Source organism: Tsuneonella flava (genome assembly GCF_002870965.1).
In the GTDB taxonomy this organism is placed as follows: Bacteria; Pseudomonadota; Alphaproteobacteria; order Sphingomonadales; family Sphingomonadaceae; genus Tsuneonella; species Tsuneonella flava.
Map to the genome: position 1 here is coordinate 279,930 of NZ_PHSO01000005.1, position 230,686 is coordinate 510,615.

Below are 230,686 nucleotides of genomic sequence, written 5' to 3' on the forward strand. Positions count from 1 at the left end.
CGGCTCCACGCGATAGTGGCGGAGAGGGCGTGGCGCGATTCCGGACGTTCTGGCACTGACACCATGAGCGAGCTGCCTGTGCCGATGGTCACTTTGACGATGCCACTTGCTGTCGGATCGTGAGCAAACAAGGCCGCGTGGCTATCGCCGAGGACGGCGTGGACAGGCGTACCTGGCGGCAGAGCGCCGAAGCCGTCGCAGATCGCTCCGAAGCTGGCATCCGATGGCCGGACCTCAGGTAGAATAGCAAGTGGGACGTCGAACACGGCAGCGAGTTCGTTGTCCCACTGAACGGTATCGATGTTGAGGAGTTGCGTGCGCGATGCATTGCTGTGGTCGGTTGCGTGAACCACCCGGCCGGTGAGGTTCCAGATCAGCCAGCTATCGACTGTGCCACATAGGATATCTCCCGCTTCGGCCAGCGCGCGGGTATCGGGCGCGTCATCCAGCATTCCAGCGATCTTAGCGGCAGGGAACAACGGATCGATGCCAAGCCCGCTCCTCTGCGTGATCAGAGGCCCATGTCCTGCTTTGCGTAGCTGTTCACAGTGTTCGGCCGATCGGGCGCACTGCCATGTCACGGCAGGCGCGATCGGGGCTCCGGTGTGGCGGTCCCACAGAACCACAGTTTCGCGCTGGTTCGATATTGCGACCGCAGCGACGGAGGCGTGTGGCGCTGCGTTTAGAACGTCGGCAATCAGATCTCTGACAATTTGCCAGATATCCACTGCGGATTGCTCCACCCATCCGGGACGCGGATAGGACAGCGGAACGCTGCGCGACCGGCTCAGGCATATCTCCCCGTGACCATTGACCAGCAGGACTTTTGTGTTGGTTGTCCCCTGGTCGATGGCCAGTATAACCGGCGCGGAGTTGGCCGACGGAGAGTGGACAGGCGCCGACATTCAGGCCCTTTTGTCCAGCACTTCGCGCGCCGCAGAGGCGATGCCCGCTGCGTTCAGGCCGAATTCGTCCAGCAACCAGGATGCAGAGCCGGTAGGAAGAAACCCCGGAAAGCCGAGAATACGCATCGGGACCGGCGCGGACTCCGCGCAGAATTCCGCAACCGCACCGCCCAGACCACCTTGCTTCAGGCCTTCTTCCACTGTCACGATGGCGCCTGTCGCGGCGGCATCGGCCAGCAGATCTTTGTCGATTGGCGACACTGTTGCCATGTTGATGACGCGCGCGCCAACGCCTTCGTCCTTGAGGGCAGCCGCCGCTTTGAGCGCCCGATGGACCATCGTACCATTGGCGATGATAGCGACATCAGCGCCTTCATGAAGTACTTCACCTTTGCCGATTTCGAACCGGGTACTGGTCCGTTCGAGTGCAGGAACCGGCATACGGCTCAGGCGGATATATACCGGCCCGTCATGGCTGGCTGCGGCGCGGATAGCCTGTTCGGTTTCCCAAGGGTCTGAAGGAACGAGCACCGTCATACCGTCGATGGCGCGCAGCCATGCGATATCTTCGATGCTGTGATGGGTTGCGCCCAGTTCACCATAGGCGACGCCAGAGGAGATGCCGCAAAGCTTCACATTCGCGTGGCTATAGGCGCAGTCCGCCTTGATCTGTTCCATGGCACGGGCCGTGAGGAAGCAGGATGCTCCGCTGACGAAAGGAATCTTGCCGCCATTGGCAAGTCCCGCGCCGACACCAACCATGTTCTGTTCGGCAATGCCCACGTTAATCAGGCGGTTGGGGAAGCGCTCGCGGAACTTACCCAGTTTCGAAGAGCCAACCGAGTCGTTGACGACCGCAACGATCCGATCGTCTGTCACGGCGAGTTCCTCGACCGTGCGAACATAGGCATCGCGGCAATCGAACAATGCCGCGTCTGATTTGGTGTCGGCTCCCATTACGCGATCTCCGCTTCGAGTTCGGCAAGCGCCTGTGCGTATTGTTCCGGGTTGGGAACGCCGTGGTGCCAGCCGGCCTGATTTTCCATGAAGCTGACTCCCTTGCCTTTGCATGTGTCAGCGATGATCACCCGCGGTTTATCGCGCGGTTGTGCAGCAGCGTCGAAGGCGCTGAGCAGTTCGGCATGATCATGCCCGTTCACGCCAACGACTTCCCAGCCGAACGCGCGCCACTTGTCGCCGAGCGGCTCGAGCCCGTTGGTGTCTTCGGTATTGGCGCCTTGCTGCAATCTGTTGCGATCGACGATGACAGTCAGCTTGCCCAGCCCGCGATGGCCCGCGAACATGGCGGCTTCCCACATGCTGCCTTCTTGCAACTCGCCGTCGCCGGTCAGCACGAATGTGCGGAAGTCGGCGTCGTCGATCTGACCGGATACCGCGATGCCCACGCCAACCGGAAAGCCATGGCCGAGCGGGCCGGTGTTGGTTTCAACCCCTGGCAGATAAGTGCGGTTGGGGTGGCCGTTGAGCCGCGATTTCGGCTTGAGGTAGCTTGCCAGTTCCGCTTCCGGGAACAGACCTCGTCCTGCCATGGCGGTATAGAGCGCGCCGGTGCAGTGCCCCTTGGACATGACAAATCTGTCGCGGTCCGGGGCAAGCGGATTGGCGGGATCGAGGCGCAGCACATCGAAATAGAGCGTTGCGAGGATATCGGTGGCTGAAAGATCGCCCCCCGGATGCCCCTGACCTGCATCGACAATCATCTTGAGAAGCCGTCGGCGCATCCAGTTTGCACGCTCGCGCACATGTTTTGCGCGATCTTCGATCGTGCCGGTTGACGTGCCGTTCGAGTCAGGCATAATACATATCATGAATTGCTCTCCTCGCCGCTGGATAGCGAGATAGGAAAGCAGTCGCAAGACATTTACTTTCGAAAATTTTCGTTAATTCCAAAAGGCGTAAAAAATTGACATTAAACGCCAGTCATCATACGAATTTTGCGAGTCCCGCCCGATCTGGGTGGATGGCTTCGTTTTCCGTTGATGAAGGCAGTGCCCAAAGTGTCAAAAATGAGTTTTCGCCCGCTTGCTCAGTCCATTTCGGGGGCTATCGCGCGATGAGCGGGATGGGGTCTCGTTCGAAAATGCTGGGGGAAGCCCGCCGTGCGAGAATGCTCGCCTGGCTGCAGGAAGAAGGCAGCGCGCGGGTCCGTAAGCTGGCTGACGTGTTCGAAGTGTCCGAAGTGACTATCCGGCAGGATCTGGAGACTCTGGAGGCGCAGGGCCATATCGTGCGAGAGCATGGCGGTGCCTTCCTCAAGTCCGTACCGCAACAGGTTCGGTCGATGGCGCTGCAGAATACCGGGCAAATGGAGGCCAAGCGTCAGATCGGCGTTGCAGCAGCGGCGTTGGTCACCGATGGTTCTTCGATCATTCTCGATGCCGGTTCCACTACGACCGAAGTGGCCGCCAGCCTGGCTGGTCGTCGTGACATCACGCTTATTACCAACGCTTTGAATATCGCGCTCATGCTTGGCGGCGAGCCGGGTTTCGATGTTCATATGACCGGTGGCCACTTCAAAGCGCCGACCCTTTCGCTGTCTGGCGAGCGCTCGGCGGAATATCTGCAAGGGCTGTATGTCGATCGTCTGTTTCTGGCCGTCGCTGCAATCGATGTCGCGGCGGGGCTGACGTATCCGGCATTGTCCGACCTGCCAGTGAAGCGGGCCATGATCGAAGCTGCAAGCGAAGTCGTCCTCGTGGCTGATTCGAGCAAGATCGGCGGGCGATCCTTCACTGCGCTGGGCGGGCTCGACCTGATCGATGTGCTGGTGACGGACAAGGGCATTTCCGATGCGGATCGGGCGGTAATCGAGGCTGTCGGCGTGAAGACCATCGTGGCCTGACCGGCGCGGGATCGCGCAATACCGGGGCCATTTGGTCGACAACAATAATTTGGGACGAGGACAGAAGAGTGGGAAATCAGAAATTCGGTGCAGGTATCTGGCACTTCGCCACTTATGTGGATCGCTATGCGACCGACGGATATGGTCCGCCACGCACCTTAATCGAAATGATCGATCTGGCGGGGCAGGTCGATGACCTTTCGGTTGTCGACATTAATTTCCCATTTGCCGATCCTGCGCTGTCGCTGGATGCGATCGATAAGGCGCTCGATCGCAACGAGTTATCGGTAATCGGCATCACGCCAGAGATTTATACGCGCCGGTTCGCGAAAGGTGCCTTCACTAACCCCGATGTGGGAATTCGGCGCCTTGCGAACGAGATGTGCAACGAAGCGGCCGATGTCGTCCGTCACTTCGGCGCCAAATATGTGAAACTGTGGCCGGGGCAGGATGGATGGGATTATCCCTTTCAGGTCGATCACGGTTCGTTGTGGAAAGCGAGCATGGACGGCATCGGCGAGCTTGCCGAACAAAATCCCGACCTGCAGTTCGTGATTGAATACAAGCCACGCGAACCGCGCGTGCACATGAGCTTCGACAGCGTATCCCGCACTCTGTTGGGGATCGAGAAGATTGGCCTGCCCAATGTCGGCATATTGCTCGACTTCGGGCACTCGCTTTACGGCGGGGAAAGCCCTGCGGACGCCGCGCAGCTCGCGATCGATCACGGCCGCCTGTTCGGCATGGACGTAAACGACAATTTCCGCAGCTGGGACGACGATCTGATCGCCGGTTCTGTCCACCCGATCGAGCTGTTCGAATTTTTCTACACCCTGCGTAAGAACAACTGGGAAGGCGTCTGGCAGCTCGATCAGTTCCCCTTCCGCGAAGATAGCGTTGCGGCGGCCAATTCCGCCATCGATTTCCTGAAAGGAGTCGAGCGCGCGCTCGACAAGCTGGATTTCGAAGCGATGCGAGAGGCGCAGTTGCGCCATGACGCGGTGACGGCGCTGGGTCTGGCCCGGCAGGCTTTGTTCTCCAGCTTCTGATGGTGTGTGCGGCGTGATTGTATCGTCTGCCAATGATTTCCGGGAGGCCGCGCGCAGACGCGTGCCGCGGTTCCTGTTCGATTATGCAGATGGCGGCGCATATTCCGAGCAGACACTCCACCACAATGTCGCCGATCTTGCCGATATCGCTCTGCGCCAGAGGGTGCTGAAAGATGTCGCCAGCATCGATTTGAAGACGACGCTGTTCGGGCGACAGATCGATCTGCCGGTGGCGCTAGGGCCGGTCGGTATTGCAGGCATGTTCGCGCGTCGCGGCGAATTGCAGGCTGCGCGTGCAGCGAAGGCTGGCGGTGTCCCGATGTGCCTGTCGACCGTTTCGATTTGCTCGATCGAGGACGTATCGCAACGCGCGGACCCCTTCTGGTTCCAGCTTTACGTGATCCGGGATCGCGATTTCATGAAAGACCTGATCGCCCGCGCAAAGGCTGCCGGTGCAGAGGCGTTGATCTTCACTGTCGACATGCCGGTGCCCGGCGCGCGCTATCGCGATGCCCACTCGGGCATGTCGGGCCCGAATGCGCCGCTGCGTCGCGTTTTGCAGGCCATAGGTAAGCCGATCTGGGCATGGGATGTCGGGCTGTGGGGGCGCCCGCACACATTGGGCAATCTGGCGCCGGTGCTGGGTAAAGATAGCGGCCTGAACGATTACATGGGGTGGCTGGGTCGCAACTTCGATCCATCGATCCAATGGAAGGATCTCGACTGGATCCGGCAGGAATGGGACGGCCCGCTGATTATCAAGGGCATTCTCGACCCCGACGATGCGCGCGAGGCGGCGGCTATCGGGGCGGATGGAATTGTCGTGTCTAATCATGGCGGCCGCCAGCTGGACGGCGTGTGGTCGAGCGCGCGGGCGTTGCCCGAAATTGCCGACGCGGTGGCGGGAAAGCTGACTGTGCTGGCCGATGGTGGCGTGCGGAACGGGCTCGACGTGGTCCGTATGCTGGCACTGGGTGCCGACGGTGTGTTGCTGGGCCGTGCATGGCTGTGGGCTCTCGCGGCTCAGGGAGAGGCAGGCGTGGCCAGATTGTTGCAGCTGATCGCCGCTGAAATGCATGTCGCAATGACGCTGACCGGAGTGAACCGGATCGACGAGATCGATCGGTCGATACTTGCGGAGAACAACCAATGAAATTGCTGGAAGGTAAGACCGTACTGGTCACCGGCGGATCGACCGGGATCGGCAGAGCCGCTGCCATCGGCGCGGCGCGCCATGGTGCAGATGTCGCGATCAATTACGCGTCAAGCGACGACAAGGCGCATAGCTGCGTGGCCGAGATCGAAGCGTTAGGGCAGCGGGCCATTGCGGTGAAGGGCGATGTCGCCGATCCCGCGACATCCGGCGAATTCGTCGCCCGTGCGGTGGCGGTATTCGACCGGGTGGACGTGCTGGTTTCGAATGCTGGAATCTGTCCGTTTCATGCGCTTCTCGATATGCCGGTGGAGACTGTCGATCGCACTTTCCGGGTTAATCTGCATGGCGCCTATTACATGGTGCAGGCGGCGGCTCGCCAGATGGTCGAGCAGGGTGAAGGCGGAGCGATCGTTGCCGTTTCTTCGATCTCGGCGCTGGTGGGGGGCGAGTTTCAGACTCACTACACGCCAACGAAGGCGGGTGTGCACTCGCTGATGCAATCGGCGGCGATCGCGCTCGGCAAACATGGCATTCGCTGCAATTCGGTGCTGCCGGGCACTATCCTTACCGAGATCAACAAGGATGACCTCGCCGACGACGCCAAGCGGGCCTATATGGAAAGTCGCACACCGCTTGGCCGGTTGGGGCAGCCCGAGGATATTGTCGGCCCCATCGTCTTCCTTGCTTCGGATATGGCTGAATACGTTACCGGCGCGGCTCTGCTGGTCGATGGCGGCATGTTCGTGAACCTGCAATGATGCGGCGCGGTTCCATCATCTCTGCGCTGCTGGCGGGATTGCTCTGTGCCCCGGCGGCGCTGGCGAACGAACCTGTCGCGCCGCTCAGCATATCGGACAACCAGCGCTTTCTGGAAGCGGGCGGGAAACCGTTCTTCTGGATGGGGGACACTGCATGGCTTCTGCTTAGTCGCCTTAACCGCGAGGAAACCGAACATTACCTTGCCACACGGCAGGCACAGGGTTTCAAGGTAGTGCAGGTGATGATCCTGCACACGGCGCAAATGGAAAGCCGCAACGGTTCTCCGGCATTGGTCGATGGTGATCCGGGGCGGCCTTACACGACGCCGGGCGCGGACCCCGCCAAGCAGGGCGAATACGATTATTGGGATCACCTCGACTGGGTGGTGGAGCGGGCCGCGGCGCATGGAATCTATCTCGCCCTGGTGCCTGCGTGGGGCGATATCGCCGATCAGCGTGCGCTGAATTTCGAGAATGCTTCGGTTTACGGTCGCTTCCTTGCTCAACGGTATGGTGACAAGCCCAACGTCATCTGGCTGAACGGGGGCGACACGCGCGCCGAGAACCGTACGAAGGTGTGGGAAGAACTGGGCACTACGATCAAGTGTATTGCGCCCGATCAACTGATGACCTTCCACCCGATCGGCCGGACAGCTTCGTCATGGCAGTATCACGAGGCACCCTGGCTGGATTTCAATATGTTCCAGTCAGGTCATCGGTCCTACGCACAGGAAGGGCCGCATGCACGCGCCGAAGATAACTGGCGTTATGTGGCGGAGGACTGGGCCCGTACGCCTATAAAGCCGACGATCGACGGAGAGCCGTCGTATGAGAATATCCCACACGGATTGCACGAAGAGAACCAGCCCCGCTGGCAGGCCGAAGATGCACGACGCTACGCGTGGTGGGCAGTGATGGCAGGCGCGTTCGGTCATACCTATGGTGAGAACAACGTCATGCAAATGTATGTCGTGGGCGCGCCAACGGCCAATTTCGAAGCGGATACGCGCTGGGACAAGGCGTTGCTGGCTCCCGGTGCGCTGCAAATGCATCATCTGCGCGCACTTATTGAAGCTTACCCCATGCTGGAGCGTGTGCCCGATCAGTCGCTTATCGTGAACAATGGCACGCGTTATGATCGTGTTCTGGCCAGCCGGGGCGAACGCTATGCATTTGCATACAGCTATACCGGCGCGCCGTTCACTGTGGCGTTAGGCAGGATTGCCGGGGATATGCTTCGTGCCCGCTGGTACTCGCCGCGCGACGGTGGCTGGCGGGACATCGGAACTATCGACAACAGTGGCACACATCGTTTCGACCCACCGGGCGCAACCGCGCCTGGTAACGACTGGGTACTTGTGCTCGATAACACAGAGGATCCGTCATGACTGTGGCTGCCACCAAAGGACTGCCCAAAATTAAGCACGTACGTGCCTTTACGGTGCGCGGGGGTGGGGCCGATTATCACGATCAGGGCGACGGGCACTGGATCGACGACCATATCGCGACGCCGATGTCGCGTTATCCCGAATACCGCCAGTCGCGGCAGAGCTTTGGCATCAATGTGCTTGGCACTCTGGTGGTCGAACTGGAAGCCGAAGATGGCACCATCGGATTCGCGGTGACCACTGGTGGCGAGCCTGCTTGCTATATTGTTGAGAAACACCTCTCCCGCTTCCTGATCGGTCGCAGTCCCGCCGAATATGAGAAGATCTGGGACCAGATGTACTTCTCCAGTCAGTATTACGGACGCAAAGGGTTGGCGGTAAACGCCATTTCGGGCGTCGATCTGGCGATATGGGATTTGCTGGGCAAGCTGCGCGGCGAACCGGTGTATCACATGCTGGGTGGCGCGGTGCGCGACGAGCTGCAATTTTATGCCACTGGCGCGCGGCCCGATCTGGCCAAAGAGATGGGCTTTATCGGGGGCAAGCTGCCACTGCACCACGGGCCTGTCGAAGGACTGGAGGGGATGGAAAAGAACCTCTCCCTGCTGGCTGACATGCGGTCGAAATGCGGCGACGATTTCTGGCTGATGTACGATTGCTGGATGTCGTTAGATCTCGATTACGCGACGCGGTTGGCGCATCGAGCTTGGGACGAATGCGGCCTCAAGTGGATCGAAGAAGCGCTATCTCCCGACGATTACTGGGGGTACGCGGCGCTGAAGAAGAATGCGCCCAAGGGCCTGCTTGTCACAACCGGCGAGCATGAGGCGACCCGCTGGGGTTTCCGTATGCTGATGGACATGGAATGCTGCGACATTATCCAGCCCGATGTTGGCTGGTGTGGCGGCGTTACCGAACTTATCAAGATCGCCAGTTATGCGGACAGCCGTGGTGTTATGATGATCCCTCACGGATCGTCGGTTTACAGCTATCACTTCGTCATCACGCGCCACAATTCTCCATTTGCCGAATTCCTGATGATGCATCCGGGGCCGACCGAAGTCGTCCCTATGTTCGCACCCCAGCTTCTGGGCGAGCCGGTGCCTGTCAACGGTCGCATCCGCGCCAGCGCGCTCGATCAACCTGGCTTTGGCGTTTCTCTAAATCCTGAGATCGCGCTCCACCGCCCGTATTCCAATTCCTGAATTCGAACGAGGACTTACAATGAAACTTTGCAGATTTGGCGCGCCCGGTGCCGAAAAGCCCGGTCTGGTCGATGCCGATGGAAAAATCCGCGACCTTTCCGCCCACGTTGCCGATATCGGCGCGGAAGTGCTGAGCCCGGAAAGCCTCGCAAAGCTGGCGGCAATCGATCCCGGTTCACTGCCGGTAGTGGACGGCAATCCCCGTTATGGCTCGTGTGTGACCGGCACGCGTCAGTTTGTTGCCATCGGCCTCAACTATGCCGATCACGCGGCGGAATCCAACCTGCCGATCCCGGAAGAGCCCGTGGTGTTCCAGAAATGGGTCAGCTGCATTCAGGGGCCGAACGATCCGGTCACAATTCCGAAAGATTCGGAAAAGACCGATTGGGAAGTGGAACTGGGCATCGTGATCGGATCGCGCGCATCATATGTAAGCGAGAGCGATGCGCTCGATTACGTTGCGGGCTACTGCGTTATAAACGACGTGTCCGAACGCCACTGGCAGACCGAGCGCGGCGCGACATGGGATAAAGGCAAGGGCTTCCCCACTTTTGGCCCGGTCGGTCCCTGGATGGTCACCGCAGACGAGGTGGGCGATCCGCAGCAGCTTTCCATGTGGCTCGACGTCAATGGCAAGCGAGTGCAGGACGGTTCGACCTCCACTATGATTTTCGGTGTTGCCGAGATCGTTTCCTATCTCTCGCAGTTCATGACGCTGGAGCCTGGCGATATCATCACAACCGGGACACCTCCGGGTGTCGGCTTGGGCCAGAAGCCTGAGCCCTGGTATCTGAAAGCTGGCGATGTTGTTGAGCTGGGCATCGAAAATCTTGGCCGTCAGCGGCAGGATTTTGTCGCGTGGCAACCGGCATGAGTGTTTTCGAAGGACGTTTCGCCGGACGCTGCGCCATTGTGACCGGTGGCGCCTCTGGCCTCGGAAAAGCGGTTGCGGCCCGTATGGTTGCCGAAGGTGCGCGTGTGTCGCTGTGGGACCTCAACAGCGATTTGCTGGCTGAGGCACAGCGGGAAACCGGTGCTTGCGACATCAGGGCTCTCGACGTGTCGGATGTTCAACAAGTCTCCGCCGCCGCTGCTGAGAGTGCAGAAGCGCTTGGGAAGATCGACGTGCTCGTGTGTTCCGCAGGCATAACCGGTGCTACCGCGCCGGTTCATGAATTCCCTGTCGATAGCTGGCAGCGCGTGTTTGAAATCAATGTTCACGGCCTTTTCTACTGCAATCGCGCGATCGTGCCATTTATGCTGGATGGCAGTTATGGCCGTATCGTCAATGTGGCGTCGGTCGCTGGCAAGGAAGGCAACCCGAACGCCAGCGCCTATTCCGCGTCGAAAGCCGCAGTCATCGGCCTTACCAAGTCGCTTGGCAAAGAGCTGGCGGGACGGAGTGTCATCGCCAACGCGCTGACACCGGCTACGTTCGAAAGCCCGATCCTGGCGCAGCTTCCGCAAAGCCAGGTGGATTACATGCGATCGAAGATACCGATGGGGCGCCTGGGCGAAGTGGAGGAAAGTGCTGCCATGATCTGTTTCATGGCCAGCGAGGAATGCAGCTTCACCACTGCTTCCACCTTCGACACTTCCGGCGGCCGGACGACATTCTAGCCAACCGGAAAGCACTGGGGAGAGCCATGGCAAAACGTCCACCGCTGGTCGATCCACATGTCCATTTGTGGGATCTGTCGCACATCCGTTATCCGTGGCTTTCGCCGCCATTCGATACCGATAATCCGAATGGCAGTGTGCAGTCGATTGCAGTCGACTATTCGCTCGATTCCTATCTTGAAGATGCGTCCGCATGGGATGTGTGCGGCATCGTTCATATCGATGCCGGCGCTCATCCCGGCGACGCCATTAAAGAGACGCGGTGGCTCCAGCAAATGGCTGACCGTTATGGGAAGCCCAATGCCATCGTCGCCTTCGCGATGCTGGAAGATAAGGGTGTGGAAGCCGTACTCGAAGCGCAGTCGAGCTATGCCAATGTGCGGGGTATCCGACAGATCGTAAGCTGGCATCCCGATCCGGCGCGAAGCTACGGCCCGGAAGATATCACTCTTTGCGAAGAGTGGGAGCGCGGGTTCGGCCTGCTCAATAAATATGGGCTCAGTTTCGATCTGCAGGCCTATCCGGGGCAGATGGACCATCTTGCCGGCCTGATCGGTCGACATCCCGATACGCAGGTGATCCTGAACCACACGGGCATGGCCATCCCCGAGGATGAAGACGGCTGGAACGTATGGCGTAACGGTATGCGCGCATTGGCTGCGCTTCCCAATGTGGCAGCCAAGATTTCCGGCATGGGTTTCACCTGGAACCCGTGGAGCGAGGAGCAGGCGCGCTCCTATGTTCTCGACACGATTGAGATATTTGGCATCGACAGGGCCATGTTTGCCAGCAATTTCCCGACCGACAAGCTGTTCGCTTCTTTCGATAAATATTTCAACGCATACGATTCCATCACATCCGCTTTCAGCGACGATGAACGGGCAGCGCTGTTCGGCGGTAACGCCAATCGTATCTACCGGATGGGGCTGAAGCTGTAGGGATGGGGCCTGTCGATCTTCGTGCCGAACATACTGTCGATCTGCTGGGGACACAGTCGCCTCATCCACGTCTGTCCTGGCGGATGGAGGCAGATCGCGCCGGGGCGTTTCAGGTCAGCTACCGAATTCAGTCGGCCGATAGCAGGGAAGCGCTAAAATCCGGTCCGTTGCTGTGGGATAGTGGCCCTGTACGGTCGGGCAACAGTCTGGATATTCCACATGGCGGCGCGCCGCTTACCACTGGACAGCGGGTCTGGTGGCAGGTCGAAACTTGCGATGATCAGGGGCAGAGCGCCACGTCGGATCCGGCGTGGTTCGAAGCTGGTCTGATGAATCCGGCGGACTGGAAGGCCGACTGGATTGTGGCGGAAGACGATGATGCCGCTGCCGATCGCGCCGCTGGCATTCCATGGCTGTGGAGCGGAGACGCATTGGATCCGAGGCCGCATGGCTTCCGTCTGGAATTCGATGCACCCGCCGATCTGGTGGGCTGCGACGTGCTCGTGTCAGGCAAAGATCATCTGCGCGGGGTTTGGATTAATGGCTGCGCCTGCAAGCCCAACTGGCCATTCGGGTGGGATAGCGATTTGCCATTCTGGGGCGTTCTTGGTGAATATCATGGCCAGATTCGTCCGGGCCGAAATGTCATATGCGCCTTGGTCGAAGCCGACACCGAAGGCTTCTTCCCGGTTGATGGCGGCGCCTTCGCGGCGTTGATCCGCGTGCATCGCGCCGATGGCTCTACCGGCCGGATTCCCGGTGCCGCGTGGCGTGTGATGCCTGATCCACCTCTGGGCTGGTGCCAACCGGATTTCGGCAGTGGCGAGTGGCAAGTTCCGCAGCCCAGCGGATCGTGGGCCCGGGGCTATCCATGTCCGAGTGAACCAGCCATATTGCTTCGGCGCGAATTCGATCTCGATGCGCCTGTCGTTTCAGCTCGCCTGTATGCAACTGCGCTTGGGGCGTACAAAGTCTCCATCAATGGTCGTGCAACGGAAGAAGCTGTCCTTGCACCGGAAATAACGGTGGCATCCGATCACCTGCTATATCAATGCTATGACGTGACCGAGCTGGTGCGGCAGGGTATGAATGCCATTGGTGCGATGATCGGCGATGGCTGGTATGCGTCCCCCTTCGGCTGGCGGATCGAACGGTATGGGTTTGGCCCGCCCCCGCGTCGTTTCTCTGCGGTACTGCATGTCGAGCTAGCCGACGGGCGCAGGCAGACAATAACGACAGGACCGGGGTGGAAGTCTTCGGTTGCGCCGGTCCTGGTATCGGAAATCTATGATGGAGAAATGCGCGACGCGCGGCTCGATCAGCCGGGATGGGACAAGTCGGAGTTCGACGATGCGCGCTGGTCCGACGCGCCTGTAGGTGAAGCGCCAGAGGTGCGGCTGGAGGCGCAGACCGCGCCTGTACTAAGGCGCATGGACAGCCTTCGCCCAATTTCGATTAGCGAGCCTGTGGCCGGGCGCTATGTCCTCGACTTCGGGCAGAATTTTTCGGGCTGGGTGCGCTTGTCGGCCGCCGGGCCAGCAGGAACGCAGATCACCATGCGCTTCGCCGAACTGCTAAATGCCGATGGCACGGTTGATCAGTCGAACCTGCGACTGGCGCGCGCGACGGATCGCTATATTCTGGCAGACGATGGGCAGGAGATATTCGAACCGAGCTTTTCCTACCATGGCTTCCGATATGTCGAGATTGAAGGATATCCCGGCGATTTAACTGCGGACAGTGCCGAAGGCGTGGTGGTTTACAGCGCCTGCCGAGAGACCGGCGCAATGACATTCCATGATGCGCCATTGCTGCAGAAAATCTGGAACAATGCACTCTGGAGCCAGCGGAGCAATTTCTTCTCGGTGCCTACCGATTGCCCGCAGCGAGACGAACGCATGGGGTGGATGGGGGATATTCAGGTGTTCCTCGATGCCGCAGCGTTCAATATGGAGGTCGATCCCTTTATACGGCGCTTTCTGATGGAAGCGCGTGCGGCGCAGCGGGAAGACGGTGCCTATCCGATTGTTGTCCCGCAACCGCAATCGTTCCCCGATGTTGCCACTGCGGGCTGGAGTGAGGCGGGCATTATTCTCCCGTGGCAGCTTTGGCAGCGATATGGCGACACGGCGGTCATCGAAGAGAACTGGGATGCGATGCAGCGCTGGATGGACTATCTGGAGCAGCACAATCCCGATCTGGTCTGGCGTCACAAGCGCGGGCTGGATTTGGGTGACTGGCTCTCGGTCGATGCAATCAAGCCCGATGACGAAACGACGCCCCGCGCTTTATGTGCAACGGCCTATTGGGCCTGGTCTGCCGAACTTATGGCGCAGATGGCCACAGCCTCTGGCCGCGAACATGCTGCGGGGCGTTTTTCATCTTTGCGGGAAGGGATCGGCACTGCGTTCGTTCGTGAATTTGTGGCGGCTGACGGAACGTGCGGGAATGGCAGCCAGACCGGTCAGGTGCTCTCGCTTGCCTTCGGGCTGGTTCCCGATGGCCTTCGTCAGAAGGCGGCCGGAATCCTTTCTGCCGATATTCACCGTCGCGGTATGAAGCTGTCCACCGGGTTTCTTGGCACGCCCTACCTGCTCGACGTTCTGGCCGACGCGGGGCTTTTGAAGGACGTTTCAGGCCTATTGTTGCAGACCGGGTATCCCAGCTGGGGCTATATGCCCACGCAGGGTGCCACTACGGTGTGGGAGCGGTGGAACGGCGACACCGGCGACCTTTCGATGAACAGCTACAACCACTACGCTTTCGGTGCAGTAGTCGGGTTCTTCTATCGTCGGCTGGCTGGGATCGCACCGGCCGCGCCCGGATTCCGGCGAATAGCGGTGCGGCCGCTCTGGTTGCCTGACGTTGGGCGTGTTTCGGCTCGGTACGATTCCGTTATGGGTGTGATCGAGACCACGACGGATGGCGATGCATCTGGCCTCACAGCGCTGTCGTTGACGGTGCCTGCCAATACTGTCGCCGAGGTTCAGTTGCCCGCAGGCGGCTGGTTGATCGATGGCCAGTGTATCGAGGATGATCCGCGCATTTCAGCTCTTGCGACTGCAAACGAATGCACTTCGTTCGAGATTGCAGGCGGCCGCTTCCAATTCACTCGCTGACTGGAGCCCGCAGGCGAGGGAATTGCACCGCTTGCGGCACCGCTGCGCTTGCTTGCTGCCCGCTACGCCAAGCCTTCACATAGAGAATGCCCCGGCTTGCGTTGGCAAGCCGGGGCGCAGTTTTTCGTCCTGGAGGGGACTGATGATTAAAAGCGCAGGCGTACACCTGCGGAAACACGACGGCCGGTCTGGCGATACTCTTTCGTTCTGTCAGGCGACACCGAGTAGAGGAACTCTTTCGCGTTGTTCAGGTTGATGACGTCGGCATACACAGTGAAGTTGTCAGTCAGGTCGTACGAGACACTGGCATCCAACTGGCCATAGGCATCGAAATATTCCGGTTCGCCATTACGACCCGATGCGACTTGCAGGAAGTTGTCACGATATGTGTACGCGAGGCGTGCCTGCAGACCGTTCTTTTCGTAATAGCCGACCAGACTGTACGAGTATTCTGAAAGCCCTTCGAGGCCGAAGTCCACGTTCGCTACCGCGTTCGTATATTCAGCATCGGAGTCGGTATAGTTGAAGCTTGTCTGGACGCCGAAACCGTCGAAGGGGGCTGGCAGCCAGTTGGCAAACGATTGACGGTAGCCGATTTCGAAACCCTTGACCGTCGCACCTTCGCCGTTGTCGGGCACGGTGACCTGGAAGGTTACCTGATCGACAACTTGTGGTGTGGTGACGAGCGTGACGAAGGAATCGATTTTCTTGTAGAATACAGCCCCTGACAGCAGCGAGTTGTTTGCGAAATACCACTCCGCACCCAGTTCGACCTGCTTGGCCCGGAAAGGCTGCAGATCGGGGTTGCCGCGACGGATCGTCTCGTTGCCCGGATTGGTCTGAATCGACTGGCGCGGTGACAGGTCCGACAAAGTCGGGCGTGTCATGACTTTCGATGCGGCCATACGCAGGATGAAGTCGGACGTTACGCCAAGCTTGACGTTGAGCGAAGGCAGCCAGTCTTCATACTCGCCACGAAAGCTCACCGGTATGACGTCGGACAAGACAATGATGTTCTGGCCCTGACCGTTCGGCATGGCGCTCAACACAGTGCGCGATGCGCCGGACGAGGTGTACTTGGTGTTTTCGTAACGCAGGCCCGCATTGACGGTCAGATCCATGCCGCCAAGCTGGGTTCCCCAGTCTGCCATCAGGTAGCCGCCCCATACATCTTCGTCGACTTCGGAAGACGCCGAAGGGGAGAATACGGCGGGATCGAACGTGCGCCCATCTTCCTGAGCATACTGGTTGATCTGGAGGATCAGAGCACGCGGATCGTAATAGAGCCAGTCATGAATAATATCACCGTCATAACCCGAGAAGAAGTCCCGGTCGGTGGGCGAGAAGAACGATTCGGGGAGTGTCCGATCCGATCCGCAATAGGCGCACTGCTGGCCGAAGGGCATTTCAGCTCCAGTGATGGTCTTGGTGCGGTTGTTCTTGAACATGCCGCCAGAGAAGGTCAGCGGGCCTCGGCCCGGATTCCATTCGGCGTCGACTCTGTATTCCAGAATCTCGTCGTCAATGTCGGCGCCGCCACCCCAGATGTAATAGTGCGCGGTTATGCCTTGCGGATTGGTCGCTGCGTTACTGTAATTGGGGCTTGAGAAGCCATAGTCGTAGATTGGACTGCCCGAACGACGATCGTAGTAAAGATCGACGTTTTTGCGACGGATCGTGGTGAAGTCGTTGTTTTCTTTACCGCGGCGCTCGGCCTTGGAATATGATCCGTCGAACCGCATCTGGAACGTGTCGGTCGGTTTCCAGTCGACGTTTACGCCAAACTGATCGGTGGTCACGCTGCGATCGTCGCGCTGGATGATCTGGTCGACGAAGCCACCTTCAATGCGCTGATAGAGTGTTTCGCCGCCCACCTGCACTCCGTTGGCGGTGGTCCCGTTGCCAAGATCGAAATTGTCGACGATGCTACCGCCATCGACCACGTGCTCGACCAGCGTTCCGCCTGAAAAGTCGTAGGCAAGGCCGGTCTGCTGTTCGATGAACCTGGCCTTCGAATGCAGCCCATCGATGGTGACTGTAAAGGTATCGTCCGGGCGCATCTGCACCGAGCCGTTCACGGCCCATCGTTTCAGATCGCGTTCGAAGAAAAACGGCGACAGGTTCGACGGCATATCTACGCCGCTGAATTCCGTCACGCCGGCGCCGGTGCGGCCGAACCAGTAATCCTTTGCTCGCCCGGGAATGTTGTTATTCGCGTCCGCGGCCACCTGAGGCTGTACACTACCGCGCTTCACATGCCCCGCGCCGATCGTGAACTCGTCGTCGCGCGTCTTCTGTTCGGAATAAACCCCTGAAAGGGCGACACCAAAGCTACCTGCATCATTCTTCCAGCTGGCGACGCCCGAAAATTCAGGGTTGAGGGAGTCGCGCATTTCCGACCACATTGCATTCGCGCTGGCGGCAACCATCGAGTTTTCGCGCTGATCCAGCGGATGGAGGGTCTTGACGTCCACAGTAGCGCCAATGGACGAGCCGTTAAGATTGGCCTGCGGCGACTTGTAGACGTCGGCACCCGAGATGATTTCGGAAGGCAGCACGTCGAACGAGAATTCGCGGCCATTGTTGTCGGTCGCCAGTGTGCGGCCATTGACCGTGACGGCGTTGAACTTAGGACCAAAGCCACGAACGGTCACAAAACGGCCCTCGCCGCGGTTCCGCTCGATGGTGACGCCGGCGATACGCTGAAGCGATTCGGCGACGTTCTGGTCGGGCAACTTGCCCAGATCTTCAGCAACGATCGAATCGACCACAGCAACCGAGTTACGCTTGATGTCGATGGAGGCTTGCTGTGAAGCCCGGATGCCGGTCACGATAATCGCGTTGTCCGACACGGCTTCATTCTGATCTTGTGGCAACTGGCTCTCTGCTGCTGCGTCCTGCGCTGCCGCCGGGCTTGCCACGAGCATTGCTGCTGTGCTTGCGGCGCTCAACAAGGTCGAGCGATAGATAATGGTCTTGAACGCCATGATACTCCCTCTCCGAAAATTTGTTTTGGTTTCGATCCTACTGCGTTGAAATGACGCAGGTGTCAAATGACATCATACATATGATGTATAATTTTTCAACGGACTGATCGTATTGGCATCACGCAAAGCGCCGATGCGAACACGAAAATCACCGCAGCCCAGAAGATTGCGCTGTAATCATTCGCGAACAAATTCAATAATATGGCTGCCATAATGGGGCTGAGAATCTGCGGAATGTTCACAGCTGTTGTCAGGATGCCCAAATCTTTGCCTTCGTCGCCCAAAGCGCTTTCGGGCAAAACTTGAGTCATCAACGCCATGTCGATGGACATGAACATTCCGTATCCAACCCCGATGATCGCGGCATATGTCCACATTCCGCCCATATCGGGCGAGATGAGAGGCGAGACCATCGCGCAACCCATGATCAGGCTGCCAAGAATGACGAATGGCTTGCGCCGCTGGAACTTGTCCGACAGCCAGCCAGAGACAAGCGACGACGTGACGAGGCAGACAAGCGTCACCATGGCGAGATTCGCGATAGCGATATTCGATGCCTCATCCGCAAGGCCGATGTAATCGCGAAGGATGTACAGGAGATAGGCGGCCACGGCCTGATATCCCATGTAAATCAGGAAGCGGCTTGCAAAGGCCCACGCAAAATCGGGATGCTTCTTGGGCGAAATCCAGAAGCCCCTGAAGAATTCGCCCCACACAATGGGGCGGCGAGGCATGGCGTCGCTGGCAGGCTCGCGATTGATGGCCACAAACGCAAGGCACGATACCAGAATGGCGCCTGCAAACAGCCCATAGGCTAGCACTCGTTCGCCGGCGAGATAACCGGCAACAACTGTTCCTGCTGTCAATCCGCCAGTCATGCCCGCCCCGACCAGACCGGAAACGGAACCACGGGATTCAGGCGCAAAGCGGTCCGCTATCAGTGTCGTCATTGCCGGTTGCATTGAGTTGTAAGCGATGGCCGCCATCACCCAGAGCACCATCAGCGACCAGAAACTCGTCATCCACGATACGCCGAACAGCGCCAGAGACCCGAACAACGATCCGATGGCGATCCATGGCGAACGTTTGCCCCACCGGCTGCGCGTGCGATCTGACAGCGCGCCGGCAATTGGCGTAGCGAGCGTCGAGAAGATCGATGTCACTGCAAACAGCAGCGCCAGATTGTTGGCCTTGGATCCTTCATCCAGTTCAGCGATCTGATTGGGTAACAACACCCCCAGAACGCCGCTGTAGAGCGCCATCAGCAGGAAGAAGTTCACCATCAAAGAAAGCTGCAGCCTCATGCGCTGCGGGCCCAGCAGGTAGGCGTCAGCCGGGGCCTTTGCGGTTCCCATTTGTCTCTCCCGTTTTATTCTATTTTGCGTGGAGCTTACTTCTGAATATGGCCTGTTGGTGCCAGTTGGAGCCCTGCCTGTCGCGGCCTGCAGTGAGGCCCCTCGGTCGCGGCCCATCCGTCGCCGGCCTTAGGCTCCAACTCGGCCTCATTCACTTCGATACCAAGACCCGGACTATCGCCCAGCCTGATTCCACCGGCTTCGATAGATTGGTCGACGGACAGGCCTGCGGGCCATTTCCAATCCTGCACTTCGATGCCCATCAGATTGGGGATGGCCGCCGCTACGTGTGCCGCGGGATTTGCGTCGTAGCCTACCGGAGAAATCGGCAAATTGCGCGAATGGGCAGCAAGCGCCACGCGCAGAAAGTGGGTGATACCCCAAACACTGCCTGTTTGAACGACATCAAGCGCGCGCGCCTCGAACAGAGGGGCATACTGGTCGAGCCCGGTTAGATTCTCGCCTGAGGCAACTGCAGCGCGGCAAGCCCTTGAAACGCTGGCTAGCCCGGCCGCATCCCAGCGCCGCACAGGCTCCTCGATCCAGGTAAGATCGAGTTGCCCTTCGATTTCGTGAAGATGGCGGATCGCCTGCTTGGCGTTCCAGGCTTCGTTTACGTCCAGCATAAGACCCGGGCGTGAACTGTTTTTCGACATAATGTCACGGACGGTTTTAAGACGTTCGACGTCACGCGCCAGATCTGCGCCGCCCTTGATCTTGGCGGAAGAAAACCCGCGATCGCTCCAGCTTTGGTAGTGTGCCTCGAACTCACTGTCGGAAAGGCCGTGGCACAAACCAGATGCATAACCGGGGATAAATCGGTCCAACGCCCCCAAGGTTCGCCAGAGCGGTTCGTCGGCCATTTTCGCCTTGAGGTCCCATAACGCCATGTCGACTGCGGCAATGGCACCGAAAGTTGCGCCAGCGTGACCGCTTTTGAAGACCTGCGACAGCATCGCATCATAGATCGCAGTTACTGCCCGCGGATCTTTGCCCTCCACGGCGCGGAAAACGCGCGCGATATCGGCATGCTGACCAAGGCCAACGCCTGTCAGTCCACCATCCGTTTCGAGCAGCAGAACGGGAACTTCCGTAATGCCGTCCTGAATGATTCCGTTTACATCGCCAACCGGACGCCCCCAATCGTGAGTGGTGACCAGTGAACGATATCCGGTAACTTTCATGCCTTTCGCACCCCGTAACAAGCCTGACCGACCCCTCTGCTTCGAAACATAGTATGTATTATCTTTTCTAACAAGCAAGCCCTTGACGTGATTTTGCTTGAAGGACAAGCGGAAAGGAATCGTTCCACTTCCCATCGGGGCAAGAATATGACCAAGGAAACTGTCGGAAATCCTCCGCGAGCAAGACGTCGGCCACGGCTGTCCACCGCGGTGGTTGAGGATCTGGTGAACCTGATCGTCGCCGGAACCTATCCGGTCGGCACAGCCTTGCCGCCAGAGAATATGCTTTGCGAGATGTACGAGGTAAGCCGGACGGTTGTGCGTGAAGCGACAACCGCCCTGATTGAGAAGGGCTTAGTCGTGACGCAGCAAGGGCGCGGCACGATCGTTCGTGAAAATCAGGCATGGAACATGCTCGATCCGGTTATCCTGTCCGCTCTGTTCAAGGGTGAGGAGGGCCTGCGATATCTGGACAATCTCTCTCAGGTCCGCGTGCTGCTTGAATCGGAAATGGCGGCCAACGCCGCCCGCGAGGGGACCGATGAACAACGTGAGGAGCTCGCCGGTCAGATCGAAAAGCTGGAGGAACTCGTCACTATTCCCTCGGCCTATGTTCATGAAGACTTGCGCTTTCACGACATCATTATGCGTATGTCGGGTGACCGGCTGAGCAAGGCCATCATCGATGGTATCCAGTCCGAAGCGCTCCGCACTCATGCCTATTCGGGCAAGCTCAGTGTCGAACATGTCAAACTGACTCAGGCGGCCCATCGCAAAGTGTTCGATGCGATCATGGTGCGGGATCCCCAAGCGGCAAGGGACGCTATGCGGGAGCATATCTCCGGTTCGTGGACGAAGCGGCGGACCGATTCGGTTCGTAAAGCTCAGGGCTGATCGCGCAGGTCATAAATGCGTTCCATCTCCACCCAGGTCTGATCAGGGGAAGATGGCAACGGTCTTTGAAATGCGGCCATCATCCGGTCCCACTCGGCAACTTCGGGATTCGCAGCATCACGCTGCTTTTTGACATGGGGGTCAGGTGCGAGTTCGCTATCCTGCTCCATAATCATGAACATACGGTCTGCGATCTGCCATATTTGTAGCGAGATTACTCCATCGGCACGGATCGCGTTACTAACTGCGGCGGGCGGGCCTCCTGGTTCATGCCAGCGGCGATAGGCCGCGATCATTTCGGCATCGTTGTGCAGATCGACTGCGAAGCAGCGTCGCTCAATAGCCATCACACTCTCCTGTTTCCTTCGTCCCTGATTGCGCCAATCGAATTCGTTTGACGAGAGCGATTGACGTGCATGAGCATACTGCCCTAAACATAATACATCTTATGTATGAAGGGCGGGAGAGGATTGTGCCACAGCTTTTCGGCAAGACCATCAGTCGGCGCGAACTGGCCAGTCGGTCCGGTTCGTTTTCGCAGTTCGCGGGCGTGCGCCTTTCGACATTGGGCGATGGAGTCGAGCGAGGCAATCGCCAGCTTGAATTCCGCACCGGCAGTGGTCTTCGGTTCACAGTGCTGGTTGATCGCGCGATGGATATCGCCGAGTGTGATCACAATGGTCGCGCGGTCGGCTGGCACTCACCATCGGGTTTCCGCAATCCCGCGCTTCATGATTACGAAGGCGAAGGGGGGCTTGGCTGGTTCCGGTCGATGTCGGGCCTGCTGATCACGTGCGGGCTCGACCACGTGTTGTTTATGCATGACGATCCCGCCGACCATTACCATTATGGTCCGCGCGAGAAGGTTTCATCCTCTCTGCATGGCCGCGTCGGGACGATACCCGCGCGACTGACGGGCTATGGCGAGGAATGGCATGGCGACGAATGCGTCCTTTGGGCTGAAGGGGTGGTGCAGCAGTCCACCGTTTTCGGAGAAGACCTTCACCTGATCCGTCGGATCGAGGCTGATGTCGGCGGCAATGAGATCAGGCTGCATGATCGTGTGATCAACCATGGTTTTTACCGCACGCCACACATGTATTGCTATCATATCAACGTGAGCCACCCGGTCGTGGCCGAAGGCTCGCGCTATATCGCACCGGTGCGCGATGTCATCTGGGCCGCGCATCAAGCCGACTACCAGCGTCAGAATACCGGCTACCGCCACATACCGGCGCCCATCCCCAATTTCCACGAACAGGTCTGGCAGCACGACATGGCTCCCGACGCCGGTGGGCGGGTCAACGTCGCCATTGTGAACGAGGCGATGGGCTTCGGCTTCGAGGTGGAAACCCTGAAAAGCCAGTTTCCCGCGATGTATGAATGGCAGAACCTCCATGCGGGCCATTATGCGATGGGGATAGAGCCTGCGACTAACCACGTGCTGGGGAAAGACTTCGCGCGCGAACGGGACGAGCTGATCTGGCTCGAGCATGGGGAGGAACGCTGTTACGACAGCGTGTTCCGCATTCTGCCCGATGATAGCGCCGTTCACGATGCGGTTCGCCGGATCGAAGCAGTGTGCCGCCAACCGGACGAAGACTATCCAAAGCCGTCGGGCCACTATCCGCCGATATCTGTCGGAACGGAGGTCGGGGCATGAAAGGGCGAACGGCTCTCTATACCGGCGCGGCAGGCGGCCTCGGTTTCGAAACCACCCTACTGATGATCGAACGTGGGGCGACTGTCGTCGCCGTGGATCGCAATCGCACCAAGCTGGCGGAACTGGAGCAGGCAGCGCGGGATCGCGGGCCAGGGCGGTTGCTGACATCCGATGCCGATATGGGCGACCTCGTCGCATATCGCGCCGTGCTGGAGGGGCTTCTCGCAGAGGTCGGCGGGTTTGATATCGTGATTAACAACGCAGGGATATACCCTGCCAAGCGGTTCGAGGAATTCACTCTGGAGGAGTATCAGGCTGTCCAGCGTGTCAATGTCGATGCTGGCGTGCTGGCTGTGCAGGTGTGCCTTCCCGGCATGAAAGAGCGCGGTTTCGGCAGGATTATCAATATCTCCAGCATCACGGTGTCGGGCGGTTGGGAGAACCTGTCGCCTTATGTGGCGTCCAAGATGGCGCTGATCGGGCTGACACGTGCATGGGCGCGCGAGTTCGGGCCTGCGGGCGTGACGGTCAATGCCATCGCGCCGGGTGCCTTTCCCACCGATGCCGAGAAAATTCATCCCGATCCCGAAGGTTATGAACGCATGGTACTCGATGCCCAGGCGATCAAGCGCCGGGGGCACGCGGGCGACATTGCCAATGCCATCGCATTCTTCACCAGCGACGAGTCCGGCTTCATCACCGGTCAGACGCTGCACGTGAATGGTGGATGGACCATGAATTGATAGTTTGGAAAGCAAACAGATGAAAATTCTCGAAGGAATACGCGTTCTCGATTGCTCCATCGCAATGGCGGGCCCGTTCGCGGCGCAGCGCATGGGTGACATGGGGGCGGATGTTATCAAGGTGGAGCCGACCAGCGGCGAATGGCAGCGCCACGCATCGGCAGGCGGGGCCACGGGCAACAAAATCAATGTCTCGTTCCTATCGCTGAACCGGAACAAGCGTTCGCTGGCGGTCGATCTGAAGGCCCCCGAAGGCAAGGCAATTCTGATCGATATGGTCCGCGAGGCCGACGTATTTCTGCAGAACTACCGCCCCGGTGTGGCGGAGCGGTTGGGAGTGGATTACGAGACGCTTTCCGCGATCAATCCGCGACTGATCTACATTTCGATGTCGGGTTATGGTGAAGACGGGCCATACAGAGATCTGCCGGGGCAGGATCTGTTGCTGCAGGGCATGTCGGGCGCAATGATGTCGACCGGATCGGCGGGAGCGCCTCCTTCTCCTGCCGGGCAATATCTTGTCGACGCAATAGCCGCCTATTCCGCATTCGAGGGCGCGCTGGCCGCTCTGTTCCACCGTGAAAGGACGGGGGAAGGACAATTGGTGCAGGTCAACATGCTCGATGCGATTGCGACGATCCAGATGCAGGAGCTGTCGGTGTTCTCTGTGGGCGGCAAACCGCAGGCGCGATCGGCTGAGCCGCATGCCCATTCGTATATCCGTGCACCATATGGCGTTTTCGCGACGTCTGACGGTTATATCACTGTGGCAATGGCATCGCTGGCCAAGCTGGAACAGTTGTTTGAAGACGAATTCTTTGCCGGGCTGAGCGACGAAACCGATGGCTGGATCAGGCGCGACGAGATTTTCGCAAGGGTGAAAGGGCATCTGCTGAAAAAAAGCAGCGCGGAATGGCTGGCCGAGATGCGCGCGCGCGATATCTGGGCAGGGCCTGTCTATGGTTACGAGGATCTGATCAACGATCCCCAGATTAGGCACAACGGAACCTTCATCGAATACGACCACCCGACAGAGGGGCATCTGAAGGTGCCCGGCTTCCCGATCCGGTTCTCGCGCACGCCATGTGCGGTGAAACGTGGCGCGCCGCTGGTTGGTGAACACAGCCGGGAGGTGATGAGGGAAGCGGGCATGAGCGACGACGCGATCGATGCGCTGATCGAATCCGGTGTGGTGCGGCAGCACGCATGACATCCTCTGTCGATGCGGTCGCGCCTCCTTATCGCGGGCTGACCTGGGACCATCCGCGTGGCTACAATGCTCTGGCGCAGGCGGCGCGCGACGCTGAGGGTTTATCGCTGCAATGGGACCGCCACCCATTAGAGGGGTTCGAATCCCATCCGATTGTCGATTTGTGCGAGAGATACGATCTTGTTGTGCTCGACCATCCGCATGTGGGCGAGGCGGTCGCATCCGATTGCCTTGTTCCGGTCGATACACTTTTCGACGAGAGCGAGCTTGCTGCGTGGCGGAACGCGATCGCAGGGCCTTCGCTAGCCAGCTATCGCTATGCGGGGCGGTACTGGGCTCTGCCGCTGGATGCGGCAACACAAGTCATGGCCTGGCGCAACGGAAGCGTCGACGATGTCCCGGTGACCTGGGCGCAGCTGATTTCTCTGACTGAAACGCGCAAGGTCGCGCTGTCGCTGGCGGGGCCGCATGCCTTGCTGACCTTCCAGTCGATCTGCGCGGCGTTCGGGTTCGACGCGCCTGCCCCGCGCGACAATTTTGTCGACCGCGCTATCGGCAGGGAGGCGTTCGCTGTCATGGCGCCACTAACCGGCAACGCCACACGCGCTGCGGCGGGAATGAACCCGATCGCTATGTTGGAAGCGATGTCTTCGGGCGATGGGCCGGACTTGTGCCCGCTCATTTATGGTTACGTGAATTATGCCACGCGTGGGGTGACATTCGGCAATGCACCTTGCGGTCCGGGCGGGCGTATCGGATCGATTCTGGGTGGGACCGGGATTGGAATATCGCGCCGTTGCCAGGTGACTCCCGCGTTGCTGGATCATATTCGCTGGCTGATGTCCGACAGCGGGCAACGCGGGTTTCTGCCGGCCCATGACGGTCAGCCCGCTTTCCGTTCGGCATGGCGCGATCAGGGCGTGAATGCAGCGACCGGCAACTTCTTCGCTGCAACTTTGCCGACACTGGAACAGGCATCTCTGCGCCCACGCCACAATGGCGCGATCGCATTTCAGACCGCTGCGTCCCGCGTTTTGCGAGAGGCATTGTTGGCGGGTGACGATGTCGAACCGACGCTGGACGCGATCGAGCGGCTGTATCAACAGAACCATCCGGCAGGAGCCGAAACATGACCGATACCCTGATTTTCGACGTGCGCGACCATGTGGCTACGATCACTTTCAACCGGCCTGAAAAGCTGAATGCCCTGACGCCGGAGATGGCGACGGCGCTGATCGATGCCGTGTCGGAATGCAATGACAGCGACGCTGTTCGTTGTGTCGTCGTTACTGGCGCTGGTGAAAAGGCATTTTCTGTTGGCTCGGATATCTCCACGCTCGATAGCTATGCGACGCCGTGGGATTTCCGCAATCGCGATGATTACTGCGATGCCCTGCGCGCCTGTCGCAAGCCGGTGGTCGCTGCGATCAATGGTTACGCGCTAGGCGGGGGGCTGGAAACGGCCATGGCCGCCGATATCCGTATCGCATCGGACAATGCCCGCTTCGCAGCGCCAGAGATCAAGCTGGGCTGGATCGGCGGCGGCGGCATGGCGGCCGGGCTGTCTTATTGCGCGGGATCGTCCAATGCGGCGATGATGGTTCTGACCGGCGATATGATCGATGCGGAGCATGCCAGAAACTGGGGTATCGTAAGCGAGGTGCACGCGCCATCGGCGCTGATGGCGCGCGCGATGGAAGTTGCCGCGACCATAGCAAGTCGCGCACCGATTGCAGCTGAGACTGCCAAGCTGAACTTGCGGGCCGCGCATACTATGCCATGGGACAAGGCAATTGAGTACGAGCGCGATCTGCAGGCGATCTGCTTCGCCACTCAGGATGCGGCGGAAGGTCGCGCGGCCTTTGCCGAACGGCGAGACGCGCAGTTTCGTCGACGATAGGAGAATTCATGGACAAGCCCCGGATCCTGTTGTCCCGGCGCTGGCCCGAATCGGTCGAACAGCGGCTGGCGCAAAGCTATGATGTGACATTGAACGAAGATGACGTGCCGCTCGGGCCCGATGCGCTGGCCGCGGCCATGCGGGAATACGATGCCGTGTGCCCGACCGTGACCGATCAACTGGGGGCCTCCGCAATCGAAGGCGCCGATGTGCGTGCCCGGATTATCGGCAACTTCGGTGCCGGTATCGAACATGTCGATCTGGATGCGGCGCGGCGCGCTGGCATTATAGTCACCAACACGCCCGACGTGCTGACCGATGCCACCGCCGATATCGCGATGACTCTGCTGCTCATGGCGACACGTCGCGCGGGCGAAGGAGAGCGTGAGTTGCGCGCCGGAGAATGGACCGGCTGGCGGCCAACCCATCTGTTGGGCTCTTCGCTGTCGGGCAAAGTTCTGGGGCTGGTCGGTTTCGGCCGGATCGCACGGGCAGTGGCCGACCGCGCGAGGGCATTCGGCATGACCATCGCCTACCATAGCCGCACTCCGAAGCCGGACATGCCCGAAGACAGCTATCACGCGTCGCTGGCCGACCTTCTGGCCATTTCGGATGTTGTGTCCCTGCACGCACCAGGCGGTGCGGAAACCCGCCACATGATCGATGCGGCAATGCTGAAATGCATGAAGCCGAACGCGGTTCTGCTGAATACCGGCAGAGGCACTTTGGTTGACGAAGCGGCGTTGGCCGATGCATTGCGCGACGGCACGATTGCGGCGGCCGGCCTCGACGTTTTCGAAAGCGAGCCCAAGGTGCATCCGGTTCTGGTGAATTTGCCCAATGTGGTGCTTCTGCCCCATCTGGGTTCGGCCACGCTGGAAACACGCGAGGCGATGGGTATGAAAGTTGCCGACAATCTCGACCACTTTTTTGCCGGGCAGGAACCGCTTGACCGCGTTGTCTGATATTGTCGCTCCGGCGATAGAGGGTTGGCTGTCGGACGGTGATCGACCAATCGTCGTGGGCATCTGCGGCGCTCAGGGCAGCGGAAAGTCGACTCTCGCAGGCCAATTGGCGGAACGCCTTGCGCGTGATGGACTGAAGGTCGCCACGCTTTCGCTAGACGATCTCTATCTTGGTACGGAGGCGCGGCGAAAGCTTGCCCGCGATATCCACCCGCTTTTCGTGACACGGGGAGTTCCCGGAACCCACGACGTGGCGCTTGGCATGGCGGTGATCGATGCCATTCGGGCCGGCGAATCGGTTGCGTTGCCGCGGTTCGACAAGGCGAGCGACGAACCGGTTCCCCGGAATTTATGGCCCTTTGTCGATGGCCGAGTCAACGTGCTGCTGTTCGAAGGCTGGTGTGTCGGCGCGACAGAAGTCGCGCGAGACGACTTGGTTATCCCGGTCAATGTACTGGAGGCGGAGGAAGATCCCACAGGGCACTGGCGAACGGCAGTGAACGACTTCCTCGCAGGGCAATATCAGGCTTTGTTCCGCCGAATCGATCGCCTGATCCTTCTGGCAGCACCGGGCTTTGAAGTTGTGCATCAGTGGCGGGTCGAGCAGGAGCGCACGTTGGCCCGGCGCGTGGTGGAAGAAGGGCGCGATGCGGCGCTGATTATGAGCGATGCGGAAATCGCCCGCTTCATCAGTCATTACGAGCGGATTACCCGTTCGATCCTTAAAACCATGCCATCGCGCGCCGATCTTGTCGTCCATCTGGACAAGGATCGCTGTATCATCGGCTGATCCGACAGCAGCCTTGTCTTCCGGTAAAACATAATACATCATACGATGAAAATTGACTGGGAGAAGATCTGTTGCCTGAAGGATTCGCCGAATTCAGCCGTCGTGCCGCGCTTTATGGGTTGGGGGCCGCATTCGCCGCCAGCTCTGTGCCGATCCGGGCCGCTGGCAGCCTGTCCGGTTTTCACGATATTCGCGAATATGGCGCGGTCGGCGATGGGAAGACAATCGATTCCGGCGCTATCAATCGCGCGATAGAAGCGGCCAGCGCCAAGGGCGGCGGCACTATCGTTGTGCCGCCGGGCGAGTATCTGTGCTTTTCCATCCGTTTGAAGAGCCACATCACGCTGGTGCTTATGCCGGGATCGGTGATCGTTGCCGCCGATCCCGACAAACACGCAGGGCAATACGATCTGCCCGAAGGCGTGTTCGAGGAACAACTGGTCGATTACGGCCTCGCTCACTTTCACAACAGCCTGATCTATGGCGACGGAGTGACCGATATCGCTATCGTCGGGCAGGGCATGATCTTTGGTCGCGGGCTGGATCGCGAAGGACCACCGCCGCGCTGGCATGGGATCAAAGGCTGGAAGTCTCCGTCGGAGCTGGGGATGACAGCCGACGAAGCGCGCCGCGCTATCCCGCTGGAAATGAAGTACGAAGGGCGTGGCAACAAGGCAATCGGGCTGACCCGCTGCCGTAATGTCGTGCTCGAAGACTTCAGTATCCTGCAGGGCGGGCATTTTGCCTGTTACGTGCTTGGCTGCACCAATGTGCGGATCGAAGGGCTGACCGTCGATACCGATCGAGATGGCATCGATCTCGATTGCTGCCGCGATGCGAAAGTGGTGAACTGCACCGTCAACGCTCCGAAAGACGACGCTATCGTGCTGAAAAGCAGTTATGCGCTGCAAGAGGCGCGGTTCTGCGAAGATATTCAGATCATCGGCTGCAAAACCAGCGGCTATCTGCTCGGCACCGTGCTGGATGGCACCTATCAGAAATCGCCCTACATGGCGCCGGACAATGTCGGTGTGCTGGGACGCATCAAACTGGGTACGGATTCGGTTGCCGGTTTCCGCAACATTCTGATCGCCGACTGCATGTGCGAGAATTCGCGCGGTATCCAAATGGGCGCGATCGATGGCGGAGTGCTGGAAGACGTGACTGTGCGCGATGTCAGCTTGCGAAATCCTGTGAACCATCCGCTGTTCCTCCGTCTCTCGGCGCGCAATCGCGCACCACGGGGGGCGGGCGTCGCGCGGGTCCGGCGGGTGCGCTTTTCCGATATTCAGGTATCGGGCGCGCGGATGGAATATCCCTGCGGCGTGGTCGGGATTGAAGATGGCATCATCGAAGATGTGAGCCTGAGCGGTGTGCATATTACAGCCGCCGGTGGTGGCAGCGCGGCCGATGCTGCGCGCGCGGTTCCCGAACGCCGTACTTCGAGTCTGGAGCCCAGCTTTATGGGTATTTTGCCAGCTCACGGCCTTTACGCTCGACACGTGCGCAATCTTGGCGTCACCGATATGCGGGTCGAAGTGGAAAGCGCCGATGCGCGCCCGACAATCGCGCTGGAGAATGTGCAGGGCGCTGTGATCGACGACCTTGTTTCGACCAAAGACGCAAAGCGCGCCGTCCGTATTGCCAAGGATTGCCGGAATGTCGCCGTCCGTGACGTATCCGTGCTGGAGAGCGCGACATGAAGCACCTGATTGCCGATTTCGTTGGCCGGATTGCTCTGGCCATTCTCGCAACCATTGCGCTTGCTCAGCCGGTGAGTGCTGCGGAAGGAGTGCCCCTTCACGACGGGTGGCAATTCATCAAAGGCGATCCTGCGGGCGCATCCGCCCAGACTTATGATGACGACGGCTGGAGCAGCGTTACTGTCCCGCATACCTACAATGCCGTGGATTCCGGGATTGGCGGGGCAAAGGCACGTGGAGAGCCCGAAGGAAAATACTATCGTGGACCAGCCTGGTATCGTCTGACATTCGATCACGTGTCCGAAGCTGGCAAGCGCCAGATCCTTCATTTTGGAGGGGCGACGTTAAAGGCCGATGTATGGCTGAACGGGCGCAAGGTCGGCACGCATCGCGGAGGATATGCTGCATTCCGCTTTGACGTCACCGAATACCTGAAGGCAGGGCGGAACATTCTTGCCGTGCGTGTCGACAATTCCAAGAGTTCCGAGATTTCGCCTCTCAACGGTGATTTCAATGTGTTCGGAGGCCTCTATCGCGAGGTTCGCCTGATTGAGGTGCCTGAATTGCATCTCGACAGGATGAACCATGCCGGTCCGGCGATCCGGGGCTGGACCGAATCAATCGGCAAAGGCTCCGCTAGGATCGGTTCGGCCGTGGAACTGGTAAATTCGCGCTCCCGCCCGGCGCAGTTCGAGATCGAAACGCAGATCCTCGATGCCGCTGGCGCGGCAGTGGCCTCTCAGCGCGAGCGTGTGCAGCTTGCTGCAGGTGAGAAGCGCGCGATGTCCGCTTCTTTCACCGTGGAGAACCCGAGGCTGTGGCGGGCCAGGGCAGACCCTTATCTCTACCGGATACGTAGCCGGATCATCGAAGGGGATGCGGTTATCGACAGCCAGGCTGTGCCGCTTGGCATCAGGACGGTTGCTGTCAAAACAGATGGCACCTTTCTGCTCAACGGTGAGCGGTATCCTCTTTATGGCGTGAATATGCAGATGCCGACGCGTTTCGGCCGGGGGCCCATCGTGACCGATGGCGAGATCGACGAGGATATGCGCCTTATCGATGAAATGGGCGCAACCGGTATCCGTCTGGCGCATATGCAGCATCCCCCGCGCGTGTATGATCGGGCGGACGAACTGGGAATGCTGATCCTGACCGAAGTGCCGCTGATCGACGATCACGACCAGTCCGATGCCTTTCGTGAAAACCTCGTCCAGCAAATGAAAGAACTGATCGCGCAGCACACCAACAATCCGTCTGTGGCGCTGTGGGGTATCGGTAACGAAATCCGCGTGTCGGATGCCGCGTCGAACCGGCTTCTGGCAGATCTGAACAAGACCGCGCATACGCTGGACCCATATCGCCCCACTACATACGCCCATTGTTGTCTGGACGATGACGATCCTATCGCGCAGCACAGCGATACGGTGTCGTATAATCGGTACTTTGGCTGGTACTGGACCAAGTCGGAAGACATCGGCCCCTGGGCTGACGAACTCCATGCCAAAATGCCGAACCGGCCGATCGGTGTGAGCGAGTACGGTGCGGGCGGATCGATCCGCCATCAGGAAGATCCGGTTGTGAAGCGCCCGGAATCGAATGGTTACTGGCACCCCGAACAATATCAGACCGATTTCCACATCAAGCACTGGCTGGAGATGAAGAAGCGTCCGTTCCTGTGGTCTACCTTCGTCTGGGTCGCGATCGATTTTCCATCGTTCAAGCGGAACGAAGGGGATCGGCCCGCCATCAACGACAAGGGGCTGATTACAGAGGACCGCACGCCCAAAGATGCCTATTACTGGTATCAGGCCAACTGGGCCGAAAAACCGATGCTGCACATCGCCAGCAGTCGTGACACGCAGAAGCGTACCCGGCAGGTCAAAGCGATGGCTTTTTCCAACCTGCCAGCGATCGAAGTGCGCCTGAACGGTGGCGAATGGACTTCCGTGAATGTGGAAGATCGCATGGCCAAATGGACCGTCGATCTGGCAGATGGCGCCAATCTGGTGGAGGCACGCGCGCGCACCCCGGATGGCAGGCTGCTGACCGACAAGGTCGGCTGGCGGTACGATCTGCGGCCCTGAATTGCCCCTCGCAGACGAGGCCCAAATAAAAAGGGGCGCGCCCGATAAGGACGCGCCCCTTTTTTATGCAGACCGATTAGTTTCGAGGGCCGGCTTCCTCGATCACCTTCAGAGCTTCAGCGGGCCAGTCCGAGTCCGGCACGAGATGGTTGCCCCGCGCATCATTGCCTACGCCCGGCAACCAGCGCCCGCCGGTTTTCAGCGAATTGTGCCAGTTGCCCAGCGCACGATTGTCGGTGGAGATACCCTGATCGTACATCTTCCCGGCGGTATTGATGTTCAGCCACACGCCGTCGGTGTCGACCACATTCTCCGTTACCGTGAAGTGCTTGCTGCCTTCATCGAGATAGATCGCGATCTTGCCGTCGATGTCGAAAATGTGATTGCGGCGTATAATCGCGTTCGGATTGGCCGACAGATTGTAGATCGCACCGCCATCCATATACCATTGCTTCACGCCATGGATGCGATTGCCTTCGACCACGGTATTACGCAGTGTGGTGGGAGTCTGAAACCGCGGATTGTGGACGTAACCCTTCTGATTCTTATCGTAATTGGGGTTGCCGCCTGCGTCGTTGTAACCCCAGCCCCAACCGGTCGCGATCGCATCGTAAGGCGCTCCGCTGATGTCGTTGTGTGCGATTGTCGCTCCGTCGAAATACGTGGAGAGGATCGCGGCATTGTCTTTGTAATCCTGGCTGACCAGATGGATCACATTGTCTTCGATCCGCAGATCGCGATTGATCAGCGCGGGGTCAGATGGGTGATGGGCGTCGGTTCGCACCCCTCCGGCCATAATCGCGCCGCCTGCCAGAACGGCAAAGCGATTGCGCGCAACGCGAATATTCGACGTTGCCAGCCCGACGCCCGTTTCGTGGGCCAGCGGCTCGTTGCCGATGCCCAGCGCTACCTGTCCAAGCTGGCTGAAAGTATTGCCTTCGAACGTGATGTCGCGTGCGGCCGATACCTGAACCGCGCCGGGGATCTGATGCCATTTCAGGCGCATCGATTCGAATTCGACACAGCCCCAGCCGCAGTTCTTCCAGGCATCATCGGGATGAAGAGGCGATATATCGCTCAGGTAGGCACCGCTTTGCTGGTTGGCGTAGCCGGTATCGCGTGACGGGCCGAGCCACGATGTGTGCGAGAAACGCAACCCGCGGAAGGACAGTTTCTCGATCGGGGCATCGGGTGTGCCGCTTATCGACACGAGAACTTCCAGCGTGGGAACGACGACATCGAGATCGGCGATGTTTTCGTCCTGACCGGTGCGTAAATAGAGCTTGCCTTCGTCGGGATGGATTACCCATTGGTGCCAGCGCGAGTGCCATTGTCCCACTTTGCCGATGAATTCCAACGCTCCCCGAAGGAAGAAACGCGACTCTTCGGGGAACAGGGGCTGGCTGGCTGTGTCATAGCCCCAGGTGTTGTTGTCCCATGCTGGCTGCGACATAGTGAAGCGCGCGCCATCGATCGATTCCACTGGGGAATAACGGTCGGTAAAGATGCCGGTCGCCTCTGCCTCTACCCGAGCAGGGTGGGCGATGTCGGCAAGCCAGGCATATTTCGGATTGGTCACTTCGAAGCCGGTTGCGCTGAATTTCAGGTCTTCCAGCGCGATCTCCACAAACGGGCTTTCCCCCCGTGTGCCGTTGATCCAGATTTGCCGCGTATCCAGCCCTTTGGGTGTATCTGCGACATAAATGTGGCGCTCCTTGTCATATGGGCGAAATCCGGTGACGGTTATGCCGGACGTGATCGTCGGATGCGCGCCATCTGCCGCGCGCCATTCGACGGAGTGCCCTTTCTGTCCGCCATCCGCCTGGCGGAAGATCAGCGGCTTCGTCAGCCGGTAAGTGCCATCCGCGAGGATCACAGTCACATCGCTGGAAGCATTTTTAGCGCGAACCAGTTCCTGAGCCTTCTCAAGCGACTTTACAGGCTTCGCCTCCGTCCCCGGGTTGCGGTCATTACCTGTGGGCGAAAGATGGATCGTTGCTTGGGCCATTGCAGAGGTGGCACACAACAGCCCCGCCGCGAATGGGATGGTTCGAACGGCCTTGCCGATCATGGGGTTCTCTCCTTGTTATTATATTGCGGCGCAGGTCAGTTGACCCAGCCACCGTCGATGACATTCACCGTGCCGGTGGTAAACGCGCTTTCATCCGACGCGAGATAGACCGCCAGTGCAGCCAGTTCCCCGACCCGGCCAAAGCGGCCCATCGCCTGTCGGGCAGTGAATTCGGCATAAGCCTTCTCAAAATCGCCGGTGTCGTGAAGGCGCTGGATAAGCGAGGGTGTTTCGACTGTTCCGGGGCAGATCGCATTGCAGCGAATGCCTTTGGTGACGTAGTCGATTGCGACCGACTTGGTCAGCCCGATCACTGCCGCTTTCGTGGCCCCATAGGCGAAGCGATTGTTCACCGCTTTGATGCTGGAGCAGACGGAAGACATGTTGATGATCGACCCGCCGCCAAGCGCGAGCATGTTAGGCAGAACCGCGCGGATCATGCGGTATTGGGCGGTGACATTGAGGCTGTATGAGAAGTCCCATGCGTCTTCCTCGCAGTCGAGGATCGTGCCGGCGTGGACGTAGCCAGCGCAATTGTAGAGTACGTTGATCTCGGGGAGGTCGGCTGCGATTGCCTTCACCGCGTCTGGGTCGGTGACGTCGAGTTGGCGGCATTCCGCGCCTTCCAGTCCATCGAGGGCGTCGGCGCGGACATCGGTTGCGATGACGCGCGCGCCCTCGCGCACGAAGGCTTCGGCGGTGGCGCGGCCGATGCCCTGTCCGGCAGCTGTGATCAGGGCAACCTTGCCTTCAAGACGCGACATGCAATTCTCTCCCAAGTGGTGTGGTACGGTATCTTCGCTAAACTTCAGCATAGACATGCCAGATGCGAATTCATATGATGTCGTATGTTTAAAGCAGGTGCAAGCGGAGACTGTTCCCTCGACAGACGATCTGCAATCGGCCTGATGGCGGCTCTTGCGGCCTGTCCGGCGGCGGCGGCGCGGGCGATGGCCACTGGCGTGGTGGAGGATATTCGCAATCACGGCGCGCGCGGCAATGGCTATGTTATCGACAGCGGCGCGATCAATGCCGCCATCGCGGCGGCGGCGAAGAGGGGCGGCGGCGTAGTCAGCGTTCCGCCGGGGCGGTATCTCAGTTTCTCGATCCGCTTGCTCGACAATGTCACGCTCGCGCTGTCCGAAGGGGCGGTGATCGAAGCGGCGGACCCCAGCGCATATGGGCAGAACTACGACCCGCCGGAAAACTATCTGGAGCAGCAGTTTCAGGATTTCGGCATTACCCATGTGCACAACAGCCTGATCTATGCCGATGGCGCGGCCAATATCGCCATCGTCGGGCGCGGCCTGATCTATGGCGCGGGGCTGGACCGTGCTGGCCCCGGCGACCACTGGTGGAAACGCGATAGCTGGCAATCGGCAAAGGCGCTGGGCATCAGCCCCAAAGAGCTGATGCTGCGTAACAAGCATGAGGCGGATCAGGTCGGGCGGGCCAACAAGACCATCGGCCTGATGAACTGCACCGGAGTGCAATTGCAGGATTTCACGATCCTGCAGGGCGGCCATTTCGGGATCATCGCCCACGGTTGCACCAATATGGCGATCGACGGCGTCGTGGTGGATACTGACCGCGACGGGATCGACATCGACTGCTGCCGCGATGTGCGCGTCACCAATTGCACGGTCAATGCACCGAAAGACGACGCCATCGTGCTGAAAAGCAGCTATGCACTGGGCCGCGCCGTTATTTGCGAGGATATCCAGATTCGCGGCTGCAAGACCAGCGGATATCAGATGGGATCGCTGCTCGACGGCACTTATCGCAAATCCGGCTATGGCTCGCCCGACGGGATAGGCGTTCTCGGGCGGATCAAGCTGGGCACGGAAACGACCGGTGGCTTCCGCAATATACAGATCAGCGATTGCATCTGTACCAATTCGCGCGGAATTCTGATGGGGATCGTCGATGGCGGCATCATGGAAGATGTGACTGTGTCCGGCGTCACTATCCGCGATCCGGTCAATCACCCGCTGTTCGTGCATCACGGCGCGCGGATGCGTGCGCCCAAAGGTTCCCCGGTACAGGGCATTCGCCGGGTCCGGTTCGAAGATTGCCAGATATCGGGCGCGGATGCGCGCTATCCATGCGGAGTAGAAGGCATCGCGGATTCGCCGGTCGAAGATGTGACTTTCGCCGGGATTACGATGAGCGCGCGTGGGGGCGGCACACCCGAAGATGCCGCGCGGGAACCCGAATACCGGCGCGAGACGAGCCTTGAAGTCAGCTATCTCAAGACATTGCCCGCGCAAGGTGTCTGGGCGCGCCACGCGCGGCGACTGATCGTGCAGGACTGTCGCTTTACGACCGAAAACACCGATGCGCGCCCGGCGGTTGCCTTGCGCCATGTCGAAGGCGCGATCATCAGGAACGTTCTTTCGTCCGCTGCGGGGAAAGAGGCGGTGTCGCGTAAGGACAGCCGCAACATTACCGTCGAACATATGGAAAGGCTGGCGTGATGGGCCCGCAGGATCTGGGATTTGGCGCCGCATCGATCGGTAACCTTTTCCGGCCCATGGCCGACGAAGATGCGCGCGCGGTGGTGCACCGCGCCTGGCAGGCGGGTATCCGCTATTACGACACAGCGCCGCATTATGGTTTCGGACTGAGTGAGAAGCGGCTGGGCGCTGCTTTGTCGGAACTGGACCCCGAAGGGACCGCGGTTCTTTCCACTAAAGTCGGGCGGCGGCTCGATCCGCGGCCGGATGCCGATCTGGCCTCTTTGCGACAGGCGTTCGTGTCGCCGGAGCCGTTCGAAAGCGTTTTCGACTATAGCTACGACGCGGTTATGCGATCGTATGAGGAAAGTCTGGCGCGGCTGCAACGCGCGCGGATCGATATCCTCTATGCTCACGATATCGGGGCGTTTGCTCACGGGGCCGATCACCCGCGCCTGTTCGCTGAATTCATGGAAGGCGGCTATCGGGCGATGCGCGAACTGCGCGACGCCGGGGATGTTTCCCAGATCGGCATCGGTGTGAACGAAATCGCTGTCTGCGAAGAGATGATCCACGCAGGCGATATCGATATTATCATGCTGGCCGGGCGGTACACTTTGCTGGAACAGGAACCGGCGGACAGCTTGCTGCCGCTATGCGCCAGCAAAGGGGTGAAGCTGGTCGTGGCCGGTCCGTATAATTCGGGCATTCTGGCCAAGGGGGTTCGCGGCGGGGGAACGCCGCCCAATTTCAATTATGAACCGGCGCCCCCGGCGATTGTGGAACGGGTAGGCCGGATAGAAGATATCTGCGAAGCGCACGGTATCCCGCTGATCGCGGCAGCGCTGCAATTTCCGCTGATGCACCCACAGGTTTCAACCGTGGTGCCGGGCATGGCGTCGGTTGGTCAGGTCGATGCGGCAATCGATCTGATGGCCATCGCGATCCCCGACGCGCTGTGGGCAGATCTCGCGGATCAGGGGTTGCTGTAAAGCAGACTTAGGCAGGCAGGCTGAACGCCGTCCGCTGCGGAGAAGGAGAGGCACAATCGTGAACATCAGTCGCAGGTCGGTTTTCACCAATGCTGTGGCGCTGGGGGCGGCGGGCTTTGTCCAGCCTGCGTTTGCGAAAGTGCGCGGGCGGGCCGAAGTCGAACAGTGGGGCCTCTACGAAATTGCGCTGAACGGTCCGGCAGGGGGCAACCCTTTCCGCGATACGCAGTTATCGACCGTTTTCGAAGGTGCCGGACGGACAATCGAAGTGCCGGGCTTCTACGATGGGGAGGGCGTGTATCGCGTGCGTTTCAGCCCACCTGAAACGGGCGTGTGGCGATGGAAGAGCCGCAGCAACGCACCGTCTCTGTCCGGGCTGACCGGCGAATGCATCGTCACTGCGCCGACGCCTGGCAATCACGGCCCGGTGGTGATCAGCGACGACGGGTTTCACTTCGTCCATGCCGATGGCACCCCTTTCCGCCAGATCGGCACGACCAGCTATTCGTGGGCGCTGCAATCGGCGGAAAAATGCCGGCAAACGCTAGCGACGCTGGCCGGGGCGCCGTTCAACAAGATGCGGATGCTGGTTTTTCCCAATGTCGCATCGGTGGCCACCGATCCGTTCGTGCGGACAGGAGCGGGGCCAAAAGACTGGGATGCGACCCGTTTCGATCCGGCCTATTTCCGGCGGTTCGAAGACAAGATCCGGCAGTTGGGCGATCTGGGCATTCAGGCCGATGTCATTCTTTACCAGCCTTACGATCCCGTGCGCGGGTATTCCGACATGTCGCGCAGCGATGACGAAGCCTATGTCCGCTATGTCGCCGCGCGTTTCGGGGCGTTCCGCAATGTCTGGTGGTCGATGGCGAACGAGTTCGACCTGATCGAATCGAAATCCGACGAGGATTGGGACCATCTGTTTCGCGTACTTGTCGATGCCGACCCGCACGACCGGTTGCGATCGATCCACAACATCCGCCGGTATTACGACCATCGAAAGCCGTGGATCACCCATGCCAGCATCCAGAATGGCGCAGCAGTGGACGATAGCATCCGCGCTGAACTTCACCGTGCGTTCGCGCTGAAACCGGTCATCTTCGACGAAGTGGTTTACGAAGGCGATATCGACAAGCGCTGGGGCAACCTGTCGGCTGAAAAAATGGTTGAACGGTTCTGGCATGGCCTGATCGGCGGCACTTATGTTGGCCACAGCGAAACATATGCGGCCAGTGGCAACCCCGATCATTCGTGGCTGGGGCAGGGCGGCACCTTGCAAGGGAAAAGCGCGCCGCGCCTCGCATTCCTGAAACGCATCATGGAGGAAGGGCCCGCCCCCGGCATCGACCCGGTCCAGCCGTGGTGGGGCTATCATGTCGCTGGCAGGGAGGGCGAATATTACCTCGTCTATTTCGGTGACACGCGCCCGGCGGAATGGACCGTCGCTGTGCCTGCGCGCGAAGACAGCGCCGCCGGTACATACAAGGCGGATATTATCGACACCTGGAACATGACCGTGACCGAAGTCGACGGCGTTATCGAACTGTCGCGCGGGAACGAGTATGAACTTCACGCGCCGATAATCGGCGCGATTGCCTTGCCGCAGCGGCCCTATCAGGCGATCAGGCTGCGTCGGATTGGCGGCAACGGCAATCCCTGATGCCGTGAAGGGGGCATCGGCGGAGATCGACCGTGCCCATTGGCGTGAAGTAATGGCCGTGGATGTGGCGTCGGTGTCCGGAGTGGGCAGGTGCGCTGCCGGGCATTATTCCCGGCCACGCGGCACCTTGCCCACTCGCTATACCTTCGGCCCAGTAATTAGGTCCTGAGCCTAGTCGGTCACAGTGAAGGTGACCGGCGTGCTGGCCTTTGCGCCAGATGAAGGGGCGATCCAGAGCTGGAATTCGCCCGGCTCCCACCCATGCGACATATCCGCGCGGGTGAAGGCCAGATCGGCGGGGCGAAGGGTGAAGCTGACGCTGCGGCTTTCGCCCGGCTTGAGCATGATTTTCTCGAAGCCCTTCAGTTCCTGCACCGGACGGGTGACCGAACCGACGAGGTCGCGAACATAGAGCTGTACCACTTCCTCGCCCGCTCGCTTGCCGGTGTTAGTGATCGTTGCGCTGGCGGTGATAGCGCCCTTGGGGCCCATCGAAGGCGCCGACAGCGTTACCGGTGAATAGGAGAAGCTGGTGTAGCTCAACCCGTAACCGAAACGGTACAGCGGGGTGTTGGGCGTGTTCAGGTAGCGGGATACATATTTCGCCCCCGGCTCTCCCAATTCGATCGGACGACCGGTGTTCTTCTGATCGTAGTAGAGCGGAACCTGCCCGACTGTGCGCGGGAAAGTGACCGGCAGTTTGCCCGATGGGTTGTAATCGCCGAACAGGACATCGGCGACTGCCTTGCCGGCCATCGTTCCGGGATACCACGCCTCCAGAATGGCTGCGACGTGCTGATCTGCCCAGCCGACTGTGTTCGGGCGCCCGCTCATCAGCAGCAGGATCACCGGCTTGCCGGTCGCGACAAGCTGTTCGAGCAGGGCCTGCTGATTGCCCGGCAGATCGAGCGAGGTGCGGCTGGCCGCTTCGCCGGTCATATCCCATCTCTCGCCCATGGCGGCGATAATCACGTCGGATTTGCTGGCCAGAGCCAGTGCTTCGGCAAAACCATCGGTCTTGCCTGCGTCCGCGAAGTCGTAGCTGGCGCCTTTGGCATATGCCACCGTGGTGCCCTTGGGTGCGCGTTCCTTAAGGCCCTGAAGCACAGTAATCGGCCGGGTCTGGCGGTCACCCGCGGCGGACCAGCTGCCGATCATATCGGTCTTGCTGTCGCCCAGTGGCCCGATCAGCGCGATCGATTTGGCCGACGCCGCCAGTGGCAGTGCATTGTTTTCATTCTTCAGCAGAACCATCGATTTGCGCGCGACATCGCGCGCAGCCTCCAGAAATTCCGGCTTGTAAAGCGTCGCCTTCTCGCGTGCTTCGTTGGAATAGCGATAGGGGTCGTCGAACAGGCCGAGGCGGTATTTCATTTCCAGCACCCGGCGCACAGCGCGGTCGACAGTCGCCTGACTGACGCGGCCTTCTTCCACCGATTTGGCAAGGTTTTCCATGAACACGGCACCTTGCATGTCCATATCGACCCCGGCGTTGATCGCCTGTTCGCCTGCCTGCGCGAGATCCTTCGAATAGCCGTGCGGGACCATCTCGTTGATCGAGGTGTAGTCGGTCACCACGAACCCGTCGAAGCCCCATTTGTCGCGCAGCACGTCGGTCAGCAGATATTTGCTGCCGCTGGCCGGGATGCCATCGTATTCGTTGAACGATGTCATAATCGTCGCGACACCGGCATCCACCGTTGCCTTGAACGGCGGGAGGTAGACATCGCGCAGCGTGCGTTCGGAAATGTCGACGGTATTGTAATCGCGCCCCGCCTGCGCCGCGCCATAGGCGGCGTAATGCTTGGTCGTTGCCAGCACCGTATCGGTCGCGGCAAGATCCTTGCCCTGATAGCCGTGGACGCGTGCCACGGCGACTTTGCTGCCGAGGTAGACGTCCTCGCCCGCCCCTTCCGAAATGCGGCCCCAGCGCGGATCGCGCGAAACATCGACCATTGGCGAGAAGGTCCAGTGAATGCCCTCCGCCGAAGCTTCCTCGGCAGAGACGCGCGCCGATTTTTCCACTGCCGCCATATCCCAGCTGGCCGCTTCGCCCAGCGAGATCGGGAAAATCGTGCGGTGCCCGTGGATCACGTCATACCCGAACAGCAGGGGAATTTTCAGGCGTGTGCCCTCGATAGCGGCCTGCTGCAGTTCGCGGGTATATTTGGCGGTGTAGGCATTGAAGATCGCGCCGACCCGACCGGCGGCGATATCCTGCTTGTAGCTGTCGCGCATCGTCGGGCCGGTCGATTCCCAGTCGCTGGTGAGCAGCGTGAGCTGTCCGATTTTTTCCTGCAGCGTCATCTGCCCGATCAGGTTGTCGATGAACGCGTTCATCTTCGGATCGTTGTGCGCCCAGGCAGGTGTGGCCTTTTCGACCGGAACGGTGGTCTCCGCAGCGACGGCAGCCGCATTTTCACTGGCCTTGACTGGTTGCGGCGTATCGGCCCGCGCACTGGCACAGCTTGCCATTGTCAGTGAAATTGCACTTGCCATCAATGTCTTGCCGAAACGGCTCATTCGTCCCTCCCATATCGGCCCCGGCAGAAAAGCGGCGGCCATCGATTTCCCGGATGTTCGGATTCGCTCTTGTCGAGCATGGCTATACAGACAATATGAAACCGGTTACAAGCCACATGCCAAATTTGATTCGGGCAGGCAATTTCGATTCGAACAGCCGGGGAAGAAGTCGGCGTTCATTAGCGGTCGCGGCAATGCGCCGGGCCATCAGGGGAGGAGTTTGATGAAGGTGTCTCACCTAAACGCGCGTTCGTTTACCGTCCGTAAGCTTGCCACCGCGCTTGCGCTTGGCGCTGCCGGGGGCGCTATGGCTGTCGGTCTGGCAGTTCCGGCCCACGCACAGCAGGTGAATGCTTCGTTGCGCGGCCATGTGTCGGGCGCAACGCAAGTCACGGTCATCGAAACCAACACCGGTTTCCGCCGCACCGTGACAGTGGATGGAGCGGGCAATTATAACTTCGCCTCGCTGCCCGCAGGGACCTACTATCTCGAATTCACCACCGAGAACGGTGTGCGCCGGACGGACAATTTTGTGCTGTCGGTGGCGCAGGACGCTGTCCTCGATCTGGACGATCTCGCTACTGCCGAAACGCAGCCTGTGGCCGAGGGGCAGGATGATAACGCCATCATCGTGACCGGTTCGCGCATCCGCACGCTGGAAGGCGGCGCAGTGGGCGCAAACATCACCCCGCGTGAAATCGAGCAGTTGCCCCAGAACAACCGCAACTTCCTGGCTTTTGCAGACCTTGCCCCGGGTGTGGAAGTGGCCAACCCCAATGGCCAGTCGCGCATTCAGGGCGGTGCCCAGAACAGCCGCTCGGTCAACGTGTTTATCGATGGCGTCGGTCAGAAAGACTATGTCCTCAAGAACGGCATCACCGGTCAGGATTCGTCCGAAGGCAACCCGTTCCCGCAGCTCGCCATTGGCGAATACCGGGTCATCAGCTCCAACTACAAGGCTGAGTTCGATCAGGTCAGCTCGGTGGCGATCACCGCGGCGACGAAATCGGGTACTAACGAGTTCCACGGCGAAGCGTTTATCGATTACACCGATCAAAGCCTGCGCGATTCGACTCCGACTGAGCTGAAGTCGGGCGCAAAAGCTCCCTCTACGGACTATCAGTTCGGCGGCGCCATTGGTGGCCCGATCATAAAAGATGTCGCGCACTTTTTCTTCACTTACGAAGGGAAGCGTCGCGAATTGCCGCGCGAAATTTATCCGGGCGGTGACTTCGATGTGTCGTTCTTCCCGGCGGAATACCAGAGCGAATTCGGGCCGACGAACGCGACCTTCAACGAAGATCTCTATTTCGGTAAGATCGACGTATCGCCAACGTCGCGCGACCTGATCGAAGTGTCGGGCAAATACCGCAAGGAAAGTGGTGAGTTCCTGAGCAATGGCAGCAATGCACGTTCAACCATCAGTTCGCAGGATGTGCAGGAGAAGCGCGGCCTGCTTCGGTGGGAGCATACGGCGGACAGCTTCATCAACGATCTGAAGCTGACATATGAAGATGTGAAATGGGCGCCGACTCCGCTCGTTTTCGACAACGCCTATCGTTTCGACTATGCCGGGCCCAACCCATCCGATCCTTTGAATACAACTTGGCGATCTGACAACATTCTGCGGATTGGCGGCGGTTCGAATTACCAGGACAAAGGCCAGGAAGGCTTCGGCATTCAGAACGATTTCACATGGGTCGGGCTGGAAAATCACACCATCAAAATGGGTGTGAAAGCGAAATGGGTGAAATTGCACACCATGACGCGCAACGGATTCAATCCGTTGTATTTCTATAACGTGGCGTACAACCCCAATGGCGGAACTTTCAATGATACGATCCCGTATCGGGTCCAGTTCGGCTATGACTCCGGCACCGGAAGTCCGGCGGTTGAATCGAAGAACTTCCAGCTGGGCCTGTATATTCAGGACGATTGGGACGTTACCGACCGTTTGACGCTCAATCTCGGTGTGCGGTGGGACTATGAAGAGACGCCCGCCTATCTCGACTTCGTCACCCCCGCCGATGCGGTGGCGGCGGTATCGCCCGAAAATTATCCGAACCTTGTCGGCGCCGATTACAATATCAACGATTTTATCTCGAACGGTAAAAACCGGCACCCGTTCAAGGGTGCGTTCCAGCCGCGCATCGGGTTCTCCTATGCAATCGACGACGCGCACCGTTTCGTGCTGTTCGGTGGCTATGGCCGGTCGTACGATCGCAATCAGTTCGAGTTCCTCCAGCAGGAAATCAGCGTCGGTTCGTACACCACGCGCACGTTCAACTTCCAGACGGGCGATCCGAACAACACCTGTGCTGCCAGCCCGACTTGTGTGCCGTTCGATCCGATCTACCTGACTGAAGAAGGCCGCGCACAATTGATAGCCAACGCCGGTGCGGGCGGCGGGCGCGAACTGCGCTTCATCAACAATGATTTGAAGGTGCCGTATTCGGACCAGTTCAGCCTGGGGCTGCGCGGCCAGTTGGCGCCGCTGTTCACCGCAGAGGTCGGCTATACCCACATCTCCAGCCGCGATGGCTTCGCCTATCTGCTTGGCAATCGCCGTGAGGACGGCAGCTTCTTCCCTCCGGCACCTGCTAAGCCTGCCACTCCCTGGGGATACGCCCCCCCAGGATACGGGAACATTATTATCGGTACCAACGGTCTCGCCACCAATGCCGACAGTGGGTACCTGAAGCTGGTCAAGAACTACACGCAGGCTTCGCCTTGGAGCTTCAGTGGAACCTACACCTACACACTGGCTGAGGAGAACCGGAACTTCGGAGAAACCTTCGCGCTCGATTATCCGTCGCTCGCCGATTATCCGTGGACCCGTTCAAGCGGGGTTCGCAAGCACCGTCTGGTGCTGGCCGGATCGGTCGATTTGCCGATCGGCGCGGCGCTGTCGGGTAAGTTCGTGATTGCTTCGCCGCCATACGTTAAGAGCTTCGTCGACACTGGCGGCGCCAATCCGTCGCGTGATGTCGTTTCGAACGAAGCGCACGGCAATGGCGATCGCTGGGGCTTCCGCCAGATGGATGTCGCGGTGACGAAGTACATTGCGTTCCCCTTCATCAACGATCAGTCGCGGTTGCGCTTGCGGATGGATATCATCAACCTGTTCAACGATCGCAACTACACCAACTATTTCACCAATCCGAATGATCCGCGTTACCTGCAGATCAACGGAGTCGGCACGGGAAGTAACCCCCCGCGTACGTTCAAATTCTCGGTCGGTTTCGAATTCTAGGACTGGTGAAAGGGCGCGCGGTCGATCCCTCTGACCGCGCGCCTGATTTTTATTGTCGTGAAAGAGATTAAGGTGACAACGCCATGAAGCCTGCCGCCTTCGCTACGCTTGCCTGTGCCATCTTGCTGGCCTCGTGCGCTACCATTCCCGCCCCCTCGCCTGCTCCGGTTGAACCGGCGCAGGCATCGCCACAGGCGGTGGAGGCATTTTCGGAAGAGCTGACGCAGCGCACTTTCCGCTATTTCTGGGATACCACGGATACCGAACGCTGCCTCGCGCCCGATCGGTGGCCGAGCCGCACGTTTTCGTCGATTGCTGCGACGGGATTTGCGCTGACCGCTTATGGGATCGGCGCCGAGCGCGGATATGTCACGCGTGAGCAGGCGGCCGAGCGTACGCGCGACTGTCTGGCGTTTTACTGGAATGCCCCGCAAGGGCCGGAGGCTTCGGGCAAGACAGGCTACAAAGGCTTCTTCTACCACTTCCTGCGCTATGACGATGGCACACGGTACAAGACCAACGAACTGTCGACTGTCGATACGACGCTGTTTCTGGGCGGTGCGCTGTTCGCGCAAAGCTATTACGACCGCGACAACCCGGTAGAGGCGGAAATTCGCGATCTGGCGGAAAAGATCTATCGCCGGGTCGAATGGGACTGGGCGCAGCGCAACACCACCGGCACGCAGGCGATCAACCTGCCCGATTCCCACGGCATCACGATGGGGTGGAAGCCCGAGGATGGCTGGGAGCGGGCCGACTGGATCGGCTACAATGAAGGTATGCTGGTCTATGTTCTGGCACTCGGTTCCCCGACACACCCGGTCGGCAGGGATGCGTGGGATCAGGGCTGGGCGAAGAAGCTAAATGACGACTGGGGCACGTTCTACGGATACGAACACCTCCAGTTCGAACCGATGTTCGGCCACCAATACAGCCACGTGTGGGTCGATTTTCGCGGCATTCAGGACGACTTTATGCGCGGGAAAGGCAGCGACTATTTCCGCAACAGCCGCCTCGCCACGTTGAGCCAGCGGGCATATGGCGCGGATAATCCCAACGACTGGAAGGATTACAGCGGCGATATCTGGGGCTGGACCGCGTCGGATGGCCCGAAATACTCGCGCGGCGAATATTCGGTGAATGGTAAGCCGCGCGATTTCCTGACCTATTCGGCGCGCGGCGTCAGCGCGATCCGGGTGATCGACGATGGCACAATCGTTCCGACAGCGGCAGGCGGGTCAGTCGCCTTTGCCCCTGAAGTCGCCATTCCGGCGCTGATGGCGATGAAGGACAAGTACGGGGATCGGCTGTACACCCGCTATGGGTTCAAGGACGCGATCAATCCCAGCTTCACCTTCGTCGAAGCTGGTTCCACCACCGGGCAGACCGATCCGAAACTGGGCTGGGTAGCCAACGATTATCTCGGTATCGATCAGGGTCCGATCCTGGCGATGATGGAAAACCATCGCAGTGGTCTGGTCTGGAAAACCATGCGGAAAAATCCGCATATCCGTCGCGGTCTGGAGCGGTTGGGGTTCAAGGGCGGCTGGTTGGACAAGCCGGCGGATTGAGCCTGTCTGGCTGTGGCAGAGCTGCTGGCCGGGCCAGTGCCCTGTCAGTCGCTCTGCCGCCGATCCTGAGATCGGCGACGACCGGATAGTGATCGGACGGCAGACGCCCTGCCCAGTGCTGTGTAATCACTGCATAACGCAGCACCCGGACAGTAGGCGACACGAGGATATGGTCGATCGCTTCGGCGTCGCCTGCATCGATATGGAAACCGGTGAATGTCCCCGGCGGCCCGTATGGAGCGCTTTCGCTAGCATTGCGTGAATCGCGCAAACGCACCGTGTTCGCGCCTGTCAGGATAGCCATCGGCGCGCTGGATAGTCCGGCGTTGAAATCGCCCATCACCAGTGTTGGCATATTGGCGTATCCGACCTGCGCGACCCAGTCCGCGATCATATGGGCGCTACGGTCGCGGGCAATGGTGCCGACATGGTCGAAGTGCGTGTTGAGCACGCGGATGCGCTGTCCGCTCCGCCGGTCGCGCAGCACGGCCCATGTCGCGACGCGGGGATAGGCCGCGTCCCACCCTTTACCGGGCGCTGTGGGTGTGGGGGAGAGCCAGAACGAGCCCGTATCGATGGCCTCAAACCGGTCGCGCCGCCAGCCGAGCGGAGAGAACTCCCCGGCATCCACTCCATCGTCGCGGCCCACGCCGATCAATGTGTAGTCTGGCAGAGCGGTTTGCAGGCCGTGTTTCTGATGCAGCAGGACCTCCTGCATTCCGATAATGTCGGGGGCCTCACGCCGGATCACCGCCGCCACCATGTCCGAACGGTGAGGCCAGGCATTGGCCCCGTCCGATGCAAGGTCCAGACGGATGTTATAGGTCATCGCCCGGATTTCGCCGGGCGCACCAGTGTCGCCGTGCGGTGTGGTGACGCAAGCCGCCAGCAATGTGGCGAAAGCAAGCGTGAGGACACCGCGCAGCACGCCCGCAGCCCCTTATTTGACAGGGACGTTCAGGCGGTGTGACAGCAACCACAGATAGAGCGCGGGGTCGGCATAGGCAGGATCCCATGCATTGTGACCCAGATCCGGGTAAATCGTCAGTCGCGAGATGCGCCCGCCGCAAGCGCGGATCGCGCGCGACATGGCAAAGCTGCCTTCCGGCGACACCACATCGTCGCGATCCCCGTGGAATGCCCAGACGGGCAGGTTCCGCAGCGCGCAGGCGGTGGTCGTATCGCCGCGCCCGGCAACCGGAGCAATCGCCGCGAAGCGGTTCGGCTCTGCCGCGGCCCAGCGCCAGGTGGCGTGTCCGCCCCGGCTCAAACCGGTCAGATAAATGCGGCTGCGATCGATCGGCAGAGTGGCAACGATGCGATCCACGATATGGTCGAGCTTGGCGATATCCCAATCCTGTTCCGCAGGCAGCAGAGGCGAGACGAGGATGAATGGGAAATTGGGGTCGGCATCGGCCACTTTGGGTGGGCCGTGGACTTTGACCCGCGCGATATCGTCTCCGCGCTCCCCCGATCCGTGCAGGAAGATTAACAGTGGGAATGTCTGGCCGGTGTCCTTCGCCGCTGCGGGTGTGGCCCCGGCGGGGAGGAATAACTGATACGGATACCCATCCGCCTCGATCGCCGGTTGCGGATGCTGGCCGACCGCCAGCGGCTCGGCAGCACGCGATTGCGGAGTGACACATGCCGACAGCAGGACGGCTGAGACGCAGGCGAGCAGTATTTTGGGGATGGCGATGTTCATTACAAATCCTCTCCTGAACGGCCAATGTAATCGGTTACATAAATCGACACAAGCCGTTGTATCCGGCACTTCGCATTCGCATCGGGCTAACCCGATGCGCCTGTGGTGGACGCACGAACGGCGAGTGTGGGGGAAATGGTTATCCCGGCATCCGCGCCCAGCGCTTCCCCGCTCAGCAGACGCAACAGCATCATTGCGGCGGACGATCCCAGGCGGGTGATATCCGAATGCACGGTTGTCAGCTGGGGCGATATGTAACGCGCCAGTGGAATATCGTCGAACCCGGCCACCAGTACATCGTGCCCAACGCGCACTCCCGCGCGAGTCAACTCAGCCATCAGGTCGACCGCCATCATGTCGTTCGCGGCGAACACCGCGTCGAATTCAAAGTCGCGATTGAGCAACAATTGCGCGGCATTGCGCCCGGCATCTTCGCGGAAGTTGCCGGGCAAAATGATCGGATGGGTATCGCCCAGTCGCTCGCGCAGGATGTCGCGATATCCCTGCATCCGCTCGCTCGCGTCGCGGTTGCTGGCAGGGCCGGAAATATGCACGATCTTGCGCGCGCCCCGATCGATCAGGTGTTCGGTAACCATCCGCGCCCCGGAATAGTTATCGACCGATACGAACGGGATATCGCCGTTTTGTGGCTGAGCGTTGAGCAGAACGGTGGGGATTTGCCAGGTGGCTGCATCCCCCAGCGATTCCGCCCGCGAATTGGGCGGCATCACCAGCAAACCGTCGACCCGGCCGCGCATCGATTTGATAGCCAGCACGGTTTCTTCCGTGCTGCCATGCATGTTGCCCAGCAGCAGGTGCTTGCCCGCGCCATGCACTGCCATATCGATGCCGCGGATCATCTCGGAAAAGAACTCTCCGAACAGATCGGGCAGGATCACACCGATGGCATCGGTCTTGCGCCGCGTCAGGCTGCGGGCACCGCTGTGCGGGACATAGTTGAGCTCTGCCGCGGCGGCTTCGATCTTGGCGCGTGTTTCGGCGGTCACGATCGACAGACCGTTAAGCGCCCGCGATGCCGTCGCTACCGATACTCCGGCGGCTTTCGCCACCTCTCTGATTGTTACCATGCCCCAGCCATTTCCGACTTGTAACTGAAATGGGTGTCAAATCCACCCATGCTGCGAATGAAGATCATGCTGTGGCCTTGCCCTGTATCGTCCCCAAAAGAACGCATGCGATGGCGCACAGACCGGCCAGTATCATGAACAGCGTCCCGAACCCGAACAATGGCACCAGCGCCAGCGTCAGCCAGGGCATAATGAGCGAAGGTACAGTGTTGGTGAGGTTGAAGAGGCCGAGGTCCCGGCCCCGCGTCTGCGGTCGCGGCAGGATGCGGAGCGTTTGCCCGGAATGAAGCGCAAGAAACACCCCTGCCGACAGTCCGAAAATGACATATCCGATCGCTCCGCCTGTCGGTGTGGTCGACAGCGCAATGGTCAGCATTCCGCAAGCGGCAATGCCCGAAAGAATAACCAGCGGCATGAACGGTTTCCCTGCACGATCCGACCACTGACCGACCGCCATCGCCAGCGGGACAGCAGCGAACAGCACGACAGTGAACAGGCGGGCAGTGAAGCTCTCGGTCAGCGTGTGGTCCAGCGAAATAAACCACATAAGCAGGAAGGCGAACATGGTTGCTTCACCGATCTGTATCAACAAACGAGACAGCCACATCCGGCGCACGGCGTGTCCGGTGATCAGGGGAGGCAAAGTGCCCGATGCCGTATCGGCAGCAACAGGGGTAACCAATGCCGGGATTGCGACCGGTCGGCCAAAGGCAAGCAGTGGAACGATCAATAGCGCGGTTATGGCAGCAATCAGCGTTGCGCGCATTCCCGCATCGGCAAAACCGGGGATTGTCACCAGCGCTCCGACCAGCGCGCCAACGGCGGGTGAGAGCGCCAGCATTCCGCCCAACATCCCCTTCTGTTCGTCCGGGATATGATCCCCTGCCATCGCCATCAGCGGGTTGAGCATCATGTTCAGTCCAATCTGCCATACGACGATCATCGCCAGCAACGTCGGCACATTTTCGGCAAAGCGCATCGAAAGTAGCAGCACGCTCGACAAAATCAGGCCACCGACAATCCATCCCTGGCGCGAACCGGTCAGGTCGCTCAGCCAGCCTACGACGATATTCGATATGCTGGCCGCTACTGCACCGGTAAAAGCGCAATAGGACAGGACGCGAACCCCTTCTGCCCCCCACTGTGCGTTGACTTGCAGAGGCAGTAGGATCGAAAGAAACGGTGCATAGGAAGTCGCACCGCCGGCAGCGGCCAGAGCATAGAGCACGAGGAATCGCGTCGATTGTGCGCCACGGCCGCGAGGGGGCCGATCGTCGTGAAGGCCGTTCACAGATGCGCCGCTTTCGCAGTTAGCACACCGGGTCGGTGCGGCCTTCGCTGCCTGTCCATCCCTATACTCTCCCCGCCTGAGCCTCAGGCCACGCCTGAAAATGTAACCGGTTGCATGATCCCGGTAAGTCCGCCACTATCCCATGCCAGAGGGAGCCTGAAAAGACGATGTTCGCAGTAAATTCAACCGGTCGCCTGCCGCACCGATATCTGACGGTTCTCGCTGTGGCACTGGCCATGTTGATGCTGGCCCGCCCGGCTATGCTGCGCGCGGCAGACGGTCCATCTTATCGGGAATGCTCCCCTAACGGGCGCCTGTGTTTCGTGCTTTCTACACGGGAACAAGTGCCGGTCTATGCGGTGACGCGCGATGGCAAGCCGGTGATCGATCCATCAAGCCTCGGTTTCATGCTGCGTGGTGCGGGCAAATGGCAGCATGGCATGACTCTGGGCGAGCCGGTCCGTTCCAGCAACTCCGAACGGTGGGAACAGCCGTGGGGGGAAAGCCGCTTCGTAGTCGATCGGCACAACGAAATGCGTGTGCCGATTACCGAGCAGGGCAAAACCCGGCGAACGATCGATCTGGTCGTGCGGGTGTTCGACAATGGCGTGGGCTTCCGCTTTGTATTCCCGCAGCAAAGCCAGTTGAGCGATGTGCGGATCGATGAAGAGCTGACAGAATTCAATCTGGCCGGGAAAGCCGACGCTTGGTGGATTCCCGGCGGGGAGGCAAACCGCTACGAATATCTGTATAATCACACCCCTGCCGATCAGGTGGGCACGGCACATACGCCGATTACCTTTCGCCGCGACGACGGGCTGCATATTGCCATCCACGAAGCGGCCTTGTCGGATTACAGCGCGTTCTGGCTGCAAAGGATCGACGGGCAGCGGTTCCGCACGCGGCTGGCCCCGTCTTCGCAGCCGTGGAAGGTGCGCCGCACCGCCCCGTTCAACACGCCCTGGCGTACGATCCTGATCGCAGGCGATGCGCCCGGCCTCTATGCCGCAGCGGACATTATCCTGAACCTCAACGAACCCAACCGGCTGGGCGATGTCAGTTGGGTGAAGCCGCACAAATACGTCGGCATCTGGTGGGCCATGCACCTCGATAAATGGAGCTGGAACGCCGGGCCGAAGCACGGTGCGACGACCGAACATGCGATGCGCTACATCGATTTTGCCGCTGCCCACGGCTTCAAGTCGGTGCTGGTCGAAGGCTGGAACGAAGGATGGTGGAGCGATAGCGGGCGCAATTTCAAATTCGCCACGGCCTATCCCGATTTCGACATGGATCGCGTGTCGGCCTGCGCCCGCAGCAAGGGTGTGGAGATCATGGGGCATCATGAAACGGCAGGCAATGCAGGGCTGTACGAACGCAATCTGGAACAGGCGCTTGCCTATTACGAGCGGCATGGGATTCATGCGGTAAAGACCGGCTATGTTGCCGATGCCGGGGGCGTGCTGCGCGAAGATCCCGACGGCACGGAACAGTGGGAATGGCACGATGGGCAATACATGGCCCGCCATCACGAGGACGTGGCGATTGCGGCAGCCCGCCATCACATAGCGATCAACGCGCACGAACCGATCAAGGACACCGGGATGCGCCGGACATATCCCAACCTTGTCAGCCGCGAAGGTGCGCGGGGCACGGAGTATAACGCGTGGGGCGATCCGCCGAACCCGCCCAGCCATGAACCGACTCTGTTGTTCACCCGGATGCTGTCGGGCCCGTTCGACCTGACCCCCGGTATCGTCAGCCTCGAAGGGCGCGACAGTCGGCCGATCCCCAACACGCTGGCCCGGCAACTGGCAGACTATGTCGCGATCTACTCCCCGATTCAGATGGCGGCCGATCTGCCAGAAAATTACGCCAGACACCCCGATGCACTGGCGTTCATCGAACGGGTTCCGGTCGATTGGGAACAGACGAAAGTGTTGCAGGGGGCCATCGGTGAATATGCGGTTGTTGCGCGCCAGCGGCGCGGAGACCGCGACTGGTGGATCGGCGGGATCACCGACGATGCTGCGCGCACTGTCTCGCTCGATCTCTCATTCCTCGCGCCGGGGCGCTATCGTGCAGAGATCTGGCGCGACGGTTCGGATGGCGGGATCGACGGTGATCGCTTCGCGATGATAAGGGAAAAGCGGACCGTATCGTCGGCAGATGTTCTCGATCTGACGATGAAGAGCGGGGGCGGCTTTGCGTTGTCACTCACTCCGCTCGGACGCAGCAAGAAGTAGTCTTCAGCCCGACTCTGATCTCGGTTGAGCGTAATTGGCGCAGGCGGCGGATATCAGACCATTCGCCAACTGGACCTTGTAGCATTATCGGGCAATCATGCCGGGATGGGAGATGAAAGCGCCGAAGTGCGGGATGTGCTCGCGTTCCTGCAATCGACAGAGCCCTTCGCTTCGCTCGACGACGACCATCGTCGGGTAGTCGAGAAGGGGATTGAGGTTGCTTACTTCCGGCGCGGCACGGTCATTACGGATGCAGGGGATGCGAACGACCGGCTTTCGCTGATTCGCTCTGGCGCGGTCGAACTGATGCTGGGCGGCACACAGCTTTCCGCCCGATTGGGGGAGCGCGACTGTTTCGGCTATCCCTCGCTCATCCGGCGCGGCCCGGCGCAGAACACCGCGACTGCGATAGAGGACTGCCTGCTTTATCGCCTGCCGGGCGCGACATTTCATGTGCTGCGCGAGCGGTGTGCGGATTTCCGCAAGTTCTTCGACATCGACGAATCGGCTCGCCTCCGCCGGGCAGTTGCGCGGATGGAAGGGGATGGGCCGGTGGCGGGGGACGAAAGCGGTCTGGCGATCTATGCGACAATCGGCAGTTTTCTGTCAGGCCGCCCCGCCGTATCGGGCGACCCTGCGTTGTCGGTTGGGGAAGCCGCGGCGCTGATGGCGCGCGAGGATGTTTCGACTCTGCCGCTGTGTGAAGACGGGCGCCTGCTCGGAATCGTGACCGACAAGGACTTGCGGCGGCGAGTGCTGGCGGTCCAGCTCGATCTGGCGACACCTGTTCGTGCGATTATGACCCCCGATCCGATTACTATCGGCCTGAACGATACAGCGATGACTGCACTGCTCGAAATGACGCGGCGGCATATTCATCACTTGCCGGTGATCGATGCATCGGGCGCGCTGGTGGCGGTGATTTCCGCCAGCGACGTGCTCGGCCAGCTGGGGGCGCATTCGCTCCGCATTCCGGCGGAGATCGAGCGATCTGCCAGCGCTCAGGAACTGGCGACGGCGACTGCCCGGCTGCCCGATGCCGTCTCTGCACTGGTATCGGCGGGCGTCGATGCCAGCCATGTGACGCACTATGCCAGCGCCATCGGCGGGTCTGCCCATTGCCGTTTGCTCGAACTGGCACAGACAGAACTGGGCCCGCCGCCGGTGCCGTTCGCACTGGTGTGTTTCGGCTCGCTCGCCCGATATGAACAGGGGTTGGGTTCGGACCAGGATAATGGCTTCGTGCTGGGCGAAGGGTATGACGAGGCCCGGCACAACAGTTATTTCGCAGCGCTGGCCAAACGGCTGAGCGATGGGCTGGCAGCCGCAGGATATGCCTACTGCAAGGGCGATATCATGGCCACTAACCCCGATTGCCGACGCGATCTGGCAGGGTGGCAATCCCGGTTTGGCCACTGGATCGCCACGCCCGATCCGCAGGCAGTGCTCGACAGCGCAATCTTCTTCGACATGCGTCCGCTGGCGGGAGAAGAGGAGCTGGTTAAGCAGTTGCGCGAAGGCGTGTTCGCGCAGGCGCGCGATAATCGGATATTCCTGTCGTTTATGGCGCGGGCGGCGGCTTCTACGGCAGTGCCACTGGGGTTCTTCCGCAATTTCCTGTTGCATCATGATGCGGATGAAGGCGACGTGCTTGATCTTAAGCGACAGGCGATCGCGCCAATCGTCGATATTGCCCGATGCCATGCTCTTGCCCGAGCGATCCCCGCGACCGGGACACTGGAGCGACTGGATGCGGCCGCCGCGGCGGGCGGCCTCCACCCCGAAGCTGCGCGCGATCTTGCGGCCGGGTTCGAATTCCTGTGCGATGTGCGCTTCCGCCATCAGGCAGGGCAGCGGGCGCGCGGCGAGCCTCTTTCGAACTTGTTGCCTCCGCGCGAATTGTCGCGGTTCGATCGCGAACACTTGCGCGATGCGTTCCGCCTGATCCGCGCTCAGCTCGACAAATTGCGGAGCGATTTCGCCGGTGGCCTGACCTGACATGGCACCGCTGTGGTTCGCCGATCCGCGTCGAAGGTTCGAACGGGCGTTTGCCAGAGCTGCATCGCAGGCCCCGGCAGGGCCGCTGGCAGACTATTATGCCGCAGGGTCGCCCAGGCTCTACACTGCGTTCAGCGATGCCGAACTGGTGTGCGTCGATCTGGAAACCGATGGCCTGACCCCGCAGCGCGATGCTATTCTGGAAGCGGGGACGGTGCCTCTGGTACAGGGGCGATTGCAGGTTGGAGAGGCGAAGCGCACCCGATTTCGCCCGATACAGGCATTGTCGCCTGCCAGTGTGGCGATCCACGGGATCACCGATGATGCCGCGGCTGAGGCGCTGAGAGAGGATGACGCGCTCGCGCAATTGCTCCCTCTCCTTGCCAGACGAGTGCTGGTGGCCCATTTCGCGCAGATCGAGGCGGAGTTTCTCGACCGGGCCTGTCGCCGTGTATTTGGCGGACCATTTGTCGCTCCATTCGTTTGCACGATGCAATTGCAGCAACGCTGGTTCGGCGGAAAGCCGGGCGAGATCGTGCGTCTGGGGGCGCTGCGCGCGCGTTACGGGTTGCCGCATTATGCAGCGCATGATGGGGTTGGCGATGCGCTGGCGTGCGGCGAATTGTTGCTGGCGCAAGTTGCCCATAAGTCCGGTTCGCCGCCTTCGCTGGCCGAATTGTTGCGGCGATAATCGGGATCGCCCGGCAGCCTTCAACCTGTCGCAACATTAGACCAAAGTCGCGCTACCAAACGAACAATCGTGCCCTAGGCTGCAAGCTGATCGTGGGAAAGCCACGGCAGAAATAACAGCTTAAGGGGGAGGACGCTCATGTCCGACGACGAATCCAAGGTCGCACCCGCCGATAATGGCGCGGCGGGTGCATACTGGCGGGAAAATATCCGCCTGCTCGTATTACTGATGGCTATCTGGTTTCTGGTGTCGTTTGGCGCCGGGATCCTGTTCCGTCCGTTCCTCGATCAGTTCCACATTGGCGGTTTCCCGCTGGGTTTCTGGTTCGCGCAACAGGGTTCGATCTACGTCTTCATGGCGCTGGTCTTCTTCTACACGTGGAAGATGAAACGGATCGAACGCAAATACGATCTCGACGATTGAGGAGGGGCGCATGTCTACGCAAGCACTGATCTATCTCTTCGTCGGGCTCAGTTTCGCGCTGTATATCGGCATCGCCATCTGGACGCGGGCCGGTTCGACCAAGGAATTCTATGTCGCCGGTGGCGGTGTCCACCCGATTGCAAACGGTATGGCGACTGCCGCCGACTGGATGAGCGCGGCTAGCTTCATTTCGATGGCCGGGTTGATCGCCTTCATGGGCTATGACGGTTCGGTCTATCTGATGGGCTGGACCGGCGGATATGTGATGCTGGCGCTGTTGCTGGCGCCCTATCTGCGAAAATTCGGCCAGTTCACTGTGCCCGATTTCATCGGCACCCGCTATTATTCCAAAGTTGCCCGGACAGTGGCGGTTATCTGTCTGATTTTCATCAGCTTCACATATATCGCCGGGCAGATGCGCGGCGTTGGTATCGTGTTCAGCCGGTTTCTCGATGTCGATATCGAACTGGGTGTTATCATCGGGATGTGCATCGTCTTCTTCTACGCCGTGCTCGGCGGGATGAAGGGGATCACCTATACGCAGGTGGCGCAATACTGTGTGCTGATCTTTGCCTACATGGTTCCGGCGATCTTCATTTCGATCCTCATCACCGGCAATCCGGTGCCGCAACTCGGCCTCGGTTCGATGGTGAACGACGGTTCGGGGATGTATGTCCTGCAGAAGCTGGACCAGTCGCTGCAGCTGATGGGCTTCGGCCCCTACACCGATGGCAGCAAGTCGATGATCGACGTCTTCTGCATTACGGCCGCGCTGATGGTCGGCACAGCCGGCCTGCCGCATGTGATCGTGCGTTTCTTCACTGTGCCCAAGGCATCGGACGCGCGCAAATCGGCAGGGTGGGCGCTGGTTTTCATCGCGCTGCTTTACACCACGGCCCCGGCTGTGGCGGCATTTGCGCGGCTGAACTTCAACAGCGAAGTCAACAACACCAGCTACGAACAGGCCCCCGGCTGGTTCAAGAACTGGGAGAAGAACGGCCTGATCGCGTGGGTCGACAAGAACGCCGATGGCAAGATGGAAATCGAGAAGGGCGATCCGTTCAAAGGCGCACCCGAGTTCGCGGATGGCACCGGCCCGAATGGACAGCGTCTGCTGACCAATGAAATCGACAGCGAAAACGGCAACGAAGTCTATGTCGATAAAGACATCATGGTCCTCGCCAACCCGGAAATCGCCAAGCTTCCCGGCTGGGTGATTGCACTGGTGGCGGCGGGCGGTCTGGCTGCGGCACTGTCCACTGCGGCGGGGCTGTTGCTGGTGATTTCCACCGCTGTGGCACACGATTTGCTGAAGAAGACCTTCAAACCCGATATTTCGGAAAAGGGTGAACTGCTGGCTGCACGTGTGGCGGCGACAGCGGCGATTGTCGTCGCGGGCGTTCTCGGCATCTATCCTCCGGGATGGGTGGCGCAGGTGGTTGCCTTTGCGTTCGGGCTGGCAGCGGCTTCGCTGTTCCCGGCGATCTTCATGGGGATTTTCACCAAGGGGATGAACAAGGAAGGCGCGATCGCCGGGATGCTCACCGGCCTGGTGTTCACATTCAGCTACATCGCATATTTCAAGCTGATGAATCCCGATGCCAATGTGGCTGAAAACTGGCTGCTGGGCATTTCACCGGAAGGGATCGGTGTAATCGGCATGGTGCTCAACTTCGCGGTCGCGCTGGTCGTGGCGAAGATGACCGCTCCACCGCCTGCGGAAATCGATGCGCTGGTCGAATCGATCCGTGTTCCGCGCGGCGCAGGGGATGCACACGCTCACTGATTTGGCGAAGCTTCGGGTTACACCGGGCAGGTATTGGCGGGGGCGGCAGGAAACTGTCGCCCCCGTTGCCCTTTCCCGCTAGGCTGTTTGCCGAAGGGAGAGGGGCTGCACAGCCGATGATGGGGTGGTACGTTCCGGTTATCGTCGCCGCGCTCTATGCGGCAACGCTGTTCTGGCTGGCCCATGCCGCCGACTGGCCATCGCTGTCGCGCTTCGCGGATCGCCACACCCGCTTTGTGTTCGGGCTGGCGCTGGCGGTATATTGCACGAGCTGGACATTCTTCGGCGCAGTCGGCACTGCGGTGTCTGCGGGGCTGCAATTCCTGCCGATTTATCTCGGCCCGATCATTATGTTCGCGCTGTTTCCCCGCTTCGTAGAGCGGGTGTTGCAAGTGGGCAAAGCGCAACATTCGACGTCGATCGCGGATTTTCTGTCGGCACGATACGGCAAAAGCAGTTGGGTCGCTGCATTGGTGACGATGACTGCGCTGTTCGGGGCAGTGCCCTACATGGCGTTGCAGTTGAAATCGGTCAGCCAGACGCTCGCCGCATTGTCGCCGGGTATCGATGCTTATCTCTCTGACGGGGGAACCGGACTGGCCGTTGCTGGCAGCATGGCAGCATTCGCGGTGCTGTTCGGCACCGAGCGGCTCGACCTGACACAACACAACCGCGGGATGGTGCTGGCAATCGCGATGGAAGCGGTTGTTAAATTCATCGCCATCGCAGCGGTAGCGATTTTCGCGATCGCCATGCTCGCGGGTAACGTTTCCGCTGGGGCAATTGCCGATGCGGCAAACCAGCAGTTCTCTCTCTCTCAGATCGACAGCCGGTTTATCGTACTGACATTCCTGGGGGCGATGGCGGTTCTGTGCCTTCCCCGACAGTTTCATATGCTGGTGGTGGAGGCGCGGGCGGACCGGATGCAGGGCGCGATGCGCTGGCTGTTTCCGACATATCTGGCGCTGATTTGCCTTGCAGTCGTGCCGGTGGTGCTCGCCGGGCGGATGCTGATGGATCATACAGCCAGCGCCGACATGCTGATGATCGATCTGCCGCTTGCTTTCGACGCGCACACGCTGGGACTGCTGGCATTTATCGGCGGGTTTTCGGCATCGACCGGGATGGTCGTCGTCACCAGCATTGCCCTGTCGGGCATGGTGACCAACGATCTGATCGTGCCGACATTTTTCGGGGATCGGCTGCGTCAGCCCGGCGATGTCCGCGATATTGGCAGCAAGCTGATCCCGATCCGCCGGGCGTCGATTATCGTACTGCTGGCGACTGCCTGGCTCTACGGCCGTGCAGCGAACGATGCCACGCTGGCCGGATTGGGGGAGATTGCATTTGCCGGTGCGGCGCAATTCGCGCCCGGTTTGTTGCTGGGGTTTTTCTGGCGCGGAGCCAACAAGACCGGGATGATCGCCGGACTGGCCGGTGGGTGTATCGCCTGGCTGTTATTGCTGGCACTGCCGGTGTTCGGGCCGGAACTGGTATCGATCCGCATAACCGACGATCCTCTGGTGTCCGGCACGGTTATCAGTCTGACGATCAACCTGCTGTTGTTTGTGGTGTTCTCGCTCGCCGGGGAAGATAGTCTGGTCGACCGGGTGCAGGCGATGGCGTTTATTGAACGCGATGGAGCAAGCGCCTCACCCGATCTGATCGATACCCGCGCGCAAGTGGCCGATTTCCGCCTGCTGCTGAGCCAGTTTCTGGGCGAGCGGCAGGCACGCGAAGCACTCAATGCGCTGCGACTGGAAACCGGGCGCCCCTATCGCGACACCGACCGTGCCGACGGGGCTTTGGCGGACAAGAGCGAGCGGCTGATCAGTGCGATCCTGGGCGCATCGTCGGCCAAGGCGCTGATACAGTCGACCATCGAAGGCGATCCCGTCGCTCTGGAGCGGGTAGTGGCGATGTTCGACGAAACGTCGCAGCGGTTGCAGTTCGGTGCAGGGCTGTTGCAGATCGCCATCGAGAACATCGATCAGGGCATATCGGTGGTCGATGACGAATTGCGACTGGTGGCGTGGAATACACGCTATGTCGAGATGTTCCACTACCCTGCCGATCTGGTGGAGCCGGGCAGGCCGATTGCCGATCTGTTGCGGTATAACATGCGCGTTCTGGGGTTCGATCCGTCTTCCATCGAAGGGGAGATCGCCAAGCGACTGGCGCATCTGCGCGCTGGCAAGCGGCATAGCACAGAGCGTGTGCTGCCCGACGGACGGGTATTACGCGTGCTGGGCAATGCCGCGCCGAGCGGCGGCTATGTCACGACCTACACCGACATCACTGCCGACCGCGTGGCGGAGCAGGCGCTGGAAGCCAAAGTGTACGAGCGGACACAGCAGTTGGTCGAAGCCAATACCGCGCTGGAGGCAGCGACGCGTTCGAAAACCCGCTTTCTGGCGGCGGCCAGCCACGATCTGGTGCAGCCGATGAACGCTGCACGGCTGTTCGCAGGGGCATTGGCGGAACGGATGGATCACGGTGAAGCGCAGGCGCGTGACCGGCAGCTGCTGGAACAGATCGACCGTTCGATCCTGACTGCCGACCGATTGTTGCGGGCGTTGCTCGACATCTCGCGGCTCGATGGTGGCAGTGTTACGCTCAAGCGCACGCGGTTTTCGCTCGATCGGGCGTTTGCCGATGTCGCCAGTGAATTCGAAGTGCAATCGCGCGCCAAAGGGCTCGATCTGCGGGTCATCCCTTCCGGCCTGTGGCTGGAGACCGACCGCGGACTGTTCATTTCGGTGCTGCAGAACCTCGTTACCAATGCGCTGCGCTATACCGACAGCGGCAAAGTGCTGGTGGGTGCGCTGCGGCGCGGGCGCAAAGTGGAAATTGTCGTTGCGGACACCGGGCCGGGTATCGATCCGGCGGACCGGCATCGCATCTTCGATGAATTCACCCGGCTGCACCCGGATCGCGATGGCGATGGGCTGGGGCTTGGCCTTGCCATCGTGCAGCGGATTGCCACGATGTTGGGCACGGTGGTGCAGCTTAACAGTATGCCTGGGCGTGGCAGCCGCTTTTCCTTCCGTATCGACCGGACCGAGCCTGCTCAGCCCGAAGCGCAGCCAGTGGAGATACCCCCTGCTTCATCTGCGCGCGCGGGTGTGCCAGTGCTGTGTATCGACAACGATCCCGCAAGCCGAGAGGCGATGGCCGCGTTGCTGGGAAAGTGGGGCTTCACGGTTGTTGCTGTGAACCATCCCGACGATGTCGATCCGGCTTTTCGCCCGGCATTGCTCGTGCTCGATTATCGCCTCGACGACGGGCTGACCGGCGATGTGGCGAGCGAGATTCTGGCGGCCCGCTGGGGCGAATTGCCACCGGCGATCCTGCTGACCGCGGAAGAAACGGAGGAAACCGAGCAGGCCGCTGCCCGCATCGGCGCCCAGCGTATGATCAAGCCTGCCAGCCCGGCAACATTGCGGGCGCTGGTCAATTCACTGGTGCGGTAGAGGCTGGCAGGCGAAAGCGCACCTCACCTCACCTCACCTCACCTCACCTCACCTCAAAATTCGACACACGATGCCCCCGCCCTTCGTCATCGCGAGGAGCCGTCAGGCGACGGATTGCTTCACTCCGTTCGCAATGATGACAGGGAGGTGAGCTCCGCAAGGTCGCGGCGATGGCGGGCTATACCGCCCCGGAGGTGTCGAGGTGTTTTGCCAGTAACGTCGCTTGCGTTCGGTTGGTTACACCCAGACGGCGGAAAATCGCGGTGATGTGCGCTTTCACAGTCGCTTCGCTGATGTCCATTGCATAGGCGATCTGTTTGTTGAGCAGACCTTGCGCCACGAACTGCAGAATGCGGGTTTGCGCCGGGGTCAGCGAGGCGAGGCGGACGATGGCGTCATCACTGTCGCTTTCATCTGCCACTTCGGGGAAGCTGAGATCGCCGCTCTGCACCAGTGCGAGCGCGCCCGTCATCTCTTCCAGCGATGCCGTTTTGGGGATGAAGCCCGATGCCCCCAGTTCACGTGCGCCGGAGATTACCCGCGGATCGTCACTGGCGGAAATCACCACTACCGGCACCGCCGGATGGCTCTTCCGCAGATCGAGCAACGGGCCCAGTCCGGCGCTGTCGGCCATATGCAGGTCGAGCGTGACCAGTTCCACCTGCCCGTCCATCACGGCGCGCTGGGCAGAGGCAGCATCGGATACTTCCACGATATCGTGATCGGGCCAGACCCGCTCGACCGAAGCGCGGATCGCTGCGCGCATCAGCGGATGATCGTCTGTAATGATGATCCGCCGGGCCATCGGATCAGCGATTCATGCGCCCTTCGATCAGCCCGTCGACAAGGCTGGGATCGGCCAGAGTGGAGGTATCGCCCAGCGAACCATAGTCGTTTTCTGCGATTTTCCGCAGGATGCGGCGCATGATCTTGCCGCTGCGGGTTTTCGGCAGGGCAGGGGTGAAATGGAGATGGTCGGGCGTTGCAATCGGGCCGATTTCCTTGCGGACCCACTGGCGCAGTTCGGCGGTCAGTTCGTCGCTTGCCTCTTCGTCTGCATTCAGGGTGACATAGCAGTAGATGCCCTGCCCCTTGATGTCGTGCGGGTAACCCACCACCGCTGCTTCGGAAACGAGGGCGTGCAGCACCAGCGCGCTTTCCACTTCGGCGGTGCCCATGCGGTGGCCCGATACGTTGATGACATCGTCCACCCGGCCGGTGATCCAGTAATAGCCGTCTTCATCGCGGCGGCAGCCGTCACCGGTGAAATACTTGCCGCGATAGGTAGTGAAGTAGGTCTGGATAAAGCGTTCGTGATCGCCATAGACAGTGCGGGCCTGACCCGGCCAGCTACGGGTGATGCACAGGTTGCCTTCGGTCGCGCCGCCGATAGTCTCGTCGGCCAGCACTTCGCCATCGTTATCGACCAGTTGCGGGCATATGCCGAAGAACGGCTTGCCTGCGCTGCCCGGCTTCATATCGTGCGCGCCGGGCAGAGTGGTAATCATGATGCCGCCGGTTTCGGTCTGCCACCAGGTATCGACAATCGGGATCGCGCCTTTGCCGACCTGTTCGTGATACCAGCGCCACGCCTCCGGGTTGATCGGTTCGCCCACACTGCCAAGCAGGCGCAGACTGGAAAGATCGTGCTTCTGCACATAGCTTTCCCCTTCGCGCATCAACGCACGGATCGCAGTCGGCGCGGTGTAGAACACGTTGACCTTGTGCTTGTCGATCACCTGCCAGAACCGGTCGTGGTCGGGATAGTTGGGCACCCCTTCGAACATCAGCGCGGTCGCACCGTTCTGCAGCGGTCCATAGACGATGTAGCTGTGCCCGGTGACCCAGCCGATATCGGCGGTGCACCAGAATACCTCGCCCGGACGATAGTCGAAGACATAGCGGAAGGTGGTTTCCGTCCACACGGCATAGCCGCCGGTGGTGTGGACCACGCCCTTGGGCTTGCCGGTGGAGCCTGAGGTATAGAGGATGAACAGCGGATCTTCCGCATTCATCGGCTCGCACGGGCAATCGCTGTTCACGCCATCCGACAGGTCGTGATACCAGTGATCGCGCCCTTCGGTCATGGCGACATTGCCGCCGGTGTGGCGGAACACCAGCACCCCCTTCACCGGCGCTTTCTCGCAAGCGATATCGACATTGGCCTTGAGCGGGATCGACTTCGATCCGCGCAGCCCTTCGTCAGCGGTCACGATCCAGTCGCTTTCGCAATCTTCCACCCGGCCCGCGATGGCATCGGGGCTGAACCCGCCGAACACGACGGAGTGAATGGCGCCGATCCGGGCACAGGCGAGCATGGCCATCGCCCCTTCGGGGATCATCGGCATGTAGATCGTGACCCGATCCCCCTTGGCGATGCCCAGTTTCTTGAACGTATTGGCCATTTTCGCCACGTCACGCTGCAATTCGGCATAGGTGATCGTGCGGACGGGGCTGTCGGGGCTATCGGGTTCGAAAATCAGTGCGGTGCGGTCGCCGTGACCGGCATCGACATGGCGGTCCACTGCGTTGTGGCAGATGTTGAGCACGCCATCTTCGAACCATTTGATATTGACCGGATCGAACGACCAGCCGGAGATTTTCGTGGGTCCTTTCACCCAATCGAGGCGAGCGGCCTGTTCGGCCCAGAAACCATCGGGATCGTCGACGGAGCGGGCATACATCGCCTGATAATCCGCCAGTGTGCAGTTCGTGCCTTGCGCCGCCGCAGCGGGCCGGGCCACTACGTCTTCGTGCGTCATCACGTCTGCCGCCATTGTCCAACTCCCGTTTTCATCTTCTTGATCGCGTTTCCCGATTCGCTGATCGGGGACGGTCGGCAATAGTATCGTATGTTACCCGCTCAGGCCTTACGACCATCGTAGTATAGACGATTTGCCGATAGAAACACCCCTGCGGGAATGCGAATTCTCCTCGCCGAAAATCATAATGGTGTGGGAGAAGTCCAGTGAAATATCGAACGACGCGAAAGGCGACGGTGCGACTGGCAGTATGCCTGATGACGGCAAGTGCACTGGTGCCTGTCAGTGTTCGGGCGAAGACCGGCGAGTCTGTCGAACAACGGCTCGACAGGCTGGAAGCGATGATCGTTTCACTGCAGCAACAGATGAACACAGGGCAAGCGCCCAGCGCGCAGCAGGCCGAAGCGGTCAGCCAGTTACGTTCTGCCGTCGAAGCAACGCGGGCGCAGAGTCAGCAACTGGCGGCGCAGCAGGCCGAAACCGAAGCCCGTGTCGCGCAAGTCGAAAAAACGAACTCTGCCGATGGATTTTCGGTGGGCGACACGCGAGTCACGCTGGGCGGTTATATCAAGCTGGATGGCAAAACGATCCGCACCAGCGGCGGGCAGATGGCCAACGGTTCGGTCGGGCGCGACTTCCTCTTGCCGGGCCTGATCCCGGTCGGTGGCGCTGCGTCGGGCTGGGATACCGATTTCCACGCCCGGCAAAGCCGGATTATCGTGAAAACCAGCACGCCGGTGGGCGATAAGTCGGTCGGGACGCACCTCGAACTCGATTTCATGACGACCAGCGGCGGCGATCAGCGGGTGTCGAACAGTTACTCGCCCAGAATGCGGCAGGCGTTCATCACCTATGACGGGTGGCTGTTCGGGCAGACATGGTCGACGTTCCAGAATGTCTCCGCTCTGCCCGATACGCTCGATTTTGTCGGGACCATGCCGGGTACGGTGTTCGTGCGCCAGCCGATGATCCGCTACAAATCGAAAGATGGCCTGTCGGTCGCAGTCGAAAATCCTGAAACCACGCTGACCAGTGCCACCGGCGCGCGTATTCAGCCGGGCGACGATAAGCTGCCCGATTTCGTGCTGCGCTACGACAAATCGGGCTTTGCGATTGCCGGGATCGTGCGCCAGTTGAGCGCGTCCGACGCGATTCTGCCGAGCAGCGACAGCGCGGTGGCCTATGGCGTCAGCGTTTCGGGCGTGGTGCCGTTTGGTGGCAAGGATGACCTGCGTTTCATGGCCACGGCGGGCAAGGGGCTGGGGCGCTATCTCGGCGCGAACATCGTCAACGACGCGGCAATCGATGCGTCGGGCAAGCTCGATCCGATTGCGACCTATTCCGGCTTTGCCGCCTATCGCCATTTCTGGGGGCCGAAACTGCGTTCGACCATCGCAGGCAGTTACTTCAAGGCGGATAATCCCGTGCTGTTGACCGGTAATACCCCTACCGATGAAGTGTGGAATGCGCTGGCTAACATCATCTATTCGCCGGTGCCCAAGCTCGATCTCGGGATTGAATACATGTACGCCAACCGAAAGAACGAAGCAGGGTTGGACGGGAATCTTCAGCAAGTGCAGGTTTCCGCCAAATATGCATTCTAACGGTCGCATTATCGCATGAATTACCGGGCGGCCCCATTGTGCGGGCCGCCCGGCCATTTGGAGAGGATACGATGACTTTCGCCGAAATCGCTGCCCGGGCAGAGAATGATCCTGACGCGTTCTGGATGGATGCAGCGCGCGGGCTCGACTGGGCGAAGTTTCCGCAAACTCCGCATGACCGGGATAGCGATGTCTGGTTCCCCGATGGCGAAATCAACACCTGCTACAACGCGGTCGACCGCCATGTCGCGGCGGGGCGGGGGGATGCCGTGGCGCTGATATACGAAAGCCCGGTTACGGGTGCCGCCGCGACATATACTTATGCCGAGCTTCAGGAGCGTGTCGCGCGCACCGCAGGAATGCTGGTGGCCGAAGGGGTCGAACGCGGCGACCGCGTGGTGATCTATATGCCGATGATCCCCGAAGCGGTGTTCGCCATGCTCGCCTGTGCCCGGATCGGCGCAGTGCATTCGGTGGTGTTCGGTGGGTTCGCTGCCCCCGAACTGGCCAAGCGGATCGACGATTGTCAGCCGAAACTGGTGCTGAGCGCATCGTGCGGGTTCGAACCGGGGCGCACGATTGCGTACAAACCTCTGCTCGACAATGCGTTGAACCGGGCGGTACACAAGCCGGCGGCGACTATCGTGTTTCAGCGCGAACAGCTTGCCGCCGATCTGATGCCGGGGCGCGATCGCGACTGGGCCAGTGCCTATGCAGCGGCGGAACCGGTCGATTGCGTGACCGTGAAGTCGAGCGATCCGCTCTATATCCTCTACACTTCGGGCACGACTGGCACACCCAAGGGTGTGGTGCGCGACAACGGCGGGCATGCCACTGTGCTGCACTGGTCGATGGGCGCGATTTATGGAGTGGATACTGGCGATGTGTATTGGGCGGCATCGGATATCGGCTGGGTCGTTGGGCACAGCTATATCGTCTATGGCTCGCTGCTGAAGGGCTGCGCTACAGTGTTGTTCGAAGGCAAGCCCGTCGGCACGCCCGATGCAGGCATTCTCTGGCGCCTGGTGGACAAGCATAATGTGAAAGTGCTGTTCACGGCCCCTACCGCGATCCGTGCAATCCGTCGTGCCGATCCCGAGGGAGAGTTTATCGACGCAGCATCGCTCGACAGTTTGAAGGCGCTGTTTCTCGCCGGAGAGCGGGCCGACCCCGACACACTGCTGTGGATCGCGGACAAGCTGGGCAAACCGGTGATCGATCACTGGTGGCAGACCGAGCTGGGCTGGCCCGCGATCGCCACCTGTTACGGCCTGGGCCAGACACATATCCGCGCGGGCAGCGCGGGCCATGCCGTGCCGGGATATCGCTTCAAAGTGAAAGATGCCGCCGGACAAGACATGCCCGCCGGTGCCGTGGGCACTTTGCTGATCGAACAGCCTTTGCCGCCCGGTGCCTTCCGCACTTTATGGAACAACCCCGAACGCTTCGCAGCCGGGTTCATCGATTATCCGGGCCACTATACCACCGGGGATGCCGGGAAAATCGATGAAGACGGGTTCATCCATATCATGGGGCGGACCGACGATATCATCAATGTTGCCGGGCATCGCCTGTCGACCGGGCAGATGGAAGAAGTGGTCGCCAACCACCCGCAAGTCGTCGAATGTGCGGTGGTCGGCGCGGCGGACGAACTGAAAGGGGAAATGGCGGTGGCTTTCGTAGTGACGAAGCCCGAATTTTCCGATCACGAGGAAGCGAAGCACGAAATCGTCACCTCGATCCGGGGAGATATCGGGCCGATTGCCGCGCCACGTGCGGTCTATTTCGTCGATGGTTTGCCTAAGACGCGTTCGGGCAAGATCCTCCGCAATTTGCTGCGCGATATCGTCAACGGTGCCGACGTGGTCGTACCGCAGACGATCGAAGACCCGGCGGTGATCGCCCATGTTCAGGAGCGTGCGGCAGGCTGATCGTCGGTTCGCCGCCGGTGCAGCGGAAAGGGGAGGCGCGGCGGCGATAAATCCCCTATGCGCGCCCGATGGAGCGATACGATGCAATTGTGCTGGGGGCCGGGGCTGCCGGGCTGATGTGCGCGGCGGAAGCCGGGTTGCGCGGACGGCGGGTGCTGGTGATCGACCATGCGGAGCGGGCGGGGAAGAAAATCCTTATCTCCGGCGGCGGGCGCTGCAATTTCACCAATATCGGCACTGTGCCCGAACGGTTCCTGTCGGCCAATCCGCATTTCGCGCGTTCGGCGCTCAGCCGTTATACCCCCACCGACTTCCTCGCGCTGGTAGAGAAGTACGGCATCGCGTGGCATGAAAAGACGCTGGGGCAACTGTTCTGCGCCGGGTCCGCGAAACAGATCGTCGCTATGTTGCTGGACGAAGTGGCGCGCGGTGGCGGCACAGTGGTGTGCGGGCATGGCGTCACCGATGTCTCTCACGCCGACGGGCAATTTACTGTCGCCACCACGCAAGGCCGCTTCAGCGCGCCTGCACTGGTGATCGCCACCGGCGGACCGTCGATCCCCAGGATGGGCGCGACCGGTTTCGCTTATGATCTGGCGCGCCAGTTCGGGCTGAAAGTGGTGGAACCGCGCCCTGCACTGGTGCCGTTGACGCTGGGGGGCCACGATGTCCTGTTCCGCGAACTGTCTGGCGTATCGGCGGAAGTTGTCGCCAGCGCGGGCGGCGCGTCGTTTCGCGAGGCCGCGCTGTTCACCCATCGCGGCCTGTCCGGCCCGGCTATACTGCAAGTGTCGTCATATTGGCGCCATGGCGCCCCTGTTGCGGTCGATTTTCTGCCCGACCGCAGTGCGGAATGGCTGCTCGACGCCAAGCGAGCCAGTCCGCAGGCCACGCTGCGCGCTTTGCTGCGTGACGTCATGCCTGATCGGCTGGCGAATGTGCTGGCGGATCGGATCGGGCAAAGTGGAGCGTGTGTGCCGAACGATCCGCTGGGCCGGATTGCCGATACCACGCTGCGCGATGCCGGGGCGCAGCTGGCGGCATGGCGGTTTCATCCGAATGGCACCGAAGGCTTCGCTAAGGCGGAGGTGACCGCAGGCGGGATAAGTACCGCTGAACTTTCATCGAAAACAATGGAAGCCAAACGCGTTCCAGGTCTGTATATAGTAGGTGAAGCCGTCGACGTGACCGGCTGGCTGGGTGGTTATAACTTCCAATGGGCGTGGTCCAGTGGATGGGCCGCTGCACAAGCTATCTGACCTTTTCTTCTTGCCCTGTCGCCGTCGCGACATGGCTGACCATTCGTGAGTTTCATGCCTTTTTCCAATCTCCCCCCCGTCCTTGCAGAGGCGATTGCCGCGCGCGGCTATGCCGCACCCACCGCCGTGCAGGCCGCTGTCCTTGCCCCCGATGCCGCCGGGCGCGACCTGATCGTTTCCGCGCAGACCGGTTCGGGCAAGACCGTGGCGTTTGGCCTCGCCTTCGCGGAAAACCTGCTCGATTCGGAAGGCAGGATGCCGCACACCGAATCTCCGCTGGCACTGATCATCGCGCCGACGCGTGAACTGGCCTTGCAGGTCAGCCGCGAGCTGGCCTGGCTCTATGCCGGTGCAGGCGGGCGAATCGCAACGTGTGTCGGCGGGATGGATGCATCGAAAGAACGCCGCAATCTGCGCGGCGGTGCACAGATCGTTGTCGGGACGCCGGGCCGCCTGCGCGACCATCTGGAGCGTGGCGCGCTCGACCTGTCGGCCTTGCGCGTCGCGGTGCTCGATGAAGCGGACGAGATGCTCGATATGGGCTTCCGCGACGATCTGGAAGAAATCCTCGACGCCACGCCGCAAGGGCGCCGCACGATGCTGTTTTCCGCTACGATGCCGCGCCCGATCGTGGCGCTGGCCACCCGTTACCAGAACGATGCCCTGCGTATTTCGACTGTGGGTGACGAACGGGGCCACGGCGATATCGCCTATCAGGCGGTCACTGTCTCACCCGCCGAAATCGAAGCGGCGGTGGTCAATCTGCTGCGTTTTCACGAGGCGGAAACAGCGATCCTGTTCTGCGCCACGCGCGACAACGTCCGCCGTCTGCACGCCATGTTGCAGGAACGCGGCTTTGCTGTCGTTGCTTTGTCGGGCGAACATTCGCAGTCCGAACGCAATCAGGCGTTGCAGGCATTGCGCGACCGCCGCGCACGGGTTTGCGTGGCGACCGACGTGGCCGCGCGCGGGATCGACCTGCCGACGCTGAGCCTGGTGATCCATGTCGAGATTCCCCGCGATGCGGAAACGCTGCAACACCGTTCGGGCCGCACTGGGCGTGCGGGCAAGAAAGGGACTGCGGTTATCGTGGTCCCTTATCCACGCCGTCGCCGGGTGGAATCGATGCTGCGCGGAGCGAAGATCGAAGCCGAGTGGATCGATGCGCCGACCAAGGCCGCGATTCAGGAACAGGACCGCGAGCGTTTGCTCGGTGCGCTGCTCCAGCCGGTTGAGTTCGAAGAGGAAGACCGCGCGCTGGCGCAGCGGCTGATGGCGGAAAAGTCGCCGGAAGATATCGCCGCCGCACTGGTGCGCGCCCATCGTGCGGCAATGCCTGCGCCCGAAGATCTGACCGAGAACACCCCCGAAGCGCGCAAAACGGCGCAGCAGGAACGCCATCGGCCCGGTTTCGAAGATACCGTGTGGTTCAGCATGGCTATCGGGCGGCGGCATAATGCCGATCCGCGCTGGATTCTGCCGCTGCTGTGCCGCCGTGGGCATATCACCCGCAACGAAATCGGCGCGATCCGTATCGGCGGGAATGAAACCCATTTTCAGATACCGCGCGCGATCGCCAGCCGCTTTACCGATGCGGTCGAACGCACTGCACAAGGTGACGACGATCAGGCTGCGATTCTGATCGAACCATCCGAAGGCCCGCGCGAAGCGGCGCGCGACAATCGCGCAGGCAGGCGCGAGTTTGGCGGCAAGCCGTCCCGTCACGGTGGCAAGGGCCCGCGCCGCGCCAACGATGGCGACCGCGCCTTTGGCAAGGGGCCGCATAAGCCTGGTGGCAAATTTGCTGGCAAGAAACCCGGCAAAGGACCGGGCGGGAAAGGTTCAGGGCCAAAAGCTTCAGGGCCAAACGGTGGCGGATCGAAAACGTTCGGCCCCAAAGGCGGCAAGCCGAAGGGGCACGCGCCGAAAGGCTGATCGCGCCGCCTGCGCCGTTCTGCAGTGAAACTATCGCTTCCCCTGTCGCCCATGCCCTGTCCAACAGGGATGGGCGGCGGTGGGGCGCGGCCACTTTCAGCGGCTATCGCAAACGAAAGCGGATCAATCGAACCCGGATTCGAGGAACCGGATCGCGCATCCTGCCAGCAGCGCGGTGCCGCGGGGCAGAGCGGCTTCGTCCACCATCATGCGCGGCGAATGGATCGAACAGGCGCTGCGCCAGTCGTCGTCTCCCTCTGCCGCCACGCCGAGGAAGAACATCGCGCCAGGCACCTGTTCCAGTACGTAAGAGAAATCTTCCGCACCCATAATCGGCGCGGGCAGCGAAACCCACTCGCCTGCGCCGAACAGTTCGCCCGTCACAGCCTGCCCCAGAGCCACTGCACGCGGATCGCACAGAGTGACGGGGAAGCCGGGCGTCACCGTCACTTCGGCGGTCAGGCCATATCCCTTCGCAATCGCTTCGGCGGTTTCTGCCAGCAGGGCATGCGCTTTTTCGCGGTGATGCGGCGACAGAGTGCGGATCGTTCCGCGCAGGGCCACTTCGTCTGCGATCACGTTATGCGCGGTGCCCGCGTGGATCATCGACACGGTAACGACCACCGCATCGGCGGCATTGAACCGCCGTGTGACCATCGCCTGCAACGCTGTCACGATGGCGCAGGCACCGGGAACCGGATCGTGCGTGTCGTGGGGCATGGAGGCATGGCCGCCACTGCCCTTCACCACGATATCGAACTGGTCCGCCGCCGCCATCAGCGCCCCGGCGCGCCCCGCCACTGCGCCGTGGCGGGCATTGGGCATGACATGCAGCGCGAAGGCCGCTTCGGGTAGCGGATCGATCAGGCCATCGTTCAGCATATGGCGCGCGCCGTGGAACCCTTCCTCCCCCGGCTGGAACATGAACTGGATTTCGCCCGACAGTTCTTGCGCCCGCGCCGCCAGCAGTTCCGCCGCGCCCGCCAGCATGGCGGTGTGGGTATCGTGCCCGCAGGCATGCATCCGCCCCGGGACTGCGGAGGCAAAGTCCAGCCCGGTCTGTTCGTCCATCGGCAGCGCATCCATATCGCCGCGCAACAGCACCCGGCGCCCCGGCTGGCCGCATTTCAGCGTGGCCACGGCCCCGGTCGTGCGCCCGCCTTCGCGCCATTCGAGCGGCAGATGCGCCAGCGCGGTGCGCACTTTCGCCAGTGTTTTGGGCGTTTCCAGACCCAGTTCGGGTTCGGCATGGATCTGGCGGCGCAAGGTCACAATCCGGTCGGAAAGCGCGCGGGCGGCATCGAGTAAGTCGGGATGAAGCATGATTCTCGAAGCTTACGCTGTGCAGGCGGTGTGGAAAAGGGGCGTGAGGGCGCTTGTCGCCCATTCCCGCGCAGGTTAACGCAAATTCGAGAGGACGCACCCAGCCGCAAGGTCCGCCGATGAATGCGCCGTTGATATCCCCGTCTATCCTGTCTGCCGATTTCGCGTGCCTTGGCGAAGAGGTGCGCGCAATCGACGCCGCCGGTTGCGACTGGATCCATATCGATGTGATGGATGGGCACTTCGTCCCCAACCTCACGATCGGGCCGGGCGTGGTGAAGGCGCTGCGCCCCCACACCGATAAGCCGTTCGATGTGCACCTGATGGTCAGCCCGGTGGACAACTGGCTGGAAAGCTTTGCCGATGCCGGGGCGGATATCATCACTGTCCACCCGGAGGCGGGGCCGCACATCCACCGCACAGTGCAGGCGATCCGCGCTCTGGGCAAGAAAGCCGGTGTCAGCCTGAACCCCGCGACGCCTGCCAAGATGCTCGATTACCTGATCGACGAAATCGATCTGGTGCTGGTGATGAGCGTTAATCCCGGCTTCGGTGGGCAGAGCTTCATTTCCAGCCAGCTTCGCAAGATCGAAGCGATCCGCAAGATGATCGACAAGACCGGGCGCGATATTCATCTGGAAGTCGATGGCGGTGTCGATCCGACAACAGCGCGGCAGTGCGTCGATGCCGGTGCCGATGTGCTGGTGGCCGGATCGGCCACTTTCCGCGGCGGGCCTGAACGATACGCCGCCAATATCGCGGCGCTGAAAGGTCTGGCAGAGGTTCCTGCCTGATGAGCGATGCGACGTTGGTGGAGCTTCGCGGAACGACCTCTGGCAGCGACAGTGCTATGCCGTTGAGCGACGCGCCCGAACCCACCGCCGTTACCGCGACCGAACAGCCCGCCGAAGTGATCGAACCGGCGCGGGCACTGGTTCTGGCCGACTTTGCCCCGCCTTCGCTGGGGCCGGGCGAGCGGCTGATGCGGATGGCCTATGGGCTGGGCGTATCCGGCTCCACTTTGCTCTCGCCGTTCCGCAAACCGGCCCGCCCCCGCTTGCTGGCCACTGTAGAGCCGCCGCTGGAAGGTGACCGGGCGGCGGGCATGGCGCTGCGGGCAGGGCATTTCCTGATCTATGGCGTTAAGGCGCCGATTGCACAGGTCGATTTCGGCCCGACCGCGCGCCTGACGCCGCCATTCGAGCAATGCGTCCACGGTTTCACCTGGCTGAGCGATCTGGCGGCGGCGGCCCCGCGCGAACAGAGCGCTGCGACTGCAGAACGCATCCTGCGCGCATGGCTCGATGCCAATCCCGTGCCGGGCAAGGGCGCGGCGTGGTATGTCGAACATGCCGGTGCGCGGCTGCTCAACTGGTTCGTCTATGCGCCGTTTATCCTGTCGGGCGACGATTCCGCATTCCGCAACCGCATACTGGCGGCGATGGGGGACACGGCCCGCTGGCTCGATCGGAACGCGGCGCGCGCGCCCGACCGGCTGGCGCAGGTTGCCGGCTGGTCCGCAGTCGTCGCGGCAGGCCTGCTGTTGCCCGAAGGCAAACCGCGCCGCCTGTTCGGGGAAGCGGGCCTGTTGCGTGCGCTGGGCGAACTGGTGGCGGAAGATGGCGGCGTGCTCAGCCGCAGCCCGCTGGCGCAAATGCAGGCAATCGCTCTGCTGACGACGCTGCGCGCCTGTTATGAAGCGGTGAAGTGCGATCCCCCTTCTGCGCTGGAAGCGATGCAGGCCCTGCTGGTGCCGCCGTTGCTGGCGCTGACCCATTCGGATGGCGGGCTGGGATCGTGGCAGGGCAGCGGTGCGGTTTCGGCGGATCGCCTGTCCGCGCTGGTGCTCGCCAGTCGTGTGCGGACGCGGCCGCTCAAGAACGTGCGGCAATGGGGCTATCAGCGGGTCGCCGGCGGCAAGTCGGTGCTGATCTACGATGCCGCACCGCCCCCGCTCGCGCGCCATGCGCGCACCGGCTGTGCATCGACACTGGCGTTCGAATTTTCTGCCAGCGGACAACGGATCGTGGTCAACTGCGGCGGTGCGGCGTTCGCGGGCGGGCAGGTGCCCGTGCGGATCGAACAGGGGCTGCGCGCCACCGCCGCGCATTCCACGCTGACGCTCGACGATGCGAATTCCACGGCGGTCCTGCTGAACGGCAAGCTCGGCTCTGGCGTCGCGGAAGTGGAGGTGGACCGCCGCCAACTGACGCTGGAAAACGGCAAGGCGACCCGCGTCGAAGCGAGCCACAATGGCTATGCCGCGCGTTTCGGCCTCGATCACTGCCGCATTCTGATTATGCGCGACGATGGCAACGAATTGCGCGGGGAAGACCTGCTGTTGCCGGTGGGCAAGAAGGGCAAGCGCGGCAAAATCGGCTATGCCATCCGGTTCCACATCGGGCCGGGCATCGAACTGGCGCTGAGCGAAGATGGCAAGGGCGCCGGGCTGGCATTGCGCGATGGCACCTATTGGCAGTTCCGGCTCGGTCAGGTAGCGGACGACGCGAAACTGGCGATAGAGGAAAGCCTGTGGGTCGATGGCCAGGGCCGCCCGCAACCGATCCAGCAACTCGTATTGCAAGGGCTGACTTCTCGCGGCGGGGGATCGTTCTCCTGGCTGCTCAAAAAAATGGGATGAAATTCAGGTGACTGACGTAACGATTAAACGGGCACTGTTGTCGGTGTCCGACAAAGCCGGATTGGACGATCTGGGCGCGAAACTGGCGAAGGCCGGGGTCGATCTGGTGTCCACCGGCGGTACGGCGAAGGCCCTGCGCGATAGCGGGCTGGACGTGCGCGATGTGTCCGATGTCACCGGTTTTCCCGAAATGATGGATGGCCGGGTGAAAACCCTGCACCCGATGGTCCACGGCGGCCTGCTGGCGGTGCGCGACGATGCCGATCACGCGGCGGCGATGGAAACCCACGGGATCGGCGCGATCGATCTGGTGGTGGTCAACCTTTATCCGTTCGAAAGCACCGTCGCGCGCGGCGCGGATCGCGACACCGTGATCGAAAATATCGACATCGGCGGGCCGAGCATGGTGCGTTCGGCAGCCAAGAACCATCGCTATGTCACGATCGTCACCGATCCGGCCGACTATCCCGAACTGCTGGAAGAACTGGCGAATAAGAACGGCGCGACTACGCTGGAATTCCGCAAGCGCATGGCGGCCAAGGCATTTGCCACCACTGCCGCCTATGACGCAGCGATCAGCCAGTGGTTCGCCTATACCGATCAGCAGCAGAAATTCCCGCCGCAGGTCAGCATGACCCGCGTGCTGTCGGGTACGCTGCGTTATGGCGAAAACCCGCATCAGGATGCGGCGCTGTATCTGCCGCGCGGCCCGCACACCAACGGCCTGCCGCAAGCGCAGCAGGTGCAGGGCAAGGAACTGAGTTACAATAACTACAACGATGCCAACGCAGCGTTCGAACTGGCCGCCGAATTTGGCGGGCAGGAACCGGCGGTGGTGATCGTGAAGCACGCCAACCCGTGCGGCGTGGCGCAGCGCAGCACTTTGCTGGAGGCGTGGAACGATGCGCTGGCGTGCGACAGCGTTTCGGCATTCGGCGGGATCGTTGCCACCAATGTCCCGCTCGATGGGCCGACGGCAGAGGCGATCTGCGAAATCTTTACGGAAGTCGTTGTCGCGCCGGGAGCGGACGATGCTGCGAAGGCGGCGTTCGCCCGCAAGAAGAACCTGCGCCTGTTGCTGACCGATGGCCTGCCCGATCCGCGCCGCGCGGGGCAGACACTGGCGATCATCGCCGGGGGCATTCTGGTGCAGGATCGTGACAACGGCGCGATCACGGCAGACGATCTGAAAGTCGTGACCGACCGCGCACCGACCGAGCAGGAACTGAAAGACTGTCTGTTCGCATGGACCGTGGCGCGGCACGTGAAATCGAACGCCATTGTCTATGCCAAGGATGGCGCCACTGCCGGGATCGGCGCGGGCCAGATGAACCGCCGCGATTCGTCGCGCATCGCTGCGATGAAAGCGGCTGAGGCAGCGGAGAAATACGGCTGGGCCTCCCCCCGTACAGTGGGCAGTGCCGTCGCATCCGATGCGTTCTTCCCCTTTGCCGATGGCCTGCTGGCCGCTGCCGAAGCCGGGGCGACTGCCGTGATCCAGCCGGGTGGTTCGATCCGCGACGAAGAAGTGATCGCCGCCGCGAACGAAGCCGGTCTGGCGATGGTCTTCACCGGAATGCGCCACTTCCGCCACTAGAGAGGTGGGCGTGACGTTCACCGCATAATTGGTCGCCGCCGCTGCTCGTGACTGCGAGGAGCGGCGACGACGCGGTGGAGGAAGCTGGACCCCGGCTCTGCGTCCACAATGACGCAGGGAGGTGAGCGCGAGAACGGCCCGCGAACACGCCGCCACCTCACCTGAACCGGGCACAACCCGTGCATTAAGCATCTTGCAAGCAGAGCGGGTGTACCTATCTGAGCACCCCATACGAAAAGAAGTGAATTACCCATGCGCCTGTTCAAGTCCGACCTCTATCGCAATTTCGCCATCGGTTTCGCGATCGGCGCTGTGATCGTGGCGGTGAATGCAGGTGCGGACCCGTGGACCAATGCCGTGCCGCAAGCTCATGCAGAGCCGGTTGCGGTGACTGCCGCGGCGGAGTGATCCGGCCTGCGCTTCTCGCAGTAATCGCCAGCTTTGCGCTGACATCGTGTCAGCAACCTGCCGTCGCCGGAGAAGCGACTTTCGATGCCCCCGCCGCTCAGCGGATTGCCAGTGAAAAGCCGGGCCTGAAAACCGCGGTGTTCGTCGGCGGCTGCTTCTGGGGTGTGGAGGCGGTTTTCAGCCATATGAAAGGTGTGACCAGCGCTGTCTCCGGCTATCACGGGGGCAGCAGGGCCAATGCCACTTATGCGCGCGTGACCCGCGGCAACACCGGCCATGCCGAAGCGGTGCGGGTAACGTACGATCCATCCCGTGTGCGCTACGATCAATTGCTGCGGGTGTTCTTTTCCGTGGTGGCCGACCCGACGCTGAAAAACCGGCAAGGCCCTGATTCGGGCACTCAGTACCGCGCTGCGCTGGTGCCGCTGAATGCCGAATAGCGGGCGGTTGCCGCCGCCTATCTCAAGCAGATGGGTGCATCGGGCGTATGGAAACGGCCCATCGTTGCGCGGATCGAAGGGTACAAGGCGTTTTACCCGGCGGAGACATATCATCAGGATTTCGCGCTGCGGAACCCCGACAACGGATATATCCGCGCGTGGGACGCCCCCAAGGTCGCGGCGTTGAAGGCGCAGTATCCCGCGCTCTACAAGGCGGGCTTCACCCGTAACTGACTGGTGTGTCGTGGGGACCGTGCGCCACTATCTGGCGCTCCGGCCCGTAGCGCACTAGATAGGTTTCATGGCAGGCCATAAACACCATTCGCACGAAGAACACAGCGGCACCGATCTGGTCGATGCCGCGCGCGATGCACTGGTCGCATCGGGGGAACAGTGGACCGACTTGCGCGCCGAGGTGTTCGGCGAACTGGCGAATTATGCCTCGCCCGCGTCGGCCTACGACATTGCCGATGGCGTGTCGGCCCGGCGGGGCAAGCGAATCGCGCCCAATTCGGTCTATCGCATTCTCGACCTGTTCGTGGCCCGCAATCTGGCCATGCGGGTGGAAAGCAGCAACGCCTACCTCGCCAATCCGCACCCCGGTTGCCTGCACGACTGCATCTTTCTGGTCTGCGATGAATGCGGGGAGGCGACCCATATCGACGACGATGCCGTCAGCCGCACTGTTCGCGCGCTGGCCGAAGCGGCGAATTTTCTGCCCGATCGCCCGGTGATCGAAATCCGCGGTCTGTGCGCGGCGTGTCGGCCCAAGGGGTAAGGCGCGCGGGTTTTCTGTAAGCTGGACTCTGCCTCCTCCCTCCCCTCGTCATTGCGAGGAGCCGCAGGCGACGTGGCAATCCATGGCTGGAACCTCTCCGCCCATCACATCGGTTGCGACGGGCGGAAACGTCAGGCGATGGATTGCTTCACTCCATTCGCAATGACGAGTGGGAGAGGTATGGCCACCCCCAAACCATCACCCCGGACCCGATCCGGGGCCCGGCTTCTTCCGCTTCCCCGCACCAAATCTCAGAGCGGCTTGCCCATGCGGATCAGCGGGACGCGGTCCTCCACTCGCTCGATCGGTTCGTAACCCGCCACGCGGTACAGTGGTTCGCCCGATAGTGTGGCCATCAGTTCCACCCGCGTGAAACCGGCGCGGCGCGCTTCGTCTTCGCATTGGGACAACACCGCCTTGCCTACACCGCGGCGGGCGAAAGCCGGGTCGGTGTACATTGCCCGGATGCGCGCCGCTTCGCTGGCGGGATCGAGCAGGCGCGGTTCGCGCAGATGGGTGCTGTGGTCGCCGCCATAGAGCGTGGCGCGTTTGCTCCACCCGCCGCATCCGGCGATTGCGCCGTCGAGTTCCGCGATCCAGTACGTGCGGTCTTTCACCAGTTGCCGGTCCAGCCCCATGACCTGCCGACTTGCTTCGATCTGCGCGGGATCGAGAAAGCCCTGCTGCAAATGGGTGATTGCGCGATCCATCAGGGCGTCGAGTGCGGGCAGGTCGCTTTCGGTCGCGACACGCATTACGGGAGTGTTCATTCGCGCCGCATAACATTCAACCTATGCGAATCGACACGGATTTATTGTTCGGCTAAGCGCAACAAATGGTTGAACGCCCTGAAACCCCGCTTCTCGATACTGTCGCTACGCCAGAAGACCTCCGCAAGCTCAAGCCTGAGCAGTTGCGCCAGTTAGCGGACGAGCTGCGCTCCGAGATGATCAGCACTGTCGGCAGTACCGGCGGCCACCTGGGTTCGGGGCTGGGCGTGGTCGAACTGACCACTGCGATCCATTACGTGTTTAATACCCCGGCCGACCGGCTGATCTGGGATGTCGGCCATCAGGCCTATCCCCACAAGATCCTTACCGGGCGGCGCGACCGTATCCGCACATTGCGGCAGGGCGGCGGGCTGAGCGGGTTTACCAAGCGCAGCGAAAGCGAATACGATCCCTTCGGCGCCGCCCATTCGAGCACTTCGATCAGCGCGGCGCTGGGCTTTGCCGTGGCCAACAAGCTGAAGGATGCACCGGGCAAGGCAATCGCTGTGATCGGTGACGGCGCGATGAGCGCGGGCATGGCATACGAGGCGATGAACAACGCCGAACAGGCGGGCAACCGGCTGGTGGTGATCCTGAACGACAACGATATGTCGATCGCGCCCCCGGTGGGCGGGCTGTCGGCCTATCTCGCGCGGATGGTGTCGAGCAGCGAATATCTCGGCCTGCGTAGCCTTGCCTCCAAATTTGCGCGCAAGCTCAGCCGCCGGGTCCACTCGGGGCTGGAAAAGGCGGAAGAATACGCGCGCGGCATGGCCACCGGCGGGACTTTGTTCGAAGAACTGGGGTTCTACTATGTCGGCCCGATCGACGGGCATAATCTCGACCACCTGATTCCCGTGCTGGAAAACGTGCGCGACAGCGAACAGGGGCCGATCCTTGTCCATGTCGTGACGCAGAAGGGCAAGGGCTATGCCCCGGCCGAAAACAGCGCCGACAAATATCACGGCGTGGCCAAGTTCGATGTCGTCACCGGCGAGCAGAAGAAAAGCGCAGGCGGCCCGCCCAATTATCAGAACGTGTTCGGTGAAACGCTCGGCAAACTGGCGGACAGCGATCCGCGCATCTGCGCTATCACCGCCGCGATGCCCAGCGGCACCGGAGTGGACAAATTCGCCAAGGCACACCCCGACCGCGCATTCGATGTCGGCATTGCCGAACAACATGCGGTGACATTCGCTGCCGGGCTGGCCGCACAGGGGATGCGCCCGTTCTGCGCGATCTACTCGACATTCCTGCAGCGTGCATTCGATCAGGTGGTGCACGATGTCTGCATCCAGAACCTGCCGGTGCGCTTTGCTATCGACCGTGCCGGGCTGGTCGGGGCGGACGGGGCGACCCATGCGGGCAGCTTCGACATTACGTATCTGGCGACACTGCCCAATATGGTCGTGATGGCGGCAGCCGACGAAGCCGAGCTGGTCCACATGACCTACACTGCGGCGCAGCACGACAGCGGGCCGATCGCCTTCCGCTATCCGCGCGGCGCGGGCACAGGCGTGGCTCTGCCGGAGAAGCCCGAACTGCTCGAAATCGGCAAAGGGCGCTTGGTGCGCGAAGGCAGCAAGATCGCTCTGCTCAGCCTGGGCACGCGCCTGGCCGAAGCGCTGAAGGCCGCCGATGTGCTGGAGGCGAAGGGGCTGTCGACCACTGTGGCGGACCTGCGTTTTGCCAAACCGCTCGACACCGCGCTGATCGATAAACTGATGCGGACGCACGAAGTGGTCGTGACGGTGGAAGAAGGCGCTATCGGCGGCCTCGGCGCACACGTGCTGACTCATGCCAGCGACGAAGGGCTGACCGACAGCGGCCCGAAAATCCGCACGATGCGCCTGCCCGATCTGTTTCAGGATCACGACGCGCCTGAAAAGCAATACGACGAGGCGGGGCTCAATGCGCCGCAGATCGTCGATACCGTGCTGAAGGCGCTGCGCCACAACAGCGCAGGCGTGGAAGAAGCGCGGGCGTAAGTAGCGGGGGGCGTCGGGCGCGCGCGTGCGCTCTCGGGTAAGCCCGGCACTCGCCTTATTGGCGGTTCTCACTCATAGCACTCCTCACTCGTCATTGCGAACGGAGTGAAGCAATCTATGGTCTGGCGGTTCTGCCCATCGCAGCGGTTGTGGTGAATGCTAACGGCGGGCCATGGGTTGCCACGTCGCTGCGCTCCTCGCAATGACGAGGGCGGGGCGGTAGAGGCAGGGGCGGACATCGCCAACCATCACCCGCGTCACCCCCGGCCCCTGAGCCGGGCTCCAGCTCCCACTTATGCGCGGCACGGAAGAGCAGCGGGGCCCCGGATCAAGTCCGGGGCGACGGTGTGCAGGGGAGATGGAGGCGCGGGCAGGGTAGGCTGGTGCGGGATGCTGACGGTAGCCTCCAATATCCTGTCACCCCCTCCGTTCGCCACCCCACCCCCGATTGTCAGCCAAACTCGCAAACTCCTCCACTCGTCATTGCGGACGGAGTGAAGCAATTCGTGGCGAGAGGGCGCTGCCCACTGCGGCGGTTGTGATGGGCGCAAGCGGCCGCCCATAGATTGCCACGTCGCCAGCGGCTCCTCGCAATGACGTGGGGAGGGGCGTGGAATTTCTCTGCCACCTCCCCGCCAATCGCACTCGGTGGGCGGCTGCGGCGGGAAAAACCGTGCTATCGGGCGAAATCGTTGCCGTAGCCGCTGTCTGACAGGATCGCAGCGGGATCGGCGGCGTCGATCAGGGTGTCGATGGCTGTGTGCGGGTCTTTCGCCTGTGCGACATAGCTTTGCGCGATCCGCATCCCGACCCAGTATCCCAGCTCGCTCGGCCATCCTTTGGGCGGGGAGCCGGCATTGCCGAACCAGCGGCCATAGGCGGCCTCCGCTTCGGGAGTGGCGTTTCCATCGGATCCCATCCCGGCCTGCACTATGGCGGCATCGTGCTGGAAATCGCGCCACACTTGCGCCTCTCGCGCCCGCGCCCATGTGTCGCGCTCAGCATCGGGTATGCGGGCGGTAACGACATCGGTGATGTAATCGGCCACCCCTTCCACCAGAGCGGAGGCGAGCAGGGGATTTTTGCGGGCTTCCGCCGATGGCCGGGGCTGAAACGTGTGCACCGTTTCGTGGGCGAAGAACTGGCGCATCTTGCCGTTGAACGATTCGCGGGTGGGTGACAGGCGGCACAGCACCTCCAGTCCGATCACCTGTATTCCGGTGTCGGCGGTTCCCCCGCTGTTGCCCGCCCCGATCACTACCGCGATTTGCGGCAGGGGCCGGTCGGGCAGCAGGCCGCGCAGCGCCAGATAGCTGGCGCGCAGTTCGGCATTGGTATCGGCCACCCACGGCAGGCAGCGTTCGACCGCGTTGCGATAAAGATCGGGGTTCTTCGCGACAGTGGTGGCGAGGTGTTCGGCGTTCCGGATGCGATATGGGGTGAACACTTCCACACCGCGCCCGCCGTCGCGCAGATAACGTTCCTCGATCTGGTCGGCGGTCGGCTTGCCATCGGTATCGCGCCACAGCTGGGCGAAATGCTGCGCCGCGCTGTCATCGACGCGCGCGGTCAGCGGATCGACGGCATCCGTGGTGGGGGCCGGAGGCAGTTCGGTGGGGAGAGCGGGCTGTGCCGCGATGCTGGCGGCGATCAAGGCAGGAATCAATACCAACGGCCCACTCCATTAAACTGGAGGGTGTGTATGCTATGTAACACACCTGCGCGCAAGTGGATGATTGCGGCGTGTCTTTCCGCGAACGAGGGCGATCATCACCACGCGCCCCGCTGCGACCAGTGCCAGCGCGGCCAGTGCCACCAGAACGCCCAGAATCATGTCGATCAGATAATGCGTCCCTTCCACCGGGGTCGCCAGCAACATCGCGCCGTTGAGCGCCAGCATAGCCACGCGCACCGGCGGCAAAGACCGGCCATAAGCGATCATCAGCACCCCGGCGGCGGTGTGGAAACTGGGCGCGGACACCAGCCCGACCAGATGGCCGAGGTCGATCTGGCCAATGGCATGGGCGCGCAGCAACGGGATCAATGTCGGCTGCCACAGGTCGCTGATCGGCAGGTAAGCCACCGGATCGCGCCACATCAGATAGCCGAGCGGGCCGATAGCGGGGATGAAGTAGAACGCGATCAGCGTCATCAGCGCGGCCAGCCATGTCGCGGCGATGAAATCGTGCGCGGTGCGCCGCTTCCCCGCAAGGGCGCAATATCCCAGCAGAATCGCGGGGGAGAAGTAGATCGTTTCGTAAGCGACGCGCCCGGCGATTTGCAGCCAGCGATGATGGGCCACGGTGCGATACCAAGCCAGCCAGTCGAACTGCATCGCCAGATCGATCCGGTGCAGCGCGGGATCGGCATAGCCGCTGCTGAGCGCGGCGACGGGATAGCTCGCTACCGCTCCGGTCAGCGAAAATGCCATGAACAGCCCATAGTAGGCGGTGCCATCGCGCACCGCCTGCCCCAGTCGGGTGCGCGGGCGCTGACATGCCCAGTGGAACGCGCCCAACGTGCCGAATACCAGCACGAATATCAGTGTGCCGGGGGCCAGCGGGGCGATAGACAGGCGGGCGCAGGCCATCAGCGCCGCAGTGGCGAGCACGCTGGCGATCAGCGCGGCCACGATCCAGCCAGGCGGAATGGAGCGAGCGGAATCGACGGATTCCGCGCGTCCGGGTTTCGGATGCAACACGCTGATCGGCACAGGCAAAGGTTCCCACGCGATCGCGTGCGACGATCCCGGATCGCCCACGAAAGCCGGCGCCCTATAGCGACCGCCGCGAAGCAGGGCCAGAGGGTGTTGCAATGATTCGGGCGGGGGTGACGCGGATGGTGGGGACTATCCCTCAGTCCCTCAAAGCCCTGCCCCCGCCCCTTCGTCATTGCGAGGAGTCGTCAGGCGACGTGGCAATCCATGGGCCGCCCTCTCCCCAGCCACGACCGCCGCGATGGGCGGAACCGTCAGGTCATGGATTGCTTCACTGCGTTCGCAATGACGAGGATCGGGGGAGAATGGCAGGTGACAGGGCAGTAAGTGAGCCACGTGTCGGAAAGCCCCATTAGCAGCCCGCACCACCCGCCAACGCCAGCGAAAATCCCCCGCACCACCGTCACCCCGGACTTGATCCGGAGCCCCGCTGTTCTTCCGTGCCGCGCATATGGGGGAGCTGGACCCCGGTTCAGGGGGCGGGGTGACGCGGGTGGCGGGGGGCGAGCCTAAGCTATCTCCACCCCCTCCCCTCGTCATTGCGAGGAGCCGCAGGCGACGCGGCAATCCACGAACCGCCGCTTGCACCGATCACAACCGCTGCGATGGGCAGCATCCTCTCGCCCTGGATTGCGTCACTGCGTTCGCAATGACGAGGGGAGGAGTTTGCGAGTTTGACAGACGGTCGGGGCCGGTCGGGGCCGGGGTGGCGGGATTGGAAGCCGCCGTCCTGTGTCCCGCACCAGTCTGCCCTCCCATACAAGCGCCCGCGCCGATATGCGCGCGCTTATCCCGCCTCGGTCGTTTCGAGCTGTTCGCCCAGATCGAGCCATGCCGCTTCGGCTGCGGCCAGCTTGTCCGCCACTTTGGCGCGTTGCACCAGCAGGTCGCTCATCGCCATGTCCGCCAGATGGCGGGCGGCGTTGGCCGGTTCGTACATCGCGCGGTCGATCTCGGTGCATTCGGCCTGCAGCTTTGCCATCGCCTTTTCCGCCTTCGCCAGTTCGGAGCGCAGGAAACGGGCCTGCGCGCGGGATTTGGCGCTGTTGGCATTGGCGGCCTTCGCCGGTTTGGCGGCGGTGTCGCTTTTCGGCTGGTTCCGGCCCAGCACGAAGTCGATATAGTCTTCCATACTGCCATCGTATGGCTTCGCCGTGCCGCCATCGACCAGCACCAGCCGGTCGGCCGTCAGTTCCACCATATGCCGGTCGTGGCTGATCAGGATCACGGCCCCGGCATAGGCATTGAGCGCCTGAATCAGCGCCTCGCGCGCGTCGACATCAAGGTGGTTGGTCGGTTCGTCCAGAATCAGCAGGTGCGGCGCATCGCGGGTAATCAGCGCCAGCGCCAGCCGCGCGCGTTCGCCGCCCGACAGCGTTTCGACCAGCGCGGTCGCCCGGTTGCCGGAAAAGCCGAACCGGCCCAGCTGGCCACGCACGGCGGCAGGTGGCTTGCCATCCATCGCCCGCGTCATCAGCTCCAGCGGAGTGGAATCGCTCGACAGTTCTTCCACCTGATACTGCGTGAAATAGCCGACCTTGAGCTTGCCAGAGGCGTTCATCGCCCCTTCCTGCGGAGCCAGTTGCCCGGCGATCAGGCGAGCGAGCGTGGTCTTGCCGTTGCCGTTGCGGCCGAGCAGCGCGATCCGGTCGTCCGCATCGATCCGCAGGCCCAGCCGCCGCAGCACCGGCTTGTCTGCCGCATAGCCCACTGCTGCGCTGTCGAGAGTGATCATCGGCGACCGCAGTTCTTCGGGCGATGGGAAATCGAAGCTGAGCGACGGGTCTTCCATCAGCGCGGCAATCGGTTGCATCCGGGCCAGCATCTTGGCCCGCGACTGCGCCTGTTTGGCGGTGGAGGCGCGGGCGCTGTTGCGGGCGACGTAATCGGCCAGCCGGGCGCGCTGGGCATCCTGATTGGCCTTGGCCGCGGCCAGTTGCGCGGCGCGTTCGGCGCGCTGTTTCTCGAACGCGTCGTACCCGCCGCTATACAGCGTCAGTTGCCCGCCCTGCAGGTGCAGGATGTGATCGACCACTTTGTTCAGCAGATCGCGTTCGTGGCTGATCACCAGCAATGTCGCCGGATAGGATTTGAGGAAATTCTCCAGCCACAGTGTCGCTTCCAGATCGAGGTGGTTCGACGGTTCGTCCAGCAGCAGCACGTCGGGCTGCGAAAACAGCAGCGCGCCCAGTGCGACGCGCATTTTCCACCCGCCTGAAAAGCTGTCGAGCGGCTGGCGCTGCATCGTTTCGTCGAAACCCAGCCCGCTGAGGATCTTGGCCGCGCGCGCCGGGGCGCTGTAGGCGTCGATGGCCAGCAGCCGTTCATGCACATCGCCCAGCCGGTGCGGATCGGTGCAGGTTTCCGCTTCCTCCAGCAAAGCGGCGCGTTCGGTATCGGCGGTCAGCACGACCTGTTCCGGGGTGGTATCGCCGCTCGGCGCTTCCTGCGCGATATAGCCGAGGCGGGCCTTGCTCGGCTTGCCGATTGTGCCGTCGTCGGGCTCGATCTCTCCGATCAGGGCCTTCATCAGCGTGGACTTGCCCGCGCCGTTGCGGCCGATCAGGCCGACGCGCGCGCCATGCGGGATCGCCGCACTGGCGCGTTCGAGGATAGGCCGGCCACCAAGCCGGACGGTAAGGCCGTCGATCGTTAGCATGGCGCGGCCCATAGCAGCAGTATGCGTCAGGCCCAATGGGGTGCTTTGCATCTCCCGCCAACGCGCCTACCGACAGCGGATGGATATGAACGATCTGATGCTGCGCTATTTCGGCACCCTCGATCTGAGCGCGGTCGCGCCCGCTGCCCTGCCTGCCGGGATCGACCGGATGCAGGTCGATTTCGGGCTGGAGAAAGATCGCGGCAAACGGTTCGCGTTGTGGAGCCTGCTCCACCTGTTCGACGCCGCGCCCGATCTGGATGTGGCGTTCAAGGACGAGGCCGACCGCGAGGCGGCGCGCAACCTGATGGATATGATGGCCGCGCAAATGCCGGACAGCGAATGATGCACGCCACGCTTTCAACGCTGGCCCGATTGCCCGGTTTCGATGTCGATACTTTCGTGCGCGATCACTGGCAGCGCAAACCGCTGCTGATTCGCAACCCGTGGGGCCAGTGGAACAATCCGCTGGAGCCGGACGAGCTGGCCGGCCTGGCATGCGAACCGCAAGTCGAATCGCGCCTCATCACGCTCGAATCGCAAGACTGGAACCTCGAAAACGGGCCGCTGCCCGAAGATCGGTTTTCCAGACTGGGCCGCGCCCCGTGGACTTTGCTGGTGCAGGCGGTCGATCATTACGTGCCCGAAGTGGCCGCGCTGGTCGAACCGTTCCGCTTCATCCCCAACTGGCGGATCGATGACGTGATGGTCAGCTATGCCGTGGCGGGCGGCGGGGTCGGCGCGCATTTCGATCAGTACGATGTGTTTCTGATTCAGGGCCTCGGCACGCGCCGCTGGCAACTGGGCGAACTGTGCGATGGCGACACCCCGTTGCTGGCGCATGACGGTTTGCGCCTGCTGGCCGAATTCGAACCGGTGGAAGACTGGGTGCTGGAACCGGGCGATATTCTCTATGTCCCCCCGCGCGTGGCGCACAAGGGCGTGGCATTGAGCGACGATTGCATGACGTATTCGGTCGGCTTTCGCGCTCCGTCGCGCTGCGAACTGATCGCGGGCTGGTCCGACAATATGCTGGACGAGATCGACGAAGACCGCCGCTATACCGACGCCACGCTCGATCCGGCGGCCAATCCGGGGGAAATCCCGGCAGAGGCACTGGCCCGGCTGCATGCTCTGGCGACCGAAGGGCTGCACGACAGCGCCGGGTTCGCTCGCTGGTTCGGCGGCTATGCCACTGCGCCCAAAAACCCGGAGATCGACTGGCGACCGGAAGAACCCTTTGCCGATGGGGAGGTGGCCGATGCGCTGGCGCAGGGCGCCGCGCTGATCCGCAACCCCGCCAGCCGGTTTGCCTTTGTGCGGGAAGCCGATGGTGTGACGCTGTTCGTCGATGGAGAGGTATATCCGTGTGCGAGGCCGACAGCGCGCTTTGCCGAAACGCTGTGCGCCGCGCCAACGGTGCAGGCCGACGCGGTGGACAGCGCGGCGCACGATCTGATCCGCGACCTGCTCAACACAGGCGCACTCGCCTTCGAAGAAACCTGAATCCTCCCCCCCAGAGGAGGAGGATTGAGGTTCAACTCAGATCACGCTCCACCCATTCGCCCGGTGCAATTCCGTCGAGCGTCCATTCGCCGACCGACCAGCGCACCAGTCGCAGCGTCGGGTGCCCCACGGCGGCGGTCATCCGGCGCACCTGCCGGTTGCGGCCTTCGCGGATGGTCAGGCGCAGCCAGGTGTCGGGCACGGTCTTGCGGACGCGGATCGGCGGATCGCGCGGCCACAGGTCGGGCGCGGCGATCCGTTCGGCCTCGGCAGGGCGGGTCGGCCCGTCTTTCAGCGTGACTCCGCGGCGTAGTGCAGCCAGCGCGGCATCGTCCGGCTCCCCCTCCACCTGCACCAGATAGGTCTTGGGCAATTTGAAGCGCGGATCGGCGATGCGCGCCTGCCAGCGGCCATCGTCGCACAGCAGCAGCAACCCTTCGCTATCGCGGTCGAGCCGCCCGGCGGGATAGACACCGGGCACAGCGACGAAATCCGACAGCGTGCACCGCTTCGTCTCGCTGCCCCGGTCGGTGAACTGCGAGAGAACGTCGTATGGTTTGTTGAACAGGATCAGGCGGGCCATCCGCGCCCTATAGCCTGCGTCCTATAGCCAGCGCCATATCCCCGCCGGAACCCCCGCTCCGGGCATATGCGCGAACGTCAGCACCAGCCACAGCACCAGCGCGCCAGCCCACAGCAGCCATCCGGCGGAAAACAGCTTGTGCCAGCGCGGCCAGAACGATGTGCGCGATTGCCAGCTTGCCCAGCCATTGCCCAGCAGGCGGCGTTTCTTGCGATCCTGCATATGCGCGCCGACCAGCGCGAGGAAGGTGATCGCCCCGGCCACGATCAGCGTGCGGATATCGAACCACAGCACGATATGCGCGACCCCCCACAATGCGAAGCCCCACATCATCGGGTGGCGCGTCACCGCGAATACCCCGGTGGGCGCGCGGTTGATGGCAGCCTGTGTTCTGGGATTGGGCAGCGCGGGATTTTTCGACAAAGAGCCGAGGAACAGCACCAGCGCGGGCACGGTCAGCACGCTGGCCACGGCCCAGCCCATGTCGCCGCTGCCCGGCAGATCGGCGGCAGGCGCGGCGCGGAAGGCCACCACCATCCAGCCCAGCGTTGCGAAGGCGACCAGCGAATAAATGCCCAGAAACGCCGGTTCGCCCACTCGCCGCACGATTGGCGCGCGCAGCGGGTGCGACAGAGCGAAATGCGTGCCGACAAAGGCAATCGCGGCGAACAGCAGTTGAGTAAGAGCGGGGCTCAACAGCCGTGCCCCGTTGCGGATAGGAAGCGCCGTGGCTGCCGAAATGGGCAGCGGATCGATTGCCACCGTTGCATCGCGTCTCCTCCTGTGTCCCGGTACGGGCCTGTCATGCGCGACCGATGCGCCATTCGGATAATGGCGTGGCGGCAGCGAAGCAGGCCTTTATTTGCAAGCCGTTATGGCTTGATGTCAATCGGACCGAACGTAGTGAAGGCGCAGTTCACCGTAATAATCGTCGCACCGGGCGCGATTGCGCTGTTGCAAGGAGGGGAGGGCCTTAAGCCACCCCCTCCGCGCCCCCTCATCATTGCGAGGAGCCGTCAGGCGACGTGGCAACCCATGGCCCGCCGTCAGCCCCCATCGCAACCGCTTCTTTGGGCGGCCGTCAGGTGAAAGCTTGTCACACGAAGACGCAAAGACACGGAGTGGATTTGGTTCGTAGGTAGGGGGGTACCCTGCCGATGGTTGACCAATACCATCGCGCGTATCCCCCCTCGTCATTGCGAGGAACCGCAGGCGACGTGGCAATGCATGGCTCGCCGTCGCCCCCACCACAACCGCCGCGATGGCAGAGACGTCAGGCCATGAGTTGCTTCACTCCGTCCGCAATGACGAAGCGAGATGCGGAGGATAACCGACCCTCCCGGCTACTCCGCGCCGCTGCCGATGCCGACCAGTTTCACGGTGAACAGCAATGTCGCTCCGCCCGGCACCGGACCTTTGCCCTTCGGACCATAGGCGAGGTCCGACGGGGACGCGATTTCGATCGTGTCGCCCACGCCCATCTGGGGGATCGCCCGCTGCCACGCGGGCACCAGCTTGCCGAGTGGGAACGTCGCGGGCGGGCCGCCGTCCGACGTGTCGATCACGGTCCCGTCGCTCAGCTTCGCGGTATATTCGACAGAGACCACGTCCTCCACCGTCGGGTGTTTGCCCGAACCGTCGCCTGCCACGCGCTTCCACAGCAGGCCGCCGGGCAGCGATTGCCAGCCCGGTTGCGCTGCGCGTTCGGCTAGTGCGAGCTGCTGTTTGTTGAGCCACGCCGGATCTTGCGTCTGCGCGGGTTCCGCCGCGCGCAACGCGACATAGCCGAGGCAGGCGAGGATCGCTGCGCCCACTGCCATCAAAGCGGTCTTGTCGATCATCGCCTGCTTACCACTCGTATGCTTTGGGAAGCTGGCTGGTATCGAGATCGCGGTAGCGTTCGCGCAGCTTCGTCTGATGGTTGTCGGTCGGCTGTTCGACCCCGTCGATAAACACCTTCACCGGGGCAGACGACAGTTCCAGCGGATCGCCATCCCATAGCACTACGTCGCCCACCGCGCCGGGTTTGAGCACGCCTGCCTTGCCGCCGAACCCGGCGATTTCCGCCGGGACAGAGCTAATCGTCGCCAGCGCCTGCCCCCAGGTGAGGCCCGTAGCGCCGGGCAGTTTGTTTAGCGCGACGAGGTTGCCGGCAAACTGTTTCGAATTGCGCGCCTGATCGCCGGTGCCGCCGGTCAGGCCGCCGACAGCGACCTTTACCCCGGCCTTCACCATCCGGCCCACGTTGCTCTGCGTCGCGGCGAGATCTTCGAAGCTGGTCGGCAGATCGTCGAGCGCGTGGGCGATCACCGGCACTTTCGCAGCGGCGAGTTCATTGGCGACCATCCACCCCTCGCTCGCGCCGACGATCACGAGGTCGAGCTTAGGGAATTCGTTTCGCAGCGCGAGCACGGAGCGGATATCCGCCGCCCGCTCCACCGCGACATAGAGCGGTTGCTCCCCCTTCACCACCGGCACCAGCGCCAGCGCATCGGGGCGGTTGAGCAGCACGTCGCCCGGCCGGTCGGCCTTGCCCACGGCGTTCTGCGCTTCCTGCAATGCGTTGCGGAAGGCGGCCTGCGCGGCAAGCCGTGTGCCACCGGCGATCCGCCCGCCGGATTCGCCCAGCGTCACTACCTGAAACGCGCGCGGGCGCATCACCATGTTCGGGTCCGCGCCGAGATCGACCACAGCGCCTTGCCCGCCGAAAATCGCGGACGAGGGGCCGACGAACACGCTGGCCCGCGTGATCCCGCCACCGCGCGTGACCGACACGTGCTGCGACGCGGGGTTGAGCGCGGTCGTCACATCGAGCGCGGCGCTGAACGGCGAACGGCCGCCCGAACTGTCGTTGCTTTCGCGCACGCCATCGACATCGTAGAGGCCGAGCTGAGTCATCGCGGCGAACAGGCCGGGGGTGACCCATTTGCCGGTGCCATCGATCACTGCCATCCCGGCAGGCGCGGCCACGCCCGGCCCGGCGGCGACGATCTTGCCGTTCTGCACCACGACGGTGGCGTTTTCGACCGGTTCGCTGCCATCGCCCACCGCCAGCGTGGCGTTGGTGATCGCGACGTTCTGTGCCGCGAGCGGAGCGGAGAGGGCCGCTGCCGTAGCGGCAAGGGCGAAGCCTGTTACGCGGCGCAGGTTCATTTCACGTCTCCCATGCCGGGCTGTCCCAGTTCGAAATCGCTGACCGGGCGCATTTTCGGATTGTCGGCATCGAACAGCAACGCGCCGTCGATCCACACTTTCTCTGGCCGGGAATAGACGCTGAGCGGGTTGCCGTTCCACAGCACCACATCGGCCATCTTGCCGTTTTCGAGGCTGCCGGTCTGGCCATCGATGCCCATCGCCTTTGCCGCGTTAAGCGTGAGCCAGCGGACCACTTGCGCGTCAGGAATATCGATCCCCATCCGCTTGCCCGCGGCCTGCGCCTTGGCCGCTTCCTGATTGAGCCGCTGAATGCCGTTCTCATCGTCCGAATGGATCACCACGCAGGCCCCGGCATTCTGCAACAAAGCCGCGTTTTCGGGAATCCCGTCGTAGCTTTCCATCTTGAAGCCGTACCAGTCGGCCCACACAGCGGAACACACGTCGTTTTCTTTCAGCAGATCGGCGATCTTGTATGCCTCCACCGCGTGGTGGAAGGCGGTCACTTTATAGCCCATTTCCTTGGCCATATCGATCACCAGCGCCATTTCGTCGGCGCGATAGCAGTGGTTGTGGACCAGTATCTTGCCGTCGAGCACGCCCTTCAGCGATTCCTTGGCCAGATTGCGCTTCTTGCCATCATAGCCCTGCGCGTCGATCCATGTCTGGCGATCGACCGCGAAGTTGCCCATCCGGGTGGAGGGCATCCGCCCTTTGCTGCCATAAACCCGCTTGGGATTTTCGCCGCAGGCCATTTTCAGGCCATAGGGCGCGCCGGGGAACTTCATCCCCTGCACTGTGCGGCTGGGCACGTTTTTCAGCGTGGCCGAACGCCCGCCGATCAGGTTGGCCGATCCGGGCAACACTTGCAGCGTAGTGACGCCGCCATTGGCCAGCGCGCGGGTGAAGCCGGGATCCTGCGGCCACACCGAATGTTCCGCCCACACTTCGGGCGTCGTCGGGCTGGTCGCTTCGTTGCCGTCCGAATGGGCGGAAACGCTGGGGCTGGGGTAATCGCCCAGATGGCTGTGAATATCGATAATGCCGGGGGTCACATATTTGCCGGTGCCGTCGATCACGGTGTAACCGGCGGTGTCCAGCCCGGTGCCCACTGCCTGCACCTTGCCATCGCGGAATAGCACGACGGCGTTGTCGATTTCCTTGCCCGTGCCATCGAACACCGTCGCCCCGACCAGCGCGGTGGGCGCGCCGGGATAGGGCTTGTAGGTGGACGGATAGGGTGCATCGCTGCTGGCGGTGGCCTTGGCGGGCGCCGCGCTGGCGCTGCGCGTTTCGCCGCCGTCTGCGGTGGTGCTGCATGCGGCCAGCGCCAGTGCGCCCGCCGCTGTCATGAACGATCCCGTAAGTTTCATCTTTTCCCCCGAATGGGCCCCGTTATGGGAAGGGCGCGACCGGCTGGCCGCGCCCTTCGTTTTCAGTCTGCTATCAGTGGCGTGTCGCCGGATGCGCGCCCGGCCCCTGCGGTTCGCCGACTTCGTTCTGACCCAGCAGATCGTCTGCCGGATCGCCATCGGTCAGCGTGTCGAGGTGCATCAGCTTCCTGATCAGCGGGCTGACGAGCAGCACCAGAACGCCGATGCCCATCGCATACCAGCCAACGGTGGTATAAACGCTGAGCACCAGTTCCTTGCCAGCTTCCGCCCCTTCCAGCCCTTCGCCACCTGCGGCGGACGAAATAAGCCCCGCCGCGAAGTTGCCGGTGGCCGATGCGAAGAACCACACGCCCATGATCAGCGATGCCATATGCGCCGGTGCCAGACGGTTCATTGCCGAAAGGCCGACCGGGCTGAGGCACAGTTCGCCAGTGGTGTGCAGCAGATAGATCAGGAAGATGAAGACCACCGGCACCGCGGCATCCATCCCGGCGGACTGTGCGCCCCATACCAGCACGAGGAAGCCGAGGCCGACCTGAATCACGCCCAGTCCGAATTTAAACGGAGCCGACGGTTCCATGCCTTTCCGGCCCAGAGCGGTCCACAAAAACGCGAACACGGGGGCCAGCAGGAAGATGTAGGCCGCGTTCAGCGACTGGAACATCGAAGCGGGCATTTCCCAGCCGAAGAAGTTGCGATCGACCTGCCGGTCGGTGAACAGGCTCAGCGAATTGCCGGCCTGTTCGAACAGCGCCCAGAACACGATCGACACCAGAATCAGGAACATCGCGGCAAAGATGCGATCCCGGTCTTCCGAAGGCAGTTTGATGACTGCGGTGCCGATGACATAAGCGACCAGCAGGCCGCCGAATACGCCGAGGAATACGCCGACCACGCTCTGATTCTGGACCATCCACCAGCACAGAACCACTGTGAGCAGGCCAACAACATACAGGCCCAGTTCGGCCATTTTGCTGAGTGGTTTGGGCGGTTCGCCCCGGCCCAGCAGCAGGTTCTTGCCCAGCCCGAATACGACCAGACCCAGCAACATGCCGAAACCGGCCAGACCGAAGCCGTAAGACCAGCCATAGGTTTCCCCGATATAGCCACACAACAAAGAGCCGAGGAATGCGCCGAGGTTAATCCCCATGTAGAAGATGGTGTAGGCCGGATCGCGGCGCGTATCGGTGCGGGGATAGAGCTGCCCGACGATCACCGAGATATTCGCTTTCAGGAAGCCGGAGCCGACGATGATGAAGGCCAGCGCCAGCCAGAACAGATTGAGCGCCGCGCCGCCTTGTCCGCCATCCCCTTCGAAACCCATCAGGAAATGGCCGAAGGTGAGCAATACGGCACCGTATAGTACGGCCTTTCGCTGGCCCAGATATTTATCGGCCAGATATCCGCCTAGCACCGGGGTGATATAGACCAGCGCGGTATAGGCGCCGTAGATAACCCCGGCTTCGCTATCGGAAAACAGCCAGTGCTTGGTCAGATAAAGGATCAGCAGTGCGCGCATTCCGTAATACGAAAAGCGTTCCCACATCTCCGCGAAGAACAGGACGAACAGCCCTTTTGGATGGCCGAGGAATGTACCTGCTGAATCCCCGTCGGGCAGTGTTTGTGTTGTCATGCGTGATGCAACCCCATGAAGTATGTGTCTGCAACGCCCTCCCCCCATCGAGAAGGCCATGTGTCGCGAAGCCGCGCACACTAACGGATCAATCGCGTGTGTGAAGCGCTAGTTTCACTCGCAACTGACTGATTATTGCCTGTATCCCCGTTTATATGACGATAGCCCTCGCTGTCGGTGCGCTTGACGCGACACGGTGTATTATGGCACTGACGCACCCTCGAAGGGATTAATTCGCATGAGCCAGAGCAGCCGCCCTGTTTACCTCAAGCTGCGCGATATGATCGCCGCGGCGATCATCGAAGGGCGCTATGCAGAAGGGGGCATGTTGCCTTCGGTCCGCGCATTCGCTTCCGAACAGGGGGCCAATCCGTTGACGGTGGCCAAGGCCTATCAGCAATTCCAGATCGACGGTCTGGTCGAAGTGCAGCGCGGCGTCGGCATGCGGGTGGTGCCGGGTGCGGCGGACAAATTGCGCCGGGCGGAACGGGCCCGTTTCATCGACCGCGAATGGCCCGAAATCCACGCGCGCATCCGGCGGCTGGGGATCGATCCGGCCGAACTTCTCGGGTTAACAGAGCATTGATTTTAAGACTTATTCGCCGCACCTGCGGGTGAAGATCGGTGTTGCGTAATCGTGTTACGTCTGGCAAATCGGGCGTTGTCGGCGGGTTTATGCCCGCTGACGATAAGTTTCGCAGGGTCGCTTAACTGCCCATGATGGGGCTGATCGCTATGTGGGATGGTGGCGGTCGGGAGTATTGGAAAAAATGATCAGATCCGAACTGCTTCAGGCATTGGCCAAGGATAATCCGGAGCTGCGTGCCGAAGAGGTAGAACAGGTCGTCGATATCTTCTTCGACGAAATTGCTCAGCGACTGGCCGAAGGTGGCCGGGTCGAACTGCGCGGGTTCGGCGCGTTTTCGACGCGTGAGCGCGGCGCGCGCAAGGGCCGCAATCCCCGCACTGGCGATGCGGTGGAAGTTCCGGCCAAAAAAGTCCCTTATTTCAAACCTGGTAAGGACATGCGTCAGCTTATCAACGACGCGTGATCGAAGTCATGTAATCGCGGGCGGGTGTTCGCAGGCGGTATGGCCGCCTGCTGCCCGGGCAGGGGTTCTGCCGGGCACACCGTCGCGATGCGTCCCACTGCGTCCCCGTCCATCCGGTATTCCACGAACCGCCGCGCCCGTTTCCGGTGCGATGCGGCGCGTGGGCTATGCGTTGTGGGGGTAGTGCGTGGCGGGTGAGGTGAGTGGGCGCGATGTCCGCCGCCGATGCGGGTTGACGGCACGGGCGCGGTCGTAGCGGGCCGGGCTATATGGCCCCCTGTTCGGTCGCCTCTGCTGGCGGGCTGGGCGGTCGGGCTTTGTGTCAGCCTGTGCGTCGGGCCGGGCATTCATAATATGCGGCGGCAGGGGATCGTTGGCCGACAGGTCTTGTGCGGTTCGCTCTGCCCGCGATAAAGGGCGGGCGCGGCGCGGGTGTGGCGGAATGGTAGACGCCGGGGACTTAAAATCCCCTGAGCTTTGCTCGTGCGGGTTCGAGTCCCGCCACCCGCACCATGCTACACCGTGACCGCACCATCGTCGTACTGGCGCCGCACCGGCTGCCGGTCCTGGCTGATGATCGCCATCCTGCTCAACCCGGCAGGCCGCCCGGTCGCGGGATCGGGCAATGCTGATCGGGGATCGGATGGCAATGGCCGATTCGGCCTGCTTCGCATGCGATTTTAGGGTCGAAACCGCGATTCTGGCGCCAAGCATGCCTCTGACGACGTGTGTCTGGCGAAAGCGACGCTTTGTCGGGCCAGTGCGCGGGGCTATTCGTGAAGTTGTCGCTCTATGATCGGGCAACTGGTGGAAAGTACTTTGTTTTTAGTTGGTTAGACCTCGCATATAGAGGTGAAGGGGGTGTGTAACTCCGGCGTCTCCGTGATCGCCCCACCGCTCCGGTCGCGCGATGCTGTAATGGTGGAGCGCGGAATTCCATCTGCACAATCAAGTACATCTGCCGCTCGTCGGGCGATAATGTCGCCGGTCGAACGCGCGATTGCTCTGAATGAGCACCCCGTCTATTGCAAATGGCACTATCGGGCTTTGCGCCCAGGGGCTATTGCAGCGAACACATGATCCGGGGGCGGCATCGCGCAACCAATGAATTACGAATCGACCGTAGAATCCGAACCGCAAGCCGTTGAAACGGAAGGCGTAACCGCGCGCCCGCGTCGCCTTGCGATCATCGGTGCGATTGCCGCCGTCGTGCTGATCGGTGCGCTGTATTATTTTATGCACGGTTCGGGCGAAGATGCCGATGCACTGGCCAGCGACCAGGCCGGGCAAATCCCCCGCGTCACTGTCGTAACCCCCGGAAAGACAACGGTAGAAGGCCAGATCGAAGCCACCGGCACACTGGCACCGCGCCGTGAAATCCCGGTCGGTTCGGTGGGCGAAGGCGGCCGTGTCGTATCTGTGCCGGTCGATGAAGGCGATTGGGTCCGCAAGGGGCAGGTGCTCGCCGTGATCGACCGTTCGGTACAGGTGCAGCAGATCGACGGTGCCCGCGCGCAAATCGGTGTCGCACAAGCAGATCTCAATCTGGCACAGTCCAATCTCGATCGTGCGCTGAAGCTGGTTGATCGCGGGTTCATCTCGAAAGCCGACGTCGATCGCCTCACCTCAACCCGTGACGCCGCCCGCGCCCGTGTGCAGGTTGCCCGCGCGACGCTGGGAGAACTGCAGGCCCGCACGGCCCGGCTCAACATCTACGCCCCGGAAAGCGGGCTGGTACTAACCCGCGCGGTGGAGCCGGGACAGAGTGTCACTGGTGGTGGTACACCGTTGTTTACTATCGCTAAAGGCGGCGAGATGGAATTGAAGGCCATGCTCGGCGAAGAAGACCTGGCCAAGGTTCACGTCGGCGCGATTGCCACTGTTACTCCGGTCAGCAGCAGCAAGAGCTTTGAAGGGCAGGTGTGGCAGATTGCGCCCACTATCGATCAGCAGAGCCGCCAGGGCGAAGCGCGTATTGCCCTGGCCTATGCCCCCGAACTGCGCCCCGGCGGGTTTGCCTCGGCCACGCTCAACAGCGGTGCGGTTTCTGCTCCTTTGTTGCCCGAATCGGCCATCCTGAACGATGCCAAGGGCAGCTATGTCTATGTTATCGGTAAGGAAGATCGCGTTGTGCGCCGCCCGGTGAAGACCGGGCTGGTGACCGCTAATGGCATCGCCGTGACCGAAGGTCTCAGCGGAACAGAACAGGTCGTGCTGCGTGCAGGCGGGTTCCTCAACCCCGGCGACAAGGTCAAACCGGCCAGGGCCAAGTAAGGGGCGCGGACGATGAACCTGCGCAATATCTCCGCCTGGTCGATCCGTAATCCGGTGATTCCGATTGTCCTGTTCGCAGGGCTGCTGATCGCCGGGATGTTGTCGTTCATGCGGATGAACGTGACCGACATGCCGGACATTCAGTTCCCGGCGGTGATGGTGGTCGTCAGTCAACCGGGCGCTGCCCCGACCGAGATCGAAACGCAGATCACGCAGAAAGTCGAATCGGCGATCCGTTCCATCAGCGGGGTCGAAGACATCAGCTCGACCGCCAGTGAGGGTTCGTCGCAGACAGTCGTCAATTTCAGCATTGGAACCGATCCCGACACCGCGACGAACGAAGTGAAGAATGCTGTCGATCAGATCCGCAGCGATCTGCCCGATGGCATTCTGGAACCGCAGGTTCGCAAGCTCGAAATCAACGGCGGCGGCTTCATCGGCGTGTATGCCGCCTCTGCCGACGATATGACGATGGAGCAGCTGAGCTGGTTCGTCGACGATACCGTATCGAAAAGCTTGCTGTCGATTGAGGGGATGGCCTCTGTCAGCCGCAACGGCGGCGCAGACCGCGAAATTCGCGTGGTGCTCGATCCTGCGCGGATGCAGTCGCTGGGTGTAACTGCCAGTTCGGTCAACGCTGCGCTGAGGCAGGTCAATATCGATGCGGCGGGCGGTCAGTCGGAAATCGCCGGTTCGCGCCAGTCGGTTCGCGTGCTCGGCAATGCCAAAACCGCCTATGACCTGCGCGATACGCGGGTGAATATCGGCAATGGGCGGACGGTCAAACTGTCGGATATCGCGACAGTGACCGATGGCACATCGGAACAGACCAGCGTAGCCAAATTGCGCGGTCGCCCGGTGGTGACCTTCGCGGCTCAGCGCGCGCGCAACGTTTCCGACGTGACCGTGCACGACGAACTGCTGGAAAAACTCAAGCAGATCGAACAAGATAACCCTTCGGTTCACTTCACCGAACTGTTCACGCCGGTCGTCTATACCGAAGGGCAGTATGTCAGCTCGATGGAAGCGCTGATCGAAGGGGCGCTGCTGGCCATCGTGGTGGTGTTCCTGTTCCTGCGCGACTGGCGCGCCACTCTGATCAGCGCCATCGCTATTCCGCTGTCGGCCATCCCGACTTTCTGGTTCATGGATCTGATGGGCTTCACGCTCAACTCGCTCTCGCTGCTGGCGCTCAGTCTGGTGGCGGGCGTGCTGGTCGATGACGCCATCGTGGAGATCGAGAACATCGTCCGCCACTTGCGGATGGGCAAAAGCGCGTATCAGGCGTCCATCGATGCCGCAGACGAAATCGGTCTGGCGGTGGTGGCCACGACATTCTCGATTGTCGCGGTGTTCCTGCCAGTGGGCATGATGCCGGGTATTTCGGGCCAGTTTTTCAAGGCCTTTGGTCTGACCGTGGTGGTCGCGGTGCTGATGAGCCTTGCCGTGGCGCGTATGATAACGCCGATGGTGGCGGCCTATTTCCTCAAGGCGCACGGGGTCGCGGCGCACGGCGAAGGGCGCATGATGGACGCCTATATGAAAGTCCTGCGCTGGACTTTGAACAGCGATAAGGCCGAGGCGATGCGTGCCGGGCTGGAACGCCATCCGGCGCGCTGGTGGTATTATATCGTGGTCGCGCTGGTGGCTGTGGCGATTATCGCGGCGACCGTGATTGTCGGTCAGCTTACCTTCCAGCTGCTGATGGGTGCCGGACTTCCGCTGATCCCGGCAGCGATTATCGCGCCGTTCGTGATGTTGGCCGCAGGTATTATCGTGGCGAAACTGCTGACACTGGTTATCGGCGCGATGGGTACGCTGGGCGATTATATGCGTAATCTGGGTGCGCGAACGCGGGCGAGAATGCGCGATCATCGCCTCTACGCATTTGGCCTTGGTGTCTATGCGCTGATCATCACTATCGCGCTGTTGGCCGGCTTGCCGCAGCAGTTCCAGCCATCGATCAATCAGGACACCAGTCAGGTTTCCATCGAAATGGTGCCGGGCACCACGCTGCAGGAAACCGAGAGCGTCACCGATCGGGTGACCAAGCTGGTGGAAAGTCAGCCCGAAGTCGAACGCGTCACCGAAGTCGCGCGCCAGGGTTCAGGCAGCCTCTATATTGCGCTGAAACCGGCAGCTGACCGCAAGGCAACCAGCGTCGAATTCGAACGGCGGCTTGCGCCCGAATTGCAGGAAATCCCCGATGCCCGGGTCAGCTTCCAGTCGCAAAACAGCGGCGGTGGTGGCAGCGGGCGCGATATTACGGTGATGCTGTCCGGCAGCAATCCCGAAGTGCTGGACAAGACCGCGCAGAAGCTGGTCGAACAGATGCGTAGCGTGAAAGGTGTGGTTGCCCCACGGATCGCGGCTGACTTGCAGCGGCCCGAACTGCTGATCGTACCACGTCTGGATCTGGCGGCGCAGCTGGGCGTAACGACCGCGGGGCTGAGTCAGACGATCCGCATCGCGACGATGGGCGAGATCGATCAGAATGCAGCGAAATTCTCGCTCAGCGATCGGCAGGTCCCGATCCGTGTACTGTTGCCTGAAAATTCGCGGCGGGACATGTCGACGATCCGCAATCTGCCCGTTCCCACGGCCAGCGGCGGATCGGTGCCGCTGTCGCGCGTGGCGGAAATCCGCTTTGGCGCAGGGCCTACGCAGATCCAGCGTTACAACCAGTCGCGCCGCGTGATCGTTGGCGCCGACCTTGGGCCGGGCGCGGTCAAAGGGCCGGTGATGGATCAGATCAACGCGCTGCCTGCCATGAAAGATCTGCCTGCAGGCGTTTCGAACAAGCCGGTCGGGCAAGACAAATGGCAGGCGGAGATGATCAATAACTTCCTCGTCGCGGTGGTTAGCGGTGTCTTGCTGGTCTTCGCGGTGTTGGTGTTGCTCTATCACCGCTTTGTGTCGCCGCTGGTCAATATGACTTCGCTGCTGCTTGCTCCGCTGGGCGGGTTGCTGGCGCTGGGCATTTCAGGTCAGCCAATTTCGATGCCGGTCTATATCGGCCTGCTGATGCTGCTGGGGATCGTCGCGAAGAACTCGATCCTGCTGATCGATTTCGCGATCGAGGAAATGGCTGCAGGCGTCCCGAAAAAGGAAGCGATCATCGATGCCGGGCACAAGCGTGCCCAGCCAATCGTGATGACGACTGTCGCGATGACAGCGGGCATGGTGCCCACGGCGCTGTCGCTGTCGGGCGACGGTGCGTGGCGCGCGCCGATGGGCGTGGTGGTGATCGGCGGCCTGTTGCTGTCGACGATGCTGACGCTGGTTCTGATCCCGGCCGGGTTCAGTCTGGCCGATGGCTTCGAAAAACGTCTCGGCCCGTGGTTGCGGACCCGCTTCCTCACATACAAGCCGGGTGACGAGAACGTGGTCATGCCGCACCACGGCCATCCGGGCCATCCGGCGGAGTGAGCGGGGAAACCCCGTCTTCCCTCGTGCGTTTCAGGCGCATGGGGGGCACGGCACCTGCAATCGACCGGGCGCGGACTATGCGCCGCACGGCAACCGGCATGTTGCTGGTGATGGCGGCGATTTTTGTCGCCAGCAGCCATTATCTGCATGTGCATCCCGCAGTGGGTTTCATACGCGCCTTTGCCGAAGCGGCGATGGTTGGCGGGCTGGCAGACTGGTTCGCCGTTACTGCGCTGTTCCGCCGCCCGCTCGGCCTGCCGATCCCGCACACCGCGATCATCCCTGAAAACAAGGATCGTATCGCCGATACGATGGCGCAGTTTCTGCGTGACAATTTCCTGACGCCGACGGTGGTGGCCCGCCGGATGCAGGAAATGAATCTGGCGCGCGCGGTGGGCGACTATCTTGCGACACCGCCCGATAGCGCCAGTGGCGGTTCGCGCATTCGGGCGGGGGCGGCGGAGCTGCTGGCCGAATTCCTCGAATCGCTCGATCCCGAACGACTGGGTACGCAAGTGCGCGGCGGTCTGAAGGCAATGGCAGAGCGGGTCGAAGTCGCTCCGCTGCTTGGCCAGATGCTCGACGCGGCGATTGCCGACCGCAGGCATCTGCCGCTGATCGACGCCGCGATCCGCTGGACCGGCATCACTCTGGAAGCGAACGAGGATATGGTTCGTCAGATCATCCACGAACGCGCGAACGCGATCGTCCGGTGGACCGGACTGGACGAGCGACTGGCAAATTCGGTGATCGACGGGCTGTATAAATTGCTGGCCGAAGTTCTGGTCGATCCGGCCCATCCGCTGCGGACCAAGCTCGATGAAGGGCTGGTATCGCTCGCCAGCGATTTGCGGCAGGATGAAAAGCTGCGCGCTAAGGTGGAGCAGGCGAAACGGGATCTGCTGGATAACCCGGCTGTGGCCGATTGGTGGCTGGGTGTGTGGGAACGGCTGCGCGCATCGCTGATCGCCGCTGCGCGCGACGGCAATGGCGCAATGTCGGGGCAACTGGGGCAGAGCATTGCCGAGCTGGGTGCGACATTGCAGCAGGACACCCGTCTGCAAGCGCAGATCAACCGTTTTGCCCGGCGCACGGCAGTGGGCATCGCCACCCGGTATGGCGGGCAGATCGTGCAGCTCGTGTCGGAAACTGTGCGTCGCTGGGATGCCCGCACAGTGACTGACCGGATCGAAGGCGCGGTGGGGCGTGACTTGCAATTCATCCGCATGAACGGCACTCTCGTTGGCGGGCTGGTCGGGGTGACCATCCATGCACTGGATATGTTGCTGTGACCGATACCGAACCGCTCCTCGTTACAGAGCGTCTGGAACTATGGCGGCCGCGCGCGGAAGACGAGCCGCAGATGTTCGCCATCATCTCCGATCCGCGCACCCATCGCTATCTCGGCCCGATGTCGAGCCGGGCCGATCACTTCCTCCGCTTCCAACGGGGTGGGGGCAGTTGGTTCCTCCACGGTTACGGCAGTTTCATGGTCCGCTTGCGGGGAAAAGCCGAAGTGATCGGCAATTGCGGGGTATTCCATTCCTGGCGCGGGTTGGGCGACGATTTCGACGATATGCCAGAATGCGGGTGGATTCTGTCCGCCGAATATGTCGGCCAGGGGATCGCGGGCGAAGCGATGCGTGCTGCGCTGACATGGTTCGACGAGGTGCATGGGCCACGCGATGTGGTCTGCATGATCGAACCGGGCAACGATCCGTCGATGATGCTGGCGGGTAAACTGGGGTTTGCCAAAACCCGTCTGGCCGAACTGCCAGATGGGGTGCAAGTTCAGTTGTTCAGGCGGGACGCTGTCGGCTAGCGGACCGTATCGGGTGGCGATGGTGCGGTTGTCAGGCAGGCTGAAATCAACCTCTCAAGGTCATGCCACCCTATCGGCATCTGAAAGAACGCGGAAGCGGGTGAGGCCCGGTTACCAGTTTGAACGCAGAAAACGGGAAGGCCCGGCCTACAGCTATCCCTAAAGACTCCACTTCAACAGATGGAGTTGCAGAATGAGGCTGATAGAGGGCAAGGTTGCCATAGTTACCGGGGCGAGTTCAGGAATAGGCCGGGCGGCAGCAACATTGTTTGCCGCGCACGGGGCGGCGGTGGTTCTGGTTGCACGCCGACAGGATCGCCTGGATCAATTGGTCGATGAAATCGTCGAATCCGGCGGGCATGCAATGGCTGTCGCAGGCGATGTCACGGACGAGCGCACACATCGTGAAGCAGTGACTGTCGCTCAATCCGCCTTTGGTGGCCTGGATATCGCGTTCAACAATGCGGGGACAGTCGGTGCCATGTCGTCACTCGCAGAAATGGAACTTCAGCAATGGTCGGATGTGCTGGCGACAAATCTGACAGCCGCATTTCTGGGCGCACGTGCACAGATTCCGGCGATGCAGGCGCGCGGAGCGGGAACGCTGATCTTTACTGGCAGCTTCGTGGGCACCAGTGCCGGTTTGCCGGGGATGGCCGCATATGGCGCGGCGAAAGCTGGCCTCATGGGCCTGGTACGAGGGATAACGGCAGATTACAGCGCAACGGGAATCCGGGCCAACGCACTTCTGCCCGGAGGGACAGCGACCGAAATGGCCGGCGATGCCGAACAACGCCAATGGGCTGCTGGCCTTCATGCCATGAAACGGATCGCTGAACCCGAGGAGATCGCACAGGCGGCGCTCTTCCTGGCCAGCGATATGTCGAGCTTCGTCACAGGTTCAGCCTTGTGGGCCGATGGTGGAAACGCGGCGGTGAAGATCTGACGATGCAGGTGTCGCCTACGAAAAGCGAAATGCCGCATTCGTTCAACTTGGTGATTTGCCTGAGCCAAGGTATCTACGCGATCTGCCAGCGATAATGTTTGGGCGCCGTCCGTTGTTAACGCGACCCATAGGGCGGGGATTGAGGGGGAGAGAGCGATGCAGCATCAGATGGGAACCGGGGATCTGCTTGATGCCCACGGGCGCTTGATTGAACGCGGCTGGGCCCGATCCGAAGTGCGCCGCTACGACCGCTCCGCCATCGCGGCGAGCGGGTGGCGGATCAAGGAGTGGGATTACTACTGCATTGCAGACGACGATCACGCTCTGGCGCTGACTGTCGCGGATAATGGCTATCTTGGTTTTCTCGGGCTTTCGTGGATGGATTTGCGCGCAGGGACAGCGGAAAGCCACGGTGCCATGCGGGCGTTTCCGTTCGGGCGGATGCGTTTGCCGCCCAGCGCCGAGGCGGGCGATATCGATCAGCAGCAAGGCGATACCCGTATCGCTTTTCACCATGAGCGCGGCGGTCGCCGCCTCTCTTTTTCGGCACCGGGATTTGCCGGGGGCAAAGGGTTATCAGGCGAGATTTGGCTGGAACAACCGGCAGACGATCGGATGGTGATCGCGACCCCGTTCGCCAGTGCGCCCAAGGCATTCTACTACAATCAGAAAATCAATTGTATGCCCGCAACGGGCGAGGTGGTGCTGGGCGATGAGCATATCGCGTTTTCGCCTGCCGCTGCCTTTGCCGTGCTCGACTGGGGCCGGGGCGTGTGGACCTGGGACAATACCTGGTACTGGGGCTCAGCTTCCGGCCTGCACGAAGGGCGCAGGTTTGGGTTCAACATCGGTTATGGCTTTGGCGATACCACGGCGGCGAGCGAGAACATGCTGTTCCTCGATGGCCGCGCGCACAAATTGGGGGAAGTGACCTTCCACTTGCCCGACGGGGCGCTGGATGCCGCCAACTGGCACTCCACCAGCGACGACGGGCGGTTCGAAATGGAGTTCGCCCCGATCGTCGATCGCAGCAGCCGGGCCGCGCTGGGCCCGATCCTGTCCGATCAGCATCAGGTGTTCGGGCGATACGCGGGTCGCGCGGTACTCGACGATGGCACCGCGCTCGATATCAGCGGGCTGACTGGTTTCGCAGAACGAGTGCACAACCGCTGGTGAGGCAGTTAGGGTTGTTGCTCACCCTATTCTAACGTCCCGCTACGAATCTAACTGTATTGCGCCAGTACGAAGCGATGGCTTTACCGTCCCGCGTGTGGGCCGGTTCGAATCGCGCGCGTTTCATCAGCGCCTTGCATACAGCCCTGTCGAACCCCTCGGGTCGGCTCGATTGCTGAATATGACACTGGGTCGGCTTGCCATCGGCATCGACGCTGAGCCGGAACTGGATAATTCCTTGCGCGCCGCGGGCCAGAAGGTGTGACGGGTAATCTGCCGAAGTTAGCCACTTGTTGGGCGATTTAGTCGGGATAGGAAGATTGGCAAGCTGGCGATGAGCGGCCACATCAATACCCCAGTGAGTCATCAATTCATCGGTGCATTTACGCATAGCGGCCATCGGCTGCCCCATTGAACCGAGTTCGATATGCACCGGTGCGCGCGCTTTCTGGCGGACTTCCAGCCACTGGATAGCGGCCTCTTCATCCGCTGCTGGCGGGGTCTGTAAGTCTCGCAGAGTATTTGCCGCGTGTTCCTCGTAATTGTCGTTGTCGTCCCGTTTCAGCAGATGCGCGGAACTGCCGAACAGAGCGGGTTTAAAAGTGCCGAGCGAACCAGCCATGAAACCGCGATTCAGCGATCCTCCGTCAGGCCCGAAAGCCATTGTTATATGGTCGGCCGAGAAGTGGGTTAGTGGTTTGCCCGCAACGGCAAGGTGAAATGAATTGCCCGATTCGAACCGCGATATTGTCACAGCCACCCTATCATCGCCAGTCCCGAAAAAACGAGCGAGTTTGCAGCTATCGTCGGCATAATTGAGGTTCCACTTCGATGAAGGGGACAGGAGCAGTGGTTCCTTTTCCTTCGCCAGTGACGCGTGAAATGGTGCCAGACACAATGCACACGCGATTACACCTTTGCCCAAGGACGCGAACACGATTTTCATAAGACCCCCCACTGTTGCGCGTTGTCCCCCCTTCCAATTGGACCATCGTCCAGTGACGTGGGAACGAAATTCACATTATCCTTCGTCGCCCCGGATATGATCCGGAGCCCTGCTGTTCATTTAACGCCGCATCTTGAATCTAACGGCGGATTGGAAATAGGACGCGATCGGCTGACCATTCGCATCGAGTGCGGGTTCGAAGCGGGCGTTTTTCATCATTGCCCGGCACACGGTGTCTGCGAACTCATCGGGCTTGGTGGCCTTCTGAATATGGCAGGCAGTCGCCCGCCCTTGCGCGTCGACATTGAGCCGGAATTGTACCAACCCCTGCTTGCCGGCGAAGCGGGCCATTGCGGGATAGTCGGCGCTATCGATCCATTTGCCGGGTGAGGATATCGGTGACACGCGACGGGTCAGGTGGTCGTGCTTTTCGACATCGATGCCCCAATGCGTCACCAGTTCGCGCGTGCATTTCCGCAGCGACGCCATCGGAGCGGACATATCGCCCAGTTTGAGCACCAGATTGCGTTTGCCCGGCATGTGCAATGTGAGTGTATCGACATCGCTGAACTGCTTTTCGCCGATCGTGTCGTAATCGGTAAATGTACGAACCGCAGACTCTTCGTTGACATTCTGATCCGGGTGTAGGGTTGCCATGATCGCCGGTTCCAGCTTCCCCAGATTGCCGAGCGTATAGGTGATTTCCTTGGTGGGTCCGGCGGGCGAAAATGCGATGTCCATTTTCTCAGAACGCGAAGCCCACTTCAGCGGCTGGCCCGCAACGACCATAAACAGCGATGCCGATGGCTCATACCGTTCGACAAAGAATGCGGTCTCGGTTTTGCCCTCTCCGAACATTTTGGAAAGGCGGCAGCTATCGTCGTCGTATCGGACATTCCACGGCGATGCCGGTTCTAGCACCACCGGTGTCGGGGCGGCGTGGGCCGGTGCGGTCACTGCACAGGAAAACGCTGCAACAATGCCGATAATATAACGCATAAGAAAAACCCCCTGCCGGACAGTATCCGACAGAGGGTTTCACATATAGACTGCCGATTGACTAGAGCTTTTCGGTCAGCTCCGGCACGGCCTTGAACAAATCGGCCACCAGACCGATGTCGGCAACCTGGAAGATCGGCGCGTCTTCATCCTTGTTGATGGCGATGATGGTTTTGGAATCCTTCATCCCGGCAAGATGCTGGATCGCGCCACTGATGCCGATCGCGATGTAGACTTCGGGTGCCACGATCTTGCCGGTCTGGCCGACCTGAAAATCGTTGGGGACATAGCCCGCATCGACTGCCGCGCGCGATGCGCCAACGCCCGCGCCCAGCTTGTCTGCCAGCGGGAAGATGTATTCCTTGAACGTATCGGCATCTTTCAACGCGCGGCCGCCCGAAACGATCACCTTCGCGCTGGTCAGTTCGGGGCGTTCGCTCTTGGCGATTTCGCTGCCGACGAAGCTGCTGGTGCCCGCATCGCCGGGGCCGCTGACTGCCTCGACCGTGCCGCTGCCGCCTTCGGCTGCGGCCTTGTCGAATGCAGTGCCGCGCACTGTGATGACGAGCTTGGTATCGCTCGATTCGACAGTGGCGATGGCGTTCCCAGCATAAATCGGGCGAGTGAAGGTCTTGTCGCCTTCGATCCCGATAATGTCGGAAATCTGCATCACGTCGAGCTGTGCGGCGACGCGCGGAGCGATGTTCTTGCCGGTGGTGGTGGCAGGCGCAAGGAACGCGTCGTGCGATTCCATCAGCGATGCGACCAGCGGGGCGACGTTTTCAGCCAGCTGATGTTCGTAAGCCGCGTCGTCGGCCAGGTGGACTTTGCCCACGCCAGCGATCTTGGCAGCTTCATCGGCCACAGCGGCGCAGCCCGAACCTGCGACGAGCAGGTGAACTTCGCCCAGCTTGGCAGCGGCGGTAACGGTGGAGAGCGTGGCGTCCTTCACCGAAGCGTTGTCGTGTTCGACCAGAACCAGAGTTTTCATGGGGTTCTTCCTTGAATGGGGTTGCTTGCGGTGGCGGGATCAGGCGATCCCGAGCGCCTTGATCTTAGCGACCAGCTCATCGACATCGGCGACCTTCACACCGGCCTGACGGACCGGCGGTTCAGCCACTTTCAGCGTTTTGAGCCGCGGCGCGGTATCGACGCCGTAATCGGCCGGGGTCTTGGTATCGAGCGGCTTGCTCTTCGCCTTCATGATGTTCGGCAGCGAGGCATAGCGCGGTTCGTTCAGGCGCAGGTCGGTGGTGACGATTGCGGGCATCGTCAGCTTCACCGTTTCCAGACCGCCATCGATTTCGCGCTTCACGATCACGCTGTCGCCATCGACCTCCACCGTGTTGGCGAAAGTGCCCTGCGGACGGCCCAGCAGCGCGGCGAGCATCTGGCCGGTCTGGTTCGAATCGTCGTCGATCGCCTGCTTGCCCAGAATTACCAGACCGGGCGTTTCCGCCTCGACGATGGCTTTCAGGATCTTGGCTACAGCCAGCGGTTCGACTTCGTCGTCGGTCTGCACCAGAATCGCGCGGTCGGCACCCATCGCCAGCGCGGTACGTAGCGTTTCCTGCGCCTTGGCAGGGCCAACCGAAACGGCGACGACTTCTTCCGCCTTGCCCGCTTCCTTGATTCGCAGCGCTTCTTCCACGGCGATTTCATCGAACGGGTTCATGCTCATCTTCACGTTGGCCAGATCGACCCCCGTGCCATCCGCCTTCACCCGCGGCTTTACGTTGTAATCGATCACCCGTTTGACGGGGACGAGGATTTTCATCGCATCTCTTCCTTCTTCGGAGGGCTGGGAATTGCTTCCGACCCTATCTCACCTTTACGTAAGCGTCAATTGCAGTTGGCGCGGGCGAATTCTTCCAGCAATGGCCCAAAATCAGGCAGATCGGGCTGTGTGGCGTAACTGTGGGGAGAACCTGTCTGGGCCCAGGGCAGCTTTTCCTGCGTCCAGCATTCGATGTATGGCGGATCGTCGTGGATGCGATCCAGCGTCGCTGTGCGGATATTCACCAGATCGCCCAGCGATTGCAGTGGGGTATAGAGCCAGGTTTTGCAGAAATCGCAGAACCGATGTTCGGTCTCGGCGCGCAGGCCGCCGATCGCCGTTTCCCCTTCAACCAGTCGAAACCGGGAAAGCGGAGTCAGAGTCGAGAGCGAAAATGCCGAACTGGTCATCAGCTGGCACCCCCGGCAATGGCAGGCGGCAGTGAGCAGGACCGGGCCGTCGAAGGCGTATTTCACCTTCCCGCAACGGCATTGTCCGGTCGTGCTCATCTGCGTTCCTTTTCCGTGTCAGGCGGCCTTCTTCACTTCCGCCACGATCTTCTTGGCGGCATCGCCCAGATCGTCTGCCGAAACGATCGGTAGGCCCGAATTGTTCAGGATATCCTTGCCCTGTTCGACATTGGTGCCTTCCAGACGGACGACCAGCGGAACCGACAGGTTCACGTCTTTCGCCGCCTGAACGATCCCGTTGGCGATCACGTCGCACTTCATGATCCCGCCGAAGATGTTGACAAGGATGCCTTCCACCGCCGGATCTTTCAGGATGATCTTGAATGCCGCGGTCACCTTCTCCGTGGTGGCACCGCCGCCCACGTCGAGGAAGTTGGCCGGGAATGCGCCGTTCAGCTTGATGATGTCCATCGTCGCCATGGCGAGGCCTGCGCCGTTGACCATGCAGCCGATGTTACCGTCCAGCTTGATGTAAGCGAGATCGTATTCGCTCGCTTCGACTTCGGACGGGTCTTCTTCGGTTTCGTCGCGCATCGCTTCCACGTCTCTGTGGCGATAGAGCGCGTTCGAATCGAAGCTCATCTTGGTGTCGAGCACCAGCAGCTTGCCATCCTTGGTTTCGACCAGCGGGTTGATTTCGAGCATCGCGCAGTCAAGTTCCATGAATGCGGTGTAAAGCTGTTTGGCCAGCTTCTGCGCCTGCTTGTTGAGATCGCCTGTCAGTTTGAGGGCGAAGGCCACTGCGCGCCCGTGATGCGGCATGAAGCCCTGCGCCGGGTCGATGGTGATCGTGGTGATCTTTTCAGGCGTATCGTGCGCCACGGCTTCGATATCCATGCCGCCTTCGGTCGAAACGACCATCGCGACGCGGCCCGATGCACGATCGACCAGCAGCGAGAGGTAGTATTCCTTGGCGATATCGACGCCGTCGGTCACATACAGGCGGTTGACCTGCTTGCCAGCGTCACCCGTCTGCACGGTGACGAGCGTGTTGCCGAGCATTTCGGTTGCGTCGGCTTTCACATCGTCGAGCGATTTGGCGAGCCGGACGCCGCCCTTGGCATCGGCGCCGAGTTCCTTGAACTTGCCCTTGCCGCGGCCACCGGCATGGATCTGCGCTTTCACGACATAGAGCGGCCCGGGAAGCTTCTTCGCCCCCTCGACAGCTTCCTCTACGGTCAGTGCGGGATAACCGGCAGGGATGCCGATTCCGTACTTCGCGAGCAGTTCCTTGGCCTGGTATTCGTGGATGTTCATGAGCGTTCTGTCCGTTCGTTTCGGGCGGGAGAGGATGTGCTCGCGCGCCTAAGCATGGATTCGTATGCTTGAAAAGGGCGCAGCGCGGTTCCACAGCAGATGGGTGATAGATCGGGAACGCCTGAGTGAAATTGCCGCCGAAGCGGGGCGCATCGCATATGCGATGTGGCCGGGCGCGGGACATGCGGTGGATACGTGGGAAAAAAGTCCCGGCAACCCGGTTTGCGCGGCGGATATGGCGGTGGACCGGTTCCTGAAGCGCGAACTCGGCGCGCTGCTTCCCGCGGCTGGCTGGCTGAGCGAAGAGACCGCCGATGAGCCGAAACGCCTCGGTAAAGGGTTGATTTGGCTGGTTGATCCTATTGACGGGACACGCGATTTTATTCGTGGCCGCACCGGTTGGGCGGTGTCCATCGCGCTGATCAGCGAACATCGCCCGCTGATCGGATTGCTCGACTCCCCGGCGCGGGGCGAACGCTGGCTGGGGGTGGCCGGGCAGGGAAGCTGGCGCAACGGTGAAAAACTGGCAGTATCGCCACGTAAACAATTCGTCGGATCCCGTGTACCGGCGGATTCGCTGGCGAAGGAAGACCGGATGCTGGCGATGGTGGACAAGCCCAACTCCATCGCATTGCGAGTCGCTATGGTCGCGGCGGGCGAGGCCGACATCGTGGCCACTCTGCGCTGGGGCTGGGAATGGGACATCGCCGCCGCTGCCCTGATCGCGCGCGAAGCGGGCGCGGCGGTGACCGACGCGTTCGGCGGTCCGCTCGATTACAACAAGCGCGATCCGCGCGCATTTGGCCTGTTGGCCACTGCACCGGGTATCCATGCCGAGGCGGTGGCCCATCTGGCCGATCGCGCGGCCGTGGTGTCGCGCGATAAGTGAGTAGGGGAGTGCGGCCCTGAGCCCAGGCTCGCAATGACGAAGGAGGGGGGGCTCAACATTACTCTGGTGCGTCAGTTACGGCGACGGCCATTTTGCCCGCTCATTCCCGAATCCCGTTATGCCGGACTTGATCCGGCATCCCGCTCCTTTTTCCGGCGATGGTCTGGCGGCGGCGCTCTCCGGTCGATACCAGGCATTTTCCTACATCGATCGCGCAGGGCATGATCGGGCTATGCGTGAGCCTTCATCCTTACAGCGTAACCGCGATACGGATGATGTGTCGTGTTCGCATTTTTGCAAGTCCACACAGGCCCCTCCTGCAAGCACAATCAACTATATGATACTGCAGAATATTTCTCGAAAAGCCACAGATTTCAAAACTCAAAGGAGCGGTCCATGTCTGGTGCTCGCAGACATGACAAAGGGCCTGAGCAAGCTCGCCCTCGCCTCCCCCGGAAGCAGGCACAAAAAAGGGCCGGTCCCGCAAAGGACCGGCCCATCTGTACTGATTGCGCCGATGGCGCGGGGATCAGTAACCCCGCTGGGCGGAGTTGATGTCCTGCTGGCTGACGGGGATTACCTTGATCTCCACGCGGCGGTTCAGCGGTTCGTTCACGCCGTCGCCGGTCTGCACCTTCAGGTTGGTTTCTCCGAAGCCCATCCAGCGGAGACGAGCCGAGTTCACGCCCCGGCTGATGAGGTAGTTGGAGACAGCCTGCGCGCGCTGTTCCGACAGGCGCTGATTGGTGGCGGCCGAACCGACGGTGTCGGTATAGCCGTACACGTCGATCAGGCTGTTGGGGTATTGCACGAAGTTCGCCGCAACCCGGTCGAGCACCGACTGGAAGCCGGGGCTGATGGTATAGCTGCCGGTGGCGAAAGTCACGCCATCGGGCAAGTTGACGAGGATAGCGTTGCCGCCATCGGTTTCGGTCACATCGACGCCAGAACCGGCTGTCTGATCCTTCAGTTCCTTGATCTGCTGGTCCATCTTGTAACCGACCACGCCGCCGATCGCGCCGCCGCCGACTGCGCCGATGATGCGCCCGGTCTTGCCTCCGATCAGGCCGCCAAGCAGCGCACCGGCTGCCGCGCCGCCGACACCGCCGATGGCAGTGCGGGAAATCTTCTGTTCGCCGGTGTTGGGGTCGGTCACACAGGCCGAAACACCAACCAGCGAAAGCGCCGCGAGGGCGGCGGTAAATTTGCGGGAAGTCTTCATTATTGTCCCCTTTTGACTAGGATTTCTTCTTTACAATCAATCGTTAACCGGCAGTTCCATCCACCGGGCGGTACGCGCCCAACCCGCGCACAATACGTATCATGTGACCCTAAACGTTGTGTGCGCCCACCTGTTCCCGCTGGCAAGGCCGTACAAATATGCTAGCGCTGAGGTCGTGACACCTTTTCCTTGGCCAGACCTGTTCATTATCGCCGGGCTCATTGTGCTCAACGGCCTGTTCGCCATGTCCGAACTGGCCATCGTTTCGGCCAAGACCACGCGTCTGCGTGCTTATGCGGATAAGGGCAGCTCTGCCGCCCGTGTCGCGATTTCGCTGGCGGCGGATCCGGGCAAGTTCCTCTCTACCGTGCAGATCGGCATTACCCTCGTTGGCATCATTGCCGGTGCTTATTCGGGCGCAAGTCTGGGTGGGCCGGTGGGCGAACGGCTGGTCGCTCTCGGTGTGCCCGAACGCTATTCTGCGGAATCCGGGTTTGCGCTGGTGATTGCACTGACGACTTATTTCAGTCTGGTGGTGGGCGAACTCGTACCCAAACAGCTTGCCTTGCGCGCAGCGGTTCCGGTGGCGATGATTGCTGCGAGGCCGATGGCGCTGATGGCTCGCATCGCCGCGCCGCTGGTTTGGCTGCTCGACACTTCATCCGGCCTGCTGATCCGCCTGCTGGGTGTTCGCCCCGGCGGTCAGGCCAGCGTTACGGCCGAAGAACTGCATATGATCTTTGCCGATGCCACCCGCTCCGGCGTGATTGAGGATCAGCAGCACCAGATCCTCGCCGGGGTCGTGCGGCTGGCCGAACGCCCGGTGCGTGAATTGATGACGCCGCGCACGGAAATCGACTGGCTCGATGTCGCGGCCAGTGAATCCGAGATGCGCGAGCGGATCGAGTCCAGCCCCCATTCGCTGCTGCTGCTGGCGGAAGGATCGGTCGATAAAGTCATCGGTGTGGTCAAAGTGCGCGAAGTGCTGGCGGGCCTGATCGCCGGGCAGCCAGTCGATCTGGCAACACTGGCGCGCAAGGCCGAAGTGATCCCCGATCAGCTTGACGCGATGGACGCCCTGCGAGTGCTGCAACACGGCGAAATTGCGATGGCGATGGTGCATGACGAATATGGCCATCTCGATGGCATCGTGACTCCGGTGGACTTGCTGACGGCCATCGTCGGCAACTTCGCCAGCGATCAGGATTGGGGCGAAGCGCCCACGATTGTCGAACGCGAAGACGGTTCGTTGCTGGTGTCGGGCGCGCTTCCGGCGGACCAGCTGGCCGATCGGCTGCTGATCGAATTCGGGGATGACCGCGAATTCGCGACCACGGCCGGATACGCTCTGTCGGTGCTCAAGAAGCTGCCCGACGAAGGGGAAGTGTTCACCGATCAGGGCTGGCGCTTTGAAGTCGTCGATATGGACGGGCGCAAGATCGACAAGCTGCTCGTTTCCAAGGAAAGTTAGTCGCCCCGGTACAGGCCGCCCCGGTACAAGGCGGACGGCCTCTGTCCCCATTGGCGTAATACGGGCGTATGAGGGGTAAGGCGGGCGGAGACGAGGTCTCCTCGACCGCCCCGCCTCTCGTCATTGCGAGGAGCGCAGCGACGCGGCAATCCACGGACTGCCTTTGCCGCGCATCACAACCGATGCAATGGGTGCCATGCTCGCATCACGGTTGCTCTCCGGCGTTCGCCATAACGAACAGGCAGGTGAACCACGGAAGCACCGACAGCCGCCACTTGCAGAGGCTCTGTCAGAACTGGAGCAGGGCTGGAGGCGAAGGCGTTGTCCGTGGGGGCAATAGGGCGATTGGCCCTATGGTTCGCTTCAGCCGGGAATGACAGCCTGTGCGTTGGCCCCGTCACCCTGCGGCGCGGCGACGATATCCTGCGTCATGCGGCCCTTGTTCACGGTGTTGGTCTGCGGGTCGCCCACTGCGGTGCGAATGCCCGGATCGGCGCTGCCCGCCCGGTTGAGCAGGCTGGTTTCGACCGCGCTGCGCGGGGCCGGGCCGCCGAACAGAGCTTCCAGTGCTTGCTGCGAAGCAGTACCTTCGGCCGGGCGCGGGGCACCGGCGGATGGCGGCACGAGGTTGAATGCGGGCGGCACGACCAGCGGCGCCTGCCGCTGCACGGCGAATTCATCGGGCCGGTCGCGGCCCATGATGCCGGTGCTGCCACATCCGGCCAGCATGGCGCTGGCTGCGGCGATAAGGGTGATGGTGGCAATCTTGCGCATGATAGTCAGCTCTCCACGGCCTCGCTGGCCGGTTCATGGTCGCCCTTGTCGCGTGTCAGCAGCGATCGGGCAAGGATAATCACGACGCCGATAGTAATCGCGGCATCGGCAATGTTGAAGATCAGGAACGGTCGCCATTCCCCGAAATGCAGATCGAGGAAATCGACGACATAGCCATAGTCATACCGATCCTTGATATTCCCCAGCGCCCCGCCGAGGATCATCGCCAGCCCGATAATGTCGGCCAGCTTGCGTTCGCGCAGCATCCAGACGGTGACCCCGGCAGCGATCAACCCGGTCACGCCCACCAGAATCCAGCGCATTTCTTCCGACTGGGCGGTGAACATGCCGAGCGAGACGCCATAATTGTGCGTCAGCGTGAAATTGAAGATCGGCAGATAAGTGATCGACTGGCCCAGCTCCATCGCCAGCCCATAGAGCACATAACCCTTCAGTGCCTGATCGACAGCGAAGATCGCCAGCGCAATGGCCAGCCCGATCAGGCGGTTACGCATCGCCGGGGTCATGCCACACTATCCAGTTTGGTCACCACATCTTCACACCGCCCGCACAGCGCGCCATCTTCCGCCACTTCGGGCAGGAGGCGCCAGCAACGGCCGCATTTGTGATCGGATGTGCGGGAAACTGTCACGCTATCGCTCTGCCCGCGGGCGACTGTCGCGGTGATGAACAGCTCTGCCAGATCGTAATCGGTAAAGCCTTCGGGAACGGCGGCGGCGGGCACGGTCACGTTCGCTTCCAGACTGGAACGGATCGTCTTGTCGCGGCGCAGCGGTTCGATCGCTTCGGTCACGTCTTCGCGCAGTTCGCGCATCGCGGCGAAACGGGTCGCCAGCGCATCGTCGCGCCATTCGCCGGGCAGCGGGTGCCATTCGGTCAGATGCACACTCCCTGCATCGGGGAAGCGAGTGGACCATACCTCTTCGGCAGTGAATACCAGCACCGGCGCGGCATAGCGGATCAGCGCCTGAAATAGTATGTCGAGCACAGTGCGATAGGCGCGGCGTTCGATCCCGCCCGGCGCATCGCAATAGAGCCGGTCCTTGCGGACATCGAAGAAGAACGCCGACAGGTCTTCGTTAGTGAAATCGACCAGAGCGCGGGTGTATTCGTTGAAGTCGAAATCATCGACCGCCCGGCGCAGCACCCCGTCGAGCGCGACGAGCCGGTCGAGCATATAGCGTTCGAGTTCGGGCATATCGGCCGGATCGACCGCTTCGCTGGCGTGATCGAACCCGTCGAGCGCGCCGAGCAGATAGCGGAACGTGTTCCGCAGCTTGCGATACTGGTCCGCCACCCCTTTCAGGATTTCGTCACCGATACGGTGGTCTTCGGTGAAATCGACGCTCAGCGCCCACAGGCGGATGATATCCGCGCCGTAGTGTTCCATCACTTTCAACGGATCGATGGTGTTGCCGAGCGATTTGGACATCTTGCGCCCGTCGCTCGCCATCGTGAACCCGTGGGTCAGCACGGCATTGTACGGTGCGCGGCCGCGCGTGGCACTCGATTCGAGCAGGCTCGACTGGAACCAGCCACGATGCTGATCGCTGCCCTCCAGATAGAGATCGGCCGGCCACTGCATATCGGGCCAGCGCCCGCTTTCCAGCACGAACGCATGGGTACAGCCCGAATCGAACCAGACATCGAGGATGTCGGTGATCATCTCATAATCGTCGGGATTATAATCCGCGCCGAGGAATTCGGCCTTGCGCGCTTCGTCCCACGCATCGACGCCTTCTTCGCGCACCGCAGCGATCACGCGGGCGTTGACTTCGGCATCCTGCAGATACTCGCCTGTGCCCGCCTTGACGAACAGCGTGATCGGCACGCCCCACGCGCGCTGGCGGCTGAGCACCCAGTCTGGTCGCCCTTCCACCATGCTGCCGATACGGTTGCGGCCTTTTTCCGGCACGAAGCGGGTCTTGGCGATCGATTCCAGGGCGATCTGACGCAGCGTGCCCGAATGTTCGGGCGCGCCGCCTTCGTTGTCCCACCGCTGCTCCGCCGGGGTTTCGGGCAGATCGACCATGCCGGGCTTGTCCATCGGCACGAACCATTGCGGTGTGCAGCGGTAGATCACTTTGGCTTTTGAACGCCATGAGTGCGGGTAGGAATGCTTGTAATCGGCAGAGGCCGCCAGCAAAGCGCCCGCTTCGCGCAGATCGTTGCAGATCGGGCCATCGGGGGCGTTGAAATTGGCATTGATGACACTGCGCCGCCGGTCGTCATCGCCGCCCAGCCACGGCCAGTCATCGCGATAGCGGCCGTCGGCCATCACTGCGAATTGCGGCTCGATCCCGTTCGCGCGGCAGAGATCGAAATCGTCCTCCCCATGATCGGGGGCCATGTGGACAAGGCCGGTGCCGCTGTCGGTGGTGACGAAATCGCCCGGCAGGAACGGGCGGGGCTTGGCGTAGAATCCGCCGAGATGGTGCATCGGGTGGCGGGCGACGGTGCCCGCGAGGTCGGAGCCTTTGCCGGTCCAATGACGAATGATAGTCGGCTCAGCAACATGGCGGCGAGCGTAAAAGGCGCGAATGAGAGGCTCGGCAATCAGGACCTTATTTGTAAATTCCCAATTCCAATCGCCAGCATCGCCAGATGTCTTCATTCCTCCGGAGATCGTGACAAGGCTGTACTCAACCTCCGGCCCATAGGCCAAAGCCTGATTGACCGGGATCGTCCACGGCGTCGTCGTCCAGATCACCGCATGGGCGCCTTTCAGCTCCTCAATCGGTGAATCGACAATCTCGAACGCCACGTCGATCTGGGTCGAAGTGATGTCCTCGTATTCCACTTCGGCTTCGGCCAGCGCGGTTTCTTCGACCGGGCTCCACATCACCGGCTTCGATCCGCGGTAGAGGTTGCCGCTTTCCGCGAACTTCATCAGTTCGGCCACGATGGTCGCTTCCGCCTGGAAATCCATCGTCAGATAGGGATTGTCCCAATCGCCCATGATGCCGAGCCGCTTCAACTGTTCGCGCTGGGTATCGACCCAGTGCTGGGCATAGGCGCGGCATTCGGCGCGGAATTCGCGTGGGGGGACTTCGTTCTTGTTACGCTTCTTCTTGCGGTATTGTTCCTCTACCTTCCATTCGATGGGCAGCCCGTGGCAATCCCAGCCCGGCACATAAGGCGCATTTTTGCCGAGCAGGTTCTGCGTGCGACACACCATGTCTTTCAGTACATGGTTCAGCGCGTGGCCGATATGCATATCGCCGTTGGCATAGGGCGGGCCATCGTGGAGGATGAACTTCTCGCGATCCGCGCGCGCGGCGCGGAGTTGTTCATAGAGTTTCGCATCCTGCCAGCGCGCCAGAATGCCCGGCTCCTTCTGTGGGAGGCCGGCCTTCATGGGAAAATCGGTCTTCGGCAGGAAGACGGTGTCCCGGTAATCGCGCTGGGTTTTGTCGTCGCTCATAGGGGCGCGGCCTTAGCGGGGAGCGTCGGCGCGCGCAATCGTGCTCACTGCGATGCGCGCTTGCGGGCCAATGCCTTATCCGCCAGTTCGCGTTCGGCATTCGATCGCGGGTCGGTATCGGGGAACAGCGCGGGGGCCACCGTCCAGATATCGTCCACCCGGATATAGCCGTTGAAGTCGCGCGGAATGCTGCCAAGCTGTTCGGGCAGATCGAGCCCGCCGAACCCGCCGGAGGTGGTGCCCATCACGACATGACTGCCCGCGTCCTTCATCCGGGCAAGCAGTTTGTTGGGCCATCCGGCATAGGCCCACTGGCCTGACAGCGGCATTATCAGCGTGCGGTCGGTGCACACGCTGGGCGTTGCGCCGAACCAGCCCAGCGATTTATAAGCGCTGGCACAGGCAGCGCCGCCTTGCGCGCTGAACGCCCAGCCTTGCGGATAGAGTTCGCGGATGCGCGCCACCGGGCCGCTTTCCTTTTCAGCATAGAAGGCATCGCCTTCCGCCACCGGATCGCGCCCCAGTTCCTTGAGCGCGGCGGCCAGTGCATCGGCATCGCGCGGGTCGTCGCTGTGGAAGACATAGACCAGCGGCTTGGGCTTCGCGGCGGCAATCACTTGTTCCAGCGTAGGGATCGGCTCGACTTGTTTGCCACGGAACGGGAAACTCTTTCCCTTGTCCGCCGTGAGGCGATAGCCGGGATCGAGCTGTTGCAATTCGGCAAGCGTATGATCGCGCACTTTGCCGCTGCCATCGGTGCGACAGTCGAGCGTGGTGTCGGGAAAGGCGACGATCTGCCCGTCGCTGGTCGGCTGCACATCGACTGCGATCATCGCCGCCCCCAGTTGCCGCGCCATGCGAATCGAGGGCAGCGTATCGGCAATATAGCGGTGGATGGGTGGCGCGATTTCGGCGGGCGCGCACTCATTGCTGCCTGAATTGTCCGCTGTGAATTCCTGATGGACCCCGCCACCCCATGCGATCAACCCGGCGCGTCCTTTGGGGGCATCGGCCATCCAGCTGGCGTTGACGAAAGTGAGCACCAGAAAGGTCGCGGCCAGCATAAAGCCCAGCCATTTGAGGAAACGCATCAGCCCAGCAACTCCCTTGCGCGGTCGCAATCCCGCTCCATCTGCGCGACCAGGTCATCGAGCGAAGCGAACTTCGCCTCCGGTCGCAGGAAGTGGTGGAACGCCACTTCGATTTCCTGCCCATACAGGTCGCCCGAAAAATCGAAGAAATAGGGTTCGAGCAATTCCTTGGGCGGGTCGAATGTCGGGCGCACCCCGATATTGGCCGCCCCCTTCAGTTCCTGCCCTGTGGCCAGCACTGTGCCGGTGACAGCGTAAATGCCGAACCGGGGACGCAGGTAATTCTCAATGGTCAGGTTCGCGGTAGGATAGCCGATTTCGCGCCCCCGCTTGTCGCCATGCGTCACCACCCCGCGAATGGCGAAGGGGCGCGTCAGCAGGCGGGCGGCGGTTTCAGGCTCCCCTGCCTGTAATGCGGCACGTATCCGGCTGGACGATACCGGTTCGCCGCTGTCCATCACCGGCGGCACGGCGCGGGCCTCTATCCCGCATTGCGCCCCCAGATCGGCCAGCATTTGCCGGTTGCCTGCGCGCCCTTTGCCGAAGGTGAAATCTTCGCCAGTTACGACTCCGGCGACGCCGAGCCGTTCAGCGAGCAGCACGTGCACGAAATCTTCCGCACTGGTGCCTGCCAGTTCGGCATCGAAATGGAACACCAGCATCGCGGTGGCCCCGGCGGCGAGGTAGCGTTCCTGCCGCTGTTCCAGCGTCGTCAGCCGAAACGGCGCCACATCGGGCTTGAACAGCCGCACCGGATGCGGATCGAACGTGGCCACGATGCTGGGGCGACCGGTTTCCCGCGCCCAGCGGATCGCTTCGCCCGCTACCGCCTGATGGCCCTGATGAAACCCGTCGAAATTGCCTAGCGCGATCACCGCGCCGCGCAGCGATTCGGGGATCGGTTCGCGGTGATCGAGCCACCTCATTGCGGGACCAGCCCTGCCTTGATTACGCGCAGCGCATTCAGACCCATGACTTTGCGGATTTCATCGGGGGTGAATCCTTCGTCCATCAGGGCCTGCGTCACCTGTTCCAGTTGGCTGGTATCGAAGCGTACCGTGGTCGCCCCGTCATAATCGCTGCCCAGCGCGACGTAATCGATCCCGACCAGATCGCGCACGTGCTTCATCGCTTTGGCGGCCGCACGTGGGGAGGTGTCGCAGATGGCGGCATCCCAGTATCCGATGCCGACCACGCCGCCGGTCTTCGCTACGCCGCGAATTTCATCGTCGGTCAGGTTGCGGTTGACCTTGCAGGTCGCCTGCACCCCGCCGTGGCTGGAGACGACCGGGCGCTTGGCCATGTTCAGGATATCGGCCACGCAGGCGTGGCTGCAATGGGCGATGTCCACGATCATGCCCATCTTTTCCATCCGCCGCACCGCTTCGCGGCCCTTGGGCGTCAGGCCGTATTTCTTCATCCCGTGCATCGATCCCGCCAGATCGATATCGAAGAAATGGGTCATCGATGCCATGCGGAAGCCGGCCTTGTAGAGGACGTCGAGATTATCGAGGTTGCCTTCGATATCCTGCAAACCCTCTACGCTCAGCATGGCACCGACCGGTTTGGGCGATTGCGCGCGGTCCGCCAGCAGACGAGCCAGACTGGCATCGTCGGTCACTTTTTCGAGACGCCCGTCGGACCCGGCAACCGCGCGATCGAGCTTCTCACCGTGATAGAGCGAGCGTTGCAGCAGCGAAGTCCATGTCCGCATCGGCTGAAGCTGAGCGATGGTCAGGCCGGTGATATTGTCGGTATCGCCGCTGTTCGCGTCATAATTCTGGCCCTTGGGGCTTTTGGTGACGCTGGAGAACACCTGCAGTGCGACGTTGCCCTGTTCCAGACGCGGCAGATCCTCGTGCCCGCGGCTGGCGCGTTTCAGCAGGTTGCGATCCCACATCAGCGTGTCCGAATGCAGATCGACAATCGTCAGCGTCTTGTGCAGCGCCTTCGCCTGTGGGGTAACAGTGATCAGCGGCTTACCGTCGATCTTGTTCATGGTGCCTTCGATATATCCCGGACCGAATCCGAAAAAGCCGATGGCTGCAATTACGATCAGCGCCAGCAGGCTCCACCCGATCTTACGTTTCATATGCCCCTCTCCAGTGTCACGAACGAATAGGCTGGGCGTTCGCCTTCTGCCGGGAAATCCGCGCGGGCGGCTTCGCGCCATTCGTTGCCGAATGCAGGCATATGCGTGTCGCCCACGGCATCGCAATGCACTTCTGTCAGTTCGATCCGCGTCAGGTGCGGTTCCATCAGGCGATAGACTTGCGCGCCGCCGACTACATAGATGCCGCCCACCTGCGTTTCCGCCCCGGAATCCCCCCCCGAATTGGTTGGAGTTTGCGCGATGGCCAGCGCTTCATCCACCGAATGGGCGATTTCCGCACCATCGGACTGCCATCCGGTGTTGCGGGTCAACACGATATGGCGGCGACCGGGCAGCGGTTTGGGGAAACTGTCGAATGTCTTGCGGCCCATTATCATCGGGTGGCCCATCGTCAGCGCCTTGAAGCGCCTGAGATCGGCAGGCAGGCGCCAGGGCAGCCCGCCGTCGCGCCCGATCACGCCGTTGTCGGCACGGGCAAGGATAGCGATAATCTGCCGGGAACTATCCGCAGTCACTGGCGGTGCCACACCCGCGTGATATGTCCCATCTTGCGCCCGTCGCGCGCATCGCGTTTGCCATAGAGGTGCAGGTGAGCGGCGGGGTCGGCCAGCGATTGATGCGCGGTCAGCGCGTCTTTGCCGATCAGGTTGTCCATCGCGATTTTCGGCGCAATCGTGGCGGTGTCGCCCAATGGCAGTCCGCAGACCGCGCGCACGTGGTTTTCGAACTGGCTGGTCGCGGCGCCTTCGATCGTCCAGTGCCCCGAATTGTGAACCCGCGGGGCCATTTCGTTGAACACCGGGCCATTGGCAGTGGCGAAGAATTCCAGCGTCAGCACCCCGACATAGCCGAGCGCGGCGGCCACTTCGCGGGCCAGCTTGCGCGCGTCTTCCACTTGTGCCGAAATCGCATCGCACGGCGGCCAGACCGATTGCGACAGGATGCCATCGACATGGCGGTTCTCGGTCGAATCCCAGAACCGCACTTCGCCGTCGCGGCCGCGGACGAGGATCACGGAAAACTCCGCCTGAAAATCGACGAATCCTTCATAGACGCAAGGAACATCTGGCAGACGGATAGCGGCTATGTCGTGCGCGCTGTCGATCCGCCACTGACCTTTGCCATCGTATCCGTCACGACAGGTCTTCAGAATGCCCGGTGTGCCGATCCGTTCGACCGCGCGGGCCAGATCGTCTTCGGTATCGACTTGCGCGAACGGGGCAGGGCGGCCCCCCAGCGTTTCGACGAAGTTCTTTTCCCGCATCCGATCCTGCGCGATTTCCAGCGCGCGGACACCGGGGAACAGAGCCCCTTCCAGCGCAGCGAGCGGGGCAGTGGGGATATTCTCGAATTCGAACGTCAGCACGTCGCACGCCGCGGCGAAGCGGGCAAGGGCGGCGCTGTCGGTGAAGGGGGAGACAGTGCATTCGGCGCTGACTTCGGCGGCGACGCTCTCGCGCTCGGGCGTGAAAATGTGGCAGCGATAGCCGAGCTGCGCGGCAGACATGGCGATCATCCGGCCCAGCTGCCCGCCGCCGAGAATGCCGATTGTCGCGCCCGGTTCGATCAGCCCGTTTCCGCTCACCCCTCGTCGTCCCCCCTCTTGCCTGGTCAGTCCTGCGGCGTTTCGTTGACCGCCGCGGTGCGTGCCGCGCGCCATGCCACCAGTCGCTGCGCCAGTGCATCGTCGCCGATTGCCAGAATCGCTGCGGCCAGCAGTCCGGCATTGGTCGCTCCGGCTTCGCCAATGGCCAGTGTGCCGGTGGGCACGCCCGCCGGCATTTGCACGATGGAGAGCAGAGAATCGAGCCCGTTCAGCGCCTTCGATTTCACCGGCACGCCCAGTACAGGCAAATGGGTGAGCGCGGCGATCATGCCCGGCAGGTGCGCCGCGCCGCCAGCCCCGGCGACCACAACCTTGAAACCCTGCTCATGCGCGGTCTTGCCGAATTCGTGCAACCGGTCGGGCGTGCGGTGGGCGGAAACGATGCGTGCTTCGTGGCTCACCTGCAATTCACCGAGTACGTCGGCAGCGCATTTCATAGTCGGCCAGTCGGACTGGCTGCCCATCACGATTGCAACGTCGGCCATGCCTTAGCTGTCCTTGAGATAGTAACGTTCGCCGGGCACCATCGCGTCGTCGAACTGATATACGATCGGCTGCCCGGTGGGAATTTCCAGCCCGGTGATCTCATCGTCCGAGATGTTCGACAGGTGTTTGACCAGCGCGCGCAGCGAATTGCCATGAGCGGAAATGATCACGGTCTCGCCGCTTGCCAGCACGGGCAGAATTTCGCTTTCCCAATAGGGCAGCACGCGTTCGATGGTCAGCTTGAGGCTTTCGGCTGTCGGCACGTCGATCCCGGCATAGCGCGGATCGGTGGAGAGATCGAATTCGCTCCCTGCGTCGAGCGGTGGGGGCGGCACGTCGAAGCTGCGGCGCCAGATGTGCACCTGTTCGTCGCCGTGCTTGTCGCGGGTTTCCTGCTTGTCCAGCCCGGTCAGCCCGCCATAGTGGCGTTCGTTCAGGCGCCAGTCCTTGACCTCTGGAATCCACAGCCGGTGGCAGGCCTCCAGTGCCAGATGCAGCGTCTTGATCGCGCGGGTTTGCAGCGAAGTGAACGCGCGGGTCGGCAACAGTCCCTTTTCCGCCAGCAATTCACCGGCGGCGGTCGCTTCTGCCACGCCTTTCTCTGTCAGGTCGACATCCCACCATCCGGTGAAACGGTTTTCCAGGTTCCACTGGCTCTGGCCGTGGCGGACGAGGATCAGGGTAGGCAAGGGAACGCTCCTCTCAGGCAAACGCAGGCAATCGGGAGCGCTCGCCCCTAGCGGTCTGCGCCCCCGTTGGGAAGTGGTGCGTTTTGCGGCGGTTGCGCCACACCGTCACCGGACTGCGACCCGGTCGCGCGCGACCGGGCCTTGCGGCGGCGCAGGTTTTCCCGCAATTTGGCGGCGAGGCGTTCCTCCCGCGTGGGTTTTTCGCTGGTTCCACTCATCGCAATGTCCTTGCCGTGGCTGCGAACGCTTGACAAGGGAGCCGGGCACTGTAAGGCGCGCCGCTCTCGATGGATGTGCTGCTGTAGCTCAGTGGTAGAGCGCACCCTTGGTAAGGGTGAGGCCGGGAGTTCAATCCTCCCCAGCAGCACCATCGATGTCCCCCTGAAATGTTCGCAGGCATGTTAGCGCGGCCTATGCGCCCTTGCGATATTCGAAGACCTTGAATGCGATATTGCTCCATTCGTCGCGATGGAGCGCAATCGATTTGATCTTGGTTTCGAATTCCCGGCGTTTTCCGGTGTACACGTTGAGCGTGAACATTGATGCCTGCGATAACTGAATTTTGTCGGGAAAGCGGTCTTCACCCGGAATGAACGACGTCACAGTCCCCTGATACCCGATGACCGACCCGTTGTTTTCCAGCTTGGTCAGGACATAGCCGTAGATGAATTTGCTGTTCCCTTCCCCGGCAACGAACAGATCGGCAAAGGCGCCGTAAAACATGGAGCCTGTGCCCATGCTGAGCACCACTTCGCCCGCCAGACGGCCCAATAGCAACGCAATACACGACAGGATGGCTAGCCCGGCCAGCGCTCCGGCAATCGTGCTCAACAATGAACTGGGATCGTCAGGCACACTTGTGATGTATGGATTGAAAGCCGCCCCCCAGGCCCCGCATTCCGAATGCGCGAGAGCGAGGAGAAAGCTGGCGAAGACCAGATGCGCTGCCACTGCGAACGCCCCGACCTGACCGATTCCCGCGGCCGATTTCAGTCCCGGCAGCGGCAGATCGATCTCGTTGGTTCGGGCTGCGCGATAAAACGCCCAGACTGCGAATATGCCGGGCAGCAACAACGCCCCTGCGACGATGGCAAGGAACGTGGGCTGAAATGACATTGTCAGAAGCGAGCGGCGGCGGCGCTAGTCGCGCATGGCCTTACGCTGTTCGGGATTCAGATCGCTGTCGCGGATAACGAGAATGCCGTCCTTATCCGGCTTCGCAGCGGCAAGCAGGCGTTCCCAGCTTCCACCGAAAGCATCCAGCAGTTTATCTGCCGTCATGATCGATTCGGTGGAATTGATGCGTCCGCTGCTCATGGAACAAATATAGATCGAATGCGGTGGCAGATCAAGTTCATCGCGGCGTTTCCGCCCGCAGCTCTGCCCATTCGGGATGGCGGCGGAATTGCGCCTCTACGTATGAACATTGCGGCACGATGGTGAAGCCCTGATCTTTCGCGTCGGCCACCAGCTTTTGCACCAGTGCGGCGGCCACCCCTTGCCCGCCGATTTCGGGTGGCACGATGGTGTGATCGGCGATGCGGGCGTTGCCGCGCGATATCCATGTCAGGCGGCCGATCTTGTCGCTGCCCGGGACATGCGCGTGGTACTCTCCGCGGGCGTCGTTGCCGTGCGTGGTGATTTCCAGTCCGTCTAGTGCCATTACGTATTGTCTCCTTCTTGCGTTCAACGTCGGCGGCGCTAGTGGCGTTCCTTATGCAATTTCTGTCCGACAACGCCGCTTCGGTCCACCCACGTGTGTGGGAGGCGATGCGAGCGGCGGACGCGACTGACACCCCTTATGATGGAGATCGCTGGTCGCAGGCGCTCGATGCGGCGTTTTCTGCTCTGTTCGGGCGAGAGGTGGCGGTGTTGTGGGCAGCCACTGGCACAGCGGCCAATTGCCTTTCGCTGGCGAGCCTGTGTCAGCCGCATGGCGCAGTGGTGTGCCACGAAGAAGCGCATATCGAAGTGGACGAAGGCGGCGCGCCGGGGTTCTACCTCCACGGGGCCAAGTTAATATTGGTGCCGGGAGAAAGTGCGAAACTGACCCCCGATGCAATGCGAATGGCAGTCGATCCTATTCGCGACGATGTCCATCAGGTGCAGCCTCACGCGATTTCGGTCACACAGGCGAGCGAGTACGGATGTTGTTATCGGCCTGAAGAGATCGCTGCCCTCGGTGCATTGGCAAAAGAGCGCGGGCTGGGGTTCCATGTCGATGGGGCGCGGTTTGCCAATGCCGTGGCGTGGCTGGGGTGCGATCCGCTGGACGCAGTCGGCGGGGCCGATACGCTCAGTTTCGGTTTCATCAAGAACGGCGGGATGAGCGCGGAAGCGATCGTGTTCTTCGATCCCGCAATGGCCGATGTCGCGCGTTATCGCCGCAAACGGGCGGGGCACCTTCAGTCGAAGGGCCGCTATCTCGCAGCGCAGTTGCTGGTGATGCTGGAAGGCAATCTGTGGCTGGACAATGCGCGCGCGGCCAATGCGGCCGCGGCGGAAATTGCCGCAGCTTGCGGCGATCGGCTGATGCATCCGGTGGAAGCCAACGAACTGTTCGTCACACTCTCCCCCGAAGAGCGCAAAGCTCTGCGGACACAGGGTTTCTCTTTTTACGATTGGGGTGACGATGCCGCCCGGCTGGTCACCGCATGGAATACCCGCGCGGACCACGTTTCCGCTATGACACAAGCAATTGCCCAGCTGTGAGCGACACATCTGGCCACGGGCATTCGATCCTTAGCCCTCGGATCGCACTGCCATTCTTGCTGGTGGCGTTTATCTGGGGGTCGACCTGGTATGTGATTCGCGGCCAGATCGCGGATGTGCCCGCGCAGTGGTCCATCGCCTATCGTTTCGGCATGGCAACACCGGCGATGTTCCTGCTCGCGATAATCCTGCGAAAATCGCTGGCGATGCCGCCGCGCGCGCATCTGCTGGCGCTGGCGATGGGGCTGTTCCAGTTCTGCGGCAATTACATGTTCGTCTATCAGTCCGAACTGCATCTGACATCGGGCATCGTCGCCTTGCTGATCGGGATGATGATGGTGCCCAATGCGGTGCTCGGCCATTATCTGCTCGGTCAGCCCGTTACACGCGGGTTCGTGATGGGCAGCGCGATCGCGCTGGCGGGCATTGCGTTGCTGCTGTTTAACGAAGCGCGGGTCGCGCCGCTGGGCGGCAATGTCATGCTGGGCACGGTTATGGCGCTGGTGGCGATGCTGTCGGCATCGCTCGCCAACGTGCTCCAGGCGGGGCCTGCGGGCAGGGATGTGGCTCTGCCCAGCTTGCTCGGCTGGTCGATGCTCTATGGCACCGCGATCGATATCGTGCTGGCGCTGGTGCTGGTGGGGGCGCCGGTTTTGCCGCGCGATCCGCATTTCTGGCTGGGTACGGCATGGCTCGCCTTCGCCGGGTCGGTGGTGACCTTCCCGCTCTATTATGGGCTGGTGCGTCAGTTAGGTGCCGGACGGGCGGCCTATAATGGCGTGCTGGTGGTGGTGATCGCGATGGTGATTTCCACTTTGCTGGAGGACTATCGCTGGACCCCGCTGGCCATCGGTGGCGCAGTGCTGGCGATGATCGGGCTGGTGATTGCTCTACGCGCACGGCAGGCAGGGCCGCCGGGTGGCGATCAGTTGCCGTCGGTCCCCTCTGCCGCGAGGATGGCGGCCAGCCCGGACGCATAATCGCGGTAGCGCGGGCGCCAGCTCAGCACGCGCCGGGCCTTGCCATTGGCGACCCGGCGGTTTTCCGAATAGAAACCCTGCGCGGCTGGCGACAGACCTGCTTCGCTGATCGATTGCAGCGGCGGCGGGGCCACGCCCAGCAGGCGGCAGGCTTCCTCTGTCACCGCTGCGCCGCTGGCGGGCAGATCGTCTGCCAGATTGTAAGCGCCGGGTGGGGCGTGGAGCGCGGCCAGCGCACCGCTGGCGATGTCGTCCACATGCACCCGGCTGAATACCTGCCCGGGCATATCGATGCGCCGGGCCGTGCCTTCGCGCACTTTGTCGAATGCACTGCGGCCCGGCCCGTAAATCCCCGGCAGGCGCAGCACCCGCGCACCCTTCGCCAGCCATGCGGCATCGGCATCGCTGCGTGCGGCGCGTCTGCCAGTGCCGCCCTGGCCCACTACCGCTGCGCTTTCGTCCACCCACGCGCCGCCGGTGTCGCCATAAACCCCGGTGGAGGACAAGTAGCCGATCCATGCGTGGCGCAGCGAATCGCCGTATCGCGCCAGCACCGGATCGATCCCATTGGCGGGCGGCACAGACGACAGCACATGGGTGGCCCCCGCCAGTGCAGCGCGTACCGCCAATTCGTCTGCGAAATCGATGTCGCCTGCGCTCCCGGTTGCGCTGACGTGCCAGCCCGCCGCCCGCAACCGCGCGGCGATTCGCGTGGCAGTGTAGCCCAGCCCGAAAATAACCATCTGTCTCATGACCGATGCTATTCGCGCATCGGGGCGGTGGACGGCAACCGCAAAGCGCCTACATAAAGCCACATGGATATTGCACGCACCCCATCTATCGCTGACGGAAACCCCCAGATGGCCGATGCGCCACCCGTTCCCGCACAGCCACCGCTGATTCGCCGCGCCGATTACAAACCGTTCCCCTGGCTGGTGCCCGAAATCCGGCTCCACTTCGATCTGGGGATCGAAACCACGCGGGTGGTTTCCACACTCAAGGTTGCGCCGAACCCCGATGCCGCCGCAGATGACGTGATTCGGCTCAATGGCGACGGTTTGCAGGTGTCATCTGTCAAACTGGATGGTTTACCAGTCAAAAACTGGGAAATGGACGGCCCGGACCTCGTTTTGCCGCTGTCCGCAGGGGAGCACGAGGTCGAGATCGTGACCGAGGTCTCGCCAGAAAAAAATAGCCAGCTTATGGGGCTTTACGCGTCAAATGGGATGCTGTGCACGCAGTGCGAGGCAGAGGGTTTTCGGCGGATTACCTTCTTCCCGGACCGGCCCGATATCCTGTCAACATACCTGGTGAAGATGGAAGGGCCGGTGGCGCAGTTCCCGGTGCTTTTATCCAATGGAAACAAGGTGTCAGCCGGGGAAAGCGCAGGTGGGCGGCATTGGGCCGAATGGCACGACCCCTGGCCCAAGCCGAGCTACCTTTTCGCACTAGTCGCCGGCGATCTTGTCGCCCGTACCGACAGCTTCACCACGATGAGCGGGCGCGAAGTCGATCTGGCGGTGTGGGTCCGCGCGGAGGACTTGCCGCGCACCGAACATGCGATGGATTCGCTCAAGAAATCAATGAAATGGGACGAGGAGGCCTTTGGCCGGGAATACGATCTCGACGTATTCAACATCGTCGCCGTCAGCGATTTCAACATGGGCGCGATGGAGAACAAAGGTCTCAATGTTTTCAATACGAAATACGTGCTGGCCGACCCCGACACCGCAACCGATGGCGACTATGACGCCATCGAAGGGGTGATCGGCCACGAGTATTTTCATAACTGGTCGGGCAATCGCGTAACCTGCCGCGACTGGTTCCAGCTCAGCCTGAAAGAAGGCTTCACCGTCCTGCGTGACCAATTGTTTTCACAGGATATGCAAGGCGAAGCGGTCAAACGAATCGAAGATGTTCGTGTGTTGCGCGCGGTCCAGTTTCCGGAGGATTCGGGGCCGCTGGCACATCCGATCCGGCCCGATAGTTTTCGTGAAATCAGTAACTTCTACACCGCTACAGTCTATAACAAAGGTGCCGAAGTCCTGCGTATGATGCGGACGATGGCGGGACCGGTGGCCTTCCGGCAAGGCACGGATCTATATTTCGAACGTCACGATGGCGAGGCCGCGACGTGCGAGGATTTCGTTAAGGCGATGGAAGATGGCGCAGGGCTCGACTTGCGGCAATTCCGCTTGTGGTATTCGCAGGCCGGAACCCCGAAAGTGGAGGTTTCTCTGACACATAAGGGCGATACGGCGACGCTCGCTCTGAAACAGACCGTACCGCCCACGCCCGACCGAATCGCGAAGAAGCCAATGCCAATCCCGCTACGTCTCGCGCTGTTCGACCGCGACAGCGGTAGCCATGATGGCGAGCAGTTGGTAATTCTCTCCGAAGCGGAAAAGACCATTGCGTTCGAAGGCTTTGCCAGGTCACCCGTGCTTTCGATCAACCGCGGCTTTTCGGCCCCGGTATCGATAGAGCGGGAGGTTTCGACCGAAGACCTCGTATTCCTCGCCGCACATGACGACGACCCATTCGCCCGCTACGAAGCGATGCAGGATCTGGTGGTCGCGCACCTTGTTGCGGTGTGCAGCGATTCGCTGACCGGTGCTGCACAGGAGGCTGGGCGCAAGGCAATCGCCGGTGCTCTGCGAAAAGTGCTGACCGATGATCGGCTCGACGATTCGATGCGGGGCGAACTAATGATGCTGCCCGGTCAGACTTATCTGGCAGAGCAGTTCCTTGTCGCCGACCCGGGCCGCATACATGCCGAACGCGAAGCTTTGAAAGTGGCGCTGGGTGTGGCGCTGGAAAGCGAGCTGATCGCGCTCCATGAACGGGCAAGCACATTGCCGGCGACCCTCGATCATGCATCGCGCGGCGCACGTAAGGTGAAGGCACAGGCGCTGGTCTATCTGGCGGCAGGGAATCCCGACGTGGCTGCAAAAATGGCAGCCGCACAATACGATGCGGCGCAGACGATGACCGACCGTCAGGGCGCGCTGATGGTGCTCACCGGGTTGCCCGGCGTGGCGCGCACCGATCGGCTGATCGATTTCTACAACCGTTATCGCGGGAACGAGCTGGTGGTCGACAAGTGGTTTGCGTTGCAGGCCAGTTCGCTTCATCCCGATGCGATCGAGCACGTGAAAGCACTGGCGAATCACCCGGACTTCAATCTGCGTAATCCGAATCGGGTGCGGAGCCTTTATATGGCTTTTGCGGGAAATCCCCACGCATTCCATGCCGCCAGCGGAGAAGGGTATCGCATGATTGCCGACCTGATTCTCGCGCTCGATCCAATCAATCCGCAAACTGCCGCGCGATTCGTTCCGCCGCTGGGAAGATGGCGGCGGATCGAGCCGCAGCGCGCCGCATTGATGAGGGCGGAGCTGGAACGGATTGCAGCAACCGATGGCCTGTCGCGCGACACATATGAACAAGTGACCCGTTCGCTTGGCTGAGGTACTTGTCAGCGACCAGCTCGTCGGCATTCCGCACGGTTTCATGACCCGGCAGGGCGGCCTGTCGCAAGGCACAGTATCGGGCCTGAACTGTGGATACGGTGCAGAAGACGACCCTGCGGCGGTAGCAGAGAATCGGCGCCGCGCGGTGGGGGCTGTTATGCCCGGTGCGCGGCTGGTCGGTCTCTATCAGGTGCATTCTCCCGATGTCGTGACAGTGGATAACCCATGGAGCGACGACGATCGACCAAAGGCGGATGGATTCGTCACGGCGCAACCCGGTGTTCTGCTCGGCATCGTTACCGCCGATTGTGCGCCGGTATTGTTCGCTGACCGGGCGGCGGGGGTAATCGGTGCGGCGCATGCAGGGTGGCGCGGTGCACATGGCGGCGTTATCGAGCGCACCGTCAACGCAATGGAATCGCTTGGGGCCGATCGAAATCGTATCGTTGCTGTGGTGGGGCCGTGCATTGCCCAGCAAAGCTATGAAGTAGATGACCGATTTCGGAAGCAGTTTACCGAGACTGATGCGGAATGGTTCGCAACTGGCCGCGCGGGGCACTGGCAGTTCGATTTGCCGGGCTATGTCCTCTCGCGGTTATCCGCTTGCGGCGTGTCTCAGGCGCAATGGATCGGTCGCGATACCTACACGGACGAGGCATCGTTTTACTCCTTCCGACGGGCCACGCATCGTGGCGAAGCCGACTATGGAAGGCAGCTTTCGTTGATCGGCCTCAATGGCATCGATCCCACAACCGTCTAAAATTCGCCACAATGCCGGGTTGGCAACCCGTTAAAGGGAAGCTACACGGCACCGCTAACCGGGGCTTGCGGGGGGCATTGCGTCTGCTCGTGGCAATTCGCGCAACAGGGGCATTCCGTCTTTCGGGCCGCTCTTGTCGCATCGTATCCGGTTAAACGTAATTCTTTTCCCGTGCATCCGCGCGGGACACCGTGTGAGGGCAGGCACAGCTGATGGCTGACACGACTGGGACCGTTCAACCCGAAACCGCCGATATCGGCGAAGATGGGGTTCGGCGGCGCGATTTCATCAATGTGGCGGCGGTTGCCGCCGCAGGTACTGGCGGGGTAATCACCTTGCTGCCATTGATCAGCCAGATGGCGCCGAGCGCCGATGTTCTGGCCGCGAGTACGACCGAGGTCGATATCTCGAAGATCGAGCCGGGGCAGGCGATCAAGGCATTGTTCCGCCGTCAGCCGCTGTTCGTGCGTAACCTGACACCGAAGGAAATTGCGGAAGCAGATGCGGTTCCGCTGTCCGAGCTGCGCGATCCGCAAACGCTGGAAGAGCGGACCAAGCCTGGCAAAACCAACTGGCTGATTACTATGGGTGTTTGTACTCACCTTGGCTGTACCCCGCTGGGTGCCGGCCCCGGTGAGGACCGCGGACCGTATGGCGGGTATTTCTGCCCGTGTCACGGCTCGGCCTACGATACCGCCGCGCGGATCCGCAAGGGTCCCGCCCCGAAGAACCTTGAGGTTCCCGAATACGAGTTCACGTCCGACACGGTCGTGAAGGTCGGCTGAGGATAAGAGAGCGACGACGATGAGCTTCCCCTGGGCCAAGCAATACGAACCCAAGCATCCGCTGATGCGTTATCTCGACGAGAAGCTGCCGATGCCGCGGCTCGTCTACAACGCGATCGGTAGCGGTTATCCCGTTCCGCGCAATCTCAACTATATGTGGAATTTTGGCGTTTTGGCCGGGTTCTGCCTTATGTTGCAGATCGTTACCGGTGTCGTTTTGGCGATGCACTATGCCGCCAATTCGCAAGTGGCCTTCGCCACGACCGAACACATCATGCGCGACGTGAACTGGGGCTGGATGCTGCGTTATATGCACGCCAACGGTGCCAGTGCTTTCTTCGTAGTGGTTTACCTCCATATTTTCCGTGGCTTCTTCTACTCATCGTATAAGGCGCCGCGCGAAATGGTCTGGCTGCTCGGCGTAGTCATCTTCCTGCTGATGATGGCGACTGCGTTCATGGGTTACGTGTTGCCATGGGGCCAGATGAGCTTCTGGGGCGCCAAGGTTATCACGGGCCTGTTCGGTGCTATCCCTGTGGTCGGCGAGCCGATTCAGATCTGGCTGCTGGGCGGCTATGCCCCTGATAACGCAGCGCTCAACCGCTTCTTCAGCCTGCACTTCCTTCTGCCGTTCGTGATTGCAGCAGTGGTTATCCTGCACATCTGGGCGCTGCACATTCCGGGTTCGTCGAACCCGACCGGCGTCGAAGTGAAGAGCGAAAGCGATACGATCCCGTTCCACCCGTATTATACGGCGAAGGATGGTTTCGGGCTGGGCGTATTCCTGATCCTCTATTTCGCGATGGTGTTTTTCCTGCCGAACTACCTCGGTCACCCGGACAACTACATCGAAGCGAATCCGATCTCGACCCCGGCGCACATCGTTCCCGAATGGTATTTCTGGCCGTTCTACGCGATCCTGCGCGCTTTCACCGCTGACATCTTCTTCGGCCTTATCCCGGCCAAGTTGATGGGCGTGCTGGCGATGTTCAGCGCCATCCTGTGCTGGTTCTTCCTGCCCTGGCTGGACAAGGGGCCGGTGCGGTCGGGCCATTATCGCCCGCTGTTCCGCAAGTTCTTCTGGTTCGGTCTGATCCCGACGATGCTGGTGCTGTTCTATTGTGGCGGCGCCCCGGCGGAAGAACCTTATGTGATGCTCAGCCAGCTGGCGACGGCATATTACTTCCTCCACTTCCTCGTGATCCTTCCGATCATCTCTTCGATCGAGAAGCCCGAGCCGCTGCCCTATTCGATCACCGAAGCGGTGCTCGGCAAGGATGAAGCGGCGCAGCTCGGCGATAGTGCCGACACGGCGAAGTAAGCGACAGGTTCAAGGGAAAGCGCACGTCATGATCCGCATCTTCGGTATCCTCGCCGGCCTGTTCTTCAGCCTCTCGGTGTTGTGGGCCTTCATCAGCGGCGCGATCGCCGTTGCGCCGGTGCTGGGCGAATATGGCCAGTTCACCGAACCGATGGCCGACAAGGTGTTCCACGAAAAACACCCGCCTGCTCTGCATCTGCAAAGCGATGGCCCATTTGGCACCTGGGATCTCGCCCAGCTCCAGCGCGGCTTCCAGGTTTACAAGGAAGTCTGTGCTGCCTGCCATAGCCTGAAGTTCGTCGCATTCCGCGATCTGGAAGAACTTGGTTATGACAAGGGGCAGGTGAAGACGATTGCTGCCGGTTTCCAGGTGCCAGGAGTTGATCCGAACACTGGCGAAGCAACTACGCGACCGGGGATGCCGACGGATTACTTCCCGTCGCCCTATCCCAACGAAATAGCGGCGAAGGCAGCAAACAATAATGCTGTTCCGCCAGATCTTTCGCTGATGGCGAAGGCCCGGCATGGTGGCCCGGCATATATTCATGCGATCCTGACCGGGTATGGCCCGGAACCGGAAGCGCTGAAACAGCAGTTCCCGGACTTCAAGGTGCCTTCCACGGGGCATTACAACAAGTACTTCCCGAGTCTGGCAATCGCGATGCCGCCGCCACTGACTGCGGAAGGTCAGGTTAGCTACGCCGAAGGACAGCCGAAGCCGACGATAGAGCAGATGTCGACCGACGTCTCTGCCTTCCTCGAATGGACCGCTGAGCCTAAGAAGGTGAAGCGCACCCAGACGGGCTGGCCGGTGCTTGGTTTCCTGTTGTTCGCTACGATCCTCGCCTACCTCGCGAAGAAGCAGGTATGGGCGGCGCTCAAGCCGAAGAAAAAGCACACCGCCTGATCGGTTTGCGATGAACTTGTGAACGCGCCCCTCCATCCGGTGATGAGAGGGGCGCTTCCTTTTGGGAGCTGCGAATGACCCCGACAGAGCTGCGCGCGCTGATCCGCACAGTGCCGGATTTTCCAGAGCCGGGCATCCAGTTTCGCGATATCACCACGCTGATTGCTCATGGCGAAGGCTTGCGGGCTGCTGTCGGGCATCTCGCCAAGGCGGCGCAGCAAAGTGGTGCAGAGGCAATCGCCGGAATGGAAGCGCGGGGATTCATTTTCGGCGCTGCGGTCGCGGTGGAGCTGGGGATCGGCTTTATTCCGGTACGCAAACCCGGAAAGCTGCCGGTGCCGACGATTGGTATCGATTATGCGCTCGAATACGGAACCGATCGGCTTGAAATCGATCCCGATGCAATCCGTCCCGGCCAGCGTATCTCTATTGTTGACGATCTGATCGCCACCGGCGGTACAGCGGTGGCCGCTACCAGACTGTTGCGAGAGATAGGGGCAGAGGTTAGTTCTGCTCACTTCGTAATCGATCTGCCCGATCTGGGCGGAGCGACGCAATTGCGAGAGCAGGGCGTGCGCGTTGATGCTCTGATCGACTTCGAGGGTGACTAACTCATCTCGATCTTTACTTTAACAGAAACCGAATCGATTGCCCGTGCATTGATATCGGGCAACTCGCTATTTTGCGCCACATCCGGGGGACAATGGAACAACAGGCACTCGTAATCGCGCTTGTCGGCGTGCTGGGCATTGGCGCGCAATGGATTGCGTGGCGGACTGGCTGGCCAGCAATCGTACTGATGTTGGTGGCCGGATTTCTCGCCGGTCCGATCCTCAACCTGTTCGATCCAGAGGCTGCGTTTGGCCCGATGTTGGGGCCGATGATCTCGATCGGGGTCGCGTTGATCCTGTTCGAAGGAGGCCTTAGTCTGGATTTGCGCGAACTGCGCCATGCAGGCGACGGGGTCTGGCGACTGTTTCTGTTCGGCATCCCACTGGGCTGGTTTTTCGGCGCCTGGGGGCTGCACTTTGCAGGGCTGGTATGGCCTGTCGCCGTGCTGTTCGCGGGCATTCTGGTCGTCACCGGGCCGACGGTGGTTATGCCGCTGCTCCGGCAGGCAAGCGTGCAGCCGCGCCCCGCCGCGATTCTGAAATGGGAAGCAATCGTCAACGACCCCGCCGGTGCGCTATGCGCTGTGGCGGCTTACGAATACTTCCGCCTGTCCGCCAATGGAGCGACCCTTTTCGAAGTTGTCCCGCCGATGATCGTGGCGGCTGTGCTGGCTGCTGCGCTCGGATATGCGGCGGCATGGGTAATTGCTTACCTGTTCCCCAGAGGGATGGTGCCTGAATACCTGAAAGTCCCGGTGCTGCTGACAATGGTGATCGCAGTATTCGTGGCAGCCAATCTTATAGAGCATGAAGCGGGCTTGGTATCTGTCACGGTCATGGGCGTGGCGCTGGCGAACATGAATGTGCAGTCTTTGCGCTCAATTCACCCGTTCAAACAAAATATCGCTGTTTTGCTGGTGTCCGGCATATTCATTTTGCTGTCGGCTTCGCTCAATTTCGAAGAGCTGCGCTATCTCGAATGGCGGATCGGTTTGTTCCTGCTGGGTCTGTTGTTCATCATCCGCCCGGCGACTGTCCTGATCGCCCTGCTCGGTAGTTCGGTTCCGTGGCGCGAGCGGCTATTTCTGGCGTGGATTGCGCCGCGTGGGATCGTTCTGGTCGCGATCAGCGGGTTGTTCGCCCTGCGCCTTGCGGATCTTGGTTATGCCGATGGGAATATCCTGATCGGCCTGAGCTTTGCTGTGGTGGTGGCGACAATTGTCTCAAGCGGATTCACGGTGAACCTTGTGGCGCGCTTGCTGGGCGTGAAGGGCACTACCCGGCCGGGGCTGCTGATCGTGGGGGCAACGCCGTGGACCATTGCTCTGGCAAGACAGATGAACGAGCTGAAGACGCCGGTCATGATCGTCGATTCCAGCTGGCAGCGACTTGCGCCGGTGCGGCAACAGGGTTTGCCCTTTTATCATGGCGAAATCCTCAACGAAGCGACCGAACATAATCTCGACCTCACACCGTTTCAGGTGCTCGTCGCAGCTACGGAAAATGAAGCGTACAATGCGCTCGTCTGTAATGAATTTGCCTACGAGATCGGTCGCGATGCGGTCTATCAACTGGGCGAAGCGAGCGAGAATGACGATTATCGTGCCTTACCTGAATCCCTGCGTGGGCGCGCGCTGTTCCAGTCCGGTTTCGGAGTGGAAGATGTAGGCCAGCTCAAACGGGAAGGCTGGGTGTTCCGTCGCACTCGCCTGTCCGATCAGTTCGATTTCAACGATGCACAGCAGAAGCTGCCCGAAGCGAATCAGATGTTGTTGTTGTTGAGGCCAGATGGGACAATGCGGTTCTTCAGCCACGCGGTGCAACCGCAACCGCGTGCAGGCGACACGATCATCTCATTCTCGCCCCCACAGCCGAAGACGCCCGAAGAGGTGGCGGCAAAAAAAGCAGCAAAACGTGGCGGCAAGGCACAGACGGCTTAAGATACAGGAGAGGACAATGATCGATCTGATCAAAGCGGCGAAAGCAATGGCGATATGCAGTGGAACGGCATTGATCCTGTCGGCGTGCCATCGCGGCGACCCTTCCGATGAAGCGACCGATACGGCAAGCGCAGCAACCGATGTCGCGCCCACTCCATCCGATGCAGCCAGCGAAGGGGGCGAAAAAATTTCCATCTTTCGGCCTGATGTCGAAATTGCACGCGAGCCCAAGCCGATGGCACCGCTTTCTATGCGGATCGGTTTCGATGACGGGGGCAGCGAGCTTTCGGATGCGGCGCGCAACGTTCTTCTTGAAGTGCTTGATTCGCCGCAGATGAAGGCGGGCGGCGCGATCGTTCTGGGCGGACATACCGATTCGGCAGGCACCGACGCAGCCAACCTTCGCGCCAGTCGCAAGCGAGCCGAAACGGTTCGCGACTGGCTGATCGAACACGGGGTCGCGGAAAAGAGGGTTACCGTGATTGCCTTTGGAGAACAGAATCCAGTCGCACCTAACGCCAAAGCCGACGGTACACCGGATGAAGATGCGCGCGCCCGTAACCGCCGGGTCGATATCACCATTGCAGTCCCGCCTGGAACGCCGGAAGCAGCCAAGACAGGTGCCGCGGAAACACTGGTGGACGAATTGACGACCATGCGCTGAGGTATTTCCGGGTTGAAATCGACGGCGAGTGAAAGCTGGGCGTTGACGAAACCGCTATCCTCGTGGCAAGCGCCTGAGGCCTGAGCGGGTATAGCATAGTGGTAATGCTCCAGCCTTCCAAGCTGGCTAGAGGGGTTCGATTCCCCTTACCCGCTCCAACATCACTTCATTTCACTTTCATCGGCAGTTCTGCGACCACGCGCTGCACTTCGTTGGCGACTGCTGCGATCAGTTGGTTGGTCTGTTCGGCTTCACCGCGAAATTGGCGCGCCAGCGGATTGTCCGGCGCGATGCCTATGCCAACTTCGTTCGGCACCAGAATCGAAGTTTCGCGGAAACGACGAATGGCGTGTCGCATGTCTTCGGCCGCGCCGGTGACCTCCTCCTCGGCAATGGTGACCTCCTCCTCGGCAATTATGCGGTGGGAGATCCGCAAAGTCAGGCAATCGACCAGTGTCACACTGTGAGACTGGCCGAAAGGAACAGCCCTGGATCGGGCCCGCATGGATCGGAGAACCCCACCATGTTCGCTATCGTGCCCGGTGGGCATTTGCGCGGGGTGCGATGGTTTCTGCAATATCCCTCGGAAATCAGGCCGTTTGCAGATGGAGCAGGGGGTCACTACACGGCTGTGCGATTGCCATCATTCGTGAAGAGAACGCCAATGCACCGCGTGATAGTTGTGACCGGAACCGATACCGATGTGGGCAAGACGGTATTCGCGGCGGGCCTCGCTGCTGCGATTGGCGCGCATTACTGGAAACCGGTGCAGGCCGGGCTGGAAGACGGGACCGACACAGCTACTGCCAGCAAGCTGGGCGTTCCGGCAGAACGGATCGTGCCAGAGGCTTATCGGCTGGCCACGCCGTGTTCTCCCCATCGCGCGGCGGAAATCGACGGCGTGCAGATCGACCTGATGCGGCTGGCCTTGCCCGACATGGAAGGGACGCTGGTGGTGGAAGGGGCGGGCGGCGCGCTGGTCCCGGTGACCCGGGAAATCCTCTATGCAGATGTGTTCGCCCGCTGGGGGCAGCCGACAATCGTAGTTGCCCGTACCGGGCTGGGCACGATCAACCACAGCTTGCTGACGATAGAGGCCCTACGCGCGCGGGGTGTGCCGATTCTTGGCATCGCCTTCGTTGGCCCGGCGGAAGACGACAGCGAAGCGACGATCTGCGAGATAGCCAATGTGCCGCGGCTTGGCCGTCTGCCACATCTGGCATCGCTCGATCCCGACAGCTTGCAAGCGGCGATCCTTAGTGGCTTCGACATGGAGTTTTTCCGATGAGCCAGTCACCGGTCTGGCATCCATTCACGCAGCACGGCCTGCAGGATGCAATTCCCGAAGTCGTCGGGGCCGAAGGTGCGGTGTTGCACACGCGATCCGGCGCGCAGGTGATCGATGCGATTTCATCGTGGTGGGTCACGACCCACGGCCATGCCCACCCGAAAATCGCCGCTGCCATTGCCGAACAGGCGCATAAGCTCGACCAGATCATTTTCGCAGGTTGGACGCACGAACCGGCAGAGCGGCTGGCAGCGGGCCTGTGCGCGCGGATGCCTGCCAGTCTCACGCGGGTGTTCTTTTCCGACTCGGGATCGACCAGCGTCGAAGTGGCGCTGAAAATGGCGCTGGGTTACTGGCTCCATCGTGGGGAGGATCGCCATCGGATTGCTGTGATGGATCATGGCTATCACGGCGATACCATTGGCACGATGTCGGTCGGCGCGCGCGGTGCATTCAATCGGGCGTATGAACCGCTGCTGTTCGATGTCACGTCGATTCCCTTTCCTGCTGCGGGGCAAGAACAGGCGACGTTCGATGCGCTGGAACGGGTTTGCCGCGAAGGGGCGGCGGCATTTATTGTCGAACCGCTGGTGCTGGGCGCGGGGGGGATGTTGTTCTACCGGGCCGATACACTCGCTGAAATGCACCGCATCTGCCAGCGGCATGGCACGCTGTTTATCGCGGACGAAGTGATGACCGGGTGGGGCCGGACCGGCACATTGCTGGCCTGCGAACAGGCGGGTATCGCGCCCGATATCCTGTGCCTGTCGAAAGGGATTACCGGGGGCGCGATTCCGCTGGCGGTGACGATGGCGAGCGAACCGATTTTCGCTGCACACTACAGCACCGACCGCGCGCAGATGTTTTTCCACTCCTCAAGCTATACCGCCAATCCCATCGCTTGCGCTGCGGCGAACGCCAATCTGGCGATCTGGGACGAAGAACCGGTGATGGAGCGGATCTCTATCCTTGGCGAGAGGCAAGAGGCGCATCTGCGCCAGATTGCCGCGCATCCGCTGGTCCGCGATCCGCGCAGGCTGGGCACGATTGCAGCGTTCGATGTGGGGGATGCGGAAGGATATCTCTCCGACCTTGCGCCGAGGATGCTGGCGATGTTCCGCGAACGCAATGTCCTGCTGCGCCCGCTGGGCAACACGGTCTATGTCATGCCGCCATACTGCATCACCGACGATGAGCTGGGCACGGTTTACGATGCGATCGGCGATGTGCTGGATTGCATTGGATCCTGAGCCTAGGCCTCCAGCGGTTCGGTCGATGTGCCCAGTTCGGGGATGAAGACAGAACGGCGACCGCTGAAATCGGTCCGCATCACGATGATACCCACGCGTTCGTAATGATCGAGCAGCCGCTTCAGGCGGCCCGGTGAACTGGTGCCATAGAGCCGCGCCAGTTCATCGTCGTCGGGGCAGGGCGCCCCTTCGCTGGCCGCCTTTGCAATTGCCAGAAACGGAGCCAGCAAGTCATCGGGCAGCACCCCCGCAATGCGGAGAATATCGGGCCAGGGTTCGCTGGCCGGGTCGGTGACGCCCGCCACTGCCATCGCAAACCGGCGCTGAAACACTGTCATATCCACGCGGCCAGCGGTCAGACGCTGCATACGACAGCGCACCGTGAAGTCCTGAAACAGCTTGGCCGGTGGCTGGAAGGTGCAGTCTTCTTCCGCCGCCAGATCGCGCAGAATCTGCGCCAGCGCCGCATCCACATCTTCCTGAGAGCGCGATTCAACAGCTGGCGCATCGGCGGCGGGTTCGGGCAGCTTGAGCGAGGTGGCGGCAATCTCGCCAATCAGCGCGTCGGTATCCGGCTTGGGCGGGGCGGGGGCCGGTTCTGGCGCAGCCGCAGGTTCCTCGTGCAGATCTTCGTGGAGCAAGGCGTGGAGTTCGTCGGGCGAAGCGGTCGGCGGGGGCGCCAGATCCTGCACCACAGAGCGTCCGCCAGTTTTCACTGAGCCAATCCGCACCGACACCGGCCTGCGGCTGATCGCCGGGCCCAGCCCCAGGAACTGACCCCGCGCCAGATCGCGGATCTGTTCGGCCTGTCGCCGTTCCATGCCCAGCAGATCGGCAGCACGCGCCATATCGATATCGAGGAAAGTACGCCCCATCAGGAAGTTCGATGCTTCCGCCGCGACATTCTTTGCCAGCTTGGCCAGTCGCTGGGTTGCGACGATCCCGGCCAGTCCGCGTTTGCGCCCCCGGCACATCAGGTTGGTCATTGCGGCCAGACTCAGCCGACGGGCTTCGTCGCTCACTTCGCCGCCAGCGGCAGGGGCGAACATCTGCGCTTCGTCGACCACCACCAGAGCGGGGAACCACTGTTCGCGCGGGGCATCGAACAGGCTGGATAGGAACAGCGCGGCACAGCGCATCTGCGCCTCGATCTCCAGTTCGTCGAGCGCGAGAACCACCGATGCACGATGTTCGCGGATGCGCGCGGCGAGCCGGGTCAGTTCGGCTGCCGAATAGGCGGAGCCATCGACCACGATATGTCCGAACGGTTCCGCCAGAGAGACGAAGTCCCCTTCGGGGTCGATCACGATCTGCTGTACGATCGATGCGCTTTCTTCGAGAATGCGGCGCAGCAGGTGCGATTTGCCCGACCCGCTGTTGCCCTGCACCAGCAGGCGAGTGGCCAGCAGTTCCTCTATATCGATCATCACCGGCCGTTCCGCCTGATCGACGCCAATTCGAATGGGTGCACTCACGCGGCCGGACTTGGCCCCCAAGGCGATTCGAGCCAAGGGTGATGCGGGTGTTTTCCAGAGCTTTGGCCCAAAGGGCGCGTATTCGGGCGCATTGCCTGCGCTTTGCAAGCGGCGGGAGGCAGGCCTATGACAATATGCAATCGCCAAAGTCGAACAGGGACGCCGATCATGACACTTCGCCATTATACCGCCGCAGCCATTGTCTCGCTTGCGCTCGTCGGATGCGCGACTGCGAACCCGCCCGTCGTTGCCGCTGCGCCGGCGCCGACTGTGCAAGATAGTGCGCCTCAGGCCGATCCGGCGCGCATGGATGCGATCATCAAGACATTGGCGTCCGACGAATACGAAGGGCGCGCGCCCGGTACGCCCGGCGAAACCAAAACCATCGCTTATCTGGTGGAACAGTTCAGGAAACTGGGCCTCGAACCGGGCGCGCCGAACGGCGCATGGACCACCGAAGTGCCATTGCTTCACACCAAACTGGATACCGGCGTGCCGCTGCAACTGGCGACCGGGCAGGGTGCGATGACGCTGCGTCAGGGGGAAGATGTCTATATCTCAACCCAGCGCAACGTGGACCGTGCGGTAGTGGACAATGCGCCGCTGGTTTTCGTCGGCTATGGCGTCACCGCTCCTGAGAAGGGGTGGGACGATTTCAAGGGAGCGGACCTCAAAGGCAAGATTGCGGTCTTCCTCGTCAACGATCCCGATTTCGGGCTGGCAGAGGGCGCGCCCAATGCCGGGCTGTTCGGTGGGCAGGCGATGACCTATTACGGTCGCTGGACGTATAAGTTCGAGGAAGCCGTGCGTCAGGGTGCGATTGGCGCGCTGATCGTGCACGATACCCCGGCAGCGGGATATGGCTGGAATACGATCGTCAGCCCCGGCGGTGAAAACTACGATCTGGTTCAGGGGCCGGATGGCGAAGGCCGGTTGATGATTCAGGGCTGGCTGTCGAGCGATGCGGCGCAGCGGGTGTTCGCCGCTGCCGGGCTCGATCTGGCAAAACAGGCCGCCGCTGCGCGTAGCCGCAATTTCAAACCGGTTCCGCTGACAGGCGAAACCCTTTCCGCCAGTGTTCCAGTGACTAGCGAAACCGTGCAGAGCCACAATGTCATCGCTAAAATCACTGGCACGACCCGGCCTGATGAAACCATTTCATACGGCGCGCACTGGGATGCCTACGGTATTGGCGCCACGCCCGATGCACGGGGTAAGAAAATCCGTGCGGGTGCGCTGGACGATGCATCGGGCATCGCGGCGATGATGGAAGTGGCGCGGATGTTCAAATCCGGCACTCCGCCGCAGCGCACGATCCTGTTCGGCATCTGGACCGCCGAAGAGCGCGGCTTGCTCGGCTCCGAACACTTCGTTGCATCCAACCTGTACCCTGCGGATAAAATGGTCGCGGATATTACGTTCGATACCCTGCAACCCAATGGCAAGGCGCGCGATTTCGTGCTGATCGGTAAGGGTCAATCGACGCTGGAAGATTATCTGGCGAAGGCGGCTGCGGCGCAAGGGCGGACGATTACCCCTGATGCCAAGCCAGAACGCGGCTTGTTTTATCGCGCCGACCATTTCAGCTTTGCTAAGCGCGGTGTGCCTTCGCTGATCGTGATGGCGCTGGGCGGCGGGGTCGATCTGGTGAACGGCGGTCGTGCGGCGGGGGACAAATGGGTGAGCGATTTCACTGCCAATTGTTATCATCAGCCGTGTGACGACTGGAAAGCGGACTGGGATCTGTCGGGCGCGGCGCAGGATGCCGATCTCGGCTATGCCATCGGGCGCGAACTGGCCGACAGCGATGCCTGGCCGAAGTGGAAGCCCGGTTCCGAATTCGCGGGCAAGCGCAAGTAACCGGGCTGCCGGTTCCGCTTCACACCGCCATATTGTCGATCAGACGGGTGCCGCCGATCCGCGCGGCGACCAGCAGGCGCGCCGGTGCCCCGCTGAGACTGTCGAGCGGGACGAGCGACGCGGCATCGGCCAGTGTGGCATAATCGACCGACGCGAACCCGGCCTGCAACAGATGCGCTTCCAGGGCGGCGAGGGTAGGCGCGACCGCGCTGCCGCTGTGGAGCGCAGCGATGGCATCGCGCATCGCCTGCGGCAATTCCGCCGCCTGCTGCCGCTGCTCGGGCGACAGGTACTGATTGCGGCTGGACAGGGCCAGTCCGTCCGCCTCGCGCACGGTCGGCACCCCGTGGATCGCGGAAACATGCGGGCGCACCAGATCGAGATCGGCTGCCATCCGGCGGATAACTGCGAGCTGCTGCCAGTCTTTCTCCCCGAACAGCGCGAGGTCGGGGCGCACCTGATTGAACAACTTGCAAACGACCGTGGCCACGCCGTCGAAATGGCCCGGTCGCGCTGCGCCGCATAGTCCTTCGCTCACGCCCGATACCGACACGTTCGTGGCATATCCATCGGGATACATCTCGGTTACAGTCGGCGCCCACAGCAGCGCGACCCCTTCTTTTTCCAGCAGAGCGGAATCTTCTTCCATGCGCCGGGGATAGGCATCGAGATCTTCGTTCGGACCGAACTGCGTGGGATTGACGAAAATCGATACAGCCACTGAATCCGCTCGCGATTTCGCCTCGCGCACCAATGTCAGATGCCCTTCGTGCAGCGCGCCCATTGTTGGCACCAGCGCCAGTGTGCGCCCCTCTGCGCGCAGGGCATCGACGGTTGTTCTCAACATCTCGCGCGTGGTCACGGTTTGCATGGCATCTGGCCCTTGGATAAAGCCGGGAAGTGGCTCTGCCGCGCACTAGCGCGCATGGGCCCACCAACACAATCGCCGGATTGCCGGCCACAAACAATGGAACACCGCCCGTGACGCACCCCGCTCCACATCGCATCGTTTTCGCGAACGAAAAAGGCGGCACGGGCAAATCGACCACGGCGGTTCATGTCGCGGTGGCGCTGGCGTATCAGGGTGCGCGGGTGGCTGCGATCGATCTCGATCCCCGGCAACGGACCCTGTTCCGTTATTTCGAAAACCGCAAGGAAACGATGGAGCGGCGCGAAATCGATCTGCCCACCGCGCGGTTCGATGTGCTCGACAGCGAACGCCCCGAAGAGCTGGAGGCGATGGTCGCGCAAGTGGGCGAAGGCGCAGATTTCGTAGTGTTCGATACCCCTGGTCGCGACGATCCGCTGGCCCGCCACGCCGCGACCGAAGCCGATACGCTGGTCACTCCGCTAAACGACAGTTTCGTCGATTTCGATCTGATCGGGCAAGTCGATGCCGAAACCTTCAAGGTACGCCGCCTCAGCTTCTATGCCGAACTGATCTGGGAAGCCCGCCTGAAACGCAGCCGCAGCCAGATAGAACAGGGGCGGCGCGAAATGGACTGGGTCGTCGTCCGCAACCGTACCGGCCACGTGGAAGCGCGCAATATGGTGCGTATCGAACAGGCTCTGAAGGAGCTGTCGAAGCGGGTAGGTTTCCGTGTGTCGCAAGGGTTGTCGGAGCGCGTGATTTATCGCGAACTGTTCCCTTCCGGGCTGACTTTGCTGGACAAGGGGCACCTGGGCGAACTGGGCACCAGCCATCTTGTTGCGCGGCAGGAACTGCGCGAACTGATCAAGTCGCTGAACCTGCCAATGCCCGCGAAGCAGGCGCCGGAGCTTGCGCTGGCTTGATGCCGCCGAACAGGCTAGCAGTGTGGCGATGGTTCGCCTGCTGATCCTTGCCGCGATTGTGTCACTTGCCTGCCGCATGATGCTGGGCCGGTGGCCGTGGGATTATCTGCGAACACCGCTGACCCGGCAACAGGCGGTGTTGAATGCGCGCAAGCTGCTGGGCGTGGATGCCAACGCAACGCGCAAGGATATCGTGGAGGCGCATCGCCGCCGGATTGCCGTGGTCCATCCCGACAGGGGCGGTTCGGGCGAACAGGTTCATGAAACCAACGCCGCGCGTGATCTGTTGTTGAACCAGCTGCCCGATAAGAACTGAGGAACTGTGCCTGTGAACCACACTTTCGATTCCACTGTCCTGCGTGAATACGACATTCGCGGGATCATCGGTGAAACGCTGGGGGCGGACGATGCCCGCGCCATCGGTCGCGGTTTCGCCACTTTGCTGCGACGGGCTGGTGGCCACAAGGTGGCGGTGGGATACGATGGACGCGTCAGCTCTCCGATGCTCGAATCAGCGCTGATCGAAGGGCTGACTGGCAGCGGTTGCGATGTCGTGCGGATCGGAATGGGCGCCACCCCGATGCTCTATTTCGCGGAAGCGTCAGCGGACGATGTCGATGGCGGCATTCAAATAACCGGCAGCCATAATCCCGCCAATTACAATGGCTTCAAGATGGTATTTATGGGTCGCCCGTTTTTCGGGGAAGATATCCTCACCATCGGCCGTCTGGCCGAAGCGGGCGACTGGCTCGATGGCACCGGGGAAGTCGAAACTCGCGATGTCATGGATGCTTATATCGAGCGAATGCTGCAAGGGCTCACCGGGATCGATAGCGATGCCTTGTCGGCCTTGCGGATCGGTTGGGATGCCGGCAACGGCGCTGCCGGGCCTGCACTCGAACAGCTTGCCGCCCGTCTGCCGGGGGAGCATCATCTGCTCTACACCGATGTCGACGGGAATTTCCCCAACCATCATCCAGATCCCACTGTTCCCGCCAATCTGGAAGATCTCCAGCGCCTCGTCGCAGAGAAAAGCCTCGATTTCGGAGTGGCTTTCGATGGGGATGGCGACCGGATCGGGGCGATAGACGGCGAAGGGCGGGTGATCTGGGGCGATCAGTTGCTGATGATTTATGCCGAAGACCTGCTATCCCGGCGGCCCGGCGCGACAGTGATTGCCGATGTGAAGGCCAGTCGCGCGCTGTTCGAACACGTCGCCGCGCATGGCGGGCAGCCGGTTATGTGGAAGACCGGGCACAGCCTGATTAAATCCAAAATGAAGGAAACACAGGCGCCGCTGGCCGGGGAGATGAGCGGGCACGTGTTCTTTGCCGACGAATATTATGGTTATGACGATGCGCTCTATGCGGCAGTGCGGCTGATGGCGGCATCGGCGCGGTTGGGCAAATCGGTCACGCAATTGCGCGGCGAAATGCCCGCGTTGGTCAACACCCCCGAAATGCGCTTCCAGGTCGATGAAAGCCGGAAATTCGCAGCGATCGACGAGGTCAAGGCGCGGCTGGCGGGCAATGACGCGCAAGTCGATGGCACCGACGGGGTGCGAGTGACGACCGACGATGGCTGGTGGCTGCTGCGCGCATCCAATACGCAGGATGTGCTGGTCGCCCGCGCCGAGAGCGACAGTCAGGGCGGGCTGGATCGGCTGGTCGCGCAGATCGATGAACAGTTGCAACTTTCGGGGCTGGAACGCGGCGAGCAGGCCGGGCACTGAACCTGTCGGATTGGGGGATATAAAATGAAAATCTGCAAAACATTTGTTGGCGCAGCAGCAGCTGCGCTGGCGTTTGGCGCGTTGCCTGCACTGGCACAGGATGCGGCGGAAGACGCAGTTGTGGCTGATGCATCTGCCGATGCCGAACCGGAATCTGCAACGCCGGACGATGCCGCCATGATGGCGGTTCTGTCGTCGATGTTCGCAGCCGAACCGCTGACGGAGGAGCAGGAGAAGCGCCTGCCGCTGGCGAAAAAGATCGTCGACAAAATGGTCCCGCCGGGCACCTATGGCGAAATGATGGGATCGATGTTCAACAAGATCATCGGCCCGATGATGAGCAAATTCGAAGATGCATCGCCGGCAGAAGTAGCGAAACAGATCGGGGTGGAGGAAGGCGAGATCGACCTCGATCCCGAGCAGCTGGCCGAGGTTTCGGCGCTCCTCGATCCTGCGTGGCAGGAGCGGCGCAAGCTGGAGATGACCACGGTGCAGGGCGCAATGGGCAAAATGATGACGGCGATGGAACCGGGCGTCCGCGCGGCTCTGTCGGAAGCCTATGCGGTCTATTTCGATCAGAAGGAGCTGACCGATATCGATGCGTTCTTCTCGACCGACAGCGGGGTTGCCTTCGCCCGGAAATCTTTCACGATGTCGAGCGATCCGCGCTTCATTGCCGCGACAATGAAGGCGTTGCCCGATGCGATGGGCGCTCTCTCCGATATGGAGGAAGAGGTGAAGACCGCAACTGCCGCTCTCCCGCCGCTGCGTGGCTGGGCCGATCTGTCGGGTGAGCAACGCGCGCGCCTGTCAGAGCTGACCGGTTTGAGCGCCCAACAGCTTGAAGATGGGATGGCCAGTGCCGCCGACGCGCGAGCAACAGACGCAATAGAAGGAAGCGACGAAGACTGATTCGATCACACAAGCGCAATAATTCTGGGTGCTGAAGATCTGCGTCGATCAAAAACCGTTTAAAAACAATCTTTTTCAAGATGGTTGCGTTCAATGCAACTGCGACTGATAATTTTGCAGTTGCGAAAGGAAATGATGCGATGCACAAAGAGCCTGCCTTTCAGGCATCCTCTCCCAGACTTTTCGGCCCGGCTGGTTTTCCAGTCGGGCCTTTTTCTTGCCTCCTCTTCCCACTCTCGCGCGTTGTGCGACAATGGGCCGTGATGAGTGGACGATTTCGCTGAATCTGCGCGGGAATCTGGCGTAAGATGGGTGCGATGACGGTCCCTCCTGAAATCGACCGGTGGTTCGCGGGGCGTGGCTGGCGCGTACGGCGCCATCAGGCAGAGATGCTCGATGCCAGCGACGATGGGCGCCATGCTCTGCTGGTTGCAGATACCGGCGCAGGTAAGACTCTGGCCGGCTTTCTGCCGACTCTGGCCGATTTCTGCCCTTCGCGGCTGGATGGCACGCCGGTGCCCGAAGGGCTGCACACGCTCTACGTTTCGCCGCTGAAGGCTCTGGCGCATGATGTGCAGCGGAATCTGATGGCCCCGATTGAAGAGATGGGCCTGCCGATCCGGGTGGAAACGCGCAGTGGCGACACGCCGTCCGACCGCAAAAAGCGCCAGCGCGCCCGTCCACCGCATGTCCTGCTCACCACGCCCGAATCGCTCTCGCTGCTGCTGAGCTATCCTGACAGTCTGGCGATGTTTGCCAGTCTGCGGCGGATCGTGATCGATGAAGTTCACGCCTTTGCAACGGGCAAACGCGGCGATCTGCTGGCGCTGGCCCTCAGCCGGTTGCAGGCGATTGCTCCGCAGATGAAGCGCGCGGCGCTGTCGGCCACTGTGGCCGATCCACAGGCATTTCGCGAATGGCTCGCCCCGTGGGGCGATATCGACCGCGTCGCTCTGGTGGAGGGGGAGCAGGGCGCACCGCCGCAGGTCGAAATCCTGCTGCCCGATGAGGAACGGGTGCCGTGGGGCGGCCACGCGGGGCGCTGGGCGATTCCCCAGCTCTATGAAGAGATCCGCCGCAATCGCACTACACTGGTATTCACCAACACCCGCTTTCTGGCAGAATTCGTGTTCGAGCTGTTGTGGGATGCCAACGACGATAACCTGCCCATCGGCATTCACCACGGATCGCTGAGCAAGGAAGCCCGCCGCAAGGTGGAGGGCGCGATGGCCCGCGGCGAGCTGCGCGCGCTGGTGGCGACGGCGAGCCTCGATCTGGGCGTCGACTGGGGCGATATCGATTGCGTGGTGCAGATGGGGGCACCCAAGGGATCGAGCCGTCTGCTGCAGCGGATTGGGCGCGCCAACCACCGGCTCGACCAGCCAAGTCGGGCGATCCTGGTGCCTGGCAACCGTTTCGAATTCCTCGAAGCGATGGCCGCGAAAGACGCGGTGGATGCGGGTCAGCGCGATGGGGAGGATTTTCGACCGGGCAGTCTGGATGTTCTGGCTCAACACGTGATGGCCTGCGCCTGTGCCGCGCCGTTCGATGAAAGCGGCTTGCTGGCCGAAGTGCGTTCCTCGCTGGCCTATGCGTGGATTGACGCGGAGGTGTGGCAGCGGGTGCTCAATTTCGTCGCTACCGGCGGATATGCGCTGAAAGCATATGATCGGTTCCATCGTATTGTGCGCGAACCGGGCGGCGCGGATGGCGATACGAACGGTGGCGCGACATGGCGATTGGCCCATCCCGAACATGCCGCGCGGCACCGGATGAATGCAGGAATTATCGTCGATTCGGAAATGCTCGATGTCCGGTTCCGCAACGGGCGCTCGCTCGGCAAAGTCGAAGAGCGCTTCGCCGCTGCGCTCAGCCCCGGCGACACATTTCGCTTTGCCGGGATGACGCTGGAGGTCGAGCAGATCAAGGACATGGAGCTTCAGGTTCGTGCCAGCAAAGCGGCCGCGACGATTCCCAGCTATGGCGGGCAGCGTCTGCCACTGACCACTCATCTGGCGGGCCGGGTCCGAGAAATGTTGGTCGATCGGGCGGGCTGGGCACGCTTTCCCGATGATGTGCGCGAATGGCTGGAGGTGCAGGACTGGCGCAGCCGGATGCCGGGGCCGGGGCAACTGCTGGTGGAAAGCTTCCCCCATGGCCGCAAGCATTTCAGCGTGTACTACACTTTCGAAGGGTGGAATGCGAACCAGAGCCTGGGCATGTTGATCACCCGGCGGATGGAAGAGCGCGGCCTTTCACCGGGCGGGTTTATTGCCAATGATTATTCGCTGGCGGTGTGGGGCCTGCGACCGGTAACCGATCCGGCACCACTTTTGTCACCCGACATACTGGCGCATGAATTCGTCGATTGGGTGACAGAATCGCACCTGCTGCGCCGTGCATTTCGCGAAGTGGCGGTGATTTCGGGGTTGGTTGAGCGGCAGCACCCCGGCAAACGCAAGAGCGGGAAGCAGGTCACCTTTTCGACCGACCTGATTTACGATGTGCTTCGTAAGTATGAGCCCGATCACGTGCTGCTGGAGGCAGCGTGGGCCGATGCCCGATCACGCATGACCGACGTAGCACGGCTGGCCGACCTGCTCGACCGAGCGGCGCGAGAGCTCGACCATGTGACACTCGACCGGGTCAGTCCGCTGGCGGTTCCGGTGATGACGATGATTGGTCGGGAAGACGTACCGCAAGGCGCGATCGACGATGATCTGCTGCTGGAAGCTGAAACGTTGGCAGCCACGGCCATGCGGACCGAGTGGCCTCATATATCGGACGAAGATTAGGTTGGGACAGTAAGGCGTTGGTGGATGGACCACGCCGGCCGACGAGGGGTCCGCAGCCAATGGCATCATGCAATAAAAAAGGGGCGGATCGCTCCGCCCCTCTTCCGTTTATCTGATCGGGCTTTCGCCCCGATGCGCGCCTCACTTATCGAAGGAGCGATACTTTTCATTACCGACGAAGCCGAACTTGGTAACGCCGGAAGCCTTGATGATGTTAAGCACCTTGGCCGAGAGATCGTAGCTGGCCTGCGCTTCAGGTTCATACTGAAGCTCGGGAGCCGGATCGATGTTCTTGGTTGCTTCCAGATTGCGAACCAGCTCACCTTCGTTGATCTGCGTCCCGTTCCACAAGATCTGCCCTTCGGGGGTCAGCACGATCTTGTTCTTGATCGGGTCGATCTGGTCCGGCGGCGGGGGGTTCGGGTTCGGTGCAGGAAGGTCGATGTTAACCGCGTGGTTAGCCACCGGAATGGTGATGATGAACATGATGAGAAGGACGAGCATGACGTCGATGAGCGGCGTCGTGTTCATCTCCATCATCGGCGAACCATCGTCCTTGCCGCCTGACATTGCCATGGGGAACTACTCCTGAATTATATCTTGCCAGCCCGATCAACCGTTGGGGTCGACCGGGGTGGAGATGAAGCCGACGGTGGGATAGCCCGCCGCCTGCACGTTGTAGATCGTACCGGCAACACAGCGCCAGGGCGCTTCCACGTCACCGCGGATCTGCACCTGCGGGACATCGTCCGGGTTCTTCATCATTTCGGCCGGGCCGCCTGCGCGCTTCACGATTGCTTCGAGGCGTTTGAACGCATCGTCATACAGCTCTTGCGAAGTAACCGGAGTGATATTGTTGAAATACACCCGGCATTCGCCGTTGCGCGAAGCACCTGCAAAACCCGGTTCGCCAGCACTGCGGCCAGCGGTGTCGGTGGTGCTCACAGTGAGCAGCAGGTTATCGACCTTGTTCTTGGCTTCGGTCGATTCCATGATCGGGATATGCAGTTTGTCGATCGTCTGGATCGCGACCGGGACCGCGATCAGGAAGATGATCAGGAGCACCAGCATCACGTCCACGAGGGGAGTGGTGTTGATGTCCGACATCGGGGTTGCGTCCCCGCCTCCGCCTGTCGAAATCGCCATTGGGTTTTTTCCTATCTCAAAACTTCATGCACGGGCGGTGAAGCTGCGGGGCGCGAACCGATGGCCGCGCCCCGCCGCACAATGGCTTACTTCTTCGGCGGAACGCCAGCGGTCGTGGTGGCCGGCTTGGCAGCAGGAGCCTTCGGCGCAGCCTTGGCTGCAGGAGCTGCCTGGAGTGCAGGCTTCACAGCGCCCTTGGAATTGATGTTCGCAAGGATATCGGTCGAGAAGCCCGAGAGCAGTTCGGCGATACGCTTGTTGCGGGCCTGCAGCCAGTTGTAAGCAAGCACAGCCGGAACCGCGACGAGCAGACCGATAGCGGTCATGATCAGCGCTTCACCAACCGGGCCGGCAACCTTGTCGATCGATGCCGAACCGGCAAGACCGATCGCGATCAGAGCGCGATAGATGCCGATAACCGTACCGAGCAGACCGACGAACGGTGCGGTCGCACCCACGGTTGCGAGGAACGGCAGGCCGCCGGCAAGCTTCGAGTTCACCGCTGATTCCGAACGGGCCAGCGAACCGTGCAGCCAGTCGTGCGCTTCGAGGCTGTCGGTCATTTTGCCGTGCTGATCTTCTGCAGCAAGACCGTCGTCGACAATCTGGCGCCATGCGCTGTTCTTGTCGAGCTTGGCGGCGCCTTCTTTCAGGTTCGGTGCGCGCCAGAAACTGGTGCGAATCGTCTTGTACTGGTTCAGGATCTTCTGCTGTTCCAGCCACTTGGTGATGAGGATGTAGAACGAACCAACCGACATGATCACCAGAATGGTGAAAATCGAGTAGGCGATGATACCGCCCTGGTTGAGCGCTTCGACAAACCCGAACTTGTTCTGGGGTGCGGCTTCGCCACCGGCGGCAGCAAGAATGTTGATGATCATTTGCGAGTACCCTCTCAGATGAAACGGATGAAAATATTAGGGGGTGCCGGACCGCCCCATCAGCGGTTTGGTCCGGCGGATTGTCACTTCGGAATTTGCCAGCGCACAGAGCTGGACCAGCTGCTGGCGACTTCATCGCCGTTACCGTCAGTCGCCGGCTTGAAGCGGGCGCGACGTGTAATCAACGAACATGTCGTATTGTCGAGATCCGAGCTGCCGCTCGAACGGGTTACAGTACAACTGGTTACCCGACCATTCGCGCCCACCTGAACGGTAAAGCCTGTGGTTCCTTCGCGTTCCTCACGCAGTGCGCGTGACGGATAGTCGTTGGAGTTGGCCCACGAACCAGGGTTGCCACGCGGACTTGGCGGCTTGGGCTGGAACTTCGGCGGCGGCGGTGCCGGCGGTGGGGGCGGGGCCACAGGAGCAGGCGGCGGTACGCGCAGCACCGGCGGTGCGGGCGGCGGAATCGTCGGCTGCGTCTGGATCGGCGGCGGTGCCGGCGCAATATTGATCGGCGGCGGCGGCGCGACAACCGGGGGCGGTGTCGTGTCGGGCTGCTTCTCAGGCGGCGGCGGCGGTGGTTTCTTTTCGGGCTCCGGCTCTTTGATATCGACTGTGGTTACACGTTCGATCGCCTTCTTGACTGCCGAATAGGCAAGTCCGGTGACGAGCGCATAACCGAGGGCGATATGGATGAGCGCAACGATGACAATAGCGACAATCTTGCTGCCGCTCATCTGTTGGTCTGCGTAGGCCATTCAGTCGCATCACTCCATCGTCTCACGCCGGGCGAGGCCCGGCAAACAAACTTCGAGGACGCGAGCTTATGCCACGCCTCGACGCAATCATTGCTGTCCACCCTGCGTTCCACCGGATTAGGTGGAACTTAACGTCCACCGGACCCCCGATGATCCAGTCTGGACGTCCGGGACATTATGGTTTTCCTCTCCCGGTTCGAGCGAACTCTTAACGGGCTCATTCGCACCGCGCAAACCCTTTATCGGTTCACCGTGAATTCAGAGCCTGTCGTCTGCAACGGATAAAGCGCGATCCGGTTTCCATACCCAACTGGAGTCGCTATCGCGGAGAACGTTATGATTAAGACCATCCCCTTTCGCCGCCGGGCCATCGGCACTGCTGTTGCACTCGCAATTCTCCCTTTTTCAGGAGGGATTTCTGCGCCTCTTGCGGCGGCGGAACCGGTTTCATCGACGGCATCCCGGCTAACGTATGCGGACCTGGCGGATCTGGCCGATGCGGCCAATGCAGTGGTCCATGTAAAGGTGACCAGTCAGGCTACCGTATCGCCTGAAAGGGCACCCAATGTCGTGCCCGGAATGGTGCGAATCTATGTCGAGGCAGCGACGGTGGCGCTGGTTTCGGGCTCGGCGCCGGTGGGCGAATCGCTGCGATATCTGGTCGATCTCCCGCTCGATTCGCGCGGGAAGGCTCCCAAGTTGAAGAAACAGGATTTCCTCCTGTTCGCCCGCGCCGTTCCCGGCAAACCGGGTGAACTGCAACTTGTGGGGTCGGGGGCGCAACAGCCATGGACGCCGGAACTGGAGCAGCGCGTGCGCCCCATTCTGACGGCGATGCTGTCGCCCGACGCGCCGCCGCATATCACCGGTGTGCGCGATGCGCTGGCGGTGCCCGGCACGCTGGCGGGTGAATCGGAAACGCAGATGTTCCTTTCGACCAGAAGCGGCGATCCGGTGTCGATTTCGGTCGTGCGCCGCCCCGGCATGGATCCGGTGTGGGGCGTATCGTTTTCCGAAATCGTCGATCAGGCAGCGCGCCCGCCCGCGCGGGATTCTTTAGAATGGTACAGGCTTGCCTGTTTCCTGCCCGCGCAATTGCCGGCCAAGGCGAACCTGTCCCGCGATTCTGCGTCGCGGGCACTTGCCGAAGACGATTATGCCTATGTGATGCAGCAACTCGGCCCCTGCACCCGCACCCTTTCCCGGCAATAGTATCTCTATCTTTGCCAGCGCCGCGCCGCTCGCCTAGGGGGGGGCAGCGCGACTTTGGTGAAGGGAGTTTTACATATCATGGCCGAACCGTTGCGGATCGCACTGGCCGGGCTGGGCACTGTCGGAGCAGGGGTGATTCGCCTGCTCGACGTAAACGCCGCGCTGGTCGGCGCGCGTGCAGGCCGCCCGTTGCAGATCGTGGCTGTCAGCGCGCGCGACCGGGCGAAGGATCGCGGAGTGGACCTGTCGCGATACGAGTGGTGCGACGATATGACGGCGATGGCCGCCCGCGACGATGTCGATATCGTGGTCGAACTGGTCGGCGGGTCCGACGGACCGGCGCTCACGCTGGCGCGTAACACCATCGCGCAGGGCAAGGGGCTGGTCACCGCCAACAAGGCGATGATCGCGCATCATGGGCTTGCACTGGCCGAAGCGGCGGAAGCAGCCGGGGTCGCGCTCAAATTCGAAGCGGCGGTCGCTGGCGGTATCCCGGTGGTGAAGGGATTGCGCGAAGGCGCGGCGGCGAATGCCATCGAAAGCGTGCAGGGTATTCTCAACGGCACCTGCAATTTCATCCTCTCGACGATGGAGGACAGCGGGGCGGATTTCGATGACGTGCTGGCGCAGGCGCAGGCGCATGGTTATGCCGAGGCCGATCCCACGTTCGATATCGAAGGGATAGATGCCGCGCACAAGCTGGCGATTTTGTCGGCCATCGCGTTCGGCGCACGGCTCGATTTCGCGCAAGTCCATGCCGAGGGGATCGCGCGGGTGCGTGCGGCCGATATTGCACGGGCCAAGGATCTGGGTTTCGTCATCCGTCTGGTCGGATCGGCCGATGTAGAGCCCGCGCCCGGTGGCGGGCAGCGCCTGTTGCAACGGGTGCGCCCGTGCCTGGTGCCCGACGGGCATCCGCTGGCCCATGTCGATGGACCGACTAACGCGGTGGTCGCGCAAGGCAATTTCTCCGGCCGCCTGCTGTTTCAGGGCGCCGGTGCGGGCGATGGCCCGACGGCAAGCGCGGTAGTGGCCGACCTGATCGACATTGCCCGCGGCGAGGCCGGTCCGGCATTCTCGGTGCCGGTGGGCGATCTGGCCCCGCTCGAACCCGCCGACGCGGGCGAACGGACCGGGCGCAATTATATTCGCTTCACTGTGGCCGACCGTCCCGGCGTGCTGGCGGAAATCACCGCCGCGATGCGCGATGCTGGGGTGTCGATCGAAAGCCTGATCCAGCAAGGCCGGCAGAAAGAAGGCGGCGAAGTGCTGGTGGCGATGGTCGTGCACGAAGGCCCGGCGCGCACCGTTACCGAAGCGTTGCGCCTGCTCGAAGGGTCGGAAAGCCTGACCGCACCGCCGCTGGTGATGCCTATTCTGGCAGCGTAACGGGCGGTTCGTTCGCGCCCGCGCTTCCCTGCACGGCATTGCCGTTGTTTACGGGTGAGTCAGGCTGACCATCGCCCGATGCGGTTCCGGGCTCCGGGGCTGCGGGTGGCGGCCCGTCATAGCCGCGTGGGGCCAGCCCGCGCGCGACGCGGTCGGCATCCGAGCCGGGTGGGGCTTCTGGAATCGCTTTCAGGTCAATCATCACCGGCATGGGTTTGGGGCACGGCGGCACGAAGCACCCGCGCGCCACCACCGGACCAGGGTAATGCGGTTCGAAATCGGGCGCACGCGGGACAATGTCTTTCACGGTGCTCGGGTCGAGTTCCATGCTCGATTTGACGCGGAACTGGCTCTGTTCCTCCAGCTCGCCGCACACGACAATGGGGCCGCCCGGTTCGGGCGCCGGGCACTTGCTCTTTTTTTCTTTCGCTGGCGGGCCATAAGCCTGCTTTGCGGTATCAATGGCCTGTTCGGCGGTTACTTTATCGCCATCCTGCGCGTAAGCAGTGGTAGGCAAAAATATTGCCAGGGCAATCGCATAGCGAACAACCCGGCCTGCACTGCTCGACAATCCCGGGCTCCTTCGGCTACCGGGCCCTAACACTCGCTTCTGGGACTGAATCTGCCATGAACAAGACGACACCTTCGACATCCAATGCGCTCGACCGGGTGCTCGTGCTCGAAATGGTCCGCGTGACCGAAGCCGCCGCTATCGCCGCCAGCAAGATGGTCGGGCGTGGGGACGAGAAAGCCGCCGATGCCGCCGCTGTGGAGGCGATGCGTATGGCGTTCGACGAACTCTATATGGACGGCACCGTGGTCATCGGCGAAGGCGAACGCGATGAAGCGCCGATGCTCTACATCGGGGAGAAAGTCGGCGGCGCACCGGGCAAAGGGCCGAAGATCGATATCGCGCTCGACCCGCTGGAAGGCACTACGATCACCGCGAAGGCCGGGCCGAACGCGCTGGCCGTGCTGGCCGCCGCCGAAGAAGGCTGCCTGCTCAACGCGCCCGATACATATATGGACAAGCTGGCTGTTGGCCCCGGCTATCCCGAAGGAATCATCGATCTGGCGAAAAGCCCGACCGAAAACGTCAAAGCGGTGGCTGCCGCGAAGGGTGTCGAGCCGGGAGACATTATCGTTTGTGTGCTCGACCGTCCGCGCCATGCCGATTTGATCGCGGAGCTGCGCGGGCTGGGCTGCGGCGTCGTGCTGATCGGCGATGGCGACGTGGCGGGTGTGATCGCAGTGACCGATCCCGACACCACTATCGACATGTATATGGGCCAGGGCGGTGCGCCCGAAGGCGTATTGGCCGCAGCAGCGCTGCGCTGCGTGGGCGGACAGTTCAACGGTCGTCTGGTATTCCGTAACGAGGATGAGAAAGCCCGCGCCCGCAAATGGGGGATCGCGGACAAGGACTTCGACCGGATTTACAAGCTGGAAGAACTGGCCAGGGGCGATTGCATCTTCGCGGCAACCGGTGTGACCGACGGATCGCTGCTCGATGGAGTCAAGCGCCTGCGCGGCGGCAAGATGACGACCGAAAGCGTGGTGATGCGCGCATCGAGCGGGACGGTTCGCTGGATCCGGGGCGAACACCGCATCTGATCGGTCGGCGGATTGCGCCGCCGGATGAATTATCAAGCCTGTCCACAACGCGGGCAGGCCCTGTTGCAATCGTGAGACTCCCGGCTAATCCCGCCGGGAGCCTACATTTACGCGATTCTGTGCCGCCAGCCGAGGGAGCCCCAGTGCGATGAAGATCATGTCCGGCAACTCGAACCTCCCGCTCGCCCGGGCGATTGCGGGTTATCTCGAAATGCCGCTGACCGATGCCAGCGTCCGCCGGTTCGCGGATGAAGAGGTGTTCGTCGAAATTCACGAAAACGTGCGCGGCGAAGATGTGTTCGTGATCCAGTCGACCGGCTTCCCGGCCAACGACAACCTGATGGAACTGCTGATCTGCATCGATGCGCTGCGGCGGGCTTCGGCCCGGCGGATCACTGCGGTCGTTCCCTATTTCGGTTATGCGCGGCAGGATCGCAAACCCGGCCCGCGCACCCCGATCAGCGCCAAACTGGTCGCCAACCTGATTACGCAGGCAGGGGCGGACCGCGTGCTGTCGGTCGATCTTCACGCTGGCCAGATTCAGGGATTCTTCGATATCCCCACCGACAACCTGTTCGCCGCACCGGTGATGGCGGCGGATATTCAGGCCCGCTACGGTGATCGCGACCTGATGGTGGTGTCCCCCGACGTCGGCGGCGTGGTCCGCGCCCGTGCACTGGCCAAGCGGCTCGACAACGCGCCGCTGGCCATCGTCGACAAGCGGCGCGACCGGCCCGGCGAATCCGAAGTGATGAACATCATCGGTGACGTATCGGGCCGCCACTGCATCCTGATCGACGATATCGTCGATTCGGGAGGCACGCTGTGCAACGCGGCGCAGGCTCTGCTCGACAACGGTGCCAAGTCGGTTGCCGCCTATATCACGCACGGGGTGCTGTCGGGCGGTGCTGTGGCTCGTGTCGATAGCTCCGCGCTGGAAGAACTGGTGATTTCCGACACTATCCGCCCGACCGATGCTGCCAACGATTCGAGCCGTATCCGCATCCTCACGATTGCCCCGCTGATCGGCGAAGCGGTCCGCCGGATTGCCGACGAAAGCTCGGTCAGTTCGCTGTTCGATTGATCGGCAAGCGATGACCATTGCCGACGATATCGCGCTGGCACACCGGCTGGCCGATGCCGCCGGGGCGGCTATCCGGCCGCATTTCCGGGCGGTGGATGCGGAGCGTAAAGCCGATGCATCGCCTGTGACCGAAGCGGATCGCGGCGCGGAAGAAGCAATGCGGCGTATTCTTGCTGCCGAAGTGCCGCGCGACGGGATCGCGGGTGAGGAATACGGGTATGAGAAGGGTGAGAGCGGGCGCCAGTGGGTGCTCGATCCGATTGACGGGACTGCCGCTTTCCTTGCCGGGCGACCGATTTTCGGCACATTGATCGCGCTGCTGCACGATGGCTGGCCGGTACTGGGCATGATCGATCAGCCGATCCTGAAAGAACGCTGGCTGGGCGTGACGGGGCAGCCAACCACGCTGAATGGTCAGCCGGTGACAACGCGCGCCTGTCGCGAACTGGCCGATGCCACACTGGCGACGACCGGGCCGCATTATTTCGACGATCACGATGGCGCCCATTTCATGGGGCTGGCCGCGAAGACCGATCATAAACGCATGGTGATGGGCGGCGATTGCTATAACTACGCGATGCTCGCCACCGGGCAGATCGACGTGGTGTGCGAAGCCAATCTGAAATTGCACGACTGGGCCGCGCTGGTTCCTGTGGTGGAGGGGGCCGGTGGCACGATGTGCGACTGGAACGGCGATCCGTTGCACATCGACAGCGATGGTCACGTGCTGGCGCTGGGCGACCCCGCCCGATTGGAAGATGTGATCGAGGCGCTCGCCTGCCATCATTGATCCGGGTGCGCGGCGCTTTCCTACAGTGGGATCGCCCGGCACAGTGCGCGGCATGGTTTTGCCCGATCTGCCCATTCGAATAGCTGCTGTCTGCGTGGCTTTGCGGACCATTCCGGCATGGCGCTCGTTCGCTTGCGCGGGGGCAGGTTTTTCTTCTTCAGGACAGTGTAACATGTGTAACACTTGTTCAGGCTGCCTGTGCCGATCCTGAACGCAGCCCATGTGTTCAGGCGGCGGGGTGGTATCGGTGCTTGCCTTTGGCGGCCACGCCCGCTAGTGGCGCGCGCTTCACCGACACGTGATTCATGTGCCGGCCTGGCGAACAAGGGCTGCCAGGGCTGGCCGTACGTGTCCCCGAAAGGAGACGAAAATGCCCAAGATGAAGACCAAGAGCGGTGTGAAGAAACGCTTCAAGATCACCGCGACCGGCAAGGTCAAGCACGGTGTGGCCGGCAAGCGCCACCGCCTGATCAGCCACAATGCGAAGTACATCCGCCAGAACCGCGGCACCTCTGTGATCTCCGACGCCGATGCGAAGACGATCAAGAAGTGGGCCCCTTACGGCCTCGATTGAGCGCCCGGTAGCAGGAGATATAGGATATGCCTCGCATTAAACGCGGCGTGACCACACGCCAGAAGCACAAGCGGATTCTCGACCAGGCCAAGGGCTATCGCGGTCGCCGCAAGAACACCATTCGCGTTGCCCGTCAGGCGGTCGAAAAGGCCGGGCAATATGCCTACCGCGACCGCAAGGTGAAGAAGCGCACTTTCCGTGCGCTGTGGATCCAGCGGATCAACGCCGCAGTGCGCGCCGAAGGTCTCACCTATTCGCAGTTCATGCATGGCGTGAAGCTGGCCGGGATCGAGCTGGACCGTAAGGTTATGGCCGACCTCGCGATGAACGAAGGCGCGGCCTTCACGTCGATCATTGCACAGGCGAAGAAGGCACTCGGCTAAGCCGGACTTCCTCCGATACGAATCGCAAGGGGGCGCCGTGGCATTGCCATCGGCGCCCCTTTTGCATGTGCCCGATTTGCAAGCCGGGTTGCAATTTCCGAGACTTAGTGCTCGAAGGCGCACAACCTTGGAAAACCAGGGAGAAATTGGGGAAGCGCTAGTTCGTCCACGGGGGGCAACGGGGTCGTGACAGAGGAATGTCATATCGATGTGCGGTTCTTTGCGCCGCCACCCGAATTCGATGGGTGTTTCACCACCTTCTATCGGGCCACGTTCACTGTGCCGGGCGGCGGCACTGTAACCGACCATCTCCAGCCCGAATGGGCCAATCTGCGGGTGTTTTCGCAAGATCTGCCGCGAGCCCACATGATCGGCGGTTCAACGGTTGAAGGTGCGCGGCTGCTGGTGACCGGGCCAAGTTCGGCGCCCAACCGGTTTGAAATCGCCTCTACCCGGATGTGGGGCATCGGCCTGTTGCCATTGGGCTGGGCACGGTTTGTCCGGCTGCAGGCGGCAGATCACGCGAACCTGCTGGCGGAAGTCGAAAAGCATCCCGCGTTCACGTGCTTCGCTTCGCTCAGTAACATCTTCGCGAACGAACCCGATGACGAGGCGGAACTGGCGCAGCTGATCGCGTTCTTCCGCTCCATCGATGAACCGTGCGGCGACACCGACACCATAACACTGGTGCATGGAGCGCTGGTCGATCCAGAGGTCGCCAGTGTGGCAGAACTGTCCAAACGCTCCGGCCTGTCAGTGCGTGCGCTGGAGCGGGTTTGCAGGCGCCATTTCGGGTTTCCGCCAAAGCTGCTGCTGCGCCGTCAGCGATTCATGCGATCGCTCGCGACTTTCATGCTGGCCGAGCAAGGGCAATGGAAGGCGGCGATCGACGAACATTATCACGATCATGCCCACTTCACGCGCGATTTCCGGGCATTCATGCATATGACTCCCCGCGAATACGCGGCATTGCCGCATCCGGTGCTGAGCGCATTCATGGCAGAACGTAAGCGGATATGGGGTTCGCCCGCCCAAACGCTCGACAAGCCCGATATCTTGTTCAAACAGGTCGGCGCGCTCGAATCCGAGCGCGCCGATCCGTTATCGTAAGTTATCTGAGGTCTTCGACAGAAACCCAGCCGGTTGTGCCGTAGTTGTCCGTTACTTCCACAAACAACCCTTCACGCTTGCCAGTGGGATTAAGCTCGGTCCCGGCGCGCACCGCCCGCACGTGCGCCGCGGTCTTTGCGGGCGCGGCATAGATATGGCTGTCCACTGCGACAGTGGCAGTCGCATCTTCTGCGTCTGGCGCGGCTGACCCGCCCGGTGCAGGTGCGGTTTCGAGCAGTGCGCGTTGTGCGATCACCTGATTGAACGCGATAATGAACGCTTCGGCCAGTTGCTCGCCGTTCTTGTTGCCCTGATACCCTGCGGCAGAAGCAGCGTTGCTGGCCCATCCGAACCCGCCCGAATTGCCGAAACTGATCGAGGTTTTCCTGACCGAACCCGAGCCTGCGGCAATTGTCTGGCCGGTCATCGGGCTGACGACCTTGAGGCCAGCGGCCACAGTCTTCTTCTTGCCGCCCAGCCCGCCAAACATGCCCAGAGCAGAGCCGCCGAATGGTACTTTACTGAGGATCGATCCGACCGCCCCGGAACGGACCAGTGCCTCTGTCGCAGCGCCTTTTGCCATCTCGACGCTCTTATCCACTTCTTCCTGATTGCCCGCTACCGCTGTCATCAGGAAGCGCGCAGGCACACTCGGATCGGTCTGCGGCGTGAAACAACCCGATTCGGTCGCCAGCGCGTTAAGCAGTGCGCGCGGGCTGCCCAGCCCATATTCTGACCACCCGGCGACGTCGCCATCGATCAGGGCGATTGTGCCGATGCTCCTATCGCATTTGGCCAGTTCCGGCGGCGGGTTTTTGGCAGCTAATGCCGGAGCGGCGCTCGCCATTGCCCCAATGGCGAAAATGTATGTCAATGTACGCATGGTCGTCTGTTTCCCAAGATATGGATGACCACCGCGCCCCCTGTTCCGACGCGATAGTCGCAAGGACGTTACATGCGACTCGACGTGCGATTGCCTGATGTTCTTTCATCTGCATCGCACGGACATTGCTTTACTTTTGGCATATTCTGGAGGGAAATAACAGACCGGAAAGGATGGGCTGCATTCCTGCTGCAAAGTTGTGAGCACCCTGTCGGATGTCAGAGGAGGCGGTTCAGGTGCTCCACCGGCCGGATCCCGGCACGGGAGCGGAATAATCGCGGCCATTGCCAGTTTCCGGGCAGACCCTTAGGGGCCTTTTCACGATGACCGACACCAACGAATCCAAACTGGCCGAAGCTTTGGCCGCCATCCGCGACGCCAGCGATGCTGCTGCGCTTGATGCACAGCGCGTTACTGCACTGGGCAAACAGGGCTGGGTCAGCCAGTTGCTCAAGACTCTGGGCGGGATGAGCCCCGAACAACGGCAGAGCGAAGGCCCGCGTATCCAGTCGATCCGCGCGCAAGTCAGCGATGCCATCGTCGCGCGCAAGTCAGAGATCGACGCTGCCGCGCTGGAGGCACAACTGGCCAGCGAAACGCTGGACCTGACATTGCCTGCACCAGACGCGCCGCGTGGCAGTGTCCACCCGGTCAGTCAGGTGATGGACGAGTTGGCGGAAATCTTCGCAGACATGGGCTTCTCAGTCGCCACCGGGCCGGAAATCGAGGACGACTGGCACAACTTCACTGCGCTCAACATGGCGGAAACGCACCCGGCGCGGGCGATGCACGATACGTTCTATTTCCCCGATCGCGATGCGGAGGGGAACCGGATGCTGTTGCGTACGCACACTTCGCCAGTCCAGATCCGCAGCATGGTGGCGCAGGGCGCACCGGTTCGCATCATTGCGCCGGGGCGCGTTTATCGCAGCGACAGCGATGCGACCCACACCCCGATGTTCCACCAGATCGAAGGGCTGGTGGTGGATGAAGGCATTCATCTGGGGCATCTCAAATGGACGCTGGAAACTTTCCTCAAGGCCTTCTTCGAACGCGACGATATCGTGCTGCGTCTGCGCCCCAGCTACTTCCCGTTCACCGAACCGAGCGTGGAAGTCGATGTCGGCTGGAAAGACGTGAAGGGCCGCCGCGTTCTGGGCGGCGATGGCGATGCGCCGGGCCACGGATGGATGGAACTGCTCGGATCGGGCGTCATCAACCGTCGGGTGATCGAATTTGCCGGACTGGACCCTGATAAATGGCAGGGTTTTGCCTTCGGCGTCGGTGTCGACCGGCTGGCGATGCTCAAATACGGGATGGATGATTTGCGCGCGTTCTTCGATGGCGATCCGCGTTGGCTGGCGCATTACGGGTTCAGCCCGTTCGACCAACCGACCCTGTCGGGCGGAGTGGGAGCACGCGCATGAAATTCTCGCTCGAATGGCTGAAGTACTTCCTCGACACCGAAGCGAGCGCAGCGGAGATTTCCGCGAAGCTCAACGCTATCGGCATCGAAGTGGAAGCGATCGAAGACCCGGCGGAACGGTTCGCCGGTTTCCGCGTGGCTCATGTGCTGACTGCTGCGCCCCATCCCGATGCGGACAAGCTGCAGGTGCTGTCGGTCGATACCGGTGAAGGCGATCCGTTGCAGGTCGTGTGCGGTGCGCCCAATGCCCGCGCCGGGATGAAGGGCGTGCTCGGCCTGCCCGGTGCGGTCGTGCCGGTGAATGGCATGGAATTACGCAAGAGCGCGATCCGCGGTGTCGAATCGAACGGCATGATGTGCTCTGTGCGCGAGCTGGAGCTGGGCGACGATCACGACGGGATTATCGAACTGCCCGCCGATGCCCCGGTTGGCATGGCCTTTGCCGAATACAACGCGGCATCGCCGGTGTTCGACGTGGCGATCACCCCTAACCGGCCCGATTGCATGGGCGTGGAAGGGGTTGCGCGCGATCTGGCGGCGGCGGGGCTTGGCACGTTCAGGCCTGTGCGGGCAGAGCCGGTGGAGGGTACATTCCCGTGCCCGGTGGAAATCCGCACAGACGATCCCGAAGGGTGCCCGGCATTCTATGGCCGGGTGATCCGGGGCGTGACCAATGGCGCATCGCCCGACTGGATGCAGCGCAGGCTGCGCGCCGCAGGGCAGCGCCCGATCAGTGCGCTCGTCGATATCACGAACTATCTGATGCTGGCGTTCGGGCGGCCGGCCCATGCTTACGACCTGGCGCAGCTCAACGGTGCCGTGGTGGCACGGCGAGCACAGTCGGGCGAGCAGGTGCTGGCGCTCAACGAAAAGACCTATACGCTCGACGACAGCATGACTGTGATTGCAGACGATAACGGTGTGCACGATATCGCCGGGATCATGGGTGGCGAGCATTCGGGCTGTTCGGATCGTACCACCGATGTCCTGCTCGAAATCGCTTACTTCGACCCCGAACGCATCGGTGTGACGGGGCGCAAGCTGGGCCTGTCGAGCGATGCGCGCACCCGCTTCGAACGCGGGGTCGATCCGGCGTTCCTCGATGGCGGGCTGGATTTGCTCACTTCGCTGATCCTCAAGATCTGTGGCGGCGAAGCAAGCGAAGTCGTCCGCGCGGGCTCTCCGCAGAGCGAGCCGAAGGTCGTGGCATACGATCCGGCACTGGCTGCAAAGCTGGGCGGAGTAGAAATCGCGCCGGAAGAGCAGCGTAGCATTCTCGAAAGCCTCGATTTCGCAGTGGACGATAGCTGGCAGGTCACTGCCCCGCTGCGCCGCCACGATATCGAAGGCGCGGCGGATATCGTCGAGGAAGTCGTCCGTATTCACGGGCTGGACAAAGTCGCCAGCGTGGCTCTGCCGCGGGCCGATGGCGTGGCCCGGCCGACAGCTACGCCCGAACAGTTGCGCGAACGCAAGGTGCGCCGCGCTGCTGCTGCGCGCGGACTGTTCGAAGCGATTACCTGGTCGTTCTTGCCGGAGGCGGATGCCGATCACTTTGCCGATGGGAACGGCGGGCTGTGGGTGCTCGAAAACCCGATCAGCGAAGATATGAAGGCCATGCGGCCCTCGCTCATCCCCGGACTGCTGGCTGCGGCCAAGCGCAATGCGGATCGCGGGGCCGATGCGACGCGTCTGTTCGAACTGGGCCGACGCTATTTTCGCGGCGATGCCGGGGCGAGCGACGAACGCGCCACGATGGGCATCCTGCTGGCAGGCGATAAAGTGTCGCGTGGCTGGGCAAATGGCAAGGCCGCGCCCTTCGATGCCTATGATGCCAAGGCCGAAGCGATTGCTTTGCTGGAAGCGGCGGGTGCTCCGGTCGGCAATCTGCAAGTGATGGGCGAGGCCGGTCCGCAGTTCCATCCGGGGCAATCGGGGACACTCCGGCTCGGTCCGAAAAACGTGCTTGCCCGATTTGGCGCACTTCATCCCAAGACGCTGGAGGCCTTCGATATCGAAGGGCCAGTGATGGCGGTGGAACTGTTCCTCGATGCGATCCCTGCGCCGAAGAACCCCGGTTTCGCCCGCGCGCCCCATGCGCCGCCCGCGTTGCAGCCGGTGACGCGCGATTTCGCGTTCCTCGTAGATGCCAGCGTACCCGCAGGCGATCTGGTGCGTGCGGTAAAGGGCGCGGACAAAGCCAGTATCGTATCGGCCCGCGTGTTTGACGTGTTCGCCGGGCAGGGGGTGCCCGATGGCAAGAAATCGGTCGCGGTCGAAGTCGTGCTCCAGCCCGCGGCCAAAAGTTTTACCGACGAAGAGATCAAGGCGATTGCCGATAAGATCGTGGCGTCTGCCGCGAAGCAAGGGGCGGAGCTGCGCGCATGACGAAAACGGCACTGGTAACCGGCGCGACATCGGGCATTGGTGAAGCGACCGTTCGCGCGCTGGTCGCGGCCGGATGGCGCTGCATCGCCACCGGGCGGCGCGCCGAACGGCTCGATGCGTTGGTGGCGGATCTGGGTGCGGATAAAGTGCACCCGGCGGTGTTCGATGTGCGCGACGATGCCGCCCGCGATGCCGCGCTGGATAACCTGCCGCCGGAGTTCGCGCAGATCGATCTGCTGGTGAACAATGCCGGTCTGGCGCAGGGCCTCTCGCCCGCGCAAGAGTCCAGCATGGAAGACTGGCAGACGATGATCGATACCAATGTCACTGCGATGGTATCGCTGACGCGCAAGATGCTGCCCGGCCTGATCGCGCGCAAAGGGGCGATCATCACGATTGGTTCGGTCGCGGGCAGCTACATCTATCCCGGCGGCAACGTCTATGCCGGGAGCAAGGCGTTCGCCAACCACTTCACCCTCGCGCTGCGCGCCGATCTGCATGGCACCGGAGTGCGTGTGACATCGATCGAGCCGGGGATGGTGGAAACCGAATTCACGCTGGTCCGCACTGGCAGCCAGCAGGCGTCCGACGATCTGTACAGCGGCGTCCATCCGATGACGGGTGACGATATCGCTGCAGCGATTCTATGGATCGCCGAACTGCCGCCGCACCTCAACATCAACCGCATCGAACTGATGCCCGTGAACCAGGATTTTGCTGGCTTCCGTGTCGCCCGCGACTGACCGAACTGCTGTTCCTTTTATGACATCCAATCGCCGCACATTCGCGATCATTTCTCACCCTGACGCGGGTAAGACCACGCTGACGGAAAAGCTGCTGCTGACCGGCGGAGCGATCCACCTTGCGGGCGAGGTCAAGGCGCGCGGGGCCGCCCGGCGGGCGCGCAGCGACTGGATGAAGATCGAACAACAGCGCGGGATTTCGGTCACCTCCAGTGTGATGACGTTCGAACGCGACGGGATCACGTTCAACCTGCTCGATACGCCTGGGCACGAGGATTTCTCCGAAGATACCTATCGCACGCTGACTGCGGTGGACAGCGCTATCATGGTGATCGACGCGGCCAAGGGGATCGAGCCGCAGACGCGCAAACTGTTCGAAGTGTGCCGCCTGCGTTCGGTGCCGATCATTACGTTCGTGAACAAGGTCGACCGCGAAGGCCGCCCGGTGTTCGAATTGCTGGACGAGATCGCCGATATGCTGGCGCTCGACGTGTCGCCGCAAGGGTTCCCGGTGGGGATGGGCGGCCAGTTCGAAGGGGTGCTCGATTTCGCCAGCGGCACCGTTGCCCGGCCTGAGGGGCCGAGCAAGGAATTCCACGGCCGCCGCGATGCCGACGCCGCATTGCCCGATGACGTGGCAGAAAACGTCGAACTGGCGCAGATCGGCTATCCCGAATTCGATCTGGATGCCTATCGCAACGGCGATCTGACTCCGGTCTATTTCGGGTCCGCGCTCAAGAACTTCGGCGTGACCGAACTGATCGAAGCGATCGCCCGGTTCGCCCCGCCGCCGCGCCCACAACCGGCGGGTGACGAACAGATCAGCCCCGACCGCGACGAAGTCACCGGATTCGTGTTCAAGGTGCAGGCCAATATGGACCCGCAACACCGCGACCGCATCGCGTTCATGCGGATGGTGTCGGGCACGTTCAAACGCGGGATGAAGCTGACGCCGAGCGGGCTGGGTAAACCGATCGCGGTGCATTCCCCGATCCTGTTCTTCGCGCAGGATCGCGAAATTGCCGATACCGCGGAAGCGGGCGATATTATCGGCATCCCCAACCACGGCACATTGCGGGTGGGCGATACGCTGAGCGAGAAGAACGCGGTGCGCTTCACCGGCCTGCCCAACTTCGCCCCGGAAATCCTGCGTCGCGTCGTGCTGAAAGACCCGACGAAGACCAAGCAGCTTCGCAAGGCGCTCGACGATCTGAGCGAAGAGGGTGTGATTCAGGTATTTTACCCTGAAATCGGTGGGCAGTGGATCGTCGGCGTGGTCGGTCAGCTTCAGCTCGACGTGCTGGTTTCGCGCCTTTCGGCGGAATACAAAGTGGAGGCGATGCTGGAAGCGGCGCCGTTTGCCACTGCCCGCTGGCTGAAAGGCAGTGCGGAGGCGATGAAATCGTTTGAGGATTTCAACCGCGCGCATCTTGCAAAGGATCGCGATGGCGATCTGGTGTTTATGGCCAAGAGCCCGTGGGACGTGAACTATCAGGCGGAAAAGAACCCCGATCTGACGTTCTCTGCCACGAAAGAACGGTAGGGGGCAGGGCGCGCTGCGACGGAGTGCGGGGCTGTCAGGGCGCTAGTCTTTCCAGCCTCCTCAGCAGGCACCCATCAGTCCAACCATTCTCAACCCCTTTTCGTCATTGCGAACGTAGTGAAGCAATCCAAGGTCCGACGGTGCCGCCTGCCGCGACAGTCGTGGCTGGGCGAGGTTCGTCGATGGATTGCCACGTCGCTATGCTCCTCGCAATGACGAGGGATGGAGGAGGCGCCTTTCCGTAGGCAGCCCCGAAAGCCCACGGACTTTCGCCCTCATTCGTCAGTGCGAGCGGAGTGCAGCAATCCATAGCCCGACAGTATTGCCTCCCACCCAACGCGGCAAAGCGGGGTCTCACCCCAGGGGTAGGCGCAGTTCCGCCATCAGGCCGCCTTCGGGCCGGTTGGTAAGCACCAGTCGCCCGCCGTGTTGTTCGGCAATTGCACGGGCGAGTGTCAGGCCTAGGCCGGTGCCGCCGGTTTCGCGGTTACGGCTTGCTTCGCCGCGCGCGAACGGTTCCATCATATCGGCGATGCGATCGGTTGGAATGCCGGGCCCGTTGTCAGACACGCGCAACACGGCGTCGTTGCCCTCGCGGTCGAGCGATACCTCTGCCGTGCCGCCATAGCGCACCGCATTCGACACCAGATTACGCAGCGCACGGCGCGCCCAGGTGACATGTACCGGCGCCACCACACGCGGCCCATCCGCCAGCGTGACCGGCTGGCCCATGTCTTCGAATTCTTCCACCACCGCAGCCGCCAGCGCGCCCAGATCGGTGCGTTCGGGCGGTTCGCTGGCGCGACCCACACGGGCAAGCGAGAGGATATCGTCGAGCGAGCGCGTGATATCTTCGATCCCGGCGGCCATACGCGCGCGCTCGGTTTCATCTTCCACCGACTCTATCCGAACCCGTAGCGCGGCCAGCGGGGTTTTCAGATCGTGGCCGATCGCACCCAGCATCACGTCCTTTTCATCCAGCATAGCGGCGATGCGGGCTTCCATTGCGTTGTGCGCGGCGATCAGGCGGCGCAGATCGTCGGGGCCAGTGGGTTCGATCTGCCCTTCGGTATCCTGTGAGCGGGCGAACCGTTCGACCCGGTTGGTCAGCGCCGCCAGCGGGCGGGTAATCCGCCGCAGCAACAGCGCCAGAATGCCAACCAGCACCAGATAAAGCACCGCCGTTTGCACCACCAGCGTTTGCAGGGCGCGCTGATCGCCATTGCGGGCGAATACGCGGGCAACCCGCCACTGATCGCTATCGGTCAGGCGCAACCCGGCGATCACCAGTTCGCCATCGGGCAATTCGAACTGCGTGCCTGCGATGCGGGCAAATGCGGCATCGTGATGCGGATCGCGCGACAGCACCACCAGATCGCCGATCCGGGCGTCCTCTTCGCTCAAGATCGTGCGCAGCGCCTTCTCACGGGCGAGATCGCGCTGCTCTCCATCGGCCAGTGGAGATTTGTCGGTGATTTCCAGTCGCAATGCGCGGGGCAGGCGGCGATCGTGCTTGTCCTTTTCCCGGGTGAGGGAGCTGCGCTTGTCGTCGTCTTCGTCATTATCGTTCTGGCGGAAGCGCCGTTCGCGCCTCTCGTGCCGCTCTGCCTGAGAGGATTCGAGGCGGAATGCGAGCGAATGAAGAATTGCAGATTCGCGCCGCTGCTCGCTGGAGCGATAGAGCAGAACCGCCGAAATAGCCTGCGCGATCAGCAGAGCCACCGCCACTGCCAGCAGCACCTGACCCAGCAGGCTGCGTGGCCACAGGCGCATCACGTGCCTCGCCCGTCGGCAATACGGCGAACGTCCGCAGCGAAACGATATCCGCCGCCGCGCACGGTCTGGATGAAATAGGGATTGCGGCTGTCCGCTTCGATCTTGCGACGCAGGCGACTGACCTGATTATCGACTGCGCGGTCGAACAGGTGGGCTTCGCGGCCCTGAACCATATCGAGCAGGCGGTCGCGGTCGAGCACTTGCCGCGGATGATCGAGGAACGCCACCAGCAGGCGGAATTCGGCGGTGGAGATCGGCACGGTCGCTCCCTCGGGATCGGTCAGGCGGCGCTTGAGCGTATCGAGCTGCCAGCCTTCGAATTCGTAGCCTGCGTCTTCTTCCACCGGTGTCGCGCGCTGCGAACGGCGCAATACAGAGCGGATGCGAGCGACCAGTTCGCGCGGTTCGAACGGTTTGACGACGTAATCGTCCGCGCCGATTTCCAGCCCGACGATACGGTCGGTTGCTTCGCCCTTCGCCGTGAGGAGGATTACCGGCAGATCTTTCGCCTCTACCAGATGGCGACACAGCGACAGCCCGTCTTCCCCCGGCATCATGATGTCGAGCAGAGCTAGATCGGGGGTCTCTTCCAGCAAGGCACTGCGCGCGGCGGCGGCGCTATCGGCTTCGCGTACAGCGAAACCTTGCCGCGAGAGATAGGCGGCAAGCGGTTCGCGCAAAGTCGCTTCATCGTCGACCAGCAGGATGCGGATAGGGGTGGGTTCGGTCATGATCTCAAGTGCACATGACGGGGCGCGCCGGTCAAGCACGCCCCGTCGAAGTTGAACGCATCCGCTGTGCGGGGCGATCAGTTGGTCGCAGGCGCGGCGGGCTTCTGCGCCTGTTTCTGAGCGCGCATCTGCTGCCACTTGGCCTTCATCGCGTCGCGGGCGGCCTTGCGTTCGGTAGCGGTTACGGTGCCATCCTTGTTGGCATCGGTAGCGTCGAAGCGCTTGAGCGCGGCGGTCTGAAATTCGGCCTTGCTGATGGCGCCATCCTTGTTGGTATCGGCCATTTTCATCATCGCCATGCCGCCACCGCGATGGCCACGCTTGCCCATACGATCGCTATGTTTACCGCGCCGTTCGCCGCGTATTTCGCCATCGAGGGCGCGTTTCTGTTTGCCGGCGGCAGCGAATTCTTCCCTGCTGATCGAGCCGCTCTTATCGGTATCGATCCGGTCGAACATCTTTGCCTTGCGGGCAGTGCGGTCGCTCTGGTCGATCTTGCCATCGCCGTTCGCGTCCATCTTCGCGAACATGGCGTCGGCCTTGGCCGTTGCCTGTGCGCGGGTCTGGTCGCCGCCCTTGGTCATCATGCCGGGGGCAGCATAGGCAGCACCGGCAAGGCCGGCAGTGGCCAGCGTCGCCGCGGCAATCGAGAGTGTCAGTTTACGCATATCGTGGCTCCTGTCGGGAAACGGGAAGAGTTGCGGGGCCTCCGGTCGAAGAAGGGGGAGGAACCGATCCGGCGCCACCGCAACTCACAAATGCCGTTCTAGGCCCCGAATGTCGCACCTGTATCCCGCAGGTGGCCAAATTTGTCGCGAATTGTAACGGGAATATAACGTCGTTCACCCGCGTGAAAGCTCAGCGCGGGCGCAGCCGCCCAACCCCTATAGTTTTGCCATGCAGAAGGCGTTGAGCTTGTTCCCGTCGCGATCGCGGAAATAGGCGGCGTAGAACGTCAGCCCATCGGCGCCGGCTTCCCCGCGCGGGCCGGGCGCCCCTTCGTCGGAACCACCGTTTTCCAGCGCGATGGCGTGCAGGCGAGCGACCTGTTCAGGATCTTTCGCCTCCAGCGCGACCATCGTGCCGTTGCCCACCGTTGCCGCTTGCCCGTCGAACGGTTTGGTCAGTGCCACGCCCGCTGCGCCGCCGGGGTTGCCCCATGCGATGAAGCTGTCGAAATCCATCATCCGGTCCACACCCATCTCTTTTGCAAGAGCATCGTAGAACGGGGCATTGCCCTGCAAATCGTTGGTGCCCAGCGTAACGTATCCGATCATCGCCATTCTCCATTCGCGAATCAGTGATGGAACATTACGAGAACAATTCCAACATGGCAATCGCCATCACAACGGGCGGCAGGCGTCCTCCAGCCATGCCAGCGGCGCGCCGTCCAGTTGCGGAGCGATCAGGTCGCGGACTTTCGCGTGGTAGGTATTCCACCAGTCGATTTCCTCAGCAGTCAGCAGCGCGGTATTCACCAGCGTCCGGTCGATCGGCGCGAATGTCAGCGTTTCGAAGCCGTAGAACGCCCCTTCCGCGCCATCGATCTGCTGTTCGACCACCAGCACCAGATTCTCGATGCGGATGCCGAATGCGCCCGCCTTGTAGTACCCCGGTTCGTTGGAGAGGATCATGCCCGGCATCAGCGGCTGATCGGTGCCGGGCTGCGATCCGCTGGCCTTGGCGATGCGCTGCGGCCCTTCGTGGACTGCCAGAAAGCTGCCCACTCCGTGGCCGGTGCCGTGACCATAATCGACACCCGCATTCCACAGGAACTGACGTGCGAAGCTGTCGAGCGCGCTGCCCGGTGTCCCTTCGGGGAAGATCGCCCGGTCGAGTGCGATGTGCCCTTTCAACACGCGGGTGAAGCGATCTTTTTCTTCCGCAGTCGGCTGCGCTTTGCCGTCGGGCGTGCCGATCCATATCGTGCGCGTGATGTCGGTTGTGCCGTCGAGATACTGGCCGCCGGAATCGCACAGGAATATGCTGCCCGGTGCGATGATGAGATTGCTGTCTTCGTCCACCCGATAATGCGGCAGCGCGGCGTGAGGGCCGGCGGCGCTGATCGTGTCGAACGACAGGTCGCGCAGGATATCGCTCTCGTCACGAAATGCCCGCAACTTCGCCGCAGCAGTCAGCTCGTCCAGCTCCCCCTTCGGCCCTTCGACGCTGAGCCAGTGGAGGAACTTGGCGATCGCGGCCCCGTCGCGGGCCTGCGCGTCGCGATGGCCCTGCTGTTCCACCGGATTCTTGATCGCGCGCGGCAGGATCGTGGGGTCGCGCTCTGTGACAGGCTTGGCACCCGCCGATTCCAGCGCGCGATAGATCGCAGCCACCCCGTATGACGGATCGACCGTCACGGTCTTGCCGCCCAGTTCGCCCAGCGCGCTCTCGAACGCAGTGCGCGGGCGGATGGTCACGGCATTGCCGAGGTGCTGCGTCAGTTCGGGCGTGACCTTCTCTTCCCCGATGAACAGGTCCGCCGTGCCATCGGCATGAGCGATGACATAAGCCAGCGCCACCGGGGTCCGTTCGATATCGGTGCCACGAATGTTGAGCAACCATGCCACCGAATCGAGAGCGGAGATCACCGCTGCATCGTATCCCTCGGCCTTGAGCCAGTCGGCCACTTCGGCGCGCTTGTCGGCGCTGGAACGGCCCGAACGCTCGTCGATATGGACCAACGCGGGCGCATCGGACGGGGTGGGGCGGTCGGCCCACACGGCATCGATCGGGTTGCCATCGGTGGCGACAAGCGTGCCATTGCGTTTTGCCAGTGCTTGTTCGACCCCCTCGGCCCATGCCTTCGAATGGAGCCAGGCGTCGTAACCGATTTTCGCGCCTTCGGGGGCGTTCTGTTGCAGCCATCTGGCCGGGCTGGTCGCAGGCACAGACTGATATTCGAACAGGTTTTCATCCACCTGATCGCGCACCTGCACGGTATAGCGCCCGTCCACGAAAATGGCCGCCTTGTCTTTCAGCACCACGGCGGTTCCCGCCGACCCGCCGAATCCGGTCAGCCACGCCAGCCGTTGGGCATATCCGCCGATATACTCGCTCATATGTTCGTCGGAAATCGGGACGACGAAGCCATCCAGCCCCCGTTTTTCGAGTTCGGCGCGCAGAGCGGCAAGGCGGGCTGCGCCAGAGTCGGTTTCGGTTTGCATGAGCATGGTTGCGGTCCTTTCGCATCCCACATAGGGCCGCATCATGGATCATGCCACCGTCAACGCGCCGCCTGTCGCGCGCAAGCAGCCCTTCACCGCCACTCACCACGGGATTACCCTGTCCGATGATTACGCATGGCTGCGCGATCCGGGCTATCCCGAGGTAAAGGACAAGGAAATCCTCGCTCATCTGGAGGCGGAGAATGCATGGTTCGCCGCGCAGATGGCGGGGCAGCAGAGCCGGATCGATGCGCTGTTCAAAGAAATGCGCGCTCGCATCAAGGAAGCCGACTCGTCAGTTCCGCAAAAGGACGGCAACTGGCTCTACTGGGTCGAATACGAAGACGGTGCGGAATACAAGAAATGGTGGCGTCGTCCGGTCGGCGCGCAGGACGATGGCAGTGCGGATGAGCTGATTCTGGACGAAGTCGCACTGGCAGAGGGGAAGGAATATTTCCGTCTGGGCGCGCTTTCGGTGTCGAGCGATGGCCGCAAGCTGGCCTATTCGGTGGATGACAATGGTTCGGAACGCTTCACCGCGCGGATCAAGGATCTGACTACGGGCGATTTGCTGGGCGATGAGATCCCCGGCACTCTGTCTGCGCTGATCTGGGTCGCAGGCGATACCGGCATCGTCTATTCGCTGGCCAACGAACAGTGGCGGACCGACAATGCCCGCCTGCACTGGCTGGGTCAGCCGTTGACCGCCGATGTCGAACTGTATCACGAAGATGACGAGGGTTTTCGCGTGGGTGCGGGTCTGTCGGCCAACGAACAATGGTTGATCGTGGCGACCAGCGATCACGAAACGGGCGAGGTCCGCCTGATCCCTGCTGCCGATCCGCTGGCCGAACCCATTTTGGTCGCACCACGGCGCAAGGGCGTGGAATACGATGTCGATCTGCGGGACGATACGCTGTTCATCCTGACCAACGACACGCACGAGAATTTTCGTCTGGCGACAGCGCCGCTGTCCAGCCCCGGCGAATGGTCCACTCTGATCGAAGGGTCCGATGCGTTCTATCTGACGGGGTTCGACCTGTTCCGCGATTTCTATGTCGTCGAAGGGCGCGAGGGCGGGCTCGATACGATTGCCGTGCGGTATTACGACGATCCCGATCGGATCGAGCCGGTTGCCTTCCCCGAAGCGAGTTACTCCGCGGGGCTGGGCGACAATCCCGAATGGGCGATGGACGTGCTGCGGATCGGTTACCAGTCGATGGTCAGCCCTTCGACGGTGTACGACTATCACGTGGCCGAACGGCGGCTGGAAGTTCGCAAGGTGCAGGAAATTCCGTCGGGCTACGATGCCGACCTCTACACCACCGAACGATTGGAGATTACGGCGCGCGATGGCACCTCGATCCCGGTGTCGATCCTCTATCGCAAGGATCGCGCGGATGCGGGCGGCGGGCCGGGGCCGCTGCACCTCTATGGCTATGGCGCCTATGGCATCGCGATTGAGCCAGGATTCTCGACCACCCGGTTCAGTCTGGTCGATCGCGGGTTCGCCTATGCCATCGCCCATATTCGCGGTGGCGACGATCTGGGTCGCGCCTGGTACAAGGCGGGCAAGCTGGAACGGCGGACCAATACCTTCACCGATTTCGTGGACGTTGCCAAAGGTTTGGTCGAACGCGGCTATACCGAAGCGGGGCGGATCAGCATTTCCGGCGGCTCTGCGGGCGGTGAACTGATGGGCGCGGTGGTCAATTCCGATCCCGATCTGTGGGGGGCGGTGGTCGCGCACGTCCCGTTCGTCGATGTGCTGAACACGATGCTCGACGCATCGCTGCCGCTGACGCCGGGCGAGTGGCCCGAATGGGGCAATCCGATCGAAGATCGCGCCGCGTTCGAACTGATCGCCGGATACAGCCCTTACGACAATGTCCGTGCACAGGATTACCCGCCGATGATGGTGACCGCGGGGCTCAACGATCCGCGAGTGACATATTGGGAACCCGCCAAATGGGTTGCCCGCCTGCGCGAATTGAAGACAGACGACAACGTGCTGATCTTCAAAACCAATATGGGTGCCGGGCACGGCGGCAAGTCGGGCCGGTTCGAATCGCTGCATGAAACGGCGGAAGAATTCGCCTTTATCCTGTGGCAGCTGGGCCAGTGACGATGTCGCGGACGATGCCGACAATCCGCAATGTCGTGTTCGACATCGGCAATGTGCTGATCCGCTGGGATTCGCTGGCGATCGTGTCAGCGGCGTTCGGTCTGTCGGGCGAAAAAGCCCGCGCCCGCCGCCATGCGCTGTTCGTCGAATCCGATCTCTGGCGCGCGCTTAATCGCGGGGAGATGACCGAGGCCGAAGCGCAGCAGGCCTATGTCGATGCCGGCTTGCTCGATCCGGCAGAGGCCGAGCGGATGTTTGCTGAAGTCTATGCCAGTCTGCACCTGCTGCCCGATACCCCGCCACTGATGGAGCGCCTGGCCGAATCCGGCTATCGTTTGTTTGCTTTGACCGACAATGTGACCGAAGTTGTTCGTTATCTGTCCAAAACGCATGCGTGGTGGTCAAAATTCGAGGGAGTGACCGTTTCGGCCGATGTCGGATGCCTCAAGCCGGACCCACGAATCTATCGTCATGTGATTGATACTAATGCGATTTTGCCGGAAGAGACGGTGTTCTTCGACGACGTGGATATCAACGTGAAGGGGGCGACAAAAATGGGAATGCACGCGTTCGTATTTACCGACGCGGCGCAAGCCGAAATCGACCTGCGTTCGCTGGGTGTGGAGCTGAAATGACGATGAAAGCCCGCTATTCCAAAGACTTCATGGCTCGGCCCGAACATATCGATGAGCTCGGCCATGTTAACAACGCGGTGTGGCTGACATGGGTGCAGGATATTGCCGTAGAGCATTGGAATATCGTCGCTTCTCCTGAACATGTCACGCGCTACATCTGGGTCGTGACCCGGCACGAAATCGACTACCGTGGTAATGTAGGGGAAGGGGAAACTGTTTCAGCAGAGACATTTATTCCCGACGCTCCGCATGGCGCGCAATTCGATCGCTGCGTCGAATTCCGCAACTCTGCCGGTAAACGGATCGTTGCTGCCCGCAGCACCTGGGCTATGCTCGACCGCGAAACCGGTCGCCTCGTCCGCATTCCACCAGAAGTGGCGGCGCCTTTTATCGCTTAGAAACATTGGCATGAATTTGGCCGCTTGCGCGGCGGCATACCTGTTGCTAGAGGCGCCCGCCTACCTGGTGCCGTTCCCACAGCACCATTTCTCATGATGTGCGGTCGTGGCGGAATTGGTAGACGCGCAACGTTGAGGTCGTTGTGGGCGAAAGCCCGTGGAAGTTCGAGTCTTCTCGACCGCACCATCTCTTTTAAATCAATCGTGATTTTTCGCAGTCAATGTGGCCCGATGTTTCCGGGTGCGAAGGGCGTTTGGCACGGGCTGACTGCCACCGTAAGGGACCACCCGCAGAACAAACGTCTCGCCGTCCTGTGGTTCCACAGGCGCAATGCGGATTGCGATCCGGGGGATCGCGCATGCGGGCTTAGCCATCTGAAACCTCGCGATGTTTCCCCGAATTCGGCGTTCTGCGGGGACAACCGCATCCGGGCAGATTTGCCATAGCGACAGGTTTTTCAGATCGGTCAGGCCTGCTGCCTCTAGTGCAATCCCGAATGAACGGTCCGGCTCCTCCCTCGGCACAAGGATTGCGCGGTGCGCGATTGTGGCGGTTGAGCTTCCGTCCCATTCCACCTGCATGCTAGCGAACGGAGAAGGGGTGGGGTGGGATTGCAGGTGGCGCGTTTGCGGGAAATGCCACGCTATCGCGAATTGCGGTCCGCTGGAATTCGGCACAAAATTCGTTAGCGACTGGGCGTTGAGGCTGAGCTTTCCGCGATCCCCCTTAGCAATGCTAGCCAGCGCATTGAGTGCGGCAGGTGACTGATAATCCACTGCTTTCTGCATAGCCGCAGCTAGTGCGGACGCGGGGATCGGCCCGGAATGATCCAACTGCTGCAACAGGCCAACTCTGTGCTCTAATGCGCCTGTGCCGGACACATGGGACAGGTCGGAAAGGTAGCGCGTGGCCCACGGCGGACTGCCGGCCATTACTGCCACGATAGCGCGCTTCCCCTCGGGGCTTTGCTCCAGAGCCAGCAGGTGACTTGTTGCCTGAGATGCGAATTTATCCCTTCGCATCAGTGCGTCGGCGTGTCGTGCCACCTCCATGACATCGGTAGCCGCTGCCGCGCGGATCATCAGGTTCACCTGTGCATCGGAATGGCGGTAACCCATCCGGTCGAGCAGCGCCCACCCTCGATCATCACCGGATAAATCGCTGGCCCGCGCTACCAAAATCGCGTTCAGGTGCTCACTCGCCAACGGGGCAAATGAGAGGTGGCGTTGAGTTGCGGTTGCAGCTGCATCGGTCAGATTGGGCCGGGCATCCTGCGGCACCAGAGAAGTCCTGAAATCGCGGGGCAGATTGCGGCCTGATCGGGCAACAACATCGCAAGTGGCAAAGGTGGCTATCAAAACTGCCGCCGCCATTATGGCCCTACTGGTCCGGCCCGAACGCGTGCGCTCAGCCATATTTCAGGTTCTGGCCATACTGCGCGCCGTATCCCGATTTTCGGGAATCGAACCGGCTGAGTATCACACCGCCGATGCGCCCCTGTATATCGCTGAGGCGACGGAATGCCTGACGAGCGGAATGAACTCTGTTTGCGCCAGACCGAACCACCAGCACGGTCTGTTCCGACACGCTGGCCAGTTCGATAGCGTCGGCAAAGCCGAGAATGGGCGGACAATCGATAAAGATTCCATCGTATTGCTCTGAAAGTTTTGCGATGACAGAGGCGAGATTGTCCGCTGCCAAAAGTTCCGCCGGGTTTGGTGGACAGGCGCCGGATGGTATCACATCGATCTGCCGTCGGGCATCATGGCGGACAACATCGGCCAGGCTCGCGGTGCGCGAAAGGACAGCCGACAACCCGACATCGTTATCCATCCCGAACAGGATGTGCTGACACGGTTTGCGAAGATCGGCATCGATGACCAGAACCTTCTTGCCGAGGCGGGCGTAAGCGGTGGCCAGCGCGAAGCAGGATAGGGACTTACCTTCGCCCTCGGTGGCGCTGGTAAATGCAAGACTGCGCGGCAGACCGCCGACCGATGAAATGTTAAGCGATGCGCGAATGGCCGCGTAGGCTTCCGACAATTCGCTTCCCGGATCGCGCAGGGCATCGCAGGCCGATTGGTCGCCCACATCGGGAGTGACCCCGTACAGCGACAGGCGCAGGCCGCGTTCGATATCATCGGGTGTGCGTAGGCGACCGAAGACGTGTTCCCGGAAAAATGTGAACAGCGTGGCGCACCCCAGCCCGATCATCCCTGCAAGCGTGAGAACGAGCGAGCCGTTCGGTTTTACCGGACGATCGGGCACACGTGCGCGGTCGACCAGCGACAGGTTATTGGTTTGCACCCCGGATTGTGCCGTCAGTTCGGTATATCGAGCCAGAAGCGCTTCATATTGGGTGCGGTTTGTCTGGTTCTGCCGTTCGAGAATGCCAAGTTGAATCGCAGCACGTTGTTCGCGCAATTGCTCCTGCTTGAGTGAAGTCAGGCGATCCCTGAGCTCCCGCTCTGTACCGAGCGCGCTGTCGTATGGCGCACGCAGCCCCTGCCGGATATTGCGGGCATGCAGCGCCAATTGGTCCGACAGGGTGCCGACTTCGGATTGCAGTTGCCTCACACCGGGATGATCGGGCAGATGCCGGGCTCGCTCCGCTGCCAGAGCGGCCCGTTTGCTACTGAGTTGCTCGGACAATCGCTGGACGGCTTCGTTCTGGTTGACTTGCGGTATGCTGAGGACTGGCAGATCGGCAATGGCCGCCCATTGTCGGGCTGTAGCGATGCGATGCGCAACTGCCGTGTTGAGATCGCTGTTGAGCTGTTGGAGCGATTGACCTGTCAGGGTTTGCGCGGCGCTCCCCACTTGCTGCTCGTCATTGGCAATTCCGATGATGCGCGCCTTTTCGGAATAGCGGGTGGCGTCCATTTCGCTCTGCGCCAGTCGGTTACGCGCCTCAGCCAGCTGGCTGGCGAGGAAGCGACGAGCATAGTTCAATGTATCGCGATGGCGTTGCAGGTTATTCAGGACAAAATTGTTCGCGTAACTGTTTGCGATCCGTGCGGACAGTTCTGCATCCGGGCTTTCGAACGTGATGGTGACGATCCGGCTGTCGAGAGGCAGGTTCGTCGAAAGATGGGTCGTCAGCGCGCCCACAACGGCCTCTTCCCGCTTTTGCCTCCGCTCGCTGGCCGACAAACCATCATAGTCTGGGGTCACGCCCATACTGTTTAGGAAATTGTCGCTCGTCAGCAGGTGCAGATCTTTTGCGACGGTTTCCGCCAGTGACCGGCTTTTCAGGATATCGATCTGGGTTTGCAGAAAACGGTCGGCATCCTGAATCGCAGCGGATGCGTCCGCTTCTTCAGTGCCGACGATTTTGACAGGCGCCTGATCGATCTGGACAGAGGAGGAAGCGGCGTAAATCGGTGTCGTAAGCATCAGGGCGATGGTGCCGCACAGAATGGTCGCGGCAATTATTCCGCAGATCCAATACCGCGCACGATAAATGGCCGACCAGATTGCGCCGAAATCGAACGCAATGGAGTGCTCCATCGGATATGCAGGACGGGCGGTGGACTGCTCTGCAGGAGAGGGGGCGGTGTTGTGGTTTGCAAGAGACATAGGCCCGGATCCGGTTCTGTGTTCAGAGCGCACGGACGAACAGTGCAGTCAGGAGAGGCGATGCCTGCAGGACATCGCGCAGGGTGCCTTTGACCTGAGAGTATCCGACCACCACGATGTCTCCGCCCTCCAGCGGGATGTTCGGCTCGATACCCTTGCGGACTTTCGCCAGATCGAAGCGGGCTACATACAGTTCCTCCCCCACTTCCCGGAACACGATGATCTCGTTCAGTTTGGCAGTGCGGGTTGGCCCCTGAGCCATCGCCATCGCCTGAATCAGCGAAGTATCGCCCTGAATATCGAAGACACCAGGCTTCACTACGTCCCCTTCGACTGTCAGCCGCTGAGCGGCCGATCTGGCGATGAACACAGTGACTTGCGGATCGACGATGTATCGTTGTCCGAGCCGTCCGGCGATCAGGCGGGAAATCTCCTCCCCCGTCAGGCCTGAAACAGCCAGGTTGCCGATCAGCGGGAAGGGAATGGTTCCGGTCGCATCGACCGTTATCGCTTCGAACGACAAGCCCGGCTCGCCAAACACGTTGATCTGCAGGGTATCCGCCGGCCCGACGCGATAGATGGCGTGCTGTGCACTGGGAAAGGCGTCTGGTGTGGCCAGTCGCGCCCGCGTGTTATCGAGCGATGGCGTGGGCGCGCAACCTGCCAGCATCGCCAGCCCGGGCAGTGCGAGGCGGAGCATTGTCTTCATCGATTTTCTGTCCTTGGAAGGGGGTGGGGAACCATGCGTCGTGTGCTCGCCGTGTTCGGCGAATGTCATGGCCAGCCCCATTGCGAATAACGCCAGTAGCGATGGCACCCTTACGGGGTAGTCCACGAGTGAGTGTAGCAGGAATGCGATCATCCAGAGCGCGCCAAGCGGCGCCAGCGAGGGCGGGCTATCGTGATGCCGGAAGATCGCAGTCAGGCGTTTCGCGAATACCGCCAGAAAAAGCGCGAACCCGATAGCGAAGGGCAAACCGCCTTCCAGAAACAGTTCAAGATATTCGTTGTGCGCGTGGTTGGCATATGCCGGTGTAAGCTGATCGATCGGCTCAACCATCGCATAAACCGGGATGAACGTGCCGTAGCCGGAGCCGAGTGGAAAAAACTCTTTCGCTGCAATCCAGCTCGTAGCCCACAACTGCCAGCGTGCGTCGACATCGATTGCCTCAAACCGGTTTAAGGCACCGGCGACGGTATCGTTGAAGATGGCCAGTGCGGCCAATCCGGGTGCAAATATACCCGCCGCTATCGATATGGTTGCGATCCCTATTCGGCGCGATGGCCGCTGAAACAGCGCTATGGCGAGGATTGTGGAGCCAACCGCTAACACGATGCCCGCGCGCGATGCTGTCCCGACAGCGCCCAGCAAGAGCGCGAGCGAGCAAAACAATGCAATGCCGCGGGTCTTGTCGGATGCCCTGCTGGAATGGCCACCCCTAAGTTTCGCCAGCCACCAGACCGTTGCGCTCGCAAGGCCCAGAAACAGCGCCTGATGATTGCGATTGGCGAAGAATCCCGGCCCGTTCAAAACATGCGGACTGTTCCAGAAATCGAAAGTGTCCCCACCGCTCGATATCTGGATCGCCGCGACGGTAAGGCTGGCGAGGGCCACGATTACGGTTGCATACAGGCAATGGATAATAACCGCTCGGCCAGTATTGCGGAAAATGACATAGAGCGTCGCGCCCAGTAATGCGAAAGAGAAAAAGCCGAACGTCGCGTATAAGTCGGTGGTCGACGCAGCCCAGTCATTGTGCCCGGCATATGCGCGGATTTCGCCGATCAGCGCGGGTTGGAATCGCGCAAGCAGGCGCGGCGGCAATGGAACTAGCTGAAGCGCAACTAACCCTAACGCGGCGAGAGCGCCCCAAATTCCCGCCGGTGCACCGTGCCGGGGAGGAAAGAATATCAGGCCGAAGGCAGTCGCCGCCATCAGTTGCAGCAGCGGCAATTGCCATCCCAGAAATCGCGCATCTTTCCCACCAAGCAGGAGAAAGCATACCATCAGAGCGAGCACTGCGTTAGCCCGCAGTATCGGTCGGATATTATCGGATAGCCCGGTCATTTTCGCCGCATCAGAAGGCGCGAGGGTGGATCAGAACGCGGATCGTGCGGATAACGATCCACAGATCGGCCCACATGCTCCATCCGTGTGCATATTCGAGATCCGACGCGAGGCGGCGGGTCAGGTCTTCCTCGTATTCGGTCGGACCGCGCAACCCGCGCACCTGTGCAAGGCCCGTCATTCCCGGTTTCAAAGCATGTCGATGCCAGTACTGACGGTCGATTTCCCAGAACAGTCTGCTGCCCACGCGCGAGCCGAGAGCGTGAGGACGTGGGCCGACGATGCTCATCTCCCCGCGCAATACGTTGAACAACTGAGGCAGCTCGTCGATGCTCGTGCGGCGGATGAACCATCCCACACGGGTCAGGCGTTCATCATTGTGCACCGTCGATCTGCTGCCGAGATCGTCGCACCGATCCGGCTGCATGGAGCGAAATTTGTACATGGAAAATAGTCGGTTGCCTCGCCCAACGCGGGTTTGGACAAACAGTGCCGGATGGCCATCTTCCAGTCGAATCGCCAAAGCGGCCAGCATCATGACAGGCGCCAGCAGGACGATCCCTGCCAGCGCAGCGCATAGATCGAATGTACGTTTGAATAGCCGCTGATAAAGGCTGAGCGTGCAAGACGGCACCGTATGCAATATCAAGTGCTACCAGCCAGGCGATGGACGAACAGTGGGATGTTCGGCGCTTTGGTTGCCTGCCGACGCTGCCTTTTGCCGATTGCCCGATCCGCAGGCTGGGTCAGGGCTGGGAGAGTGTGCATGGGGCCGGATAAAACCAAAAATATACGATGTCATTGGGTGCGATGAATGATGTGCCAAATGAATAATTTGCTGATCTATGTTAATAAGTAAATATTATGCTTATTTTTAATTATTACTATATTTCTGGCATCGTTTAGCAACTACATTATTATAAGTATTTGTTTATGTTGTTGTGTATGGGGGAAGTTGCGTCTCTAAAAAGGTGCTGGAGCGAGTGGGCAGGCCTTCAGCCTGATATGCATGCAGGATCACGCCCCCGAACCGATCAAGGCTCGAGGGAGCAACCTCTCCTATGCTGATTTGCGGGTCGGATTCCACGCCGCCCAGGCTCAGGAGCTATTACTGACCCCATTTGGACGCCTCAACGGTGCCAGTAATAGATTCTGATCCTAGTGAGCCGCGCTCGTATCCACATCTTTGGGGGGGCGGGGGGCAAGCCAGATCGTCGCGGCGGCAATCACGAAGAATATCGCAGTGAGCTGGAACACATGTTCTGTCGCCAGGACAATCGCTTGCTGCTGCACTTGCTGCCCGAACGCCGCAATGGCGGATGAAGGCGGCAGCCCCATTCCTTCCAGCTTGTGGATCACACTCTCGGGGTCATTGAGCGTACCTGCCAGGGCAGTCTGGTCCTGACGGGCCAGGTTTGCCCAGTGTGTCGTGTAGATCGAGGTTCCCATTGCGGCCGCCAGTGAGCGGGCGAATGCCAGAATGCCGGCTGCAGACGCTGTCTCGCGCGGTTCGACAGCGCCAAGGCTGATGACAGTGATCGGTACGAAGAACGCCGTCATACCGAAGCCTTGTATCAACTGGGGCAACATGATTTCCCAGAAGGTCGAATCGCTTGTCCAGAATGTTCGCAGCACACTCATCGCACCGAGCCAGCTCAGGCCGAAAAACACGAGAATGCGCGGATCGAACTTCTTCATCAATCGGGGAATGAGCGGCGCAGTCAGCACCGCGAACACCCCGTTTACGCCAGTAACGATGCCCGCCTGGGTTGCAGTGTAACCCATCGACTGTTGCAACCATTGGGGAATGATGACCACTGTCGCGAAAAACGTGCCGAAACCGAATGCCATCGTGAATACGCTGGCGGTGAAGCCCCGGTGTCGGAACACGGAAATATCCACGATCGGTTCGCGTTCACCCAGTTCCCAGATAACAAACGCCACGCAACCGACGGCAGCGACAATCGCACAGCCGACGATAAAGGATGAACCGAACCAGTCGAGCTCCTGACCTTTGTCGAGCATCAGTTGCAGAGCGCCGACCCAAACAACCAGCATCGCCAGGCCGATCTTGTCGATCGAAACGCTTTCCTCGCGCCCGTTATCGTAGGGGCGCAAGATCGCCACAATCCCGGTGAAGCAGATGAACACCACGGGAATGTTGATGAAAAAGATCCACCGCCAGGTGGTGGTGTCGCTGATCCATCCACCCAGAATGGGGCCGGCGATCGGCGCAACGATGGTGGTGATCGCCCAGATCGCCATTGCCGCAGGCTGTTTGTCGCGCGGGAACACAGTGAGCAGCATCGTCTGCGTAAGCGGCATGAGCGGGCCACCTGCAAAACCTTGCCCCAAGCGAAACAGGATCAGCGAGCTCAGCGAAGGTGCCATCCCGCAAAGCGTTGAAAATACGCCAAACCCGATCAGCGAACCGAGAATGGCCTTTAACGTACCGAACCGCTTGACGAAAAAGCCGGTCAGCGGAACGCAGATCGCCTCTGCGACCGAATAGGTGGTGACGACCCACGTACCCTGGCTGGCCGATACGCCCAGTCCGCCCGCAATATGCGGGATCGAGACGTTGGCGACGGTCATGTCGAGCACGATGATGAAATTCGCCAGCGCCAGCATGATCGCGGCGAGCACGAGCCGTCCTCCCGCCAATGGCGTGGGCTCGGTCGAAGGGAGTGCAGCGGGCTGCGTAGCCATCAGTCGTTACCCGAAACGTCGATCTCGGCTTCCATCGACAGGCCGACACGTAGCGGATGGGCCGCCAGCTCTTTGGGGTCGAGTGCGATGCGAACCGGCAGGCGCTGGACCACCTTGATCCAGTTGCCGGTGGCGTTCTGGGCCGGAATAAGCGCGAATGCAGCGCCCGTGCCACCAGCAAATCCCACGACTTTTCCGTGATATACCACGTCGCTGCCGTAAAAGTCGGAAGTCAGCTCCACCGCCTGTCCGGGGCGTACTTTGCCGAGCTGGGTTTCCTTGAAGTTGGCATCGACATAGAGGCTGCCGACCGGGACGACGACCATCGCGGTGCTGCCGCGCTGGATCATCTGACCGACGCGAGCCGTCACCTGTGACACCACCCCATCGACCGGCGCGCGTACTTTGGTTCGTTCGAGGTCAAGTTTCGCCGCATCCAGCGCCGCTTTCGCCTGCTGCACAGCGGGGCTGTCCTCGACAGTGGTTCCGCTGATCGGGGCCAGAGTCGCCTGGCGGTTGCTGGCTGCACTACGCAACTGGCTCTGTTGCTGGGTTACCGCGGCAGAGAGTTGTGCAACGCGGGCGCGGGCAGCTTGCAGAGCGGTGGTCGTAGCGGTCAGTTCGTCTGCCGAGATGGCGCCCGTTCCTTGCAATGATTTCCGACGGTTATAGTCAGTCTGCGCTTTCGCCAGATCGGCCTGAGCAGCGGAGAGCTGTGCCTGCGCCTGCGCTACGGCTGCGGCCTGAGCGGCGGCCTGATCGGCCTGAGCGCTGCCTTGCGCGGTGACGGCGCGATACTGGCGGCGGGCGGCGGCGAGGTCCGCTTCCGCCTTCGCTACCGCGATTTTCTGGTCAGTATCATCGATTTGCAGCAGCAGTTGCCCCTTCTTCACCAGTTGGGTTTCGGTGACGGGCACCGCCACGATCTTGCCGCCGGTCAGCGGGGTCACCATCGCGTTGGAGCCCTGGACATAGGCATTGTCGGTCGACACGGTTCTCGACCCGATCAGCCAGTCGTAAGCGATGAAAAGCGCACCTAGAACGGCGACGATAATCACCAATCGTATCAACAGCTTCTTGCGCTTGCTGGCAGGGATAACGGCTTCGCTGCCATTGGCTGCGGGGGGGTCGATCTGGTCGGTCATGGGCGGTCGGTTCCTGTCTGGGCCGCGTCGGATTCGGCATAGCCGCCGCCGAGGGCGCGAACGAGCTGGATATCTGTCAAAACAAGGCGAGAGCGGGTTTCCAGCGCCTGTTTCTGCGCCGACAGCATGGCTGTTTGCGCTGTTAAAACATCGAGATAGGTGCTGAGCCCGGCGCGATAGCGATCGTCGGCCAGGCGATAGGCCTGCGCTGCGGACCGGGCGGCCTGTTCTGCCGATGCCGCCTGCTGTTCCACACTGGCGCGGCTCGAAAGAGCGTCCGCCACTTCCTTAAGTGCCTGAACTACCGTGGCATTATACTGCGAGACCAAGGTATCGTACTGCCCGCGGGCCTGCACCAGATTACCATGTTTATCACCACCATCAAACAGCGGTAAGCTTATGGCGCCACTGGCATTTCCATAGTCACTGCCCGAATCGAACAGATTCGATACTCCAAGTGACATCAAACCGATCACTCCAGACAGGTTTATGTCAGGCAGGAACGCTTTTCGCGCGACATCGATGCGTTGCCCCTGCGCTTCGACCCGCAAACGGGCGGCCACGATATCGGCGCGCCGCCCGGCCAGCGCGATTCCGGCATCGGCGGGAACCGGGATGCGGGCAAACGGACCTTTGAGCGGGGATCGCGTGATCGAGAGGCCGCGATCCGGCCCGGCACCCAGCAGAGCGGCGATCACATGGCGTTGCAGCGCGATCTGTTCGGCGTTGGCTTCCAGCGCGGCCTTCGCCCCGGCAAGCTGGGTTTCGGCCTGCCGCTGCGGAAGCTGGCTGTCCAGCCCGCTGGCATAGCGTTTGGCGTAGAGATCGACGCTCTGCTGCCGCGCGTCGGCGGTGGCGGTCAGCAGGTCTTCTTCTTCGAACAGGACGTTGAGCCGGGTGTAGGCTTCCACCACGTTGCTTTCCAGCGCCAGTGCCGCTTCGCGCGCATCGACTTCGGTGGCCAGCGCTTCTGACGTCGCTGCCGCGAGTTCGTCGCGGTGCTTGCCCCACAGGTCGAGATCGAAACTGGCCCCAAGCGACAGCGTACCATAGGATTTCCAGCCCTTGGGCACGAAGTCCGCCGGAATACCATTGTTGTAGCTCTGCTTTTTCGCACCGGCATCGCCCGATGCATTGAGTTGCGGCATCCCGGCGGCACCGGCCCGTTCGACCAGCCCGCGCGCGGCCCGCACACGAGCGGCCGCCTGTGCGACCGTGGGAGAGTTGGCCAGCGCTTCTGCCACCAGAGCATCGAGCTGCGTGTCGCCATAGCGGGCCCACCAGCGATCGTCGGGCCATTCAGCCGCAACCGGGCCGATCGACAACGATTGGTGCGAAGCGAGCGTGGCCGGGGCTCGCATCTGAGGCCGCGCGCCGGGATCGGGGGCGGCGCATCCACTTAACAGGGCGACAAGTGCCAGTGCCGACGCCGCATGTTTCACCGCGGACCGGGGGGATGGGGAATGTGGCATGGCCAGTAGCTTTCAGTCTTACGAGAGCCGCGATATGCGAATCACTCTCAGTCAACGCGCGTTGACTTAGGCTTCATTATGCCTATGTCAACGCCTGTTGATATGGGGTTGGGGAAATGACTGTAAAAAGACGTAGCGGAGAGGAAACCAGGGCCGCGATCCTTGCGGCAACCAGACGAATGTTCGCTGAAAAAGGGTTCGACCGGGCGACGATCCGCGCCATCGCGGCGGAGGCCGGGTGCGATCCCGCGCTGGTTATGCGATACTTCGGCTCGAAGCGTAAGCTGTTCTTCGAAGCGGTGGATTCTCCGTTCGAAAGCTTCCCCGATGCGCCGACGGGTTCCGCCGGGCAGCTCCCGGAAATTGCTGCGAATTTATTGGAGCACTGGCATCGGGACAAGACCTTCTTCGGCCTGTTGCGCGCGGCGGCATCGGATGAAGAGGCGGCTGCCCTGATGCGCGAATTCTTCGAATTGCGCGTGCGCGATCATCAGCCGCGCGTAACCGGCCTGCCACCCGATCAGGCGGTGTGTTTCGGGGCAATGGTTGTCGGCGTCGCTTTCGGGCGGGAGATTACCCGGCTTCCGCCGCTGGCCGATATGACATCGGAAGACCTGGGCGCGATGATCGGCAAAGTATTCTGCGCCTGCAACCCGCCGCAAGAGGACTGACAATCGCGCAGCCGTTTTCCCGGCGCAGCGGGCGTTCGTGTCGCCCTCCCGCGCCGGGAACTACCGCCGGGTGCGGTTGATGGTCAGGCCGATTACAGCGTCCAGTCCAGCCCCAGCTTTGCGACGATATTGGTGCTGTCCAATCCGCTCAGCGTTTCGCCGTTGGGAAACCACAGATCGATTCCGCCGCTGACGCGCAGGCTGCTGGCGGTATGCGGCAATGGTGTGCCGGACAGGGTGACGCCGGTGCGGAAGAACCCGAACGCAGGCGTGCTGCCGTCAGCTGCATGATAATACGTGTCGGAAAACCCGGCCGCGAGCGGAATGGCGAGATGGAGCGGATTGTCCCCGCCACCCACGTTCATGCCCACAGTGATCCGGGGTTCGATATAGAGCGCATCGGCCAGGCCGGGTTTCCCCGTTTCCTGCACCATCCGCACCCGTGGGGAGAGCGAAAATCCGTTGGGCAGTCCCGTGCGTTCCCATAACGCGGTATCGTCGTAGCTGACGATCAGTTCGAGATCGTTGTAGCCTTTGAACGAATCTGCCGGAGACAGATAGCGATAATAGGCCCCCGATACCGTCCACCTGTGGTCCAGTTCGACAGAGGCGCCGGCATACAGATCGGTTTCGTACCAGCCGGGTATGGCGCCATCGTTGGCCTGACCCACGCCGGGTTCCCCGAACTGAATACTGTTCCACGTACCCACGAATACGCTGGCGTCCGTAATTGCCCCGCCTTCGAGTTCGGGCAATGCCACCTGAACTGTCACGTATGGCTGCACACTCGGCTGATCCGAAAAGGATACGCCGCGGGAAATATACTGTGTCACGAAAGACGTGCCCATGTTGACCGATATACGATCGGGATGCGATGCGGCGGCCTGATTTTTCAGTCTAAGTGGGGCGTCGGCCGATTGTGCCGATTCGTTTTGCTGAACATCCTGGCAATATGCTGGATTTGCAATAATTAAAGATATGGCTATGGATAAAAGTGTGCGTTTCATTCGTGTTCGTTATTCATTTGTGATGCCATTATCAATATTTGTGAGAAATTCAGTTCTTTAATAAATTAATTAATAATCTTCAGGGGAATACATATCTTTAAAGTGAAAGTGCATGTAAATATTCTATTGTTTGATCTTGGCGGCGGGGCAGGCCGAAGGGGCGCACGATGAGCGATCCGGTCTTGCCGCAGGCGGCGCCCGACGGGAAAACGGCGCGGATGAAGATCAACCCGCCGGTGTTCTATGTCTCCGCCGTACTGATCCTTGCCTTTGCAATTGTCGGGGCACTGGTGCCCGAACGGGCCAGCCGGGTGTTCGATGCGACACAGGCGCTTATCGTGATGGATTTCGGCTGGCTCTATATTGCCGCCGTCGCCGGGTTCCTGATGTTCGCCCTGTTCCTGATGTTCAGCCGATATGGCGATGTGAAGCTGGGGCCGGACGATAGCGAGCCCGAATACAGCTACCCGTCATGGTTCGCGATGCTGTTCAGCGCGGGGATGGGGATCGGGCTGATCTTCTTCGGCGTGGCCGAACCGATTCAGCATTATACCATGCCGCCGACGGGCGATGGGCAGACCATCCAGTCCGCGCGGGAGGCGATGGTCCTCACGTTCTTCCACTGGGGGCTGCATGCCTGGGCGATCTATATCGTCGTCGGGCTGGCGCTGGCCTATTTCGCATTCCGTCGGGGGCTGCCGCTGACCATTCGTTCTGCGCTCTATCCCCTGATCGGGGAACGGATTTACGGGCCGATCGGCCATGCAGTCGATATCTTCGCCGTTCTGGGCACGATGTTCGGCGTGGCCACTTCACTGGGGCTGGGTGTGCTGCAGGTGAATGCGGGCTTCCACTATCTGTTCGGGATTCCCACCAATACGACGGTTCAGCTCGTGCTGATCGCGGTGATTACCGGGATGGCGACCGTGTCGGTGGTGATGGGCCTCGACAAAGGTGTGAAGCGTCTGTCGGAACTGAATATCATTCTGGCGGGGCTGCTGCTGCTGTTCGTGTTGCTGGCAGGCTCCACGGTATTTCTGTTGCAGACGTTCGTGCAGAATGTCGGCCAGTATCTGAGCGAAGTCGTCAAGCTGACGTTCCGCATGTATGCTTATGAACCGAACCCCTGGCTGGGCAACTGGACGCTGTTCTACTGGGGTTGGTGGATCGCGTGGTCGCCGTTTGTCGGCATGTTCATCGCCCGTATTTCGCGCGGGCGCACGATCCGCGAATTTGTCGGCGGTGTGTTGCTGGTGCCCACGCTGTTCACCTTCCTGTGGATGACCGTGTTCGGCAACACCGCGATCGCGCTGGATTTCAGCGGGGTGGCACCGATTGCTGCAACGGTGGCCGATAATATGCCGGTCGCACTGTTCGAAACACTGGCGCAACTGCCGCTGTCCACAGTGGTATCGGGCATTGCCACCATACTAATTATCACGTTCTTCGTGACGTCGGCGGACTCGGGCGCGCTGGTGATCGACATGATCACATCGGGCGCGGCGGATAACCCGCCGGTGTGGCAGCGGGTGTTCTGGGCGGTGTGCGCGGGCGGCGTGGCGGCGGTGCTGCTGGTGGCGGGCGGTCTGCGCGCGTTGCAGACAGCGGCGATTGCCAGTGCGTTGCCGTTTGTAGTGGTGATGGTGTTCATCTGTTACGGGCTGCTTCGCGCGCTGCAGATGGAAGGCAAGGACGCCGCGATGGATCTTTCGACGGTGGAGCCGGAAGAGGATGGCACCGCGATAAGCTGGCAGCAGCGCCTGTCCAGCATCACCCATTTCCACGCGCGGCCCGAACTGGAAAGCTTCCTCTCCGGCCCGGCGCTGTCTGCATTGCAGGCTGTTGCCGATCAGATGGAGGAAAGCGGGCTTGGGGCAGAATTGCACTCGGACCCCGATCACGTGGATCTGCGTATCTCGCACGGGGATCGGGGCGAATTCCGCTATACTGTGCGTGCGCGGCGGTATCGTTCGCCCAGCTTTGCCTGGGCCGAAACGAAAAAGGTCAGCGACGAAGATCGCCAGCACTATCGTGCGATGGCGCAATCGTCGGAGGGCGAACATGCCCACGATGTGACCGGCTTTACGGAAGATCAGCTGATCCACGATCTGCTCAACCGTTATGCCCGGTTCCGGCACGCGCGCCGCATGGCTTAGCGCCGACGCCGGTGTGCGGCGGCGATGCCGCCACCGGACGGACCCCGGCGACCACCTGGCGATACGAAAAGGCCCGCAGCGAGATTGCTCGCTGCGGGCCTTTTGCTCTTATGCGATCGAGGCGTCAGAACTTCATTTGAGCCATCATCGTGAACGAGCGGCCACGCGGATCGGCAACGCGGGGTTCCCACGAACTGCCGGCGCCGGTGTTGCTGTCATACGTGATGGCGAACGGCGGGTCGGTGTTGAACACGTTCTTCACACCGGCGGTGATGCGGAAGCGTTCATCGACATCGACCGAAACCGATGCGTTGTAGACGATGTAGGCCTTCACCCGCTCGTTATAATCGGGGCGGGTCACCGAACCGTTGGCGATGCCGGGCAGCGCCTGATTCTCATACCCGTCGCGATAGATCTGCGAGAAGTTCAGCGAGACGTTGTCCTTGGTATAGTTGATCCACGCATTGTGTTTCCACTTCAGACCAAGGTCGCCGGAGAATGTGAACACCCCGATCAGGCTATCGCCATAGGGTGCCGAAGGAAGGAATTTTTCCTTCTTCTTGAGCAGGTAAGTCCCATCCATGCCAACGGACAGCACGCCGCCGCCGACATCCGCACCGCCGCGCAGCGACACTTCCAGCCCTTCGGTCCGGCGCGAACCGATGTTGTCGGCGCGCAGATCGACCTGTGTGATGATCCCGTCGGTCCGGGTCACACGTTCGGGGAAGTAGGCGATATTGTCGAGCAGCTGCTGCAGCGTCAGCGCGCCGATGGTGTCGTCCACTGCGATCGACCAGTAATCGACCGATGCACTGAAATGGCGCGACGGTGTCAGCACGACGCCGAACGAATACTGCTTCGACGTTTCCGGGCCGAGGTTGAGGTTGCCCCCGGTCAGCGTGTCAGGTGTGATCGCTTCGCAGCCCGGATCCGAACTGACCGCACCGCCGGGACAGGTGGTCGGATCGACCAGCGTGTTGCCCGGATTGGGGCTTTCGGTCACGCCGTTGAAGATCTGGTTGAAGTTCGGCACGCGGAAGCCAGTGTTGTACGATCCGCGGAACATCAGCCAGTCGGTCGGGGTGAACTTGGCGGTGAACTTCGGATTGAAGGTCGTGCCGAAGCCGCTGTAATCGTCGAGGCGGCCTGCGGCGGTCACTTCGAGCATGTCGAACACCGGGATCAGCAGTTCGCCATACACAGCCTTCACCGTGCGGTGCGCTTCCTTCAGTGCGTTGACGTTGTCGAACGCGACGTTGAAGATTTCCGGCTGATCCAGCTCCGCTTCGGGCGATCCGTTGAAGCTGTAGGCTTCGCGGCGATAGTCGACGCCTGCCGCCAGCTTGACCGCACCAGCGGGCAGCTGGAACAGCGAGCCGGAGACCGACGCATCGAACTGCCACACGTCGTACTTGCCGCCGTAAAGGACAGTACCGTCCGCCGACACGGCCTTGAGTGCGGCGAGTGCCTCGGGCGTCTGGTAGATCGAGAACGGGTTGATGATCCCGCTGTTCAGCAGACCGATGATACCTGGAGCGGTGGCACCCGGCGCAGTGGGTGCGCGCGGATCGGGGTCCCCGCGCACGGCACCCGGCACGCCCGACGATGTGGCCCGGTCATTCGACGAGAATATGCCGCGATACGAATAGCCCGAACCGAGCACGGAGCTGGCTTCGCTCTGCGCGTAAGAGCCGCCCGCACGGTAATCCCAGTCACCGCCGATCGGCCCTTCGATGAAGGCGCCTGCGCGGAACGTCTTGGTATTGGTCTTGTATTCACGCGGCCCGCAGACCGTGCAGCGCCAGCGATAGGCAATCGGCTTGCCATAGTTCTGGGCAATGTCCGGGAATACGTCGACCAGCTGATTGTAAATCGCGTTGTAGGTATCTTCCGTCAGCGGATTGAGCGGATAATACAGCGGCGTCGTGCTGGTGTTGCCGGCATACTGGTTGCTGGAAAACTGCTTCGACGAATCCGCGTCGGACCCGGTCACTTCGAACGACAACTGGTGCTGCCCCAGCGCAACCGTGGCGCGGCCGTAATACGTCAGCGTTTCGAGCGGTTGCTGCAGGATCGCAGCGCGGCCGGTATCCCATGCACAGGCGTAATAGGCGGAATCGTTGGCCCACAACTCGTGGTCGTAAGCCATGCCGCCATCGAACGAACCGCAGCCTGCGCCGCCCGGCAGATCGAGCACGTTGATGCCGCCGGTGGCGTTGATGGTGGTGCCCGGAATCGTCAGGTCCGCGCCGCTGAGCAAGCTGCCATCAGGCGCGAAGACCCCGTTGATGCCGTTGGCCATAATCGTCGCAATCGGGGTGCCGCGGGTATCGACCGACAGGCCGCGATTGGGCTGATTGCCGTTCACGAAATCGCGATCCGAACCGCGCAGGATTCCGCTCCAGCTCTTGCTGACGGAAGCCATGATGTTGAAGCCCTGTTCGGCCAGATTGCCATAGCCGACTGTGCCCGACAGGCGATAGATCGGGCTGTCGCCTTCCTGCGTGATATCGGTGAAGCCCGTTACATCGACCCCTTCGAAATCGGTCCGGGTGATGAAGTTGATAACCCCGCCGACAGCGTCGGTGCCGTAGAGCGCCGATGCGCCATCCTTCAGCACTTCGACCCGTTCCAGCGCCGCGAACGGAATCTGGTTCACGTCGACTGCGGAGCCGGTCAGGCCGTGCGCGGCCACGCGGCGGCCATTGAGCAGGACCAGAGTGGACGATGCGCCCTGACCGCGCAGGTTGGCAGCGGACAGGCCGTTGGTGCCGCGCTGGGCACCGCTGGTCACGTCGCTGTTCGATGCCAGGTTATCCGCGCCGTTGCCGTTGGTCGAAAGGAAAGAGATCAGCTGTTCCGGGCTGTTGATCCCTTCGCGCGTCAGGTCTTTGGTGGTGATGACCTGCAGTGGCAGCGAACTCTTGGTCGGATCCTGTTTGATGCGCGACCCGGTCACGATGATGGCGTTCTGGCCCGGCGATGTCACCTGATCGGCGGGTGCGCTGGTGACCGAAGTACCCTCGTCAGCGGTCTGGTCCTGCGCTGCTGCCGCAGTCGGCATCGCGGTCAGCGCGCCCATCGCGCAGCCGACAGTCAGAACGGTCTTTATGGAAACGGCTCGCATTCGAGAAACCCCCCTGTTGGATTGTGTTACCCCTCGCTTGCATTTAAGGGGCGTTTATGAGGCAAAGCACCATAATTTCCTTTTTGGCTGCTATAACCTAACGGAATTGTCCAGCGGGGGAGGCTTGCCTCGCGCACATTTCGTTACCGATATGCGGCAATTCGGTTACAGGGGAATGGCCGCGATGGGGATGTGTGCGTGACAGCAATTGCAGGTGCCGCAGAGGTGGGGGAAACAGCGAAAGTGCCAGGCCGTTTGCTTGGCCTCTACCTGCTTCTGGGCTTTTCCGCCGGGTTGCCGTTTTACATGTTCAATGCCGTGTTGACACTGCGGCTGGCGAAACACGGGGTCGATATTGCGATCATCGGGTTTTTCGCATGGGTCGCACTGTTGCCGACGTTCAAATTCCTGTGGGCGCCTCTGCTGGAAAAATGGGATGCGCCGGGCTTTTCCCGATTCTGGGGCAAGCGGCGCGGCTGGATCATGCTGGCGCAACTGGGCATTTTCACCGCGATGATCGGTATGGCCGCGACCAGCGACGATACCAGCTTGCCGCTGACTGCGCTGTTCGCCGTGACGCTGGCGTTCTGGACCACGACGCTGGAAATCGCCGCCGACGGCTGGCGCATCGAACTGGCTCCGTCGCAATCGGAACAGGGGCCGGTGGTGGCCGCGAACCTGTGGGGATATCGCAGCGCGATGGTCGCAGCGGGCAGTGGGGCCGCTCTGATCGCTGCGCGGGCCGACTGGACATGGGCCTATCTGGCGATTGCCGCTGCTGCCTTCGCGCCGTTTCCGATCCTTGCCGCGATGCGCGGGGAAGCGGATGCGCGCGGCGGGCGCTGGGCATCGCTGGCCAGTGGGGTCGCTGCCAGCGGAATTATCGCTACGCTGGTGACAGTGGCCACTGCAGCCATCGGTTGGGTCGCATTACGCAGCGTGGCCGCGGCGGGGGTCGATTCCGACAGCAATATCACGCCGTTCGTGCTGGTGGTTTGCATGTTGCCGTTCATCGCGCTGGCCTTCGCGCTGCCGCGTATCCGCAAGATGGGGGCCGATGCGCCCTGGCGCCGGTCCCCCGTCGCTGGCCCGTATGTCGATATCTTCTGGCGCTATGGATATGCCACGCTGGCGGTGCTGGCATTTGTGTCGCTGTACCGGGTGGGCGATGTGCTGGCGCTGACACTGTCGCACCCGTTGTGGAACGAGCGCGGTTATTCGCTCGATCAGATCGGGATTGCCGATGGCGCGGTGGCTTTGCCCGCCAGTATGCTGGGCGTGGCGATCGGCGGATGGATCGCGGCGAAGTGGCGATTGGGTCCGGCCCTTGCGGCCGGTGCGGTGGTCGCGGCATTGGGCAACTGGGTCTATGTCTGGCTGTGGTGGACCCCGCCCGCGGGATGGGTGCTCTATGCCTCGGTCGCGCTCGATCAGTTCGGCAACGGTCTGGCGGGCACGGTGTTCGTGGTTTACCTCTCGATGCTGGTGAACCCGCGTTATCCGGCGGCGCAATATGCGTTTCTGTCGGGCTTTGCTTTCCTGCTGGCCCGCTTGCTGGCGGGGGCATCGGGCACGATGCAGAAGGCGGTGGGATACGACGGGTTCTTCCTGTTTGCCGGGTTCGTGACCGTGGTGGCTGTGGTGTTGATCCCGTTCGTCACGCGTGTCGCCGCGCGCGAACCGGATGAAGAGGTCATCACCCCGGAAAGCGTGTTCGGCGCATGATCGAGCGGATTGCAGAACGCGCCTTCGCCCCCGCTGCACAGGCAGTGGCGGATGGGCATATCCCCGGCGCAACGCTGGGTATTGTTACCGCCGATGGGGAGCGGGCTGTGCTGATCGCCGGTTGCGCCGCGACAGAGCCGGAGCGGCAGACGCTGACGCGCGATCACTGGTTCGATCTGGCATCGGTTTCCAAAGTGATCGCCACCACTACGATGATCCTGCGGCTGGCAGACGAAGGGCGGATCGATCTCGACCGCCCGCTGACCGACGCGATCCCCGACTTGCGGCAATACGATCCGTCCGGCGCGGCAGAGCGTAAGCTGACTTTTCGCGATTGTCTGGCTCACCGCACGCATTTGCCTGCGGTGGAGCCGATTTACACGTATGGCGACGATCCGGCGCGGTTGCGGGCATTCGTGTTGCAGCGCGAATGGCGGGCAGGGCCGCCGGTCTATTCGGATATCAACTTCATCCTGCTGGGCATCGCTATCGAACGGATAACGGACGCTTCGCTGGCCGACTGGGTGCTGGGCGATGGGCTGGCATTCGGCCCGCCGCCCGGCCCGGCGGTAGCGACAGAGCGGTGCATGTGGCGGGGCCGGGTCTTGCAGGGCGAAGTGCACGATGAAAACGCCTTCGCTCTGGGCGGGGCAACGGGCCATGCCGGTTTGTTCGGCACAGTCGATGGCGTGCTCGATTTCGCGCGCGGCCTGCTCGATGGCAGCGGAGGCAGTGCGGCGATGCTGGCGGCGATGCGCGAACGTTGCAACGGCGACCGGACCTGCGGCTGGGAACGGCGCTTTGCCGGGTGGCCGGGGGGCGATGCCTGTTCGGATGACACCATCGGCCACACCGGCTTTACCGGCACTGGCCTGTGGGTCGATTTCGAACGCGGGCTAGGCTGGACGCTGCTGACCAACCGTGTCCACCCTACGCGCCACGGCGCGATGGAAATTTTCAGCCTGCGCCCTGCCACTGGCGACGCGCTGATCGCTGCCTTCGACAGTGGCGGCGAGAGCTGAGGCGGCGTTATTTCGCCTGCGCGGCGATCCATTGATCCATATAGCGGTTGAGCATGGCCAGCGGCATCGGTCCGCCGTCGATCAGTGCGGTGACCCGCGCCTCGCGCCGGAATTCGGGCAATTCCTCGTTTTCCTGCGTCCGCGAGATCTGGAAATGATGGCCCGGCACCCCTTCGTGGATGACCGATACGGGCAACTGGTATAGCGGCGATTTGGTCGCGTCGCGGTGCGACATCATGATGCTGCCGGTACGCCTTTTCCAGCGATCCGCGCAGATAGATGTTTGCGGTCCCTTCCTGTGCGGGGGTTTTGAACAGCGGGCCCCAGGTCAATCGGGGCAGTTTGCCGAACCAGCGCGGAGTGCATCGTTGAATTCGGCGATAGTGCCGGTGAAGCCGGTCGATCGCGCGATCGCCTCCATCTCGCTCTTGATGCGCGCGACTTCGCTTTTCCCGATGGCGTGGATCTGTTCCGGGGTGAGATCGGTCGTGGTGAACTTGCGGATCAGATAGGGATAGAATTCTTCCCCTCCGGGCAGGTCGCGCGCGGCCAGCGTGGAACGGGCGGCAGGCTGGCGAAGGGTTTGAGCAGCGCGTCCTCTGCCACCGGCGTATCCACCGCCGCCTGCAACGGGCGCAGCATTTCGTCCACGATCAGACCTGGCTGCGTGAACCCGTCTTTCAGCCCGCGCCGCATGTTGGCGATGTGCGCGGCATAAAAATCGGGGACACTGGCCAGCCGCGCCAGCCAGTTATTGGCATCGGCCCGATTGCGGATCGTGGTGGGATGGCGACATTGCCGGGGATGCGGAAGAAGCCCTGACCGTTGGAAAACGGCATTCGGCTCTGATCGAAGCGGAACGCTGCCAGATCGCTTTCCAGCATATAACGCAACATTGCGCGATCGAACTGTCGTTCGGGTTGGTCGGTCGGCGGCAAGTTGTCGAACTGTGTCAGCAACGTTTGCAGGCGGCGCTACTTTTTTCCCTGTGCTGCGGGGGAAATGTCCGGCCACTTAGGTGAGATGCCGGGCTCGCTGCGATCCTGTGCGTGCGTATAGTCGTGGGCGATGGAATCAAGAGACGGTTCCGCAACGGTGCAGCGCAGAGCAGGGGGGCCACAAGGCAGATTGCGAAAGCGGCGCTTCAGAGGCGATTGAAAGCTGCCGATCTCATTGCTTTGTAGTCCCCTTTTCTATGCTCGACATGTCGGCTGGTGTTGCACCGCGGTAGAAGCGGTCGAGCGCATCGCGCAGCGCAGGCATTTCACCGGTTTCGGTGTAAATCATGTGACCCGATCCGAAATACTCGAAACGGATATTGCGTTGCAGTTCGCGATCGATCTGCATGTGCGCGATATCGTACTCGGCCTTAAAAAATGGCGTTGCGAGATCGTAATATCCGTTGAGAATCAGGACTTTCAGTTGCCGGTTCTGGCGCATCGTCCGCGCGAGATCCTCTGCGGTATTGGCCAGAGCCATTCGATTGCCCGAAGGGGACACATGGCTGCGGTCCCAGCGCCCTTTCAGCAGGGAATATATGTTGGGCCGGTATTCGACATCCGACCGGAAGCCCAGCCGATCGGTGAGATAGTGGTTGATCCCTGCGCCGAACGGACCGGCGTTGAAGCTGCCGGCGGCGTCATAGTCGGGCACGTCGCCCAGATTGCTGGCATCCTGCCCGATCACCCGGCTGTCGAGGCGGCCGACAGTGAGGCCGCGATCCTTCAGCAGCAGTTTGCGAAATGTGCCCTGCTCAATCCGCAGGTTGGCATCCAGCACATCGCGTTCGCTTATTCCTGTGAATGCACTGTATTCCCGCGCAATTCTCCGCCGCTCGGCATCGGTGGCCAAATGTCCCTTGGCCAGTATAGCGGCATATGGCCCGCGCGCCCATGCGCGAACCTGAGTGAGCCATGGTTCGAGCGATGGAGGGCGTTTTGCCAGCCGATTATGATACCAAGCAGTTGCCGCAAAGCTGGGGAGCCACTGAATATAGCTTTCGTCGAAGCCAGGTTGGTATATCCCGTGGTTGAGGTTCACGCCCAGCAACACCACGCCACTCAGCCTGACGCCCCCGCCGCCCAGCCCTGCCAGTTTATACGCGAGGCCGCTCGCCCGCGTTGTGCCATAGCTTTCCCCGAACAGGTATGTTGGGCTGTTCCAGCGATTATGGACTGTCAGATAGCGGCGGATGGCCCGCGCAAATGCATCGATATCGCTATCGACACTCCAGAAGTCGGCATCTTTGGCTTTGCCCAGCGGGCGGGAATATCCGGCACCGACCATGTCGAGAAACACCATGTCGGTGCGATCGATCAGTGAATAGGGATTGCTGGCAATCCGATAGGGCGGCGACAACGGGCTGGGTCCGCGCGGGAAAGCGATCCGCACCGGTGCGACAGAGCCCAGATGCAGAAACATGCTGGCAGACCCCGGTCCGCCGTTGAACAGGAAAGTCAGCGGTCGTTCCGGGTCACCCGGTTTGCGGTCGGCCACATATGCCGCATAAAAAATGCTGGCGATCGGATCGCCATAGTCATCGCGAATAGTCAGAGTGCCGGCATTTGCAGTGTACGCAACGGTGCGCCCGCCAATGGTTATTGTTCCGCGAGACGCAGTGCGGGTTTCCGATCCGCCCATTACAGGCTGAACGGAGCCCTCTCCTTGTTTCGGGCTATCGCTGTGGGCCGCTGCGTAAGAGAGAGAGGGGGGGCAGAAAGCTGCAGCGATCAGCGCGCATCCCATGCCCCATTTCATTCCCTTACGGATTGCTGTCGGCACCACTATGTCGCTCTCCTTGTTCAGGCGGCGCCGATATGGCGCAGATATGCTGCACTTATCGCGGCGGTAACCGCCCCTGTCTGCCCATCGCCGATAGTCCGCCCGTCGATAACGCTGACCGGTGTGATGCCGCCCAAAGTGCCGGTCAGGAAAGCTTCGTCGGCTGAGTAGGTTTCGGCAAGGGTAAAATCCTTTTGCCGAACCACGCCCATGCCATCTTCGTACAGGGCGATGGTTTTGGCGCGGGTAATACCGTTGAAACAACATGCGCCGGTTGAGGTCCACAATTCCTGCCCGCGCACGATGAAGAAGTTGGTGGAGTTGCAGCTTGCCACAAAGCCGCGCTGATCCAGCATCAGGGCTTCGTCGCAATTGGCGTTGATCGCCTGAATCAGCGCCTGAATGAAATTGAGCCTGCTGTGAGAGTTGAGCCGCAGGTCGAATACATCGGGGGTGCTGCAGCGGATCGTCGACGTCAGCAGCCGCAGCCCAGCTTTCTCGGCTAGCGGGCGGCACGCCTTGTATTCGGCGACCGCCACGATCGTTGGCGGGCCCACAGTGAACCGCGGATCCTGATTCGGGGTCCATTTTCTGCCTCGCGTAATCATCAGCCGGATATGCACCCCGTCGTGCATGTCGTTTTCCGCCAATGTGTCGCGGAGGATCTGTTCCACCCCTTTCCGATCAAGGCCAATGTCGAGCTGAATCGCCCGCGCTCCTTCGAACAGGCGATCGAGGTGTGCATCCAGCTCCACCAGATTGCCGCGTACCAGGCGCAGCCCTTCCCAAACCCCATCGCCCAGCACGAAACCGGCATCGAAAATCGACACTGTTGCTGACGAGCGGGGGTGGAACTGTCCGTTGACGTAAACGCACACGTCTTCGTTGCGCGGGTCGCCAACATATCCCTGCGCGCTGGCGATATCGGTCGGAAAAGGATTTTCCGAATTGGCAGAGCCCGTCATCGCTCCAGACCCGTAGTGGTGAACATCATCGATACGTCTATGTAATCAATGGTTGATTGTCAACAATTGATATGTTATTGTACTTATAGTCAAATTTTTTGCTGCGGGGGGGCAAGTATGACGCAATTTTCCAATAACGGCGGTGTCTGTAAAATGGCGCGACTGGTCGCTACGATGCTGTTTGCTGCGCTGTTTCCAAGCGCGCTGGCACTGGCGCAAACCGAGCCGGGGGAGGACGGGGGGATTTCTGTCCAGGTTGCTCCGCAGCATTCGGACATGGTGGTTCGCAACGCCATGCTGATCGACGGATCCGGGGCTCCGCTGCGGGGGAAAGTGGACATAGATGTTCGCGGCGGGATCATCACCGAAATCCGCGATTCTATCCCGATCCTTTCCAGCACCGGACTGGCTCTGCCGCACACAACGATCCCCGTCATGCCGCTGTCGTATAACTACGAAGACGAACGGCAGCGCTTCCGCATTCGTGAATATGTGCGCCAAGGCGGGCATGTCTCGGTCGGTTTGGACTCAGGCGGACCGTTCCAGCTTTACGGATTCCAGACGGTTCGCGAGCTGGAACTGTTGCTGGAAGCCGGGCTGACCCCGCTGGCAGGGTACAAGCAGAGCGACCCAGAATGGCGCGCGGGTTTTGCAGCAGCCCCGGATGGATGTGCTGCGGCCCGGATTCGTTGCCGACATGGTGATCCTCGATGACAATCCGCTGGAGGATTTTAAAGTGCTGATCGGGCGGGGACCGGTCGATAAGGCGACCGGCCAGCCGCAACGCCGCAGCCGAATCCGTGCGGTTATCGTGGACGGGCGGATTCGCAACTACGATCACCCCCTCCTTCGCCGGTTCGCCCACGATGGCAGGCGCCTGCCCTTGAACACCGCAACGACAAAAGGCTTGCTAGCAAAGAGCATTTCCACACAATGATCGAATGTCGACAATATTGACGGGTTAAGGGTTCTCACGTTTGACGTAATCAGGGGGTAAGCATGGCAATTCTCGATTGGATCGCCGACTATCGACGTTCCCGCATAGGATTGGGGGTGGGGGCATCACTGATTGCGCTGACCGCTGCCGCGCCTTCGTTTGCACAAGAGGGAGCAAACGATGAACCAATCGTCGTCACCGGAACCCGGCTCCAGCGCGCCGACCTGACTGCGACCAGTCCGGTCAGCGTTGTTTCCGAAGATCAGATCAGGCTTTCAGGTAACGGCACGATCGAACAAACGCTCAACGAACTGCCGCAGCTCAAGGCGCAGGGTGGGGCGACGGCGGGTAATACCAATGCCACGGGCATATACACTGCGGACATGCGCGGGCTTGGCCCGTCGCGAACGCTGGTGCTGGTCAATGGCCGACGGTTTGTGCCGGTCAATCCCGATCTCCTCGTCGATCTATCGACAATTCCCGAAGCTTTGGTGAAGCGTGTCGAAGTGGTAACCGGCGGGGCATCGGCGGTCTATGGCTCCGATGCAGTTGCCGGTGTCGTGAACTTCATCCTCGACGACAAGTTTGAAGGGATCGAAGCCGATTACAGCTTCGCCGTGACCGAGCGGGGCGATGGGCAGCGGCACAAAGCGAGCGTGACGCTCGGCGGCAATTTCGCCGACAATCGCGGAAACGTCGTCGCCAGCCTTGCTTACCATCGCCAGTCTGCCATTTCCGCAGGCGACCGAGAATTTTCGCGAACCGCGCTGGTCGAATCCGGCGATGAACTGGTGCCCGGCGGGGGCACTCAGATTCCGGGCAGTTATCTCGGCATGTCATCCGCGCAGCGCGAACGTCTGGTCGGCGTCGATCTGGCCGGGGCCAATTGTTCGGTGACCGGGGTGCATTTCGATTCAACCGGAGCGGCGCAACCGTTCTGCAACCCCGAAGACCTTTATAACTTCGGCAGTGATAACCTGCTGATGCGCCCGCAGGAACGCTACCAGTTGACAGTGATCGGACATTACGATCTGACGGATTCGATCACGGCTTATGCCGAAGGGTATTTCGTCGATAACCTTAATAGTTTTCAGATTGCGCCTGTGGCGTTTCGCGCGCAGAATGGCCGTTCCGGGCAACTGGAAATTCCGGGGGCGGCAACCAATCCGGTGTTTTCTGTCGCCACGCGAGAATTCCTGACCGCTAATGCATGGCTGTTCGATCCCGACGGCGATGGCACCTATACATTGACCAACGTTCTGACCCGGCCAATCGAACTTGGCCCGCGTTCCTTCGATTTTCGCCGCAAATCCTATCAGGGCACGCTGGGCTTGAAGGGTAATTTTGTCATCGGGCAGCGGGACTGGGCATGGGATGCCTATTACTCCCACCAATCGGTCAGCCAATTTCGGGCGGCATATGGCACGGTTTCCAGCGACAGACTTGCTCTGGGGCTGGACGTCGTGATCGACCCCGACACGGGCGAAGCTGTGTGCCGGACCCAGACGATGGGTTGTGTTCCCGTAAATATTTTCGGTGTCGGCTCGGTTTCGCCAGAAGCGGCAGCGTTTATCAGTCCGGCGGCGACTGCTGCAACCGAAGTGACCCGCGATCTTGCCGCGGCCACCATCAGCGGGAGCTTGTTCGACTTGCCCGCCGGTCCAGTCGCGGTCGCGTTCGGGATCGAATATCGCAAGGAAAGCTTCACCTTCAAACCCGATGCTCAGGTGGCGGCGGGTCAGCTTTCCGCCAATGTGCCCAATCCGCCCAACAGCGGCGATGTCGATGTGTTCGAACAGTATGGGGAAATCCGCATCCCCTTGCTGGCGGATCGCCCTTTCTTTCACGACCTGTCGCTGGAAGGGGCGGTCCGCTTCTCTCATTATTCGTCGATCGGCTCTACATTTGCGTATAAGCTGGGCGGGCAATGGGCGGTAACCCCCTGGCTCCGTTTGCGCGGCGCCTACCAGCAATCGGTGCGAGCGCCGAGCCTGGCGGACCTGTTCGAAAATGCCGGTTCAGGTTCTTCGTCGGGCAGCGATCCGTGCGATTACAGGCGCGCACCGTCGGCGGCGGCGAAGGCGTTCTGTGTCGCGCAGGGTATTCCCGCTGCCGATATCGGCACATTTGTGCAGGTCGGCACGAATATGAACGTGATGGACGGCGGTAACCCCAATCTCCAGGAAGAGAATTCCGATACATACACGGTCGGCATCGTCCTGACGCCGCCGTTTGCCCGGCGGCTGAACATCACTGCAGATTTTTACGATATCGCGGTCGATAATGCGATTTCGAACGTTTCGGCACAGGCGACGATCGATCAGTGTTTTCAGGCTCTCGACCCCAGTAATCCATTCTGCCAGCGAATTTCGCGTTTCCCCAATGGCGATATTGCGACGATTCAGACCACGCTGATGAACGTCGCCAGCCGCAAAGTGCGCGGGATCGATTTTCAAATCGATTATCGTCTGCCGCTGCAAGGCGGACTGTCGCTGTTTGGCGATACCGGCAGCCTTGTGCTCTGGTTTGCCGGCAATCGCCAGTTCGACGATACGACCGTTCCCCTGCCGGGTAGCGAGCCGATTGCCTGTTCCGGCCGGTTCGGTCCGGGCTGCACCGGGGTGCGTTCGTGGATTTCGCAGGCGTTCAAGGCCCAGGTTTCCGCAACATATTCCAGCGGCCCGTTGAGCGTTACGGCGCGTGGGCGCTATCTCAGCCCGATAACTCTGCGCGAAGGGCAGACCGCCTATCGCGACCAGTTCCCGGCAGAGAGTTATTTCGATCTCGCGTTGCGTGTGGAACTGACCGATAGCCTCTCGCTTTACGGTGGTGTGAACAACCTCTTTGACAACGCCCCTCCGCTGCTGGGAACGCGCATGGGCGGTCCGGTCAATACCGCGGAGGCGACTTACGATGTGCTGGGTCGCAGGTATTTCGCCGGGATCAACGTCAAATTTTGACCGTTCCCCGGCCTTACCCCGACGTGCCGCATCTGCTGCAAGCCGGGGTAAGGCTGCCGCTCGAAGGTCGGCTTACGCAAACTTCAGGCGGTTTGATTGCGATCTTTCAGAAAACGTTCGGTCGTTTCACTGCCAAGGCGCATGTGGGTTTCGATTTCTATCTCCATCGCGGGAAGGTCGTCGCCCAATGCCGCGTCGAGAAAACTGTCATGGCTATCCCGCCGCGGGCCGTGGCGGCCATGTGCCATATGGTGCGATGCCCAATACAACTGTAGTTTGCCTTTCAGCCCGTTCCACACTTCCAGCAGAATCTGATGATTGGCCGTCTCATATACTAGCGAATGCAAATGCAACTCGCGGCGAATACACTCCAGTTCATCGCCCAGATCGATCGCTTCGACCAGAGCGGCCTGCCGTGCTTTCAGTTCGTTCGCGAATTCCGCATCGCGGCGATCCCATGCGAGGCGGAACGCGAACGTTTCCAGTGTCGTTCGCAGCGAGTAGATTTCGCGTACTGCCTGTTCGGACAGTTCCACGACGTGGGTGCCGGTAAAAGGGATCTGAACCAGCAATCCTTCGTCGATAAGCTGCCTGATCGCTTCGCGCAGAGGGCCACGACTGACACCGAACTGACTGGCCAGAGCAGTTTCGATCAATGCCGAACCGGGCGCAATTTCTCCGGCAAAAATACTCCGGCGCAATTCGTCCGCGATACGGGCACCGAACGTCTGCTTTTGCAGTTTAGGGACGGTCGGCATTTTCACGACTGATCTTCCATTACTTACCTCTTTTCAGACTAGCCTATCCGAATTTGACAGGCAATCGGGCGGAGGGCCGGCCATTGATGCCGGTCCGGGAACCGTAGGCGAAAAGCGCCTCTGCTGGCTATAAATTCGATTATCAACAATATAGCTTTTGGTTAGTTTCCCCTCCGACACGAACGGTCTGAATGCCGTGGGCGAGCCAGCAATTTGTGCACGATGTCGGCATTCAGTCGGAAGGCGGGGGCAGTCGATGGCAAATGCGGGTTACGGACCAAGTGGTCAGGACACGTCTCGCAGTGCCTTGCAGCGGTATTGGTTCGACATACCGTTGTGGAAACGGATCGTGCCTGCCTTCGTCGCCGGGGTGGCCGCGGGCCTGATCTGGGGCGAAGATGCGGTTCGCCTGCAATTGCTGGGCGATATATTCGTGCGGCTGGCGCGGATGCTGGTTGCGCCGCTGATCTTCTTCACCATCACTGCTGGGGTGATCGGCGTGGGCGATCCCAAACGGTTGGGGTCGCTGGGGGTGCGCGCGTTATCGCTGTTTGCCGCCAGTGCCCTGGTCGCTGCGACGCTGGGCATGGCAATCGGCCTGATGCTGCAACCGGGTGACGGGGTAAGTCTCGTCGGTGCCAGGCCGCAGACCATCGCGGCAGGGCGGACATTGTCCGAACAGTTGCTGTCGATCATCCCGGTCAATCCGGTACAGGCGCTGGCCGACGGGGATATGCTGGCGATCATCTTCTTCGCGATCTTCTTCGCAGTCGGCATTCTGACGCTGGGCGAGCGGGGGCAGCCGCTGGCCAATGTGATCGGGCTGGCATCCGAAGCGATGATGCGGCTGGTGGTATTTGTGATGGAAGTGGCGCCCATCGGGATGTTCGGCCTGATGGCGGCGGCCGTCGGGGCGCACGGGCTGGGTGTGTTCGTCAACATTTCTCTGCTGGCGCTGGGCACTTTGCTGGGCTGCGTTTTGCAGTTGCTGATCGTGCACGTCGGGCTGATCGCGCTGCTGGCGCGGCTATCCCCGTTGCCATACCTGCGCGGCGCGATCGACGCGCTGGTGATTGCCTTCTCGACTTCGTCCAGTTCGGCCAGCTTACCGGTCGAACTGGCCATTGCAGAGGAAAAATTCGGCATCCACAAAAGCATTGCCTCCACTGTCCTGCCGGTTGGGGTAGGCATTGCCCGTGATGGCACGGCGATGTTCGTTGCGCTGCTGTCGATGTTCGCGATTCAGGCGCTGGGCATTGCGCCGTCGCTTGGCGATCTGATGCTGGTGGTCGCGGTATCGACGTTGCTGGCGCTGGGTGCGCCTCCGGTCCCCTCCGCCGCGATGTTCATGATGGCGGCGGTGCTGATCGTTGTTGGGGTGAGCGATGTCGAATCCGCGCTGATCGTCGGGTTCATCCTGCCGTTCGACCGCTTGCTGGATATGATGCGAACGACGGTCAACGTGTCGAGCAATATGGTCAATGTCACGGTGATGGCCGCGCGGCTGGGCGAGATGGAGCGGAATGTCTATGCCGCCGGAGGGCAAGCGCCCGTCGATTCATCGCCGGGCGAACATGACTTGCGCCTGTAAAGCGGAGTTGAAATCAGTGCGCGGCGGCGAACGCGATCAGCGCACGATCCATATATTGTGTCGCGCGCACATCGTCGGGCACGTCGTTGGCGTAAACCGCGAAGGTGTAGCGTTTGCCGCTCGCCGTTGTCAGGTATCCGGCCAGTGCGCTGGTGGCATTGAGAGAGCCGGTCTTGGCGTGGATCTGCCCTGCCAGCGGCGTGTCCGCGAAGCGGCGGCGTAGCGATCCGTCGGTGCCGCCGACGGGCAAAGTTTCCGCCCATTTCGCGCCCCACGGTTGCCGCGCGATCCAGTTCAGCAACGTGACCATTCCACGCGGAGCGACCCGGTTATAACTCGACATGCCCGATCCGTCCGACAGGCTGACCATTCGTTCGGGCACACCCGCTTCGGTCAGCATGGTACGAACGACCGCTTGCCCATCGGCTATCGAGCCGGTGCCGCCAATCGCACCGATCCGCCGCAGCAGCAGATCGGCGTGGAGGTTCTGGCTGACTTTGTTGATGGTGACGATGTCGTCGTAAAGCGGGGCAGGCGTGGCGGTGGCCAGCGCAGATGGCCGGGGCGGACGCGCCGCCGGTCCGGCACGGAGTGCCGGATCGTCTTCAGGCAGCAACGGGCGATGCCGTGAGAGTACTTCACCGGTTATGGCAACGCCGCGCGTACGCAGCATTTGTGCCAGTCGCCATGCAGCGAAATGGGCAGGATCGTCGATGCCCAGGCGCAGGCTTTTCGGTTTCGCCTCGCTGCCGATGGTGCCGGTGACGATCAGCACCGGGCTGTTGGGCATCCGGTCGTAGACGATTGCTTCGCTGTCGCCTTCGATCGTTCGGGCATGATTTTCGACGGTGTAGTATTCGCTCACTGCCACTTGCGGGGCCTCTCCGACCTTGCCGGGCGTTACCAGTGCGCGGGTTTCGTTGTCGTCCAGCGTCAGTGCGGAAACCCCCGTGCCCCACGGGCTGGGGATGTTGTTCCAGCTCATCCCCGGACTCCAGCGCTGATCGGGAAACGCGCTGTCGTCCCCCACGACATTGCCGACCCGGCGGGTTTTCGCGGCGATGGCATCGGCCAGTGTCGAGAGGCAGTCGGTCACGCAATCGTCCGCCGCAGACAGGCGCGCATCGCCATATCCGGCCAGCACGACATCGCGCGCCCCGCGATGATTGCCCGGTTCCAGCCGAACGGTCGCGCCAGCGCCTTCGGCATCGGTGAACTGGCCGCTGGCGACCGACCACATCGCCACCGCAGTGGTGAAAATCTTGGTATTGGATGCGGGCATGAAGCGCCCTTCGGGATCGATGGCGACGATCTCTTCCCCATTGGGATCGGCGATCACCAGCCCCCAGCGTGTGCCCGGTCCGGCTTCCGCCAGTGTTGCAGCGGCATCGCTTGTTGCAGGCGAATGGGACATCTCGCGCGCAGGGGCGGTGGGGGCGCCGGTATCGGCGTGAGCGGGCACTGCCAGCAGGGCGAAGGCGATGGCAGCGGCAAGGGTCGATCTGTGCATCGGGCGAGGTTATCGCAACATCGCGCGGAGACAAGCGGGGGCGATACCAAGATTTGCCTTTGTCATAACCGGGCGGCATGGCGGGTTAGGGCAGACTTGCAGCGCATTGGCGTGCCCGGCACACTCGCAGCCTGCAAAACCGGGGAAGTACCGACTATGAAACGCCTCGCCCTCTGCATCGCCGCTCTTGCGCTGTCCACGGCGCATGCAGCACTGGCAGCCGATGCCATCCTGATCGAAGGGGCGCGGGTGTTCGATGGCACCGGCGCGAAGGCGCGCGTCGCCGATGTGCTGGTGGAGGGAGAGCGGATCGTCGCGGTGGGCAGCGATATCGATGTCCCTGCCGATGTCGAGCGTGTCGATGGCACTGGCAAGACCCTGATCCCCGGCCTGCACGATCTGCATACTCACACCCGTTCCCCGGCATATAGCGCGCCCGAAGATCTGCCGAAGGCATGGGCCGGATATCTGCTGGCCGGAGTTACTTCGATCAACGACTTTTCGGTGTCGGGCGAAATGATCGCGCCGATCCGCGAAATGGTGAAATCGGGCGACTACTGGGCGCCGCACCTGAACGAAGCGATCCGGTTCGGGGTGCCCGGCGGGCATGGCACCGAATATGGCTGGGGCAATTTCTTCACTATGCAAGTGGCGACCCCGCGCGCCGCCCATGCCGAAATGCCGCTGGCGCTCAGCTACAATCCCGACATGATCAAGGTTTTCGCGGACGGCTGGCGCTATGGCCGCGATCCCGATCTGATGGATATGAACGAGCCGACACTGGCCGCTATCGTTGCGGACGCGCATAAGCAAGGAAAGCCGGTGGTGACGCACACTGTCACGCTGGAAGGGGCAAAAGTGGCGGCTGCGGCAGGTGTGAATGCGGTTGGCCACGGGGTTGGCGATGCCCCGGTCGATCAAGAGCTGATCGACCTGATGAAGAAAAATCACACTGCCTACATCGCGACGCTGGTGGTCTATGAACCGCAACAGACGCGCACGATGTCGGCTGCGGAAATGGCCGAACTCAATCCCGGCGAACGCGCGCGGGAAGCAGCGCAGGCCGCCAGCGACGACCGTACTGTCCAGCCTTATGATGCGCGGCGCTGGGCGATCATGCGCGATAATATCCGGCGGCTGAAGAAAGCGGGCATTCCTGTCGGCATCGGCACCGATGCAGGAATCGGCGGGGTCTATCACGGGCCGGGTGCAGTGCGCGAGATCTGGTGGCTCACGCAGCTCGGCTATACCCCGGCGCAAGCGCTGGTGGCGGCGACCCGTACCAGTGCGGAAATCATGCGGCAGGAAGGCGATCACGGCACTATCGCACCCGGTCAGCGGGCAGATCTGGTACTGGTCGATGGCCAGCCAGATAAACGGATCGAAGACCTGTGGCATGTGGCGCGGGTTTGGGTGGCCGGACGCGAAGCGCCGTTGGCGAAGCTGCGCGCGCTGCGCGATGCGCCAGCGATGTCGGCCATGCCGTCGGTGGCGATGACCGGGCCGATCATGACGGGGGCACGGGCAGACGGGCGGACCGATCTCGACACTTTGCCGGTGGCGACCACCGATCCGGGGATCGATCATTCGCACCTGATCGCGGTTCACGATGTCCATGCAGGCGATGGGGAGCAGGAGGAAGGGAAGCATACGTTCCTCGCTGCACAAATGGGAGCCGCCCCGCGCCCCTATGTGCAATGGGTGCTGCCGCTGACGCGCGGGCCGATCTTCGTTGCCGATGCGCGAGAATTTGCCGGAGTCGAGTTCAAGGCGCAGGGTACGGGCCAATATCGGATGGTGCTTGAATCGTATGGCCTGTCGGGCGGCGACTGGTTCGCGGCGCCATTTACCGCGGGTGATGGCGAAACCACGATCCGCATTCCGTTCAGCGCGTTTCGCAGTCGCGATGCCGATGCAGCACTGGACCTGTCGCAACTGCGCGCTTTGCGGATTCAGCTGTCTGGCGAAACCGGGGGCAGCGCCTCGCTGCGTCTGGGAGCTGTCCGCTTTTACTGATGGGGGAGGGTTCGCGCCTACGGCGCCCTTGGTAGCGACACTTTCGTCATTGCAGACATAGTGAAGCAATGCGTGGTGTGACGATGCTGCCTATCGCATCGGTTGTGATTGAAGCGAGGTGCAGTTCATGGATTACCGCGTCGCTACGCTCCTCGCAATGACGGGGGGACGGGATTGTCTCTGGTCAAGTCGTGTTCCTGCCTGCCGTCACCACGGCGCACGAGCCGGGGTCCAGCTTCTGCAGGGCAATGCCTTGGAAGAAAAGCACCGCCCCGGATCGGGGCCGGGGCGGTGCATGATGAGGCGAACTTCGTTCCACCTCACCGAATCTGACTTGCCGCGCCTTACTGGCAGGAACCGGCAGGCGGCGTGTGCGGCAGAGCGCGTCCTGCTGCCGTGCCGGTCAGCTTGCCATCGGCCACTGCCAGAGCGCCGTTGACTACGACATCGCGCACCCCGGCAGCCGTCTGTTCGGGGGCTTCATAGGTTGCGCGTGACGCAAATGTCTGTGGATCGAACACCACGACATCGGCAAACGCACCCGCACGCAAATGGCCCCGGTCGGCCAGCCCGAACCAGTCCGCCACCGTGGCTGAGCTGCGGTCGATAAATTCGCGCGTGGTCAGAACTTTGCGCTCTTTCACATAGACCGCATATTTGCGGGCAAAGCTGCCATAGACGCGCGGGTGTGCGGTCGAAGCATCGCTGTCGGTCATCACCCACGGCTGCCGCATGAACGCTTCGATATCGCTTTCCGCCATGTTGAAGCTGATCGTAGCGGCATCGGACTGACGGATAGCAGCGATAGCGGCGGAAACGGGATCGGTATTCATCGCCTTCGCTACGGCATCCAGTCGTTGCCCGCGCCATTTCCCCTGCACGATCAGCAGGCTTCCCGGCCCGCCGCGTCGGCGCATGTTTTCCTTGATATCGGCCCGCAGACGATCCTGCTGTGCCGGATCGTCGAACCGGGCGAGCATCGCCGTACGCCCGCCATCCTGCGCCCATAGCGGCACCAGCGACGATACCAGACTCGTGCCGCTGGCATTCCACGGATATTGGCTGGCGGTGATCGACAGCCCTTCGGCACGGGCCTTGTCGATCCTGTCGATGATTGCAGGAGCCATGCCCTGCACATCGACGCCCAGCGCCTTGATATGCGAAATGTGCACCGGGATATGCCCGTCGCGCGCGATAGCAATCGCTTCGTCGACTGCAGCGGCAAGGCCGATGTTGTAGTTCGCTTCATCGCGCAAATGGCTGTCGTATTTTCCGCCCAATTGCCCGGCGACACGCGACAGAGCGATCACTTCGTCGGTCTTGGAGAAACTTTGCGGAGCGTAAAACAGCCCGGTCGAAAGGCCCAGCGCCCCTTCGCACATGGCCTGTTTAACCAGTGCCTTTTCCTGCGCCAGTTCGGCGTCGGTCGGGGCGCGGCGGTCCATGCCGATGACTTTTGCGCGGATCGTGCCGAAGCCGGTGAAGCTGCCGTAATTGATGCCGACCGGTTTGGTCTTTGCGCTGGCCAGCAGATTGCCGATATCGATCCGCCCGCCGCCATCGTTGCCGACGAATGCAGTGGTGACGCCTTGCATCAGGAACGGTTCGACCAGACGGCGGCTGGCATCGTCTGCCGTGATCCAGCCTTCCATATGGGTATGCGGGTCGATGAAGCCGGGGGCCACGATCATGCCGCTGGCATTGATCGTCCGCGCGGCCGCAATGTGGAGCTGCGGGCCGACCGCGACGATCCGGTCGCCCTTGATCGCCACGTCTCCGGTGAACGGCTCCGCACCGCCGGGATAGACAGTGCCGCCCTGAATCAGCAGATCGGCCTCAGCCGGAACAACGCCGGGGGTCGCACAGGACGCCAGCAACAGTGACGCCAAAGCCGCGATACCCAAACGTGTCTTCATCCCCAGAACCCTTCCATTGGTGGTTGCATGATACCGTGTTCGGTGCGTGTCCCGCCCGCGCGATCGTCGGCCAGCCATGTCGGCCCGTCAAGGTCGGCCCAGTCGGCCTGCCGTGCGATGTGTAGGGCAGGTGCGATGCCGAGCGATGAGCAGACCATGCACCCGCTCATCAGTTTCAGCCCGTGTGCCCGCGCCGCCTGCGCCAGTTCGAGCGCGGTGGTCAGCCCGCCGGTTTTGTCCAGCTTGATATTCACCGCGCCATAGCGGGCCGCGACCGCGTCCAGCTCTGCCACAGTGTGTAGCGATTCATCGGCGCAGATCGGCACCGGGCTGTCGTATCCTGCCAGCCAGCTATCGCTTTCGGCGGGGCAGGGTTGCTCCAGAGTATCGACTTTGCATTCGACCAGCACCGGCATTGTCGCGCGCACCAGCGCTTCGTCCCAGCTTTCATTGGGATCGACGATCAATGCCGCATTGGGCGCAGCCCGCCGGACAGCGCGGATCGCTGTCGCCGGATCGCTGGCATCCACTTTCACTTTGATCAGCGGCACTTCGGCAATCGCTGCGGCGGCGCGGGCCATTGCATCGGGTGTATCGATCACCACGGTCAGCGCGGTGGCGACAGGGCCGGGTTCGGGCGCGCCGATCAGAGCGGCGACCGTTTTTCCTGCCAGCTTTGCTTCCAGATCCCACAGCGCGCAATCGACGGCATTGCGGGCGGCACCGGGGCGCATGAGGCCGATGACCTCGTGCCGACCGGCACCTGCTTCCAAAGCGGCGCGGACTTCGGCGATTTCCGCCAGCGCGCTATCGATGCTTTCGCCATAGCGCGGGTAAGGCACCCCTTCACCCCGCCCGGTCGCAGCGCCATCGGAAATCTCCACTGTCACGACATCGGCAGCGGTTTTCACTCCGCGTGCGATCCGAAACGGGGTGTGGAGTGCGAAACGGTCGTGGCGGGCGCTTAGCTGGCGGGGCATAAGAGATTATCGATCACGTTATCGACACCGAACCGCACCGGGTCGGTGCATGGCAGGCCTAGCTCCATACCGGTGCTCTCGCACAATTCGCGCGCGGCCTCTTCGGCAAGGCTCGATGTATTGAGGCATACCCCCGCGGCGCGCACACCGGGGCTGGTCAGGCCAGCCATCCGCAGGTTCAACGCCAGGCATTCGGCTAAACTGGGCAGTGTCCGTTCGGGCAGGCCACGCATCCCCTGCCGCGCCGGATCGTGGCACAGCACCAGCGCCTCTGCCTGCGCGCCGTGGATCAACCCGGTCGATACCCCGGCAAACGAGGGGTGAAACAAAGAGCCTTGCCCTTCGATCACGTCCCATCCGCCATCGTCGCGAGCCGGAGCAAGTTGCTCGATCGCACCGGAAATGAAATCGGCCACGACGGCATCCAGCGGCACACCGGACCCGGCGATCAGGATGCCGGTTTGCCCGGTGGCGCGAAAATCGGCGGTTTCGCCGCGCGCCTTCAGGCCCTGGGCCAGAGCAATGGTGGTGTACATTTTGCCGACAGAACAGTCGGTGCCCACTGTCAGCACCCGTCGCCCGGCGCGCGGCCGCCCTGTGCCGACCTTCAGATCGGCAGGCGGATTGCGAACGTCGATCAGGTCGAGCCCTTTCGCGGCAGCAAGTCCGGCCAGTCGCGGCACATCGCGCAGCCGCTGATGCAGGCCGGATACGACATGCATTCCGTTGTCGAGCGCTTCTGCAGCGTCGTCGATCAGAGCGGGGTCCATCGTCCCGCCCGAATTGGCGATACCAAGCACGAGCGTTCGGGCACCGGCGGCGGCACCTTCGGCCAGAGTCATTCGCGGCAAGCCAAGCGTCAGCGGGCAATCGTCATAGCGAAATTCGCCGATGCAGTCCTGCCGCCGAAAATCGGCCAGTCCACGCGATGTCTTGATACCAACGGGGTCGGTCGAATGACCCAGATATAGAAGGAAGGGACCGTTTATCATGGTTCCCACTGAATACAGTGTCTGGCGTTAGTGCGCGCATTCAGTGCAGGAGGCATTCCATAACTTGCCGTTATATTACCGATACTGCCTCGACCCGGCGGGCCAGTGCTTTGACGAAATCGGTGGCGAGCGCGGTCGGCGGGCGATTTTGCAGATAAATCGCGTGGATATCGAACGTCAGCCGAGGGGCGAGCGGGCGCATCGCCAGCCCCGGCGTGAGCGAAGCCATAGCTGTGAAGCTGTCCACGACGGTCATCCCCACACCCTGCCGCACCAGAGCCGTGGCAATATGGAACGTGCGGGCCGATACCACTTCGTCCAGCTCGATCCCGCGCCGTTCGATCTCGCTGGTGAACAGCACCCCGATCGGCCCGCTGGTAGCAAGGCTGATGAGGGGTTTGCCTGCGAGGTCTTCCAGCGGGACGCGTGGCGGGGCATCGGGCATTTCGGATTCGCGGTAGAGCACCATCAGTTCGCCAGAGCCAAGGTACTGGCTGGCGAGCGGTGCATCCTGCGGCACTTCGTATGCAATCGCGACATCGGTCTCGCGCTCATAGAGTTTGCGGAGCAAATCCTCGTGATGGATCGTCTGCAGGTCGAACTTAACGGTGGGATGAGTGCGGAGAAACTGCGCGACTGCGCCCGGCACCAGATCGAGTGTCAGCGATGGCAGCGCGGAAATTTTCAGGATGGCACCTGCCCCGCGCTTCAGGTTCCGGCTGGCCGCGCGCAAGGCATAGACCCGGTCCTGAATTTCCCGCACTTCGGCAAACAGCGTGTGGGCATCGTCGGTCGGAATCAGTCGCCCGCCAGTACGGTCGAACAACTGGAAGCCGAGCAGCGATTCGGCGTGGCGCAGAACTTTCGAAACCGACGGCTGCGATACATTGAGCATGCGCGCCGCCGCGCTGACCGATCCGTTGACGTAAACTGCGTGGAATATTTCAATGTGCCGCAAATTCATCGATCAGCTCTCGTGTGCTCGAATCATGAGTAAAGTTCGTTGTAATATCGACATATTCTTGCGACCTTTCTCCTGACCGGGGTAGGGCAGAAAGCGAACCCAAAGCTGGGGAGTGTATGGGTCGGGGCGAGAGAATAGCCATTGGTTATGCACCCTGTCAGCAAGAATATCGCGTTTCTCCGCATATCGCGGTAGCTTTTCGCAATGAGTTACAGACGCTTCTTGTCGCCATTGCTGGCGATGCTCGCTCTTTCGGTGTCCGGTCATGCTGTCGCGGAGGATAAGCCACCCCGGCAGGAACCGCTTGCCACAGTGCGGGTCGCTTTCGACCGCAACGGGATTACCGATATTCGTAGCGAAGGGGTGGCCGATCTCGCCACTGGCCGGGCGGTTTCTGCGGACGATCCGGCACGGGTGGCATCGATATCCAAACTGGTCGTCGCCATCGGCGCGATGCGATTGGTAGAATCTGGCAAGATCGATCTCGATGCCGATGTGTCCGATCTGTTGGGCTATCGCTTGCGGAACCCGACATTCCCCGATGTTCCGATAACGCTGCGCCTGCTGTTGTCGCACCGCTCCAGCCTGACCGATACAATCGATTATGTTCTGCCGCTGGATGCCGATATGGGCGCGATACTGGCAGACCCGCGGGCGTGGGATGCCGATCATGCACCGGGGACATATTACCGTTACACCAATTTCAACACCCCTGTCGTCGCGGCCGTAATGGAACGCGCGACCGGCGAGCGGTTCGATCTGCTGATGCAGCGGCTGGTGCTGGAACCGCTGGGTGTAGAGGGTTGCTATAACTGGGCAGCCTGCACTCCCGCCTTCGCCGGGCGAGCCATCGTACTGTATCGCGAACGGCAGCCGACCAAAGACGATAACCACGGCACGATGCCTGATTGTCCCGTGACGCCGGCTGCCGATGGATCGTGTGACCTGTCTGTATGGCGAGCGGGGCGCAACGGAGCGATCTTTGCGCCGCAGGGCGGCTTACGTATTTCGGCGAAGGGGCTGGCGACGATCGGCCGGATGCTGCTGAACAATGGCAAGTTGGATAAAGTGCGCTTGCTGCGCCCCGCGTCTGTTCGTGCGATCCTGACACCCGAATGGCGTTCCGACGGCAGTAATGGCGAAACGGAGAAGGGTTTCCTGTGTCGCTATGGCCTTGCCAGTCAGACTCTCGCGACCGGTCAGGCAGGCTGTCACGACGATCCCTTCGGAGATGGCCGTCCGCGCGTGGGACACGCAGGCGATGCATATGGTCTCAAGTCCGGGCTCTGGATTGATCGCGCACGTGGTACGGGGGTCGCCTATATCGCGACCGATGTGCTGGATGCCGATACCGGAATGCACAGCGCATTTACTCGAATCGAAGAGCAGATGGCGGCAGGCACCCGATAGTTTTACCTGGATATGCGGTGAGCATCCGTCCGGTTGAGATTGGCAGGGTCTGCTCCGCCAGGTCAGGACGCTGTTTGGCATGCCCTGTTATCTGTTGGCTTTGAATTGATGGTGGCCAACGCCACGGTGGTAGTGTGCCCGTGAGAGCGCTTTGCGAAAGCGCGAAAAGCATCTGCCGATGATGGCTATCATGTACGGCGAGCCAATCATTTCATCAGCTTCAACTGTCAACTCCATAACCATACGGATTTGGCGCGCATTGTCTTAAATCATATCGCTAGACTTAGGACCTATTAGTGGCGCCGTTGAAGTTTGATTCAAAATGGTTCAGCGCAAGGGAAAGGGCGCGGGAATATGTCAATATTTTAAGCCCTTTTGATACCTCGACGGGCCTTTTGGCCTGATATATTCGCCATTTGGGCGTCTGTACGGCGCCAGCAATAGGTTCTGAGCCTATCTGGCACTGATGGCTAATGCTCCTGGGGTTTTCGTGGACCATTCAGGGATGGCAGGTGCCCTGTGCCGAACCTAGCGCGTGATCCGCCTGTCAATTATCGGTTGAAGTTAACTAACGGATAACTATAGCGGCCGTGCCGTTTCGGGCCGCACCACAAAGCTGGAAAACGTAATAGCGTGACCGGCAAAGAAGAGTGTTTAGAAATTGGCAAATGAAGCACGTAACAGGCAGCCGCTCTGGAATCAGGGGCTGAGCGATCTGGCGGATCAATGTACTGATGCAAAGGCGTGCGATGCGCCTGAGCTGGCAGTGCGTCTGTTCGAATTGATATCCGCTTCCCCGGCGATGTTAAGGGATCATCTCGGCACCGCCACGGACAGGTGCGCCTTCCTGGCTCACGTGGGAAACGACGCGACAGAATGTGCGCTGCTTGATTTGTGTGGCGATAAAACCAGTTTTGTGTTGAGCAAGTCAGCCGCAGGCAGCTCACTGGCGACAATTCACATCGACGGAAGCGGGGACGAAGTGACATTCTTCGCAAATTCCATCGCTCTTGCCATGATTGGTGCGCTGGCAGCAGCGCTGTCGCAAACGAAGCTGGTTCCCAAGCGGCCAAGCCGTTCTGTGGGCAGGCGTTTTCTTCACTAAGGCCGTGCATTTTACGCGATCGTCAGAGTGATTTTCCACTTTCACCCTACATATATGAAAATACTACATTAATCGCTACGTAAGGTTGATGGGATGGCGTTAGGCATGACCTCCATTGGGAGGTTGTGCATGGTTGAGACCATTCCTGCAAAAAACGATCCGACTATCGCGAACATCGGAGGGGATACTGCGTCAGAACGCAGGCTTGCCTCCATAATTTCGAATAATAGCAAGCATACGCGAGACGCCTGGAATGGTGGAAAGGCGCAGTCGGTTGGGCCCTATTATGGGGCGCCCCGACCTGATGTCGCCGATTATCGGCAACGCATTCGTAATATGTCAGATATACGCCGACGAACACCCGTTATATTAGCCGTGTGCAATAGGGAAGTTGGCAGTGGAGCGGCGCAGTTTGGACATGCTTGCGCCCCGATCCAGTCTGGCCCTCGCCTATTGCCATCCTTGCTGAAGTCGCTCGCCGCATGCTGCGTTTCAGGACAGGGGTATTAACGAAATGGCGACCAATCATACCGACACACTTCGCACGATGTATTTTGAACGTAAGCAATATGCATACACTCTCCTGAACAGTATGGCGCGGAGCGAGCGCATACCGCGATCGGAACTGGATGCTGCCGTATCGATACTCCATCAACTCGCGGATGCTGCAAGTACCTTTGATGAAACAGGTTTGGGTGAAAAACTTCGTACTTGCGAATATGCGTTGAGAACGGTTGCATCGGGCGAAGCGCGTGCCCTTGTATCTGGCGCCTGTCGACTGATCGCACCCAACGCCCGCGATGGTTTTGCGGGGGCGAATAATTCCGATGTTGAGAATTTCACGGCAGATGCCGGAGGCATATACGCACCGCAGCGCGATCGCCGTAGCGAGCAGCGTTATCAATCAGTTTACATTCCTGCATCGATAGCTTGCGGTGAGGAGAAGGCGTTTGGCGTAGTCCGCAATATCTCGCGCCACGGCGCGAGACTTCGCGCGCCCATCTCTGTCGAAGTGGGCGATTGTATCGTTTATAGCGTCGACGAGAAAAGGCCGATCGAATCCACAGTGAAGTGGGTGAATGGCGATGATTTTGGCGTGTTCCATTTGGATGAAGCACTGCGTGTGCCCGTCGCCCGTCCTGACGATTACCGCGCGGTGCGCGTTGCCCATCAGGTGCCGATCATATTTTACCTCAATGGTTTGCGGCACGAGGGCATATTGCGTAACCTTTCACAGGGTGGGGCCTGCATTGAAGCCTCTCGTCAGATTCTACCAGGGGAACGGGCAACGGTCCTCGTTGGCGGCCAGCAATTTGAAAATGTCACTGTCCGTTGGCAAAAAAATGGATGCTTCGGTGTGGAATGGAGCCGCTCACTTCGCACTGCTGAACTCAACGAGATCGTGAATTCGATGCAAGTATCTGTTCGCCCGGCCAGCGCGTCGCAGAAAAGCTAGGGTCAGGACCCATTGATTTGCGGTGACGGCTGTGATTCAGGCTCGCGGAGAGAAGCTTGAAGAATGAGTGATTTGTTCTGGCTGACGGATGAGCAGATGGCGCGTCTTCAGCCGTATTTTTCCAAAGAGCCATGGCCGCGAGCGCGTTGACGACCGGCGGGTTTTGAGCGGGATCATCTTCGTCAATCGTAATGGGTTGAGGTGGCGCGATGCGCCGCGGGAGTATGGTCCGGCAAAGACGCTCTACAATTGCTGGAAGCGGTGGAGCGACAAAGGCTCTTCATCAGCATGATGGAAGGCCTGGCGACGCCGCAGGCTCCTGATCGCAAGACGATCATGATAGACGCAACCTATCTCAAGGCTCACCGCACGGCGTCCAGCTTGCGGGTTAAAAAGGGGGCGGGACGGCCTGATCGGCAGGACGAAAGGCGGCATGAATACCAAGCTGCATGCCGTAACCGATGCGAACGGTCGTCCGATCAGCTTCTTCATGACCGCCGGACAGGTCAGCGACTACACGGGCGCGGCGGTCTTGCTCGACAGCCTGCCCAAGGCCCAATGGATGCTGGTCGACCGCGGTTATGATGCCGATTGGTTCCGCGACGCCTTGCAGGAAAAGGGCATCACGCCCTGCATCCCGGGGCAGAAAATGCACAGCAAGGCCGTCAAATACGACAAGCGCCGCTACAAACGCCGCAACCGCATCGAGATCATGTTCGGCCGTCTCAAAGACTGGAGGCGGGTCGCCACACGCTACGATCGCTTCCCCAGGGCCTTCTTCTCCGCCGTGGCGCTCGCCGCTACCGGCATCTTCTGGCTCTGATCAATGAGTCCTGACCCTAGCTATTCGTCCACCGCCACCTTGAACTCTGTCTCGCCGATCTTCCCCTCGAAAGGGAAGGGCGAAGGGACATCGTCGATGACCACGGTGCCGTTGTCTCTGCCAATGTCGAAGGTCTCGTTCGACGAGAAGACATAGACGGACAAGATGCCCGACAGATCGCCGGATGCGACCTCCTTGCCGTCGATCTCCATACGCACCGAAGCGGTGGTGGGCGAAGTGCGATCGAATTCGAGACCGATGACGGCAGGCCCCTTTATCGCACGACTGGCCTCCAGAGTCTGGAGCCGGGTGTCCATGTATCGCTGGGCAAATACCGGAACACCATCGCGCATGTAGAGGCCGACGCCGCCGAAACGACCGCCCACGGCAAACAGCGTCCCGTTATCTCCCGAAGTGGGATCGACCGTGAACGTCGCGGTGTAGGAATGGGTGCTGACCGGGGGCGCCAGGCTTTCCGGGATGCGATCGAGGATTCCACTGTAACGGTACTCGCCATCCCGGTCGCGCAACGCTTTCGAAACCCGTTGCGACATAAGCGCCTGAGCCCCGCCGGTATTGGTAAGCGGGAAGACATTGTACTTCACTGCCTCGGCATCGAAGCGAGCCTTCATTTCCTCCAGTTTTGCGGGCTCGGCGGCTGCGAGATCGTTCAGCTCGTTCGGATCGTCGGGCAGATAATAGAGCTGCCACTCGTCATCCGATATCGGCGGCTGAAGCGAGAAATCCCAGGTGCGCAGGCGGTGCGGGACAACCGCTTTCCAGCCATCGGCCCATACTGCGCGATTGCCGTACATCTCGTAATATTGAACCGATTTGCGCGTATCGGCCGACGGATCTTCGAAACTGTAGGCAAACGACGTCCCGCTGATCGGGGCCTGAGACGTCCCGTTCACAGTCTCGGCCGGTGCGACCTGCGCCGCTTCGAGCAAGGTTGGCATGACGTCACTTATATGCGCGTACTGGTCCCGTATTCCGCCCTCATCGCCGATCCCGGCGGGCCAGGAAATGATGAGGGGGACCCGGATGCCGCCTTCGTGCGCGGTCTGTTTGTAATAGCGGAACGGTGTGTCTCCTGCGACCGCCCAGCCGACGGGATAGAGAGGGTAGGAGCCTGCACGGCCCCATTCGTCCAGAAACATCTCGTTCTGCTCGACCGACGCGAACCGGCCATTGGCCATCATGAATTCGCTGAACGTCCCCTCGACTGCGCCTTCCCCGCTTGCACCATTGTCGGAGGTGACCACGACGATCGTGTTGTCCAGCTCGCCCGATGCTTCCAGCGCATCCAGTATTCTGCCGAATTCGAAATCCGCGTGTGCCAGTTGCGCGGCGAAGGCTTCCATCGCGCGGGCGTAGACCCGCTGCTGGGTCTCCGACAGATCGGTCCATGCGGGCATGCCTTCGGGGTGTGACGGCAATTGTGTGTTTGCTGGGACAAGGCCGAGTTCTTTCTGCCGGGCAAGGATGCGCTCTCTTGCAACGTCCCATCCTTCGTCGAACTTGCCGCGATACTTCTCCAGCCACTCATCGGGTGCGTGGTGGGGCGAATGGACTGCGCCGGTGGCCCAGTACATGAAGAAGGGCGGGCGCTTCGGGCCTTTGGCTTGCCGTGCCTCGATCTCGGCGATGGCGCGGTTAGCCATGTCCGAGCTCAGGTGATAGGCCGGGTCTTCATCGAGCGCGACAGAACTATGACCGTCCCACAGGAGCGGTGCAAAATTATTCGCATCGTAGGAAAGGAAGCCGTAAAACTGGTCGAACCCTTGCCCGCTTGGCCAGTAGGTGAACGGGCCCGCCGCCGATGCGTCGGTTGGCGGGAGGTGGTCCCACTTGCCGACGGCATAGGTGAGATAACCTGACTGGCGCAGGTTTTCCGCGATCGTTCCCGCTCCGCGCGGAACCAGCGCGTCTTGGCCCGGGAAGCCGATCGACATGGCCGAATGGCCCCCGATATGGACTTCGTGCGAGTTCCTTCCGGTCAGGAATGAGGCCCGGCTGGCAGAGCAGATCGGCGTCGCGTGATAGTTGCTGTAGCGCAGGCCCCGCCTGGCGACACGGTCGATATTGGGCGTGTCGACAAGACCGCCATAGCATCCGAGCTGGCCGAAGCCCGTGTCATCGAGCATCCAGACGAGAATGTTGGGCGCTCCCTCACGCGCTTCGGGCCGTTCGATCGAGCCTTCGACAGAGGTTTCCAGCGTTCGACCGATGGTCGCCTGGGTTTGGGCATGGGCGGGGAAGGCGGAAAACAGCGCAGTCGCCAGCGCGGTGACTGAAGCAAAGGTCGCAACGCGGCGCGGGGACGCTGCTATATTGTGCATGGTCTTGATCCTCTCATATTCTTGTGCGGGTTCAGGACTTCGCGAGCTCTTTCAGCGGGATGCCTGTATCTCCGATCGCCTTGGGGTCAGGGGCGGCGCCCTGCTCAACCAGCTTTCGGCCCTGGACGAAGTCCTTCATCGCGTTGACGCAGTCGAGCGCGATCACCTGGCCATCACGCAGATAGACGACCGAGAACGACCGGGTGGCCGGATCGCCGCGCAGCACGGTTGCGTCGTAGCCTACGGAAAGGCCCGCGGTCTGAAGTTTCAGATCGTACTGGTTGGACCAGAACCACGGGAAGGCCGCGTAGTCCTGCTGCTCCACGCCGCAGATCGTCTTCGCGGCGGCGGTGGCCATGTCGTTGGCGTTCTGGACCGACTCGATACGCATGACAGCGTCCTGCGCCCAGCGGCTGCGATGCGCCGCGCAATCGCCGATTGCGAATACGTCCTCCAGCGAGGTGCGGCACGATCCATCGACATCGACGCCGTTCGAACAGACAGCGCCGGCAGCGGCGAGTGCTTCGACCGAGGGCACGATGCCGATCCCGACGATCACCAGATCGGCGTTGATCGCGCTGCCATCGTGGAGGCGGACGCGGGCGACCCGGCCATCCTCGCCCTCCAGGCAGTCGACCATTGTTTCGATGTGCAGATCGACCCCGTGGGCGCGGTGTTCGGCCTGATAGAACGCGCTGAGTTCCTCGCCCGCGACGCGTGCGAGGACGCGGGGCAGGGCTTCGAGCAGGGTGACGTCGCAATCGAGCTTGCGGAGCACTGCCGCCGCCTCCAGCCCGATATAGCCGCCGCCGATGACCACCGCCTTTTTCGCGCCCTCGTGCAGTTCGTGCATCAGCGTGTCGACATCGGCGCGGGTGCGTACCGCATGGACGCCCTTGAGGTCCGCACCCGAACAGGTCAGCGCGCGTGGCGCACCGCCGGCAGCCCAGATCAGCTTGCCGTAGCCAACGCTCTCGCCGTTCCCCAGCGTCACCTCGTGCTGTGCCGGATCGATCGAGACGACTTCAACGCCAAGGCGCAGTTCGATGTCCTTATCGGACCAGAACTGTTTGGGGCGGATCAGGATACGCTCGAAAGGCTTGTCGCCGGAAAGATATTCCTTCGACAGCGGCGGGCGCTCGTAAGGCAGCTCGCTGTCCTGGCTGATCATCAGGATCGAACCTGCAAACCCGTTCTGCCTCAGCGCGATTGCCGCCTGAGCACCCCCATGGCCGGAGCCGACGATGATGACGTCTCTGCTGTCCATTTCAGATCATGCGCCCGATTAAAGGACCTCGTTGGCAAAAATGGCCGAACTGACGGTAGGCGCTCCGGGGCCACCGGCTAGCAGGCAGGTGCGCGCACCGGGTACGGGATTGCTGCTTTCGCCGCGTAGCTGGCGCACGGCCTCGATCGGCAGCCCGATCCCGTGAATGAAGCCCTGGGCCAGATTGCCGCCAGACGTGTTCACCGGCAGTGCGCCGCCATCGGCGATCAGGTTGTCGAAGCGGATCACCTCGGCAGCGTTCTCGTAGGTGCAAAAGCCGTGATCGATCAGCGACATCACGCCCTGCGCGTCGAAGTTCTCGTATAGTTGCACCACGTCGATATCGGCGGGGGTGAGCCTCGTCTCTTCATATAACCGCCGCGCGATGCTGCGCATCCCCGCAGTCGCGAACAGAGCCTCGTCGTCATTTTCGAGCAGGTCTCCCCAGCCTGCCTGCGCGCCTTGCGCGCAACCCAGCATGTAGACCGGTGGCTTTGCGAGCGTCTCTGCCAGATCGGCGGAAACCATCAGCAAGGCTCCGGCACCGTCGTTTTCCCGGCTGCAATCGAACAGGCGGAACGGTTCGGCGATCATCCGCGACTGGCGCAGAGCGTCGATGTCGAATTCCTTGCCATAGCTGACCGCTTCCGGGTTACGGCTGCCATGGTGATAGGACGCGCGGACGAGATCTTCGACGATAGCCGGGTCCACGCCGTGGTGGTGGAACAGGCGGTTGGCCCGCAGCGCGCAGAGCTGCGCCGGGCTGGTCATCCCTGTGGCGAGCAGGTGATCGTTCAGGTGGTGCGCCATCACTGCGGCGGACATTCGCCCGCTCGCCCCTTCGACCAGCGCGCGGAAAATCACCACCGCTTTGGCCTGGCCGGACAGGATCGCGCCTGCCGCCACGCCGAAGGCCCCGGCGATGCCGCCGCCGCCGCCGCCCCACACGCTGGCGGACCAGCGCAGTTCTTTGGTGCCCAGTTCGGGCATCAGGCGGACCGGTTCGTTCTTGTCATCGCCGTAGGAGACGAAGCCATCGACATCGGCCGGGTCGAAGCCCGCATCTTCGCAGGCGTCGATCACGGCTTCTACCAACAGGCTGCGTTCGGGCAGGGGGGAGTGCCCGCGCTTGTGCTGGCGCAGGCCGACCCCGGCAATGGCGGTTGATCCGTAGAGCGGATGAGTCACACGCGGCTCCAATTGATGACCGGCAATTCGCCGTCGGGCGTGCGCGTTGAACCGATCGTGCCGGTCAGGCGCTGGCCGATTTCGGGATCGACCCGGTCGGGGTCTTCGAGATTGCCGAGCAGCCGGATGCCGCAATGGGCGATCTCGGCGAGGACGGTAGTGAAAGGCAGTTCGAAATCTTCCGTGAGGCCGAAGCGATGCCAAGTGCGGGTCCACGTAAATACCGTGGCTTCAAGCGGCATTTCGACCCACTGAACGTCATCGGCGTGGCATGCGCCGCAGCGATGGGCTGCTGGCCAGATCCACGTCTGGCAGGCACTGCATCGCGGGAGCATCAGGCGCCCGTCTTCGAGTGCCTCCCAGTAGGGCGCATCGGGTCCGTCGAATCTGCTCATCAGCTGTCCCAGCGCAGGGGCAGGTTCTCGAGCGCCATGACCGTGCCGGTCCGGAACGCGCGTTCGCTGTTCGGGACCAGCTCGAACGCCGGTATCCGTTTGAACCATTCCTCAGTCAGGACGCGAACTTCCGCGCGGCCGAGGACGTGGCCGATGCACAGGTGGGGGCCGGTGGAGAAGGTGATGTGTGCGGCGCGCTTGCGATCAATGTCGAGCAGGTTGGGCTGCTCGAACTTCCGATCGTCCCGGCTGCCGACCGGCAGCACGTTGAGCACCATTTCGCCAGTGCGGAACGGGACGCCGAGCAGGTCGATATCCTTTACCACGAGGCGCGGCGTATTGACCACGCCAAAGGCGCGCACTGCTTCGTCGGCGAAGGCGGTCGACAGGCCAGCCGGGTCGGCGGCCAACCGTTTTTGCAAGTCGGGCATCTGCGCGAGCTGCTGATAGGCAAAGCCAGTCACATTGGTGACCGTATCCATTCCGCCGAGGAATAAGACGAAGCTCATCGCGAGGATTTCCCCGTCGCTCATGGGCTTGCCTTCGCCCATGTCGACATGGACGAAATGGCTCATCAGATGTTCGTCGGGATTTTTGCGCTTCTCTTCGATCAGTTCGACAAGAATGGCCTGGATCTGTCCGCTGAGCTGGTCGAGCAGGGCGGAATTGTTCTGGGCGTCGAAAAATCGTTCGGCAAGATCGCGGAATTCGGGGAGGCGGGAAAGGTCCATCCCCATCAATTCCATGAAGATAGAGACTGGATAGACCTTCGCCACATCGGCCATGAAATCGCATTCGCCCCTGGCGACGACGCCATCGATGATCGTCTTGGCCCAGTGGCGCAGGCGCGGCTCCAGCGATTTGATCGCCTTGGGGCCGAACATCGGCGCCATCGCACGGCGGTAGGGCAGGTTTTCGGGAGGATCGAGGCTGAGCGGGATCATGAAGGGTGGGTTCTCCACCCGCGGGATCTGCATCTCGCGGACTGAGAAATGCTCTGGATCGGTTGTGATGGCCGCGATGGAGTCCATCCGCTGGACAATCCAGTGGCCGCCATTGGCTGGCGTCCAGAAGATGTCTGGCGCCTTGTTGATTGCGCGCTGATACGAGCCCTGGACGTCGCTATCGATGCGCGGATCGGCATAGATGTCGAAATCGAAGACCAGATCGGCGGGAACATGGTCGGGAATGACGGGAGCAAGCTTGGACGGGGCGTTCATGGACAGGTTCTCCTAGCGGACTCGGGGCAGGCGTTCGTGCGCGTCGGCATAGGCCTCTCGCACGGCGGGTTTGGACAGTTTGCCGGTCGCAAGGCGCGGCAGGGGATCGGCGGAAAAGGCGACGTATCGCGGTACTTTGTAGTTTGAGAGGTTCTCTTCGCAGTGGGCGATCAGCGCGGTCACATCGATCTCTTGCGAGGCGTGGACCACCGCGCAGGGGGTCTCGCCGAACCTGTCGTCCTTGGCCGCGATCACGAGGCACTCGGCCACGCCGGGAAATTCGCCGACGACATTCTCCACTTCGGCGGCGGAGATGTTCAGCCCGCCCGAGATGATGAGATCCTTCATCCGGTCGACGAAGGTGAGCAGGCCGTTCTCGTCGAGCGTGCCGATGTCGCCCGAATGCAGCCAGCCACCGCGCAGCGCCTTGGCGGTCTCTTCCGGGTCGCGCCAGTATTCCTTCATCATGCCGGGCGAGCGCATGATGATTTCACCTGGTTCGCCCGGGTCGCAATCGGTGCCATCGGGCCTGACCACGCGCAGGTCCATGAATATGCCGCCCCAGCCGCATTTATCGGGAGCTTCGAGAGCCAGGTGCTCGGGCATGATTGTGGCATTTCCACCGACCTCGGTCTGGCCGTAGATCTGGCGGATGATGATGCCCTTATCTTTGTACGCCTGTAGCAGCCTGGGACTGACGCGAGAACCGCCGGAAGTCGCCAGTTTGAGCGAGGACAGGTCCGCATCGGCAAACTCGGGTAACGCGGCAATGAACTCGAAGAAGGCAGGCACGGCGGCAAAGCAGCTGATCTGGTCACGTTCGATCGTCCGCAGCGCTTCAAGCGGATCGAAATGTGGCATCATGTAAAGAGTGCAGCCCTGAACGGTGTAGTGCATCAGCTGCACGAACCCGGCAGAAGTGTTTAACGGGGCGAGGGTTATGATTCGCGAACCTGGAGCTGAAGAGGTTTCCTCGATCGCCCAATTAGCTGCATATGCCGTGACCGAGCGGTTCGTGTAGACGACACCCTTGGGGCGCGCGGTCGAACCGGAGGTGGCAATAATCACGACCGGAGCATCTGGATCGGGGTCATGCGTAGCCGCCTTGGTTTCGCCCGTGCGGAGCGCGGCGATTTCGCTCATCGGTCGTGGCCTGATGCCGGCCTTCTCGACCTGCGGGACGAAGTCTTCCGCCGCAAACACGAAGCGCGGCTCCGTGCTCTCCAGAAGCTCGGCGATTTCGCGCGATTTGTAGCGGAAATTGATCGGGCTCGCGATGCCGCCTGCGCGGATGATGCCCATTAGCAGCGCGACATAGGCGAGGCTGTTGGCCGAGCAGATGCCGACCCTGTCGCCGGGTTCCAGCCCATCCTCGACCAGCATCGCCGCGATCCTATCGGACCACTGCTTGTATTCGCGATAGGTAAGCTGGTCGTCGTGCAGCACGATCGCAGGCTGGGCGCCACGCATACGGGCCCACCAATCCATTGCACTGGGAAGGGTTTGCGGCATTCGATCCTCTCGTCGCGATCTCTTGTGAATCGCGATCTTTTTGAAAAGTTGAAGATAGCCTATGCGACCATCAATCTAATGGCAATAGATTATTGACCGAGATCATTGACGCTTGGCGGATCACGCAAAATCTAATACCATTAGGAAAACATAATTGCTTTTCGGAGAGAGCCTGTGA

The 230,686-nt window shown here is 61.5% G+C and carries 188 protein-coding genes, 4 tRNA genes and 3 pseudogenes (2 of these 195 only partly in view); 105 read left to right on the top strand and 90 right to left on the bottom strand.

The genetic code is table 11. From position 1 onward, the window contains the following. The 3 genes in view from CV013_RS08470 to CV013_RS08480 are tightly spaced (each overlapping or abutting the next) and all read right to left on the bottom strand, a layout consistent with a single transcriptional unit that may run on beyond the window. On the bottom strand, positions 1–905 hold the 5' portion of the coding sequence (locus CV013_RS08470) for an FGGY family carbohydrate kinase (protein WP_102154832.1). Its footprint begins 631 nt before the window's first position; the window shows 905 of its 1,536 coding nt (coding positions 1–905); its start codon is at positions 903–905; its stop codon lies beyond the left edge, outside the window. Continuing rightward, the gene (locus tag CV013_RS08475; protein WP_102154833.1) at positions 906–1,862 is read right to left on the bottom strand and encodes a transketolase family protein; all 957 of its coding nucleotides are present in this window, start codon (positions 1,860–1,862) and stop codon (positions 906–908) included. Continuing rightward, entirely contained in the window at positions 1,862–2,722 is an 861-nt protein-coding gene (locus tag CV013_RS08480; protein ID WP_102154834.1) for a transketolase, read from the bottom strand. Before CV013_RS08480 ends, CV013_RS08475 begins: the two co-directional genes overlap by 1 nt. A 257-nt stretch (positions 2,723–2,979) precedes the next feature. On the opposite strand from CV013_RS08480, the gene CV013_RS08485 reads away from it, so the two are divergent. From CV013_RS08485 to CV013_RS08530, 10 genes are all read left to right on the top strand, one after another. Beyond that, complete coding sequence (locus CV013_RS08485) at positions 2,980–3,768, top strand: DeoR/GlpR family DNA-binding transcription regulator (RefSeq protein ID WP_223805178.1); 789 nt, start codon at positions 2,980–2,982, stop codon at positions 3,766–3,768. Between the two features lie 68 nt (positions 3,769–3,836). Then, positions 3,837–4,817, top strand: a complete 981-nt coding sequence (locus tag CV013_RS08490; RefSeq protein ID WP_102154835.1) for a sugar phosphate isomerase/epimerase family protein — start codon at positions 3,837–3,839, stop codon at positions 4,815–4,817. Between the two features lie 13 nt (positions 4,818–4,830). Beyond that, positions 4,831–5,970, top strand: a complete 1,140-nt coding sequence (gene lldD / locus CV013_RS08495) for an FMN-dependent L-lactate dehydrogenase LldD (protein WP_102155158.1) — start codon at positions 4,831–4,833, stop codon at positions 5,968–5,970. Beyond that, complete coding sequence (locus tag CV013_RS08500) at positions 5,967–6,731, top strand: SDR family NAD(P)-dependent oxidoreductase (RefSeq protein ID WP_102154836.1); 765 nt, start codon at positions 5,967–5,969, stop codon at positions 6,729–6,731. Before lldD ends, CV013_RS08500 begins: the two co-directional genes overlap by 4 nt. Then, positions 6,728–8,119 (top strand): glycoside hydrolase family 140 protein, encoded by a 1,392-nt coding sequence (locus tag CV013_RS08505; RefSeq protein ID WP_102154837.1) that lies wholly within the window; start codon positions 6,728–6,730, stop codon positions 8,117–8,119. The genes CV013_RS08500 and CV013_RS08505 overlap by 4 nt, the downstream gene beginning before the upstream one ends. Then, positions 8,116–9,324, top strand: a complete 1,209-nt coding sequence (rhmD, locus tag CV013_RS08510; protein ID WP_102154838.1) for an L-rhamnonate dehydratase — start codon at positions 8,116–8,118, stop codon at positions 9,322–9,324. The genes CV013_RS08505 and rhmD overlap by 4 nt, the downstream gene beginning before the upstream one ends. Before the next feature lie 19 nt (positions 9,325–9,343). Continuing rightward, positions 9,344–10,198: a fumarylacetoacetate hydrolase family protein gene (locus CV013_RS08515; protein ID WP_102154839.1), complete on the top strand. Its 855-nt coding sequence runs from the start codon at positions 9,344–9,346 to the stop codon at positions 10,196–10,198. Beyond that, entirely contained in the window at positions 10,195–10,944 is a 750-nt protein-coding gene (locus CV013_RS08520) for an SDR family NAD(P)-dependent oxidoreductase (RefSeq protein ID WP_102154840.1), read from the top strand. The genes CV013_RS08515 and CV013_RS08520 overlap by 4 nt, the downstream gene beginning before the upstream one ends. Before the next feature lie 26 nt (positions 10,945–10,970). Continuing rightward, a complete protein-coding gene (locus CV013_RS08525; protein WP_102154841.1) occupies positions 10,971–11,882 on the top strand; it encodes an amidohydrolase family protein in 912 nt (303 codons plus the stop codon). A 2-nt stretch (positions 11,883–11,884) separates the two neighbouring features. Beyond that, on the top strand, positions 11,885–15,001 hold the full coding sequence (locus CV013_RS08530; RefSeq protein ID WP_102154842.1) for an alpha-L-rhamnosidase: 3,117 nt from the start codon (positions 11,885–11,887) through the stop codon (positions 14,999–15,001). Positions 15,002–15,147: 146 nt separating this feature from the next. Here CV013_RS08530 and CV013_RS08535 read toward each other — a convergent pair whose 3' ends face one another. The 3 genes from CV013_RS08535 to CV013_RS08545 all read right to left on the bottom strand — a co-directional run bounded on the left by CV013_RS08535 (position 15,148) and on the right by CV013_RS08545 (position 20,527). Beyond that, positions 15,148–17,988 carry a TonB-dependent receptor gene (locus tag CV013_RS08535; protein ID WP_190276458.1) on the bottom strand — a complete coding sequence of 947 codons (2,841 nt, stop codon included), beginning with the start codon at positions 17,986–17,988 and terminating at the stop codon, positions 15,148–15,150. 95 nt (positions 17,989–18,083) lie between these two features. After that, the gene (locus CV013_RS08540; RefSeq protein ID WP_102154843.1) at positions 18,084–19,343 is read right to left on the bottom strand and encodes an MFS transporter; all 1,260 of its coding nucleotides are present in this window, start codon (positions 19,341–19,343) and stop codon (positions 18,084–18,086) included. A 35-nt stretch (positions 19,344–19,378) separates the two neighbouring features. Further along, positions 19,379–20,527, bottom strand: a complete 1,149-nt coding sequence (locus CV013_RS08545) for a mandelate racemase/muconate lactonizing enzyme family protein (RefSeq protein ID WP_102154844.1) — start codon at positions 20,525–20,527, stop codon at positions 19,379–19,381. Positions 20,528–20,674: 147 nt separating this feature from the next. On the opposite strand from CV013_RS08545, the gene CV013_RS08550 reads away from it, so the two are divergent. Next, positions 20,675–21,421: a FadR/GntR family transcriptional regulator gene (locus CV013_RS08550; protein ID WP_102154845.1), complete on the top strand. Its 747-nt coding sequence runs from the start codon at positions 20,675–20,677 to the stop codon at positions 21,419–21,421. On the opposite strand, the gene CV013_RS08555 is transcribed toward CV013_RS08550, so the two are convergent. Next, positions 21,412–21,768 (bottom strand): L-rhamnose mutarotase, encoded by a 357-nt coding sequence (locus tag CV013_RS08555; protein WP_102154846.1) that lies wholly within the window; start codon positions 21,766–21,768, stop codon positions 21,412–21,414. The genes CV013_RS08550 and CV013_RS08555 overlap by 10 nt on opposite strands. Before the next feature lie 125 nt (positions 21,769–21,893). Here CV013_RS08555 and CV013_RS08560 point away from each other — a divergent pair, with 125 nt between their 5' ends. The 9 genes from CV013_RS08560 to CV013_RS08600 all read left to right on the top strand — a co-directional run bounded on the left by CV013_RS08560 (position 21,894) and on the right by CV013_RS08600 (position 32,482). Next, the gene (locus tag CV013_RS08560) at positions 21,894–23,084 is read left to right on the top strand and encodes an aldose 1-epimerase family protein (RefSeq protein WP_102155162.1); all 1,191 of its coding nucleotides are present in this window, start codon (positions 21,894–21,896) and stop codon (positions 23,082–23,084) included. Next, a complete protein-coding gene (locus CV013_RS08565; protein WP_102154847.1) occupies positions 23,081–23,827 on the top strand; it encodes an SDR family NAD(P)-dependent oxidoreductase in 747 nt (248 codons plus the stop codon). Before CV013_RS08560 ends, CV013_RS08565 begins: the two co-directional genes overlap by 4 nt. Before the next feature lie 19 nt (positions 23,828–23,846). After that, positions 23,847–25,037: a CaiB/BaiF CoA transferase family protein gene (locus CV013_RS08570; protein WP_102154848.1), complete on the top strand. Its 1,191-nt coding sequence runs from the start codon at positions 23,847–23,849 to the stop codon at positions 25,035–25,037. After that, positions 25,034–26,170: a type 2 periplasmic-binding domain-containing protein gene (locus CV013_RS08575; protein ID WP_102154849.1), complete on the top strand. Its 1,137-nt coding sequence runs from the start codon at positions 25,034–25,036 to the stop codon at positions 26,168–26,170. The genes CV013_RS08570 and CV013_RS08575 overlap by 4 nt, the downstream gene beginning before the upstream one ends. Beyond that, entirely contained in the window at positions 26,167–26,937 is a 771-nt protein-coding gene (locus CV013_RS08580; protein ID WP_102154850.1) for an enoyl-CoA hydratase/isomerase family protein, read from the top strand. The genes CV013_RS08575 and CV013_RS08580 overlap by 4 nt, the downstream gene beginning before the upstream one ends. An 8-nt stretch (positions 26,938–26,945) precedes the next feature. Beyond that, entirely contained in the window at positions 26,946–27,902 is a 957-nt protein-coding gene (locus tag CV013_RS08585; RefSeq protein WP_102154851.1) for a 2-hydroxyacid dehydrogenase, read from the top strand. Further along, a complete protein-coding gene (locus CV013_RS08590; RefSeq protein WP_102154852.1) occupies positions 27,886–28,692 on the top strand; it encodes a kinase in 807 nt (268 codons plus the stop codon). Before CV013_RS08585 ends, CV013_RS08590 begins: the two co-directional genes overlap by 17 nt. Positions 28,693–28,763: 71 nt before the next feature. After that, the gene (locus CV013_RS08595; protein WP_102154853.1) at positions 28,764–30,395 is read left to right on the top strand and encodes a rhamnogalacturonidase; all 1,632 of its coding nucleotides are present in this window, start codon (positions 28,764–28,766) and stop codon (positions 30,393–30,395) included. Next, complete coding sequence (locus CV013_RS08600; RefSeq protein ID WP_102154854.1) at positions 30,392–32,482, top strand: glycoside hydrolase family 2 protein; 2,091 nt, start codon at positions 30,392–30,394, stop codon at positions 32,480–32,482. Before CV013_RS08595 ends, CV013_RS08600 begins: the two co-directional genes overlap by 4 nt. Before the next feature lie 76 nt (positions 32,483–32,558). Here CV013_RS08600 and CV013_RS08605 read toward each other — a convergent pair whose 3' ends face one another. Beyond that, positions 32,559–34,553 (bottom strand): right-handed parallel beta-helix repeat-containing protein, encoded by a 1,995-nt coding sequence (locus CV013_RS08605; RefSeq protein WP_102154855.1) that lies wholly within the window; start codon positions 34,551–34,553, stop codon positions 32,559–32,561. A 35-nt stretch (positions 34,554–34,588) separates the two neighbouring features. Continuing rightward, positions 34,589–35,317 (bottom strand): SDR family oxidoreductase, encoded by a 729-nt coding sequence (locus CV013_RS08610; protein WP_102154856.1) that lies wholly within the window; start codon positions 35,315–35,317, stop codon positions 34,589–34,591. 144 nt (positions 35,318–35,461) lie between these two features. Here CV013_RS08610 and CV013_RS08615 point away from each other — a divergent pair, with 144 nt between their 5' ends. Genes CV013_RS08615 through CV013_RS08625 form a run of 3 tightly spaced genes read left to right on the top strand, consistent with a single transcriptional unit; the run spans position 35,462 to position 39,661 of the window. Then, positions 35,462–37,030 carry a rhamnogalacturonidase gene (locus CV013_RS08615; RefSeq protein ID WP_157935748.1) on the top strand — a complete coding sequence of 523 codons (1,569 nt, stop codon included), beginning with the start codon at positions 35,462–35,464 and terminating at the stop codon, positions 37,028–37,030. Next, complete coding sequence (locus tag CV013_RS08620) at positions 37,030–38,001, top strand: aldo/keto reductase (protein ID WP_102154858.1); 972 nt, start codon at positions 37,030–37,032, stop codon at positions 37,999–38,001. The genes CV013_RS08615 and CV013_RS08620 overlap by 1 nt, the downstream gene beginning before the upstream one ends. Positions 38,002–38,059: 58 nt before the next feature. Then, positions 38,060–39,661, top strand: a complete 1,602-nt coding sequence (locus CV013_RS08625; protein ID WP_102154859.1) for a DUF5060 domain-containing protein — start codon at positions 38,060–38,062, stop codon at positions 39,659–39,661. A 171-nt stretch (positions 39,662–39,832) separates the two neighbouring features. On the opposite strand, the gene bglX is transcribed toward CV013_RS08625, so the two are convergent. Beyond that, a complete protein-coding gene (bglX, locus tag CV013_RS08630) occupies positions 39,833–42,184 on the bottom strand; it encodes a beta-glucosidase BglX (protein WP_102155164.1) in 2,352 nt (783 codons plus the stop codon). A 223-nt stretch (positions 42,185–42,407) separates the two neighbouring features. Between bglX and CV013_RS08635 the strand changes: the two genes are divergently transcribed. After that, complete coding sequence (locus CV013_RS08635) at positions 42,408–45,437, top strand: TonB-dependent receptor (protein ID WP_102154860.1); 3,030 nt, start codon at positions 42,408–42,410, stop codon at positions 45,435–45,437. An 83-nt stretch (positions 45,438–45,520) separates the two neighbouring features. Then, entirely contained in the window at positions 45,521–47,008 is a 1,488-nt protein-coding gene (locus CV013_RS08640; protein ID WP_102154861.1) for a glucoamylase family protein, read from the top strand. Here the strand turns inward: CV013_RS08640 and CV013_RS08645 are convergent. From CV013_RS08645 to CV013_RS08660, 4 genes are all read right to left on the bottom strand, one after another. Continuing rightward, positions 46,974–47,936: an endonuclease/exonuclease/phosphatase family protein gene (locus tag CV013_RS08645; protein ID WP_102154862.1), complete on the bottom strand. Its 963-nt coding sequence runs from the start codon at positions 47,934–47,936 to the stop codon at positions 46,974–46,976. The genes CV013_RS08640 and CV013_RS08645 overlap by 35 nt on opposite strands. A gap of 12 nt (positions 47,937–47,948) precedes the next feature. Continuing rightward, a complete protein-coding gene (locus CV013_RS08650; RefSeq protein WP_102154863.1) occupies positions 47,949–48,713 on the bottom strand; it encodes a carboxylesterase family protein in 765 nt (254 codons plus the stop codon). Positions 48,714–48,799: 86 nt separating this feature from the next. Beyond that, positions 48,800–49,801 carry a LacI family DNA-binding transcriptional regulator gene (locus CV013_RS08655; RefSeq protein WP_102154864.1) on the bottom strand — a complete coding sequence of 334 codons (1,002 nt, stop codon included), beginning with the start codon at positions 49,799–49,801 and terminating at the stop codon, positions 48,800–48,802. Between the two features lie 64 nt (positions 49,802–49,865). Next, positions 49,866–51,092, bottom strand: coding sequence for an MFS transporter (locus CV013_RS08660; protein WP_102154865.1), 1,227 nt, complete (start codon positions 51,090–51,092; stop codon positions 49,866–49,868). 167 nt (positions 51,093–51,259) lie between these two features. Between CV013_RS08660 and CV013_RS08665 the strand changes: the two genes are divergently transcribed. The 6 genes from CV013_RS08665 (at position 51,260) to CV013_RS08690 (ending at position 61,709) form a co-directional block, all read left to right on the top strand. Beyond that, a complete protein-coding gene (locus CV013_RS08665; RefSeq protein WP_102154866.1) occupies positions 51,260–53,338 on the top strand; it encodes a glycoside hydrolase family 97 protein in 2,079 nt (692 codons plus the stop codon). Between the two features lie 105 nt (positions 53,339–53,443). Then, positions 53,444–55,336, top strand: coding sequence for a putative nucleotidyltransferase substrate binding domain-containing protein (locus CV013_RS08670; RefSeq protein WP_102154867.1), 1,893 nt, complete (start codon positions 53,444–53,446; stop codon positions 55,334–55,336). Position 55,337: 1 nt separating this feature from the next. Then, positions 55,338–56,027, top strand: a complete 690-nt coding sequence (locus CV013_RS08675; protein ID WP_102154868.1) for an exonuclease domain-containing protein — start codon at positions 55,338–55,340, stop codon at positions 56,025–56,027. Positions 56,028–56,165: 138 nt separating this feature from the next. Then, positions 56,166–56,450 (top strand): DUF4212 domain-containing protein, encoded by a 285-nt coding sequence (locus CV013_RS08680; RefSeq protein WP_102154869.1) that lies wholly within the window; start codon positions 56,166–56,168, stop codon positions 56,448–56,450. A gap of 10 nt (positions 56,451–56,460) precedes the next feature. Next, positions 56,461–58,236: a sodium:solute symporter family protein gene (locus tag CV013_RS08685; RefSeq protein WP_102154870.1), complete on the top strand. Its 1,776-nt coding sequence runs from the start codon at positions 56,461–56,463 to the stop codon at positions 58,234–58,236. A 116-nt stretch (positions 58,237–58,352) separates the two neighbouring features. Continuing rightward, on the top strand, positions 58,353–61,709 hold the full coding sequence (locus tag CV013_RS08690) for a hybrid sensor histidine kinase/response regulator (protein ID WP_102154871.1): 3,357 nt from the start codon (positions 58,353–58,355) through the stop codon (positions 61,707–61,709). Between the two features lie 178 nt (positions 61,710–61,887). Here CV013_RS08690 and CV013_RS08695 read toward each other — a convergent pair whose 3' ends face one another. Both CV013_RS08695 and acs read right to left on the bottom strand, forming a co-directional pair. After that, positions 61,888–62,514: a response regulator transcription factor gene (locus tag CV013_RS08695; protein ID WP_102154872.1), complete on the bottom strand. Its 627-nt coding sequence runs from the start codon at positions 62,512–62,514 to the stop codon at positions 61,888–61,890. Positions 62,515–62,518: 4 nt separating this feature from the next. Continuing rightward, a complete protein-coding gene (gene acs / locus CV013_RS08700) occupies positions 62,519–64,471 on the bottom strand; it encodes an acetate--CoA ligase (protein ID WP_198591852.1) in 1,953 nt (650 codons plus the stop codon). Positions 64,472–64,677: 206 nt separating this feature from the next. Here acs and CV013_RS08705 point away from each other — a divergent pair, with 206 nt between their 5' ends. The 4 genes from CV013_RS08705 (at position 64,678) to CV013_RS08720 (ending at position 71,200) form a co-directional block, all read left to right on the top strand. Further along, a complete protein-coding gene (locus CV013_RS08705; protein ID WP_223805179.1) occupies positions 64,678–66,075 on the top strand; it encodes a DcaP family trimeric outer membrane transporter in 1,398 nt (465 codons plus the stop codon). A 71-nt stretch (positions 66,076–66,146) separates the two neighbouring features. Continuing rightward, complete coding sequence (locus CV013_RS08710; protein ID WP_102154875.1) at positions 66,147–68,006, top strand: AMP-binding protein; 1,860 nt, start codon at positions 66,147–66,149, stop codon at positions 68,004–68,006. 68 nt (positions 68,007–68,074) lie between these two features. Continuing rightward, complete coding sequence (locus CV013_RS08715) at positions 68,075–69,265, top strand: BaiN/RdsA family NAD(P)/FAD-dependent oxidoreductase (protein ID WP_102154876.1); 1,191 nt, start codon at positions 68,075–68,077, stop codon at positions 69,263–69,265. A 54-nt stretch (positions 69,266–69,319) separates the two neighbouring features. After that, entirely contained in the window at positions 69,320–71,200 is a 1,881-nt protein-coding gene (locus tag CV013_RS08720) for a DEAD/DEAH box helicase (protein WP_102154877.1), read from the top strand. 123 nt (positions 71,201–71,323) lie between these two features. On the opposite strand, the gene CV013_RS08725 is transcribed toward CV013_RS08720, so the two are convergent. Further along, positions 71,324–72,523 (bottom strand): M20 metallopeptidase family protein, encoded by a 1,200-nt coding sequence (locus CV013_RS08725; protein ID WP_102154878.1) that lies wholly within the window; start codon positions 72,521–72,523, stop codon positions 71,324–71,326. A gap of 119 nt (positions 72,524–72,642) precedes the next feature. Here CV013_RS08725 and rpe point away from each other — a divergent pair, with 119 nt between their 5' ends. From rpe to CV013_RS08750, 6 genes and pseudogenes are all read left to right on the top strand, one after another. Continuing rightward, on the top strand, positions 72,643–73,317 hold the full coding sequence (gene rpe, locus CV013_RS08730) for a ribulose-phosphate 3-epimerase (protein WP_102154879.1): 675 nt from the start codon (positions 72,643–72,645) through the stop codon (positions 73,315–73,317). Then, complete coding sequence (locus CV013_RS08735) at positions 73,317–75,164, top strand: heparinase II/III family protein (protein ID WP_102154880.1); 1,848 nt, start codon at positions 73,317–73,319, stop codon at positions 75,162–75,164. The genes rpe and CV013_RS08735 overlap by 1 nt, the downstream gene beginning before the upstream one ends. 7 nt (positions 75,165–75,171) lie before the next feature. Further along, positions 75,172–76,761, top strand: a complete 1,590-nt coding sequence (gene purH / locus CV013_RS08740; protein WP_102154881.1) for a bifunctional phosphoribosylaminoimidazolecarboxamide formyltransferase/IMP cyclohydrolase — start codon at positions 75,172–75,174, stop codon at positions 76,759–76,761. Between the two features lie 252 nt (positions 76,762–77,013). After that, positions 77,014–77,169: a hypothetical protein gene (locus CV013_RS15545; RefSeq protein ID WP_157935750.1), complete on the top strand. Its 156-nt coding sequence runs from the start codon at positions 77,014–77,016 to the stop codon at positions 77,167–77,169. A gap of 137 nt (positions 77,170–77,306) precedes the next feature. Continuing rightward, positions 77,307–77,843, top strand: a pseudogene (gene msrA, locus CV013_RS08745) (peptide-methionine (S)-S-oxide reductase MsrA). Positions 77,844–77,910: 67 nt separating this feature from the next. Beyond that, positions 77,911–78,387, top strand: coding sequence for a Fur family transcriptional regulator (locus tag CV013_RS08750; RefSeq protein ID WP_102154882.1), 477 nt, complete (start codon positions 77,911–77,913; stop codon positions 78,385–78,387). A gap of 251 nt (positions 78,388–78,638) precedes the next feature. Here the strand turns inward: CV013_RS08750 and CV013_RS08755 are convergent, their stop codons facing one another. Continuing rightward, the gene (locus tag CV013_RS08755) at positions 78,639–79,157 is read right to left on the bottom strand and encodes a GNAT family N-acetyltransferase (protein ID WP_102154883.1); all 519 of its coding nucleotides are present in this window, start codon (positions 79,155–79,157) and stop codon (positions 78,639–78,641) included. A gap of 65 nt (positions 79,158–79,222) precedes the next feature. On the opposite strand from CV013_RS08755, the gene dxs reads away from it, so the two are divergent. After that, complete coding sequence (gene dxs, locus CV013_RS08760) at positions 79,223–81,145, top strand: 1-deoxy-D-xylulose-5-phosphate synthase (RefSeq protein ID WP_102154884.1); 1,923 nt, start codon at positions 79,223–79,225, stop codon at positions 81,143–81,145. 676 nt (positions 81,146–81,821) lie between these two features. On the opposite strand, the gene CV013_RS08765 is transcribed toward dxs, so the two are convergent. The 3 genes from CV013_RS08765 to CV013_RS08775 form a co-directional block, all read right to left on the bottom strand. Next, positions 81,822–82,817, bottom strand: a complete 996-nt coding sequence (locus CV013_RS08765) for a gliding motility protein GldB-related protein (protein WP_102154885.1) — start codon at positions 82,815–82,817, stop codon at positions 81,822–81,824. A 33-nt stretch (positions 82,818–82,850) separates the two neighbouring features. Continuing rightward, on the bottom strand, positions 82,851–83,906 hold the full coding sequence (locus tag CV013_RS08770) for a phosphatase PAP2 family protein (RefSeq protein WP_223805180.1): 1,056 nt from the start codon (positions 83,904–83,906) through the stop codon (positions 82,851–82,853). 742 nt (positions 83,907–84,648) lie between these two features. Beyond that, a complete protein-coding gene (locus CV013_RS08775; RefSeq protein WP_102155168.1) occupies positions 84,649–86,520 on the bottom strand; it encodes an ABC-F family ATP-binding cassette domain-containing protein in 1,872 nt (623 codons plus the stop codon). A 79-nt stretch (positions 86,521–86,599) separates the two neighbouring features. On the opposite strand from CV013_RS08775, the gene CV013_RS08780 reads away from it, so the two are divergent. Continuing rightward, on the top strand, positions 86,600–86,866 hold the full coding sequence (locus CV013_RS08780) for a hypothetical protein (RefSeq protein WP_102154886.1): 267 nt from the start codon (positions 86,600–86,602) through the stop codon (positions 86,864–86,866). Further along, positions 86,863–88,026, top strand: coding sequence for a cupin domain-containing protein (locus CV013_RS08785; protein WP_223805181.1), 1,164 nt, complete (start codon positions 86,863–86,865; stop codon positions 88,024–88,026). Before CV013_RS08780 ends, CV013_RS08785 begins: the two co-directional genes overlap by 4 nt. Before the next feature lie 31 nt (positions 88,027–88,057). Here the strand turns inward: CV013_RS08785 and CV013_RS08790 are convergent, their stop codons facing one another. The 6 genes from CV013_RS08790 to CV013_RS08815 form a co-directional block, all read right to left on the bottom strand. Further along, positions 88,058–88,609 carry a pseudouridine synthase gene (locus tag CV013_RS08790; RefSeq protein WP_102154887.1) on the bottom strand — a complete coding sequence of 184 codons (552 nt, stop codon included), beginning with the start codon at positions 88,607–88,609 and terminating at the stop codon, positions 88,058–88,060. Between the two features lie 21 nt (positions 88,610–88,630). Beyond that, positions 88,631–89,371, bottom strand: a complete 741-nt coding sequence (locus CV013_RS08795; protein WP_321196966.1) for an NnrU family protein — start codon at positions 89,369–89,371, stop codon at positions 88,631–88,633. 581 nt (positions 89,372–89,952) lie between these two features. Beyond that, complete coding sequence (locus CV013_RS08800; protein ID WP_223805182.1) at positions 89,953–90,450, bottom strand: FKBP-type peptidyl-prolyl cis-trans isomerase; 498 nt, start codon at positions 90,448–90,450, stop codon at positions 89,953–89,955. A gap of 7 nt (positions 90,451–90,457) precedes the next feature. Beyond that, on the bottom strand, positions 90,458–91,762 hold the full coding sequence (locus tag CV013_RS08805) for an amidohydrolase family protein (protein WP_190276459.1): 1,305 nt from the start codon (positions 91,760–91,762) through the stop codon (positions 90,458–90,460). Further along, positions 91,759–93,135, bottom strand: coding sequence for an amidohydrolase (locus CV013_RS08810; protein WP_190276460.1), 1,377 nt, complete (start codon positions 93,133–93,135; stop codon positions 91,759–91,761). The genes CV013_RS08805 and CV013_RS08810 overlap by 4 nt, the downstream gene beginning before the upstream one ends. Before the next feature lie 73 nt (positions 93,136–93,208). Next, positions 93,209–94,789: a peptide MFS transporter gene (locus CV013_RS08815; protein WP_102154889.1), complete on the bottom strand. Its 1,581-nt coding sequence runs from the start codon at positions 94,787–94,789 to the stop codon at positions 93,209–93,211. Positions 94,790–95,027: 238 nt separating this feature from the next. Between CV013_RS08815 and CV013_RS08820 the strand changes: the two genes are divergently transcribed. The 3 genes from CV013_RS08820 to CV013_RS08830 all read left to right on the top strand — a co-directional run bounded on the left by CV013_RS08820 (position 95,028) and on the right by CV013_RS08830 (position 96,354). Continuing rightward, positions 95,028–95,375: a GntR family transcriptional regulator gene (locus CV013_RS08820; RefSeq protein ID WP_102154890.1), complete on the top strand. Its 348-nt coding sequence runs from the start codon at positions 95,028–95,030 to the stop codon at positions 95,373–95,375. A 184-nt stretch (positions 95,376–95,559) separates the two neighbouring features. Further along, positions 95,560–95,841: an integration host factor subunit beta gene (locus CV013_RS08825; protein WP_102154891.1), complete on the top strand. Its 282-nt coding sequence runs from the start codon at positions 95,560–95,562 to the stop codon at positions 95,839–95,841. A gap of 428 nt (positions 95,842–96,269) precedes the next feature. Next, positions 96,270–96,354: transfer RNA gene (locus tag CV013_RS08830), tRNA-Leu, on the top strand. Between the two features lie 2 nt (positions 96,355–96,356). Here CV013_RS08830 and CV013_RS15685 read toward each other — a convergent pair. Then, entirely contained in the window at positions 96,357–96,515 is a 159-nt protein-coding gene (locus CV013_RS15685; RefSeq protein ID WP_198591842.1) for a hypothetical protein, read from the bottom strand. 430 nt (positions 96,516–96,945) lie between these two features. Here CV013_RS15685 and CV013_RS08835 point away from each other — a divergent pair, with 430 nt between their 5' ends. The 6 genes from CV013_RS08835 to CV013_RS08860 all read left to right on the top strand — a co-directional run bounded on the left by CV013_RS08835 (position 96,946) and on the right by CV013_RS08860 (position 105,488). After that, a complete protein-coding gene (locus CV013_RS08835; protein WP_102154892.1) occupies positions 96,946–98,115 on the top strand; it encodes an efflux RND transporter periplasmic adaptor subunit in 1,170 nt (389 codons plus the stop codon). A 12-nt stretch (positions 98,116–98,127) separates the two neighbouring features. After that, positions 98,128–101,544: an efflux RND transporter permease subunit gene (locus CV013_RS08840; protein WP_102154893.1), complete on the top strand. Its 3,417-nt coding sequence runs from the start codon at positions 98,128–98,130 to the stop codon at positions 101,542–101,544. Between the two features lie 77 nt (positions 101,545–101,621). Beyond that, a complete protein-coding gene (locus CV013_RS08845) occupies positions 101,622–102,836 on the top strand; it encodes a DUF445 domain-containing protein (protein ID WP_102155179.1) in 1,215 nt (404 codons plus the stop codon). After that, positions 102,833–103,366 carry a GNAT family N-acetyltransferase gene (locus tag CV013_RS08850; RefSeq protein WP_223805183.1) on the top strand — a complete coding sequence of 178 codons (534 nt, stop codon included), beginning with the start codon at positions 102,833–102,835 and terminating at the stop codon, positions 103,364–103,366. Before CV013_RS08845 ends, CV013_RS08850 begins: the two co-directional genes overlap by 4 nt. A gap of 193 nt (positions 103,367–103,559) precedes the next feature. Further along, entirely contained in the window at positions 103,560–104,312 is a 753-nt protein-coding gene (locus CV013_RS08855; protein WP_102154894.1) for an SDR family oxidoreductase, read from the top strand. Between the two features lie 156 nt (positions 104,313–104,468). After that, a complete protein-coding gene (locus tag CV013_RS08860) occupies positions 104,469–105,488 on the top strand; it encodes a DUF2804 domain-containing protein (RefSeq protein WP_102154895.1) in 1,020 nt (339 codons plus the stop codon). Positions 105,489–105,516: 28 nt separating this feature from the next. Here the strand turns inward: CV013_RS08860 and CV013_RS08865 are convergent, their stop codons facing one another. The 6 genes from CV013_RS08865 to sucC all read right to left on the bottom strand — a co-directional run bounded on the left by CV013_RS08865 (position 105,517) and on the right by sucC (position 110,934). Then, positions 105,517–106,431, bottom strand: coding sequence for an energy transducer TonB (locus CV013_RS08865; RefSeq protein WP_102154896.1), 915 nt, complete (start codon positions 106,429–106,431; stop codon positions 105,517–105,519). Positions 106,432–106,551: 120 nt separating this feature from the next. Then, the gene (locus CV013_RS08870) at positions 106,552–107,430 is read right to left on the bottom strand and encodes an energy transducer TonB (protein ID WP_102154897.1); all 879 of its coding nucleotides are present in this window, start codon (positions 107,428–107,430) and stop codon (positions 106,552–106,554) included. Positions 107,431–107,491: 61 nt separating this feature from the next. Continuing rightward, a complete protein-coding gene (locus CV013_RS08875; RefSeq protein WP_102154898.1) occupies positions 107,492–108,421 on the bottom strand; it encodes an electron transfer flavoprotein subunit alpha/FixB family protein in 930 nt (309 codons plus the stop codon). Between the two features lie 39 nt (positions 108,422–108,460). Then, the gene (locus CV013_RS08880; RefSeq protein ID WP_102154899.1) at positions 108,461–109,207 is read right to left on the bottom strand and encodes an electron transfer flavoprotein subunit beta/FixA family protein; all 747 of its coding nucleotides are present in this window, start codon (positions 109,205–109,207) and stop codon (positions 108,461–108,463) included. 65 nt (positions 109,208–109,272) lie between these two features. Then, complete coding sequence (locus CV013_RS08885) at positions 109,273–109,716, bottom strand: GFA family protein (protein ID WP_102154900.1); 444 nt, start codon at positions 109,714–109,716, stop codon at positions 109,273–109,275. A gap of 18 nt (positions 109,717–109,734) precedes the next feature. Beyond that, positions 109,735–110,934 (bottom strand): ADP-forming succinate--CoA ligase subunit beta, encoded by a 1,200-nt coding sequence (gene sucC / locus CV013_RS08890; protein ID WP_102154901.1) that lies wholly within the window; start codon positions 110,932–110,934, stop codon positions 109,735–109,737. A 103-nt stretch (positions 110,935–111,037) separates the two neighbouring features. On the opposite strand from sucC, the gene CV013_RS08895 reads away from it, so the two are divergent. After that, complete coding sequence (locus CV013_RS08895) at positions 111,038–111,823, top strand: 3'(2'),5'-bisphosphate nucleotidase CysQ (RefSeq protein ID WP_102155183.1); 786 nt, start codon at positions 111,038–111,040, stop codon at positions 111,821–111,823. A 529-nt stretch (positions 111,824–112,352) separates the two neighbouring features. Here CV013_RS08895 and CV013_RS08900 read toward each other — a convergent pair. Next, on the bottom strand, positions 112,353–113,045 hold the full coding sequence (locus tag CV013_RS08900; protein ID WP_102154902.1) for an OmpA family protein: 693 nt from the start codon (positions 113,043–113,045) through the stop codon (positions 112,353–112,355). A 175-nt stretch (positions 113,046–113,220) separates the two neighbouring features. On the opposite strand from CV013_RS08900, the gene CV013_RS08905 reads away from it, so the two are divergent. Further along, positions 113,221–114,516 (top strand): hemolysin family protein, encoded by a 1,296-nt coding sequence (locus tag CV013_RS08905; RefSeq protein WP_102154903.1) that lies wholly within the window; start codon positions 113,221–113,223, stop codon positions 114,514–114,516. A 363-nt stretch (positions 114,517–114,879) separates the two neighbouring features. Here CV013_RS08905 and CV013_RS08910 read toward each other — a convergent pair whose 3' ends face one another. From CV013_RS08910 to CV013_RS15690, 11 genes are read right to left on the bottom strand one after another with little or no spacing between them, the layout of a single operon-like run. Continuing rightward, complete coding sequence (locus CV013_RS08910; protein WP_102154904.1) at positions 114,880–115,290, bottom strand: DUF3035 domain-containing protein; 411 nt, start codon at positions 115,288–115,290, stop codon at positions 114,880–114,882. Positions 115,291–115,295: 5 nt separating this feature from the next. After that, the gene (lspA, locus tag CV013_RS08915; RefSeq protein WP_190276461.1) at positions 115,296–115,817 is read right to left on the bottom strand and encodes a signal peptidase II; all 522 of its coding nucleotides are present in this window, start codon (positions 115,815–115,817) and stop codon (positions 115,296–115,298) included. Continuing rightward, positions 115,814–118,735 carry an isoleucine--tRNA ligase gene (ileS, locus tag CV013_RS08920; RefSeq protein ID WP_102154905.1) on the bottom strand — a complete coding sequence of 974 codons (2,922 nt, stop codon included), beginning with the start codon at positions 118,733–118,735 and terminating at the stop codon, positions 115,814–115,816. Before ileS ends, lspA begins: the two co-directional genes overlap by 4 nt. 44 nt (positions 118,736–118,779) lie before the next feature. Then, positions 118,780–119,826, bottom strand: coding sequence for a glycerophosphodiester phosphodiesterase family protein (locus CV013_RS08925; protein ID WP_102154906.1), 1,047 nt, complete (start codon positions 119,824–119,826; stop codon positions 118,780–118,782). Further along, positions 119,826–120,752: a bifunctional riboflavin kinase/FAD synthetase gene (locus CV013_RS08930; protein ID WP_102154907.1), complete on the bottom strand. Its 927-nt coding sequence runs from the start codon at positions 120,750–120,752 to the stop codon at positions 119,826–119,828. The genes CV013_RS08925 and CV013_RS08930 overlap by 1 nt, the downstream gene beginning before the upstream one ends. Then, entirely contained in the window at positions 120,749–121,918 is a 1,170-nt protein-coding gene (locus CV013_RS08935) for a dipeptidase (protein ID WP_102154908.1), read from the bottom strand. Before CV013_RS08935 ends, CV013_RS08930 begins: the two co-directional genes overlap by 4 nt. Further along, positions 121,915–122,454 carry a dihydrofolate reductase gene (locus CV013_RS08940; protein ID WP_223805184.1) on the bottom strand — a complete coding sequence of 180 codons (540 nt, stop codon included), beginning with the start codon at positions 122,452–122,454 and terminating at the stop codon, positions 121,915–121,917. The genes CV013_RS08935 and CV013_RS08940 overlap by 4 nt, the downstream gene beginning before the upstream one ends. Beyond that, entirely contained in the window at positions 122,451–123,509 is a 1,059-nt protein-coding gene (locus tag CV013_RS08945; protein WP_102155190.1) for a 5-(carboxyamino)imidazole ribonucleotide synthase, read from the bottom strand. The genes CV013_RS08940 and CV013_RS08945 overlap by 4 nt, the downstream gene beginning before the upstream one ends. A 41-nt stretch (positions 123,510–123,550) precedes the next feature. After that, a complete protein-coding gene (purE, locus tag CV013_RS08950) occupies positions 123,551–124,030 on the bottom strand; it encodes a 5-(carboxyamino)imidazole ribonucleotide mutase (RefSeq protein ID WP_198591843.1) in 480 nt (159 codons plus the stop codon). Between the two features lie 3 nt (positions 124,031–124,033). Further along, complete coding sequence (gpmA, locus tag CV013_RS08955; protein WP_102154909.1) at positions 124,034–124,720, bottom strand: 2,3-diphosphoglycerate-dependent phosphoglycerate mutase; 687 nt, start codon at positions 124,718–124,720, stop codon at positions 124,034–124,036. Between the two features lie 47 nt (positions 124,721–124,767). Next, positions 124,768–124,938, bottom strand: a complete 171-nt coding sequence (locus CV013_RS15690; RefSeq protein ID WP_190276462.1) for a hypothetical protein — start codon at positions 124,936–124,938, stop codon at positions 124,768–124,770. A gap of 77 nt (positions 124,939–125,015) precedes the next feature. On the opposite strand from CV013_RS15690, the gene CV013_RS08960 reads away from it, so the two are divergent. After that, positions 125,016–125,090, top strand: a tRNA-Thr gene (locus CV013_RS08960). A 41-nt stretch (positions 125,091–125,131) separates the two neighbouring features. Here the strand turns inward: CV013_RS08960 and CV013_RS08965 are convergent. Genes CV013_RS08965 through CV013_RS08970 form a run of 3 tightly spaced genes read right to left on the bottom strand, consistent with a single transcriptional unit; the run spans position 125,132 to position 126,383 of the window. After that, entirely contained in the window at positions 125,132–125,836 is a 705-nt protein-coding gene (locus tag CV013_RS08965) for a hypothetical protein (protein ID WP_102154910.1), read from the bottom strand. A 24-nt stretch (positions 125,837–125,860) separates the two neighbouring features. After that, the gene (locus tag CV013_RS15550; protein WP_198591844.1) at positions 125,861–126,037 is read right to left on the bottom strand and encodes a hypothetical protein; all 177 of its coding nucleotides are present in this window, start codon (positions 126,035–126,037) and stop codon (positions 125,861–125,863) included. Positions 126,038–126,074: 37 nt separating this feature from the next. Beyond that, on the bottom strand, positions 126,075–126,383 hold the full coding sequence (locus CV013_RS08970; protein WP_102154911.1) for a GNAT family N-acetyltransferase: 309 nt from the start codon (positions 126,381–126,383) through the stop codon (positions 126,075–126,077). Between the two features lie 53 nt (positions 126,384–126,436). Between CV013_RS08970 and CV013_RS08975 the strand changes: the two genes are divergently transcribed. Then, entirely contained in the window at positions 126,437–127,432 is a 996-nt protein-coding gene (locus CV013_RS08975; RefSeq protein WP_102154912.1) for a threonine aldolase family protein, read from the top strand. Further along, positions 127,429–128,412 carry a DMT family transporter gene (locus CV013_RS08980; protein WP_223805185.1) on the top strand — a complete coding sequence of 328 codons (984 nt, stop codon included), beginning with the start codon at positions 127,429–127,431 and terminating at the stop codon, positions 128,410–128,412. Before CV013_RS08975 ends, CV013_RS08980 begins: the two co-directional genes overlap by 4 nt. On the opposite strand, the gene CV013_RS08985 is transcribed toward CV013_RS08980, so the two are convergent. Then, the gene (locus CV013_RS08985; protein WP_102154914.1) at positions 128,358–129,164 is read right to left on the bottom strand and encodes a Rossmann-fold NAD(P)-binding domain-containing protein; all 807 of its coding nucleotides are present in this window, start codon (positions 129,162–129,164) and stop codon (positions 128,358–128,360) included. The genes CV013_RS08980 and CV013_RS08985 overlap by 55 nt on opposite strands. Before the next feature lie 63 nt (positions 129,165–129,227). On the opposite strand from CV013_RS08985, the gene pepN reads away from it, so the two are divergent. The 9 genes from pepN to CV013_RS09030 all read left to right on the top strand — a co-directional run bounded on the left by pepN (position 129,228) and on the right by CV013_RS09030 (position 139,031). Beyond that, on the top strand, positions 129,228–131,882 hold the full coding sequence (gene pepN / locus CV013_RS08990) for an aminopeptidase N (protein ID WP_102154915.1): 2,655 nt from the start codon (positions 129,228–129,230) through the stop codon (positions 131,880–131,882). A gap of 43 nt (positions 131,883–131,925) precedes the next feature. Continuing rightward, entirely contained in the window at positions 131,926–132,645 is a 720-nt protein-coding gene (gene pgeF / locus CV013_RS08995) for a peptidoglycan editing factor PgeF (protein ID WP_102155194.1), read from the top strand. A 212-nt stretch (positions 132,646–132,857) separates the two neighbouring features. Further along, the gene (gene petA, locus CV013_RS09000; protein ID WP_102154916.1) at positions 132,858–133,430 is read left to right on the top strand and encodes a ubiquinol-cytochrome c reductase iron-sulfur subunit; all 573 of its coding nucleotides are present in this window, start codon (positions 132,858–132,860) and stop codon (positions 133,428–133,430) included. 19 nt (positions 133,431–133,449) lie between these two features. Beyond that, positions 133,450–134,751 (top strand): cytochrome b, encoded by a 1,302-nt coding sequence (locus CV013_RS09005; protein ID WP_102154917.1) that lies wholly within the window; start codon positions 133,450–133,452, stop codon positions 134,749–134,751. Between the two features lie 28 nt (positions 134,752–134,779). After that, positions 134,780–135,658, top strand: coding sequence for a cytochrome c1 (locus CV013_RS09010; protein ID WP_102154918.1), 879 nt, complete (start codon positions 134,780–134,782; stop codon positions 135,656–135,658). Between the two features lie 74 nt (positions 135,659–135,732). Continuing rightward, positions 135,733–136,269: an adenine phosphoribosyltransferase gene (locus CV013_RS09015; RefSeq protein WP_102154919.1), complete on the top strand. Its 537-nt coding sequence runs from the start codon at positions 135,733–135,735 to the stop codon at positions 136,267–136,269. Between the two features lie 92 nt (positions 136,270–136,361). Next, positions 136,362–138,209 (top strand): cation:proton antiporter, encoded by a 1,848-nt coding sequence (locus tag CV013_RS09020; RefSeq protein ID WP_102154920.1) that lies wholly within the window; start codon positions 136,362–136,364, stop codon positions 138,207–138,209. Between the two features lie 16 nt (positions 138,210–138,225). Next, on the top strand, positions 138,226–138,873 hold the full coding sequence (locus CV013_RS09025) for an OmpA family protein (protein ID WP_102154921.1): 648 nt from the start codon (positions 138,226–138,228) through the stop codon (positions 138,871–138,873). A gap of 84 nt (positions 138,874–138,957) precedes the next feature. Continuing rightward, positions 138,958–139,031: transfer RNA gene (locus CV013_RS09030), tRNA-Gly, on the top strand. An 8-nt stretch (positions 139,032–139,039) separates the two neighbouring features. On the opposite strand, the gene CV013_RS09035 is transcribed toward CV013_RS09030, so the two are convergent. After that, a complete protein-coding gene (locus CV013_RS09035) occupies positions 139,040–139,333 on the bottom strand; it encodes a bifunctional adenosylcobinamide kinase/adenosylcobinamide-phosphate guanylyltransferase (RefSeq protein ID WP_232806574.1) in 294 nt (97 codons plus the stop codon). Positions 139,334–139,537: 204 nt separating this feature from the next. Here CV013_RS09035 and bioD point away from each other — a divergent pair, with 204 nt between their 5' ends. Beyond that, complete coding sequence (gene bioD, locus CV013_RS09040; RefSeq protein WP_102154923.1) at positions 139,538–140,161, top strand: dethiobiotin synthase; 624 nt, start codon at positions 139,538–139,540, stop codon at positions 140,159–140,161. Beyond that, positions 140,158–141,411, top strand: a complete 1,254-nt coding sequence (locus CV013_RS09045; protein WP_102154924.1) for an adenosylmethionine--8-amino-7-oxononanoate transaminase — start codon at positions 140,158–140,160, stop codon at positions 141,409–141,411. The genes bioD and CV013_RS09045 overlap by 4 nt, the downstream gene beginning before the upstream one ends. Before the next feature lie 2 nt (positions 141,412–141,413). Here the strand turns inward: CV013_RS09045 and CV013_RS09050 are convergent, their stop codons facing one another. Further along, on the bottom strand, positions 141,414–142,886 hold the full coding sequence (locus CV013_RS09050; protein WP_223805187.1) for an ATP-binding protein: 1,473 nt from the start codon (positions 142,884–142,886) through the stop codon (positions 141,414–141,416). A gap of 168 nt (positions 142,887–143,054) precedes the next feature. On the opposite strand from CV013_RS09050, the gene CV013_RS09055 reads away from it, so the two are divergent. After that, positions 143,055–144,746: a M28 family metallopeptidase gene (locus CV013_RS09055; protein ID WP_102154925.1), complete on the top strand. Its 1,692-nt coding sequence runs from the start codon at positions 143,055–143,057 to the stop codon at positions 144,744–144,746. A 19-nt stretch (positions 144,747–144,765) separates the two neighbouring features. On the opposite strand, the gene panC is transcribed toward CV013_RS09055, so the two are convergent. Continuing rightward, positions 144,766–145,617, bottom strand: a complete 852-nt coding sequence (panC, locus tag CV013_RS09060) for a pantoate--beta-alanine ligase (RefSeq protein ID WP_102154926.1) — start codon at positions 145,615–145,617, stop codon at positions 144,766–144,768. A 110-nt stretch (positions 145,618–145,727) separates the two neighbouring features. Here panC and CV013_RS09065 point away from each other — a divergent pair, with 110 nt between their 5' ends. The 5 genes from CV013_RS09065 (at position 145,728) to CV013_RS09085 (ending at position 151,979) form a co-directional block, all read left to right on the top strand. Further along, the gene (locus CV013_RS09065) at positions 145,728–146,540 is read left to right on the top strand and encodes a division plane positioning ATPase MipZ (RefSeq protein WP_102155198.1); all 813 of its coding nucleotides are present in this window, start codon (positions 145,728–145,730) and stop codon (positions 146,538–146,540) included. After that, the gene (locus CV013_RS09070) at positions 146,527–146,856 is read left to right on the top strand and encodes a J domain-containing protein (RefSeq protein WP_321196968.1); all 330 of its coding nucleotides are present in this window, start codon (positions 146,527–146,529) and stop codon (positions 146,854–146,856) included. The genes CV013_RS09065 and CV013_RS09070 overlap by 14 nt, the downstream gene beginning before the upstream one ends. Before the next feature lie 12 nt (positions 146,857–146,868). After that, positions 146,869–148,272 (top strand): phosphoglucomutase/phosphomannomutase PgmG, encoded by a 1,404-nt coding sequence (pgmG, locus tag CV013_RS09075; protein ID WP_102154927.1) that lies wholly within the window; start codon positions 146,869–146,871, stop codon positions 148,270–148,272. Positions 148,273–148,296: 24 nt separating this feature from the next. Beyond that, positions 148,297–149,184 (top strand): hypothetical protein, encoded by an 888-nt coding sequence (locus CV013_RS09080; protein WP_102154928.1) that lies wholly within the window; start codon positions 148,297–148,299, stop codon positions 149,182–149,184. 308 nt (positions 149,185–149,492) lie between these two features. Continuing rightward, positions 149,493–151,979, top strand: coding sequence for a ligase-associated DNA damage response DEXH box helicase (locus tag CV013_RS09085; RefSeq protein ID WP_102154929.1), 2,487 nt, complete (start codon positions 149,493–149,495; stop codon positions 151,977–151,979). Positions 151,980–152,120: 141 nt separating this feature from the next. On the opposite strand, the gene CV013_RS09090 is transcribed toward CV013_RS09085, so the two are convergent. The 4 genes from CV013_RS09090 to CV013_RS09105 form a co-directional block, all read right to left on the bottom strand. Further along, positions 152,121–152,555 (bottom strand): ExbD/TolR family protein, encoded by a 435-nt coding sequence (locus tag CV013_RS09090; protein WP_102154930.1) that lies wholly within the window; start codon positions 152,553–152,555, stop codon positions 152,121–152,123. A 36-nt stretch (positions 152,556–152,591) separates the two neighbouring features. Next, positions 152,592–153,125 (bottom strand): ExbD/TolR family protein, encoded by a 534-nt coding sequence (locus CV013_RS09095; protein ID WP_190276463.1) that lies wholly within the window; start codon positions 153,123–153,125, stop codon positions 152,592–152,594. Between the two features lie 86 nt (positions 153,126–153,211). Then, the gene (locus CV013_RS09100; protein WP_102154931.1) at positions 153,212–154,006 is read right to left on the bottom strand and encodes a MotA/TolQ/ExbB proton channel family protein; all 795 of its coding nucleotides are present in this window, start codon (positions 154,004–154,006) and stop codon (positions 153,212–153,214) included. Positions 154,007–154,089: 83 nt separating this feature from the next. Then, on the bottom strand, positions 154,090–154,767 hold the full coding sequence (locus CV013_RS09105; RefSeq protein WP_102154932.1) for an energy transducer TonB: 678 nt from the start codon (positions 154,765–154,767) through the stop codon (positions 154,090–154,092). Positions 154,768–155,103: 336 nt separating this feature from the next. Here CV013_RS09105 and CV013_RS09110 point away from each other — a divergent pair, with 336 nt between their 5' ends. Then, a complete protein-coding gene (locus CV013_RS09110) occupies positions 155,104–155,979 on the top strand; it encodes a hypothetical protein (protein WP_190276464.1) in 876 nt (291 codons plus the stop codon). A 78-nt stretch (positions 155,980–156,057) separates the two neighbouring features. Further along, complete coding sequence (locus CV013_RS09115; protein WP_102154933.1) at positions 156,058–157,368, top strand: homoserine dehydrogenase; 1,311 nt, start codon at positions 156,058–156,060, stop codon at positions 157,366–157,368. Here CV013_RS09115 and CV013_RS09120 read toward each other — a convergent pair. Further along, positions 157,352–157,939 carry a hypothetical protein gene (locus CV013_RS09120; protein WP_102154934.1) on the bottom strand — a complete coding sequence of 196 codons (588 nt, stop codon included), beginning with the start codon at positions 157,937–157,939 and terminating at the stop codon, positions 157,352–157,354. The genes CV013_RS09115 and CV013_RS09120 overlap by 17 nt on opposite strands. A 56-nt stretch (positions 157,940–157,995) precedes the next feature. On the opposite strand from CV013_RS09120, the gene glpX reads away from it, so the two are divergent. From glpX to CV013_RS09150, 6 genes are all read left to right on the top strand, one after another. Then, positions 157,996–158,982, top strand: coding sequence for a class II fructose-bisphosphatase (gene glpX / locus CV013_RS09125; protein WP_102154935.1), 987 nt, complete (start codon positions 157,996–157,998; stop codon positions 158,980–158,982). 148 nt (positions 158,983–159,130) lie between these two features. Then, complete coding sequence (locus tag CV013_RS09130) at positions 159,131–160,066, top strand: ribose-phosphate pyrophosphokinase (protein ID WP_102154936.1); 936 nt, start codon at positions 159,131–159,133, stop codon at positions 160,064–160,066. A 10-nt stretch (positions 160,067–160,076) separates the two neighbouring features. Then, the gene (gene hisN / locus CV013_RS09135; RefSeq protein WP_102154937.1) at positions 160,077–160,856 is read left to right on the top strand and encodes a histidinol-phosphatase; all 780 of its coding nucleotides are present in this window, start codon (positions 160,077–160,079) and stop codon (positions 160,854–160,856) included. Positions 160,857–161,226: 370 nt separating this feature from the next. After that, the gene (gene rpmI / locus CV013_RS09140) at positions 161,227–161,430 is read left to right on the top strand and encodes a 50S ribosomal protein L35 (RefSeq protein ID WP_102154938.1); all 204 of its coding nucleotides are present in this window, start codon (positions 161,227–161,229) and stop codon (positions 161,428–161,430) included. Between the two features lie 26 nt (positions 161,431–161,456). Then, positions 161,457–161,813, top strand: coding sequence for a 50S ribosomal protein L20 (gene rplT, locus CV013_RS09145; RefSeq protein ID WP_102154939.1), 357 nt, complete (start codon positions 161,457–161,459; stop codon positions 161,811–161,813). Between the two features lie 186 nt (positions 161,814–161,999). Next, the gene (locus tag CV013_RS09150) at positions 162,000–162,923 is read left to right on the top strand and encodes an AraC family transcriptional regulator (RefSeq protein ID WP_223805188.1); all 924 of its coding nucleotides are present in this window, start codon (positions 162,000–162,002) and stop codon (positions 162,921–162,923) included. Between the two features lies 1 nt (position 162,924). Here CV013_RS09150 and CV013_RS09155 read toward each other — a convergent pair whose 3' ends face one another. Continuing rightward, positions 162,925–163,806, bottom strand: a complete 882-nt coding sequence (locus tag CV013_RS09155; RefSeq protein ID WP_102154940.1) for an SH3 domain-containing protein — start codon at positions 163,804–163,806, stop codon at positions 162,925–162,927. A gap of 323 nt (positions 163,807–164,129) precedes the next feature. Between CV013_RS09155 and pheS the strand changes: the two genes are divergently transcribed. From pheS to CV013_RS09175, 4 genes are read left to right on the top strand one after another with little or no spacing between them, the layout of a single operon-like run. Then, positions 164,130–165,233 (top strand): phenylalanine--tRNA ligase subunit alpha, encoded by a 1,104-nt coding sequence (gene pheS / locus CV013_RS09160; RefSeq protein WP_102154941.1) that lies wholly within the window; start codon positions 164,130–164,132, stop codon positions 165,231–165,233. Continuing rightward, complete coding sequence (gene pheT, locus CV013_RS09165; RefSeq protein WP_102154942.1) at positions 165,230–167,620, top strand: phenylalanine--tRNA ligase subunit beta; 2,391 nt, start codon at positions 165,230–165,232, stop codon at positions 167,618–167,620. The genes pheS and pheT overlap by 4 nt, the downstream gene beginning before the upstream one ends. Continuing rightward, a complete protein-coding gene (locus CV013_RS09170; RefSeq protein ID WP_102154943.1) occupies positions 167,617–168,363 on the top strand; it encodes an SDR family NAD(P)-dependent oxidoreductase in 747 nt (248 codons plus the stop codon). Before pheT ends, CV013_RS09170 begins: the two co-directional genes overlap by 4 nt. A 19-nt stretch (positions 168,364–168,382) precedes the next feature. Further along, positions 168,383–169,906 (top strand): peptide chain release factor 3, encoded by a 1,524-nt coding sequence (locus tag CV013_RS09175; protein ID WP_102154944.1) that lies wholly within the window; start codon positions 168,383–168,385, stop codon positions 169,904–169,906. Positions 169,907–170,260: 354 nt separating this feature from the next. Here CV013_RS09175 and CV013_RS09180 read toward each other — a convergent pair whose 3' ends face one another. The 5 genes from CV013_RS09180 to CV013_RS09200 all read right to left on the bottom strand — a co-directional run bounded on the left by CV013_RS09180 (position 170,261) and on the right by CV013_RS09200 (position 175,586). After that, the gene (locus CV013_RS09180) at positions 170,261–171,679 is read right to left on the bottom strand and encodes an ATP-binding protein (protein WP_102154945.1); all 1,419 of its coding nucleotides are present in this window, start codon (positions 171,677–171,679) and stop codon (positions 170,261–170,263) included. Beyond that, positions 171,679–172,413 (bottom strand): response regulator, encoded by a 735-nt coding sequence (locus CV013_RS09185; RefSeq protein WP_102154946.1) that lies wholly within the window; start codon positions 172,411–172,413, stop codon positions 171,679–171,681. The genes CV013_RS09180 and CV013_RS09185 overlap by 1 nt, the downstream gene beginning before the upstream one ends. A gap of 77 nt (positions 172,414–172,490) precedes the next feature. Next, positions 172,491–173,081, bottom strand: coding sequence for an EF-hand domain-containing protein (locus CV013_RS09190; RefSeq protein WP_102154947.1), 591 nt, complete (start codon positions 173,079–173,081; stop codon positions 172,491–172,493). A 216-nt stretch (positions 173,082–173,297) separates the two neighbouring features. Next, the gene (locus tag CV013_RS09195) at positions 173,298–173,690 is read right to left on the bottom strand and encodes a VOC family protein (protein WP_102155208.1); all 393 of its coding nucleotides are present in this window, start codon (positions 173,688–173,690) and stop codon (positions 173,298–173,300) included. Between the two features lie 66 nt (positions 173,691–173,756). Beyond that, positions 173,757–175,586: an aminopeptidase P family protein gene (locus tag CV013_RS09200; protein ID WP_102155210.1), complete on the bottom strand. Its 1,830-nt coding sequence runs from the start codon at positions 175,584–175,586 to the stop codon at positions 173,757–173,759. Positions 175,587–175,623: 37 nt separating this feature from the next. On the opposite strand from CV013_RS09200, the gene CV013_RS09205 reads away from it, so the two are divergent. From CV013_RS09205 to CV013_RS09220, 4 genes are all read left to right on the top strand, one after another. Beyond that, positions 175,624–177,705 carry a S9 family peptidase gene (locus CV013_RS09205; protein WP_102154948.1) on the top strand — a complete coding sequence of 694 codons (2,082 nt, stop codon included), beginning with the start codon at positions 175,624–175,626 and terminating at the stop codon, positions 177,703–177,705. A 2-nt stretch (positions 177,706–177,707) separates the two neighbouring features. Further along, a complete protein-coding gene (locus tag CV013_RS09210; RefSeq protein ID WP_102154949.1) occupies positions 177,708–178,340 on the top strand; it encodes an HAD family hydrolase in 633 nt (210 codons plus the stop codon). A gap of 2 nt (positions 178,341–178,342) precedes the next feature. Further along, positions 178,343–178,738: an acyl-CoA thioesterase gene (locus CV013_RS09215; RefSeq protein ID WP_102154950.1), complete on the top strand. Its 396-nt coding sequence runs from the start codon at positions 178,343–178,345 to the stop codon at positions 178,736–178,738. A gap of 100 nt (positions 178,739–178,838) precedes the next feature. Continuing rightward, positions 178,839–178,925, top strand: a tRNA-Leu gene (locus CV013_RS09220). Positions 178,926–178,936: 11 nt separating this feature from the next. On the opposite strand, the gene CV013_RS09225 is transcribed toward CV013_RS09220, so the two are convergent. The 7 genes from CV013_RS09225 to CV013_RS09255 all read right to left on the bottom strand — a co-directional run bounded on the left by CV013_RS09225 (position 178,937) and on the right by CV013_RS09255 (position 189,682). After that, a complete protein-coding gene (locus tag CV013_RS09225) occupies positions 178,937–180,154 on the bottom strand; it encodes a hypothetical protein (protein ID WP_102154951.1) in 1,218 nt (405 codons plus the stop codon). Next, positions 180,147–182,318: a GumC family protein gene (locus CV013_RS09230; protein WP_102154952.1), complete on the bottom strand. Its 2,172-nt coding sequence runs from the start codon at positions 182,316–182,318 to the stop codon at positions 180,147–180,149. Before CV013_RS09230 ends, CV013_RS09225 begins: the two co-directional genes overlap by 8 nt. Before the next feature lie 22 nt (positions 182,319–182,340). Beyond that, the gene (locus CV013_RS09235; protein WP_102154953.1) at positions 182,341–184,386 is read right to left on the bottom strand and encodes a polysaccharide biosynthesis/export family protein; all 2,046 of its coding nucleotides are present in this window, start codon (positions 184,384–184,386) and stop codon (positions 182,341–182,343) included. A gap of 10 nt (positions 184,387–184,396) precedes the next feature. After that, complete coding sequence (locus tag CV013_RS09240) at positions 184,397–185,035, bottom strand: sugar transferase (protein WP_102154954.1); 639 nt, start codon at positions 185,033–185,035, stop codon at positions 184,397–184,399. 509 nt (positions 185,036–185,544) lie between these two features. Beyond that, positions 185,545–187,095, bottom strand: coding sequence for a DHA2 family efflux MFS transporter permease subunit (locus CV013_RS09245; RefSeq protein ID WP_102154955.1), 1,551 nt, complete (start codon positions 187,093–187,095; stop codon positions 185,545–185,547). Beyond that, the gene (locus CV013_RS09250) at positions 187,095–188,240 is read right to left on the bottom strand and encodes an HlyD family efflux transporter periplasmic adaptor subunit (RefSeq protein WP_102154956.1); all 1,146 of its coding nucleotides are present in this window, start codon (positions 188,238–188,240) and stop codon (positions 187,095–187,097) included. Before CV013_RS09250 ends, CV013_RS09245 begins: the two co-directional genes overlap by 1 nt. Continuing rightward, positions 188,237–189,682, bottom strand: a complete 1,446-nt coding sequence (locus CV013_RS09255; protein ID WP_232806575.1) for an efflux transporter outer membrane subunit — start codon at positions 189,680–189,682, stop codon at positions 188,237–188,239. The genes CV013_RS09250 and CV013_RS09255 overlap by 4 nt, the downstream gene beginning before the upstream one ends. A 146-nt stretch (positions 189,683–189,828) precedes the next feature. Between CV013_RS09255 and CV013_RS09260 the strand changes: the two genes are divergently transcribed. Further along, a complete protein-coding gene (locus CV013_RS09260) occupies positions 189,829–190,383 on the top strand; it encodes a TetR/AcrR family transcriptional regulator (RefSeq protein WP_102154958.1) in 555 nt (184 codons plus the stop codon). A 92-nt stretch (positions 190,384–190,475) separates the two neighbouring features. On the opposite strand, the gene CV013_RS09265 is transcribed toward CV013_RS09260, so the two are convergent. Continuing rightward, a complete protein-coding gene (locus tag CV013_RS09265) occupies positions 190,476–191,168 on the bottom strand; it encodes a hypothetical protein (protein ID WP_198591845.1) in 693 nt (230 codons plus the stop codon). Between the two features lie 389 nt (positions 191,169–191,557). Between CV013_RS09265 and CV013_RS09270 the strand changes: the two genes are divergently transcribed. Further along, on the top strand, positions 191,558–193,546 hold the full coding sequence (locus tag CV013_RS09270) for a BCCT family transporter (protein ID WP_190276465.1): 1,989 nt from the start codon (positions 191,558–191,560) through the stop codon (positions 193,544–193,546). A gap of 124 nt (positions 193,547–193,670) precedes the next feature. Here the strand turns inward: CV013_RS09270 and CV013_RS09275 are convergent, their stop codons facing one another. Then, a complete protein-coding gene (locus CV013_RS09275) occupies positions 193,671–196,673 on the bottom strand; it encodes a TonB-dependent receptor domain-containing protein (RefSeq protein WP_102154960.1) in 3,003 nt (1,000 codons plus the stop codon). 198 nt (positions 196,674–196,871) lie between these two features. On the opposite strand from CV013_RS09275, the gene CV013_RS09280 reads away from it, so the two are divergent. Both CV013_RS09280 and CV013_RS09285 read left to right on the top strand, forming a co-directional pair. Continuing rightward, positions 196,872–198,398, top strand: a complete 1,527-nt coding sequence (locus tag CV013_RS09280; protein WP_223805189.1) for an MFS transporter — start codon at positions 196,872–196,874, stop codon at positions 198,396–198,398. Next, positions 198,395–199,420, top strand: a complete 1,026-nt coding sequence (locus CV013_RS09285) for a serine hydrolase domain-containing protein (protein WP_102154961.1) — start codon at positions 198,395–198,397, stop codon at positions 199,418–199,420. Before CV013_RS09280 ends, CV013_RS09285 begins: the two co-directional genes overlap by 4 nt. 7 nt (positions 199,421–199,427) lie before the next feature. Here CV013_RS09285 and CV013_RS09290 read toward each other — a convergent pair whose 3' ends face one another. From CV013_RS09290 to CV013_RS09310, 5 genes and pseudogenes are all read right to left on the bottom strand, one after another. Beyond that, on the bottom strand, positions 199,428–199,697 hold the full coding sequence (locus CV013_RS09290) for a DUF885 family protein (protein ID WP_223805248.1): 270 nt from the start codon (positions 199,695–199,697) through the stop codon (positions 199,428–199,430). A gap of 51 nt (positions 199,698–199,748) precedes the next feature. After that, a pseudogene (locus CV013_RS16015) lies at positions 199,749–200,197 on the bottom strand (DUF885 family protein). Further along, complete coding sequence (locus CV013_RS09300) at positions 200,101–200,379, bottom strand: hypothetical protein (protein ID WP_102154964.1); 279 nt, start codon at positions 200,377–200,379, stop codon at positions 200,101–200,103. Before CV013_RS09300 ends, CV013_RS16015 begins: the two are co-directional and overlap by 97 nt. A 211-nt stretch (positions 200,380–200,590) precedes the next feature. Continuing rightward, the gene (locus CV013_RS09305; RefSeq protein ID WP_123639900.1) at positions 200,591–202,204 is read right to left on the bottom strand and encodes a S10 family peptidase; all 1,614 of its coding nucleotides are present in this window, start codon (positions 202,202–202,204) and stop codon (positions 200,591–200,593) included. A 17-nt stretch (positions 202,205–202,221) separates the two neighbouring features. Then, positions 202,222–203,166: an aminotransferase class IV gene (locus tag CV013_RS09310; protein WP_102154966.1), complete on the bottom strand. Its 945-nt coding sequence runs from the start codon at positions 203,164–203,166 to the stop codon at positions 202,222–202,224. Between the two features lie 117 nt (positions 203,167–203,283). On the opposite strand from CV013_RS09310, the gene CV013_RS09315 reads away from it, so the two are divergent. The 3 genes from CV013_RS09315 (at position 203,284) to CV013_RS09325 (ending at position 207,063) form a co-directional block, all read left to right on the top strand. Beyond that, positions 203,284–203,880 (top strand): hypothetical protein, encoded by a 597-nt coding sequence (locus CV013_RS09315; RefSeq protein ID WP_102154967.1) that lies wholly within the window; start codon positions 203,284–203,286, stop codon positions 203,878–203,880. Beyond that, positions 203,864–204,103: a hypothetical protein gene (locus CV013_RS09320; RefSeq protein WP_123639901.1), complete on the top strand. Its 240-nt coding sequence runs from the start codon at positions 203,864–203,866 to the stop codon at positions 204,101–204,103. The genes CV013_RS09315 and CV013_RS09320 overlap by 17 nt, the downstream gene beginning before the upstream one ends. 62 nt (positions 204,104–204,165) lie before the next feature. After that, positions 204,166–207,063, top strand: a complete 2,898-nt coding sequence (locus CV013_RS09325) for a TonB-dependent receptor domain-containing protein (protein WP_102154969.1) — start codon at positions 204,166–204,168, stop codon at positions 207,061–207,063. An 83-nt stretch (positions 207,064–207,146) separates the two neighbouring features. Here the strand turns inward: CV013_RS09325 and CV013_RS09330 are convergent, their stop codons facing one another. Beyond that, on the bottom strand, positions 207,147–207,821 hold the full coding sequence (locus CV013_RS09330) for a GntR family transcriptional regulator (RefSeq protein WP_102154970.1): 675 nt from the start codon (positions 207,819–207,821) through the stop codon (positions 207,147–207,149). A gap of 256 nt (positions 207,822–208,077) precedes the next feature. Here CV013_RS09330 and CV013_RS09335 point away from each other — a divergent pair, with 256 nt between their 5' ends. Continuing rightward, positions 208,078–209,412, top strand: coding sequence for a dicarboxylate/amino acid:cation symporter (locus tag CV013_RS09335; protein WP_102154971.1), 1,335 nt, complete (start codon positions 208,078–208,080; stop codon positions 209,410–209,412). 13 nt (positions 209,413–209,425) lie between these two features. Here the strand turns inward: CV013_RS09335 and dacB are convergent, their stop codons facing one another. After that, a complete protein-coding gene (gene dacB, locus CV013_RS09340) occupies positions 209,426–210,922 on the bottom strand; it encodes a D-alanyl-D-alanine carboxypeptidase/D-alanyl-D-alanine endopeptidase (protein WP_102155216.1) in 1,497 nt (498 codons plus the stop codon). A 156-nt stretch (positions 210,923–211,078) separates the two neighbouring features. Between dacB and CV013_RS09345 the strand changes: the two genes are divergently transcribed. Continuing rightward, positions 211,079–212,938 carry an amidohydrolase family protein gene (locus CV013_RS09345; protein ID WP_157935753.1) on the top strand — a complete coding sequence of 620 codons (1,860 nt, stop codon included), beginning with the start codon at positions 211,079–211,081 and terminating at the stop codon, positions 212,936–212,938. A 344-nt stretch (positions 212,939–213,282) separates the two neighbouring features. On the opposite strand, the gene CV013_RS09350 is transcribed toward CV013_RS09345, so the two are convergent. The 4 genes from CV013_RS09350 to CV013_RS09365 form a co-directional block, all read right to left on the bottom strand. Continuing rightward, on the bottom strand, positions 213,283–214,854 hold the full coding sequence (locus CV013_RS09350) for an N-acyl-D-amino-acid deacylase family protein (RefSeq protein ID WP_102154973.1): 1,572 nt from the start codon (positions 214,852–214,854) through the stop codon (positions 213,283–213,285). Next, the gene (gene dgcA / locus CV013_RS09355; protein ID WP_102154974.1) at positions 214,851–215,834 is read right to left on the bottom strand and encodes an N-acetyl-D-Glu racemase DgcA; all 984 of its coding nucleotides are present in this window, start codon (positions 215,832–215,834) and stop codon (positions 214,851–214,853) included. Before dgcA ends, CV013_RS09350 begins: the two co-directional genes overlap by 4 nt. Then, positions 215,819–216,826 carry an N-acetyltransferase DgcN gene (gene dgcN, locus CV013_RS09360; protein ID WP_102154975.1) on the bottom strand — a complete coding sequence of 336 codons (1,008 nt, stop codon included), beginning with the start codon at positions 216,824–216,826 and terminating at the stop codon, positions 215,819–215,821. Before dgcN ends, dgcA begins: the two co-directional genes overlap by 16 nt. Positions 216,827–216,896: 70 nt before the next feature. Next, complete coding sequence (locus tag CV013_RS09365; RefSeq protein ID WP_102154976.1) at positions 216,897–217,790, bottom strand: LysR family transcriptional regulator; 894 nt, start codon at positions 217,788–217,790, stop codon at positions 216,897–216,899. 204 nt (positions 217,791–217,994) lie between these two features. On the opposite strand from CV013_RS09365, the gene CV013_RS09370 reads away from it, so the two are divergent. The 4 genes and pseudogenes from CV013_RS09370 to CV013_RS09385 all read left to right on the top strand — a co-directional run bounded on the left by CV013_RS09370 (position 217,995) and on the right by CV013_RS09385 (position 222,584). Then, positions 217,995–219,200 carry a serine hydrolase domain-containing protein gene (locus CV013_RS09370; protein ID WP_223805190.1) on the top strand — a complete coding sequence of 402 codons (1,206 nt, stop codon included), beginning with the start codon at positions 217,995–217,997 and terminating at the stop codon, positions 219,198–219,200. 766 nt (positions 219,201–219,966) lie between these two features. Continuing rightward, positions 219,967–220,305, top strand: coding sequence for a hypothetical protein (locus tag CV013_RS09375; protein ID WP_123639903.1), 339 nt, complete (start codon positions 219,967–219,969; stop codon positions 220,303–220,305). A gap of 514 nt (positions 220,306–220,819) precedes the next feature. Beyond that, positions 220,820–221,761 (top strand): PilZ domain-containing protein, encoded by a 942-nt coding sequence (locus tag CV013_RS09380; protein WP_102154978.1) that lies wholly within the window; start codon positions 220,820–220,822, stop codon positions 221,759–221,761. 63 nt (positions 221,762–221,824) lie between these two features. After that, positions 221,825–222,584, top strand: a pseudogene (locus CV013_RS09385) (IS5 family transposase). Between the two features lie 20 nt (positions 222,585–222,604). On the opposite strand, the gene CV013_RS09390 reads toward CV013_RS09385, so the two are convergent. The 6 genes from CV013_RS09390 to CV013_RS09415 are packed head-to-tail and all read right to left on the bottom strand — an operon-like array spanning position 222,605 to position 230,508. Next, positions 222,605–224,926, bottom strand: coding sequence for an arylsulfatase (locus tag CV013_RS09390; RefSeq protein WP_102154979.1), 2,322 nt, complete (start codon positions 224,924–224,926; stop codon positions 222,605–222,607). A 31-nt stretch (positions 224,927–224,957) separates the two neighbouring features. After that, positions 224,958–226,193 (bottom strand): NAD(P)/FAD-dependent oxidoreductase, encoded by a 1,236-nt coding sequence (locus CV013_RS09395; RefSeq protein ID WP_102154980.1) that lies wholly within the window; start codon positions 226,191–226,193, stop codon positions 224,958–224,960. A gap of 18 nt (positions 226,194–226,211) precedes the next feature. Continuing rightward, positions 226,212–227,381: a thiolase C-terminal domain-containing protein gene (locus CV013_RS09400; protein ID WP_102154981.1), complete on the bottom strand. Its 1,170-nt coding sequence runs from the start codon at positions 227,379–227,381 to the stop codon at positions 226,212–226,214. Further along, positions 227,378–227,776 carry a Zn-ribbon domain-containing OB-fold protein gene (locus CV013_RS09405; protein ID WP_190276466.1) on the bottom strand — a complete coding sequence of 133 codons (399 nt, stop codon included), beginning with the start codon at positions 227,774–227,776 and terminating at the stop codon, positions 227,378–227,380. The genes CV013_RS09400 and CV013_RS09405 overlap by 4 nt, the downstream gene beginning before the upstream one ends. Beyond that, on the bottom strand, positions 227,776–228,996 hold the full coding sequence (locus CV013_RS09410) for a cytochrome P450 (protein ID WP_102154983.1): 1,221 nt from the start codon (positions 228,994–228,996) through the stop codon (positions 227,776–227,778). The genes CV013_RS09405 and CV013_RS09410 overlap by 1 nt, the downstream gene beginning before the upstream one ends. Positions 228,997–229,008: 12 nt before the next feature. Next, positions 229,009–230,508 (bottom strand): class I adenylate-forming enzyme family protein, encoded by a 1,500-nt coding sequence (locus tag CV013_RS09415; protein WP_232806577.1) that lies wholly within the window; start codon positions 230,506–230,508, stop codon positions 229,009–229,011. Between the two features lie 174 nt (positions 230,509–230,682). On the opposite strand from CV013_RS09415, the gene CV013_RS09420 reads away from it, so the two are divergent. Continuing rightward, positions 230,683–230,686 carry the start of a GMC family oxidoreductase gene (locus CV013_RS09420; RefSeq protein ID WP_102154985.1) on the top strand. It continues 1,598 nt past the right edge of the window, so 4 of the gene's 1,602 nt are visible here — the first part of the coding sequence; the start codon lies at positions 230,683–230,685; its stop codon lies off the right edge, out of view.

Coding starts and splice junctions, on each gene's coding strand:
- CV013_RS08475 (WP_102154833.1), bottom strand. CDS start 1,862: ATGGGAGCCGACACCAAATCAGACGCGGCATTGTTCGATTGCCGCGAT.
- CV013_RS08480 (WP_102154834.1), bottom strand. CDS start 2,722: ATGCCTGACTCGAACGGCACGTCAACCGGCACGATCGAAGATCGCGCA.
- CV013_RS08485 (WP_223805178.1), top strand. CDS start 2,980: ATGAGCGGGATGGGGTCTCGTTCGAAAATGCTGGGGGAAGCCCGCCGT.
- CV013_RS08500 (WP_102154836.1), top strand. CDS start 5,967: ATGAAATTGCTGGAAGGTAAGACCGTACTGGTCACCGGCGGATCGACC.
- CV013_RS08505 (WP_102154837.1), top strand. CDS start 6,728: ATGATGCGGCGCGGTTCCATCATCTCTGCGCTGCTGGCGGGATTGCTC.
- rhmD (WP_102154838.1), top strand. CDS start 8,116: ATGACTGTGGCTGCCACCAAAGGACTGCCCAAAATTAAGCACGTACGT.
- CV013_RS08515 (WP_102154839.1), top strand. CDS start 9,344: ATGAAACTTTGCAGATTTGGCGCGCCCGGTGCCGAAAAGCCCGGTCTG.
- CV013_RS08520 (WP_102154840.1), top strand. CDS start 10,195: ATGAGTGTTTTCGAAGGACGTTTCGCCGGACGCTGCGCCATTGTGACC.
- CV013_RS08525 (WP_102154841.1), top strand. CDS start 10,971: ATGGCAAAACGTCCACCGCTGGTCGATCCACATGTCCATTTGTGGGAT.
- CV013_RS08530 (WP_102154842.1), top strand. CDS start 11,885: ATGGGGCCTGTCGATCTTCGTGCCGAACATACTGTCGATCTGCTGGGG.
- CV013_RS08535 (WP_190276458.1), bottom strand. CDS start 17,988: ATGGCGTTCAAGACCATTATCTATCGCTCGACCTTGTTGAGCGCCGCA.
- CV013_RS08540 (WP_102154843.1), bottom strand. CDS start 19,343: ATGGGAACCGCAAAGGCCCCGGCTGACGCCTACCTGCTGGGCCCGCAG.
- CV013_RS08545 (WP_102154844.1), bottom strand. CDS start 20,527: ATGAAAGTTACCGGATATCGTTCACTGGTCACCACTCACGATTGGGGG.
- CV013_RS08550 (WP_102154845.1), top strand. CDS start 20,675: ATGACCAAGGAAACTGTCGGAAATCCTCCGCGAGCAAGACGTCGGCCA.
- CV013_RS08555 (WP_102154846.1), bottom strand. CDS start 21,768: ATGGCTATTGAGCGACGCTGCTTCGCAGTCGATCTGCACAACGATGCC.
- CV013_RS08565 (WP_102154847.1), top strand. CDS start 23,081: ATGAAAGGGCGAACGGCTCTCTATACCGGCGCGGCAGGCGGCCTCGGT.
- CV013_RS08570 (WP_102154848.1), top strand. CDS start 23,847: ATGAAAATTCTCGAAGGAATACGCGTTCTCGATTGCTCCATCGCAATG.
- CV013_RS08575 (WP_102154849.1), top strand. CDS start 25,034: ATGACATCCTCTGTCGATGCGGTCGCGCCTCCTTATCGCGGGCTGACC.
- CV013_RS08580 (WP_102154850.1), top strand. CDS start 26,167: ATGACCGATACCCTGATTTTCGACGTGCGCGACCATGTGGCTACGATC.
- CV013_RS08585 (WP_102154851.1), top strand. CDS start 26,946: ATGGACAAGCCCCGGATCCTGTTGTCCCGGCGCTGGCCCGAATCGGTC.
- CV013_RS08600 (WP_102154854.1), top strand. CDS start 30,392: ATGAAGCACCTGATTGCCGATTTCGTTGGCCGGATTGCTCTGGCCATT.
- CV013_RS08605 (WP_102154855.1), bottom strand. CDS start 34,553: ATGATCGGCAAGGCCGTTCGAACCATCCCATTCGCGGCGGGGCTGTTG.
- CV013_RS08610 (WP_102154856.1), bottom strand. CDS start 35,317: ATGTCGCGTCTTGAAGGCAAGGTTGCCCTGATCACAGCTGCCGGACAG.
- CV013_RS08615 (WP_157935748.1), top strand. CDS start 35,462: ATGGCGGCTCTTGCGGCCTGTCCGGCGGCGGCGGCGCGGGCGATGGCC.
- CV013_RS08620 (WP_102154858.1), top strand. CDS start 37,030: ATGGGCCCGCAGGATCTGGGATTTGGCGCCGCATCGATCGGTAACCTT.
- bglX (WP_102155164.1), bottom strand. CDS start 42,184: ATGAGCCGTTTCGGCAAGACATTGATGGCAAGTGCAATTTCACTGACA.
- CV013_RS08635 (WP_102154860.1), top strand. CDS start 42,408: ATGAAGGTGTCTCACCTAAACGCGCGTTCGTTTACCGTCCGTAAGCTT.
- CV013_RS08640 (WP_102154861.1), top strand. CDS start 45,521: ATGAAGCCTGCCGCCTTCGCTACGCTTGCCTGTGCCATCTTGCTGGCC.
- CV013_RS08650 (WP_102154863.1), bottom strand. CDS start 48,713: ATGAACATCGCCATCCCCAAAATACTGCTCGCCTGCGTCTCAGCCGTC.
- CV013_RS08655 (WP_102154864.1), bottom strand. CDS start 49,801: ATGGTAACAATCAGAGAGGTGGCGAAAGCCGCCGGAGTATCGGTAGCG.
- CV013_RS08665 (WP_102154866.1), top strand. CDS start 51,260: ATGTTCGCAGTAAATTCAACCGGTCGCCTGCCGCACCGATATCTGACG.
- CV013_RS08670 (WP_102154867.1), top strand. CDS start 53,444: ATGGGAGATGAAAGCGCCGAAGTGCGGGATGTGCTCGCGTTCCTGCAA.
- CV013_RS08675 (WP_102154868.1), top strand. CDS start 55,338: ATGGCACCGCTGTGGTTCGCCGATCCGCGTCGAAGGTTCGAACGGGCG.
- CV013_RS08680 (WP_102154869.1), top strand. CDS start 56,166: ATGTCCGACGACGAATCCAAGGTCGCACCCGCCGATAATGGCGCGGCG.
- CV013_RS08685 (WP_102154870.1), top strand. CDS start 56,461: ATGTCTACGCAAGCACTGATCTATCTCTTCGTCGGGCTCAGTTTCGCG.
- CV013_RS08690 (WP_102154871.1), top strand. CDS start 58,353: ATGATGGGGTGGTACGTTCCGGTTATCGTCGCCGCGCTCTATGCGGCA.
- CV013_RS08695 (WP_102154872.1), bottom strand. CDS start 62,514: ATGGCCCGGCGGATCATCATTACAGACGATCATCCGCTGATGCGCGCA.
- acs (WP_198591852.1), bottom strand. CDS start 64,471: ATGACGCACGAAGACGTAGTGGCCCGGCCCGCTGCGGCGGCGCAAGGC.
- CV013_RS08710 (WP_102154875.1), top strand. CDS start 66,147: ATGACTTTCGCCGAAATCGCTGCCCGGGCAGAGAATGATCCTGACGCG.
- CV013_RS08715 (WP_102154876.1), top strand. CDS start 68,075: ATGGAGCGATACGATGCAATTGTGCTGGGGGCCGGGGCTGCCGGGCTG.
- CV013_RS08720 (WP_102154877.1), top strand. CDS start 69,320: ATGCCTTTTTCCAATCTCCCCCCCGTCCTTGCAGAGGCGATTGCCGCG.
- CV013_RS08725 (WP_102154878.1), bottom strand. CDS start 72,523: ATGCTTCATCCCGACTTACTCGATGCCGCCCGCGCGCTTTCCGACCGG.
- rpe (WP_102154879.1), top strand. CDS start 72,643: ATGAATGCGCCGTTGATATCCCCGTCTATCCTGTCTGCCGATTTCGCG.
- CV013_RS08735 (WP_102154880.1), top strand. CDS start 73,317: ATGAGCGATGCGACGTTGGTGGAGCTTCGCGGAACGACCTCTGGCAGC.
- CV013_RS15545 (WP_157935750.1), top strand. CDS start 77,014: ATGCGCCTGTTCAAGTCCGACCTCTATCGCAATTTCGCCATCGGTTTC.
- CV013_RS08750 (WP_102154882.1), top strand. CDS start 77,911: ATGGCAGGCCATAAACACCATTCGCACGAAGAACACAGCGGCACCGAT.
- CV013_RS08755 (WP_102154883.1), bottom strand. CDS start 79,157: ATGAACACTCCCGTAATGCGTGTCGCGACCGAAAGCGACCTGCCCGCA.
- dxs (WP_102154884.1), top strand. CDS start 79,223: ATGGTTGAACGCCCTGAAACCCCGCTTCTCGATACTGTCGCTACGCCA.
- CV013_RS08775 (WP_102155168.1), bottom strand. CDS start 86,520: ATGCTAACGATCGACGGCCTTACCGTCCGGCTTGGTGGCCGGCCTATC.
- CV013_RS08780 (WP_102154886.1), top strand. CDS start 86,600: ATGGATATGAACGATCTGATGCTGCGCTATTTCGGCACCCTCGATCTG.
- CV013_RS08785 (WP_223805181.1), top strand. CDS start 86,863: ATGATGCACGCCACGCTTTCAACGCTGGCCCGATTGCCCGGTTTCGAT.
- CV013_RS08790 (WP_102154887.1), bottom strand. CDS start 88,609: ATGGCCCGCCTGATCCTGTTCAACAAACCATACGACGTTCTCTCGCAG.
- CV013_RS08800 (WP_223805182.1), bottom strand. CDS start 90,450: ATGATCGACAAGACCGCTTTGATGGCAGTGGGCGCAGCGATCCTCGCC.
- CV013_RS08805 (WP_190276459.1), bottom strand. CDS start 91,762: ATGAACCTGCGCCGCGTAACAGGCTTCGCCCTTGCCGCTACGGCAGCG.
- CV013_RS08810 (WP_190276460.1), bottom strand. CDS start 93,135: ATGAAACTTACGGGATCGTTCATGACAGCGGCGGGCGCACTGGCGCTG.
- CV013_RS08815 (WP_102154889.1), bottom strand. CDS start 94,789: ATGACAACACAAACACTGCCCGACGGGGATTCAGCAGGTACATTCCTC.
- CV013_RS08820 (WP_102154890.1), top strand. CDS start 95,028: ATGAGCCAGAGCAGCCGCCCTGTTTACCTCAAGCTGCGCGATATGATC.
- CV013_RS08825 (WP_102154891.1), top strand. CDS start 95,560: ATGATCAGATCCGAACTGCTTCAGGCATTGGCCAAGGATAATCCGGAG.
- CV013_RS15685 (WP_198591842.1), bottom strand. CDS start 96,515: ATGCGAAGCAGGCCGAATCGGCCATTGCCATCCGATCCCCGATCAGCA.
- CV013_RS08835 (WP_102154892.1), top strand. CDS start 96,946: ATGAATTACGAATCGACCGTAGAATCCGAACCGCAAGCCGTTGAAACG.
- CV013_RS08840 (WP_102154893.1), top strand. CDS start 98,128: ATGAACCTGCGCAATATCTCCGCCTGGTCGATCCGTAATCCGGTGATT.
- CV013_RS08845 (WP_102155179.1), top strand. CDS start 101,622: ATGCGCCGCACGGCAACCGGCATGTTGCTGGTGATGGCGGCGATTTTT.
- CV013_RS08855 (WP_102154894.1), top strand. CDS start 103,560: ATGAGGCTGATAGAGGGCAAGGTTGCCATAGTTACCGGGGCGAGTTCA.
- CV013_RS08860 (WP_102154895.1), top strand. CDS start 104,469: ATGCAGCATCAGATGGGAACCGGGGATCTGCTTGATGCCCACGGGCGC.
- CV013_RS08865 (WP_102154896.1), bottom strand. CDS start 106,431: ATGAAAATCGTGTTCGCGTCCTTGGGCAAAGGTGTAATCGCGTGTGCA.
- CV013_RS08870 (WP_102154897.1), bottom strand. CDS start 107,430: ATGCGTTATATTATCGGCATTGTTGCAGCGTTTTCCTGTGCAGTGACC.
- CV013_RS08875 (WP_102154898.1), bottom strand. CDS start 108,421: ATGAAAACTCTGGTTCTGGTCGAACACGACAACGCTTCGGTGAAGGAC.
- CV013_RS08880 (WP_102154899.1), bottom strand. CDS start 109,207: ATGAAAATCCTCGTCCCCGTCAAACGGGTGATCGATTACAACGTAAAG.
- CV013_RS08885 (WP_102154900.1), bottom strand. CDS start 109,716: ATGAGCACGACCGGACAATGCCGTTGCGGGAAGGTGAAATACGCCTTC.
- sucC (WP_102154901.1), bottom strand. CDS start 110,934: ATGAACATCCACGAATACCAGGCCAAGGAACTGCTCGCGAAGTACGGA.
- CV013_RS08900 (WP_102154902.1), bottom strand. CDS start 113,045: ATGAAGACTTCCCGCAAATTTACCGCCGCCCTCGCGGCGCTTTCGCTG.
- CV013_RS08910 (WP_102154904.1), bottom strand. CDS start 115,290: ATGCGCAAGATTGCCACCATCACCCTTATCGCCGCAGCCAGCGCCATG.
- lspA (WP_190276461.1), bottom strand. CDS start 115,817: ATGACCCCGGCGATGCGTAACCGCCTGATCGGGCTGGCCATTGCGCTG.
- ileS (WP_102154905.1), bottom strand. CDS start 118,735: ATGAGCGACGACAAAACCCAGCGCGATTACCGGGACACCGTCTTCCTG.
- CV013_RS08925 (WP_102154906.1), bottom strand. CDS start 119,826: ATGCGTTTCCTCAAATGGCTGGGCTTTATGCTGGCCGCGACCTTTCTG.
- CV013_RS08930 (WP_102154907.1), bottom strand. CDS start 120,752: ATGAGGTGGCTCGATCACCGCGAACCGATCCCCGAATCGCTGCGCGGC.
- CV013_RS08935 (WP_102154908.1), bottom strand. CDS start 121,918: ATGAAACGTAAGATCGGGTGGAGCCTGCTGGCGCTGATCGTAATTGCA.
- purE (WP_198591843.1), bottom strand. CDS start 124,030: ATGGCCGACGTTGCAATCGTGATGGGCAGCCAGTCCGACTGGCCGACT.
- CV013_RS15690 (WP_190276462.1), bottom strand. CDS start 124,938: ATGAGTGGAACCAGCGAAAAACCCACGCGGGAGGAACGCCTCGCCGCC.
- CV013_RS08965 (WP_102154910.1), bottom strand. CDS start 125,836: ATGTCATTTCAGCCCACGTTCCTTGCCATCGTCGCAGGGGCGTTGTTG.
- CV013_RS15550 (WP_198591844.1), bottom strand. CDS start 126,037: ATGAGCAGCGGACGCATCAATTCCACCGAATCGATCATGACGGCAGAT.
- CV013_RS08970 (WP_102154911.1), bottom strand. CDS start 126,383: ATGGCACTAGACGGACTGGAAATCACCACGCACGGCAACGACGCCCGC.
- CV013_RS08975 (WP_102154912.1), top strand. CDS start 126,437: ATGCAATTTCTGTCCGACAACGCCGCTTCGGTCCACCCACGTGTGTGG.
- CV013_RS08985 (WP_102154914.1), bottom strand. CDS start 129,164: ATGAGACAGATGGTTATTTTCGGGCTGGGCTACACTGCCACGCGAATC.
- pepN (WP_102154915.1), top strand. CDS start 129,228: ATGGATATTGCACGCACCCCATCTATCGCTGACGGAAACCCCCAGATG.
- pgeF (WP_102155194.1), top strand. CDS start 131,926: ATGACCCGGCAGGGCGGCCTGTCGCAAGGCACAGTATCGGGCCTGAAC.
- petA (WP_102154916.1), top strand. CDS start 132,858: ATGGCTGACACGACTGGGACCGTTCAACCCGAAACCGCCGATATCGGC.
- CV013_RS09005 (WP_102154917.1), top strand. CDS start 133,450: ATGAGCTTCCCCTGGGCCAAGCAATACGAACCCAAGCATCCGCTGATG.
- CV013_RS09010 (WP_102154918.1), top strand. CDS start 134,780: ATGATCCGCATCTTCGGTATCCTCGCCGGCCTGTTCTTCAGCCTCTCG.
- CV013_RS09015 (WP_102154919.1), top strand. CDS start 135,733: ATGACCCCGACAGAGCTGCGCGCGCTGATCCGCACAGTGCCGGATTTT.
- CV013_RS09020 (WP_102154920.1), top strand. CDS start 136,362: ATGGAACAACAGGCACTCGTAATCGCGCTTGTCGGCGTGCTGGGCATT.
- CV013_RS09025 (WP_102154921.1), top strand. CDS start 138,226: ATGATCGATCTGATCAAAGCGGCGAAAGCAATGGCGATATGCAGTGGA.
- bioD (WP_102154923.1), top strand. CDS start 139,538: ATGCACCGCGTGATAGTTGTGACCGGAACCGATACCGATGTGGGCAAG.
- CV013_RS09045 (WP_102154924.1), top strand. CDS start 140,158: ATGAGCCAGTCACCGGTCTGGCATCCATTCACGCAGCACGGCCTGCAG.
- CV013_RS09055 (WP_102154925.1), top strand. CDS start 143,055: ATGACACTTCGCCATTATACCGCCGCAGCCATTGTCTCGCTTGCGCTC.
- panC (WP_102154926.1), bottom strand. CDS start 145,617: ATGCAAACCGTGACCACGCGCGAGATGTTGAGAACAACCGTCGATGCC.
- CV013_RS09080 (WP_102154928.1), top strand. CDS start 148,297: ATGAAAATCTGCAAAACATTTGTTGGCGCAGCAGCAGCTGCGCTGGCG.
- CV013_RS09085 (WP_102154929.1), top strand. CDS start 149,493: ATGGGTGCGATGACGGTCCCTCCTGAAATCGACCGGTGGTTCGCGGGG.
- CV013_RS09090 (WP_102154930.1), bottom strand. CDS start 152,555: ATGGCAATGTCAGGCGGCAAGGACGATGGTTCGCCGATGATGGAGATG.
- CV013_RS09095 (WP_190276463.1), bottom strand. CDS start 153,125: ATGGCGATTTCGACAGGCGGAGGCGGGGACGCAACCCCGATGTCGGAC.
- CV013_RS09100 (WP_102154931.1), bottom strand. CDS start 154,006: ATGATCATCAACATTCTTGCTGCCGCCGGTGGCGAAGCCGCACCCCAG.
- CV013_RS09105 (WP_102154932.1), bottom strand. CDS start 154,767: ATGGCCTACGCAGACCAACAGATGAGCGGCAGCAAGATTGTCGCTATT.
- CV013_RS09110 (WP_190276464.1), top strand. CDS start 155,104: ATGATTAAGACCATCCCCTTTCGCCGCCGGGCCATCGGCACTGCTGTT.
- CV013_RS09115 (WP_102154933.1), top strand. CDS start 156,058: ATGGCCGAACCGTTGCGGATCGCACTGGCCGGGCTGGGCACTGTCGGA.
- glpX (WP_102154935.1), top strand. CDS start 157,996: ATGAACAAGACGACACCTTCGACATCCAATGCGCTCGACCGGGTGCTC.
- CV013_RS09130 (WP_102154936.1), top strand. CDS start 159,131: ATGAAGATCATGTCCGGCAACTCGAACCTCCCGCTCGCCCGGGCGATT.
- hisN (WP_102154937.1), top strand. CDS start 160,077: ATGACCATTGCCGACGATATCGCGCTGGCACACCGGCTGGCCGATGCC.
- rpmI (WP_102154938.1), top strand. CDS start 161,227: ATGCCCAAGATGAAGACCAAGAGCGGTGTGAAGAAACGCTTCAAGATC.
- rplT (WP_102154939.1), top strand. CDS start 161,457: ATGCCTCGCATTAAACGCGGCGTGACCACACGCCAGAAGCACAAGCGG.
- CV013_RS09155 (WP_102154940.1), bottom strand. CDS start 163,806: ATGCGTACATTGACATACATTTTCGCCATTGGGGCAATGGCGAGCGCC.
- pheS (WP_102154941.1), top strand. CDS start 164,130: ATGACCGACACCAACGAATCCAAACTGGCCGAAGCTTTGGCCGCCATC.
- pheT (WP_102154942.1), top strand. CDS start 165,230: ATGAAATTCTCGCTCGAATGGCTGAAGTACTTCCTCGACACCGAAGCG.
- CV013_RS09170 (WP_102154943.1), top strand. CDS start 167,617: ATGACGAAAACGGCACTGGTAACCGGCGCGACATCGGGCATTGGTGAA.
- CV013_RS09175 (WP_102154944.1), top strand. CDS start 168,383: ATGACATCCAATCGCCGCACATTCGCGATCATTTCTCACCCTGACGCG.
- CV013_RS09180 (WP_102154945.1), bottom strand. CDS start 171,679: ATGCGCCTGTGGCCACGCAGCCTGCTGGGTCAGGTGCTGCTGGCAGTG.
- CV013_RS09185 (WP_102154946.1), bottom strand. CDS start 172,413: ATGACCGAACCCACCCCTATCCGCATCCTGCTGGTCGACGATGAAGCG.
- CV013_RS09190 (WP_102154947.1), bottom strand. CDS start 173,081: ATGCGTAAACTGACACTCTCGATTGCCGCGGCGACGCTGGCCACTGCC.
- CV013_RS09195 (WP_102155208.1), bottom strand. CDS start 173,690: ATGATCGGATACGTTACGCTGGGCACCAACGATTTGCAGGGCAATGCC.
- CV013_RS09200 (WP_102155210.1), bottom strand. CDS start 175,586: ATGCTCATGCAAACCGAAACCGACTCTGGCGCAGCCCGCCTTGCCGCT.
- CV013_RS09205 (WP_102154948.1), top strand. CDS start 175,624: ATGGATCATGCCACCGTCAACGCGCCGCCTGTCGCGCGCAAGCAGCCC.
- CV013_RS09210 (WP_102154949.1), top strand. CDS start 177,708: ATGTCGCGGACGATGCCGACAATCCGCAATGTCGTGTTCGACATCGGC.
- CV013_RS09215 (WP_102154950.1), top strand. CDS start 178,343: ATGAAAGCCCGCTATTCCAAAGACTTCATGGCTCGGCCCGAACATATC.
- CV013_RS09225 (WP_102154951.1), bottom strand. CDS start 180,154: ATGGCTGAGCGCACGCGTTCGGGCCGGACCAGTAGGGCCATAATGGCG.
- CV013_RS09230 (WP_102154952.1), bottom strand. CDS start 182,318: ATGTCTCTTGCAAACCACAACACCGCCCCCTCTCCTGCAGAGCAGTCC.
- CV013_RS09235 (WP_102154953.1), bottom strand. CDS start 184,386: ATGACCGGGCTATCCGATAATATCCGACCGATACTGCGGGCTAACGCA.
- CV013_RS09245 (WP_102154955.1), bottom strand. CDS start 187,095: ATGGCTACGCAGCCCGCTGCACTCCCTTCGACCGAGCCCACGCCATTG.
- CV013_RS09250 (WP_102154956.1), bottom strand. CDS start 188,240: ATGACCGACCAGATCGACCCCCCCGCAGCCAATGGCAGCGAAGCCGTT.
- CV013_RS09260 (WP_102154958.1), top strand. CDS start 189,829: ATGACTGTAAAAAGACGTAGCGGAGAGGAAACCAGGGCCGCGATCCTT.
- CV013_RS09270 (WP_190276465.1), top strand. CDS start 191,558: ATGAGCGATCCGGTCTTGCCGCAGGCGGCGCCCGACGGGAAAACGGCG.
- CV013_RS09275 (WP_102154960.1), bottom strand. CDS start 196,673: ATGCGAGCCGTTTCCATAAAGACCGTTCTGACTGTCGGCTGCGCGATG.
- CV013_RS09285 (WP_102154961.1), top strand. CDS start 198,395: ATGATCGAGCGGATTGCAGAACGCGCCTTCGCCCCCGCTGCACAGGCA.
- CV013_RS09310 (WP_102154966.1), bottom strand. CDS start 203,166: ATGACGGGCTCTGCCAATTCGGAAAATCCTTTTCCGACCGATATCGCC.
- CV013_RS09315 (WP_102154967.1), top strand. CDS start 203,284: ATGACGCAATTTTCCAATAACGGCGGTGTCTGTAAAATGGCGCGACTG.
- CV013_RS09320 (WP_123639901.1), top strand. CDS start 203,864: ATGGTGATCCTCGATGACAATCCGCTGGAGGATTTTAAAGTGCTGATC.
- CV013_RS09325 (WP_102154969.1), top strand. CDS start 204,166: ATGGCAATTCTCGATTGGATCGCCGACTATCGACGTTCCCGCATAGGA.
- CV013_RS09330 (WP_102154970.1), bottom strand. CDS start 207,821: ATGCCGACCGTCCCTAAACTGCAAAAGCAGACGTTCGGTGCCCGTATC.
- CV013_RS09335 (WP_102154971.1), top strand. CDS start 208,078: ATGGCAAATGCGGGTTACGGACCAAGTGGTCAGGACACGTCTCGCAGT.
- dacB (WP_102155216.1), bottom strand. CDS start 210,922: ATGCACAGATCGACCCTTGCCGCTGCCATCGCCTTCGCCCTGCTGGCA.
- CV013_RS09345 (WP_157935753.1), top strand. CDS start 211,079: ATGAAACGCCTCGCCCTCTGCATCGCCGCTCTTGCGCTGTCCACGGCG.
- CV013_RS09350 (WP_102154973.1), bottom strand. CDS start 214,854: ATGAAGACACGTTTGGGTATCGCGGCTTTGGCGTCACTGTTGCTGGCG.
- dgcA (WP_102154974.1), bottom strand. CDS start 215,834: ATGCCCCGCCAGCTAAGCGCCCGCCACGACCGTTTCGCACTCCACACC.
- dgcN (WP_102154975.1), bottom strand. CDS start 216,826: ATGATAAACGGTCCCTTCCTTCTATATCTGGGTCATTCGACCGACCCC.
- CV013_RS09365 (WP_102154976.1), bottom strand. CDS start 217,790: ATGAATTTGCGGCACATTGAAATATTCCACGCAGTTTACGTCAACGGA.
- CV013_RS09370 (WP_223805190.1), top strand. CDS start 217,995: ATGAGTTACAGACGCTTCTTGTCGCCATTGCTGGCGATGCTCGCTCTT.
- CV013_RS09380 (WP_102154978.1), top strand. CDS start 220,820: ATGGCGACCAATCATACCGACACACTTCGCACGATGTATTTTGAACGT.
- CV013_RS09390 (WP_102154979.1), bottom strand. CDS start 224,926: ATGCACAATATAGCAGCGTCCCCGCGCCGCGTTGCGACCTTTGCTTCA.
- CV013_RS09395 (WP_102154980.1), bottom strand. CDS start 226,193: ATGGACAGCAGAGACGTCATCATCGTCGGCTCCGGCCATGGGGGTGCT.
- CV013_RS09405 (WP_190276466.1), bottom strand. CDS start 227,776: ATGAGCAGATTCGACGGACCCGATGCGCCCTACTGGGAGGCACTCGAA.
- CV013_RS09410 (WP_102154983.1), bottom strand. CDS start 228,996: ATGAACGCCCCGTCCAAGCTTGCTCCCGTCATTCCCGACCATGTTCCC.
- CV013_RS09415 (WP_232806577.1), bottom strand. CDS start 230,508: ATGCCGCAAACCCTTCCCAGTGCAATGGATTGGTGGGCCCGTATGCGT.